General features: G+C 41.4%; 194 protein-coding genes, 1 tRNA gene and 1 pseudogene (2 of these 196 cut by a window edge). 72 read left to right on the forward strand and 124 right to left on the reverse strand.

Annotated features, from left to right (window positions below; all coding sequences use genetic code 11):
* Both TOL2_RS19360 and TOL2_RS19365 read left to right on the forward strand, forming a co-directional pair.
* Positions 1 to 1,471 carry the 3' portion of a sigma-54-dependent transcriptional regulator gene (locus tag TOL2_RS19360; RefSeq protein ID WP_014958978.1) on the forward strand. The gene continues 14 nt to the left of window position 1, outside the view, so only the last 1,471 of its 1,485 coding nucleotides appear in the window; its start codon lies off the left edge, out of view; it ends in the stop codon at positions 1,469 to 1,471.
* Positions 1,472 to 1,479: 8 nt separating this feature from the next.
* Complete coding sequence (locus TOL2_RS19365) at positions 1,480 to 2,376, forward strand: acyltransferase (RefSeq protein ID WP_014958979.1); 897 nt, start codon at positions 1,480 to 1,482, stop codon at positions 2,374 to 2,376.
* A 5-nt stretch (positions 2,377 to 2,381) separates the two neighbouring features.
* Here the strand turns inward: TOL2_RS19365 and TOL2_RS19370 are convergent, their stop codons facing one another.
* From TOL2_RS19370 to TOL2_RS24385, 5 genes are all read right to left on the reverse strand, one after another.
* Positions 2,382 to 4,487 (reverse strand): FapA family protein, encoded by a 2,106-nt coding sequence (locus TOL2_RS19370; protein WP_014958980.1) that lies wholly within the window; start codon positions 4,485 to 4,487, stop codon positions 2,382 to 2,384.
* A gap of 106 nt (positions 4,488 to 4,593) precedes the next feature.
* A complete protein-coding gene (ispH, locus tag TOL2_RS19375; RefSeq protein WP_014958981.1) occupies positions 4,594 to 6,306 on the reverse strand; it encodes a 4-hydroxy-3-methylbut-2-enyl diphosphate reductase in 1,713 nt (570 codons plus the stop codon).
* A complete protein-coding gene (locus TOL2_RS19380) occupies positions 6,303 to 7,181 on the reverse strand; it encodes a ParB/RepB/Spo0J family partition protein (RefSeq protein ID WP_014958982.1) in 879 nt (292 codons plus the stop codon). The genes ispH and TOL2_RS19380 overlap by 4 nt, the downstream gene beginning before the upstream one ends.
* Positions 7,178 to 7,936 (reverse strand): ParA family protein, encoded by a 759-nt coding sequence (locus tag TOL2_RS19385; protein ID WP_014958983.1) that lies wholly within the window; start codon positions 7,934 to 7,936, stop codon positions 7,178 to 7,180. The genes TOL2_RS19380 and TOL2_RS19385 overlap by 4 nt, the downstream gene beginning before the upstream one ends.
* A 158-nt stretch (positions 7,937 to 8,094) precedes the next feature.
* Positions 8,095 to 9,414, reverse strand: a complete 1,320-nt coding sequence (locus tag TOL2_RS24385; RefSeq protein WP_014958984.1) for a (Fe-S)-binding protein — start codon at positions 9,412 to 9,414, stop codon at positions 8,095 to 8,097.
* Between the two features lie 244 nt (positions 9,415 to 9,658).
* On the opposite strand from TOL2_RS24385, the gene hrpA reads away from it, so the two are divergent.
* Complete coding sequence (gene hrpA / locus TOL2_RS19400; protein WP_014958985.1) at positions 9,659 to 13,696, forward strand: ATP-dependent RNA helicase HrpA; 4,038 nt, start codon at positions 9,659 to 9,661, stop codon at positions 13,694 to 13,696.
* A 141-nt stretch (positions 13,697 to 13,837) separates the two neighbouring features.
* Complete coding sequence (locus TOL2_RS19405; protein WP_014958986.1) at positions 13,838 to 14,536, forward strand: cytochrome c biogenesis CcdA family protein; 699 nt, start codon at positions 13,838 to 13,840, stop codon at positions 14,534 to 14,536.
* Between the two features lie 18 nt (positions 14,537 to 14,554).
* On the opposite strand, the gene TOL2_RS19410 is transcribed toward TOL2_RS19405, so the two are convergent.
* Positions 14,555 to 15,322 carry an alpha/beta hydrolase gene (locus tag TOL2_RS19410; protein ID WP_014958987.1) on the reverse strand — a complete coding sequence of 256 codons (768 nt, stop codon included), beginning with the start codon at positions 15,320 to 15,322 and terminating at the stop codon, positions 14,555 to 14,557.
* Between the two features lie 33 nt (positions 15,323 to 15,355).
* Complete coding sequence (locus tag TOL2_RS19415; protein WP_014958988.1) at positions 15,356 to 16,264, reverse strand: PHP domain-containing protein; 909 nt, start codon at positions 16,262 to 16,264, stop codon at positions 15,356 to 15,358.
* 196 nt (positions 16,265 to 16,460) lie between these two features.
* Between TOL2_RS19415 and TOL2_RS19420 the strand changes: the two genes are divergently transcribed.
* A complete protein-coding gene (locus TOL2_RS19420; RefSeq protein ID WP_232507970.1) occupies positions 16,461 to 18,428 on the forward strand; it encodes a phosphoenolpyruvate carboxykinase (GTP) in 1,968 nt (655 codons plus the stop codon).
* Positions 18,429 to 18,570: 142 nt separating this feature from the next.
* Here TOL2_RS19420 and TOL2_RS19425 read toward each other — a convergent pair whose 3' ends face one another.
* Both TOL2_RS19425 and TOL2_RS26105 read right to left on the reverse strand, forming a co-directional pair.
* Positions 18,571 to 19,134: a flavodoxin family protein gene (locus TOL2_RS19425; RefSeq protein ID WP_014958990.1), complete on the reverse strand. Its 564-nt coding sequence runs from the start codon at positions 19,132 to 19,134 to the stop codon at positions 18,571 to 18,573.
* Between the two features lie 75 nt (positions 19,135 to 19,209).
* Positions 19,210 to 19,305, reverse strand: a complete 96-nt coding sequence (locus TOL2_RS26105) for an FKBP-type peptidyl-prolyl cis-trans isomerase (protein ID WP_408605391.1) — start codon at positions 19,303 to 19,305, stop codon at positions 19,210 to 19,212.
* Between the two features lie 212 nt (positions 19,306 to 19,517).
* On the opposite strand from TOL2_RS26105, the gene TOL2_RS19430 reads away from it, so the two are divergent.
* The 6 genes from TOL2_RS19430 to TOL2_RS19455 all read left to right on the forward strand — a co-directional run bounded on the left by TOL2_RS19430 (position 19,518) and on the right by TOL2_RS19455 (position 27,224).
* Positions 19,518 to 20,786, forward strand: a complete 1,269-nt coding sequence (locus tag TOL2_RS19430) for an ExeA family protein (protein ID WP_051012466.1) — start codon at positions 19,518 to 19,520, stop codon at positions 20,784 to 20,786.
* 87 nt (positions 20,787 to 20,873) lie between these two features.
* On the forward strand, positions 20,874 to 22,229 hold the full coding sequence (locus tag TOL2_RS19435; protein ID WP_014958992.1) for an OmpA family protein: 1,356 nt from the start codon (positions 20,874 to 20,876) through the stop codon (positions 22,227 to 22,229).
* A 68-nt stretch (positions 22,230 to 22,297) separates the two neighbouring features.
* The gene (locus TOL2_RS23845; RefSeq protein WP_014958993.1) at positions 22,298 to 23,335 is read left to right on the forward strand and encodes a polysaccharide biosynthesis/export family protein; all 1,038 of its coding nucleotides are present in this window, start codon (positions 22,298 to 22,300) and stop codon (positions 23,333 to 23,335) included.
* Between the two features lie 26 nt (positions 23,336 to 23,361).
* The gene (locus TOL2_RS19445) at positions 23,362 to 24,798 is read left to right on the forward strand and encodes a GumC family protein (RefSeq protein ID WP_014958994.1); all 1,437 of its coding nucleotides are present in this window, start codon (positions 23,362 to 23,364) and stop codon (positions 24,796 to 24,798) included.
* Positions 24,799 to 24,876: 78 nt separating this feature from the next.
* Positions 24,877 to 25,806, forward strand: a complete 930-nt coding sequence (locus TOL2_RS19450) for a CpsD/CapB family tyrosine-protein kinase (RefSeq protein WP_014958995.1) — start codon at positions 24,877 to 24,879, stop codon at positions 25,804 to 25,806.
* A gap of 110 nt (positions 25,807 to 25,916) precedes the next feature.
* Positions 25,917 to 27,224 carry a hypothetical protein gene (locus tag TOL2_RS19455; RefSeq protein WP_041279632.1) on the forward strand — a complete coding sequence of 436 codons (1,308 nt, stop codon included), beginning with the start codon at positions 25,917 to 25,919 and terminating at the stop codon, positions 27,222 to 27,224.
* On the opposite strand, the gene TOL2_RS25680 is transcribed toward TOL2_RS19455, so the two are convergent.
* Genes TOL2_RS25680 through TOL2_RS19465 form a run of 3 tightly spaced genes read right to left on the reverse strand, consistent with a single transcriptional unit; the run spans position 27,170 to position 29,667 of the window.
* A complete protein-coding gene (locus TOL2_RS25680; protein ID WP_232507971.1) occupies positions 27,170 to 27,583 on the reverse strand; it encodes a glycosyltransferase in 414 nt (137 codons plus the stop codon). The two genes, TOL2_RS19455 and TOL2_RS25680, sit on opposite strands and share 55 nt — an antisense overlap.
* A complete protein-coding gene (locus TOL2_RS19460; RefSeq protein ID WP_014958997.1) occupies positions 27,538 to 28,344 on the reverse strand; it encodes a glycosyltransferase in 807 nt (268 codons plus the stop codon). Before TOL2_RS19460 ends, TOL2_RS25680 begins: the two co-directional genes overlap by 46 nt.
* A gap of 6 nt (positions 28,345 to 28,350) precedes the next feature.
* The gene (locus TOL2_RS19465) at positions 28,351 to 29,667 is read right to left on the reverse strand and encodes a nucleotide sugar dehydrogenase (protein WP_014958998.1); all 1,317 of its coding nucleotides are present in this window, start codon (positions 29,665 to 29,667) and stop codon (positions 28,351 to 28,353) included.
* Positions 29,668 to 30,082: 415 nt separating this feature from the next.
* Between TOL2_RS19465 and tnpA the strand changes: the two genes are divergently transcribed.
* The 3 genes from tnpA to tnpC are packed head-to-tail and all read left to right on the forward strand — an operon-like array spanning position 30,083 to position 32,324.
* A complete protein-coding gene (gene tnpA / locus TOL2_RS19475) occupies positions 30,083 to 30,403 on the forward strand; it encodes an IS66 family insertion sequence element accessory protein TnpA (RefSeq protein ID WP_014956142.1) in 321 nt (106 codons plus the stop codon).
* Positions 30,400 to 30,747: an IS66 family insertion sequence element accessory protein TnpB gene (tnpB, locus tag TOL2_RS19480; protein ID WP_014956143.1), complete on the forward strand. Its 348-nt coding sequence runs from the start codon at positions 30,400 to 30,402 to the stop codon at positions 30,745 to 30,747. Before tnpA ends, tnpB begins: the two co-directional genes overlap by 4 nt.
* Before the next feature lie 44 nt (positions 30,748 to 30,791).
* Positions 30,792 to 32,324 (forward strand): IS66 family transposase, encoded by a 1,533-nt coding sequence (gene tnpC, locus TOL2_RS19485; RefSeq protein WP_014956144.1) that lies wholly within the window; start codon positions 30,792 to 30,794, stop codon positions 32,322 to 32,324.
* A gap of 36 nt (positions 32,325 to 32,360) precedes the next feature.
* Here the strand turns inward: tnpC and TOL2_RS26170 are convergent.
* The 18 genes and pseudogenes from TOL2_RS26170 to TOL2_RS19570 form a co-directional block, all read right to left on the reverse strand.
* A pseudogene (locus tag TOL2_RS26170) lies at positions 32,361 to 32,537 on the reverse strand (IS110 family transposase); the annotation flags it as partial.
* A 201-nt stretch (positions 32,538 to 32,738) separates the two neighbouring features.
* On the reverse strand, positions 32,739 to 34,754 hold the full coding sequence (locus tag TOL2_RS19490) for an alginate lyase family protein (RefSeq protein WP_148278154.1): 2,016 nt from the start codon (positions 34,752 to 34,754) through the stop codon (positions 32,739 to 32,741).
* 2 nt (positions 34,755 to 34,756) lie between these two features.
* Positions 34,757 to 35,863, reverse strand: a complete 1,107-nt coding sequence (locus tag TOL2_RS19495; protein WP_014959000.1) for a glycosyltransferase family 4 protein — start codon at positions 35,861 to 35,863, stop codon at positions 34,757 to 34,759.
* 17 nt (positions 35,864 to 35,880) lie between these two features.
* Complete coding sequence (locus TOL2_RS19500) at positions 35,881 to 37,728, reverse strand: right-handed parallel beta-helix repeat-containing protein (protein ID WP_014959001.1); 1,848 nt, start codon at positions 37,726 to 37,728, stop codon at positions 35,881 to 35,883.
* Positions 37,729 to 37,748: 20 nt separating this feature from the next.
* Positions 37,749 to 38,846 carry a glycosyltransferase gene (locus TOL2_RS19505; RefSeq protein WP_014959002.1) on the reverse strand — a complete coding sequence of 366 codons (1,098 nt, stop codon included), beginning with the start codon at positions 38,844 to 38,846 and terminating at the stop codon, positions 37,749 to 37,751.
* A gap of 16 nt (positions 38,847 to 38,862) precedes the next feature.
* Entirely contained in the window at positions 38,863 to 39,951 is a 1,089-nt protein-coding gene (locus TOL2_RS19510; protein WP_014959003.1) for a glycosyltransferase family 4 protein, read from the reverse strand.
* 22 nt (positions 39,952 to 39,973) lie between these two features.
* Positions 39,974 to 40,876, reverse strand: coding sequence for a sulfotransferase family protein (locus tag TOL2_RS19515; RefSeq protein ID WP_014959004.1), 903 nt, complete (start codon positions 40,874 to 40,876; stop codon positions 39,974 to 39,976).
* A gap of 96 nt (positions 40,877 to 40,972) precedes the next feature.
* A complete protein-coding gene (locus TOL2_RS19520; protein WP_014959005.1) occupies positions 40,973 to 41,926 on the reverse strand; it encodes an acyltransferase family protein in 954 nt (317 codons plus the stop codon).
* A gap of 41 nt (positions 41,927 to 41,967) precedes the next feature.
* Positions 41,968 to 42,537, reverse strand: a complete 570-nt coding sequence (locus TOL2_RS19525; RefSeq protein ID WP_232507972.1) for an acyltransferase — start codon at positions 42,535 to 42,537, stop codon at positions 41,968 to 41,970.
* 72 nt (positions 42,538 to 42,609) lie between these two features.
* Complete coding sequence (locus tag TOL2_RS19530; protein ID WP_014959007.1) at positions 42,610 to 44,145, reverse strand: oligosaccharide flippase family protein; 1,536 nt, start codon at positions 44,143 to 44,145, stop codon at positions 42,610 to 42,612.
* Between the two features lie 175 nt (positions 44,146 to 44,320).
* The gene (locus TOL2_RS19535; RefSeq protein ID WP_041279636.1) at positions 44,321 to 44,572 is read right to left on the reverse strand and encodes a hypothetical protein; all 252 of its coding nucleotides are present in this window, start codon (positions 44,570 to 44,572) and stop codon (positions 44,321 to 44,323) included.
* Between the two features lie 78 nt (positions 44,573 to 44,650).
* Positions 44,651 to 44,881 (reverse strand): class I SAM-dependent methyltransferase, encoded by a 231-nt coding sequence (locus tag TOL2_RS26110; protein ID WP_041279637.1) that lies wholly within the window; start codon positions 44,879 to 44,881, stop codon positions 44,651 to 44,653.
* Between the two features lie 473 nt (positions 44,882 to 45,354).
* Positions 45,355 to 45,831, reverse strand: a complete 477-nt coding sequence (locus TOL2_RS19545) for a serine O-acetyltransferase (RefSeq protein ID WP_232507974.1) — start codon at positions 45,829 to 45,831, stop codon at positions 45,355 to 45,357.
* A 327-nt stretch (positions 45,832 to 46,158) separates the two neighbouring features.
* Positions 46,159 to 47,067 carry a class I SAM-dependent methyltransferase gene (locus TOL2_RS19550; protein WP_014959010.1) on the reverse strand — a complete coding sequence of 303 codons (909 nt, stop codon included), beginning with the start codon at positions 47,065 to 47,067 and terminating at the stop codon, positions 46,159 to 46,161.
* 148 nt (positions 47,068 to 47,215) lie between these two features.
* Positions 47,216 to 48,316, reverse strand: coding sequence for an N-acetyl sugar amidotransferase (locus tag TOL2_RS19555; protein WP_014959011.1), 1,101 nt, complete (start codon positions 48,314 to 48,316; stop codon positions 47,216 to 47,218).
* Between the two features lie 206 nt (positions 48,317 to 48,522).
* Positions 48,523 to 50,055, reverse strand: a complete 1,533-nt coding sequence (locus tag TOL2_RS19560; RefSeq protein ID WP_014959012.1) for a lipopolysaccharide biosynthesis protein — start codon at positions 50,053 to 50,055, stop codon at positions 48,523 to 48,525.
* A complete protein-coding gene (locus tag TOL2_RS19565) occupies positions 50,055 to 50,813 on the reverse strand; it encodes a hypothetical protein (RefSeq protein WP_014959013.1) in 759 nt (252 codons plus the stop codon). Before TOL2_RS19565 ends, TOL2_RS19560 begins: the two co-directional genes overlap by 1 nt.
* A gap of 13 nt (positions 50,814 to 50,826) precedes the next feature.
* Positions 50,827 to 58,026: a non-ribosomal peptide synthetase gene (locus tag TOL2_RS19570; RefSeq protein WP_014959014.1), complete on the reverse strand. Its 7,200-nt coding sequence runs from the start codon at positions 58,024 to 58,026 to the stop codon at positions 50,827 to 50,829.
* Positions 58,027 to 58,879: 853 nt separating this feature from the next.
* Between TOL2_RS19570 and TOL2_RS19575 the strand changes: the two genes are divergently transcribed.
* Together TOL2_RS19575 and TOL2_RS19580 are read left to right on the forward strand one after the other, a co-directional pair.
* Entirely contained in the window at positions 58,880 to 60,337 is a 1,458-nt protein-coding gene (locus tag TOL2_RS19575) for a sugar transferase (RefSeq protein WP_014959015.1), read from the forward strand.
* 128 nt (positions 60,338 to 60,465) lie between these two features.
* Positions 60,466 to 61,992 (forward strand): tetratricopeptide repeat protein, encoded by a 1,527-nt coding sequence (locus TOL2_RS19580; RefSeq protein WP_014959016.1) that lies wholly within the window; start codon positions 60,466 to 60,468, stop codon positions 61,990 to 61,992.
* A 23-nt stretch (positions 61,993 to 62,015) separates the two neighbouring features.
* On the opposite strand, the gene TOL2_RS19585 is transcribed toward TOL2_RS19580, so the two are convergent.
* From TOL2_RS19585 to hmcA, 10 genes are all read right to left on the reverse strand, one after another.
* Positions 62,016 to 62,453: an RrF2 family transcriptional regulator gene (locus TOL2_RS19585; protein ID WP_014959017.1), complete on the reverse strand. Its 438-nt coding sequence runs from the start codon at positions 62,451 to 62,453 to the stop codon at positions 62,016 to 62,018.
* A 115-nt stretch (positions 62,454 to 62,568) separates the two neighbouring features.
* On the reverse strand, positions 62,569 to 64,062 hold the full coding sequence (locus TOL2_RS19590) for a hybrid sensor histidine kinase/response regulator (protein WP_014959018.1): 1,494 nt from the start codon (positions 64,060 to 64,062) through the stop codon (positions 62,569 to 62,571).
* Positions 64,063 to 64,083: 21 nt separating this feature from the next.
* Positions 64,084 to 64,437 carry a DVU0259 family response regulator domain-containing protein gene (gene divK, locus TOL2_RS19595; protein WP_014959019.1) on the reverse strand — a complete coding sequence of 118 codons (354 nt, stop codon included), beginning with the start codon at positions 64,435 to 64,437 and terminating at the stop codon, positions 64,084 to 64,086.
* Between the two features lie 15 nt (positions 64,438 to 64,452).
* Positions 64,453 to 65,352 (reverse strand): universal stress protein, encoded by a 900-nt coding sequence (locus TOL2_RS19600; RefSeq protein ID WP_014959020.1) that lies wholly within the window; start codon positions 65,350 to 65,352, stop codon positions 64,453 to 64,455.
* Positions 65,353 to 65,385: 33 nt separating this feature from the next.
* The gene (gene hmcF / locus TOL2_RS19605; RefSeq protein WP_014959021.1) at positions 65,386 to 66,774 is read right to left on the reverse strand and encodes a sulfate respiration complex iron-sulfur protein HmcF; all 1,389 of its coding nucleotides are present in this window, start codon (positions 66,772 to 66,774) and stop codon (positions 65,386 to 65,388) included.
* A 42-nt stretch (positions 66,775 to 66,816) separates the two neighbouring features.
* Positions 66,817 to 67,494 carry a sulfate respiration complex protein HmcE gene (gene hmcE, locus TOL2_RS19610; RefSeq protein ID WP_014959022.1) on the reverse strand — a complete coding sequence of 226 codons (678 nt, stop codon included), beginning with the start codon at positions 67,492 to 67,494 and terminating at the stop codon, positions 66,817 to 66,819.
* A 32-nt stretch (positions 67,495 to 67,526) separates the two neighbouring features.
* Positions 67,527 to 67,658, reverse strand: coding sequence for a sulfate respiration complex protein HmcD (hmcD, locus tag TOL2_RS25840; protein WP_085929938.1), 132 nt, complete (start codon positions 67,656 to 67,658; stop codon positions 67,527 to 67,529).
* A 12-nt stretch (positions 67,659 to 67,670) separates the two neighbouring features.
* The gene (gene hmcC / locus TOL2_RS19615) at positions 67,671 to 68,840 is read right to left on the reverse strand and encodes a sulfate respiration complex protein HmcC (RefSeq protein ID WP_014959024.1); all 1,170 of its coding nucleotides are present in this window, start codon (positions 68,838 to 68,840) and stop codon (positions 67,671 to 67,673) included.
* Positions 68,841 to 69,992, reverse strand: a complete 1,152-nt coding sequence (gene hmcB / locus TOL2_RS19620) for a sulfate respiration complex iron-sulfur protein HmcB (RefSeq protein WP_014959025.1) — start codon at positions 69,990 to 69,992, stop codon at positions 68,841 to 68,843.
* A 35-nt stretch (positions 69,993 to 70,027) separates the two neighbouring features.
* Positions 70,028 to 71,635: a sulfate respiration complex hexadecaheme cytochrome HmcA gene (gene hmcA / locus TOL2_RS19625; RefSeq protein ID WP_014959026.1), complete on the reverse strand. Its 1,608-nt coding sequence runs from the start codon at positions 71,633 to 71,635 to the stop codon at positions 70,028 to 70,030.
* A 375-nt stretch (positions 71,636 to 72,010) separates the two neighbouring features.
* Here hmcA and TOL2_RS19630 point away from each other — a divergent pair, with 375 nt between their 5' ends.
* Positions 72,011 to 72,844, forward strand: a complete 834-nt coding sequence (locus tag TOL2_RS19630) for a sulfide/dihydroorotate dehydrogenase-like FAD/NAD-binding protein (RefSeq protein WP_014959027.1) — start codon at positions 72,011 to 72,013, stop codon at positions 72,842 to 72,844.
* Between the two features lie 35 nt (positions 72,845 to 72,879).
* Entirely contained in the window at positions 72,880 to 74,292 is a 1,413-nt protein-coding gene (gene gltA / locus TOL2_RS19635; protein WP_014959028.1) for an NADPH-dependent glutamate synthase, read from the forward strand.
* Positions 74,293 to 74,539: 247 nt separating this feature from the next.
* On the opposite strand, the gene TOL2_RS19640 is transcribed toward gltA, so the two are convergent.
* The 6 genes from TOL2_RS19640 to TOL2_RS19665 all read right to left on the reverse strand — a co-directional run bounded on the left by TOL2_RS19640 (position 74,540) and on the right by TOL2_RS19665 (position 78,986).
* The gene (locus TOL2_RS19640) at positions 74,540 to 74,734 is read right to left on the reverse strand and encodes a CooT family nickel-binding protein (RefSeq protein ID WP_014959029.1); all 195 of its coding nucleotides are present in this window, start codon (positions 74,732 to 74,734) and stop codon (positions 74,540 to 74,542) included.
* Between the two features lie 113 nt (positions 74,735 to 74,847).
* Complete coding sequence (locus TOL2_RS19645; RefSeq protein ID WP_014959030.1) at positions 74,848 to 75,273, reverse strand: DUF3842 family protein; 426 nt, start codon at positions 75,271 to 75,273, stop codon at positions 74,848 to 74,850.
* Positions 75,274 to 75,334: 61 nt separating this feature from the next.
* Positions 75,335 to 76,051 carry a dTMP kinase gene (tmk, locus tag TOL2_RS19650; RefSeq protein ID WP_014959031.1) on the reverse strand — a complete coding sequence of 239 codons (717 nt, stop codon included), beginning with the start codon at positions 76,049 to 76,051 and terminating at the stop codon, positions 75,335 to 75,337.
* Between the two features lie 339 nt (positions 76,052 to 76,390).
* Entirely contained in the window at positions 76,391 to 78,142 is a 1,752-nt protein-coding gene (locus TOL2_RS19655) for a metal transporter (RefSeq protein WP_014959032.1), read from the reverse strand.
* A gap of 218 nt (positions 78,143 to 78,360) precedes the next feature.
* Entirely contained in the window at positions 78,361 to 78,693 is a 333-nt protein-coding gene (locus TOL2_RS19660) for a hypothetical protein (RefSeq protein WP_014959033.1), read from the reverse strand.
* Between the two features lie 32 nt (positions 78,694 to 78,725).
* Entirely contained in the window at positions 78,726 to 78,986 is a 261-nt protein-coding gene (locus TOL2_RS19665) for a hypothetical protein (protein ID WP_014959034.1), read from the reverse strand.
* Between the two features lie 305 nt (positions 78,987 to 79,291).
* Here TOL2_RS19665 and TOL2_RS19670 point away from each other — a divergent pair, with 305 nt between their 5' ends.
* From TOL2_RS19670 to TOL2_RS19680, 3 genes are all read left to right on the forward strand, one after another.
* Complete coding sequence (locus TOL2_RS19670) at positions 79,292 to 79,744, forward strand: polyhydroxyalkanoate synthesis repressor PhaR (RefSeq protein WP_014959035.1); 453 nt, start codon at positions 79,292 to 79,294, stop codon at positions 79,742 to 79,744.
* A gap of 119 nt (positions 79,745 to 79,863) precedes the next feature.
* Positions 79,864 to 80,328 (forward strand): MaoC family dehydratase, encoded by a 465-nt coding sequence (locus TOL2_RS19675; RefSeq protein WP_014959036.1) that lies wholly within the window; start codon positions 79,864 to 79,866, stop codon positions 80,326 to 80,328.
* A gap of 549 nt (positions 80,329 to 80,877) precedes the next feature.
* Positions 80,878 to 82,080, forward strand: coding sequence for a M24 family metallopeptidase (locus tag TOL2_RS19680; protein ID WP_014959037.1), 1,203 nt, complete (start codon positions 80,878 to 80,880; stop codon positions 82,078 to 82,080).
* 128 nt (positions 82,081 to 82,208) lie between these two features.
* Here TOL2_RS19680 and TOL2_RS19685 read toward each other — a convergent pair whose 3' ends face one another.
* The 9 genes from TOL2_RS19685 to TOL2_RS23850 all read right to left on the reverse strand — a co-directional run bounded on the left by TOL2_RS19685 (position 82,209) and on the right by TOL2_RS23850 (position 89,871).
* Positions 82,209 to 82,406, reverse strand: a complete 198-nt coding sequence (locus TOL2_RS19685; protein ID WP_014959038.1) for a hypothetical protein — start codon at positions 82,404 to 82,406, stop codon at positions 82,209 to 82,211.
* A gap of 239 nt (positions 82,407 to 82,645) precedes the next feature.
* A complete protein-coding gene (locus tag TOL2_RS19690; RefSeq protein ID WP_014959039.1) occupies positions 82,646 to 83,140 on the reverse strand; it encodes a PilZ domain-containing protein in 495 nt (164 codons plus the stop codon).
* A 338-nt stretch (positions 83,141 to 83,478) separates the two neighbouring features.
* Positions 83,479 to 84,525 carry a GAF domain-containing protein gene (locus TOL2_RS19695; RefSeq protein ID WP_014959040.1) on the reverse strand — a complete coding sequence of 349 codons (1,047 nt, stop codon included), beginning with the start codon at positions 84,523 to 84,525 and terminating at the stop codon, positions 83,479 to 83,481.
* An 11-nt stretch (positions 84,526 to 84,536) separates the two neighbouring features.
* Positions 84,537 to 85,730, reverse strand: coding sequence for a class III poly(R)-hydroxyalkanoic acid synthase subunit PhaC (phaC, locus tag TOL2_RS19700; protein WP_014959041.1), 1,194 nt, complete (start codon positions 85,728 to 85,730; stop codon positions 84,537 to 84,539).
* A 181-nt stretch (positions 85,731 to 85,911) separates the two neighbouring features.
* The gene (locus TOL2_RS19705; protein WP_014959042.1) at positions 85,912 to 86,799 is read right to left on the reverse strand and encodes a poly(R)-hydroxyalkanoic acid synthase subunit PhaE; all 888 of its coding nucleotides are present in this window, start codon (positions 86,797 to 86,799) and stop codon (positions 85,912 to 85,914) included.
* A gap of 128 nt (positions 86,800 to 86,927) precedes the next feature.
* Positions 86,928 to 87,236 (reverse strand): isoamylase early set domain-containing protein, encoded by a 309-nt coding sequence (locus TOL2_RS19710; RefSeq protein ID WP_014959043.1) that lies wholly within the window; start codon positions 87,234 to 87,236, stop codon positions 86,928 to 86,930.
* Positions 87,236 to 87,421, reverse strand: a complete 186-nt coding sequence (locus TOL2_RS19715; RefSeq protein ID WP_041279639.1) for a hypothetical protein — start codon at positions 87,419 to 87,421, stop codon at positions 87,236 to 87,238. Before TOL2_RS19715 ends, TOL2_RS19710 begins: the two co-directional genes overlap by 1 nt.
* A gap of 216 nt (positions 87,422 to 87,637) precedes the next feature.
* A complete protein-coding gene (locus tag TOL2_RS19720) occupies positions 87,638 to 88,315 on the reverse strand; it encodes a response regulator (protein WP_014959044.1) in 678 nt (225 codons plus the stop codon).
* Positions 88,316 to 88,317: 2 nt separating this feature from the next.
* Positions 88,318 to 89,871 (reverse strand): PAS domain-containing sensor histidine kinase, encoded by a 1,554-nt coding sequence (locus TOL2_RS23850; protein WP_014959045.1) that lies wholly within the window; start codon positions 89,869 to 89,871, stop codon positions 88,318 to 88,320.
* A 382-nt stretch (positions 89,872 to 90,253) separates the two neighbouring features.
* On the opposite strand from TOL2_RS23850, the gene TOL2_RS19730 reads away from it, so the two are divergent.
* Positions 90,254 to 91,639 carry an NAD(P)/FAD-dependent oxidoreductase gene (locus tag TOL2_RS19730; RefSeq protein ID WP_041279640.1) on the forward strand — a complete coding sequence of 462 codons (1,386 nt, stop codon included), beginning with the start codon at positions 90,254 to 90,256 and terminating at the stop codon, positions 91,637 to 91,639.
* A 79-nt stretch (positions 91,640 to 91,718) separates the two neighbouring features.
* Here the strand turns inward: TOL2_RS19730 and queD (TOL2_RS19735) are convergent, their stop codons facing one another.
* Both queD (TOL2_RS19735) and dnaJ read right to left on the reverse strand, forming a co-directional pair.
* Complete coding sequence (gene queD / locus TOL2_RS19735; RefSeq protein ID WP_014959047.1) at positions 91,719 to 92,102, reverse strand: 6-carboxytetrahydropterin synthase QueD; 384 nt, start codon at positions 92,100 to 92,102, stop codon at positions 91,719 to 91,721.
* Positions 92,103 to 92,123: 21 nt separating this feature from the next.
* Positions 92,124 to 93,224: a molecular chaperone DnaJ gene (gene dnaJ, locus TOL2_RS19740; protein ID WP_014959048.1), complete on the reverse strand. Its 1,101-nt coding sequence runs from the start codon at positions 93,222 to 93,224 to the stop codon at positions 92,124 to 92,126.
* 103 nt (positions 93,225 to 93,327) lie between these two features.
* On the opposite strand from dnaJ, the gene ubiE reads away from it, so the two are divergent.
* On the forward strand, positions 93,328 to 94,029 hold the full coding sequence (gene ubiE / locus TOL2_RS19745) for a bifunctional demethylmenaquinone methyltransferase/2-methoxy-6-polyprenyl-1,4-benzoquinol methylase UbiE (protein WP_014959049.1): 702 nt from the start codon (positions 93,328 to 93,330) through the stop codon (positions 94,027 to 94,029).
* A 109-nt stretch (positions 94,030 to 94,138) separates the two neighbouring features.
* Here ubiE and nadB read toward each other — a convergent pair whose 3' ends face one another.
* Both nadB and TOL2_RS19755 read right to left on the reverse strand, forming a co-directional pair.
* A complete protein-coding gene (nadB, locus tag TOL2_RS19750) occupies positions 94,139 to 95,758 on the reverse strand; it encodes an L-aspartate oxidase (RefSeq protein WP_014959050.1) in 1,620 nt (539 codons plus the stop codon).
* On the reverse strand, positions 95,755 to 96,417 hold the full coding sequence (locus TOL2_RS19755) for a TIGR04211 family SH3 domain-containing protein (protein ID WP_232507975.1): 663 nt from the start codon (positions 96,415 to 96,417) through the stop codon (positions 95,755 to 95,757). The genes nadB and TOL2_RS19755 overlap by 4 nt, the downstream gene beginning before the upstream one ends.
* A gap of 427 nt (positions 96,418 to 96,844) precedes the next feature.
* Here TOL2_RS19755 and TOL2_RS19760 point away from each other — a divergent pair, with 427 nt between their 5' ends.
* From TOL2_RS19760 to TOL2_RS19770, 3 genes are all read left to right on the forward strand, one after another.
* Entirely contained in the window at positions 96,845 to 97,261 is a 417-nt protein-coding gene (locus TOL2_RS19760) for an archease (RefSeq protein WP_232507977.1), read from the forward strand.
* A gap of 67 nt (positions 97,262 to 97,328) precedes the next feature.
* Positions 97,329 to 98,762, forward strand: coding sequence for an RtcB family protein (locus tag TOL2_RS19765; RefSeq protein ID WP_014959053.1), 1,434 nt, complete (start codon positions 97,329 to 97,331; stop codon positions 98,760 to 98,762).
* 195 nt (positions 98,763 to 98,957) lie between these two features.
* Positions 98,958 to 100,697, forward strand: coding sequence for a long-chain-fatty-acid--CoA ligase (locus TOL2_RS19770; protein ID WP_014959054.1), 1,740 nt, complete (start codon positions 98,958 to 98,960; stop codon positions 100,695 to 100,697).
* On the opposite strand, the gene TOL2_RS19775 is transcribed toward TOL2_RS19770, so the two are convergent.
* From TOL2_RS19775 to TOL2_RS19820, 10 genes are all read right to left on the reverse strand, one after another.
* Complete coding sequence (locus tag TOL2_RS19775) at positions 100,681 to 101,418, reverse strand: tRNA threonylcarbamoyladenosine dehydratase (protein ID WP_051012468.1); 738 nt, start codon at positions 101,416 to 101,418, stop codon at positions 100,681 to 100,683. The genes TOL2_RS19770 and TOL2_RS19775 overlap by 17 nt on opposite strands.
* Positions 101,419 to 101,538: 120 nt before the next feature.
* Positions 101,539 to 102,321, reverse strand: coding sequence for a TatD family hydrolase (locus TOL2_RS19780; RefSeq protein WP_014959055.1), 783 nt, complete (start codon positions 102,319 to 102,321; stop codon positions 101,539 to 101,541).
* Between the two features lie 10 nt (positions 102,322 to 102,331).
* Positions 102,332 to 103,063 (reverse strand): futalosine hydrolase, encoded by a 732-nt coding sequence (gene mqnB / locus TOL2_RS19785; RefSeq protein ID WP_014959056.1) that lies wholly within the window; start codon positions 103,061 to 103,063, stop codon positions 102,332 to 102,334.
* Positions 103,053 to 103,508, reverse strand: a complete 456-nt coding sequence (gene aroQ / locus TOL2_RS19790) for a type II 3-dehydroquinate dehydratase (protein WP_014959057.1) — start codon at positions 103,506 to 103,508, stop codon at positions 103,053 to 103,055. The genes mqnB and aroQ overlap by 11 nt, the downstream gene beginning before the upstream one ends.
* Positions 103,505 to 104,098 (reverse strand): indolepyruvate oxidoreductase subunit beta, encoded by a 594-nt coding sequence (locus TOL2_RS19795; RefSeq protein WP_014959058.1) that lies wholly within the window; start codon positions 104,096 to 104,098, stop codon positions 103,505 to 103,507. The genes aroQ and TOL2_RS19795 overlap by 4 nt, the downstream gene beginning before the upstream one ends.
* Before the next feature lie 26 nt (positions 104,099 to 104,124).
* Positions 104,125 to 105,975 carry an indolepyruvate ferredoxin oxidoreductase subunit alpha gene (gene iorA, locus TOL2_RS19800; RefSeq protein ID WP_014959059.1) on the reverse strand — a complete coding sequence of 617 codons (1,851 nt, stop codon included), beginning with the start codon at positions 105,973 to 105,975 and terminating at the stop codon, positions 104,125 to 104,127.
* Positions 105,976 to 106,009: 34 nt separating this feature from the next.
* Entirely contained in the window at positions 106,010 to 106,315 is a 306-nt protein-coding gene (locus TOL2_RS19805) for a hypothetical protein (protein WP_014959060.1), read from the reverse strand.
* A gap of 35 nt (positions 106,316 to 106,350) precedes the next feature.
* Positions 106,351 to 107,088, reverse strand: a complete 738-nt coding sequence (locus tag TOL2_RS19810) for a metallophosphoesterase family protein (protein WP_014959061.1) — start codon at positions 107,086 to 107,088, stop codon at positions 106,351 to 106,353.
* Positions 107,089 to 107,094: 6 nt separating this feature from the next.
* Positions 107,095 to 108,021: an Hsp33 family molecular chaperone HslO gene (locus tag TOL2_RS19815; RefSeq protein ID WP_014959062.1), complete on the reverse strand. Its 927-nt coding sequence runs from the start codon at positions 108,019 to 108,021 to the stop codon at positions 107,095 to 107,097.
* Between the two features lie 169 nt (positions 108,022 to 108,190).
* Positions 108,191 to 108,376: a magnesium chelatase subunit ChlI family protein gene (locus TOL2_RS19820; RefSeq protein ID WP_041279642.1), complete on the reverse strand. Its 186-nt coding sequence runs from the start codon at positions 108,374 to 108,376 to the stop codon at positions 108,191 to 108,193.
* A 362-nt stretch (positions 108,377 to 108,738) separates the two neighbouring features.
* On the opposite strand from TOL2_RS19820, the gene TOL2_RS19825 reads away from it, so the two are divergent.
* Positions 108,739 to 109,008 carry an aldehyde ferredoxin oxidoreductase C-terminal domain-containing protein gene (locus TOL2_RS19825; protein WP_014959063.1) on the forward strand — a complete coding sequence of 90 codons (270 nt, stop codon included), beginning with the start codon at positions 108,739 to 108,741 and terminating at the stop codon, positions 109,006 to 109,008.
* A 324-nt stretch (positions 109,009 to 109,332) separates the two neighbouring features.
* Here TOL2_RS19825 and TOL2_RS19830 read toward each other — a convergent pair whose 3' ends face one another.
* Together TOL2_RS19830 and TOL2_RS19835 are read right to left on the reverse strand one after the other, a co-directional pair.
* Positions 109,333 to 109,530, reverse strand: coding sequence for a hotdog family protein (locus tag TOL2_RS19830; RefSeq protein WP_148278156.1), 198 nt, complete (start codon positions 109,528 to 109,530; stop codon positions 109,333 to 109,335).
* 59 nt (positions 109,531 to 109,589) lie between these two features.
* Positions 109,590 to 110,603: an MDR family oxidoreductase gene (locus TOL2_RS19835; RefSeq protein WP_014959065.1), complete on the reverse strand. Its 1,014-nt coding sequence runs from the start codon at positions 110,601 to 110,603 to the stop codon at positions 109,590 to 109,592.
* Positions 110,604 to 111,046: 443 nt separating this feature from the next.
* Between TOL2_RS19835 and TOL2_RS19840 the strand changes: the two genes are divergently transcribed.
* The 4 genes from TOL2_RS19840 to TOL2_RS19855 all read left to right on the forward strand — a co-directional run bounded on the left by TOL2_RS19840 (position 111,047) and on the right by TOL2_RS19855 (position 115,551).
* Entirely contained in the window at positions 111,047 to 112,153 is a 1,107-nt protein-coding gene (locus TOL2_RS19840; RefSeq protein WP_014959066.1) for an SPFH domain-containing protein, read from the forward strand.
* Positions 112,153 to 113,178 carry an SPFH domain-containing protein gene (locus TOL2_RS19845; RefSeq protein ID WP_014959067.1) on the forward strand — a complete coding sequence of 342 codons (1,026 nt, stop codon included), beginning with the start codon at positions 112,153 to 112,155 and terminating at the stop codon, positions 113,176 to 113,178. The genes TOL2_RS19840 and TOL2_RS19845 overlap by 1 nt, the downstream gene beginning before the upstream one ends.
* 301 nt (positions 113,179 to 113,479) lie before the next feature.
* The gene (locus tag TOL2_RS19850; protein ID WP_041279645.1) at positions 113,480 to 114,076 is read left to right on the forward strand and encodes a TetR/AcrR family transcriptional regulator; all 597 of its coding nucleotides are present in this window, start codon (positions 113,480 to 113,482) and stop codon (positions 114,074 to 114,076) included.
* A 134-nt stretch (positions 114,077 to 114,210) separates the two neighbouring features.
* Positions 114,211 to 115,551, forward strand: coding sequence for an FAD-dependent oxidoreductase (locus TOL2_RS19855; RefSeq protein WP_014959069.1), 1,341 nt, complete (start codon positions 114,211 to 114,213; stop codon positions 115,549 to 115,551).
* 163 nt (positions 115,552 to 115,714) lie between these two features.
* Here the strand turns inward: TOL2_RS19855 and TOL2_RS19860 are convergent, their stop codons facing one another.
* From TOL2_RS19860 to TOL2_RS19895, 7 genes are all read right to left on the reverse strand, one after another.
* Complete coding sequence (locus tag TOL2_RS19860; RefSeq protein WP_014959070.1) at positions 115,715 to 117,388, reverse strand: Na/Pi cotransporter family protein; 1,674 nt, start codon at positions 117,386 to 117,388, stop codon at positions 115,715 to 115,717.
* A 425-nt stretch (positions 117,389 to 117,813) separates the two neighbouring features.
* Positions 117,814 to 118,707, reverse strand: a complete 894-nt coding sequence (locus TOL2_RS19865) for a Tim44 domain-containing protein (protein WP_041279646.1) — start codon at positions 118,705 to 118,707, stop codon at positions 117,814 to 117,816.
* Positions 118,708 to 118,956: 249 nt separating this feature from the next.
* Complete coding sequence (locus TOL2_RS19875; protein ID WP_014959072.1) at positions 118,957 to 122,172, reverse strand: type I restriction endonuclease subunit R; 3,216 nt, start codon at positions 122,170 to 122,172, stop codon at positions 118,957 to 118,959.
* Between the two features lies 1 nt (position 122,173).
* Positions 122,174 to 123,274, reverse strand: coding sequence for a PDDEXK nuclease domain-containing protein (locus TOL2_RS19880; protein WP_014959073.1), 1,101 nt, complete (start codon positions 123,272 to 123,274; stop codon positions 122,174 to 122,176).
* 107 nt (positions 123,275 to 123,381) lie between these two features.
* Entirely contained in the window at positions 123,382 to 124,737 is a 1,356-nt protein-coding gene (locus tag TOL2_RS19885) for a restriction endonuclease subunit S (protein WP_014959074.1), read from the reverse strand.
* A gap of 35 nt (positions 124,738 to 124,772) precedes the next feature.
* Positions 124,773 to 125,819: a PDDEXK nuclease domain-containing protein gene (locus TOL2_RS19890; RefSeq protein WP_014959075.1), complete on the reverse strand. Its 1,047-nt coding sequence runs from the start codon at positions 125,817 to 125,819 to the stop codon at positions 124,773 to 124,775.
* A complete protein-coding gene (locus TOL2_RS19895) occupies positions 125,809 to 127,386 on the reverse strand; it encodes a type I restriction-modification system subunit M (RefSeq protein ID WP_014959076.1) in 1,578 nt (525 codons plus the stop codon). The genes TOL2_RS19890 and TOL2_RS19895 overlap by 11 nt, the downstream gene beginning before the upstream one ends.
* A gap of 355 nt (positions 127,387 to 127,741) precedes the next feature.
* Here TOL2_RS19895 and TOL2_RS19900 point away from each other — a divergent pair, with 355 nt between their 5' ends.
* The 4 genes from TOL2_RS19900 (at position 127,742) to TOL2_RS19915 (ending at position 131,137) form a co-directional block, all read left to right on the forward strand.
* On the forward strand, positions 127,742 to 128,152 hold the full coding sequence (locus TOL2_RS19900) for a RidA family protein (protein WP_014959077.1): 411 nt from the start codon (positions 127,742 to 127,744) through the stop codon (positions 128,150 to 128,152).
* Positions 128,153 to 128,449: 297 nt separating this feature from the next.
* Complete coding sequence (locus TOL2_RS23855; RefSeq protein WP_014959078.1) at positions 128,450 to 128,881, forward strand: acyl-CoA thioesterase; 432 nt, start codon at positions 128,450 to 128,452, stop codon at positions 128,879 to 128,881.
* Positions 128,882 to 129,002: 121 nt separating this feature from the next.
* A complete protein-coding gene (locus TOL2_RS19910; RefSeq protein WP_014959079.1) occupies positions 129,003 to 129,821 on the forward strand; it encodes a MerR family transcriptional regulator in 819 nt (272 codons plus the stop codon).
* Positions 129,822 to 129,886: 65 nt separating this feature from the next.
* Positions 129,887 to 131,137 carry an MFS transporter gene (locus tag TOL2_RS19915; RefSeq protein ID WP_014959080.1) on the forward strand — a complete coding sequence of 417 codons (1,251 nt, stop codon included), beginning with the start codon at positions 129,887 to 129,889 and terminating at the stop codon, positions 131,135 to 131,137.
* Between the two features lie 120 nt (positions 131,138 to 131,257).
* Here the strand turns inward: TOL2_RS19915 and TOL2_RS19920 are convergent, their stop codons facing one another.
* Positions 131,258 to 135,430 (reverse strand): DEAD/DEAH box helicase, encoded by a 4,173-nt coding sequence (locus TOL2_RS19920; protein WP_148278157.1) that lies wholly within the window; start codon positions 135,428 to 135,430, stop codon positions 131,258 to 131,260.
* Between the two features lie 131 nt (positions 135,431 to 135,561).
* On the opposite strand from TOL2_RS19920, the gene TOL2_RS19925 reads away from it, so the two are divergent.
* A complete protein-coding gene (locus TOL2_RS19925) occupies positions 135,562 to 137,274 on the forward strand; it encodes a hypothetical protein (protein WP_014959082.1) in 1,713 nt (570 codons plus the stop codon).
* Here the strand turns inward: TOL2_RS19925 and TOL2_RS19930 are convergent.
* Genes TOL2_RS19930 through TOL2_RS19940 form a run of 3 tightly spaced genes read right to left on the reverse strand, consistent with a single transcriptional unit; the run spans position 137,261 to position 140,207 of the window.
* Positions 137,261 to 138,049: an ABC transporter permease gene (locus tag TOL2_RS19930; protein ID WP_041279648.1), complete on the reverse strand. Its 789-nt coding sequence runs from the start codon at positions 138,047 to 138,049 to the stop codon at positions 137,261 to 137,263. The genes TOL2_RS19925 and TOL2_RS19930 overlap by 14 nt on opposite strands.
* A gap of 3 nt (positions 138,050 to 138,052) precedes the next feature.
* Positions 138,053 to 138,844: a molybdate ABC transporter substrate-binding protein gene (gene modA / locus TOL2_RS19935; protein WP_014959083.1), complete on the reverse strand. Its 792-nt coding sequence runs from the start codon at positions 138,842 to 138,844 to the stop codon at positions 138,053 to 138,055.
* Between the two features lie 34 nt (positions 138,845 to 138,878).
* Complete coding sequence (locus TOL2_RS19940) at positions 138,879 to 140,207, reverse strand: alginate export family protein (protein WP_051012470.1); 1,329 nt, start codon at positions 140,205 to 140,207, stop codon at positions 138,879 to 138,881.
* 435 nt (positions 140,208 to 140,642) lie between these two features.
* Here TOL2_RS19940 and TOL2_RS19950 point away from each other — a divergent pair, with 435 nt between their 5' ends.
* A complete protein-coding gene (locus TOL2_RS19950) occupies positions 140,643 to 141,725 on the forward strand; it encodes a M42 family metallopeptidase (RefSeq protein ID WP_014959086.1) in 1,083 nt (360 codons plus the stop codon).
* A 30-nt stretch (positions 141,726 to 141,755) separates the two neighbouring features.
* On the opposite strand, the gene TOL2_RS19955 is transcribed toward TOL2_RS19950, so the two are convergent.
* A complete protein-coding gene (locus TOL2_RS19955; protein ID WP_014959087.1) occupies positions 141,756 to 142,250 on the reverse strand; it encodes a GNAT family N-acetyltransferase in 495 nt (164 codons plus the stop codon).
* Positions 142,247 to 143,041 (reverse strand): NYN domain-containing protein, encoded by a 795-nt coding sequence (locus TOL2_RS19960; protein WP_014959088.1) that lies wholly within the window; start codon positions 143,039 to 143,041, stop codon positions 142,247 to 142,249. The genes TOL2_RS19955 and TOL2_RS19960 overlap by 4 nt, the downstream gene beginning before the upstream one ends.
* A 243-nt stretch (positions 143,042 to 143,284) precedes the next feature.
* On the opposite strand from TOL2_RS19960, the gene mnmG reads away from it, so the two are divergent.
* From mnmG to TOL2_RS19985, 5 genes are all read left to right on the forward strand, one after another.
* The gene (mnmG, locus tag TOL2_RS19965; protein ID WP_014959089.1) at positions 143,285 to 145,174 is read left to right on the forward strand and encodes a tRNA uridine-5-carboxymethylaminomethyl(34) synthesis enzyme MnmG; all 1,890 of its coding nucleotides are present in this window, start codon (positions 143,285 to 143,287) and stop codon (positions 145,172 to 145,174) included.
* Between the two features lie 71 nt (positions 145,175 to 145,245).
* Positions 145,246 to 146,196: a DnaJ C-terminal domain-containing protein gene (locus TOL2_RS19970; protein ID WP_014959090.1), complete on the forward strand. Its 951-nt coding sequence runs from the start codon at positions 145,246 to 145,248 to the stop codon at positions 146,194 to 146,196.
* Between the two features lie 29 nt (positions 146,197 to 146,225).
* Entirely contained in the window at positions 146,226 to 146,741 is a 516-nt protein-coding gene (gene hpt / locus TOL2_RS19975) for a hypoxanthine phosphoribosyltransferase (RefSeq protein WP_014959091.1), read from the forward strand.
* A gap of 16 nt (positions 146,742 to 146,757) precedes the next feature.
* A complete protein-coding gene (locus TOL2_RS19980) occupies positions 146,758 to 148,554 on the forward strand; it encodes a zinc-ribbon domain-containing protein (RefSeq protein ID WP_014959092.1) in 1,797 nt (598 codons plus the stop codon).
* Between the two features lie 68 nt (positions 148,555 to 148,622).
* Positions 148,623 to 148,699 (forward strand) — tRNA-Met (locus tag TOL2_RS19985).
* Between the two features lie 297 nt (positions 148,700 to 148,996).
* On the opposite strand, the gene TOL2_RS19990 is transcribed toward TOL2_RS19985, so the two are convergent.
* A complete protein-coding gene (locus TOL2_RS19990; RefSeq protein ID WP_014959093.1) occupies positions 148,997 to 149,602 on the reverse strand; it encodes a hypothetical protein in 606 nt (201 codons plus the stop codon).
* 441 nt (positions 149,603 to 150,043) lie between these two features.
* On the opposite strand from TOL2_RS19990, the gene queD (TOL2_RS19995) reads away from it, so the two are divergent.
* From queD (TOL2_RS19995) to TOL2_RS20010, 4 genes are all read left to right on the forward strand, one after another.
* Positions 150,044 to 150,424 (forward strand): 6-carboxytetrahydropterin synthase QueD, encoded by a 381-nt coding sequence (gene queD / locus TOL2_RS19995; protein ID WP_014959094.1) that lies wholly within the window; start codon positions 150,044 to 150,046, stop codon positions 150,422 to 150,424.
* Complete coding sequence (locus TOL2_RS20000; protein ID WP_014959095.1) at positions 150,425 to 151,069, forward strand: 7-carboxy-7-deazaguanine synthase QueE; 645 nt, start codon at positions 150,425 to 150,427, stop codon at positions 151,067 to 151,069. It begins immediately after the preceding gene.
* A 10-nt stretch (positions 151,070 to 151,079) separates the two neighbouring features.
* Entirely contained in the window at positions 151,080 to 151,769 is a 690-nt protein-coding gene (gene queC / locus TOL2_RS20005; protein WP_014959096.1) for a 7-cyano-7-deazaguanine synthase QueC, read from the forward strand.
* A gap of 409 nt (positions 151,770 to 152,178) precedes the next feature.
* Entirely contained in the window at positions 152,179 to 154,287 is a 2,109-nt protein-coding gene (locus TOL2_RS20010; RefSeq protein ID WP_014959097.1) for a TonB-dependent receptor, FCYXU motif-type, read from the forward strand.
* Between the two features lie 126 nt (positions 154,288 to 154,413).
* Here TOL2_RS20010 and TOL2_RS20015 read toward each other — a convergent pair whose 3' ends face one another.
* The 11 genes from TOL2_RS20015 to TOL2_RS20065 all read right to left on the reverse strand — a co-directional run bounded on the left by TOL2_RS20015 (position 154,414) and on the right by TOL2_RS20065 (position 169,924).
* Positions 154,414 to 155,415, reverse strand: coding sequence for an FmdE family protein (locus tag TOL2_RS20015; RefSeq protein WP_014959098.1), 1,002 nt, complete (start codon positions 155,413 to 155,415; stop codon positions 154,414 to 154,416).
* 315 nt (positions 155,416 to 155,730) lie between these two features.
* Positions 155,731 to 157,086 (reverse strand): (Fe-S)-binding protein, encoded by a 1,356-nt coding sequence (locus TOL2_RS20020; protein ID WP_148278158.1) that lies wholly within the window; start codon positions 157,084 to 157,086, stop codon positions 155,731 to 155,733.
* Entirely contained in the window at positions 157,079 to 158,326 is a 1,248-nt protein-coding gene (gene serB, locus TOL2_RS20025) for a phosphoserine phosphatase SerB (protein WP_014959100.1), read from the reverse strand. The genes TOL2_RS20020 and serB overlap by 8 nt, the downstream gene beginning before the upstream one ends.
* Before the next feature lie 271 nt (positions 158,327 to 158,597).
* Positions 158,598 to 159,842, reverse strand: coding sequence for an MFS transporter (locus TOL2_RS20030; protein WP_051012472.1), 1,245 nt, complete (start codon positions 159,840 to 159,842; stop codon positions 158,598 to 158,600).
* Positions 159,815 to 161,131, reverse strand: a complete 1,317-nt coding sequence (locus TOL2_RS20035; RefSeq protein WP_014959102.1) for a CCA tRNA nucleotidyltransferase — start codon at positions 161,129 to 161,131, stop codon at positions 159,815 to 159,817. The genes TOL2_RS20030 and TOL2_RS20035 overlap by 28 nt, the downstream gene beginning before the upstream one ends.
* A gap of 112 nt (positions 161,132 to 161,243) precedes the next feature.
* Positions 161,244 to 162,140: a UbiA-like polyprenyltransferase gene (locus TOL2_RS20040; protein WP_014959103.1), complete on the reverse strand. Its 897-nt coding sequence runs from the start codon at positions 162,138 to 162,140 to the stop codon at positions 161,244 to 161,246.
* 59 nt (positions 162,141 to 162,199) lie between these two features.
* On the reverse strand, positions 162,200 to 163,210 hold the full coding sequence (gene amrS / locus TOL2_RS20045) for an AmmeMemoRadiSam system radical SAM enzyme (protein ID WP_014959104.1): 1,011 nt from the start codon (positions 163,208 to 163,210) through the stop codon (positions 162,200 to 162,202).
* 19 nt (positions 163,211 to 163,229) lie between these two features.
* A complete protein-coding gene (locus TOL2_RS20050; protein WP_014959105.1) occupies positions 163,230 to 163,997 on the reverse strand; it encodes a class I SAM-dependent methyltransferase in 768 nt (255 codons plus the stop codon).
* A 2-nt stretch (positions 163,998 to 163,999) separates the two neighbouring features.
* The gene (locus TOL2_RS20055) at positions 164,000 to 164,764 is read right to left on the reverse strand and encodes an ATP-binding protein (protein WP_014959106.1); all 765 of its coding nucleotides are present in this window, start codon (positions 164,762 to 164,764) and stop codon (positions 164,000 to 164,002) included.
* A gap of 110 nt (positions 164,765 to 164,874) precedes the next feature.
* Positions 164,875 to 167,262, reverse strand: coding sequence for a Lon protease family protein (locus TOL2_RS20060; RefSeq protein WP_014959107.1), 2,388 nt, complete (start codon positions 167,260 to 167,262; stop codon positions 164,875 to 164,877).
* A gap of 118 nt (positions 167,263 to 167,380) precedes the next feature.
* Positions 167,381 to 169,924 carry a cation:proton antiporter domain-containing protein gene (locus tag TOL2_RS20065; RefSeq protein WP_014959108.1) on the reverse strand — a complete coding sequence of 848 codons (2,544 nt, stop codon included), beginning with the start codon at positions 169,922 to 169,924 and terminating at the stop codon, positions 167,381 to 167,383.
* 259 nt (positions 169,925 to 170,183) lie between these two features.
* On the opposite strand from TOL2_RS20065, the gene TOL2_RS20075 reads away from it, so the two are divergent.
* The 3 genes from TOL2_RS20075 (at position 170,184) to TOL2_RS20085 (ending at position 173,551) form a co-directional block, all read left to right on the forward strand.
* Complete coding sequence (locus tag TOL2_RS20075; protein ID WP_014959110.1) at positions 170,184 to 171,101, forward strand: DMT family transporter; 918 nt, start codon at positions 170,184 to 170,186, stop codon at positions 171,099 to 171,101.
* 264 nt (positions 171,102 to 171,365) lie between these two features.
* Complete coding sequence (locus tag TOL2_RS20080; RefSeq protein ID WP_014959111.1) at positions 171,366 to 172,460, forward strand: aromatic acid exporter family protein; 1,095 nt, start codon at positions 171,366 to 171,368, stop codon at positions 172,458 to 172,460.
* Positions 172,457 to 173,551 carry an FUSC family protein gene (locus TOL2_RS20085; RefSeq protein WP_014959112.1) on the forward strand — a complete coding sequence of 365 codons (1,095 nt, stop codon included), beginning with the start codon at positions 172,457 to 172,459 and terminating at the stop codon, positions 173,549 to 173,551. Before TOL2_RS20080 ends, TOL2_RS20085 begins: the two co-directional genes overlap by 4 nt.
* Before the next feature lie 100 nt (positions 173,552 to 173,651).
* Here TOL2_RS20085 and TOL2_RS20090 read toward each other — a convergent pair whose 3' ends face one another.
* A complete protein-coding gene (locus TOL2_RS20090) occupies positions 173,652 to 174,197 on the reverse strand; it encodes an FKBP-type peptidyl-prolyl cis-trans isomerase (protein ID WP_014959113.1) in 546 nt (181 codons plus the stop codon).
* Positions 174,198 to 174,370: 173 nt separating this feature from the next.
* Between TOL2_RS20090 and TOL2_RS24395 the strand changes: the two genes are divergently transcribed.
* Positions 174,371 to 174,532 carry a YqaE/Pmp3 family membrane protein gene (locus TOL2_RS24395; RefSeq protein ID WP_014959114.1) on the forward strand — a complete coding sequence of 54 codons (162 nt, stop codon included), beginning with the start codon at positions 174,371 to 174,373 and terminating at the stop codon, positions 174,530 to 174,532.
* A 273-nt stretch (positions 174,533 to 174,805) separates the two neighbouring features.
* A complete protein-coding gene (locus TOL2_RS20100; RefSeq protein WP_014959115.1) occupies positions 174,806 to 174,997 on the forward strand; it encodes a hypothetical protein in 192 nt (63 codons plus the stop codon).
* 113 nt (positions 174,998 to 175,110) lie between these two features.
* On the opposite strand, the gene TOL2_RS20105 is transcribed toward TOL2_RS20100, so the two are convergent.
* The 9 genes from TOL2_RS20105 to TOL2_RS20140 all read right to left on the reverse strand — a co-directional run bounded on the left by TOL2_RS20105 (position 175,111) and on the right by TOL2_RS20140 (position 186,275).
* Positions 175,111 to 177,036 (reverse strand): methyl-accepting chemotaxis protein, encoded by a 1,926-nt coding sequence (locus TOL2_RS20105; protein ID WP_014959116.1) that lies wholly within the window; start codon positions 177,034 to 177,036, stop codon positions 175,111 to 175,113.
* Between the two features lie 186 nt (positions 177,037 to 177,222).
* Positions 177,223 to 177,726: a cache domain-containing protein gene (locus TOL2_RS20110; RefSeq protein ID WP_014959117.1), complete on the reverse strand. Its 504-nt coding sequence runs from the start codon at positions 177,724 to 177,726 to the stop codon at positions 177,223 to 177,225.
* A gap of 345 nt (positions 177,727 to 178,071) precedes the next feature.
* The gene (locus TOL2_RS20115) at positions 178,072 to 179,649 is read right to left on the reverse strand and encodes an MBL fold metallo-hydrolase RNA specificity domain-containing protein (RefSeq protein WP_014959118.1); all 1,578 of its coding nucleotides are present in this window, start codon (positions 179,647 to 179,649) and stop codon (positions 178,072 to 178,074) included.
* 111 nt (positions 179,650 to 179,760) lie between these two features.
* A complete protein-coding gene (locus TOL2_RS20120; RefSeq protein ID WP_014959119.1) occupies positions 179,761 to 180,516 on the reverse strand; it encodes a DUF4197 domain-containing protein in 756 nt (251 codons plus the stop codon).
* Positions 180,517 to 180,541: 25 nt separating this feature from the next.
* Complete coding sequence (locus TOL2_RS20125) at positions 180,542 to 182,566, reverse strand: AsmA family protein (RefSeq protein ID WP_014959120.1); 2,025 nt, start codon at positions 182,564 to 182,566, stop codon at positions 180,542 to 180,544.
* Between the two features lie 244 nt (positions 182,567 to 182,810).
* On the reverse strand, positions 182,811 to 183,308 hold the full coding sequence (tpx, locus tag TOL2_RS20130) for a thiol peroxidase (RefSeq protein ID WP_014959121.1): 498 nt from the start codon (positions 183,306 to 183,308) through the stop codon (positions 182,811 to 182,813).
* 34 nt (positions 183,309 to 183,342) lie between these two features.
* Complete coding sequence (locus TOL2_RS25030; protein WP_158406149.1) at positions 183,343 to 183,492, reverse strand: hypothetical protein; 150 nt, start codon at positions 183,490 to 183,492, stop codon at positions 183,343 to 183,345.
* Entirely contained in the window at positions 183,492 to 185,627 is a 2,136-nt protein-coding gene (locus tag TOL2_RS20135) for a Tex family protein (protein WP_014959122.1), read from the reverse strand. The genes TOL2_RS25030 and TOL2_RS20135 overlap by 1 nt, the downstream gene beginning before the upstream one ends.
* An 87-nt stretch (positions 185,628 to 185,714) precedes the next feature.
* On the reverse strand, positions 185,715 to 186,275 hold the full coding sequence (locus tag TOL2_RS20140) for a manganese efflux pump MntP (RefSeq protein WP_014959123.1): 561 nt from the start codon (positions 186,273 to 186,275) through the stop codon (positions 185,715 to 185,717).
* Positions 186,276 to 186,565: 290 nt separating this feature from the next.
* Here TOL2_RS20140 and TOL2_RS20145 point away from each other — a divergent pair, with 290 nt between their 5' ends.
* The gene (locus TOL2_RS20145) at positions 186,566 to 187,069 is read left to right on the forward strand and encodes a ferritin family protein (RefSeq protein ID WP_014959124.1); all 504 of its coding nucleotides are present in this window, start codon (positions 186,566 to 186,568) and stop codon (positions 187,067 to 187,069) included.
* On the opposite strand, the gene TOL2_RS20150 is transcribed toward TOL2_RS20145, so the two are convergent.
* Positions 187,066 to 188,439, reverse strand: coding sequence for a multiheme c-type cytochrome (locus TOL2_RS20150; protein ID WP_014959125.1), 1,374 nt, complete (start codon positions 188,437 to 188,439; stop codon positions 187,066 to 187,068). The genes TOL2_RS20145 and TOL2_RS20150 overlap by 4 nt on opposite strands.
* Positions 188,440 to 188,453: 14 nt before the next feature.
* The gene (locus tag TOL2_RS20155; RefSeq protein ID WP_014959126.1) at positions 188,454 to 188,879 is read right to left on the reverse strand and encodes a hypothetical protein; all 426 of its coding nucleotides are present in this window, start codon (positions 188,877 to 188,879) and stop codon (positions 188,454 to 188,456) included.
* Positions 188,880 to 189,328: 449 nt separating this feature from the next.
* On the opposite strand from TOL2_RS20155, the gene TOL2_RS20160 reads away from it, so the two are divergent.
* Positions 189,329 to 190,126, forward strand: coding sequence for a sugar phosphate isomerase/epimerase family protein (locus TOL2_RS20160; protein WP_014959127.1), 798 nt, complete (start codon positions 189,329 to 189,331; stop codon positions 190,124 to 190,126).
* A 425-nt stretch (positions 190,127 to 190,551) separates the two neighbouring features.
* Here TOL2_RS20160 and TOL2_RS20165 read toward each other — a convergent pair whose 3' ends face one another.
* From TOL2_RS20165 to TOL2_RS24400, 4 genes are all read right to left on the reverse strand, one after another.
* The gene (locus TOL2_RS20165) at positions 190,552 to 192,120 is read right to left on the reverse strand and encodes an efflux transporter outer membrane subunit (protein WP_148278159.1); all 1,569 of its coding nucleotides are present in this window, start codon (positions 192,118 to 192,120) and stop codon (positions 190,552 to 190,554) included.
* Between the two features lie 168 nt (positions 192,121 to 192,288).
* Positions 192,289 to 195,465, reverse strand: coding sequence for an efflux RND transporter permease subunit (locus TOL2_RS20170; protein WP_014959129.1), 3,177 nt, complete (start codon positions 195,463 to 195,465; stop codon positions 192,289 to 192,291).
* A gap of 41 nt (positions 195,466 to 195,506) precedes the next feature.
* A complete protein-coding gene (locus TOL2_RS20175) occupies positions 195,507 to 196,616 on the reverse strand; it encodes an efflux RND transporter periplasmic adaptor subunit (RefSeq protein ID WP_232507979.1) in 1,110 nt (369 codons plus the stop codon).
* A gap of 279 nt (positions 196,617 to 196,895) precedes the next feature.
* Positions 196,896 to 197,201 carry a hypothetical protein gene (locus TOL2_RS24400; protein ID WP_014955645.1) on the reverse strand — a complete coding sequence of 102 codons (306 nt, stop codon included), beginning with the start codon at positions 197,199 to 197,201 and terminating at the stop codon, positions 196,896 to 196,898.
* Between the two features lie 341 nt (positions 197,202 to 197,542).
* On the opposite strand from TOL2_RS24400, the gene TOL2_RS20185 reads away from it, so the two are divergent.
* A complete protein-coding gene (locus tag TOL2_RS20185) occupies positions 197,543 to 198,982 on the forward strand; it encodes a hypothetical protein (RefSeq protein WP_193787649.1) in 1,440 nt (479 codons plus the stop codon).
* A gap of 161 nt (positions 198,983 to 199,143) precedes the next feature.
* On the opposite strand, the gene TOL2_RS20190 is transcribed toward TOL2_RS20185, so the two are convergent.
* The gene (locus TOL2_RS20190; RefSeq protein WP_014959131.1) at positions 199,144 to 199,824 is read right to left on the reverse strand and encodes a TetR/AcrR family transcriptional regulator; all 681 of its coding nucleotides are present in this window, start codon (positions 199,822 to 199,824) and stop codon (positions 199,144 to 199,146) included.
* Positions 199,825 to 200,041: 217 nt separating this feature from the next.
* Positions 200,042 to 200,887 carry a metallophosphoesterase family protein gene (locus TOL2_RS20195; protein ID WP_014959132.1) on the reverse strand — a complete coding sequence of 282 codons (846 nt, stop codon included), beginning with the start codon at positions 200,885 to 200,887 and terminating at the stop codon, positions 200,042 to 200,044.
* A 685-nt stretch (positions 200,888 to 201,572) separates the two neighbouring features.
* On the opposite strand from TOL2_RS20195, the gene TOL2_RS24405 reads away from it, so the two are divergent.
* From TOL2_RS24405 to TOL2_RS20240, 10 genes are all read left to right on the forward strand, one after another.
* Complete coding sequence (locus TOL2_RS24405; RefSeq protein ID WP_083863802.1) at positions 201,573 to 201,842, forward strand: putative quinol monooxygenase; 270 nt, start codon at positions 201,573 to 201,575, stop codon at positions 201,840 to 201,842.
* A 34-nt stretch (positions 201,843 to 201,876) separates the two neighbouring features.
* A complete protein-coding gene (locus TOL2_RS20200; protein ID WP_014959133.1) occupies positions 201,877 to 202,749 on the forward strand; it encodes a phosphocholine cytidylyltransferase family protein in 873 nt (290 codons plus the stop codon).
* Positions 202,730 to 203,839, forward strand: a complete 1,110-nt coding sequence (locus TOL2_RS20205; RefSeq protein WP_014959134.1) for a pyridoxal phosphate-dependent aminotransferase — start codon at positions 202,730 to 202,732, stop codon at positions 203,837 to 203,839. The genes TOL2_RS20200 and TOL2_RS20205 overlap by 20 nt, the downstream gene beginning before the upstream one ends.
* A gap of 11 nt (positions 203,840 to 203,850) precedes the next feature.
* Positions 203,851 to 204,504: a CDP-alcohol phosphatidyltransferase family protein gene (locus TOL2_RS20210; RefSeq protein ID WP_014959135.1), complete on the forward strand. Its 654-nt coding sequence runs from the start codon at positions 203,851 to 203,853 to the stop codon at positions 204,502 to 204,504.
* 167 nt (positions 204,505 to 204,671) lie between these two features.
* Positions 204,672 to 205,373, forward strand: a complete 702-nt coding sequence (locus TOL2_RS20215) for a DUF1847 domain-containing protein (protein ID WP_014959136.1) — start codon at positions 204,672 to 204,674, stop codon at positions 205,371 to 205,373.
* Between the two features lie 311 nt (positions 205,374 to 205,684).
* Positions 205,685 to 206,107 (forward strand): universal stress protein, encoded by a 423-nt coding sequence (locus TOL2_RS20220; RefSeq protein ID WP_014959137.1) that lies wholly within the window; start codon positions 205,685 to 205,687, stop codon positions 206,105 to 206,107.
* A gap of 291 nt (positions 206,108 to 206,398) precedes the next feature.
* The gene (locus TOL2_RS20225) at positions 206,399 to 207,310 is read left to right on the forward strand and encodes a transporter substrate-binding domain-containing protein (RefSeq protein WP_014959138.1); all 912 of its coding nucleotides are present in this window, start codon (positions 206,399 to 206,401) and stop codon (positions 207,308 to 207,310) included.
* Positions 207,311 to 207,391: 81 nt separating this feature from the next.
* Positions 207,392 to 209,314 (forward strand): sensor histidine kinase, encoded by a 1,923-nt coding sequence (locus TOL2_RS23860; RefSeq protein ID WP_014959139.1) that lies wholly within the window; start codon positions 207,392 to 207,394, stop codon positions 209,312 to 209,314.
* A 474-nt stretch (positions 209,315 to 209,788) separates the two neighbouring features.
* Complete coding sequence (locus TOL2_RS20235) at positions 209,789 to 211,297, forward strand: diguanylate cyclase (RefSeq protein WP_014959140.1); 1,509 nt, start codon at positions 209,789 to 209,791, stop codon at positions 211,295 to 211,297.
* 92 nt (positions 211,298 to 211,389) lie between these two features.
* A complete protein-coding gene (locus tag TOL2_RS20240; RefSeq protein WP_014959141.1) occupies positions 211,390 to 212,868 on the forward strand; it encodes a response regulator in 1,479 nt (492 codons plus the stop codon).
* Here TOL2_RS20240 and TOL2_RS24410 read toward each other — a convergent pair.
* Positions 212,846 to 213,151, reverse strand: a complete 306-nt coding sequence (locus tag TOL2_RS24410; protein WP_014955645.1) for a hypothetical protein — start codon at positions 213,149 to 213,151, stop codon at positions 212,846 to 212,848. The two genes, TOL2_RS20240 and TOL2_RS24410, sit on opposite strands and share 23 nt — an antisense overlap.
* Before the next feature lie 341 nt (positions 213,152 to 213,492).
* Here TOL2_RS24410 and TOL2_RS20245 point away from each other — a divergent pair, with 341 nt between their 5' ends.
* From TOL2_RS20245 to TOL2_RS20275, 7 genes are all read left to right on the forward strand, one after another.
* Positions 213,493 to 214,932 (forward strand): hypothetical protein, encoded by a 1,440-nt coding sequence (locus tag TOL2_RS20245; RefSeq protein WP_193787649.1) that lies wholly within the window; start codon positions 213,493 to 213,495, stop codon positions 214,930 to 214,932.
* A 162-nt stretch (positions 214,933 to 215,094) separates the two neighbouring features.
* Complete coding sequence (locus tag TOL2_RS20250) at positions 215,095 to 215,532, forward strand: GGDEF domain-containing protein (protein WP_269764208.1); 438 nt, start codon at positions 215,095 to 215,097, stop codon at positions 215,530 to 215,532.
* A gap of 118 nt (positions 215,533 to 215,650) precedes the next feature.
* The gene (rlmN, locus tag TOL2_RS20255; protein ID WP_014959143.1) at positions 215,651 to 216,673 is read left to right on the forward strand and encodes a 23S rRNA (adenine(2503)-C(2))-methyltransferase RlmN; all 1,023 of its coding nucleotides are present in this window, start codon (positions 215,651 to 215,653) and stop codon (positions 216,671 to 216,673) included.
* Positions 216,674 to 216,733: 60 nt separating this feature from the next.
* Positions 216,734 to 217,771 carry a GGDEF domain-containing protein gene (locus tag TOL2_RS20260; protein WP_014959144.1) on the forward strand — a complete coding sequence of 346 codons (1,038 nt, stop codon included), beginning with the start codon at positions 216,734 to 216,736 and terminating at the stop codon, positions 217,769 to 217,771.
* Positions 217,772 to 217,778: 7 nt separating this feature from the next.
* Positions 217,779 to 218,672, forward strand: a complete 894-nt coding sequence (locus TOL2_RS20265; RefSeq protein ID WP_148278160.1) for a DMT family transporter — start codon at positions 217,779 to 217,781, stop codon at positions 218,670 to 218,672.
* Between the two features lie 87 nt (positions 218,673 to 218,759).
* The gene (locus tag TOL2_RS20270) at positions 218,760 to 219,221 is read left to right on the forward strand and encodes a DUF2914 domain-containing protein (protein WP_232507980.1); all 462 of its coding nucleotides are present in this window, start codon (positions 218,760 to 218,762) and stop codon (positions 219,219 to 219,221) included.
* 6 nt (positions 219,222 to 219,227) lie between these two features.
* Positions 219,228 to 220,658 carry a diadenylate cyclase gene (locus TOL2_RS20275; protein ID WP_014959147.1) on the forward strand — a complete coding sequence of 477 codons (1,431 nt, stop codon included), beginning with the start codon at positions 219,228 to 219,230 and terminating at the stop codon, positions 220,656 to 220,658.
* Positions 220,659 to 220,772: 114 nt separating this feature from the next.
* Here the strand turns inward: TOL2_RS20275 and TOL2_RS20280 are convergent, their stop codons facing one another.
* The 7 genes from TOL2_RS20280 to TOL2_RS20310 all read right to left on the reverse strand — a co-directional run bounded on the left by TOL2_RS20280 (position 220,773) and on the right by TOL2_RS20310 (position 228,869).
* The gene (locus TOL2_RS20280) at positions 220,773 to 221,990 is read right to left on the reverse strand and encodes an NAD(P)/FAD-dependent oxidoreductase (protein WP_014959148.1); all 1,218 of its coding nucleotides are present in this window, start codon (positions 221,988 to 221,990) and stop codon (positions 220,773 to 220,775) included.
* Positions 221,991 to 222,044: 54 nt separating this feature from the next.
* Complete coding sequence (gene cooS, locus TOL2_RS20285) at positions 222,045 to 223,940, reverse strand: anaerobic carbon-monoxide dehydrogenase catalytic subunit (protein ID WP_014959149.1); 1,896 nt, start codon at positions 223,938 to 223,940, stop codon at positions 222,045 to 222,047.
* A gap of 14 nt (positions 223,941 to 223,954) precedes the next feature.
* Entirely contained in the window at positions 223,955 to 224,614 is a 660-nt protein-coding gene (locus tag TOL2_RS20290; RefSeq protein ID WP_014959150.1) for a 4Fe-4S dicluster domain-containing protein, read from the reverse strand.
* A gap of 350 nt (positions 224,615 to 224,964) precedes the next feature.
* The gene (locus tag TOL2_RS20295) at positions 224,965 to 226,617 is read right to left on the reverse strand and encodes an AMP-binding protein (RefSeq protein WP_014959151.1); all 1,653 of its coding nucleotides are present in this window, start codon (positions 226,615 to 226,617) and stop codon (positions 224,965 to 224,967) included.
* A 17-nt stretch (positions 226,618 to 226,634) separates the two neighbouring features.
* Positions 226,635 to 227,204: a cupin domain-containing protein gene (locus tag TOL2_RS20300; RefSeq protein WP_014959152.1), complete on the reverse strand. Its 570-nt coding sequence runs from the start codon at positions 227,202 to 227,204 to the stop codon at positions 226,635 to 226,637.
* Positions 227,205 to 227,352: 148 nt separating this feature from the next.
* Entirely contained in the window at positions 227,353 to 228,132 is a 780-nt protein-coding gene (gene nadE, locus TOL2_RS20305; protein ID WP_014959153.1) for an NAD(+) synthase, read from the reverse strand.
* A gap of 164 nt (positions 228,133 to 228,296) precedes the next feature.
* Complete coding sequence (locus TOL2_RS20310) at positions 228,297 to 228,869, reverse strand: TrmH family RNA methyltransferase (protein ID WP_014959154.1); 573 nt, start codon at positions 228,867 to 228,869, stop codon at positions 228,297 to 228,299.
* 114 nt (positions 228,870 to 228,983) lie between these two features.
* On the opposite strand from TOL2_RS20310, the gene TOL2_RS25040 reads away from it, so the two are divergent.
* Positions 228,984 to 229,154: a hypothetical protein gene (locus TOL2_RS25040; protein WP_158406151.1), complete on the forward strand. Its 171-nt coding sequence runs from the start codon at positions 228,984 to 228,986 to the stop codon at positions 229,152 to 229,154.
* Here TOL2_RS25040 and bioD read toward each other — a convergent pair.
* Together bioD and TOL2_RS20320 are read right to left on the reverse strand one after the other, a co-directional pair.
* Positions 229,141 to 229,824 carry a dethiobiotin synthase gene (bioD, locus tag TOL2_RS20315; protein WP_014959155.1) on the reverse strand — a complete coding sequence of 228 codons (684 nt, stop codon included), beginning with the start codon at positions 229,822 to 229,824 and terminating at the stop codon, positions 229,141 to 229,143. The two genes, TOL2_RS25040 and bioD, sit on opposite strands and share 14 nt — an antisense overlap.
* Before the next feature lie 3 nt (positions 229,825 to 229,827).
* Positions 229,828 to 230,686 carry the 3' portion of an aminotransferase class I/II-fold pyridoxal phosphate-dependent enzyme gene (locus tag TOL2_RS20320; protein WP_014959156.1) on the reverse strand. The gene runs 335 nt beyond the window's last position, so the window shows 859 of its 1,194 coding nt (coding positions 336-1,194); the start codon falls outside the window, past its right edge; its stop codon occupies positions 229,828 to 229,830.

Consider the following 230,686-nt stretch of genomic DNA (forward strand, 5'->3'; position numbering starts at 1 on the left):
ACTCAGTTCAGAAGAACACCATTTTTTCAGAACAGTCTATAATGCCGCTTTTGCAAATCCTTTCAGCGATTTGAGAGAAAAGCTTGATATTAAAATTGCAGGCCATTTTCCTTCGGCCTCACGAAGAGAAAGCAAAGACCTGTGCATAAATGAAGTGGACCACCGGATAAAAACTCTTGAAAGCCAGGGCCGTGCAGACATCAATGCGTTTCAAGGCCAGGACAAGGAGATCATTACAATTGTATTTTTGTTTGATATCTTTCACAAATTCAGAGATGAGTTTGATCAGCTGATAAAGGATCAAATCAAAGCTCAGGACATCCCGGTCAAGGTTCCGTTTGCCCCAAAAGCCATGGAAATGCTCCATAAAAAAGGATTTGACGACAAAAGCGTTTTCCATTATTTTGCCCTGTCCTACCAGCTCAGACGGGCTTTTTATTTTATTTCCAACTCCCTTGTGGGCAGCAGCCCGTGCATGAAAACACTGAAAAAACATTTATGGTACAATGTTTTCACTTATAATATAGATCTTTACAACAAATTCTTATGGAACAAAATGGAGGATTTTTCCACCCTGCTTTTAGGGGAAACCGGCACGGGAAAGGGTACGGCTGCCAAGGCCATTGGAAGAAGCGGATATATCCCCTTTGATGAGAAAAAACAATGTTTTGCCCAGAGCTTTACCCGGGCTTTTTCTTCGCTTAACCTTTCCCAGTATCCTGAAACCCTGCTGGAGTCTGAATTATTCGGCCACACAAAAGGTGCCTTTACAGGTGCAATGGAGGATTACCAGGGCGTGTTTGACCGGTGCAGCCCCCATGGTTCCATTCTTCTGGATGAAATAGGTGAGATCCCCAACCATGTTCAGATCAAATTATTACGGGTTCTCCAGGAAAGAACTTTTTCCCCTGTGGGAACCCATGAAACATCAAGATTCAACGGACGGGTCATTGCAGCGACCAACAGGCCCAAAAAGGATATTCTTGACGGCAAGGTGTTCAGGGACGATTTTTATTACCGGCTGTGTTCTGATATCATTGAAGTCCCGCCTCTGAGTATCAGGATCAGAGAAAAACCTTCCGAACTCGATGACCTGCTTGATTTCACAATACAAAAAATGACCGGCACCCGTTCTGAAAAATTAATTCTAAAAGTCAAAAGAATTATTGACCGACGGCTTGGAAAGAATTATCAATGGCCTGGAAATGTACGGGAACTTGAGCAATGCGTTAGAAGCGTTTTGTTGCGGCGGGACTATCGAGGCAAACAAAAAGATGACAAAGAAGCCGGGTCACTTACCCAGGAACTGATACAGGGAATTTCAAACCTTAACATCTCTGTTCCGTTACTGGTATCAGGATATTGCAGGCTCTTGTATGAAAAATTCGGCACCTATGAAAAGGTGGCAAAGCTGACAGGACTGGACAGACGAACCATAAAAAAACATATTATAAATTTTAAAAGAGATTGAAAAAATTTATGCTCTATTTTTTACCCCACTCACTCAAAGGCATTTTATCCCTGATACTGTATACATTAAACACCGTCTGCTTGACACCTCCATTGATTTTGCTGGCGTTGTTTAAATTTTTTATCCCGGTTTATTGTGTTGTTGTTATTATTGACAACATACTGATATCCATTGCCAACCTCTGGATAGATATTAATTCATTCAACTCAAAACTGTTTTGCAAAATAAACTGGGATATCAGGGGGCTTGGAAACCTGAAAAAAAAAGAATGGTATCTTGTTATTTCCAACCACCAGTCCTGGGTTGACATTTTAGCATTGCAGACCATTTTGAACAAAAAAATCCCCATGCTGAAATTTTTCTTAAAACAGGAACTGATCTGGGTCCCGTTTTTAGGGCTGGCCTGGTGGGCTTTGGATTTTCCATTCATGAAACGGTATTCAAAAAAACAATTAACAAAAAAACCCCACCTGAAAGGCAAAGATCTTGAAAGGACAAAAAAGGCCTGTGAAAAATTCAAACACACGCCAATCTCCATCATCAATTTTGTTGAAGGAACCCGACTCACTCCCCGGAAAAAAGGAGCCCCAGACAATCATTTTACGCATCTTTTAAATCCAAAAGCCGGTGGAATAGCCTTTGTTTTAGGCTCTATGGGAGACTATTTTCATAAAATCATTGATGTCACAATTGTCTATCCGGATGAGATTCCAACATTCTGGGACTATATTTCAGGCAGGGTCAATAAAATAATTATTGATTTTGAAGTTATCCCCTTAACCGATTTTCCGACCGGGGATTATTTTAATGACACTAAGTATAAGGATCAGTTTTTCATGTGGTTGAATTCATTATGGCAAAAAAAAGACGATAAAATAAAACAATTAAAAGCAGATAAAATTTAATTTGTTTAAATAGATACCACCTGCATTTCATAAATATTCTGGCCGTCATCAGTTTTGGATACAACTTCCATGATTTTTGCATACCTCATCAGATCCATCACCCGCTTTTCACTGTGATTGCCTATAATACGGGTTTCCGGCATGATCACCCCGTCAACAATCACGACCGGATTACCCGGCTTATCCTTTGTCCACGCAATAAGATTGGTTCTCTCATCAATAAGTTTATCACGTCTTTTTTCTAAAATTTTGATTTCCCTGTTTTGTTTTTTCATTCTTTGTTCAAGCTTATCTGTTTTATCAAAACAAGCATTCAAAATTCCTTCAGCTTTTTGGGCATTTGCCCTTAACGTATCAATTCTCTTGCTTAATTCAGCAATGGCCTGGTAATCTTCCGTATTTTTTTCCATCAAAGAAATTTTTAAATTAAGTTCCTTTTCCTCTAATTGAGATCTATCCTGAATATGGGCAAAATCTACTATTTTCTTTTGAACGGCCACATTTTTCTGCTTTAATTTTTCTTTGTCTTTCCGGTGTTGTTCTGCCTGCTTTTCCAGCTGTTCAACCTTTTTCCTATTTTTTTCCAGTTCCTTTTCACAAAACACGTCATTGCCGACTCTTATGACGCTGGAGCAGGCCATTTCAGTTCCGATATTCCTGGCTTTCACCCCCATTTTGGCTGAAATTATTGAAGACATGAGTTTTCCGTTTTCAATCACGCAGCTTCCAGAACAATCTATATTCGAGTCAACAATCTCTTTTTGAATCACAACACTGCCCATGCACAAAATTTTTGAATTGTGGACAAACCTGGCATAAACATTTCCACGGGCATAAATATTGGCTTCATTGATACCGCCTGCAATTATTACATCGCCTTGAGCTGTTATAATGCCGCCATCCAGTTCAATAGCCTTAATATCATTGCCTTTTACTCTAAAGCCAGCTTTAATACGCCCTTTGACATTGATATTTCCGTCATAATTAATATGGCCGGTTTCATAATCCACATCTCCTTCGGTAATATACTCGCCATAAACAAAAACATGACCGGACAGGCTGTATTTAGGATATCCAGTAACTTCCGCAATAACCTTAAATCCATCCTCTGAAATCTTTGCGCCTTTTCCGAATTTCAAGGCAATGTCTTTTACGGGTATCATTTCAATTTGATCGCCAAAAATAGTCTGACCGTGTCTTGATTCAAGCATGGGAATTTTTTCAGCAAGCACTGTACCTTCTTCAACATGCGGTGTTTCACCCCGATCTTTAAAATCAACAGTACCGTCTAATTTAAATCCACCTGATTTTAAATAATCCGTATTAAAAAAGAATTCAATACGGGCATCTTTGCCCTGGATAGGAGTAATACCCTGGGCAACCCTGAAAGATTTCTTCTTAAACCCACTGGAATTAATAAATCCTAAAATCATTTTATCATCAACAATTCCCAGGACAATGCCTTTATCAAACAAGGCCTCATGTATTTGTGCAAGAGTAATATTTTTATCAAAGGATTCTGTTTTTGTTAAAAATGCCGACATAAAATCTTTGGAAATTTCAAGCTTGATTCCACCGTCAATAATTTCAGGTATCAGCAAAATACCTTCATCTTCTTCAAGCCTGGATGAATTTTCATCAGGGATATTTTTATTCTCTTCTTGGTCGAATGTGCTTTTGGTTTTCTTTTTGAGTCTTTTTTGCAGTTTTAAGATATCGTCACGCTGTTTTGGAGTTAACATACCCGCTTCCACAAGCAGGTCGCCAATAAGGCGAGGAGATTTTCTGCTCTTTATATCATTTTCCTGTTCTTCCAGAGCCAATTTTAAAACACTTTTATTAATAAATCCTTTCCGTATGGCAACAGCACCGAACTTGAATTCTTTTTGCCGCATTTCAAAAGCTTTTGCCACCTGTAAAAGCCTTTCCATATTTTGTGAAGAGATAAGCTTATTGAATAAAAAATACTTTTTCAACGCTGCCTGGTGATCCTTTGCACCAGAACACTGAGACATCCCCTTTTGAAGATCTTCCTTGTTGATCATAAAATTCTTAACCGCCAAAAGACCTATTAATGGAATTTTCAATTTATCATGACTGTCTTTGGTCATACTCTCTCCGTATAACTGCCAAGGCAGACCTTGTCTTTCGTTCAGATTTGCCCACAACAAAACATGAAAGTCACTATTTGGATTTTTGAAGACTTTCACATAAAAATTAAATTACAGCGGCCAGTAATCCCGTGGTAAGTAATGAAACTTCAATAACAAATTCTCGATGTGCCCCGGATATAATGCTATTGTTTTTAAAAAACTGTATCAATAAAAGCATGGCAAGGGGTATGAAAGCAAACCAGAACGCTCCACTTACCAATAAATCAGCAAAACATGCCGACACAATAAGAACTGTTTCAAAAATCAAAACATATTTTATAATAGCAAAACTTTTTTTTTCCCCTAAAAGAATGGGAAGCGTTTCTTTTCCGGTAATCCTGTCACCCTGAACAGCAAGAATATCAAAGAATGCCGTTCTTCCAAACACAAGACCTGCAGCGAACAAAAAAACCACTGCAACCGACCGCCAATCACTTTGATTTGCAAAAGCCGGCAAAAGACAGGTAACCATGCCCCATGCCATAACAATAAGAACTGTTTTTGAACCGGGAATATCTTTTATCCGGGCAAATTGCCTTTTTTTTGACACAAAAGGGATGATTTTCAAATTATAAGATAATCCCAAAAGACTCATAAACAGTAAAATAACAAAAGAAAACATACCGCTGATAAAACTCAAATAAAGGCCGGTCGAACCTGATAAAATCGCAAAAGCACACAGAAACCACTGGTTTTTTTCATAAAAAACCGCCCGTTGGGGATGATTATATTTATCAGACTTAATAGTGAATAAATTGTTCAGGATCTGCATTGAAAGAACATACAGCATGGCTATCAAAGCGTGATCTAAATCTTGAGCAACCCCCTGGATCTTGGAACATGCGTAGGTCAGAAAACCGGCACCTGTTGCAGCCATTATATTGGTCTTCAGCAAAAAATCACGAATTAAGCATAAAAACGCTTTCAAGGGATGTTGTTGTTGAAAATGACTTTCTATTTCTCTGTATGTTTCATTAATAATCCAGTTGGGAGTCGATGCCCCGGCGGTAATAGCGATAGACCCAGCTGATGACAATTCTCCATAATCAATCTGGGAAATATTTTCAATGCAGCTTACGGGCTTGCCTGTCAAAGATGCGATCTGTGCCAGCCTTTTTGTATTTCCGCTCTGTTTTCCGCCGACAACAACAATTGCATCATTTTTCTCGGCAAGGTTACGGATTTCAGCCTGACGTTTTTCAGTGGAGCCGCAAATGGTATCAAATATTTTATAATGGGGCAAATGGGTTTTACACCAGACTTTTATTTGATCAAAAAAAGCTGTATTTTGAGTGGTTTGAGCGACAACAACGGCAGATTCAAACCTGGGCAGTGCCAACAGCTGATCCATGGATGTGATTGTATGACCTTTTGCCTTTGCATATCCCAAAAGACCCACAACTTCAGGGTGTTTCTCATCTCCTATAATGATTGTGGAATAACCTTTTTGAGCATATTTGCTAATAATCATCTGAACCTTCACCACCCTGGGACAGGTTGCATTAATAACAGTAAAACCCGCATCCCTAAGGGCTTTTTCATCCTCCGGCGGTACTCCGTGAGCCCGGATTAAAACAATACCGCTGCCTTTTTCCGGAATTTCATCAATCCTGAAAATCCGCTTTTCTTCAAGCATCTGCAACACCTGGGGATTATGAATCAAAGGGCCATAGGTATAAATCGGCTCCTTTGACATATTGGAAGCATCCAGCACCATATCCACAGCACGCCTGACCCCCATACAGAACCCGGCTGTTTTAGCCACACATATCTTCATGAAACCCCGCTCAAAAAATCCACCAGGCGCTGAAACTCTGTTTTGGATTTAAAATTGATTTCTATCTTGCCTTTATCTCCTTTTTTTTGAATCCTGACGCTGGATTGAATCCGGCTGGAAAGCAGGGAACAGGTGTCATCAAGAAATTGTTTTTCTTCGGCAGATATTGTTTTGTTCAATTTGGGAGAAACTTTTTTGGCATTGTTTACCAATTGTTCGGTTTCTCTTACAGACAATGCTTTTTTAATGACGATTTCAAAAAGATGAATCCGGCTTTCTTCTGAATCAGCACCTAAAAGAGCCCTTGCATGTCCCATGGATATTTGTTCTGCAACAAGGCTGTCTTTAATCACCTGGGGAAGACTTCTGAGGCGCAGCAGGTTGGCAATTGTGGAACGATTCTTTCCTATCTTTTTTGCAACCTTTTCCTGGGTATAATCAAATTCCTTGATCAACCGGTGATAGGCTTGAGCCTCTTCAAGAACATTTAAATTCTGCCTTTGGATATTCTCAATAATGGAAACCTCCAATACCTGTTCATCTGTAAGATTTTTTACAAACACGGGCACATGAGTCAAATCAGCTTCCCTGGCGGCACGAAGCCTTCTCTCTCCTGCGATCAACTCATAAGAATCATCAAGTTTTCTTACCAGCAAGGGTTGCAAAACCCCCTGCTGTGCTATGGAATCCTTTAATTTGTCCAGTTCTTCCCGATCAAATACGGTTCTGGGCTGATACCTGTTAGGTGCTATTTCATCAACAGAACACATCAAAAAATCAGGGCTGCTCTCAGGCGTATCAAACGAATCAAAATCAGGAATCAGGGCTGAAATACCTCTACCAAGACCGGTTTTTTTTTTTTTTTTGTTTATCATCTTTTCAAAAATTCCCTTGCAAATGCAACATAGCTCTTTGATCCTTGTGACTGTTTGTCATATATAATAGCAGGCAATCCATAACTGGGTGCCTCTCCAAGCTTTACATTACGCGGTATTTTTGTTTTGAAAACCATATCTTTAAAATATTTTTTTGCATCTTCAACCACCTGTTGAGCAAGATTGGTTCGTTTATCATACATGGTCAAAAGAATTCCCTTGATTTTCAATCCCGGATTAAAAGAAGATTTGACCCGCTTTATGGTGTCCAGCAACTGCCCAAGGCCTTCAAGCGCATAAAATTCACTTTGAAGGGGTATCAAGACTGCATCTGAAGCCGTAAATGCATTTAATGTCAACAAACTTAAGGCTGGCGGACAATCAATAATAATATAATCAAATTTTTCCTTTACCTGTTCCAGAAGCATTTTCAATTTTTTTACCCTGTCGTCGGCAGACACCATTTCAATTTCAAACCCGATAAGATCAATATCGGACGGAATCATCATTAGTTTAGGCATCATTGTAGGACAGATAATATCATTAATATCAGCCTCACCAATGAGACCTTGATACAACGAATGTTCCAGGGATAGTTTGTCAATTCCCATTCCGGTTGTTGCATTGGCCTGGGAATCACAATCTACAAGCAAAGTTTTTTTCCCGATTTTGGCAAGTGCGGCTGAAAGGTTAACAGAGGTAGTTGTCTTGCCAACGCCCCCCTTCTGGTTCGCTATACTGATAATCTGGGTCATAATCAAAATTCCTTATCATAATTGCCATCCTTAGGCAATCAGTTAAAAACATCAAATCCCCTTTTCCATCGTACAGAGCAGACACATAAAAAAAGCCTTGTACGGCAATTAAATTGCCGCACAAGACTCAAGTTTGATCTTAAATTCAAGAATGCCTATTACATGGCCGATTCCGGGTGAAATACATCCACATCTTTCAAATCATCACCAAGATACTCTCTTTCATTGGGACCCAGTATTCCCAGGGAAAGGTTTAAGAGTGTCCACAGATGTGTGGTTTGCCATGCATGATCATTGACTTCAGCCATATCATGCACCTGGGCATGACAATTATGGCAGGGCGTAATGCAGTACGAAGCTTTGGTTGCAAGGATCTGGTTGGCTTTGGTCTGCCCGTAAGCCCGCCGCTGCTCCTGGAAACCTGACTGGAGATACCCGCCCCCCCCGCCGCAGCAGAAATTATTGGAGCGGTTGGGTGTCATGTCAACAAAATTTTCCTCTCCCACAACCGCCTTGACAACATATCTCAAATCTTCGGCAACCGGGTCGCCAAACGATTTTCTGACCAGCTGACAGGGATCTTGAACCGTGAACTTGATTTGTCTTTCCTTGTTCCAGTCCGAAGATGGCTTGAGTTTTCCATCCCTGATCCATTCGGCATAAAGTTGAATGATACTTTTGATTTCAAAATTGTAAGGTATATTGAATTTTTGCAATCCAGCCCGGACTGCGAAAAGTTCGTGACCTCACTCGGTGTTTAGCCAGACTTTGCAGCCCAGATCCTCCACTGCCTTTACCTTTGTCCGAACAATCTTTTCCCAGGATTCATCGTCTGCGGAAAACAGGCAATAATTTTCTGCTGCCCAGCCTTTAGTCCCATAGGTCCAGTCTGCACCTGCCAGGTGCATAATTTTCCACAGCGGAACCATTTCATCCGGTTCAGTCACAGGCTCTCTTGAGTTCTGGTTTAAAAAGTAATAGGCACCTTCCCTGTTTATGTCCGCCTTCATTTCAGCAAACTCAGGCTGTGATTCCTGGTACTCTTCAAGAACGTCTTCCACCACAAACTGGAAATCTTCTTCATTGGCACCCATTGCTGAACAAGTATCGTGTTTCAATGCCATGTCACAAGAGCTTGTAATTCCTTTTGGCTTTTTATCTTTTGGCCATTGTGCCCTTGCATTGAAAACAAGCTGCGGAATATTAATCTGCATCGGACACACATACATGCACCGTGTACACATGGAACACATCCACACCCAGTTCGTACTCAAGATTTCTTCATCCATTCCAAGCGCCGCCATTCTCAGGAACTTTCTTGGATCCATACCGTCAAGGCCCGTTGCAGGACAACCAGATGCGCATGCACCGCATGTCAGGCATGCGTTCAGGTTTCCGCCATCCGGCAGAAGTTTCATTACCTTGTCTTTAAAGGCGCTCTTTCTTGCGCCTCCAATTTTAATAGCTGTATCTCCCATGCTATTGTTCCCCCTATTGATTCAGATCTGTTGATTTAAATCTATTGATTCAAACCTGTTGATTCAATTTTAAAGCCTTATTGTTTATGATATAATTCAAGGCTTTGACTTATGGTACTGTACGTTCCCCCAATTTTTGGAACAGTTTTTATTGTGTTTTATTCCATAATTTATGTCAACCTTAATTTTATATGCCAAGTTCAAAAGTTGACTTTTTTAAACTTTACATTACTATTCAAAGGCCATGAAAAAACTAAAAAAAATAGAATCACTTTGTTCCAATGTTATGTTAAAAGATAAACATGCTGTTTTAAAGGAACTCAGAGCCATAAAAAAATTAAAGCCCAATAGCCCTTGCAGCCTTGAAATCCATGCAAAAAAAACAAAACTTCTTTTTGAGAAAACACAGCGTTCAGCTCAACAAACACGCTCAAGGCTTTCAAACAAGCCGTCCCATATCGTGTTCAACCCTGATCTGCCAATCACCCATAAAAAAGATGACATCATTTGTGCCATAAAAAACAACTCAGTGGTGATTATATCTGGAGAAACCGGGTCCGGAAAAACCACCCAGATACCAAAATTCTGTCTTGAGGCAGGACGAGGAATTAAAGGACTGATCGGCTGTACTCAACCCAGACGAATCGCGGCTGTCAATGTGGCCCGAAGAATCGCCGAAGAACTCAATGAAAACATTGGCAAATCAGTGGGTTATAAAATCAGATTTGACGATAAAACAAATGCTAATGCTTATATAAAAATGATGACCGATGGAATCCTGCTGGCTGAAACCCAGGCAGACCGTTTTCTAAGTGCATATGACACCATTATTGTGGATGAGGCCCATGAAAGAAGCTTGAATATTGATTTTACTCTGGGAATTTTAAGGCGTCTTGTCCGGCAGAGAAAAGACCTTAAGCTGATTATCACATCCGCTACCATTGATACTCAAAAATTCTCCAAAGCCTTTGACAATGCCCCGATCATTGAAGTATCAGGACGGATGTACCCGGTGGAAACCCTTTACAGGCCTTTTTTAGACGAAGACAGCGAAAAACACAGTTTTGAAGACCAGGGATATGTTGAGGCGGCGGCAGATGCGGTACATCTTCTTTTGTCCCAATCAAGATCCGGTGATATCCTGGTGTTTATGCCCACAGAGCAGGATATCGGGGAAACCATGGAACTGATCAGGGGCAAACAGCATCCGGGAGTAACTGTGCTGCCGCTTTTTGCAAGACTTTCAGCCCAAGAGCAGTCCAAGATTTTTTCACGCCAGGTGGGAAGAAAAGTCATTGTCTCCACCAATGTGGCCGAGACCTCCTTAACCATACCCGGAATTAAATATGTTGTGGATACAGGACTTGCCAGAATTCCCAGCTATTCTCCCCGGACAAGAACTACATCCCTTCCTGTCAGCCCCATTTCCCAGTCATCGGCCAACCAGCGGCTGGGGAGGTGCGGTCGGGTTGAAAACGGGATCTGTATCAGGCTGTTTGACGAGGATGATTTCGGGGCCAGGCCATTTTTCACATCCCCTGAAATCCTGAGAAGCAATCTTGCCGAAGTCATATTACGAATGATCGCCCTTAACTTAGGGGATGTTTCAACCTTTCCGTTCATTGATGCACCTGCTCCCAAAAGTGTTAAGGACGGGTTTGACACACTGATTGAACTTGGGGCCATCAAAGAAAAGACAACAAAACATAAAACGGCAAAAAAAAAGGAATACACTCTCACAAAAATCGGCCTGATCATGGCAAAGCTGCCCATAGACCCCAAATTATCCAGGATTCTGATAGAAGCGGACACAAAAGGCTGCCTGGCCGAAGCAGTCATCATTACCACGGCCCTGGCCATTTCAGATCCAAGACAAAGACCTGCGGAAAAAACTCAGGCAGCAGATCAACAGCATGCGATGTTCAAGGATCCAGGATCTGATTTTATCACGATTCTAAATATCTGGAATGCAGTTAAAGCAGCGGAAAAAAAATTAAACTCCCGTTCAAAGCTCAAAAAATTCTGCCAGGACCATTTCCTGTCCTTCAAGCGACTGAGGGAATGGACTGACATCCATGGACAAATTGTCAGGATACTCAAAGAACATGGGATAAGAGGGGAAAAAAAAATTGATTTTCAAACAGGAACTCAGGGCATGAAGTCCAAAGAGTTCAACCTGGGCGGACCATTGTACATCGCACTGCATCAATCTCTTTTATCCGGATATCTTGCCAATATTGCCCATAAAAAAGAAAAAAACATATTCAGTGCTGCAAAAGGACAGCAGGCCATGATATTTCCAGGGTCCGGCCTGTTCAACACTGCCGGAAACTGGATTGTTGCGGCGGAATTTGTCAAAACCAGCCAGTTGTTTGCAAGGTCGGTTGCCACAATTGACCCTGAATGGCTTGAACCCATTGCAAAAGATCTGTGTGCCCATACCTATTGTGACCCCCACTGGGAAAAAAAACGCGGACAAGTCATTGCAAAAGAACAGGTGTCATTGTTCGGACTGATTATTGTAGATGGCAGAAATATTGCCTATGGCAAGATAAATCCCGAAGAATCCGGAGAAATATTTATCCGACATGCCCTGGTCCAGGGAGAAATCCATCAGCAGTTTGAATTCATGACTCATAACCGGCAATTGATTGATCAGCTTGAAACACTTGAACATAAAACCAGAAGAAAGGATATCCTGGCATCTGAAGATGATATGTATCTTTTTTACCAGTCACGGCTTCCCAAACATTTTTATAATATCAGAACCTTTTCCAAATTTATCAAGGACCAAAAAAATCAGGATTTTTTAAAAATGACCCTGGAAGATCTTCAGCAATCTTTTGTTGATGAAACTGAACTCTGCTTGTTTCCCGATGCTCTTACCATGGAGCAGGGCAAATTCAAGCTTGAATATGAATTCAATCCGGGATCTCAAAAAGATGGTGTAACCCTTAAAGTTCCTGCCGCATCTGCTGCAATGGTATCAAAAAACAGTGTGGACAGACTGATCCCAGGGCTTTTTGAAAACAAGATAGCCGCTTTAATCAAAGCGCTTCCCAAAAAATACCGGGTAAAACTGGTTCCTGTGTCTGAAAAAGCCGCTATCATTGCCAAAGAAATGCCCGAACAAGACAAGCCCTTGTATTCACAGCTCTCTTCTTTTATCCAAAAACGATTTGACCTTGTGATCCCCGCAACCCTATGGTCAGACAAGGAACTGCCGGACCATTTAAAAATGAGAATCTCCATCAGGGACAAAAAAGGAAAAGAGATCAAAGCCATACGGGATAAATCCGTTTTAAACGAATTTTATTCCAACCTGGCACCTCAAAAAGGCAATTCTTTTCATGCCGCCCAAAAAAAATATGAACTGTCCCCTGTTAAAGAGTGGAATTTCAAGGATCTTGAAGATGTTATCATAATTGATCAAAATCCGGATTTTATGCAAAAAGCCTATCCTGGTTTGCAAATTGAAACCAAAACCGGTACAAAAAACGACACCATAGTTTTATCCTTGAGGCTGTTCAAATCGGAACAGGCGGCACAAACCGCCCATTGTAAAGGGATAAACGCATTGTTCCAGCTCTGTTTTCCCGATGATTTCAAAGCCTTGAAAAAAGATATCAACATCTCTTCGCAAATAAAGCAGATGGCCCCGTTTTTTAATGGGCAGACAAAATTTCAGCAATCCTTGTTCAACCTTATCACCACGACCGTGTTTGCAAAAAATATCCGGACAAAAAAAGAATTTGAAACCCATGCGCAAAAGCAATTAAAATTGCTTTACCATACCGGTCGGCAATTTATAAAAATTATCTCAACCCTTGGCAAAGAATATCAAGCCTGTTTTGAACTCATTCAAAAACTGTCCTTTCAGCACCAGAAAAAGAAAAAAACCTTTGATATCTTAACAGCTCTTTTCAAAGACTTAAAAAATATTGTGCCTGAGAATTTCTTGGATCTGTATACGATGGAGAGAATCGAGGATCTTCACAGGTATGTCGCCTGTATAAGGATCAGGGCCCAGAAATCCGTTGACAATCCGCTCAAAGAAGAAAAAAAAGCATTGCAGACCGCAGGCTACACTAAACATTTGAATCAGCTTTTATCCTCACTGTCACAAGACTCTTCTACTGAAAAATCCCAACAGGTTGAAGACTTTTTCTGGCTCATAGAAGAGTACAAAATATCTTTGTTTGCCCAGGAATTAAAAACAAAGGTAAAAATTTCCGCAAAAAAGCTGGATCAATTTTTAATCCGCCTTTCTACAATGATCTGACAGACCTTTCACTTTTTTTTGCCGGTTGAGTTTAGATCCATTCATCGGGCAATTGAAAAAAAAAGGTATGCAATCTTGATAGACAAAAAAAAACAAATAGGTTAAAAAAGCATTTAACAACATAAACATAAGGATGATATCGTGTTTGCCGAAAACATAACCTACCCTGCTGCTCTTCTTGCAGGGCTGCTTTCTTTTTTTTCTCCCTGTATCCTGCCGCTGATACCGGCATATTTTTCTTTTATCACCGGTTTATCTTTGGATGAACTGAAGGAAAACAAAAGGCAAACCCGGCAGAAAGTGTTTTTGTCCACTGTTTTTTATGTGGCAGGCTTTTCCTTTATTTTCATTCTTTTCGGGGCGTCCGCATCTTTTCTGGGAGGGCTTGCCTCACAATACGCCTGGGTGGTCAGATATATTGGAGGCGGCATAATTCTTGTCTTCGGACTTCACCTTCTGGGAATCATAAACATCAAGGGATTTAATTTTGAAAAAAAAATTCATGTCAAGGAAAAGCCTTTGCACCTGATGGGCACCTTTGTCATCGGCATGGCCTTTGGTGCAGGCTGGAGTCCCTGCATCGGCCCACTGCTGGGCTCAATTTTAATTGTTGCCGGAAACCAGGAGACGGTTCTTAAAGGAGTTTTTCTTTTAGCGGTTTACTCTGCAGGCCTTGCTGTTCCCTTTCTTATCCTGTCCGTTTTCATCAATTCTATTCTTGAAATTATGAAACGGGCCACAAAATTTATCAGAGTACTCAATAAAATTTCCGGAATTTTGCTGATTGCCATCGGTCTTTTGCTGGTATTTGACAAATTCAGACTTTTTGCAATCCTGTAATAAAGCCGGTTTACAACCTTACGCCCCATTCTCAAGCCACCTTAAAACACAGGCGGCAGCCGTTTCCCATTTGTCTTCACCAATCAGCCAGTGGGAATGGGACTCAAATTCTTTAAAAGTGGCAACATGTTGGTATTTTTCAGCTATTTTTCTGACAACCCAAGCCGGGACAATTCTGTCTTTTGAGCCTGCAACTATCAATGCCGGACAGGTTATTTTAGTCTCATCAACCCTGGATGCCCTGTTGTGATCCAGATACCAGAAACCAATTTCAAACGCAGCCCGGCCGGACTCATACACCATCTTTTGATATTCTTTTTTTTGCCGGGATTCAGGCAATTGATGCAAAATCGCATAAGAAGCTGCTTCAAAGGATATCCGATGCGGTTTTTTCCAGAATTCCCATTGGGAAAATATACTGAAAAAACTTTTCAGAACCGACCATGAAATGCAATGAATCCCCGCAGGGGGTGCCGGGGTAAGCAACACCAATGTCCGGGCAAGGCCTTTTGCCGCCAAAATCTGGGCTAAAAGCCCCCCCATAGAGTGTCCCATAAGAATGGGTTTGTTATCAAATTTTTGAAGATATGCTTCAAGGTCATCCGCATAATCCAGAAGGCTTGCTGTTCCCAGCCCGTCAGGAGGAGTATCCTTCGGGTCACTATCATGGTGCCGTAACACCGGCACATGACAGTTATAACCACGAGCCTCAAAATACGATTTAAAAAAGGTCCAGCACCAGTCACTTCCCCACATACCATGAATCATTACAATATTATTTGTCATCTTCCACCTGATAGTTTAAAAATGTTTTCCAACTTATGCCAAAGCAGCCTTAAACACGACATATTCCTTTTCACATAGTCCTTGCACCCCTAAAGGACGCTCTATTCCATCATGACAATCCGATCCGCCGGTCACCAAAAGATGATATTTTTCTGCCCAGGATTTCATCAGGTCCTGATGGGCTTTAATATGGCCGGGATAATAAACTTCCAGCCCGCGAACCCCTGCTTCAATAAACTCCGGCAGTATCTGCTGAACAATGTCCAGGGGCGGCAGCACTTCCTTATAATGCCCCTTGCCGGGAAAAGAACCTGCTGCCGGATGGGCCAAAACAGCAAGGATACCCTGTTCCCGGATGATGTCCACTGCCTGTTCCAGTTTTATTCCGGAAGGAAGGTATGCAGGACTGTCATTTCCAATGATGGCATTGATGGTATCGGCATCAATAATGCCAAACCCGTCCTTTAACGCAAGGGAAAAATGGCGTCTTGTGGCATTATCACTTAATTCAGCGATATCTTCAAATTTCAGATCCCTGTTTAACAAAGGGGTGGTCCCGTTCGGTCCGAAAAATTTATTAATTTCGTCAACCCTTGCCCTTACCAGTTTATCTCCCCTTCCTTTGGCTAAAATTTTATTAATTTTTGCCATGAAAGAATCTTCCATAAGCATGGCCGGTGAAAAATAACACAAAAGGTGCAATGTCCCGGTAAAATAAGAACGCTTAAACCGAATAGAAACTTCCACTCCCGGAATCACATCAATACCGTTCTTTTTTCCTGCAGCCGTTGCGGTTTTCAACCCCTTTAGCGTATCATGGTCAGTGATACCAATGACCCTTATACCAAGACGTTTTGCCTGTTCAATAATCTGATCGGGTGTGAAATCTCCATCAGATGCCGTTGTGTGATTGTGCAAATCAGCAAATATTTTCTGATCCATAGCGTTTCCTTAAAGTCAGCCTGTTTATCATTATTTTGCCATCTTCCTGTTTTTATAATGCTTATCATAAAAATACAATTTGATTTTTTTAAAAATACAATTTGATTTTTTTTAAAAAGAATAAGATAATACTTGATTTTTAAAAATCAGATATTAGATAAAGAATAGTTCTTTTAATAAAATTATTTTGGAGATAATGATTAACATGTGTAAAACCGGTAGAGATATAGATATTATCAATGAATTAGGAAAAGTGGATTCCGAAAAAAGCGCTAAATCCATATTAAAAAAACATATGGACGATGAACAATTAACCCGGATTTTAAAAATCAAACACCCTGAAGTCTTAAAAAGAATTGCCGATTCAATTGTTCTTTGCAACCCTTCTGCTGTCTTTGTCAACACAGGATCACCCGAGGACAGGGAATTTATTAAAAATCTTGCCCTTGAAAAAAAGGAAGAAAGCTCACTTGCAATGAAGGGGCATACCATTCACTTTGACCTGGCCCAGGAACAGGGTAGAATCATTGACAGGACATATTATATCGCAAACCCGGAAGATCAAGTCAGTTCGCTTGCCAACCGTATGGACAGGCCCACGGCCCTTGAACAAGTCCGGTCAAACATGACGGATATCATGAAAGGCATGACCATGATCATTGGATTTTACATGCGGGGCCCTGTTGGCTCTCCCGTATCAAATCCTGCTTTGGAAATCACAAGCTCCACCTATGTCGCCCACAGTGCTGAACTGCTTTACAGAAACGCCTATGCCGCGTTTGATAAAGAAGTTGAAAATCTTGGCCATTTCTTTACCAATGTTCACAGCGAAGGGCTGAACAGGCCGGAAGATCTTCCCGATGCAAGGGTGTTCATGGATCGCAAATTCAAAACCACCTACAGCTGGAAATGCACCTATGCCGGAAACACCCTGCTGCTTAAAAAAGGAAACCATAGGTTCGCAGTAGACAAGGCAGTGTATGAAAATCTTGGACAGGAACTATCCGAGCATATGTTTATCACGGGAATCCATGGTCCCAATGACCGCGTAACATGGTTTGCAGGTGCCGCTCCCAGCGGATGCGGAAAAACCACCACAGCCATGGCAGGAAATGTATTTATCGGCGATGATCTCGCCCAGATGTGGATTGCCGATGACGGCAGCATCCGGTCAGTCAACCCGGAAGCCGGTATTTTCGGCATTGTGGAAGATGTTAATCTTGAAGGCGATCCACTGCTGATGAAAGTCTTACGACAGCCCGGACATGAAGTGATCTGGTCCAATGTGCTGATTGACGAAAACAAAGTTCCCCATTGGGTGGGAAACAATGAAAACCATCCTGACAAAGGATTCAATTTCCAGGGAGATTGGTATAAAGGCAAAACCGATGAAAACGGCAAACCCGTTCCCATGTCCCATCCCAATTCCAGGTGTACCCTGCGCTCGACCAGCCTTGACAACTACTCCCCTGAAGCTGAAAACCCCAAAGGTGCCCTGACACGAGTGTTTACATACAGTGGCAGGGATGCAGACACAATGCCTCCGGTCTGGGTGGCTCAAAATTCAGATGCCGGAGTTGTCATCGGAGCCTGTATCGTGTCGGCTGCCACAGCAACGGAAGTCGGAGCCACCGGTGTAAAAAGGTCGCCCTGGGCCAATGCCGCCTTTATTCCCGGCTCTCTGGGAGATTATATGGATGCCCAGTTTAAATTTTTCGGCAGTGACAAAATAAAAAACGATTATAAACCCGTTATGGCAGGCCTCAATTATTTTCTGACTGACAAGGCCCGTGGTGGAGACTCCTCTATGCTTCTCGGAGAAAAAAGAGATGTAAAAGTATGGCTTTCCTGGCTTGAAAGATATGCCCACAATGAAATAGACCATATCACAACCCCAATTGGGAATATTCCCAGATATGATGATTTAAAATCATTGTTTAAGCAGATTATCGGCAAAGACTATACCAAGGAGTTGTATACAAAACAATTTTCTTTATATTTGGATCATATCATCAAACGCTTGGAGCTTCAGCAGGAAGCCTATTCCAAAGAAGAAAGAGTACCTCAAACCCTGTTTGACATTTTAGCTGAACAAAAACAAGCCCTTTCAGCATTAAGGGATACCCATGGCAGTATTGTATTGCCGGACATATTTGTTAATTAAAAATTCAAACAAAACAAGCCAAACCAGAATAGCGTTGATACACGCAAGGGACAGATTTTAAATCTGTCCCTTGCGTGTATCTTGCAAATGTATAATCGGGTTTAAATAACTTAGTCTTGCCCTTGTTACCGGATTCCTTCTCTTACAACCCTGCAACCAGATTATTAATCTCTTCATTAACGGCAAGATGATTTTTTATCCCGCCTTTTTCATCAATTCCCCTGTAGCAAAGCGCTGTTTCATATTCAATATCTGCTGCATCAAAAAAATACCGGGCCGTCAATTTCAGCCCGTCAAACAAATCTTCTCCCCGGGTAGCACCGACTGCCAGAAGAAAGCCTTTTCTTTTACGGCCCTTGAATTCATCCTTCTTAAGCCTGTATTTTCGCGACCACAAAACCTGTATCCGGTCAATTAATGCTTTGATCGCTGCAGGAAACCCATAAAAATATACCGGTGAACTGATCACTATAATATCTGCCTTTATCACTTCCGGAAGAAAAATATGGGTAAAATCATCTTCAAAAATGCACACCCCTTTTTTTTCACAATGACCGCAACCAATGCAGGGATTGATCTTCATTTTGACGGCATTCAACACCTGGGTGTCATGCCCCTTGGATTCCATTTCTTTCATGAACCTATCCATAAGATAGTGGGAATTACCTTTATGACGCGGACTGCCGTTTATTCCAAGAACAAGCATAATAATTTACTCCACAATACCCAATAATTCGACTTCAAAAATCAGGGTTGAGCCCGGCTGAATAACACGCCCTGCTCACCTGTCACCATAGGCCAGCTCAGGTGGAACAAACAACTGCCACTTTGAACCCACCTTCATCATCTGCAAAGCCTCAATCCATCCTTTGATCACTCATCCGTCCTGAAATATTGCAGAATCCCCCATTGATAAGAAGAATCAAAAGCCATACCCTATTGAAATGCTTTGTTTTATGAATAACAAAATGATTCATAGTTTGCAATGATTGTACAAACTTTTAAAAAAAAACTTGATTTATACAGTAAAATTAGCAATAGTCCAAAAAATACTTCTTCTATATATTTATTTTATTAAAGGTCGCTTTGATGTACAAAACATTTTACAAGATGGAAAAAGGGTATAAATCCTTTTATTTGATGGAGAAAGAACCGTTTGACTGTCATCCTTCACCAGAAATTTTTTACAAATCCAAAGCTCATCAAAATTGCTGGAACTATCTTCTTCAGGGAACAAAGACAAATGACCCCATTTTTCTTGTGTCAGGAAATTATGGGTCAGGCAAAACTCTTTTGTCACTTAAGCTCATTTCAGAATTAAAAAAAGACAACCGGAATTCAGTGTACATCTCAACGCCAACCTATGATTTTTCCATGCTTCTTGAAAAAATTCTTGTGGAATTAGGTATTACCGTGGAGAAAACAGATGAATTAAATGAATTAAAGCTTCGTAAGACAGTATACGACTATTTTGAAAAAGACAGTACTGATGAGAAGAAAAAATATATCTATCTGGTAATTGATGATGCTCAGGAATTCAGCGATTCATATCTTACCAAACTCAGGCTTTTTGCCAGTTACAATTATTTAGGATATTTCCCCATACGGATCTTTTTATTTGCCCATAAAAATTTTTTAAAAACGCTGAATGATCAAAAAAACATCGCTTTGGGGCAACGCATCAAAAGAATTTATTCTTTAGAAGACTTTGATTTTGAAGATATAAAAGAATATATCTACTTTCGTTTAATCCACTCAGGCGCAAGTGGTACACCTGTTTTTGAAGATGAAGCCATAAGCGCTATAGAAACGATCAGCAAGGGGAATCCCCGAATCATAAATAATATTTGTGATAATTGTCTTTTAGTGGCAGGCAACCAAAAACTCAATCAGATTGACAAATCCATAGTCAATCAAGCCGTGGACGCTGCAAATATGGTTGGAATTGAAAAGACACACCCTCCCGGAAATTCTCCCTCCACAGATGAAAAACCAAAACAGACCTTTGTCAAAAAAGCATTGCCTGCAAATAAAGTATACCCGTACAAAGACGCAGACATTGAAGCTGCCCTGGCCAGGAAACCTGAAAAAGATCTATCTGAAAATGATCTCTATGAAAAAAAAACAAAAAAAAATAATCTTAAAGATTTTGGATCTCGTTATGGAAAAACAGGAATCCTTACCATTTTGATCTTAATCATTTTATTTTTATTGGGGTATATTTTCAACCAGAACAGATCTGATGAATTGAGCCGGTTGGAAAGTAATCGTGATCAAATAATCAGATCGGTACCCGCAGATAATTATATTGTTGACCATTCACTTTTATTTCAAAAGAATCCCATGCAAATAATATAGTTTTATATTATCAATAGCTAAATGCGGATTGTCCATATGAATTATTTGTTAAAATAAGATTTTTTTTGGGGAAAAAAGGAGAAAATAATGCAAACCAGACTTATATCAACCATAAGAGTACTGCTTTGCTGTGTTCTTTTTTGGGGGTGTGCCGGCAATACCGCCCCGCCCGTGGTAGATGAGAGCATTATTCAAGAAGCTTCAAAGGGGTTTCACAGATTTGATTTTAAAAAAACTCAACCGGTTGATACCAAAGACTTTGTGAAAAAAGTGGATAACTTCACGATCATATTTGATCCTTCCGCCTCAATGACAGAGGCGTATACACCGTCCAATGACTGTACTGCCTGCCACATCAATTATCAGGACTCAGGATTTGCTGAAAACCACGCAATACAAAACGGTGGTATTGAATTTGCCGAACCGGACAAAAAACAATATGCCCTGGAATGCAATCGTTGTCATCACAATTATCTGTACAGCAAATTTAAATTTGCCAAAGAACTGGCCAAAAATTTTAATCAATCCATTCCGGATCTGGATTTCACAGGTACCATCAGGACTTTTGGTTATCCTGTCTATACCAATTTTGAATATGGAATAAAGGAAAACGACAATACAAAATTTTTGGATTACAAGAAAAATGATTATGCCAGGGCAATAGATAAAATATTTGATGCAGACGGTGTCAGTCCCCTTGCCCCCACTTTAAAAGCAACAGAAAAAGACTGGTATAACCACAAGGGAAAAATTGCTGTCATCATCATCAGTGACGGTGAGGAAATGGGTGAAAAAGAGTGGCTTGCTGCCCAGGATCTGAAAGCAAAATATGAGGAAGATATCTGTATCTATACCATTCTTATCGGAAAAGATCCCACCGGCAAAAAAGTCATGGACAAGATTGCCATGAGTGGACAGTGCGGACTTTCAATCAATGGGGACGATCTGCTGGATAAAGATAAAATGGCACAATTTGTTCATGAAATTTTTCTGACCAAGGCCCAGCCCGACAGTGACGGTGACGGGGTGATAGATGACAGGGATGATTGCCCGGGAACAAAGCCGGGTCTCAAGGTCGATAAAAACGGTTGCTGGGATTTGGTTCTTCAGGCTGAAGTTCTCTTTGACTTTGATCGGTACACCCTCAAACCGGAAGGCATCGCAGCCCTTGATCAGGTTGTTGATTTATTAAAAAAGCATCCATTTCTGAACCTGCACATAAGCGGTCACACCGACAATTTCGGCACCATGAAATATAATATCAAACTTTCCAAACATCGGGCTATAACTGGTCTTGATTACCTGATGAAAAAGGGAATTGATCCCGGAAGACTATCCATTAGCTGGCATTCTTTTTCAATACCAGTGGCCACTAATGATACCCCGGAGGGACGTGTACTGAATCGTCGGCTGGAGTTTAAATTCAAAAAACGGTCGGAATAGCGTAATAATGCTGAACAAAAAATTGAGACACACTTTGGAAACTTATTAAGCTCAATCAGGAGACCAAAATGATCCGAAACTGTGGAACTATTACTACCATCCTATTAATGATTACCATTTGTACTTCCTGTGCGGGAAAGCCGGAGGTGGGCATTAACAAAGAAACTATTTATGACCGGCCCATGCCCAAGGTGGAGCATGAATATCTGCTTGGCCCAGGTGATGTTCTGGAAATCGTCTACCATTATACGCCCAGGCCTGACACCAAAACATATGTTTTGTCTGTTGCCGATGTTTTAAAAATTGAATTTGCCTATCACCCTGATATGAACAGAGAATTGGTTGTAAGACCGGATGGAAATATCACTATGCCTAAAATAGGCGCAGTATATGCATTGGGACTGACACCATTACAACTTCAAGAAAAAATCAGGGATATATACGGAAAAGACTTCATTGACCCTATTGTGACAGTTACAATGATTCAATACAACCGGACAATTGATCGCTTGAAAAAAGCAATCACAACCTCAGCCCGGGGGCAAAGTAAGCTTTCAGCCGTCAGGCCGGACGGGTATCTGTCCTTTCCCGTCATAAACGATGTCCTGGCTGGGGGAAAAACACTGCCTGAGGTAAAAGCAATACTTACAAAACAATATCAGGCCCAGGTAGACAATTTGACCATCACGTTAATTTTAAAAGTGATGAAAGCCAATCTGATATATATCCTGGGGGAGGTATCCAAACCTGATCAATATCTTGTGGATGGAAAGATTACAGTCAGCCAGTTGGTTGCCCGAGCCGGAGGTACCAAGGATACCGCAGAAAAAAGTACCATACTTGTAATCAGCAGGGATAAAAAAAGAAGGCCGTGGGGCAGATTGGTAAATCTTGAAAAAATTTTATATGATGCAGACCTGAGTCAGGATTTAACATTACATCAATATGATATCGTATATGTTCCAAAATCAGCAATTGCACGCAGGAACCTGTTTGTTGATCAATATATAAACAAAATGATTCCCACATCCTTGATTGGCCCATATGAGCTGGGAGGAACTGCTTTTGACGGGAGCTTGATTCAAACCAATCCCATTATAAAATAAAAACTATAGGAACTAAGGAATACTAAATGGCCATCAGAACATTAAAAACATCCCGAGATTTTGTACGAATATGGTTCTACTGGAAAAAACAAGCTATTTTCATATTCTGCCTTATTGTTATTTCAATATGTTTTTATTCGTTTACTCAAACCCCTCGGTATGAAGCTACCACAAAACTTATGGTTCTACCTAAATCCGCTGGTGAATTGGTTGTTTCGCCGGGAAACGACTCTCGACAATATCTTTCAAGCCCGGTCAGTAACCAAGATATAAACACTGAAATTGAATTAATCAGAAGCGATGTTGTCATAAACCTCACAGCGCAGTTTTACAGCCAAACTGATGTGAATACTGCAGAACTATTCTTAGATAAAAAAAAGGGTTGGCTTAACAGCCTGATTCCTTCTGAAAAGCCTTTAACAGATGATGTAAAAAGAACAAAATCAATATTAAGCTCTTTGGATGTTGAATCTAGTATAAGTTCCAATATCCTATCGGTTTACCTGAAATCTCCTTTTCAAGAAAAAGTTGCCGACTTACTGAACAAACACATCGAATTCTATCTGATGCATCGAAAAAAAACACTTTCATTGGGAGATACAGAAGCTTTCTATGAAGAACAAAAAGAATATTATGCAATGCAACTGGAAGATGCCATCAAAAAAAAGAAAAAATTTAATAGCCAATGGAATATTGTTAATATGGAAACTCAGACTACCGCAAATCTTCAGCTGATATCAACTTTTCAGACCGAGTTGAAAAACCTTGAGATAGCCTTGGGAGAGAATGAAGCCAAGATGAAAATGCTGGAAGATGGTCTTCAAATCCAAGGCGATAATTTCATTATTTCCAAAGAGATGCGGGGCATGCCTATCATCTCTGAACTGGCAAGGGGGCTGGTACCGCTTTTAATCAAACGAACTGAAATCAGTAAAACCTTTACCAAACAAAGCAGAGAATATCAGCAGATTGATGATCAGATCAAAATGCTTCGACAGGAAATCAAAAATGAAGGGCTTAACGCTGCAAAAACTGATAGAATAGAAATCAAGACACTTAAAGTACGTATTGAACTGCTTAAAAATAAAATTACTAATTTAAAAAAACAATCAAAAGAATTCCAACTAAAAACCGAAGAACACAAAGCTCTTGAGTTGGATGTAGAACTTGCCAGAAATAATTTTTTATTGTATGGAGAAAAAAAGGAAAATTCAAGATTGTTTGCAAAGCGCAATGACAGCAACCTGTCAAATGTGGTAGTCCTTGAAGCGGCAAGTACTCCATTAAGGCAGAAATCACCTAACAAACTGCTTGCACTGGAGGTGTCTATATTTTTAGGTTTGTTTGCAGCCCTTATACTGCCATTCCTGCTGGAAACACTTGATCATAAATTAAAGACAACCGATGACATTGAAAATATTCTATCCTTGCCTGTAGTTTGTTCATACAGTGAAGTAAAATAAACCATGATTTTTTGTTATCATGGTTATTAATATATTTAAATATAAATTACATTTGGATGCCTATAAACAGGGGATGTTATGACAGATACAAATTCATTTGCTGAGCAATTCATGAAAAATAGCTCAAGTGGAAAAAAAGGCAGACAAAAATCAGAGAAGTACAGCAAAGATTTTTCTCAAGCAGCTCCAGTGGAAAAAATAGCTCAAACTACCGATGTTCAGGATGTTCTGATAAATCAACTAAAGCCTAAAAAAGAGTTGCGGCAATCCGTTGTCTCAGAAACAAATGAAGAAGAACTAATTAATGAAGATCCCATATTTGAAAATAATGTTGTTAAGGATGCAAATAAAGATTTTTCTGCATGGCGTTTTCTTAATCTGAAAAATAAAAAACAAACTGGGGATCTGTACAAAAAAATTTTGTTTTTCAATAAAAAAAATACTTTTAAAGTATTTAACTTCGTCAGCAGCCGAAGCAAAGAAGGCGTTTCCACCATTCTTGCTAATCTGGCATATTATGCAAACTCTCAAACAGCAAAAAAAAATATTTTGATCATTGATACCAATTTACAATCCCCGAAACTGCACAGTATTTTTAAAATCCCTGAAAATTCCCCTGGACTTATTAATATTTTTTACAATAAAACAAAAGTTCGTCAGGCCATTATTCAGGTAAGCCCGTGCATTTCCGTCCTTACCTGCGGTAACATTAAGAACACACCGTCCAATAATATAGATCAGGAAAGTTTTAGTAAATTAATTGATTATTGCAAACACTTATATGATTATATCTTTATTGACTGTCCGCCTGTTCTTAGCTCCCCTGATTCCTTATCCATAGCTCCGGTGGCGGATATTACATTTTTAATAATACAGTCTGCACAAGTGCAAAAACCCGTTGTGGAAAAAACAAAATCTCTTTTACAAAACGATGAATGCAAAATTGGTGGTGTAGTACTCAATAGCGTCAAACAGGTTATTCCCGGCTGGGTATACAAATTTATATAACTGCCACGGGCAGACTTTGTCTTTCAGCCATGTTTGCCTACAAAAAAGATTGAAAGTCTCTGTATGAATTTTTTTAAGACTTTCATATAAAATATATACTACATGATGAAATGCTTAAACTATTAATTTATTTACTCATATTAAGTTTGTTTGTTTTGGATTGGCTCTATCTGGAACATGGTATTGGTATCAGACAGATGACATGGTTCCCAGAATTTATTTCCATAATCGTTGCCGTTTCAATCCCATTTATGACTGCCATTAACAAGCAAACACATATACCCATTAAATATATTCTCTTGATCGGTATCTATCTGGCACATATAATTATCGGCTTTTTGTTAAATGATGTGAATGGTTGGGTCATCCTGTCAGGGATGAGAATTTATACGAAATTTATTCCAATTTTTTTAGTTATGTTAATCTTTACGTCTGTTGAAGAGGATGTCAAAAAAATAATCTGGCTTGTGTTTATTCTTTCAATGCTCCAATTCCCAATTGTCGTCTGGCAACGTTTTGTTCTTTTTGCAACATCAATTTCCGGAGATCCCATGGGAGGGACTGTGGGCCACTCCGCATCAGGTGTATTGTCAATCTATTTACTGATTATTATTTCTTTTCTTGTCTCTTTTTATTTTAAAGGGATAATTTCACTGCCTTTCTTTTTACTATCATTAGCAGCATCCTTTATTCCAACAACTTTGAATGAAACCAAAATAACCTTTATTTTATTACCGATTGCCTTTATTTTTCCTGCCATGTTTATTAAAGCTAAACGAAAAACCATATTGCAGGTCATACTGGTGTTATTCATTTTTGCCTCTTCATTTATTGTATTGCGAGGAATTTATAATCATTTTCAGCAAAAAAGATGGGGGTATGGTATTGAAACTTTTGTGATGACACCCGGAAGATTAGAAGGTTATAGCAAAATGCGTATTGATCCTATCAAGCATTCTTTTAGCAACGCGGTTAAAGATATCAGATTTCTGTTTTTTGGACGTGGTGCGGGAAACGTATCAGAAGGGTTTACAAAAAAGCTGAGTGGGAAGTATATAAAAGAAGGCGAATTTTATATGGTAGGCCGTGTTTCATTCCCAAAAATGATTTGGGAAATTGGGATATTGGGTACATTTATATTTTTTATGTTTCCTTTCTTTATTTTTATAGACGCAGCCAGGTTATGCAGGAAAGAAGGATTGTCAAGTGCTTTTTCTTTGGGTATGCTCAGTTTTTCTGTTCTATTTTCACTATCAATGTTCTATACATTCACAATGGACTCAAACCTGCTTATATATTTATTTTTTCTATCTGCCGGGTATATTGCCAAACAGCATGCATTTCAAGAAACGACAGTAAAACATCACTCTAATGCCCTATACGATGAAAGCAAACTGGGAACTTCATGTTTCCATTGAAGACTGGAAACAACTCTTGTTCGACCATAGTCCCCCATTTTTTTCCCCATTTCAGGATTATCTATAATTTCAACCAGCTTATCAATTAAGGATTTATGATTATTGGGCTCAGCATAAAGGGAGGCTTCCTGTGCTGAAAACCTGCCCTCAGTCATTTCAAACTGAACAATGGGCTTGCCAAGGGCCATATACTCCATAATTTTGTTCATGGTGGATTTATCGTTCATTTCATTTACAATGTCGGGGTTGACACAGACATCAGCCGTACTTAAAATTTCCATCAAAACCGCATCCGATACCCGTCCTGTAAATGTCACATAAACCTCAATTTTGAGCTTGTGTGCAATGGATTTAAGCATACCAAGTTCTGTCCCCCCCCCACAAGGACAAAATGGATATCATCTCTCTTTAATTCATGCACCAGATAAAAAATACCACTTAAAAGATAATCAAGCCCTTCCTGGGCTCCCATAACACCAACATACCCCACTAAAAATTTCCTGCCGCTTTTCCATTTATCGTTCACAGGCGTTTTTTTGGTCCTTTTTAAATCCGGCCCGCTTCTTACGATATAAACATTTTCAGGTTTCATGCCGCCCCTTTTTATGGCAATAGTCCTATAAGACTCATTAGTTGCAATAGAAATATCAGCTACTTGAAAAGTCAACTTTTCCCATAAAAGCATCAGCTTATAAAACAGATCTTTTTTCCCGAATTTCGCAAGATACAGCTCCGGGTTGATATCATGATGATCGAATAAAAATTTCTTTTTCAAAAAGAATTTAAAAAAAGCACCTATAAGAAAGATATTATCCGGAGGATTACATGCATGGATGACATCGAAACCATGCTTTAAAAAAATTTTTAATGACAGCACAAACTGATAGCTCAATGCCGATGAATACTCAATCAGATATCCCAAAACCCCCTTACCCTCCATGGGAAGCGGATGGCGGTAGATATGAATTCCATCAATGATTTCATATTTTGTCATATAGCCTTTCATTGCAGGACATATAATGACAACTGAATGCCCATTACGTTTCAAAGTTGTTGCTTCCTGCCATACCCTTCTGTCAAAGGGAACGGGAAGATTTTCTACAATTATTAATATTTTCATATACGTTTACCAGCAAAGTCCTTTATAAAGTCCGGTACTGTTTCTTCCTTTAACGGCGCGCACAAGATCTATAATTTTCTGATTCTCTTTTGCCCTTGCCATAACATCCTTGAATTCAGACGAATCATTTCCGATTACAATAGTCTGAGCATGTTGGAGTACCTCATCCATTGTTTTCACCATCAATTTTGCAATATGTGGAATCCTGTTAAATATAAAATCCTTGTTCGCACCAACTAAAGCGGCAAGATTCACATTTTTATCATACACCTTTATGTCATAACCTTTTCCAAGAAGCCGTTCAATCATCTCCACAACCGGACTTTCCCTTAAATCATCCGTACCCGCCTTGAAACTAAACCCCAGAAAACCGATCTGGCGATTATCTTCTTCCATGACCATGCGTAATCCATTTTCAATATGTAAATTATTGCTCGGTAAAATGGAATTTAATATGGGAAGATCAATATCCAAAGATTTCCCTTTATATGTCAGGGCTCGAACATCTTTTGGCAGACAGGAGCCGCCAAAGGCAAATCCGGGCTTTAGGTAATATGGAGATATATTGAGCTTTTCATCACTGCAAAAGATATCCATAACATCATGACTGTCCACCCCAAGGGCTTTGCAGATATTACCCACTTCATTTCCAAATCCCACCTTGAGGGCATGCCAGACATTATCCACATATTTTACCATCTCAGCCACCTCAATAACGGTTCTGATAACAGGGCAGCCCAGATTTTGATAAATAGATGCCAAAAGGTCTCCACTGATGCAATCCGTCTCACCGATAACGGTTTTGGGCGGATTATAAAAATCATAAACTGCTGTTCCTTCCCTTAAAAATTCTGGATTATTGCATACGCCGAAATCCCGCCCGGCAAATTTACCGGAACTTTTCTCAAGGGTTGGAATAACAATATTCCTGATGGTACCGGGAAGTATAGTGCTTCTGATAACCACAACATGGCGTGACGATTTATGCTTTATCGACTCACCAATATGTTCACAAACTCTTTGCACATAGTGCGTATTCAGATCCCCGTTTGCGTGACTGGGAGTTCCAACACATACAAGGGACAGTTCGCTTTTTTCAATAGCATTGGATGCAGACGTTGTTGCAGTCAATCGACCATCGGAAACAACGGTTTTTATAATTGCCCCGATATCCTTTTCAATAATCGGTGTTTCTCCCCTATTTATCATGTTGACTTTGGCATCAACCGGATCAACACCCACTACCTTATGACCATTTTTTGCAAGACACGCCGCAGTAACAGCACCAACATATCCAAGTCCAAAAATACTTATCTTCATCATTCCCTCTACTACCAATAATGTTAACGTAACAAGCTGCCGTGATCAGATACTTTTTTCCCTATGCGCTAAGTACCTATACAATAGTTTTTACGCCCATGTAAAAACAGATATTACTGATGTCATTGCCATATTAAAATTAAGATAGGTAAAAATTTTAGTCCACCTACTTAGTATCTGCTGATTTTCTTTCAGGTAATCTTTGAAATACCCATGAAGACTCTGATACAACACCGTCGCTTTTTTCTTAAGACGCCCTTTGCTTAATTCTTTTACATTTTCTAAGGTCAGTTCACCGTCGGTACATAATAGATTGATGAGGTTAGTGCCAGTCAAACCAAAGTAAGCGGTAATTAAACCCCATCTACTAAGGCCTCCAGATTTCGCTTAATATCTCTTCTCAAAAAGGAGGTGTGTATTGAGCAAATCGTGGAAGAAAATAAACGAAGAAAAGGCAATATTCTGGAAAACACATATCGATCAATGGACTGAATCCCGCCTGTCCCAAATAGAGTACTGCCGCCAGAATGGCCTGAGGCCGAACAGGTTCACCTATTGGAAGATTAAATTCGGTAAACCAAATCAGCCCACAGGACTGGTTCAGGTTCCTGTGCCGACTCACTTTTGTCAAGCAGGGCTAAAACTGAATATAGGCCGGGAACTGCAAGTGGAAATCCCTGACGGTTTTAAGAAAGAAACCCTTGAGCAGGTGCTTTCTGTATTGAAGGCTGTCCAATGATGAATTTTCCGTCAGACACCAAGGTCTATCTATTCTTAGGCGCAACGGATATGCGCAAAGCTATTAACGGATTGTCCGTCATTGTCAGTGAACAGATGCAACTTGACATATTTTCCTCCAACTTGTTTGTATTCTGCAACCGGACGCAGACCATTTTAAAAATTTTATACTGGGATAAAAATGGCTTCTGTATGTGGCAGAAACGTCTTGAAAAAGACCGTTTCAAGTGGCCGAAAACATCTGACGATGTCATGAATATTACCAGTCGAGAGTTGTCCTGGTTAGTTGACGGCCTGAATATAAATCAGGCACATAAACCCTTGAAATATTCCATGATTTATTGATGTTAAAACTATGAAAAAGCCCGTGGTTATGGTATATACAGTCCATGACTAAAGGCAAGGTAAAAGGTAATCGGAATCTGGATGAAGTGAAGAAAATTGCTTGTGATTTGATTGATGAGAATCAAATCCTTAAAGAGCAGGTTAAATCACTTCAGAATATGATCTTTGGTCGCAAATCAGAGAAAACGCCTAAAGATGACGGGCAAATGTCTCTGTTCGATATGCCTGAACCCGAACTTCCTATCCTGGAAAAAGAGGAGGAAGACGTAACGATTGGTGAACATACCCGTAAAAAACGTGGCCGCAAGCCTTTACCCGCCGATCTTCCCCGTATAGATGTTATACATGAACTCAGCGAGGATGAAAGACAGTGCAACTGCGGTTGCCTTAAGGAACGCATCGGCCAGGAAGAGTCAGAACAACTGGACTATATCCCTGCCAAAGTAAGGGTACTTCGAAACATCCGGTATAAATACGCCTGCAAAAATTGTGAAGGTGTGGAAGACGACGGCCCCACCGTGTCAATTGCCAGGATGCCTGAACAGATTATCCCCAAAAGCATTGCTACCCCGGGCCTTCTGGCACATATTCTGACCGCAAAATTTGCAGATGCCCTGCCGTTTTACCGTCAGGAAAAGCAATTTACCAGGATCGGTATTGAACTTGGCCGGTCGACCATGTGTACATGGGCCATGAAAGTCGCTGACGCCTGTGATATTCTAATCGACATGATGCAAAAGGACATACTGGCAAGCCCGATGATTGGTGCTGATGAAACACCTCTTCTGGTCTTAAAGGGCCCCCGGAAATCAAAATCATATATGTGGATTTTTAGAGGTGGTCCGCCTGATATGCCAATTATTCAATTCCAATATCATCCGACACGATCCGGAGATGTTGCCGCATCATTTTTGAATGGATACAAAGGCATTGTTCAGACGGATGGCTATAAAGGATATGATTTTCTGGACAAAATAACAGATATCATTCATGTGGCATGCTGGACTCACGCCCGCAGGGGATTTAAAAATGTAACAAAAGCTGCAGGGAATAAAAAGAGTTCGTCGGGCAATGCCGGCACCGCTTTAAAGTATATCAGTCTGCTTTATAAAATTGAAAAAGAAGCCCGGGTGCAGGAATTAACGCCTGACCAATTATATGCTCGGAGGCAAAAAGAAGCGGTTCCAATTTTAGAAGAGTTCAAGAAATGGCTTGATGCAAGAGTGGAAAAAGTTCCTCCCAAAAGTCTGCTTGGCAAGGCGATCCATTATACTCTCAACCAATGGCACAGGCTCATCCAATACACGACCGACGGAATCATCAGGCCTGATAACAATCTGGTTGAAAATGCCATCCGACCTTTTGTGGTCGGACGAAAGAATTGGCTTTTCTCGGACACCGTTAAGGGTGCCCGGGCCAGTGCACTGATTTACAGCTTGATTGAAACAGCCAAATCAAATGGGCTGGAGCCATATTGGTATCTCAAATATCTGTTTGAACACTTGCCTGAGGCTATGACGGAAGATGATTTTAAGGCGTTGCTTCCATACAATGTCGATAAAAAACAGTTGGCTTGACCTTCCGCCCCCTGAGTGGGGTTAAAACATCGCTTACAAACCAAACAGATCTGAAGCTATGGAATCAATTTTAATATTTGCGGTAATAAATAATTTGTGGACACGCCTTTTATAATCTGAAAGTGACTCGGTATATGTTTTTCTCAACCGACTTAATTCACGCCATTCCCGAACATTTTCAGGGGGAATAAAACTACCTTTTACCAAAATGTGCTATTTGAATACTTGGTCATGGCTATCCTCAATCTTTATATTTGTGGTAAATAAAAAAAATATGGTAGCTATGACCATTTCCTCAAATTTACAAGTGTTTCATGCTTTGTTGTGTCCGATAGGACATGTGGGTTATTGGGAATAATCAAAACGCTCCTATAAAAAAAACACCATACCCATAAATCTTTTTCTCTTTAATTTTTAAGAATTTAATATGATGCGGGTGATAATATCGCTATCATTGATAGCATCCCCATAAAATCGGATAGTGAATGTTTCCGTGATCTCGTTAAAATTTTGCGAATACCATCCTGAAACAGGCTCATGATCTCCGCATAATATCTGTGAATTCAGATGCTCAGAAAAAGCCAGTATGACCTCCTCATCCCGCCGTTTTATAATAAACCCTTTATCTAAAGCCTTAATTCGACATTCTGGATGACAATGAAAAAACTGCTCAATAAATATCTTCTTATTTTGCTTTATAGAATCCGTTATCATAAATTCTTTTATATCGGGATTCCAAACCACTTCACGTGTGACCCCTGCAAATGTTTTTTTTTTCAGATAGGCATCATGCCCGGCTTTCCATATCACTTTATTCCCTTTTTTTATAAGACAGTTTTCTATGATACGGTACGGTTTACCAAACATAAAATCACCTTGCTGATCACTCATATCTGTTTTATTGATCCGCAATGTATTGTGAGCTGCCGTAGACCTGAAATACGTTCTCCATTTTTCAGCATTATGATAGCGATAAGTACCGGGATCAATAAACATCTCCAGCCCGTTCACAGACAATGTAAAAGAAAGAGCGTCCAGATGTCCATGGGCATAAAGCGGCGCCATCCCAAGTGGCATGGCATTGCCTATAAACAGAACTTCCTTTTCTTCAATATAATCTTTAATAACGGCAAGCCCGCTGTGACTGTGCATCTGAAACGAACAATCGGTCGCATTTTTTATTTGTTTGCCTCCATTCAATTTATTTAAACATAAAGAGATGCTCTTTTTTGGTCCCATATAGTTTTGTTTTTTTGATAATTCACAGGGAAATCCAGTTAAAATCCAAGTCTTTAAATCAGGCTTAGCAGTTACAAAATCTTTTCTATCAAACAATAAAGACGCTGTATTCAAAATTGAAGAAAAATTATCCAGGCTTGAAATGCCGAAATTGACCAAAACAGCACTATCCTGGTCCCCAATGTTCGGCATATTCCCATTTTTATCCATTATAGATTTTATAAATTCACAGGAAGTTTCAAGTCGTTTATCTATGTTTTTCGTATATTCAATCCCGTTGATATCGCATATGATTTTAAACAATAAAAAGAAATCGATAACAAAAGATAAATATGTTGTTGAATATTCAAAACTACCACCATCCGGTAAAATTTGACGTGAAATTTCTGTTTCAAGAATCTTTTTGCCTTGATTAAACCATGTTTCACTACCTTTCAAGTGAGGGAAATACAACCCGGCAACAAACAAGCCAAACCCTTCGGCAAGCAAATGGTTGTTTGACGATGAAAACTTTGACGGATATCTTTTAAGGTGATTGGCATGAAACCAGACAAATGTATTTATATTTTTAAGATCATCTGTTGCAAAATCATAATTTTCCAGAAAGGAAAGTGCCCATACAAGATTTGCAAGCCGAATACCGACCTCAATACCGCTTGACCAGTTTACACCAACTGGATACGGATTCTCTTTTATCCATGATTTTATCAAAAAAAGAATCTTATCTGCATATTTTTGATCATTTGTAATTCTATAAGAGATTGCCAGGGGAAATAAATAATAAAGCCTATTTATCTCCCATACAAATTTTATCCCACCAAATCTTTTATCACGATAATCTATATCCCCCCAGAAGCTTTTGGGCCAGCTTCTTTCAGTTACAGGATCCCTATGCCAGTCAATATGAGAATTAAAAAAAACATTTATTCCAAAAGCTGAAAAATGGTTTTTGAGTGCTAAATTTGCTATTGATAAATGTTTTTGTAAGGTTTTTGGAAAAAAACCATTAATATTTTGCGGTTTGGAATCTCTATAAAGGGAAAAAATAGAGTACTCAGGCATCAAACAAATTTCAGGAGATTTAAAATTTCTGGTTTTATCGAAATTCTTTTTTGATTTTTCCCTGATCCGCCAAGGGATCTCAGGCAAAGTCATTCGCTGAAGACGTTTTATATACCAGGAGATCGACATGGTTATAAATTGCAATTACCATAAATAGTTAAAAGTTTTTTTGCCACGACTGATGCAATAAAATGTTTTTTTGCGTAATTATAATTATATTCAGCCGTATTGAGCATACTTTTTTTATCACATATGATTTTTTCCATCATTTCAGCAATAATTTCCGGGCTTGTATTTTCACATAAATAGCCCATTTTTCCATTCTTAAAAAAATCTTTAATACCACCAACGGGCCTTGTAACAACAGACATTCCAAAAGCCATTGCCTCGAGAACTGAAGTCGGCATTCCTTCTCCATAATAGGTTGGAAAACAATAAATATCATGCTTTTCAAAAATATCAATTTTTTCCTCCCCTTTAACATAGCCCGGCATAAAAATGCTGTTATTTAAACCAAGGCGATCTATATATTCAACAATTTCTTTTGTTAAACTGCCATCTCCTGCTATGGAAAGAGTGATCGAATACTGTTTATTCAACAATAATTTAAAAGCATCTATGGTTTCAAAAACACCTTTTTTTTTTTCAAGCCTTGAAAGAAAAAGAATATGAATTGTGCTATCGTCTTTCATCCTTTTTATCTTCTTTTCAATTGAAAACCGTTTAAGAAGAGATTCATTCACAGCGGTTGTTAAAATATAAATTTTTTCTTTTATTTTTAATATGTTAAGTGCAGCCTTAAATTCAGAAGCAAGAACAATAAAAGAATCTGCTTTTTTATATGTCAAATTTAAAAATTTTAATAAGACACCATGAATTTTTTTTTCAAATTTTTGTTCCCATCCATGAAAAAAAACAACAACCTTAATTTTTTGTTTTTTTGCCCAGAAAACAAATAATCCATCCCTTATGAAACTTTTAAAATTTAAGGATGGATTAATATGAACAAGATCAGGTTTCATGGAAATTATTTGCTTTATAAATTTTATTTGATCTGTAATTTGATGAAAAAGTTTATTTTTTCCTTGGGTGCTGCCAATCTCAAATATTTTTATCCCGATATTATCCGACTCATATAAGTAAGGCATGACCGATCTATAATAGTGGGCAACCCCGCCAGGATCATTCTTTAATGAAGGAAGTGTTATCAAAATCTTTTTTTTACTGATTGCTTCCATTTATATAAACATAACTCCTATAATTTTTTTGAGACGTCAAATTTTTTTTTTGAATCATTCATAAATTCATGTGCTCCGATATCCAAGCCGGACTGATGATAACACCCCCCTATTCCATCCAGAAATTTGGGATCAACCGCTTCATTGAGCAAAATTATATTACTTTTATAATCAACATCAACAATATGAAAAAGCTTATTGAGACCTTTAAACATGATGCACTGAGTATGATCAGAATTAATATTTTTGTAGAAAAACAATGCATTGTTGACGACCAATTGATTTTTAATCTCTTGTGAAACAGGAGATGTATAAAAACATCCATGGTTGATTGCCGGAGAATTTTCTCTTAAATGATATTCATCTTGAAAAAAATCAGCAAATTCAGGATTAATATTCCGACTGTGCTGATCAACTTTAAATGCGTTTTGATATTGTTTAAAATCATAATTTCTTTTGTTATGATAAAAAACAACATGGTTGTCAGGGGTATAATATAAATTATAGTCGAAATAAAAACTTGAATGATCCGGTGGTCTCAATGCCTCCAAAAATCTGATCCTGCTCATTTTATTTTGTTTAGACGCTATTATATTGTTAATGAAATACACATTATCAATTTTTCCGGAGATATCAATCGGCGCACTCCCGCCATTCCAAATAAAATTATTATTAAAAACCGCTATATTGCTCGTTCTTATAAGTAATAGATGATAGCCGTCTCCTTTGATAATACTGTTCATGAGTCTTATAGTCCCGGAACCCCCTGCCAGATTTATTGCAGCTGATGTCATCTTTGTCGGTTCATTACTGCTGATATGCCCCCTGATGGTAACATTTTGTGCTGAATGACCGACAACAACCCCCCCATGCTGATTCTGATCCGATCGATTATTTAATAAAAGGATATCCCTTCCGGTCGTGATATCGAACCCCTCTTCCGCACACATTTCAGCAAAGTTATTTTTCAATAAAAAATTAAACCCAGCCGTATGACCGAATCCGTCTTCATGAATTGTAATTCCGTCATTTTTTAATACTGTTTTAATATGGCATTCACTAATGACAACATTGCTTAATTTATTTTCAGCAGATCCTCCTAAATGGATTCCATTATTATCTGAATTCTCAATATAACATCCGCTTATATTTAACCCTGTCCCCCCTTTATGAACGCTAATGCCGTTATTTCCAGAATTCAGTATTTCTAAATTTTTTAATTGAATATTTTTAAAACCTTTTGCAGATACGGCTACGCACGTCTTTGCAGAATTTTGTATTCTTAAATCCTGTATCGAAATATATGAATGATATATTCTAATACCGACGGAGTGGCTTTTTTGCATATCAATAACAGGCAAATCACCTTGACCATAAGAGCCTATAATAATCGCTGCTTTTTCATTACCGCCAGGAGGAGTAAACAAAGTATTATTCCACACTTCACCTCTTTTCAATAAAATCATGCTTCCGTGTGCAAATGAGACTTTCTTTATGTTGGAAAAATCTTTCCACGGTTTATCTATACTGGTGCCGGAATTTCGATTATTACCCCTTGTGTTGTCAATATAATAAACTTTGTTTTCTTTGTATTCCGTATCCGCTGAATACCGGCTTGATGGATGCTTGCCGACAGTATTCGGCACCCCGCCCATTGCCGGCATTTTCATATGAGAATCGTGATCAATCACATCGGTAACCTTCATCTTTCCATGGGGATAAACACTGGACAAAGGCGCGTTTCTTTCACTGATATCATCCCAATTTGCTTTTTGAAAATAGATAATTGACAGTAAAAAACAAATGATAATTAATAAAAAAGCAATCAGTATATTTCCTTTGGTTTTAATGATATCGCCTCCCAAAAAACTTAAACCAGTTGACTTTATTTTGAATTACAGACACTTAACAAATATTGTTCCAAATCATCGACAATGAATCGCCAATGATATCTTTGTGCTGCCGATCTGATCTCCTGATATTTAAACTGAGGATGTCCTTTATATATAGATTCTATGCCGCTGGCAAATCCCTCGATGGTATCATCAATCAAAACGCCGTTACCCTTATTAATAACCAGTTTATTTTCAGATGTGGATGTCGCAATGACAGGCATACCGGACAAAAGATAGTCAAATGTTTTTGTAGGCGGCTGAACATCGAAACAGGGAATTATCGGAACAAAAGAAACGCCGATATTATGTGTATCAAAATGAGGTTTTAATTGATCAAAGGGAATCCGTCCCAAAAGATGGACATGTTTTTCAAGGTTTAATTTTTGAACAAGACCTTTTAATTGCTCAAGCTCATCATGGTCGCTGTCCCCGATAATAGTATATTGAATCACATTTTCGGCTGCAGCGTTTTTCTGAAGAAATGCATAAAGTCCACGGATGGTTTTATCAATTCGGCGATTTAATAATGTGCCCACATAGAGCAATTTTACATCATTAAAGTCACCTTTCCGATCTGATATTGGGATAGACCCTAATGATAATATCTTGCTTTTATTTTCCAGTTTTAATTTTTCTGCCAGCGATTTTGAAATAACCGTTATATGACGAAAAAAGATGGATTCCAATCTTAAAAAAAAATTATATATCATGCCTGATAAAACATTTTGTTTTATGTATCCGGTCCTGATATCAAAAACAAAATTTTTCTTAGGAAGTAACAACTTCAACAGTGAACACCCTCTGAAATAAACAATAAAACAAACATCAACACTATTACGACGCAAATATGATATGACGGCACGAATATATCTTAAATTGCGGACCAGAAGGTTACCGGCCCTTGATATATAAATTACATTGATGCCTTCCATTGCATCCTTTGGCATCAAATAGTCCCAGCACAGATAGGTGATATTATGTCGGTCCCGTAAATATTTACAATAAAAATAAGTGTCAATATGATGACCAAACTGCTTTTGGTAAAGAATAAGCAGATTGAGTACAGTTTTCGAGGCCTTATATGTCATAAAAGCCAACCTTGATTCAACGATAATCCATTAATGTTAATATTTTTTTTATATTATCCAAAGAGTAATTTTCTACTGCATATTTTCTGGCATTTGCACCCATATTTTCCCGCATCCCATTATCTTCGATTAATTTCCCGGTATTCCGGACAAGTTTATTAAAACTGCCTGAACAATAACCCATTGCTTTTTTTTGCATAACCCCATCAGGATCAACATTTAAACTCACCACTGGGACCCGCCGCATCCATGCCTGAATAAAAGTGTTACTGAACCCCTCATGTTTGCTGGTATTGATCAAAACATGAGCCTTTTCAAGATACTTATTGACCTCATCATTGGACACCTCACCTCTGACTTCAATATTATTCCTCCGGGCTTTAAGAACAAGTTTATAATATTGTTCCGTACGTCCCAGCATAATGAAATGAACATTTTTTATAGGTCTAAATTTTTCAGCCAGCTGAACAAAAATTTCCGGCTGTTTTACAGGTTTCCAGGTTCCTATCCAAAGAATTATAATTTTTGAATTTACCTTTTTACAATCGGCAGGAACAGGATGACCATTTGGAATCACCAAAGAGTTTCTTCTATAATTTTCAGCCAGTTTTTGTGCTTGGTAACAGGTCTGAGAGATTATAATATCGGCCTCTTTAATACCATACTGCACCAGTTTAAATTCAGGAATAAGATAAGGTTTTTGCCAGGGAATAGGCCAGGGTTGCACGTCATTTTCCTGGGCGATATGGAAAATAAACTGACAATTATTTTTTTTTGCATAATAAGCAGCAATCCCGGTAAAAGCAATGCCGCTGCGCTGATAGATAACATCCGGCTTTAATTTGTTCAACTTTTTTAATAAATTCAGTGTATAGGGATATTTTATATTTCCAAATTTATTCCATAATTTTTTTTTGATAATGGGATGGAGTATAGTTCCATTTTGATTTTCATATTCATCTTTATTGGCTAAGAACAAATAATGTGTTTCCCATTTCTGCCGCATGGCTTCTTGTTCGATGAAGTGGGATTGCAGTTCCGCTCCCCCTTGACACTGCCCCCAATAACTTCCAAGGATTATCGATAGTTTTTTTTTTTGCTCCATCTTTTATTCCCATTTATAAAGCTTAAAATAATTGCCAATAACGACCCAAGACCCTTCCTATCACAAGTTTAATTGCCCAGCTTATTTTGCGTAACTCAAGCTGAGAAGATGAAAAACAAATGTCCAAAGATGGAGAAGATTCATCTTTAAGAACAGATACAATCTTTTTTAAATCAGGATCATTTTTAATGTCGTGTTTTATTTCATCAGGCAATAAATCCAAATAACCGGTGTTATGGTATATTGTTTGATGACTTTCCTGTCTCTCGAAATTATCCTGTTCAATACTTTCTTCATTTTTACCGTAAAGATGTATTTTAGCTGACTTGTTACCAAATAAGGTATGATGCTTTTTATTCCAATATTTTTCTTTTCCAGAATGAAAGACAAGGCCGGTTTTCCGGCACAAATCAGACAAAAGGATTTCAGGGGACTTTACAAGGTCGCTATATGAAATAACGATATAATTTTTGATAAAAGAAAAATAGAGCCGATGATAATTTTTCCAAAATTTTTTCCAATGCTTTCGCACCCGTTTATGCATGGAATATGCAAAAGCAGCCGGTTCTTTCCAGATTAATATATGGAACACGTCAATACCTTGTGATTTTAAATATTCTGATTGTTGTTTAATCCACCATGGTTCTTTACTGGAATCAACAATAAAAGAAACTTCAGGCATTTGTCTGAAAATGGCTTTGTAAAGATGCTTTTCCCCTGCTTTACGTATTTTAAACCAAAAATCACAATCTGGATTTCCACAACCGCATTTAGGTTTTAATTCAAAATTGATGGGTCGGTAAGGACGAAAAAGTGCATACACCTCACCTGCAGAAAATCCTTCAGGACTGTTGCTCAACATCATATCCAGCATTGTTGAGCCACTATAAGAACTGCCTCCGATAAAAAAAACTTTTTTATTCATATGAAAACCAAGCACCCATCTTTAGAGTCATACAAGTTTATTAAAAAAAAATTCATACCACAGTTTTAAACGCATTTTATTTTTGTTCCTTTGCAATCATGAAATTTGTTCAATCGAATAGTCATAGTATTTCTGTATATAAAAAGAGGTTGCAATAATGATTGGAAGGCCTATCACAGAAAGATATATCACCATATATATATGATTTGACGGGTTATAAATATGAGTTAATAAAGAAAAAACAAGACGATGAAAAAGATACATACAAAATGAAGCGTATGAAATTGCAGAATAAACATATTTATGAATTATTTTAGAACAATATTCACCGATCAACAGTACGCTTGGTATTGAACTCATAATAAATGCCATCAAGAATATTTTATTGAACCTGTTAAGTGAAAAATATAAAAATAATGCCATTGCAAACAGCATTACAGACCCCATGATTATTTTTTTATTGTTAAAATACTTTTCTTTTACATTATGCTTGGCAAAAATAATACCCATGAAGAATACCGGCAAATAAACAAGCAAACGAATATCAAACAAACCAAATATTTTTCTTAAAATACAGATAATAACAGATAGTACAAGCAATACTGCGCTTGATTTTAACAGGCTATATTTATATACAAACAGAGGATAAAAAAGATAAAAAATACAGATCATCGTCACAAACCAAAGGGTAAAGACTGATTTATCAAGCAATATATTCAAAAACGGCAGATGCAATAAAAAACTTTTAAAAGATATTAACTTAGAAAAAAAGAACAACAATAATCCCAAAACATAAAGAGGATAAATTCTTAAAAATCTTTTAAAAATAAAATCCAATATATCTTTTGTATTGTTTATACAGGTTCTTAGACTTAACAAATATCCTGATATAAAAACAAACAGACCCAAAAATATATATGTTATGACGTCATCGACATTGTTGTGATAAATATCTCCGGCATAGTCATCTATATGATGTATTCCAACAATATAAAATATTGCCAAACATCTTAAAAAATCTATATAATTCATTCTGATGTCATCTTTCATAGCGATCCTTCCATCAAGCACTCCCTTGATTCATCATTATTTTATGGCACCAAAGATTTTCTTGCTATAATATCATTTTTGATGTTTTTTGCAGGATGGCCAAAGATTAATATGTCCGGTGACTTAAAACTATCTACGACGACGCTACCAAGCCCTACATAGCTGTTTTGTGCGATCTCAACGCCTTGAGTCATCCTAACAGCCGAACCAACGTAACACTTTTCATTTATCACTATTTCCGTTTTCTCCCGCTGACCTCCATGAGTCCAAAACTGGCTCCCCCTACCAGCAATACGAGTGTGGTCTTTTATCGTCAGCCCTCCGGATGCATCAAAAAAATGGCATTTTGTTATATGAACATTTTTTCCAATTGTACAAAATGCTTTTCCTGCACTGCTGGAAGTGCAAACAAACTCGTTAAAGCTTCCAATATCACTTTTTTTACCGATAATCAGGTCAAATCCGCCAATAAATCTATTAAAGCTTCCTAAACAGGATTCATTAATTCGTGCCGTACGAACGGCAATAATTGAGCCAATCCCAATCTTTGAAGAATAGGAAATACTGTATCCCATAATATTATTATATAAAAATATTCTAATAATATTCACGGGAACGATCGAAATAAGCAACGAGATGTATTTTTTCATATTCTAAAAGTGATAGGTTATAAAATACCTTTATTAATCAGGCAACATCCTTAATTTTCGAAATACAAAAAGTAACTTTGGACTATTTTGTGAGATCATTGCAAAATTTTTTTTTTCATTATTCAAAAAATAATCGCATTTAAATTGAAAAATAAACGCGATGGAAAATATCAAACTACCCATTAATAATTTCACGACCGTATGAATCACAAAAATGTTTATATAATATGCAGAACTGACTATTACCATCCAGAAAAAAATAATCTTTAATAAAAAAATTCCCATCCCCTTAAAATGGGCGTCACCTCGAACAAAATACCATACAAATAAATTTTTACCGAAATTTGCGGTTTCCGTTGCAAACACCGCACCCCATATTCCAAACAATTTGATTAAAATCACATCCGCAATTAAATTATAAACGGCAAATATTTTGCTATAAAAAATGATATCAGCTTTTTCTTGGAATTGTGCAATTAAAGAGATAGGGAGCGATAATGAATTGTTCACAACAGCGAGAAAAAACATGGTGGTTAAAACTGATGAATATGCAATAAATTTTCCATTATAAACAAGGGATATAATATCCTTAACATATAGTAACATAAAAAAAAAACATGGAAGGCTGAAAATCAAATTTACCTTTACTATCGTTTGAAAAAAAACTGAATTTTGATTAGTTGATGAAGCCGCGGTGGAAAAAAAAGCCGGCCTTATAACATCAATCAAATACACTAACGGTAATAAACTGCTGATTAAACTTTTTAAATTATAACAAAAGGCATAGGCACCAACAACAATGGGATTTAAAAACATGGCAATAATAAAATTATCAAATCCTGAAGTAAGCAAGCCGACCCCGGCGTCATTGAAGTTATAAAACATTGAATATTTGATTAATCGTTTTTTCTCATAATTGCTCAACTTATCCATGCTTCCTTTATAAACGGGAATTTTTTTGACATATAATATTTGAAGTGCTGTAAAAACAATTAGATATGCCAATAAATCCGTCATAATGGCATACCAAATATTTTTTTCAAAAAGAATAATCAACCCATACCCCACAGATTTGATAAGCGGGAAAGCACATCCAATTTTTTTTGAATATTGATGAAGGTAATAAGAAGATAAACATATTTCAAGCAAATTACGCTGCATATGAACAAAAATAATAAGGGTAAAAAACATAAAATGGTGTTTATATTCCGTAATTTTTATTATAGGAGCTATCTCTTCCCATAAAACAAGTGTAATGCCAAGTAAGATTACATTAGCCATCAATCTTAAAAACGAAACTGTTCTATATAAATTATGTGCAATTTTATATTCACCTTTTTGATAATATTCAGGAATATATCTTTGTAAGGTGTTGACGACACCCAAAGACATTACCGTTCCTATCAAAGATAGTGTCGAATAAAGCAAATTATAAATTCCATAATCATATTCGGATAGTGCCCTGACAAGCAAAATTATGGTAAAAAAACCTAAACATTTGCTCAAAGTTTGAAATATTAAAGTATATTTAATCGCGTTATTGGTTTTTTTTATAAAATTTATATTCAAAAAATCAATTCCCTAAAACGTATTTAATAATAAAACAAACCATCTATTTTTGACAACGGTATTATTAAAATGAATTTTCATTACCGATTCCGGAACAATGGACAACAGAAGGAAGTACGGGCAGCGTATAAAGCGAATGCCATTGCACATGTATGCGTAGAATACACACACATGCTTACTTTTTGATGAGCTGCTGATTGTATGCGAAAACGTAATCCTGAGCCCAAGGCTCTTCAAAAGGAATCTGTACAATCTTGAACCCATTCTCTATAAAATATTGAGTGACCTCAGTCTTGGTACGAAAGAAGTCGTTATCTGTCCTATCGGCTTTGAAATCGTGGCAAGCTATCCTCCCTGCATAGGCAATATTCTTAATCATCCAGCCTATACTTTTAACGCCAAACTTCTCTGCCCCCTCAACGTTCATTTAAGATAGTCAATCCGGTAAATGTTATATTCTTTACAGATGTCGTCCAATCTGCGGCCAACTAAGCTTACAGTTCCATTAGGTTTTGAGGCTATTACAATAGTGATAAATGGCTTCTCCAAGGAATACTTCTTTGTCCGCATCTACAACTGCAATATTAAAGGGAACAAAGTTCTTGAGTCCATTATATTCGCATGTTTTCTTTAAACATTTAAAAATCTTTGGGTGGGCCTCAATCAAAAACACTGGGCCGCTTTGTTTTACAGCAAGTGAGAACGAAATCATCTCACAGCCGATCCCAGTACCCACATCAATAACCGTATCTCCAGGGTTAGACTTATAGAAAGGAAACCAATAGGTTCGTTGTGAAGCCAGTAATTTCGCAAGGTCTAAGCGTGATAGAGGTTCCTACTCTGCTATTGCGCCAGTTGGAAGTTGATGAATCCAGCACTCATCAAAGATAATCCTTGCACCACTCCCCTCTGATGACATCGCTCTCAGCGCAATCAACTTTCCCAATAGATATCTTCCACCCGGGTGGTATAATGGGGTGGATTCCACCTGTTGCATCAGCAAAAATCAGACCAATTTTAAAATCCTTATAAATCCGTTGAAGGCGCAATATCATAAATAAATAGCCCGCAAGAAAATTCTGTAACTGCTGTCTGAAATTTGGAAATAGTGGGCTGTGACCAAACCGTTTATAAGCAAATTGAGCCGATGGAACATTTTAATTTGATACTGCGCCGAACTGTCTTCAATGGGCAAATTACTTTAAAAATTTAATATATTGCGAACGCTTTTTCATCATAGTCTGTTCTATTAACATATCCTTTTGATCCCTTTTTTGAAATTACTCTTCCAGGAATACCGACAACAACAGAGTTATCAGGAACGTCTTTTGTTACGACACAATTAGCGCCAATAGCGACATTATTTCCAACTTTAATATCACCAAAAATTTTTGCGCCGGGGCCAATATAAATATTATCGCCTAATACTGGATAGCCTTTATGTTTTCCTCGATTCGCTTTTCCTAAAGTTACCCCTTGAGAAATATTGCAATTTTTTCCTATCGTAGTTTTGGGATGGACTGTAATTCCACCAAAGTGGCCAATACAAAACCCACTTCCAATATTAGTCTCCGGTGGTATTGAAATACCTAATTTATATTTCAATCGGTTAAGTAAAAATTTTGCAACTGGATAACAAAAATATTTTAAATACATATTACTTTTAGTATAGGAACAGGTGCGCATCCAATAGTTATACCTAAACACATTCCATCGAAATAAATGCCAAAGAAAGAACTTAAAACTTACTTCACCTTTAATACGATAAAGATCCGAACATATCAAAAATTTATAATATTTATATTGCATATTTTTTGCCTTCTTATTATCAATCTTGGGGCTTTTAAATTTTCTTGTTTATTTTGCTCATAATTTGGTTGTCCATTGAACCAACTTGAGTTACAGGTAATCTATCTACCTGTAACTCAAGCATTAAACACGCTGACAGCACATATTTTTTCAAAAAACAATTATTATACAAGCCGTTTTCAAGCGATTGCAGATCTAATTTGCTTACATGGCATCTTTTCGAGCGATAAAAGTAAATGCACCTGTAGTATTTTGTATTCTCGTCTCTTCCAAGGCTTTTTTTGAAAAAAAGCTACCAATACGCCACCAGATCTTATGAAAAATATTAACGGGCATTAAAATAGAATTTGTTAGAAAACGAGGCATTTTAGGAAACAACGTGTTTGCTTGTGCTGTAAGTACCGACCATTCAGCACTGGGACAAAGCTTTTCAATCTTAAAGCCACCGGCTTGAAGAGAATTGTATGTTCCCAAATGGGTGTGATGATAAAAACTATCCCCATGGAAGGGCTCAAGAAATGCAACCGTTCCAATAAATATCCCATTTGGTTTTAAAACTCTATAGGCCTCCTTCATCATGACAAAAGGGAATCTTATATGCTCAAGAACCGCAATAGATAAAATAAATTCAAAGCTATCATCTTTAAAAGGCAGAGAATGGGCATCGCCAAGCAGTTGACATTCTTTAGATTCATAATCCAGGCCGAGATACTCAAACCCTGCATATTCGCTGACTTCCCGATGAATGGTACTGCCGCAACCAAGATCCAACATTAAACTGTTATCTGTTTTTGCCCTGGGAAAATAACTTATCAATTCTTTTGTCAGATGAAATGGAACGTTAATATCGGAAAAATCTACTTGTGGGTTGTTATTTTTTTGCAATACATTGAATTTAAATCCTTGCTCTGGAAGCAACGGTGTCCCCAAGGTAAATTTACAGGGATACTCTTTTTTTTTTTGAAGTCGAAAATCCAAGGCTCCAGATTCAGTTGATTTATAATCAGAGTGACAATGAATGCACATTATATTTTGATCTGCCTTCTCAAGCGTTGCTCCACAATATGGACATACCAAAATATCCCATACAGTATCTGAAATTTTACTGTTCATACTTTTCTCCTAAAAAAATTCTTCCAAAGCGGCCAACGACATAAGACGAGACAATTTAAACCAATTTATGAGGATCTTCCAGAAGAGGCTTATTCTACAGCTTGTCCCAGGTTAAAAAAACAGACTCCAAGGCAAACGAAATTTTTTGTTATTTTGATTGATGTACCAAATTCAAACATTTTTTTCCCAGGATGTATAAAGGACTGCTGCTATAATTCGCGAAATCTGTAAAATGCCGTTTTTTAGACGCCTCAAACTCATCGTTTGACAAACCGATCGTTTCAAGAAACGATTCCAGTATGGCTGGCGGTTCTCGAACTTCTTCCATCTCAGCTTTTTGAAGCGCTTCTTCCCTATTGATTTCACCATTTCTTATCAATGCGCTGTATGCCTGCGTTAATTCGCTATAGCCCCATTTTCGGCACATAAGGTAATCTTTAAGTAAATTCAGCAAACAGTCACCATGTTCATATTCATCAGACGGGGGCACCCATTCAATTTCTTTTTCTATAATTTTCTGAAGATTAGCAACTCCTGGATGTAAATAATTTAAGACATCTACTTTTTCAGGCCCTGTTCCGGTTAATTTCCAAAAGCCATGAACTATTGGTGAATAAAAAATATTGCGCATATAGTCTTGAATGTCCTTATATTCCTTTAAAACACTGAAAAAATATTTGCGATCACAATAAGTTGATGCACTTACTCCATCAATGGCCGAAGAATATTTGGCGGAATTGCCCGTCATTATCAGCCGAATACCATTCTGTTTAGCAATTTTTTTTGCCATTGATGCAATAAAGGTATTACAAGGCCCGCAAATCTCGCCGGCTTGGCTTAAAAATATTTTATAAAACTTAAACATCATATTTTCATTAGGCTTATAAATGATTAGATCTACGCCCAATTTTTTGACGGCCCTCTTTATATTTTGGACAGCCAAGGGAGATTGGAAACCATTATTAAAATTATAGGCCAGAATATTTAAGTTGTATTTTTTTGCAAGCACATATAAAACATACATGCTGTCTTTTCCACCACTAACAGGAACCAAACAGTCATATTGCCCTTTGCCCTTAAATCTATCCAAAATTTTTTCAAATTTTAACTCACGATCTTTGTTAGACTCCCTTGGAGCATTAATCTTTTTTTCTTCAAACAAACTACAATAATTGCACTCTCCATCCTTACTTAGATGAACACTTGGAAAATCAGATGGTAATATACATTTAGAACATCTTGTTGACATATTTTTCCTCCGAACTTTTAAATTTGTTCTCTTTAATTTTTTTTATATAACTGCCACGGGCAGACTTGGTCTTTTATCCATGTTTGCCCACAACAAAGATTGAAAGTCTCTGTATGGATTTTTTAAGACTTTCATATAAAAAGAACCGTGAACCTATTAGAATTAAATTCCTTTCATCATCTAAACATAAATTCAATTCACAAGCCCTAACCAGGAAGCATTTTTAATAATTTAAATAGAAAAATCCATTTTGAATTTCCATCTGATACTGTTTTAAAAATTTGTTTTTCATCAGGCCTGAAATAATTACAACCAAATTGAATAAAAAAAGCGATTGCAAATATCGAAACTCCGAAAAGAAGTTGATAAGTAATATTGGAAGGAATTATTTTGCTGAGGCTGTATATAAAAACAGAAATTGCCGCCCAAAACAGGCTTATTTTAATCATAAACAATTCCAATCCTTTAAAACTGGCTTCTTTTCTAACAAAATACCAAATAAAAATATTTTTGGATAAGGTCGCCGTTCCAGTTGCGAACACCGCGCCCCATATCCCGAAAAACTTAATTAGAATCAAGTCTGCAACAATATTATACACGGCAAAAATCTTGCTGTAGAGAACGATATCTGCCTTTTCCATTAGCTGAGCAACTGTGGCAATAGGCAAGGAATTTAAAATGGAAAAAAAAAACATGACACATAGGATGGAAGAATACTCTACAAATTTATTATTTGAGATAATGCTGCTAATATAGTCACCGAATATAAATAAAAAGCAACAACATGGGACTGCAAAAAACAAATTTATTTTTACAAGACTTTGAAAAAATTGCGTTAATTTATCTTTCTGAGACAACGATGTTCCGATGGCAAAAAATGCCGGTTTAATAACGTCCCTCAGGTAGATTAATGGGAGCAATGATGATATTTGAAGATTGATTTGAACATAAAAGGAATAAGCCCCGACAGCAACAGGATTTAATAACATAACAATGATAAAATTGTCAAAATTAGCGCTTAAAACCCCCACACCGGTATTATTAAAATTATAAAAAAGGGCGTATTTTCCAACTCTTTTTTTCTCATTGCTTGTAATAGAATCAATTGTTCCAGAAGAAAAAGGAATTTTATTATAATATAATATTTGAAGCAAGGCAAAAGAAATTAGATAGGCAGACAGGTCGATTATAATTGCATGCCACAGATTTTTATCGTAAATAATGATAAATCCATATCCTATCGCCTTTATGATCGCAAACAAAAGAGCAATTGGTTTTGAATATTTATGAAGAAAATAAGATGACAAAACGATCTCAAGGAAATTGCGCTGTTGATGCAGAACAATAATCAAAGTAAAAAGCATGAAATACGATTTATATTCTGTAATTTTTAAAAAAGGGGCGATTTGCTGCCATAACAATAAAATAAATCCAAGGATTGCAACATCCGCCACCATCCGAATAACACAGCTTATTTTGAATAAATTATGAGCAATCTTGAATTCTCCCCTATTATAATATTCAGGCATATATCGCAGCAGCGCATCTCCTATTCCCAAGGATAAAACTGTTCCAATTAGTCCGATGACCGAATAAAGAAGGTTGTAAACTCCGTAGTCAAATTCGGAAAGCGCCCTGACAAGCAAAACCGTTGCAATAAGCCCACAGCACTGACTTAATGTCTTAAATATTAAAGTATATTTAACAGCGCTGGTTGTTTTTTTAATTTTGTTATACATCAATTCGGCACACTGTAAGCTTTACATACTTGCGAAATGGAGTCATGCATATCTTTATCTCCACTGATACGATATACGCTTTTACCCTGATCTTCCAATGCGGTGCTTAACCGCTTCAAAACATTATGACCCGACTCAAATTCCTCCAGCAACTCTTTACTGTTGGTCTGGAATCCGAATGGCAACGGCCGAATTTGCAATCTCTGCATAAATCGTTCCACACAGATTTTGGGATCGGTCACAACCCAAAACAAATGATTTGAAATAGGGGCCAATTTTGCGTACCTGGTTATCAGTTCATCTGAAACCGTACTTTCCATGTATGCAAACAAGGTAAAACACCTCTGGGAAAAGGCTTCATCCATAATGACCAGATCAGAATCATCAAGATATTGAGAAATCAGATGTACTTCTGAAAAAGTTCTTACAATTGTATTCCATATGGATTCTATCAGCAGTTTCGGCAAATTTGACCCTGCGAGCGCTTTTGAAATCAAAGCAATCAATTCCAGGTGACGGGAAGAAAAGGTAACAAATTCCGGCAAGATGTATCGTTCCCCCATAAACGGCAACCATATCCGGGAAGGCAAAAGTTTCACCATATTTTTAATACGCCCGTCATCCCGCTTTTTAATACATTGTATGATTGCTTCATTTCTATACAAACAATATCGTTGCAACAATTTTAAATGTTTATTTAATGCTGACGACAATGTCGTCTTACCTGATGCCGGCAGGCCTGCAAATTCTATGTACATGCAAACTCCTTAATCAATTATAGGCCTCTATTTCTCCGATTATTTTATTTATCTGTTCCGGCTTAAACCAATCTGAGTGGGTCGTCTTTACATCAATCTTTTTCACCTGGCCTTGGTGATATTTATGAAGCTGTGGAGCATAATCTTCTTCCCAATTACGAGAATAAAACAACAGCACATTGCCGTAATATGGGATCGGCATATAGGGATTTAATTCGCATGCCCTGTAATAAATGCTTTCCATTAATCTAAACTGTACTGATTCAGGAACAGGCTTTCCCATCAGGGTGTATAAGCGTTGCTGCAGCCCATCCAATGAAATGTAATAATCATAACACTTGGATATAATTTTATTAAAGATATACTCATAATCAAATCGGCGTATTTTATGGAATTGCTTTTTTACAAAAGACAACCCCCTTCTATTCCAGTTTTTTTCAACGGCAGAGGGTTGCTTTTTCTCCCAATTTTCATCAATTATGACCAGCAACTCTATCTTTTTATTCATATTGGTCAATTGACAGGCAATTTCATGGGCGACAATGGTATTTTTGCATGATCCGATAATGATATAAGGCCCTGATGGAAAAGCTTTCAGGATATCATCAATACATTTTTGGGCCAGCTGCCAGATATCAAGCAATTGAGTGCCATTTTGTTCGGAATCATAAAAATGGATAAAAATAGGTGAATGATAAAAGGGATGTCCCTTAAGATCCACTTTTTTATATTTTTGAGCACTGGCTATGGAATGCCCAATTAAGATAACAGGAGATTTTTTCCCTTGTTTACTGATTATTCTTTGAGATCCGTGCAGGGAATCTTGAATCTTTTTTTCAACTATTTTTGCAAGTTGCCTTATTGTGGAAGCTTTAAAAACAGCAATTACCGGAATTGAAATATTGAATTTTTTTTCAAGGGCATTGACCAGTTTAATTGAATAAAGAGAGGAGCCGCCGATATCAAAAAAATTGTCATCCGGGCTTGAAACTTCATAGTTTAATATGCCTTCCCATATGGCTTTCAGCTCTTTTTCATATGGGCCATCAAAAAAACCGACTTTTTTATGCTCAAAGGATATTGAATCGGATCGGGGTATTTCCAATGCATTGTAGTCAATTTTACCGGAAGACGTATAGGGAAGAAAATCGACTGTAATTAATAAAGACGGAACCATATATTCAGGGAGCTTGGATAAAAGCCACTGCTTGAATGCTTTTATAGAAAAATCAGGTTTGCTTTTTGGATCCAACATTAGAAACGCGGCTGTCTTGATGTTGCCGTCGCACTCTTTTGAAACAGCCACGGCACATTCTGAAACCGAAGGGTGCAGCAAAGCCGTCCTTTCAATTTCACCCGGCTCAACCCTGAATCCCCTTATTTTTATCTGGCGGTCAATTCTTCCATAAAAGAGGATACCCTCTCCAACGGGCATTTCCACCCTGTCACCGGTTCTAAAAAAAATTGTCTCTTTGTTGATGTCATTGAGTTTAACAAACGATTTGGCAGTAAGATCTTCACGGTTTAAATATCCTCTTGCCGTCTGGGTACCCCCTATGCAGAGTTCACCCATGCTTCCGGGTAAAGCCGGTTGTTGAAATTGATTTAATATGCATAAGCTGACATTGGGGAATGGAAGACCAATGGATACTTTACCTTTTAATGCTCCAAACTCTGACGAAAGATCCGCCCAGGTTGCCGCAACTGTAGTTTCTGTAGGACCATAGGTGTTAAGCAACCTGACATTGGAATTGACTTTGTTGTTCCATTTTTCGACTTTATCGGAATTTGCCTCGTCTCCTCCAATTATTATCAACTTTATATGTTCCGGCAGGATCAAGGTATCAATCTCGTCGGCAAGCATATGCCAGTATGATGTAGGAAGATCAAGAACAGTAAGACTGTTATCCCTGCAAAAATCAATAAACTGAGAAGGTGTATGGACAACATCTCTGGGTTTCATTACAAGGGTTGCACCTGAAAAGAAAGTAGGAAATATCTCTTCTGCTGATGCATCAAAACTGATGGATGCAAATTGAAGCACCCTGTCATCGGGTCTAATATCATAAATCTCGCTTGCAGATCGTGTAAAGGCAACCAAAGAACTATGCTCTACCATTACCCCTTTGGGTTTTCCTGTTGATCCCGACGTATATATGATATATGCCATATTTTCAGGGGTCAGATCTATTTTGGGATTGGCGCTACCCATGTTTTTTATTTCTGGCATCTCTTTATCAAGCAGAATAACCGCCGCACCCTTTGGGTCTATCCTATGTTCGTGGGTCTTTGTGGTGACAATAATCTCAGGAGCAGAATCATTGATTATATAATTTATTCTTTCATCTGGATACCCTGGATCAAGCGGGACATATGCACATCCTGATTTTAATACTCCAAGGATAACCGCAATGAGATCTGCATTCTGCTCAAGGAGAAGAACTACTTTTTTTTCAGCCATAGCCCCAAATTTTATTAGATAATGGGCAATTTGATTTGCATATCTGTTTAATTCATCATAGCTTTTACTGTTTTTATGGTCTGTTACTGCTGTTGTATCTTTGTTTAAGGATGCCTGTATCTCTACGAGATGGTGTATGCAGCTGTCAGGTCTGGTATGAATCTTGTTAGAGTTTAATTTCCGGGCAATTTTTTTCTTTTCAAGATCCGTTAATATGGACACATCCATGAGTCTTGGATCAACATTTTCAGAGAGTGATTCCAGAAAAGTAGTAAAATTACCCAATACTTGTTTTATTATGGCAGGATCAAATTTTCTTCTGTCATACTCTATGGTGGCAGTGAGTTCATCAAGTCCACGGACTGTTAAAAACAAAGATGCGGGTGTTCTTTCAAACAAAGAGACATTGGAACAGGATATTTTTTCTTTGTAGCCTTCAAGTGCAGCATCAATGGAATGATAGTCATAAGCAAAAAAAATATCAAACAGGGGAAAACTTCCCTTAACCTGACTCCATGAATGAATATTTGAAAGGGAAGTATGTTCAAACTCTTTTATTTTGATCCATTCGTTTCTAATTTTGTGTAAAAATATTGACAGATTCTCTTCAGGATCTATCTGAACTCTTAAGGGAAGCGTATTGATATACAACCCGGTATCATTGGAACTGTTTTTCCTCCAACTCCTGACAGATCTTGTAGTTCCAAAGACAATATCCTTTTTTCCTGTATAATGGCTTAATAGCACCGCCCATGCCCCCATTAATAACGAGTTCATTGTGACGGCATTTTTTTCACAGATTTTTTTCAACACAGAAGTTTTGTCAAAGGGAATAAAGGTTTTTTGATTTCCCGTTGTTATGGTAATAGAATATTCTTGTCTTCTGTTTTCTGTTACAGATCTTTTTTGAATATTAAACGGAAGATCAATTGATTCTGTAAAACCGTTCAATTGTTTTTCCCAGAACGCTCTTGCCGATTCACTATTTTGTTTCTTATTCAGCCATCCGATATAATTTTTAAATGATCCTGGCGGGGAAAGTTGTGTATTCGGATTATGGTATATTAAAAAAAGATCTTTTAATATGGAAACCATTGTTCTTCCATCGGCAATGGCATGGTGGAAGCTCCAGACACAGGTGTATTGATTTTCATCTGTTTTTAAAAGAGCTATTCTAAAAAGAGGTGGTTTTGAAAGAGCAAATCCAAGTCGTCTATCCGCTTGAAGAAATACTTCTATAAATTCTTCTGTTTCAGACTTGGAAGAACTGCTCCAATCATTGATTTCAATACTTATTTCATCAATCGGTAAAATATGTTGCCGGGGCTGGTCTAAATTTTTCCAGACAAATCCAAGTCGCATAATTTCATGGTGTTGAATAATTTTTTGCCATGCTTTCTTAAACCGTTCAAGGTCAATATCCTGGTTAATATCAAACACAATCTGTTCTATATAAATACCGGCACCCTGAGTAGATCTCAAAGTTTCCATGAGCATCCCATGTTGCATTGGAGAAATGGGATAAGTGTTCATATTCAGGAGGGTGTTTATTTTTGATTCCGGCTGATCAATTGCATTGTCTATAATTTTATTAAAATGTTTTGTTACCTGTTTTATCCTGTTTTCAGTAAAAAGATCTGTTCGGTATTCAAACCAGCCGGTTAAACCCGACTCACCCTCATAAAGTTCAAGGGTTATATCACAGTTTGCTTTCCCCGTATCAACATGTAGATAGTCAGTTTTGGTTTTATACAAATCAAGATGAGGAAAATCCATTGTCTGCATCAGAAACATGGATTCAAAAACTTTTTCCCGCTGGCTTGTCTCTTGGCATAATCGATTGATTTTTTGAAAAGGAATATTTTTATATCTGAATATCTTTTCCAGATTTTTTTTAACATTGTCCAGAAAAAAGCTTAAACTATTATCAATATTGATGATAGTTCTTACCACAAGCGTATTCATTAAAAAACCGATTATTGGTTCTGTATCAACATTGTCCCTGGCTGCATATGCAATCCCGGTAATTTGATCATTCTGACCGGTCTCGGCAAAAAGAAGAATTTGAAAAAGAGCAAGAAGAACAGTAAAAGAGGTTGTACGGTTTTCTATGGCAAGTTTTTTTATTTTATTATATGTGTCGGCATCAATCTTGACCGGGAAACACGCCCCGGTTAATTCCCGGGAAGATTTTTTACTGTTTTGAGGAAGATCTTTTAAATAAGAGGCAAAAAACGGTCTGGCTGTTTTCCAGTCATGATCAACTTCATAGATCCTGGCTAAAATATAATCATGATATGAGACTTCAGGTGTTGATAATTTTAAAGATTCGCCTTTCATAAGGCAATTGTATATTTTGCCGAATTCCTGAGCAAACAACCCTGCAGACCATCCGTCAAAGATGATGTGGTGAAAAGTAAAACAGACTAAACAACTTGACTCTCCTGTAATTAACAGATCAGTTCTAAAGACAGGGCCTGTTTCAAGATTGAATTTTTCTTTGATTTTATCAAGAATCCATCGGTTCTCCAGATCATTGTTTGTAAGGCTATCCATTGGTTCAAAAGTATTTTCCGGTTTTACACAGGAAATTACAGAAGTTGACACCTCATCACTGCAATGGTTAAGGATATTCTTTATATGATCAACTCGATAATAAAATGATTTACGGTTATCATCGTTCTCGTTACTAAAATCACCCGCTTGCTTTTGAATTGTAATATCATTTTGTAACAGAAATACGGATTGCAAAGCAATATGTCGTTCTTTTATTATTTCAATGGCTTGTTCAAAAAAATCATAGTTTAATTTGCCTGTAATTTTATAAACCAGGGGAATGTGATAAACAGATGTGCCAGGATTGATCTGCTCAAACATCCATATTAAATTTTGATCATCCAGAAGAGGCAGGCCGTCTTTTTTGTTGATTTTATCTTTATTGGACAACGCTTCCCCAAACAAATCTTTCTTTATTTTTTTGTTTGAATCACCCGTAATAAATCTTGAAAACGCTTTCAGTTGAGAATGCTCAAAAAGAGTGTTTATTTCAATATTTTTTAAGAAAAGCCTGTTTATTCTTGATACTATTTTTACCCCGGAAATAGAGTCTCCACCGAGGAGAAGAAAATCATCAGTTCGATATATTGGACTGATACCTAAAAACATCGCCCATATCTCCGCAATTTTTTCTTCTGTTTTTGTTTGCGGTAATTCTTCTTTCTTTAGAATATTCAGATCTTTTTTTAACATAAGATTTTTCCTGTCTATTTTATCCTGAGAAGTCAGGGGCATTTTTTCCAAGGGAATAACAACCGATGGTATCATATATTTTGGCAGCTTACTTTTTAAAAAATTGATGAGTTGTTCCTGATCCAGATGAGAATCAATATAAGCAGTTAATATTTTTCTTTGTGCTTTGTTTTCCTTGAGAACAACTGCAGTTTGAGATATTCCGGGAAACTCCTTGATAACATTCTCAATCTCCCATGGTTCAATGCGAAATCCCCTGAGTTTAATCTGAAAATCCTTTCTGCCGCCAAACAGTATATCACCGGTTTTTAATCTGGTTCCAAGATCACCAGTCTTATATAAAAATCCAGGCAACTTATCTGAAAAAGAATTTTCAAGAAAATTCTTTGCGGATAGAGCATCTTCTCTCAAATACCCGTCAGCAACCTGGATTCCTGCAATATAAATTTCACCTTTTTCTCCATTTTTTACAGGATTTCCTGATTCATCAAGGAGATAGACTTCTAAATTCTTAACAGGCTTTCCAATGGGAGCATTGCCTGGATTGTCCGAATAATCAGGTACCTCATATAATGTGGCACAAATTGTTGATTCGGCAGGTCCATATCCGTTAATGAGGCAAAGGCCTTTAGTATTCCTTTTAAGGGCGCATAAAAGACTTTCCGGAATGGGTTCCACCCCTGTTAATATTCGTTTAAAGGAAATTGGATTTTCCAACTGCTTGTCTGCAAGATCCTTTATCATAAAAGGAGGAATGTATGAGCTTGTAATATTGTTTTCTTTGAGCCATTGGATAAATTTGTCAGCATCCGATCTGATCTGCTGATCCGGAATAAAAAGCGTTGCACCGGATAATAGAGCTGACCATATTTCATAAACAGAAACATCAAAATTCAAATTTGTCCATAAAGAACTTTTATCCTTAGTGTCAAGCGGGCTGCGGTGTTGAAAATCCTCGATAAGGTTCATAACAGCTTGATGTTTTACTGGTATGCCTTTTGGTTTGCCTGTAGAACCGGATGTATATATGACATACGCTGTAAAATCAGGGTTAATTTCGTCTGACCCTTGAGATTTAACAATATTAAATTTCTCTTCTGATCTGTTTTTAATACCATCAGGGGAATCAAGCAGAGTGTCTAACACTAATACTTCAATATCTCTATTTTTGAAATTAGATTTATGAGAATCTAACGTAATAATTATATCTGCCTGCGAATGGTCAAGGATCTCCTCTGTTCGAGACGGGGGATCGTTGATATCCAGGGGAAGATACGCATAACCTGCTTTCAAGACCCCAAGCATCGAAACGATTGCTTCAATGCTTGAAGGCAGATACAAGGCAATGATCATGCCGGAGAAAACCTGTTTTGTCTTCAGCAGAACAGCAAGACGGCCAGCAGCAAAATCAATTTCCCTGTAAGTAATTGATTTTTTATTGTGGACCACTGCTTTATTATCAGGATAGCATTTTACAATTGATGAAAAAATAGAGGGAATCATATTATGAATGTCTATTGTTTTTTAAGATTTTTTTTTATAAGAAAGTCACGGCAAATCCAATCGTAACTTTCATGTTTTTTTGTGGCAAACCAAGGGGGAATACCAGGTTTGCCCATGGCAGTTATTAGAAGACTTTTGAATAATACTTAAAAATTGCAAGCTCGTTTGATCCTGTTGTATTTACAATGTTTTTTTATAAAACTCTGTGAGTGGAAAAATCATTTAAATACTGAATATAAAAAATATTTAAATTTCTCTTGCAACTTTTAGGTTTAATTCATCAGTGTGATGATATAACTCCGTCCTTTTGATTACAACAAAGTAATCAAGTCAACCATTTGATTATATTATTTAGAATTACTGTTTTTAAATATCCCTTTAATGACCAAAAGCAATCATATGTATAGTATATAAGCAAAAAACAATCAAGGCTCATATTGAATTTCAAAATGGTATACCACAGACAAAAGAATTATCTCTCTTGACAGACTGTTACGGAATGCAAAATTCAATAAAATCAAAACAATATATAGCTACACAAAGCACATCAATCTTCATATAATATAGTTTTATAAAATATTTTTTAGTTCTGTAACAGCCTGTCAACCTGATAAGACATGCACTCTTCTATTCGTTGAATCCATCTTCAGGACGAAAAAATATTGTGTCGACTAATTGCTCATTGCAATCTCAAGTAAGCTTTTACATACATAGAATACAAACAGAAGACAATAAATTGACACTTGACAAAAGTTCATATAAATAGTTCCATTGTCACGGGAAAAATTAGATATTATAATGTCTCTCACCTTATGGTGGAAACCCAACTTCAGCAAATGGAGTAATTTTTAATATGTTTAAAGATCAAAAAAAGTATGTGCTGTTAACACAGATTGTCTCTGATGTAATATCCTTGCTTATTTTGTACTTTTTAGTCATACCCATTTTGACACTCTGCCTGAAGTCCTTGACTTTTTTTTCCGAACTGTCGAGCAACGCTATTTTTTACAAAAACATATCATATATCCGGTTCTCTGCACTTATTGTTTTATTTCCCCCCATTTTTATCTATTTTTTAAATTTGTATAAGACAAAATATTTATTTTCCATAAAAACAATTTTATATCAAACCATATTGTTATGCCTTACCACAACAGTACTGCTTTTATTGACTTTTAAATATATGGAATTTCCCTTTATCTTCAACCTTATCTTTTCTCTTCTCTCGGCAGCAATCTTAGGATTGATGTTAATATTCAACCGTTTTATCACAAGGCGTACAATTACCAATGAAATCTCCCATAAAAATATCATAAAGCATATTTTACTCGTCGGCATCGGTACAAAGGCCCGGGAGATTGCCGATCATATCAATAGAAACCCGGAAAAAGGATTAAGAATCGTAGGTTTTTTAGCTGAGCAAAAGGATGATATTGGAAAAATCATATCTGGTAAACCTATTTTAGGTCTTATAAACAATCTTTCGGAAATTACCCTTGCACACTATTCGGATTACATATTATGCACAAATGTAAGCAACCGCAAAATAACTCTTGATTTTATCGCTACAACTTGCGCAACAATAGGACTGAATTTTGCCACAACTGAACTTGATCTTAATCACAAACACATAGAATCTGCTGCCATAAGTTATTTAGAAACCATGGGAACGATTCAGATCAAAATTTTCAAATTTATTGACAGAAACCCGAAACACCTGTTTTTCAAACGCTGTTTTGACTTTTCAGCATCTTCGCTCCTGATCACTCTGTGTCTGCCATTTTGGATTGTGATCGCCATAACCATAAAATTATCATCCCCGGGACCCGTTCTGTTCAAACAGGAACGTATCGGCAAACATGGGAAAAAATTTACTTTATTTAAATTTCGTACTATGGTGATAGGAGCTGAAAAAATGCAACAGGAATTAATGCATCTCAATGAGATGAACGGGCCTGCATTTAAAATCAAAAATGATCCCCGGCAGACAATCACCGGCAAATTGTTGCGCAGGACAAGCCTTGATGAACTTCCGCAGCTGTTCAATGTATTCCGGGGGGATATCAGCCTTGTGGGTCCCAGACCGGCTATTGAAAAAGAGGTGCTTCTCTATCACCCCTGGGAAAGAAAAAGATTATCCGTTGTCCAGGGAATCACCTGTATCTGGCAGGTCAGCGGCAGGAATACCATTAAATTTGATGAATGGATGAAACTGGATCTGATGTATATCGAAAACTGGTCCATTGCACTGGACCTTATCATTCTTATAAAAACCATCCCCGCAGTTCTATTTAAAAACGGCGCATATTAAACGAATGATATCTTTAACAAATGCAATGAACGAATTATCTGTGACAACACATTTAGATAGTTTTATGATATATTTGAATATGATTATATTAAATGAACTATTTAAAGTTTATCCCAGGGAGAAAAAATATGAGCTTTGTTAATAAATTATTCGGTTCACAAAAGACAAAGATCGAACAAGCATATAAAGAAGGGATTCAATTTTATAACAATAATAACTTTTTAGAAGCTATTGATAAATTCAAGTGGGTTATGTCAAAAAAATCTCTTTTCCTGGAAAATAATCTTGCCAGATTTTATTGCAGCCAAGCCCATCGGAACATAGGCATCACAAAATTTGTCAAAGCTGAGTATACAGAAGCTCTGTACCATTTCAATCACGCAATTAAATACAACCCCAACCATACAGAACTGAGTTATTTCATCGGCATCTGCCTTAATAATACCGGGGAATTCACACAAGCCATTGAATCTTTCAGCAAACTAAAAGAAATTGACCCTGACAACATCCCCAATAAGCTAAAAATGGCCATTGTTTTCAATAATCTGGGGATGTGGAAAAATGCCGAAGTCATTCACCGGAATATTCTTGAAAAAAATCCACATTATGCAGACGTACACTTCTATCTTGGACTCTGCCTGTTAAGCGCAACAAAACTCTCCGAGGCTGCAGCTTCATTTAAAAAAGCACTGGATCTTAATCCAAATTACATCAAAGCCCAATTGAAACTGAGTATTGCCCAGGCAGCCATGGGAGAATACAAATCGGCATTTAACAACCTGGAACAAATTCATTCAAAATTTCCTGGCTATGCAGATGTCATATATCTTATCGCCATAGTCAAAGAGGAATGCAATGAGACAGAACAAGCCATTCACTGGCTTCTGAAAGCTATTGAAATCAATAGCTGCTATAAAACTGCCCGGATAAAATTGATCACCTTGTATTGTAAAACCGGCAGAATCAAGGATGCGGAAAAACAGCTCAAAAAAATAATTCCTTACTATCCAAACAGCAAGCGCTTTGAAATACTAAAAAACATAATCTTCAAAATCAAGCAGGCCCCGCAAGAGAACTTATCGTCATCTATTGACATGCTTTTACAAAAAGAGCAACTGAGGGTCCAGCTCATTGACGAGTTCCATAAAAATATTGATATTATGCCCAATTTTTCCGAAACAATTGAAATGTTCTGTGGCTCAAAATATTCGAATGAAACAGCAGCCGGGATATCAAAAATGATTCTTCCCTTTATATCCGATCATATCAAAAAACATCCAACATATCCGGATATTCGCAACAGCCTTGGAACACAACTGCTGCTTTGCAAAAAAAACGAAGAAGCTGAGGCAGCCTTTGCCGCTGCAGTCGAACTAAACCCTGATTATATGACCGCCCGTATCAATCTGCTAAAAACCCTCCATAAAAACGGAAAAAACAAAGAAGCCCTTGAACATGGACAGCATGTCCTGAAAAAAAGGCTCAGATATCCTGATGTATATTATACTGTTGCCAGGGTATTATTTGCTCTAAAGCAATATGAAGAGGCATTAACTTATGCAGAAAAAACCCTTGAGATAAAAACCGACATGAAAGATGCACGCCTGCTGATTGACCGCATACATGAAAAAATGGATAAAAAAAATCTCAGTTAAGGTAAACCATATCGAATATTCTTTTATTTTTTTTTAAACTCTTTGTTCTCGATAGCCAGAAGACCTGAAATGGTTATTTTATCAAGCCTGTCAAACATTGCCCTGCTTGCCTCAACCCAAATCCACCTGGAAAGACATTCACCAGCTCTGTTACAAACACCGCATACCTGTTTTTCCTCTTCTGCGCAATCTGTAATGGCCGTGGATTCCTCCAGAATTCTTACAATATCCCCAATGGTTATGTCTGCCGGGGATTTTGAAAGCATATGCCCGCCAAAAGGACCTCTATGACTTTTTAAAATGCCTGCTTTCTTTAACTTTACCGTAAGCTGCTCCAGATATTTCAATGAAATATTCTGTCGACTGGAAACATCGCTCAAAGGAACGGGCTTCTCCTTGCCGTGAACTGCGATATCAAGGATAAGCCTTGTTCCGTATCTGCTTTTGGTTGTCAGTCGCATAGTTTTTCCTAACATAATCCCTATTTTAAATTCATGTGCCATTCATGAAATTCAGGCACAAAATCTCATTCCTACAATTCACCATCACTCAAAATCAACGGCAAAGGGAATGAGTCTAACGGGTTGTCCTGGGAAATTCAACTATTTTTGCATTATCCGGCTTTTGAAGGGGAAGAAGAATAATAAATTTTGTGCCCCTGCCCTGTTCAGATTCAACCTCAACCGTCCCGCCATGGTATTTAATGACCCGGTTGGCAATAAACAACCCCAGCCCTGTCCCCTGAGACCCTTTGGACGTAAAAAACAGGGTAAACATCTTATTTTTTGTTTCCGTATCCATGCCGATCCCATTATCTGAAATAGTAAAAACTATAAACTCATCAGATGTTTTACCGACATGAAATTGTATGCAATGCTCTTTTTTATCCCTGTCAAAGACACAGGCATCCACTGCATTTTCAAGAAAATTAACAAGGGCCGCCTCCATCCAGGCAGCATCAACCTCAATTTTTCCAAGAGATTCCGGGATACAAACATCTAACTTGACGGCATAATTTTCAGCCAGCGGACGAATTGTGTTAATTACATTACCGGCAAGAAGTGCAACATCCATATCTTCATATTGAAGTTCCCTGGATTTGGCATAATATAAAATTTCCAGCACCATTTTCTTGATTTTATCCGACATCTGCTGGATAAGCCCAAAAGCTTTGGAAATTCTGTCGTCATCTTTCTGGACAAGGCCTGTTTCAAGCTGGTAAAGACCGCCATCCAATGCAGTGAGCATGCCTTTTACCCCGTGGGACATGGAACCCAGCATCAGCCCCAGAGAAATAAGATGGTTTTGAAGTTGACGGATCTGGGTGATATTGGTGGACATTTCCATCACCTGGGTGATCTCGCCTTGTTCATTCCTGATGGGTGCAGTCTGGGTCAACACATTATATTGCTTGCCGAATTTTGAAGTAACAATCTCTTCGGTATGATGGCATTTGCCATCCTGGAAAGTTTCCACCACTGGACAATCCGGACATTGCGAGGTTCTGTGCTTATAAAGTTCATAACAAAATCCGCCCACCTGACTGCCGAAATGATGTTTAAACCTGTTGTTGGCAGCCGTTATCCGAAGGTTTCGATCCTGAACGGAAATATAGCAGGGAACTTCATCAAACAACTGATTTAGAAGCTCTTGTGCGTGGCGAAGATCACCAAGCCTCTCGGAATACCGGATAATCTTCTTATCCGTTGAAATATTTTTACAGGCGGTAATGAGTGCCAGATCAAGAGCTTTGCTGTTAACCGGCAAGTCAAGATAATTGGTGGCCTTGGCCCCAAAAATATCCATGGCATCATCCAGTTTATCCTTTGCGGCAAAAATCAAAATCTGGACTATTGGTTGTGTTTTTTTTATGGATTCAAGGCATGGCACCAGTTTGTCAAAGCTGAACGGATCTGCAAGAATAATATCAAAGATATTGTTATCAAGCTTAATGCCCACCTGCTCAAAGCTGGTTGCAATGGTAACCTCGTACTGCAGGCGCTCTGTATAAATTTTCAAAGCACCTGCGTGTCCGGCATCCCTGTCAATAATTAATATCTGTTTTGCCATGATTGATTCTGCATATTCAAATCAATTAAGAGTTTCTTTGACAATTTTCAACAATTTATCCCGGTCAAAGGGTTTTGAAATGGACGCCACGGCCTTGACAACCGCATACTGGTGCCCGGAAAGCCCGCTGATAACAATCACCGGAATATTTTTCAATTCAGAATCCTGTGCAAGCTGGCGGTAAAATCTAGGACCCCATTCTCCCGGCATTTCAATATCCAATGTAATCAGGTCCGGTTTGACCTTCTTGGCCTGGGCATACCCTTCTTTTACATCGCCTGCGACACTTACCTCATATCCATTGTCTGTAAACAGGGAAACCAGATAATCTCTAACATTCAAATCGTCGTCAATCACCAGAATTTTCTTTTTCATAACACCCTCTGATACTTATTTATTTACACTTATGACCGGACATCCGGCCCTGACGATAACCTGTTCGACATTCCCCCCAAGCCGTATATCCTCTGAGGGTAATTTCCTTGAATGATGCGCCATAATGAGCAAATCCGCATGTTTATCCCTGGCATATTTAACAATCTCCATATAAGGAATGCCTTCCCATACATCCATGGAATAATTGCTCAACTCTTTTAAACGCTCTCCATACAATGCCCTGATCTTTCTTATGGATTCCCTTATCTGCTGCTCTATCTCATCCTGACTCAACATTCTGCCGCTGTTCAAAGGGGAAATATCAAGTGCATGGAACACATGGAGTTCACAATCAAGGGTTTTGGCAACCTTCAGAGCAAATTCAAATGCCTTGTCTGAAGTTTTTGAAAAATCCGTACCAAAAACAATATTTGACACTCCGCCCCAAAAAGAAGCCGCAGGCCTGTTAACAACAAGAACAGGACAATTGGCTGCTTTGGCAACTTTCTGCAGGGTTGTGCCGACTGAACTCTTTTTATAAACCGTTTCATCTTCATCACCGGTACTGCCTCCAATCAGGATCAAGTCCGGCTTCAAGGTTTTTGCCTGTCTCAATATCTCCCTGGCAGGCCATCCCACAGCAACATCAATGGTATAATTCAGGTTTTCATCCAGGTATTTGCCATAATAGGTTTTAATCTCTTCATTTACCCAGGCAATATAATCTTCATCAACATCCACTCTTTCTTTGGTTTTCACATCCACGACAAACTGGCTGTATCCCCTTGAGGGAACTCCCAGAACATGAAAAATATTCAAGTCGGACTGATAACTTTTGGCAATGTTAAAGGCCACCCTTGCCGCATGATCGCTTGCCGCGCTTGCAGATGTTGCAAATAAAATCTTTTTAAACATGTCAAACCCCTCTCATTTCTTTAAATGATCGGCCTATTCCTCAGGTTTCAAATGATCCGGAATGTCCAGCATTTTAATGATAATCGGTTTTAAAAAGGACCACCGGATGCCGATCTCATACTCTTCTTCAAGATCCCTTATGGCATCCCAGCAGTTGTGGCACGGTGCCAGAACCAGTTTTGCCCCGGTGGCCAAAATCTGGTCCCGTTTTTTTCTCAAAGCGACATTTCGCTGTTTTCTGAACAGGCCGATACCATTAAACCCGCCGCCGCCGCCGCAACAATAATTATGCTCTTTGTTGGGTGACATTTCGACAAAATACCCCGGTTCAACAATATGACTGACAATATCGCGGGTCGCTTTTTTCAAGCCTTGATTTCTGATGTAATTACAGGAATCCTGGAGGGTTACAAGCTCTTTGATCCGTTTGGAAGGATCAATTTTGAGTTTTCCCGTATTAAGGGCTTCAGCCAGCCATTCCACATAATGAATTGACTCGGCAGGCGGCAAACCGTTCTCGCGTCCTGCCCAGTAAGGCCCTTCAATAACGGTTGCCCTGTGGGCATGGCCGCATTCGGTTCCCACCATTCGTTTGGGCTTTAATCTTTCCATGGCGTCATACACGCTTTCCACCTGCATTTTGCAGGCTGCCCAGTCTCCTGCAAACATGGCAAGACTCGTCTCTTCCCAGCCTTTGGACGGAACAGTCCAGTTCTCGCCTGCCATATGGAACAAAACGGCTGCTTCGGCAAGGTCTTCAGGGTAATGTTTTACTTCCCTTGCATTGACCGTATACATGATGTCGGCGTTTTCTTTGTCCACCGGCACTGTAAGCCCTGGATAGTCATCTTCATACTCTTCAACCATCCATTCAAAGGTATCCACAAAATCTTCATCCGTGACATCCATTTGAGCGCGATAGGCCCTGTGCATTCCAGCACCGATTTTCAATTCCCAGGGCACAAAACCCTGCTGGTACAACAAACCCCGAAGATATCCGAACATGATACCGGTATCAATTCCATGGGGACAATATGTACCGCACCGGTTGCAACAGGTGCATTTTGCCCATGCAACCTCCATGGTATCCCGCATAAACTGGTTACTGACTTTTCCCTTTTTGCGTATAATTTCGCCAAGGGTTGACTGAATTTTATAGGCTGGAACCTGCTTGGGGTCCCTGCCATTGACTTGATAAAGAAAACACGATTCAGCACACATTCCGCAATGGGCACAGATCTCAAGCCAGGTTTTTGTGCGTGACTTACAGGTATTTTGTATGGTTTTCCACAAAAGGTCACTGTCTACATCCAGTTCCTTCATTTCCTTATAATATATATTCCCACTGGTATCTGACAATAACTCATTAACACCTTCCGGCGTTTCAACGGGTTTTTTATTGCAAAATTTTCCTTCAGGCATGGATATCTTTCTCCTTACAGCTCAAGCATATGGGGCATCCCATTACCAAGCCATTTTTGTTCCTTTCATTCCACCCCTCTTAATTCCAAAATCCATTCCAAGCTGGGCACGGGATGCGAAAAACAAGAACACATGGGACAGCTTGGTAAAGGGTATGGCAATCAAAAGGAGTTCTCCACAAAATATATGCATATTCAGCCAAAATGAATAATCCCCTACCTGGTATCTGGCAAAAAGGCCTGTTACAAAGGGAGCCAGGGATATCAATAAAATAAAATAGTCATATAGCGTGGTCATTATCCTGACTTCGGGTAAAACCAGTCGTCTTAATACAAGAAACACTGCACTGACAACCGCAACCCAGGTTAAAACATCTGCGACACTTGTATTTAAGGTGAAAAATGAAAATCCCAGTTTTTCTTTAAGAAAAAGGTTGTGGCCCAGCAAAAAAAGCGGAAGCAGAACAGCACCTATATGGAATCCGAAAAAGGCCAGAGTTATAAACGGTTGAGTCCGCCAGCCATAAGTTCCAAAAGGAATCAGCCATTTGTAAATAGACCGCCAGGCCCCTTTAAAGCCTGCCCCAAGATGAGCTTTGTACGCCACCCTGTCCAACTGCCAGCTCAATCCCCTGAAATACATGATAAATCTTGCAAGCATTCCAATCAAACAGACTCCCAGAGCGATCCAGAAGCATACGCCTGTTAAAAGATCATGCATTGTTTAATCCTCCATATAAATAAAAATTATCTCTAATCATCTTCTCTGTCCGTGAGAAATTTCCAGAAAAGCGGCATAAAAACAAGGATTCCACCCATGATGAGATAGGTCATTCCTTTGGTAAACGTCATAAAATCCTGAAGTGTAAAAATAGTGTTTTCCAAGGTATCCTCCTTCTAATGGGTCTTGTAATCCGGGTGCTCATGAAGAATGGGCATCCGGGTTGCAATAAACCGGTAGATCACTATTCCAAGGGTTACAATAAAAACAGAAGTTGCGATTTCCATAAAGCTGGGAAAATAGCGTTGGGCGGAAGGCAGGTGCCAGTTAAATGCCACAACGGAAATATTGAGCCGGTTCAGTACGATTCCCAGAACCGTCCAGACAGATGCCACCCGGATAAAGGTAAGATTCTTTTCCCTTGACCCAACAGCATACAAAATGGCAGGAAAAACAACGAACCCGACAAGCTCCACAATAAACCATAGTCCCCAGCCCGTGGTAAGATAGTGCCAGTTATTGTCAATGGAAATACCGATGATCTTGATACCGACATATCCCATCATGACAAACGAAGCTGCTTTGCCAAATCCCAGAACAACCCCTGTGCTTTCCTTTAAATGGGTTTCATCCATCTTATCTTTGAGGTGGCGATGGGCCAGACTGCCCTCAAAAATAACCATGGACATGCCTGCAAACATGCTGGATATGAAAAAATATACCGGCAGGTACGAGGAATACCATAAAGGATGAAGCTTTGACGGTGCAATCATAAACAAGGCACCAAGGGATGACTGATGTAGAGTGGAAAGAACCACGCCAAAAATCGTAAGCAGCAAGGTTAATTTTACGACAGTATTCCGCAGTTTCTTCAAACCAAGCCATTCCATGGCTGCAGGACTGTATTCAATGAACAATACGGTCAGATAAAGGAACACGCAAAGACCCACTTCAAACAAAAGAGACGAAGTTCCCTGGGAATAAAACACCGGATATGGCAGACGCCAGGGACGGCCCACATCATAGTGAAGGGCCAGAACAACCAGCGCATACCCTAAAAAGGCCGTTAAGATTGCAGGCCTGACCGCAGAATGAAACCGCTTCAACCCAAAAATATAGCAGGCCGCGGATGTAACATACCCGCCTGCTGCCAGGGCAACCCCGCACAGCAGATCAAAGCCGATCCATATTCCCCATGGATTGTTGTTGTCAAGGTTGGTAACCGTACCCAGTCCCATGGTAAACCGCAAGATTGTTAACACAAGCCCCACGGCAAGGATTATACCGGTTACCACATTAAACACAGTAAATTTTTTATTTTCAGGAATCCTGTTATCCGAATCCATCTATTCCTCCTGTTTGCCTTTTTCCAGAGAATCAACAGATTCGCCAATCGATTTAGCGGTCTGCTCTTCCTGAACTTCAGCTTGTTTTTCTTTTGCGGCTTCGCTTTCTTTTGCAGCCTCTCTTGCTTTTTCAGCTTCTTCAAGGGCTTTTTTGACTTCAAAATTGATGGCAGCTGTTTTCTCTTTGTTCATTTTCCCCTTGAGATCTTCTATCTTCTGGTTCATCTCTTCATTGGCTTGAACTCTTGCGGCCTGCAATGCATCATCTTGTTCTTCTTTGGCAATCTTATCTTTTCTCTTGGAAATGGCATATACGCCGGTCAACAATACCGGCCATAACCCAACCACGATGGGAACAGCCGAAAGCGGCCCTGACGTAAGCTCAGGCGCTGATTTTGTTCCTAAATCCTCTCTCATGCCAATGGTTTCAAATGATTGACCGGAAAGGTAAAGCCAGCTTGTGCCTCCCATTTCATGCTCACCATACACATGATCTATGTATTTATCAGGGTATTTGTGAATTCTGGATCGTGCAATCTTGATCAATGCGTCTCTTTGTCCAAAAATCAGTGCCTCCCTGGGGCAGGCTTCCACACACCCCGGAAGCTTGCCTTCTTCCAGACGGGGAGCGCACATGGTACATTTGGTTACCTTGGGGGTCAGCACCTTGTCATATTCATAGGCCGGAACTTCAAATGGGCATGCAACCATGCAATATCGGCATCCCACACACAGGGAGGCATCATAAACAACCGGTCCGGCTGCTGTTTTCTTAAACGCCTTAACAAAGCAGGCAGATGCACATGCGGGTTCAAGGCAGTGATTGCACTGTTTTTTTACAAACACTTGTTCTTTGGCCTGAAACTTATTAACAACCGTATAAACATCCGCTTGGGTACGTCTGTTTTGATCAAGAACAGTTAAATCGTCAAACGGCTTTTCAGGTTCCGGCAATTTATTCACCTTGTTGCAGGCCTGTTCGCACTTTCTGCACCCGATACACAAGGTGGTGTCGTGCAGAACGCCGGAGCTTCCCGGATACCCCTTGAAACTTTTGTTTGCGGCACCATAGGCTTTTGTCAGGGCACCGGTTGTGGTGGCACCGATGGCCGCGCCAAGCGACCCCAAAAACTTTCTACGAGAAATAGCCATAATTTTACCCTTATTATTTATATCCTTTGAAGTTTCTATTTCTTTGCTTCATGACATTTGACACAGTCTGTTGCGACTACGGATTTAATGTCCATTTTCTGATGACAGGTAATGCACTGGCCATGATATGCGCCTTTCAATCCAGGCCTGCCGTCCAAACCACCATCAAATATGGCATCAGATCCATCACCCTGGCCAGGAACGACTTTACTGTGACAAGACGCACATTTAGGAGGCTCAAGGGTTTTAGGGCTGTTGTGATGACACCCCATGCACAGCCCGGCCTGATCCTTATGAAATGCGTTTGCCATTCCGCTCTTTTCAACTCTCTTGGCAATGGCCTGAACCACTTTGCGATGGGGGAACCGGCTGGGTTTATACTCATCTGCCAGCCCGTCAATAACAACTGTTTCAGGAATCTTGTCTTCTGCAACAATCGTGTAATTTGACGAAAGGTCTGTTAACGCCATTTTTGCCGCTTGAGCAGGGTCTTTTGATTCCAATTGAACCGGCGGTATACTGTGGCATGTTTTACAGGATTCGGGATTGCTGTTGCTTGCAGGCATCAAACTGTGACAGCCGGCACAATCAGCACTTTTCGTGAAGTCTTTATGGCATCCGATACAACTTCGGGTACTGTCTTGTTTGTGCATGGCCTGCCCAAGACTGACAAACCCGCCCTTTTGTTCTCCCCCTTCTGCCCCGTGGCAATCATTGCATTTTTTCAAGGTCTCATGATGGCAGTCTTTACAGCTTTGCGCTGCTGTTTCATGAAATTTGTGATCAAAGGCAACGGCATCCATATAATTTTTCTTTGTCTGATCGTCCGCCTTCCAGCCCGTAATGGCAACTTCATCCGGCTGATTTCGCTTGAGCCTGGGAATATCGGTTATTTTTTTTATTTTTTTTATTTTTTCGTTATCATGACAGCCGTCACAGGTTACAGGCCCGGCATCAATTGCGATACTTTTCGCTTTAAAGCTTTGATGACAGGCTACACAGGAATCATGAGCCGCTTCTTGAATAGACCTTGTTTCATCCTTTTTTTCAGACTTATGACAATAAAAGCAGGACTCTTCCTCACCTTTAACATAAAAAATCTCTTTTGTTTTTTCATTATATTTATGGTGACAGGCGCTGCAATTGTCTTTAGCTGACAAGTCCATACCTTTAATCCGTTCTGAACTTTCATGGATAAAATGCAATGATTTATCAAAACTGATTTTTTCCCGCAAAGACCCTTCAGGCTCCCCTGCGACATGACATACCCCGCACTGATCGGCAACTGGCCCCGTCTTCTTGTCAGAGGCTTTTTTTTCCGTATGACAGGCAATACACTGGTCATGATAAAAATCCATGGATGCTTTCTCGCCTGTTCGTTTGAATTCAAAAACAATGGTATTGTCTTTTTCCATATGACAGACTGTACAGTCGCCATCCGAAGCCTGAGTGTGAAGATCATGCAAAAAACCGACAGCAGGCATTTCATCCTTGCCAAGCTCGCCCTCAAGCTCAATTTTTATAAGCCCCGGTCTTTTTTCATCATCACTGTTGTTTGTACTGGTTTGCCCTATAAAGGGAAACAAAATGCATAAAACAATCATCACAAAAAATATCAGCTGAAATGATTTTACTTTTGACATGGTTCAATCCCCTGATTGATTTTTAAAAACACTATTTCAAATATACCCAACTAAATCAATAGGATTATTTCCTACTATTTTCATGTGATTAAGTCAAGTCCAAAATTTCATGGCTTTATTTTTATAAATTTTAAATCATTTTATCTGCCGGACACAGTACAATCAAACCCATAGTCACATTCCAGCTATCCCACTGCTGTAAGGCCGACGCACTTGTCTTTCAATTGCCCAGGTGTCTTTTCGCTTGATTATATGGAATATTTTAGGGTATTATAGAATCCTTAAATTCAAGACATAAATTGAATTGAATTTTTCATTTAAACATTAATCACCGAACAGATCCATACACAGATCCATTGAAATTAGGAGGAAGAAATGGGAAAAATTGTGGCTCGTGAGGAAATGGCTCAAGGCACTATCATTCTAAATGAAATAGATGCGCCTCGCATATCACGAAAAGCCAAACCCGGACAATTTGTAATACTTCAGGCGGATGAAACAGGAGAACGCATCCCTTTGACCATGGCAGATACAAATCCGGAAAAAGGTACTATCACCATTATCTATATGGTCATTGGAAAATCCACGACCCGGTTTAAAGAGTTAATGGTTGGCGATGAATACTATGCCCTGATCGGCCCCCTTGGAAAACCCACCCATATCGAAAACGTCGGTAAAGTCGTCTGCGTTGGCGGCGGAACCGGAATTGCAGTGCTGCATCCCATTACCCGGGCACTTAAAGAAGCCGGCAATGAAGTAACAACCATATTGGGTTCCAGAACATATGACCTGTTGATTATGGAAGAAAAAATGAAAGCCGCATCCACCACTTTAAATATCTGTACCGATGACGGATCACACGGCCATCACGGTTTTGTGACCGACGTTTTAAAAGATGTTCTGGAAAAAAATGATATCGACCTTGTTGTTGCCATTGGCCCCATCCCAATGATGAAATTTTGCAGCCTAATCACCAAAGAAAAAAATATTAAAACCCTTGTCAGCCTTAACCCAATCATGGTGGACGGAACCGGTATGTGCGGTTGCTGCCGTGTTACAGTGGGCAATGAGACCAAATTTGCCTGTGTAGACGGCCCTGAATTTGACGGGCACAAAGTGAACTTTGATGAACTGGCCAAGCGCCTTGCTTCCTACCTTGAGGATGAGAAGTTAAGCCTGGAAGCCTATGAAAAATGCAAACTGCAATAAACCATACCATCACGGTTGTATACATGGAGGAATAAATGGCAGACAAAAAATCAAAAAAGATAAAAATTCCACGGGCAAAAATGCCAGAACAAGACCCGGATATCAGAAGACGAAATTTTGAAGAAGTCCCCTTGGGACTTACCCCTGAAATGGCTATGGCCGAAGCCTCAAGATGTCTTCAATGCAAAAATCCAGCCTGCGTTGAAGGATGTCCGGTTTCCGTTCAAATACCCGAGTTTATCCAATTAATTGCAGAAAACAATTTTTCAGGCGCAGCAAAAAAATTATGGGAAAACAATGCACTTCCTGCTGTGTGCGGGCGTGTCTGTCCCCAGGAAGAACAATGTGAGGGCAGGTGTATTTTAGGTAAAAAAGGTTCTCCTGTTGCCATTGGATATCTTGAAAGATTTGCAGCCGACCATGAACGTAAAAACGGAACCGGAGCCCCCCCTGTTGTTGCCCAAAAAACAGGGAAAAAAGTGGCGGTTATTGGTTCCGGCCCCTCCGGCCTGACGGTTGCCGGAGATCTTTTGACCAAAGGCCATGATGTCACTATTTTTGAAGCGTTTCACAAACCCGGCGGGGTATTGGTATATGGAATTCCTGAATTCAGGCTTCCAAAAGAAATTGTTGCATCGGAAGTGGCCACCCTTGAAAAAATGGGCGCAAACATTGAATGCAATACCGTGATAGGCGCTTCGGTCACCATTGATGAGCTGTTTGAAGAAGGGTATGACGCAGTCTATATTGGTGTGGGCGCAGGCCTGCCAAGATTCATGAACCTGCCTGGTGAAAACCTCATTGGTATTTATTCGGCAAATGAATACCTGACCCGGACCAACCTGATGAAAGGGTATCTCTTTCCCGAATATGACACGCCCACTGCCCGGGGAAAAAATGTTGTTGTTCTGGGTGCCGGCAATGTGGCCATGGATTCTGCGAGAACCGCCATGCGTCTTGGGGCGGACTCTGTAAAAGTTGTATATAGAAGATCAAGAGAAGAAATGCCGGCAAGAGAAGAAGAGCTTCACCATGCCGAAGAAGAAAAAATTGAATTTGTTCTCCTGACTAATCCCACTGAGTTTTTTGGAGATGAAAATGGGCGTCTGACCGGAATGGAATGCCTTAAAATGGAATTGGGAGAACCGGATGCATCAGGAAGAAGAAGGCCTATACCCGTTGAAGGATCAAACTTCAGGATTGACTGCGACCTTGTGGTTGTCTCTGTCGGTTCAAATGCCAATCCTCTGCTGACAAATTCCACACCTGATATTGCCTTGAACAAATGGGGTAATATCATAGGTGACCCTGTAACCGGGAAAACATCAAAAAAAGGCGTTTGGGCAGGAGGGGACATTGTAACCGGAGCCGCAACAGTCATTCTTGCCATGGGTGCGGGACGGACCGCAGCCAACTCAATACACGATTATCTGACACTGGGATGGTAATGGGTAACAGGTGACGGATAAACAATAACGGAAACTTGTAACACAAAGGTAAAAATCCTGACCCTGAGGGCCAGGGTTTCAAAAGCGAAGTAAAATAATAAGGTTGGCCATTGAAAAATTTTTCACTGACCAACCTTAATTTTATATCCATTCTCTTTTTATATGAAAGTCTTCAAAAATCCAGACAGTGACTTTCATGTTTTGTTGTGGTCAAATCTGAGCGAAAGACCATGTCTGCCAGCGGCAGTTATTGTTTAATATAAACCTTGTGGTCCACCAATGACAAAGAATGAACATGGCCTTTAATAAATTTTTGTTCGCCAAAGATAGAAACCAGGCGGATACCATCTTCATCCGGCTCAATCTTGTCAACCGCTTCCATTAACAATGTTTCATCAGATTCGCCGTCATTTCCAAGTAAATATGCATTTGCTTCACACATAACGCCATCACTCCTTGTATATTTTTTATATGAAAGTCTTTAAAAATTTAATCGTGACTTTCAGTTTTCGTTGTGGACAAACCAGGATATGATACCAGGTCTGCCCGTGGCATTTATAAAAAAGATAAATGTTTATCCAACAATTCATCCACCAGTTGAGGCAGGGGCAGACCGCTTACCCCTACAATTTCCAGGTTTTCCTGGGTCAGAGGCAGAAGAATTTTTTTAGCATCGGCAGAACATATGGCTTCCGCCATCTCAGGGGTTACCTCGCCCATCATTGCCTGGGGCATGATAATTCCCACAGGCCCGATAATAGCATCTGCTTTCCTTACGGTCTGAACAATGGCATTACTGCCGGAAGCCCCTTTGTTTGCCCTTGCTTTCAGCATCTGGGCCGTGGCAATGGCGTTGGTTCCCAGAGCAAAGACCTCTATTCGTTCTTCAAACCGTTCTTTGAGTTTTTTAATAATTGCAGATCCAATGCCTCCCCCCTGGCCATCTATAACACAAATTTTTTTCTGGATATTCACTCCCATAACTATTTGTTTGCCTTTATATAATTTATTTCATACAATTTTAAAAATATTTCTGACTTCATTATTTTAACATTATTTTATTTTTAACAAGCAACATCATTTTATTATGAATAGCATCTGAGGACAGAATTGAGCCATTAGTATCCAAGCAATTTATCATTTCGAAATCATTGTATTTATTTACCACCCTTAAATATTCTTGCTCAACATTTTTTTGCAAATTGATGCTTGCTTCATGTATATCGCTTTTACCGTTCAAATATACCCTATCTTTTCCAACCCTGACTTTTTTTAATTCAGTTTCAACAAAAGAGAATGGAACATGTAAATATACAGACAAATCCGGTTTTGGTATTTTATTATAGAAATATTCAAATTCAAGAATCCAATGTTCTAATTCATTTTTTTTTGATTCATCGTCAAGTTTCGCACACTGGAATGCAATGTTTGAGTAAACATATCTATCCACAATTACAAAATATTTATTTTCCAACCAACCAGTTATCTTTTTTTTTGCATCATCTCTATCACCGGCATAAATCAAAGCAACAAGATAAGGGTCCACAGAATCTAAACTTCCGAATTCTCCTCTTAGAAATTTAGCAATCAAATCTCCATAGTAACCCTCTCCACTGCGAGGAAAATGGAGATATTTATATTTGATTTCATTTTTATTGAAATAATTCTTTAATAATTTTATTTGTGTGGACTTTCCAGCCCCATCCAAACCTTCAATAACAATAAATCTATTTTGATCTCCCAATTTTATCAATCCCATATTTTTATTTCATTTTAATTAAATACGTCAAAGCACAGTCTATAGCAATATACCAAATTCTTAGCAAGCATTTGGACTCTTCTCTTTACAAAAAAAAGGTCATGGGCATTTAAGTGAATCTTACAAAAACACCCAACCGAATTCTTGTTGTATAAACATACCTCAATATAGGTATATATTGTGGATAATTTTATTGGGATCTGCATTCATTAGCAGCCTGCCGGGATAAGATGGACAGCACAGCACTCCATCTTATCGGGCCGGGCTGATATCCATAACAATAAACTCCCGTCCAGAAGGGCCGAGAGTTTGATTGTATTTGTCCAAATATTATGGACTCTATGCTTTTTTTGTCTTTTTTTTAGAATCCTCTTGTGCCGGCTTTACCATTTTTTTTTCCCCGACAGTTGTTTTTATTTTTTGACTGATCTTTTTCTCTATGTCCGCTTTTATTGGTTTTTTCAATACTTTTTCTGCTTCTGCCAATTTTTCTGCAGATTTTTCCATTGGAGGGCCCGCAGGTTCTTTTTTTAGTTCAATTTTAGATTCTGAATTTACGGTTGATATCAACTTATCAAGGGATTGGTTTAAATCCAGCTGAAAACGGACAGGGCCTCTGTATTCCTTGTTCGGGCCAAACCGGGTGTGAAGTGCATAGTCGGATTCCGGATGTGACCAGGAAGTGGCAATGGCAATATGCCCCTTGGGAAAAGGCGTGGTCTCTACATCAATATAATCAAGGGGAGCAAGAGCCGTCTCTTTTTCCACCAGATCATCATCTTCGCCATAACAAATCAGCCAGGGAATCTTTTTTTCTTTAATACCTTTAAAATTCAATTCCCTGTCAAATATTTTCACAGGCAAAATGCCGTCCGGAGTGACCGGAATATTGTAAGACGCAAAACTCATCTGAGTTATGGATAATGGAATATCCGTACGCTCATTTTGCAACCAATAGTTGATGGCTGCAGCGGTTTTACTGATGCTGTGAGATTGTTTTTCCATCTGTGCCACCATAAACATATCTCTTAAAAATGATACCACAGGGGCCTGATCTTCAACACTTTTGAGTTTGTATACCCAACCCATTAGCTGACCGTCCGCAACCTTATTTCCATTGGGCAAGGTTTTTGTTCCATACAGCAAATCATTGAAACGGGGGGGAAGGCTGTTCAAAAAATCCCCCAACCCCTTGCTTCGTGTACCATCCATGGGTGAAACGCAGGTGATTAATGCGTCCACGACATTGTCAAGCTCATTGGAAAGAATATTACAAACAGCGGAAAAACCGCCCTGACAATATCCGTTCAGGGTAACCTTTTTACCATGAAGTTCCATGACTTTTTCGCAAAAATACCGTGTATCCAGGGCATCGTCCTCCATGGTCATGATCTGACAAAACGGTGTGGTGTGAATATCTTTCATTATGCGAATATATGTGGGAATCCCCTGATTTGCAAAGCAATGGGTATAACTTTTTTTTTCTCCTGGTAAAAAACTTAATATATTGCTGCCCAAAACAAAAGGAGGGATGATAATTATCGGTTTTCCCTTTTCATCCACTTTTACATCTTTATCTGTAGGTTGAATTCTGTAAAGCAAAAAACGTTCGGTTTCTGCAAACAAAAGATTTTGATGCCGTTCAAAGTGGAAACCAAATTCCGGTTCAATGTCTCTTATGGCCTTTGGAAGGGTTTTGCTCACGCCTGTAATCATGTCGAATTGTCGCGAAAAAAAATCCGATAGATTTTCTCCTTTACTCTGTGACAATGAATTACAAAAAGCGATAAAATAATTTTCCAGCTCTTTATTAATAAAGCCGTCTACAGCCCTCATGCTGCTGCAAAGGCTTCTGCCGAATAGATCCATATTAAATTTAAGAAGCCTGACATAGTCATCCCACTGTTCACCAAGCGAGTCTTTGTCCAGTCTTGATAATTCAGCTGTGCTGAAGTAAGCAGTGGAAATCAGATATGGAATAAGAAACTCGTTATTATATTTTATTAATCCTGCGAATAAATTTTGCGCAGCATTCATCTGATCAAAAAAAAAGCTGGGATTTGATTCATTTTTTTTAGGCAAGTTTTCCATGATTACATCCTTAAAATATTGTCAACGCAAGAAACAGAAGACCATTCCACCGATTATATTTTTATACATGTAAATTTCAATATAACTGCCATGGGCAGCCTTGGTATTTCAACTTGATTTGCCCATAACAAAGATTGAAAGTCTCTGTGTGAATTTTTAAAGACTTTCATATAAAAAAAATGCCGACTAAAATATTTCAGCCGACATCTCTTTTATTCTTACTTTTTGCTCGTCTTTTCCGATGCCTTTTCTGATGCCTTTTCTGACGGTCTATTTACAGATGATACAGGTTCGAACTCTGCCAATAAGTCCATTATTTTATCAAAACCGTTGTCAACATATCCTTTGCAATTTTCCCTGTTTTGTTTGAGAAAATCAACCCAATAGGAACTCATTTTTTTACTGTCACCCTGCGATAGCGGACTTTTTTCAAAAACCTTGTCCATCATCTGATGCCCTTGATCCTGAAGTGTTGCCATCATGGCAAAAGAGTTATCAAACAAGGATTTCTGACATTTAACAAACTGGGTAAACATTTTATTGCTATACATAATTACCCCCCAAAAGATGGTTAAAAATGCGTTTATTTTTGATCAAACAATTTTTCGAACTGGCTATACCCTTGATCAACCACTTTTTTGAATTCATCCCTGGCCTTTTTAGTATAGTTGTAGGTTTCATTTAGCTGTTTCTTCCCATCCTCTGTGGCCCAGGGAAATTGTCCCATAAAATTATTCATCATAGTTTCCGTTTGATCCTGAACAACTGCTATGGCGTTAAAGCTGTTATCAAAAACGCTTTTCTGAAACCCGATCATCTGTTTTGCGATATTTGCTGTTTCCATAATGATTCTCCTTTTTTGTAAATAATTTAGACACATCATTTGATTGTTATCCGACAAACGAAATACCGGATCTCAAATTTATGATTTCAATATTTGAAATATATCAATTAAAATATTTTTGTCAATAAAAAAATTGTGCATTGCACAATTTTTGTTTTATTATACATTTACTTTAAAATATATAATAAAAACAAACTATTAAATATCTATAAAATTTATATTGACAAAATTTATATTGCAATATAACATAGCATCATACTGTGTTTTATTAACCGCAGATGATGCTAAAAAACAAGGAAAGCCAATTGCCTGATACCATAACAATTAAAAAGTATCCGAACAGACGGTTGTATAACACAAAAAAAAGTACTTACATAACTCTTGAAGATGTTTCAGATCTCATTAAAAAAGGATTCAGAATCCAGGTAGTTGATGTCAACACAGGCAATGACGTCACTTCTATTGTCCTGACACAGATCATCATGAACAAAGCAAAAAAGGACAATGCAATTCTGCCGGTATCCCTGCTTCACCTTGTCATCCAATACGGAGAAAGCCATCTTCATGAATTTTTCGAAAAATACCTTGAAACAACCATTAAAAATTATCTGGGATATCGAAAACAAATGGATGACCAGATTAATGCATACATGGAAATGGGGATGGATTTTTCCACCCTGGCAGAAAAAACTTTTAGGAATATGGATCCCATGAATTTTTTTTCCAATTCTCTGAAAAAACAAAAAGAAGAAGATTAATCCAAAATATCATACAGTTTTTTCCCACTCGGTAAGAAATAAAAAGAGGATCTTAAAGAAACGACCTTGAGGCCGCATTCATAGATTTAATTTAATTCTGAAACAAAAAGGAGAGGACAATGATTGGCAAAACCATCGACCAATTAAAAATTGGAGACTCGGATGAATTTACCAAAACGATTTCCGAATCTGATATTTATCTGTTTGCAGGCATAACAGGAGATTTGAATCCTGCCCATATTAATGAAGAGTATGCTAAAAACACGTTTTTCAAAGGGCGAATCGCACATGGACTATTTATTGGCGGTTTTGTTTCAACCGTAATCGGCACAAAACTTCCGGGACCCGGCAGCATTTACAGCGAACAGCAACTCAAGTTTCTGGCTCCCGTACGAATCGGCGATACCATCACAGCCAGAGTTGAAGTCAAAGAAATCAATATTGAAAAAAATAAAATAACCCTTGAAACAAGCTGTTTTAACCAAAACAAAATTATTGTGGTTGATGGAAAAGCAATCATCCATCCGCCTAAAGAAAAAATAAAAAAGAACCGCAACACGATCATACCAATCAAACAATTTTAATTGACGATATATTTTTATTTTACCGGCAAATGTGATGGTAAAAAAAAAGGATGGGTTCGCCCACACAGCACAATGCGACATTTTGTTTGTTTGAACAATATTTTTTTGACTAACGGTCATGAAAGATCAAGCTTCCATGGCCGTTTTATATGAAAGTCGTCAAAAATTCAAAAAACTACTTTTATGCTTTATTGTGTGCAAACCAAAGTAAAATACCAAGCCTGCCCATAAAAGTTCTTACCTTCTTTCATTGAACAGCAATGATATTTCGTGTATTTACATTTCATGAAAATTTATCCAAACATACCAGATAAAATTCAACTCTCAAAAAAAACTTTTACAAAGACAACCCATGAACCATTTGTTGATGCTCTGCCAAAGCCTATCATTCAAGTGTACAATACAACACAAAAGTCATATTCAAACAACTGCCATGGACAAAACTGTTATTGCACTTTGTTTTGTCCACAACAAAGATTGAAAGTCACTGTTTAAATGTTTGAAGACTTTCATATAAAAAAAAAGATAGAGGTAAAACATTAAAAAACCATGACAACAGAATTAGCAAAAACACCTGAAAATGAGATTAAAAATAGAATTCACACCCTGAAACAAAAAATGGAAAATAATAATATTGAGGCTGTTTTTTTAACGCACAAACCTGATATTTGCTATTTTTCAGGGACATCCCAAGACTGCTACCTTTATATCAACATTGATCGTGATCCGGTTCTTTTTGTCAAAAGATATTTACCAAGAGCAAGAAAAGAAAGCTGCACAAAAAATATCTTTCAAATTCCATCAATAACTCATATCCCTGAAAAAATAATAAATCTCCACTCAAATTTACCCAAAACATGCGGCCTTACCTTTGATGTTGTCCCGGTCAGGGATTTTTATTTTTACCAAAAATTATTTACATCCACTTGTTTTATTGATTGCACCCCTGTGGTCAATGACTGCAAACAGATTAAATCTGACCATGAAATCAAACAAATGAAAACCGCAGCCAAACTATCTGAAAAAACCTTTTCTTATATCCAAGAAAACATCAGGCCTGGGATTTCAGAGATGGAATTTTGCGGTATATATGAAACATTTGCACGGAAATTTGGGCATTCCGGCACATTATTGACAAGGCATTACCGTGCAGAAGGTTTTCCCTTTCACTTATTGAGCGGTAAAAACGGAGGGGTTGCCGGTGCTGTGGATACGCCCTGCTGCGGGATCGGAACATCCATTAGCCATCCGTTTGGAGCAGGAGCAAAAATCATAGAAAGAAATGAACCTATTCTTATTGATTTTGGAACCATATTGAATGGGTATCATATGGATGAAACCAGGATGTTTGTTTTGGGAGACATGGACCAAAAGGCTATGGACGCTTCAAAGGCTGCCCTGGAAATTCTTTACACGCTTTTATCTCAAATGAAGCCGGGTGTTACAATGGGTGATATTTTTGAAAAAGCCATCAAATCCGCTAAAAATCTGGGGTATGAGGAACAATTCTTAGGTCTGCCCGGTATAAAATCAAACTTTATTGGACACAGTATCGGAATGGAACTGGTTGAAAGCCCCATTATATCCAAAGGGAACAAGGATATACTAAAACCCGGAATGGTATTTGCTGTCGAACCTAAATTTATCTTTAAAAATGAGTTTGCAGCCGGTATTGAAAGTGTTATTCAAATCACGAAAAACAGTTCATGTTTTTTGAGTACAACACCCAATAAAATTTTTATCTGCAAATAATACAAATTGTCTTTCTTATCGCCGATAAAGCCATAACCGCCGCGATAGAATGGGTTGCTCGACTATCCACTCTATCGTAGCGGTATCCACCAAAAAAAAGCAAACAACAATATCTGCTATTTCGTAATTTATTTATATTCTCTTTGTTTTAAATCACTGAAAAGAGGACAAATAGTTGGGGGGCCTTCCAGTGTCTGCCCCTCCATTAATGTTTTTCCCCAATTTTCCGCAGTGATCTTTTGAGCTTCCTGTTGTGACTCTACACCAATAACTTTAAACACAAGCAAACCATGATCCTGGCTTTCCATTTTTGTGTAATAAATCACTTGCTTTCCTCCTTAAATTTAAATGTTCATTTTCTGTTTCATATAATATAAACTATTGAATTGTATAAAAATCCTGCCAACCCCAATCATGACTTCCATTTTTTATTATGGCAATTCTTAACAAAAGACCACGTCTGTAATGGCAGTTCATATACAAGTCTTCAAAAATTTTAACAGTGACTTTCATTCTTTGTTGTGGGCAAACCCATATAAAATAACAGGTCTGCCATGACAGTTATTCAGATAACATTTCCGATCATAAATCTGTTAAGAGTTTTTTTTAAGGCTTTGCATGGCAATTTTGAAACAAAGGTAAAACAATTCAGGCACAGACACAAAGATTCATCGGTTTTTACGATCTCTTGTGTCGAGGAATTCGCACACAATTCACAACAAAGATGAGATTTTTCAACAGCTTCTTTTTTAACTATTTTTGCCTTACCAATCCTTTTCACACCAACCTTGTAACTGAAATCTGCATCTGTTTTGACACACCATATTACCTGGGCAGTACAAGCGTCATAGGGTTTAAGTGATTCAAAACCGGGAGAAGAATCCTTGATTTTGATAAAAAAATACTCCCCGTTTAAAAACATCTTATCTGATACAAAATTCATCCCATTCATACTAATATTATACAGCACGGCTTTATGATACGAATCGTCAAGAGCTTTTGCATAAAGAATGGGTATATTTATATTTTTACGGACTTCAAAACGTCTGTTTCTTTCCATAAAAGTTTCTCCTACCCAGATAAAAAAGGGATAACCCAATGTCCAAATCGAAATCCCCAAACAGCTTTCCAAATATTTTCCGTTTCTAAGTTTAACCTGCATCTCAAAAAGTGTGAATTCAAGTGGCTGATTCTATACTTTTTCCAGAACACTGTATCCGTGCGATATTCAATATTGATAGACTTTATTCATATTAAACTCAATTGTTGCAGGAAATGAACCAATATTTTAATTTAGTAACCTAACAAATTTTAAGTTCAATTGTAAATAGGCAGAAAAACTCTTTTTTTACCGGGAAAATCTCATGGCCGGGAAAATATCCCATATAAGATTCCGAATTAAAACCATGCTCTATGGCTCCATATGTCTTTTTCCAAATTGATTTTTTCTTCCTTGAGTTTCAGGTACATGGAAGCGTTTTGGATGGCAAGACCGCCCTGGTGTGCCAATGCTTCGATCATGACCAAAACATCAGAAGGAAATCCGGTATAATCGGCACTGTAAAGACGCATCACCCCAATCACCTTATCCCTTGCAAGGATCGGGGTCACAATCATGGATTTAATACCTTCTTTTTTCATTTCCTTTTTAAATTCAATTCGTTTGTCAGCCTCGGTATCACTGACAATAATAGTTTCTCCCTTAAGTGCCCGGGAAGCGGTTTCATTATTGATAACCCCTAATATTTCAAAAAATTCATCACTTAACCCATGGCTTGCAACCAGCTGGATAGAGTTTGTATCTTCATCCAGAAGCCCAATGGTCACGCCTTTCATCCCCAAGGTGTCACAAATATTTACCGTCAAACTTCCCAGAATTTCTTGAATATCCAGACTTGAATTGATACTGGAAGCCAGTTCCAGGAAAAACATGGCATTGTTTCTGAGTCTATTGATTAAATTGTTTGTATGAACAGCAATGCCGCCCTGATCAGCCAAGGCACATAAAAAATCAATCTCGCTTTTATCAAATTTTCGTCGGGTTGCCGTATAAAGAGACAGCACACCCTGGGTGACATTGGATACACGCACAGGAACTGTTAAAATAGAGGCAATTCCCTCGTTTTTTTTTGCTTTATGATTTTCAAGACGCTCATCAGTTGCAGCGTTTTCAAAAACAATATAACCTTTTTTCTCCAATACATTGACGATACCGGCAGATTCCCTGGGACTTGCATGCAGATACGTTTCAGACAAACCAATCTGGGATTTGGGTATGAAATATTCATTACCAACATCACGCAGAAAAAGACAAGCTGCCTTGCCATCCATGGTTTCAACAGCGCTCTCGACTATCAGATTAAGCAGTGTAGACTGGGTTGCCGCAGTACCGAATGTTTTGCTTAGTTTACAAAAAGTATCAAAATAATCTTTTCTCTTGGGCATAATTCTCTCCTCTATGATGCCTGTTCTGTATACTTCATATCAGAAGCGCTGTTTATCGTCAGGGAATTTTTTAAGCTTTCCATTTTGCTATTATTTATCCTTGGTTTTGTTTGAGCTTTCTTTGTTGTCTTGTCTCTTTCTTTGAGCCAGGTGCCTACCCCGGGTGCAAAGGCTTCCTGGCATTTTGAACTGACATAAATCCCAATGTGTCCTGTATCAAGACAGATATCCTTGGTATCTTTACTGCCGACATGCCTGGTGAGTTGATTGCAGGCCTCTGGAGGCACCAGATGATCGTACTTCCCGTAAATATTGAGTAGCGGCATGGTTATATTTTTCAAGTCCACTCGCTTACCTCCAACTTCAAGTTTGCTTTGGATCAGTTTGTTCTTCTGGTAACATTCTTTGACAAATTCCCTGAAAACCTCACCAGGCACGTCAGGACTGTCGAAAATCCATTTTTCCATCCGGACAAAATTTTCAACAAACTCCTTTTGATCCATATGCTCTAGAAACCCGACATATTTATCAATCATTAACCGGGCAGGATTCATCAAAAGAAATCCAAAATTCATGATGTCAGCAGAAAAATTGCCATAGGCATTCACCACAGCATCAACATCCATATGTTTCATCCAGATATGTAACAGTCCTTTTTGGGTGTCAAAATTGGTAGGGGTAACCGTTGTGACAAGATTTTTAATCTTTTCCGGATACAGTGCGGCATACATAACGCAAAAAGTGCCACCCATGCAGATTCCCATGAGATTGATCTTTTTGACTTTATTTTTCTTACATATAAAATCAACAATGTTATCCATATATCCGTTAACATGATCATCAAACCCTAGAAAACGGTCTTTTCTTTTTGGATATCCCCAGTCAATCATATACAAATCAATACCCTGGTCCAAAAACCTTTCCACCACACTGCGTCCCGGTTGCAGATCCAGCATGGTTTCCCTGTTGATCAATGCATAAACAATCAGCAGAGGAGTTTTACAATTTGATTTTTTTGTTGCACGATAATGTTTTAATTTGACACGGTCCTCCTGATACACAACTTCATAAGGCGTTTGAGCAAGCTTTGTTTCCAGACAATCCAACAGGACTTCCGAAGCTTTTTGGGCACGGTTTTGAACCTTTTCCACATCATCAGCCATTTTTGACATGATAAGATCAACCGGCACCTTAAATTTTTTCAACTTTAACCTCCTGACGATTTTTTAATATCACAAACAAAATAACTTCTACGGCCAGACCAGACTGGATCTTTCGCCCTGATTTACCCACAAAAAAAAAGAAGATGGGCAAAAATACAAACAATTTTGTTCAAGCTATAAAATTTGAGATCCTTACTGTTCATTAAAAGATTGACAGCGTTGTTTAATTGGATTTTTCAAGCCTTCTGATACGTCTTTTTAATTCATACACTTCCCTGGACAAATCGTCTATTTCCGATTGATTGGCGATGGGCAACCCTTTAATCATATCTTCAATAACTGCATTTTTCGCCTCTGAAAAATTGGTCAAAGAGCTTATTGTTTTTGTTAAAGCTTTAATATACTCAGGTGTTTGGAACAAGGTCATAAAATGCCCTTCAAGAATTTTGATCCACATCTGGTAGTAATCATTTGAATCAGCCGGAAGTTCGCCTATTTTAGCCAAGGCGGCTATTTTCTCCTGCATCACTCCCATGGAACGTTGAAAGGGAAGACAAAGAAGCCTCATAAATTCTGCCTGATTTGCCTGAAACAAATGAAATTTATCCATCATATGATTGATTCTTTCCTGGTATTCCCTTGTCAATCCTAACGGGGGAATATAAAAAAACTTTTGAAATTCTTTTTCATATAATTCAGTCCAGACATGAAAAACATTTTCATCTATTTTTTCAAAGCGGTAGGCATCTACGGACTCACCAAACCTATTCGCACTTTGGCTCATTTTTTTTTGAAACTCAGCAAGGCTGCCCAAAACCGACTGATTAAACTTGGTCAACATGTCCGGCATGGTACTGCATCCCTTAAAAAAAGAGGCCATGGATTCCGGTGTTGCAATTGCCAACACTATGGTGTGCCAGTTTTTTAACGCTATGTTAATGTTATCCATTGTATAGTTGCCTGATTTTTTTTCGTCCTGTTGCCCGGATTGACGAGCTGTCTGACAAGCAGACCATATTTGCGACATGGCTCCCATGATATCGCCCATGGGCTGTGCCCAGGTATTCATAATTGATTCAATGTCTAAAGGATCTTTTTTTTTATCTCTCATTAGGACTCTCTTTTGTATGATGGTTTATCAATTGTGCCCGAAATCTGCTGAAAAGCCTGCAATAAAATTTTATATAACACCCAGAACCACTCAACATCCTATTTCAAAAATCAATCAAATCCGCAGTCCTAAGTGATAATAACTGAATTTTCACAATTCCCGTAGGAACAGTGGACATAGGTATCTGCCTCCAAATCATTTTTCCAACTCACACCGTCTATAAGATATCTGAATTGATATTCTCTGTTCAAATCAAGAGCAATGGTTGCTGAAAATGAACCGTTTTTATAGGATTTCATCGGAATTGTATCTTTGTTCCAGTCATTAAATTCTCCAACCACATGTATTTTTTTCGCCCCGTTATTGGCTTCTTTTTGAACCCGAAAGGTCACCTTGCAAACAGGCTTGCTTTTAAGATACTGTTTTTTAATGCTCATTACTTTTTTCCCTTTATTTTTTTTAGTTCTTCAAGGCAATAGCTTTGCCATTGGCAATCTGTAATATTACAATCAAAAGCACGCCGGGCAAAGCAATCCGGTTTTCCTTCAACGCGCTGAATACTTCGAATAAATTTTGTTAAATCCGGATATCCTCTGTCAGGATTTTTTTTATCATTAACCATTTTTATTTCTCAATTTGTCATTAGATCAGAAAATCGCCTGATTCCTAAGAATCAAAACCAGCAAATATATTTTATTGATATGACATTCATTACTGAAGTTATTTTTTATTGTAAATAGGTAAAAGTACCTATTTTAACCGGGGAAAATTGCATGGTTGGGATGATTTCCCAGTAAAGACAAAGGATATTTTCAACAAAATAATGGAAAATACTTTATTATTTTCTCCAAAGATCCAGATCAACCAGACCTAATTTGGCTGCATGCCTGGTCAGGTCCAACACATTGCTGACATTTAATTTGCGCATTATTTTAGAACGGTGGTTCTGAACTGTTTTAGGGCTGATAAACAATTTGTCTGCAATTTTTTGGGAAGAAAATCCACTGGTCACAAGTACCATGATTTCCTGTTCTCTGGAAGTTAACGCATCATAGCCTTTAACAGCTGCAACAGGCTTTTTGTCCGGTAATTCAGCCAGTTTTTTAACCACCTGCTGAGATACTGAAGTGTCCATAAAGTAATCGCCTTTTAAGGTATGCTCAATTCCATTAATCAGCATATCTGCTGCACATTCTTTCGTCAGATAGCCACTGGCACCAGCCTGAAAAGCTTTTACGATATAATCCACCTTGGAATGCATACTCAATACCAGAATTCGCATATCTGGAGAATATTTCAAAATATCACGGACAAGATCAAAACCGCTTATATCCGGAAGAGAAACATCAACTAAAGCAAGGTCCGGTCTGAGTTCTCCTGTTAATTCAAGACCCCGGTTTCCGGTTCCTGCTTCACCGATCACATCATACCGGCTGTCGTTCTTTATGATGGCTTTAATTCCTTCTCTGAAAAGAGGGTGATCATCAATGATTAAAATACGCTTTTTTCGATCCATTATTATTTCTCCTTTAACGGCAGCTTGATGACTATTTCAGTCCCCTTGTTTAACTGCGAATTAATTGACATCCTTCCCTGAAGCAGGTTAACCCTTTCTTTCATGCTTCTAAGACCCATTCGCTTTTCATTAACTATTGAACGTTCCTGCTCTTTTACATCAAACCCTTTGCCATTATCTCCAATTCTAAGAATGATATTCGGACATGCCCCGACAAGCCTTATGACAGCTTTAGAGGCGGAAGCATGTTTCCGGATATTATTCAGTCCTTCCGTCACCAGGCGGTATAAATTGATTTGAGTATCGGAATTTAGTATTAACCTCTGAATACCAGCAGCTTGAAAGTCAATCGTGATACCGTTTTTTTCAGCAAATTCCTCACAAAAAACTTCAAGGGCAGGAACAAGACCCAGATGATCCAGGCTGAGCGGGCTTAAATGATAAGCCAGGTCTCTGACCGTGGTAATGGTCTGATCTAATAGCGAGGAAACATCTTCCGGCAAACCCTTGATATCTGATTCAGGAAATGATTGATTTTCAAACAGCTTTTTACAGTATAATTTCAATGCGGAAAGATTCTGAGCAATGCTGTCATGCAATTCACAGGAAATCATCTTCCTCTCAAGATCCTGGGCCTGTATCAACCTTTGCGAAAGATCCCGCACAAGATCTTCCGAATGTTTCCGGTCGGTAATGTCCGAGATGACACCGACCAGACCGGTAATATTACCAGTGGTATCATGAAGGGTAGCTTTGTCAAAAATAACTTCTCTTAATTCTCCATCGTTTCTTTTTATTTTCCATTCATAGCGCTGTTTGCCCGGTTTATTGAACAGTTCTCTATCTTTCTCATAGTAAATGTCGGCAATTTCCCTGGGCCCTATATCGTAAACTGACTTGCCGATAATTTGAGACCTGGATTTTCCTATGAACTTCTCAAACGCCCTGTTACAACCAACATACTTTCCATTTGTATCTTTGTAAAAAATTGGATTGGTAATTGTTTCAAGAAGGGTATTCAAAAAATCCTTTTTTTCCCTCAATAAATTTTCAGCTGTTTTACGTTCTGTTATATCTTCAATAAAAATAAGCACATTTTTATTCCAAGTTTTCAATAAAGTTGTCGATACAAGTAAATTTCTTTTTGCCTGAACATCATCAAAAAATGACAATTGTGTTTCAACTTTAACATAAGATTTTCCTGTATTCAGTGTATCCAGAACTATTTTCCGAACAGTGCAGTCAGAACACGAAGAACCGAATCCACAACCTTTCGGGTCATCAAGATGATGAACACACCGAAGTGCATCGCCTCCTCTGACACCGATATGCTCTTCAGGTCTTCGGCCTGTAAATTGTAATATAGACTTGCTTACATTTTTCACACGCCTTTCCTGATCAACAATGATCATAAACAAAGGGATATTGGCAAGTATTGCAGTTTGTTCAATCTCGCTGGTTTTCAATGCCTTAACTTCAAGCTCTGCTTGACCAAGCCTTTTTTCAAGGGTTGCAACTTTCTGCTCCAATTCTTCATAGGTGGGCTTACAATCCATTTCACCTGCCTTTAATAAAGATCAAGACTAATTTGATCAATCAAATCTCAACCCATTTTCTGATATCAATTATTTCAATACTGATTTAACTTTGTACTGATTTTTAGCTGTATTAAATGGTGTAAAAACGAGTCACGATGTTCAAATATACATCAGGTTGAGCTATTTATAAATTAAAAATATTTTTTATCCCTTCCTAATAATTTTATGAAACTTTTTAGTCAACTATTTCGTTGTTTTTTTTTCATTTAGGCCGGGTCTGAAAAAATGTCGGCACCTGTCGCAACCAAAAGGAAAGCTCCTGAAATGGAAATCATACTTGTTATAGTTCTAAAACCGGAGTATTAAAGAAATAGACTAATTTTTAATATTCAGGTGGTATATGGCATATGATGTGATTATCGTGGGCGGTGGTCCTGCCGGACTTTTTGCCGGATATTACTTAAAAGAGTATTCTCATTTAAATGTATTGCTAATCGAAAAAGGCAAAAGCCCTTTAAAAAGAAAATGCCCAAACCATAATCTTCAAAAATGTCTTCACTGTGATCCTTGCAATATTTTATCCGGAATCGGCGGGGCTGGCCTTTATTCTGACGGCAAACTCAATTTTATACCCAAGCTTGGGAAAACGGATTTAACCCAATTTATGGCGTTGAGTTCCGCCCAGGATCTGATTGATGAAACAGAAAAAATTTTTACAAAATTCAAAATGGACGGCCCTGTGTTTCCCACCAACATGGAAAAAGCAAAACAAATCAGAAAACAGGCCAAACGTTTTGGAATAGATCTTTTGCTGATCAAACAAAAGCACTTGGGCTCTGATAATCTGCCCGGCTTTATTGCAGAAATGGCAACTTATATTCAGTCAAAAGGACTTGAAATAAAAACCCAAGAAAATGTGATTGATATTCTTGAAAAAGACGGGCATATACAGGGAGTCATAACGGATAAAGATAAATATTTATCACCCAATGTTATTCTTGCACCCGGAAGAATCGGGGCAAACTGGATGGCATCGCTTGCCCGCAAATATGGAATAAATCTTAATCAGAGAGGAATAGAAGTCGGGGTCCGTGTCGAAGTCCATAATGAGATCATGGAAGATCTTTGCAATGTCATTTACGATCCCACTTTTTTCATTCAAACCCATACTTATGATGATCAGACCCGGACGTTTTGCACCAACCAGGGCGGATTTATTTCCCTTGAAAACTATCAGGATTTTGTCTGTGTAAACGGTCATGCCTATTCAGATAAAAAATCAGCAAACACAAATTTTGCCTTTCTTTCAAAGGTAATTTTAACTGAGCCGGTCACCGACAACCAGGCCTATGGTGAATCCATTGGGAAACTGGCCACCATTATCGGTGGAGGAAAACCTATTTTACAAAGATTTGGAGATTTAAAGAGAGGAAGGCGCTCAACCTGGAACAGAGTCAGAAAAGGGTATATTGAACCTACCATGACCAATGTGGTTTGCGGTGATATTGCCATGGCGCTGACCGAAAGGATTCTAACCAACCTGATCGAAGGCCTTGAATCCTTAAACTTGGTTATACCCGGGGTGTCCAATGATGAAACCCTGCTGTATGCACCTGAAATAAAATTTTTTGCCACACAGGTGGAAACAAACAACCATCTTGAAACTGCCGTTCAAGGAATGTATGTGGCAGGTGACGGGCCGGGCGTAGCAGGAAACATTGTATCAGCGGCCGCAACCGGTATTATTCCGGCAAAACACATTATTGAAATAAGCCGTGAAAAATGAGTGTGAGTATTGAGAAATGCCAAAACATATATTTTTTTATACTCATATCTCAATACTCGAGACTCATACTGTTTCAATACTATCCGGCAAAATAAGTGGCACACGCATCATCCGATTCCCAGGCCATTACTTTTGAAACCTTTACATCGTTATCCAGGCTCTGATCCAAAAGAAACTGAACCCTTTGCGCAATATAAACGGCAATACGCTCGGATGTCGGCTGTTTGCCATCAAATATTTCCAGTTCATTTAAAAATTTATGATCCAGCTCTCCTTTGACAATCTGTCGGACAGCCTTTTTTATATCACCAAAATCAGCAAGCACACCTGCGGAATTTAATTTTTCCCCTTTAACACAAACTTCTATGTGCCAGTTATGTCCATGCAGATTCTCACATTTTTGTCCCACCATGGTCAATTGATGGGCTCCGGCAAAACGGGTTTTTACCTTAAGTTCAAACATTATTTTTTTCCTTTAAGCGGCTCAAAGGTTCTTAAAAAGATTTTTCAGCTTGTTGGATATTTTATTTGAATCAAGCTTGTCAAATTTTTTCAACAATTCAATCTGTTTGCTATTCAGCTTTGTGGGTGTTTTAATAATGACTTTAATAATCTGGTCACCTCTTCTACCGGTTCTTAACGAGGCAATACCTTCCCCTTTCAAGCGGAAAACATCCCCATACTGAGTGCCTTTTGGAATTTTGAATTTTTCTTCCCCAACAAGAGTCGGGATACTGATCTCATCTCCAAGGGCGGCCTGAATAAATGAAATATCAATGGCACAGATAATATCTGTGTTATCCCGTTGAAAAAACTTATGGGGCTTGACATTGATCACCACATAAAGATCTCCTGAAGTTCCTTCGGGAGAAGGTGATGCCTCTCCTTCACCGGACAGTCGAAGCTTTGATCCAACGTCCACTCCTGCCGGAATCTTCACCTGGACCTTACGTGTTTTCTCAACCCTGCCGGCTCCTCTGCATGTGCTGCATGGATTTGCAATAATGGTTCCCCTGCCCTTGCAATACGGACAGGTGGTTTTCACCTTGAAAAAGCCCTGGCTCTGAATAAACTGTCCTGATCCATGACACTTAGAACAGGTCTCCGGGCGTGAACCTTCTTCACATCCTGATCCATGGCACTCTTTACAGGTATCCAGTCTTGGAATGGAAATGGTCTTTTCAGTACCAAAGGCAGCCTCCATAAAATCAATGGTCATGTTATATCTTAAATCAGAGCCTCTCTGCACCCTGTTGCCACGACCTCCTCCCGAACCAAATCCAAAAAAGTCTTCAAAGATATCACCAAAGCTGGAAAAAATATCCTCAAACCCGCTTGGACCGGAATGACCGGCACCTTCAAGTCCCCTGTGACCAAATTGATCATAAATCTGGCGCTTGTTATCATCACTTAAAACTTCATAGGCTTCAGATGCTTCTTTGAATTTATCTTCGGCTTCTTTATTGTCCGGATTTTTATCAGGATGATACTTAATTGCAAGTTTCCGATACGCTTTTTTCAATTCCTGCTTTGAAACATCCCTGGCAACGCCAAGTAATTCATAATAATCACGTTTCTCTGTCATATGGTTCCCAACCGTTCTATTGTAATCTTTGCTTTAGTGTGATACTTTTTCCACCTGCCTTGACAAACAATATAAAATAACCCGAAAATCCAGGTTGTCAACGATGAATAAAGAACTTGAGTTTGTAAAAGACATGTTTGACAGTATTGCACCAAAATACGATTTTTTAAACCGCCTTCTAAGTCTGCGCCAGGACACGGTCTGGAGAACCCAGATGGTAAAGGCTGCAGCTGTCAAAAAAGACGGCAGGGTTCTGGATGTTGCCTGCGGAACCTGTGACGTGGCTTTGGAAATCAGTTCCCAGCTAAAAGAACAGGTTCAAGTTTTCGGACTTGATTTTTCTTTTGGCATGTTAAGGCTCGGCAAACAAAAACTGATAAAGCAAAACAAAAAAAACATTGCTCTTTTAAATGCTGATGCCCTTTGTCTTCCGTTTCAACATAATATGTTTGATGCCGTATTTATAGCTTTTGGCATTCGGAATATCATGGACCGTCAAAAGGCCACAAACGAATTTTTCAATGTTTTAAAAAGCGGCGGACGGCTGGCTGTTCTGGAACTGACCCCCCCGAAAAAAGGAATTTTGAGTTCGCTATACCTTCGGTATTTTCAAAAACTTTTGCCCGTTATCGGTTCATTTTTTTCAAAAGACCGGCAAGCCTATACCTACCTGCCGGAATCTGTATTAAAGTTCCCCTCCCCGGTTGAATTTTCAAAAATCTTGAAAACAGCAGGGTTTAAAAACATCCGGTTCAAACAAATGACCTTTGGAATTGTAACCTTGTTTGTCGGTATCAAGCCTTAATTGAGCCGGACACTGTCATAGTGTCCGACTCTATTTTAAGGAAAAAGTTATAATTTTTACAGCTGCACTGATTTGCCGGGTCAAAAATCTTGATATATCATTTGCCGTCTTAAAAAGTTTTTTTAAGAATAGTATGCTGCAACCCATTTAAATCATCTTTTTCAGGGTATTCAATATTATAATGCAGTCCCCGGCTTTCCTTTCTCATTAATGCGGATTTAATGATCAATTCAGCCACCGTGGCAAGGTTTCGAATTTCAATCAAATCAGAGGTCACCTTAAAATCCCAATAATATTCATTGATTTCTTCATTAATATTTTGGATTCTTCTTAACGCCCGCTGCAGACGTTTGTCAGACCTCACAATGCCGACATAATTCCACATCAGCCGCCGGATTTCATCCCAGTTGTGAGATAAAACAATGGCCTCGTCACTGTCTGCTGCATCGGTTTCATCCCACGGATCAAGGGAAGCGGTTATTTTGTTGTCAATGGACTCAAATTCTTCAACTGAGGATTGATAGGCCCTGTGAGAATAAACCAATGCTTCCAGCAGGGAATTTGAGGCAAGCCGGTTGGCACCGTGAAGTCCGGTGCAGGCGGTTTCCCCCACTGCGTAAAGCCTTTGAACATCTGTCTTACCGTTCAGGTCGGTGGCCACTCCGCCGCACATGTAATGGGCAGCAGGAACAACAGGTATGGGATCTTTTGTCATGTCAATCCCGTACTCAAGACATTTGGCGTAAATATTGGGGAATCTTTTTTTGATAAATTCAGGATCTTTATGGGTGATATCCAGAAAAACAGCATCCGCTCCGGTCTTTTTCAACTCACTGTCAATGGCCCTTGCCACAACATCCCTGCATGCAAGCTCTTTTTCAGGGGCATATTTTTCCATAAACCGCCGGCCTTTGGAATCAATCAAAACAGCGCCCTCACCTCTGACGGCTTCTGAAATAAGAAAATTTTTTGCTTCCGGATGATACAGACATGTAGGATGAAATTGTACGAACTCAAGATTTGCCACCGATGCCCCGGCCCGGTAGGCCATGGCAATTCCGTCACCGGTTGCAATGTCAGGATTGGATGTATACAGATAAACTTTGCCTGCTCCCCCGGTTGAAAGAAGGGTAACCCCGGCATAAAAGGTTTCAATTTTACCGGTTTTATTGTCCAGTACATATGCCCCGCAGCAGATATTCTCATGCTGGGTGACAACAAGGCCGCTTCGAATACTGCTGGAAAACGTGATCAAGTTGACGGCAATGTGATCCTCTAAAATCGTTATATTCTCATTTTCCTCGACATTTTTCACCAAAGTGTCTTCAATCTCTTTACCGGTCAGATCATGGGCATAAACAATTCTTTTAACAGAATGGCCCCCTTCTTTGCCCAGTGCAAAATCGTATTCACCTTCACCGTCTTTATTAAAATGGGCACCTTGCCTGACAAGCTCTTTTATTCTGTCTGGCCCGTTTTCCACAACCATCTTGACCACATCTTTGTTGCAAAGCCCGTCACCTGCACCAAGGGTGTCTTGAATATGAAGGTCAAAGGAATCAATGGAGCTGAATACTGCGGCTATTCCTCCCTGAGCCAGAGCCGTATTGGTTTTCTGGATCTTTTTTTTTGTAATGATGGTGACTTTGCCGAATTCAGACACTTTCAGGGCATAACTTAAGCCGGCAATCCCGCTTCCGATAACCAAAAAATCAGTTCTTTTAATCATAACAGGCTACTTCTTTTCTTTTTACGAGTACTTAAACCAAAAAACAGGCCCACAATAAAAACACTTGTACCAATGATAAACCAAAGTTTGGGTTCACTGTTCAAATCACTCTCCAAAGTCTCAATCCGACTTTTCTGTGTCTCATACTGCTGCATCATTTTTTTATACTTTGTATCAAGCATTAAGAATTCAGCAGATTCCTGTTTCAATTTTTTATATTTTTCTTCTACCTGGATCAATTCCGCATTTTTAACCGTAAGATTTTTGTTTTTTTCCTGAACCGCTTCCAACTTTAAAATCAGGCCCTGATTGCTGTTTTTCAACTGTTCAACCAAAAGGGCATCCGGTACTTTCTGTGTTAAAAATCTTGACAAAACCCAACCGGTTTTTCCTGCACTGGTTCTAACCTGGGACCAGTCTGTTTGATATTCAACAATTTCAAGCTTGGTGCCTGATTTTAACATTTGAATAATTTTGTGTTCCACTCCCGGGCCTGTCCGCATTGTAATTTTTGTAACCCCTGTCACATAAATATCTTCAGCAAACGAAATACAGACAAGAAACAACACCATTGATAAAGACAGGATCAAAGTGTATTGATATTTTTTTTTCATCCGAGCGCTGTCTCCTTTTCTAAATTCGTAATTTTTATGTCCCATCCCTTATCATTGCCTCCTGTCAAGATCAACATGAAAAATCATCTGGATTTATAATATTGAACAGTATCCATCCTAAAAATAATTTTACTTTGCGTACATCTTCATTTTTTACAACTACTACGGGCAGACTTGGCCTTTCTCATTGGTTTGCCCATAACAAAACATAAAAGTCGCTGTTTGAATTTTTAAAGGCTTTCATACATAAAAACCTTTAAAAGATTATTATATATGAACAGATAAAATATGAAAAGTCCAAGATTATCAAACCGTTCTTGACACAAGAAGATATCTTATCTAAAATTTCAGATCAAATGTTTTGTTTAATATGTTTTAAAATATCACAAAGAAAACAGGTCTTCCTCAAAAAAACAAGTGTTGATTTTATAAAACAAATCAGTGTGAATATGTGATGGTGCAATACAAAAAAATGATCCAATACAAATTAATTGATCATACTGCGGATTTCGGCATTCAAGTTACTGCTGAAAACAAAAAAACACTGTTTGTCAATGCAGCCCTTGCCATGTTTGATCTGATCGCGGATACAGATAAAAACAGGGAGACACAAACCCTTTTTTTAGATATTTCAGGGGATGACTGGCCGGATTTGATGGTAAACTGGCTTCGGGAAATGCTGTATTTATGGAATGGCGAAGAAAAGCTGATTACCGCTGTTACAATAGAAAATTTAACGGGATATGAAATTAAGGCCTGTGTTCTCTGGTATCCCTTTGATCCGGATAAGGATAAAATTAAAAATGAAATCAAAGCCGTCACCTATCACCAGATTGCCGTCACCCAAAGATCTCATGACTGGAATTCCCGGATTATTTTTGATATTTAAACACTCCTTTGCGCTGCGCAATCTTTAAGGCTTTGCTATCAAACCCGAACAAAGAAAAGAGACCTTCATGCAGATAAAAAAAATTGATGATTTTCAATGGCTTTTACCCCGAACAGGTTCCATGCGCGTACCGGGAATCATATATACCAATGAATCAGGACTGAATGCCATTAAAAAAGAGGAAACCTTCAAACAGGTTTGCAATGTAGCAAGTCTGCCCGGAATTATCAAGGCTTCCATGGCCATGCCGGACATTCACTGGGGCTATGGATTCCCCATCGGCGGGGTTGCGGCATTTGACTGGGAAACCGGTGTGATTTCACCCGGCGGAGTTGGATATGACATCAACTGCGGGGTACGCCTGGCCCGCACAAATCTTGAAGAAAAGGACGTTCGACCGCATCTCAGAAATCTTATCAATGCCCTGTTCAGGGAGATTCCCTCGGGTATCGGATCAACGGGATCTTTGAAACTCACAAATTCAGAAGAAAAAAATGTCCTGAAAAAAGGAAGCCTGTGGGCTGTGCAGCAGGGCTTCGGCCATGCGTCAAATCTGGAGCGGACTGAAGATGGCGGATGTATGCCGGATGCGGACCCGGAAACTTTAAGCAAGCGGGCCTTGGAACGGGGAAAAAAACAATTGGGCACCCTGGGTTCAGGAAACCATTTTCTTGAAGTCGGCGTGGTAGAAACAATTTTTGACCTTGAAGCGGCAAGGGCATACGGCTTGTTTGAAGGCCAGGTCACATTAATGCTCCATACCGGCTCAAGGGGATTGGGATATCAGGTCTGTGACGACCACCTGGCCATGATGACCAAACAGGCCAATAAGCTGGGGATAACCCTTCCGGACAGACAGCTTGTCTGCGCCAGGATTCAATCCGAACAGGGCCGTCACTATCTGAGCGCCATGGCCTGTGCGGCAAATTATGCATGGGCAAACCGCCAGATCCTCATGCACAAGGCCGGCCTTGTCCTGATGGATATCCTGGGCATAAGCCCGAATACGCTGGGCATGAACCTGGTATATGACCTGTGCCATAACATTGCAAAAAAAGAATCCCACATCATTGATGGAAAAAAACAAATCGTATGCGTCCATCGCAAGGGAGCAACACGTTCATTCGGTCCTGGACACCCGTCCATCTGCCCTGAATACAGAAAAGTGGGCCAGCCCATACTGATACCGGGCGATATGGGTACTGCCTCCTATGTGCTGGCCGGCACCCAAAGGGCTATGGAAGAAACCTTTGGCTCCACCTGCCACGGTGCGGGGCGTGTTTTAAGCCGAAAAGCCGCCAAAAAAGCGAGCAGAGGCCGATCCATCCAAAGAGAACTGGAAGACCTTGGAATTCTTGTGAAATGGACCGGCAGATCCACTTTAGCCGAGGAAATGCCCGATGCATATAAAGATATTTCCCAGGTGGTGGATATTGTCCACGGCGCAGGCTTGTCCAAAAAGGTGGCAAAACTTCGGCCCATGGCAGTGCTAAAAGGTTGACTCTCTGGGATTTCATGACATGCCAAATCAAAAAAAAACATTTTCAATCCTGAATATAGTTATGTATAATCATATTCATACTGTTTTACTGCTTTTTTTATGGCAGTTCTCTGCCATGGCCTTTAGTATGAGGATTTGGTACAAACACGGACTTTATCCCCGGCAACACACTTTAAACAATGAGGAGACATAAAAATGATTGATCCTGTATGGAAAACCCCTTTTTGGCCGGAAGGCGTGGCACATATGTGTACGGATTACAAGTTTCCCTTGTTTAAATTCCTGGATGATTCTGCCCGGGAGCATCCCGATAAACCCTTTACCCTGTTTAATGGTGCGTCAAAAAACTTTGCCCAGGTCAAAGACACTGCCGACAGGATTGGAGCTTTTCTGGCAGGCAAAGGGATCAAAAAAGGAGATAAAATTGCCATATTTCTTCCCAATCTGCCCCAGTTCCCTGAAATTCTTTTCGGTATTCTCAAGGCAGGTGCGGTTGCCGTCAGCTGCAATCCGATTTACACGGCGTCCGAACTTCATCTCCAGTTAAAAGATTCCCAATCCAAAATGGTGTTCTGCATGGATCATCCCGTTTTCTATCCAAACACTGTAAAAGCCGTTGAAGGTACGGATGTTGATACGGTTATCGTGTGCAATATCAAATCCTATCTGCCGAAATTCAAAGCATTTTTAGGCGGGCTTTTGGGTAAAATTCCAAGGGCCGGCAAAATAGCCCCCGGCCACCTGATGTTTGATGACATAATTGCATCCTCCAAACCCATCCCGCCGTCAATATCCATAGACCCTGAAAAAGATACAGCGATCATGCTGTATACCGGCGGAACAACAGGCGTGCCAAAAGGTGCGGAACTAAGCCATACCAATTTCACATATGATGTCATGGCCATACTAGAATATGCCAGGTTTGTCCATGGTGACGGTAAAAAACCCGAACGCCTTTATCAAAAAGGTTTTCACTCGTTTCTTGGGGTTTTGCCCTGGTATCATTGCTTTGGCATTACCGTGGCCCTTTTGCTGTCGGTAAAACTTTCCGCCAAATTGATCTGCATTCCAGACCCCAGGGCAGGCAAACCGCCTTTTACAGAGGTTCTCAAAGCGGTTCAAAAATACAGACCCACATTCATGCCAGCCGTACCAACCATCTTTGTGGCCTTTACAAATCATGCCCTCATCAATCAATATGATCTGTCCTCATTAATGGGATGTTTTTCAGGTGGCGCTCCCCTTCCCCCTGAAGTGTGCAAGCAATTTGAAGACAAAACAGGGTCCATTATTTTTGAAGGCTACGGATTAACGGAAACCGCACCTGTTGTCAGTGCAAACCCGACGTTTAAACAAAACCGAAAAATCGGCTCTATTGGATTTCCCCTGCCTGGAACAGACATAAAAATACTTGATATTGAAGATCCCTCAAACCTGATGCCCCGTGGAGAAGACGGTGAAGTTGCCATTTGCGGCCCCCAGGTAATGAAAGGCTATTGGAAAAACCCGGAAGCCAATGCTGAATCCTTTGTCCATATTGACGGAAACCGGTATTTTCTTACAGGAGATATCGGCCATATTGACAGCGAAGGGTATGTTGCCATTACCGACCGGAAAAAAGACATGATCATTGTCAGCGGTTTCAATGTATACCCGCGGGATGTGGAAGATATTTTATATAACCATCCCAAAGTTGAGCTTGCGGCTGTAGTGGGAATACCCGATGAAAAAAGCGGAGAAAAGGTAAAGGCGTTTATCAAGTTAAAACAGGATGAAACTGCCACCCAGGAAGAAATAAACGCTTTTTGCAAACAACACATGGCAGGCTACAAACGGCCTAAAATCATTGAATTCAGGGATGAGCTTCCCATATCCAATGTCGGCAAAGTCTTAAGACGGATTCTCAGAGATGAAGAGCTTAAGAACTTTGGGTAATCTGATTGATCACCTCGCCTGCAATGGTGAGACCGAAAACTCCGGGAACCCAGGATACGGTTCCAATGGGGGGTCTTGACCGGCCGTGATCCTTTAGTGCATCAACAGCATCTTCAGGGCGAAAGGCTTGCTTGTTCAAAGGTTTTTCAATAGAATAAACCGCTCTTATCCCTTCATAAAGCCCCCGCCTGTGAAGGCGCTGCCTGACCACCCTTGCCAAAGGACAGACACAGGTTTCACTGATATCTCCGGTTTTTATCATGGAGACATCGGTTCTTCCTCCGGCCCCCATGCTGGAAACCGCGGCAAGATCCATCTGTCTTGCTTCGACCAGCAGGTTTATCTTTGAATTAAGACCGTCTATGGCATCCACCACAACATCAATATCTTTGAATAACAGATCCTCAAGACTTTGGGCATTGACAAATGAACTGTGGATCTGAACACGGCAATGCGGATTAATATCTTTTACCCGTTCACCGGCAATGACGGCTTTTTGTCTGCCAATAGTGGAATGCAATGCAAACAGCTGACGGTTGATATTTGTTGCATCCACCCTGTCAAAATCAATGAGATGCAAATTTCCAACCCCTGCACGGGCAAGGGCTTCGGTTGCAAACGACCCCACTGCCCCCAGGCCGAAAACCGCCACGGTTGACTGTTGTATCTTTTCCATTGCCAATGCCCCGAGAAGCTGTCGGGTTCGAGCAAACTGATCCATTATGTGTCCTTTTATTATTTGTCTTTTTTTCCCTGTAACTGCAATGGCAGACCGGTCATTTCACCCAAGGGGTTGTGTACAACAAGAAATGAATGTCAAACATTTGATTTGCAAAGAGTTTCATTTGAATATTGAATAAAATAATTTCAAACTGTTCTCATAGGCATGCCGTGAAAAATCTTCAAATTCCATGCCGATTCTGTTGGATGCCAATTGTGCGATAGCCGGTAGATTTTTAGGTTCATTGAGTCTTGAAACAGTTGGTTCAGACAGATACGGATAAATATCCGGTGAATCCGTTTCTATCACAAAGCGATTTTTGGATACCCGTTTCAATGCAGCCACAACCTTTTTGGCCCCGGGATTTGTCACCGAACCTGAAAAAGAGATGAACAGGCCATGGGTTTCAAAAAAAGGAATCATGTCTGCCGAACCCGAATAAGAGTGAATTAATCCCGGAACCTTTAGTTTTCCATGTTTTTTAAGAATATGGATAAAATCATCCCAGGCTTTCCTGATATGGATGGTAATGGGACGTTCCAGCTCCCTTGCCAGTGCCAGGTGGTGTTCAAACACCTTGATCTGTTCATCCCGGTCAACCGTTTTATCGGTAAAATCAAGCCCTGTCTCGCCAATACCGGACAGATAAGCCAAAAGATACTGTTCCAGACGTTCTTTCCATTGTTTGGATCGGGCTTTCACAAACCAGGGATGAATCCCGAAACAGGGCAGAACCGAACGATACTGCCCTGACAATGTTGCCGTGAACTCAAAATTATCTTCACTGGTGGCACAGGACACCATGTACCTGACTTTTGCTTTGTCTGCGCGATCCAATATATGCGGGATATCGAAAAGTATCCGTGAATCATGCAAATGGCAATGTGAATCAATAAAATTCATTCTTTCACAATCAAATCAAATGGGAAACACCAGTGCAAACCACGCCCAATTGCTTTGCCGCCAAATCAATATCCCATTTTTCCTTGTCTCTTTCACCCACAAAATTGGATGCTGCCCTGACTTCAATAATGGGAATGCCATAGAGTGCCGCAATGTGATTACAGGCTGCGCCTTCCATGGCTTCCATCACTGAAGAAAAAGTGCAATAGAGCTGATTTGCACGGTTCAGGGAAGATGTAATGGTTGAAACAGTTATAAACAAACCTTTTACGATCCGGGTCCCTGTGATTGAAAAAACCCGGCACAGCCTGTCATGGGTTTGATCGACCATGTCCGGGTCAAAAGGATAAATCCCCTGCCGGCTTAAAGGCTCGTCTTTTAGCACATCAAAAGGCAGGGGAGCATTTTTAAAAGCATCTGTTTGAACACCTGTATGGATATAATGCTCCTGGGTGGCAATGGCAACATCACCTATATTCAAACCGGTTTGTTGAAAAACGCCTGCAATACCTGTCTGTAAAATCAATACGGGAGATGCGTGTTCAAGATAAGCTGTCAGCGCATGGGCGGCATTGAATACCCCGGCACCCGTCAGTACAAGGTCATATGTTTTTTCATGAACTTTCCCGGACAGGATTGTCAGACCGGTTCTGGTCACTCTTTTTGAAACTCCCGGCCACAGGGTTAAAAAATGAGACATCTCAACTTGAGTGGCACATAAAATGAGAAGATCAGGATTCATTGATCATGTTTGCCAGGGCATTTAATGCCATTGTATATCCATAAGGACCGCATCCGGTGATCTGTCCGGTGACAATATCCGCCAGCAATGATTTGTGGCGGAAAGCTTCTCTTTTATGAATATTGGACAAATGGATCTCAATAACCGGGCAGGACATTAAAAGCATGGCATCTCTCAATGCAACACTTGTGTGGGTAAATGCCCCCGGATTGATCATGATGCCGTCAATATTGTCTTCAAACATTTCGTGAATTTTATCAACAATTGCCCCTTCATGGTTGGACTGAAAAAACACAATATCCACCCCCAATTTTAACGCCTTTTGGGCAAGATCCTTATTGATTTCATCAAGGGTAAGGGAACCGTATATTTCAGGCTCCCTTTTTCCCAGCATATTCAAATTAGGGCCGTTAATCGCTTGAATTTTTTTTGTTTTCTGTGTCATTCGCCTTTTGCCGCCTCATATCCCATTTCAAAAGCTTTAAGGTTCATGTCTAAAAACGCTTTTTTTGTCCTTCTTTTAATGGCCTCTATCACATTTTCCTTTGTAAAACCAAGTCCGCCTGACTGGACCAGGGCACCCAAAAGAACAATATTGACACTCATGGGGCTTCCGGCTTCTTTGGCAAGTCTCATTGCATCAATGGCAACAAGGCTTGCACATTTTTCTTTGAGCAAATCTTTCACATTTTCAACATCCGGGTAAACCCCTTTGCCGATAGCCACGGTAAAAGGCGGCAGGGTTGCCGTATTTGTGATCACTTTTGTGTTCTTGCTGCACCTGTTTAAGGCTCTCAATGTTTCAGCAGGTTCAAATCCCATCAGGATATCTGCTTCACCGTCTGAAATAATAGAACTGGTTGCATCTCCAAAAACTATGGCTGATTCAACAACACCACCCCGCTGGGCCATTCCGTGTATTTCGCTCATTCTGACCGGTACGCCTGAAATCAGTGCCGCCTCACCCAACACCTTGGATGCAAGAAGATTGCCCTGGCCACCCACAGCTACGATGATTAATCTGGTTGTTTCCATTGTTTATATGATCCTCTTTTTAAAGGTTATTTTTTTAAAGGCGTGATCGCATTTTCAGGGCATATCTGGGCACAAACCGCACACCCTACACAGGTATCTGCATCAATCTTCACCTTTTCGTCTTCAAGATAAAAGGATGGACAGGCAATGGTATTGATACAATCCCTGTGATCCACACACTTGTCGGAAACCTTGAATGCTCTGGGCTTGAGCAATTTCAAGCTTTTTGCATACAAAGCACAAGGTTCCTGGGATATAATAACGGAAACACCTTTGTATGCCAGGGCTTCCTTGATGGTTTCGATGCTCTTTTTCACCTTGAACGGCTTGATGATGGAAACATGTTCCACACCAAAGGCTTTGACCACTTTTTCGATATTCACCCGGCCGAATCCGCTCAGGCCGAACCTTTCCATGTCAACACCAGGATGGGGCTGGTGTCCTGTCATAGCCGTGATGTCATTTTCAAGGATGACCAGGGTGAAATTGTGGTTGTTGAATACGGCATTGACAAGTCCTGTCATGCCTGAATGAAAAAAGGTGGAATCGCCGATAACCGAGACCACTTTCTGATCCGTGGCCTGGCTGAATCCGCAGGAAGAACTGACCGAAGAACCCATGCAGATCACAAAGTCACCCGTACTTAAAGGCGGCATAAATCCCAGAGTATAACAGCCGATGTCATTGGGGCAGATGATATCCATATCTTTGGCTGCCTGCTGAATCTCATAAAATGTTGCCCGGTGTGAACACCCGGAGCAAAGATTTGGCGGACGCATAGGAATTTCAGGAACATTGTCGACAGACAGTTTTTCTGTTGGTGTGTACTCAATACCAAAGTAATCAGCCATATTTTTTCTGACCATGGCAGGATCATATTCATAGAGGCGGGAGAACAATGCTTCTGATTTACCATTAATGAGTATGATTATTCCGGTCTCCTGGGCAAAGGCTTTTACAGCTTCCTCCATGAACGGTTCGCCTTCTTCGATGACAAGGACTTTTTCGCAATCTGCCAGAAAATCTTTGATCTGTTGTTCCGGCATGGGGTTGGAAAATCCCAGGCGTAAAATTTTTGCATTGTTTTCAATGCTAAGATCTTTTACAGCATCCTGAGCATAGTGATAGCTGACACCATTGGCAATAATACCAAATTTTCCAGATCCTTCAATCAAGTTAAACTCGGATGTTTCAGCAATTCTTTTTGCTCTGTTCATCTTTTCAAGCACTTTGACATGAAGTTGCCTTGATACCACCGGAACCGTAACGCATCGGCCCGGATCTTTTTCAAATCTGCCTTTGGTTTGCATTGGTTTTATATCACCAAAGGTCACATAGGCATTGGAATGGTTGATTCTGGTAGTGGTTCTTAACAGGACCGGCTGATTGAGTTCCTCTGAAAGTTCAAATGCATACTTGATCATCTCTTTTGCTTCAGGTACGGATGAGGGTTCAAGCATGGGCAGATTGCCGAATTTTGCATAATAACGGTTGTCCTGCTCATTCTGGCTTGAAAACATGGACGGATCATCAGCTGTCAGGATCACCATGCCGCCGGTCACTCCGACATAGGCCAGAGTCATCAGAGGATCAGCCGCAACATTCAATCCCACATGTTTCATCATGCAAAAGGTGCGAAGTCCTGAGTTGGCAGCAGCAGCCGCCACTTCCAGGGCGACTTTTTCATTGGTGCTGTATTCAAAATAGAGGTCTGATTCCTGAGACATCTGAAAAAGATTCAAAGAAATTTCAGAAGAAGGGGTGCCCGGATAGGTTGTAGCAAATGCCACACCTGCCTCAACAGCACCTCTTGCGATGGCTTCATTCCCCAGGAGCATGATTTTTTCACCCGGACTGTCATTCAATAATTTGTGCATCTGTTCTCCTTAATTTAAAAGCTGTTTACAATTATTATGCATATAATTTTTCCGCGTCCTCAAGGGATGAGGCATATCCTTTGAACCCTTCAACATCTTCGCAGGAGCTAATGGAGGCAAAAGCAAAAAAACCCTCAACCATGGTTTTTTCCCCTTGCCTTATCAGAGCCATAAACAGCACAGGGACAAGACAGATATTTGCCTTCCCTGTTTGAACTGAAAATTCAAGGGGCTTGATTGTTTTGTAAACAGCATACAGTTTTGTTTGCACCGGCATAATCTGAACAATTTCAGGATACGTTTGGTGAGTATGACTATGATCGCTACAATGATTACACATTATTAACACCTTTCATTCTATGTTGAAGGCTATTGTCAAAGTTCCGATTTCTCAAGCTGATCCGCATATAGTCCTGGTATGCCGGCCTTTTTAATTTTTTTTGCAGCCGCGTGATAATCATAAGGCACAAATCTTGACGTTACACTCTGCCGGACGGAATCCCATACCACATATTTGGCTTCATTATAACCATCTCGTGGCTGCCCCACGCTTCCGCTATTTATAATATAACGTCTGTTTTTTTCAAGAGGAACGGTTGATTTCATAAAACTTTTCTTTTTAAGATTTCCCCGATCAAGTTCATAAATTCTCAATTGATGAGTGTGGCCGACAAAGGCAATTCTCTGTTTAATTAGTTCCATGATCTGAATCAATCTTTTATCAGATTCATGAAAAACATAGCGGGCAATGTTGTCCGGCGGCACACCATGGACAAACCTACACCCATAACGGACAAGACAAAATTTCAGAGTTGAAACATAATATTTTGCAGGATCGGATAATTTCTTTTGGTTGATGACCAGAGCTTTTCTTGCATAGGGGTTAAAGGTTGCCAAATAATCTTTATCCAGCAATGCCAGCTCATGATTTCCAAGAACAGATGATATGTCATGCCTTTTTAAACCGGCAATGACTTCTTCAGGTTGTGCCCCGTATCCGATATTATCCCCCAATGAAATAATATCATCAATGGCTTGTGTTGATATATCCGCCATCACAGCCTGGAATGCATCCAGATTGCTGTGAACGTCTGAAATAACCGCAAGCCTCATAGCACCTTATCTGCCTAACACCTTAAGATCATTTTCACTGAAATGATACACGGAATTACAATGATGACAGCAAAGCTCTAAAGGAAAGGGGCCGTTTTTCATTATATCTTTTTTCTCCTTATCCGGTAAACTTTTCAAATACCCTTCCATCCTGTCTTTTGAACACCTGCAAAAAAACTCCACCCGGCTGTTGTTTAAAAATTGCGGTTCAAGACTTGAAAATTCCCTGTTAATAATCTCTTCAGGTGTTTGCCCTTTGAAGAACAAGTTTCCCAGAGAATCAATGCCCTGAATCATTTTTTCCGCTTCAATGACACGGGAAGCATCTGCACCCGGAAGTGCCTGGAGAAAAATCCCCCCTGCGCCCTTAACCTCTTGATTGTCATCAAAAAAAACACTTAAGTTAAACCCGGTGGGAATCTGTTCAGACACCAAAAAATAATTGGCCAGATCTTCAGCAATGCTTCCATGCTCAAGGGCCACCTTGCCTGAATAGGGTGTGGGATAATTCTCCAGGTATTTTGTCACTGTAAGAAAACCCGCGCCATAAAGTGTTGATAAATATTTAATGTTTTCAGGATGGGTTACCTTGATCTGGCGGGTTTTAAGATACCCCCGGACTTCTCCAAACACATTGGATTCAACATCCAGACCTTTCACGGGTCCTGAACACTGGATATCAATACTGAGCCTGTCATTTTTATCTTTAAGGCTTGCACACAAAAGGGTAGCCGCAATATAAGCCTGGCCCAGCACCAGGGTTTCCAGCGGCCCCAGTTCATGGTTTGCCCTCATTTCATTGACCATCCGGGTGTTATGAACAACAGCACCCCTGATCGTCTTATCAGCCATGATAAACCGGTATATCCTGTCTTTTGCCGAAGCTTTGAACTGTGCTTTGACATCATTATTAAACACATCTTTTTTAATCATAATCCAACATTCTTTTAACTTATGGTTATTTTGACTATCTTTTATCTTTTGAAAACAGATTTCAAATATTTCCCCTTGCTCTTAGCCTTAGATATTATAAATAGCGGATTCTTAATGTAAAGCTTGATTCTATAATATTTACCGTTTCTTCTTCCTGCTTTTTTCAATATTATTGTGCAAATCCCCTGTCAAAACTTCTGAATTGTATGGCTTCGCTCAGATGGTGCCGCTCAATTTTTGTTTCTTCTTCAAGATCTGCAATAGTCCTTGCCACCCTTATAACACAAAGGATATTCACTTTGGAACAGATCAAGGAACTTATCAGGATTACCAACAGACTGATCCGTAACGGCACCTTCCTTTCCTCTTAACTGATTTGAAGTTTCAATATAGGATTCTCCCAAAATCAAACTTTTTTGGAGGACACTATGGATTACAAAACACCTGAACCAATTGGAGATCCTGATTGGGGGGAATCTTGTGGTAGATCTATTGGCAGCACCGATGACCTCGACACTCTAAAAAATTAAACAAATCAAACCTTCAAGGAAAGGTTGTACCTGGCATATCTATGGTATCTCAAATACAAGAACTCACCGAAAGATTATTTGGTTGACCATGATGTAAGCGTTGATTTTTATAAATCCCTTTTTGATGATCCAACTTCGATTCAACCTCCAGAACCGTACCTGTAACACCTTCTTCAGCATGCTTTTATTGGCTGCAAAATACCAAAACAGGAATACACAAATCGCCATGGCATCGGTGGATTGTACAGGCCTGTGGCTGCTGGCAAGCTTTGCCTTAACCACACCGGAGGGAGCAGATGCGTTTTTAAAGGTCATGAATGCCAAATTCGGCGTCCAAATGTCCCCGGACGATATCCCGGCCCTTGGCGTCAGGGTATTGAAACAAGAATTGGAATTTAACCGCAAAGCCGGATTAACCAGTGAGGATGACCGGTTGCCTGATTTTTTTTATAAATAACCGCTTTTACCGCACAATAAAGTTGTTTTAATCAGTCCAGAAGAGATGGACACGGCTTTAAATTTTTAATTGGATGATGTCAATTAAAGATCAAGGTTAAATTATTCGGCACTCTGGGGCAAAATTTCCCAGGGTATGATTCTTTAAAAGGTATGGTATGAATATTCTGGATACAAGCAACTATCTTGTCATCATGAACAAAACAATTGCCAAATCAACAGACCGGTTGATCCATGGGGCAACCCTGCATATTTTTCAGGCCATGGCCGGGGGATAATGCTTATACCAATCCTCTTCATCCGAATTCCCATAAAACATCCGAACTTACTCTTTTTTAGTGACCATCATTGTTGTTTGATATTCTATCACCTGCTGATCACGCTGGTTATAAGCCCTGTTTTTGTAAACAAACAAGAACCTTTCCAGATTTTTTGTCGGACGAAGCTCAACGACCTCTGCTTCAGCATCAAGCGTCCTGTTTACGCGACACAAAATTTTAGTTCCTGCTGCTATCTTACCCATAAACCACTCCTCTTTTTTTATATGTTTTCTGATATATTTTTTATTCCCTGACATTTTTATCATGCGTTGACGTCGATCACAATATGGCCTGTAATATTACCCGCCAGGATTTCTTTGGCATACCGGGGTACATCTTCAAGTGGAATTGTTTTGTTGATATTTGCCAGGGCTTTATCGGAGATATCGGTTACCAGTCTCTCCCAGGCGGCTATTCTCCTCGGAGTCGGGCACCACACAGAATCCACCCCTCTCAGACTCACCCCCCTCAAGATAAAGGGCATTACGGTAGCCGGCAGATCAGACCCGCCTGCCAGCCCGCAGGCGGCCACACATCCGCCGTATTTCATTTCAGACAATACCCTGGCGAGTACCTTGCTGCCGACATTGTCAACGGCACCGGCCCATTTCTGGGTTTCAAGCGGTGATGGCATCATGGTCCATTCTTCACCCCCGGCTATTTCTTTAGCCCCGATCTGTCTTAAGTAATCGTGTATGGATGCCTGCCTTGATCTTGTGAGCGCAGTAACTTCATACCCCAGTCTGGCAAGAATGGCCACTGCGTTGCCGCCCACGCCGCCGGTAGCACCGGTAACAATTACCGGACCGCTGCCCGGTGTCACCCCGGCTTCTTCCAAGGTCATGACCATGAGCATGGCTGTGTAACCGGCAGTCCCTATGGACATGGCCTTCCTGGTGTCCATGCCTTGGGGAAGGGGAATCAAAAAATCGGATTTGATTCTGGCCATCTGAGCGTAACCGCCCCAGTATCTCTCACCCACGCTCCAGCCATTCAAGATTACCTGGTCGCCGGGGTTGAAATCAGGAGAGTTTGATTCAACCACTGTTCCTGCCAGGTCAACGCCCGGCACCATCGGAAAAAAACGAAATATTTTGTTGCGGTTTGCAAATCCCAGCCCCTCTTTATAATTTAAGGTTGAATAGTCTACCTGAATCAGCACATCTTCTTCAGGCAAATCCGCAACAGTCAGCTGCTTCAATGTCGCAACCAGTTCACTTGGTTCACTTTCCGCCTTGTCTACAACAAGAGCCTTAAAGGTGTCTTTATTTACCATTCTGAATACTCCTTATTCTGCAGTCGGTTAATCACTTTTATTTGACGCTCGCTCAGCCTTATCTGGACGAATTCCTGCCATACCCCATCTAAATTTTGCCAACTCCGAAAGTTGAGTTTTTTAATAACGACCATGGCAGATTAAACTGCCACAACAAAAAATGAAAGAAATTTGATTCCAGCAGGTTAAAAGTTCTTGCGATACTACCATTGCAGTCATCAAATGAAAGAAGGATCAGTCTTATAAATTATTGTTTCTTGTAAGAATACCCGGTATGGTTATGCCGATATTCTTGCTTATTATTTTTTTAGACGTATTTGATTACAAAGAATCAATAACGGTCATGGCAGAACACTCTGCCACAACAAAAAAATGAAAGACATTTAATTTCAACAGTTTAAAAGTTCTTTCATATAAAAACATTAATTAAAGGAGACTCGCGTATGGAAAACAATGAAAATCAGGCCGGAGGCTCAAAAATTGAGACTCTGTTTAAGCCGAAATTCAAACAACCCAAGTTTGACATAAAGCTAAAACTTTCCTGGAAAATCAGAGGACTTCTGTTGTTGCTTGTAATCATTGTTGTTGCATACAGCTCATTGCTGGAATATGTAAAGCCCAATGAATTCGGTATCAAAGTTGTTAAAATCGGAATTGGCCGGGGGGTTCAAAAGAAAGTATATGAAACCGGATTACATCTTGTGCTGCCCTTTGGCATGCAACAGATGCATAAGCTGCCCAGGGATATTCAGGTACTTGAATTGACCAATTATGAAAATACAGCATCACAATACGCAAGAATAAAACCAGCGGCCCATATACAAACCTCGGACGGATTTTTTGTAGTTGTGGATGTCTCCATTATTTATCGAATTGTTGATCCATATAAAGTATTCACCATTATTGGCCCTGGAAAACTTTTCGAGGATAATGGTATCATCCCAAAAGCCGAGCCTACTTTGAAAGACTCTCTGGGTCAGCTGACCACGGAAGATTTTTTTAACAGCCCCAAGAGAGTTGAAAAAAGTAATATGGCCAAAAGAAAACTGAACGAGGAGCTTGAGTCAAAAGGGATACATGTTGACCATGTTCTTGTCAGATATTTTAAATACAGTGATGAAATTCAAAAAAACATTGAAGAAAAAAAGTTGAAAGACCAGCTGGTCTTTAAAAATCAGGCCGAAGCAAGGGCTGCGGTTGAGAATGCCAAACTGACCAGGATTGTTCAGGAAGGAAAGGTTATCGTCATTGTTGAGCTTGAAAAAGGAAAGGCTTATGTAACCAGAAAAAAGGCAGAAAAAGATCTTTATTATAGAAAAAAAATTGCCCAAGCCGATCTTCTTGTAAAACTTGCCGATGCAGAAAAAATACGGCTTAAGAATGATGCGTTAAAAGGAAAAGGGGCCGAACGGATGGTGGGGCTTAAAATGGCTGAAGTTCTAAAAGGTCTTGACGTGATTATATTGCCAAGTGACGGCTCCGGGGGTGTTAACCCTCTTGATCTTAACAAATCTCTTGAACTTTTTGATGTTAGAAAAGGAGACAAATAATGAAAAAACTTATTTTTATTATTTTCAGTTTAACCTGTTTGATTACTTTTTCAGGTTGTATCCCCCATTCAACTGACAGCACTGAGGTCGGTATCAGAACAAAAAAGTTTTCATTCTTTGGAAAAAAAGGTGTTGAAGAAAAATATTATGCGCCGGGATCCACTTATTTTTTTCTTCCGTTCATTAACGACTGGCATACATTTGATACAAAACTCCAGAACCTTGAAATGACATTCAATACAAAAAGCGGGGACAGAAAGTCCAGGGATGATCTTTTATTTAAAACCATAGATGGCAATGATATCAGCCTTGATGTTATTATTGCCTATAAAATTGATCCTTCAAAAGCACCCTATATTTTGCAAAATGTTGCTGTGGATGACGCAAGTCTCAGGAATAAAATTGTACGCACAATAGCAAGAAGCAAGCCCAGAGATATTTTTGGCGAGCTTACCACAGAAGAATTTTATGTGGCCTCAAAAAGGGATTCACAAGCCCATAAAGCAAAAGAAGTTCTCAAGGAAATGTTGAACCCTTTAGGTATCACAGTGGAAAGAGTTCTCACAAAGGATTATCGATTTAATTCTAAATACCAGCAGGCAATTGAGGATAAAAAAGTAGCAGACCAGTTGGTGGAAAAAAACAAATCTGCCCAGCATGCTTCTCTTGAGGAGTACAAAAGAAAACTTGAAGAAGCCAAGGGTGAAGTAAACGGTATGATTGCTGATGTAGATGGTGTGTATCAAAAGGCAAAAATAGAAGCAGATGTTTATTACGAAAGACAAAAACTTCTTGCAGAAGCAATCATGGCAGAAGGTATTGCTGAAGCCAAGGGTATCATGGAGATGAATAAAGCCATGGAAAGCACCGGGGGTGAAGCTCTTGTTAAATTGGCAATTGCCGAAGCACTGCAAGGTAAAAAAATTGTACTTTTACCGGTTTCCGAAGGCGGCATGAATCTTAAAACAACAAATATCAATCAATTGATTGATACAATGGGTATAAAGAAGTTAAGTGAACGATAAATTCATGATAAAATAAATTCAAAGGCCAGTGGATAATTTCCACCGGCCTTTGGTAATTCTTGCCAGTCATAAGTTTTTTTTAAAATGAAACACCAGGTCTGAGCCTGGCAGTTACATTGAAGATGGCCTTGTCTACATACAATCTCTATCAGGATGTATCAAGATGTATCAAGATAATTTGTTTAATGGTTTCAATGCAATATAATACTTATCCAACCAAACCAGTGCCAAAAAAATTCTTGACATAATCTCAGGCCCATGAGATAAAATGAACATTCGTTCTAATAAAAAAGGAGATCCCATGGAATCGAAAAAAGAAAAAAGAACCCGCCAAAACAAAGATATTCGCGCCCTGATCCTGGATACGGCGCTGGATCTTTTTTCCATCCGTGGCTATTTTTCCACATCAGTACACCATATACAGAAGCAGGCCGGGGTCAGCATCGGCTCCATCTATCACCACTTCAAAAACAAGGAGGCCATTGCCAAGGCACTGTACGATGATCTGGTGGGACAGATGGGCCAGGCCATGACAGAGATTATGGCCTCCGAGGAAACTACTGAAAAACGCTTGAAGGCCGTATGCGCTCACCTGTTTGAACTGACAGAGACCTCACCGAACGTGATGCAGTATATCCTGTATGCCCGTCACCGGGAGTTTATGCCCGATGAAATTCCCATCTGCTCTTCCCGCCCTTTTGCAACCATCAGGGAGATGGTCCGGGAAGGAATAGAAAAGGGTGAGGTGAGACAAATGGATCTCACTGTGGCAAGCGCATCTCTTATGGGAGGCGCAATACGGTTGATCTATCTCAGGCTAGACGGTGTACTGGAAAAACCGGTAACCTTCTATCTTGATGAAATCTGGGAATGCTGCTGGAAAAGCGTCTCCCCTTAGAACGTTATGCTTTACCAATTTTTCATTTAAGATAAGACCGGGAATGATCGGTAACAGAAAAATTTTTTATCGCTTTTACAAAACAAAATAGAACGAACATTCGTTTTAAAACTCAACAACCCAAGGAGAAAATCATGAAAAAAAGTGACATTATTATTATTGGAGGCGGTGCCGCTGGTATCGTCGCTATTAATACCATCCATGCCCTGAATTCAAACCTTTCGCTCACCCTGATCAAGGATGAAGAGGTGCTTGTCAATCGATGCTCCATCCCTTACGGGATTGGCGGAGAAAAAGAAATTGAAAATTATGTGGTCCCCAACAGCAGTATCACCAGTACTGGAGCTGATCTTGTCATTGGGCGGGTAAAAGAAATCGACAAAGAAAAAAAAGAGGTGATGCTCCAGACAGGTGAAATATACGGCTACAAACAGCTGCTGCTGGCAACCGGTTCTCGTCCCCTGCTTCCCAAGTTGCCCGGCATTGAATCGGAAAATATCCTGGTGGTGCGCTCTCTTGGCGACTTGGAGCGCCTCCGTGCTTCAGTCCGGTCCAGCCGCAAAGCATTGATTGTGGGCGGGGGATATGTGGGAGTAGAACTGGCCACTGAACTTCAGCAGCTGGGGCTGACCGTTTCCCTGGTGGAGATGCAGGAAAGAATCCTCCTGGCCACCACCGAGCCGGAGTTTATCTGTGACGTGGAGCAGATGCTTGACCGCAAAGGCATCCGGATGATGACCGGACGTAAGGTAACGGCATTCGAACATGATACACAGAAGATGGTCACGGCAAGGCTTGACGACGGAACGTTTATTGAAGCTGACTTTGTGGTCATTTCTGCCGGGGTTGTGCCCAATATGGAACTTGCTCAGCATGCGGGTATCGAAACCTCCCCCTTGGGAATAATAACAGATACCGCTCTTAGAACCAGCGACAAGGATATTTTTGCCGCTGGTGACTGCGCGCAAAAGCATGCTTTTGGCACTGGCAAGCCCACACGGGGAGACTTTGGAACCAACGCGGTCTTCATGGGCAAGGTGGCCGGACAGAATCTCGCCGGGATGGAGACTTCCTTTATGGGAATCATCAACGCCAATGTCTCGTCAATCTACGATACCAGTTTCGGATCGGCGGGCCTCACCGAGGAAGGAGCCCGGAAAGCTGGACTCGATGTGATTGTGGGGCTTTCCGAAACTCTCGACAGATATCCCATGATTGATGGGGCCGCTGCGTTTCGAACCAAATTGATCTTTGACAGCACCAGCCGTGTCCTGATCGGGGGAAGCGTCATAAAAAAAGGCAAGGGCGTGGCCCCGCACATTGACCTGATTTCCCTTGCCATCCAGAAAAAAATCACCATAGAGGAATTTCTCTGCCACCAGTACGCCACCCATCCTCAGCTGGCGGTGGTTCCAACGGAAAACAGCTGCCTGACTGCTGCCATGAATGCCATGGCAAGTATGGCAAGCAGGTAACAAAACAGTGCCGGGTTCATAGCGCATACTTCCTGACATATTATGAACCCGGCACTATTTCTCTTTCCAATTGACCGGTGTAATACCGGCTTATTCCAAGGTCATGAATGCCAAATTCAGCACCCAGCTCAGCCCGTATGATATCCCGGCCCCTGGCTTGGCGTCAGGGTTCTACCGCTTTGTCAAAAGCAATGGTTTTTTCTTGTGTAAGAAGCACATCTTTCATGCTGAAGATGAACATTCTGCATGCCTGAGTAAAAAGGCGATTTACAAGAAACAAGGTGGACAGGTCAAGATTTTCCTCTTTATTATCCGATGAAGTCTGGACAATTTGCTGAATAAATAATTTATCCGCCTGTTCCACATGGGCAAATGCCTTAATAATCGTGGCATACTGTAATTGCTCATCATTTAGTAAAAGCGCCTCATTGATCTCATGATACAAGGTGATTAGTCGCTTTCTAAATCGGTCATACTGGCGGTTTAAAAATGCTGAATCAGATGATTCAAATTCATCAAAATCCGGTCGAATACCCTTGAAATTTTTTGCAGAGTTCATGATATTTCTGGATGCGAGAATAGCTCTTTCTATTTCCTGGGAAATGATCTCATCCAGCTTATGGGTCTGAATAAGTGAATAATAAGCAATAATGGACGAATGCAGCGCTTTTATATCATTGTAAAAAACATCCATTGGCACTTGCTTTTTTTTACCCTTTTCAAAAGGCAGTGGCTCCTCAAAAACAAGTGTTTTATCAATATGAAGGGATCTTAAAGTATATAACTGGCATTCCTGCAGCAAATGAATAATTTCATTTTTCAGTGCTACAACAGCTGCTTCAACCTCTTCTGCCGGAGTATCTGTGATATGAACACACAACTGGGTCTTTCTCTCGGGAAATAATTTAACAAGAAAATTAGTCATAACTTTGACAATCGGCAAAAATATAACCACCCCAGTGATGTTAAAAATGGTATGAAACAATGCCAGGCCCACAGGGCCATTGACTGTGACATCAATAAATATTCTCACGATCATAACCATTACAGGCAGTGCGGCAAAAGCAATGATACCGGTCACAAGGTTGAAAGCCAGATGGCTGCCAGCCACTCTTTTTTTAGGAGGTGACCCGCCGATAGCACCGAGAAGAACAGTGGCGGTTGTGCCGATATTGGCACCGATAACCATGGCTGCTGCCATTTCAAATGTCATCAACTGGCTGTTTAAAGCGGCAAGCGTAATGGCTATGGTTGCAGCACTTGCCTGCATAAGCGCTGTGATTACAGTTCCGATAAGCAGGCACATCCACAGGGCCAGGTTCTGAAATTGACCTGGATTAAAATTTTGTGAAAAACTCTCCACACTGGTTTTCATATAATCCAGACCAAGGAACAAAAATCCAAAACCAATCAACAGCCGGTTAATATGATAAAACCGGGTCCCAGGTTTGAACAAAATTAATCCGGCCGCACCCGTACCAATAAACGGAAGAGCAAATGTTTCTATTTTGATTTTAAATCCCAGGGTGGCTACAATCCATGCTGTCAGTGTTGTACCGATATTGGAACCGAGGATCACTCCGATGGCATTTTCCATACTCATTATACCTGCACCCACAAAAGCAAGTACCATAAGTGACACAGCAGAACTACTCTGTAATAAAGCCGTGACAAGTGTTCCGTTTGCAATGGCTTTTAGCCGGGTGTTGGTATAATCACGGATAATTCGTCGAAAAGCTTTTCCAGAAAGATCTTTTACTGAATTTTCAAGCAATTGCATGCCAAACAGGAAAATTCCCAGCCCCGCCAGCAGTTTCCAATAATCAAATTCAAACATAATCTCTCACAAAAGTCATTGCAGTTGGTTTATACATCCTGAATAACATACCCTTCATTCAAATCAAACAGGAATCAAACAATAAACCTATACACTATTTTTTCAAGTAATATTTTGCACGTTTTAAATGATCTTACATTTCAAATTTCATTTTGTTTTGAGTCAAGGCCCTATCCTTTCAGGGGGGCCTATGTCCAGAATGCCAATATGGTCTGTGCCAAAGAAGATGCCGTCAAAACCGAGGCAGCTTTATGCTGACTGGTTTCACCCCCCCCCATTGACAAGGGAGATATCTTCATAGGCGATCAAAGGATTACCAGTTTGCCACCCCACAAGCGGAACATTGGCATGGTTTCCATCTTTTTTGATACCGGCCTTGAAAATATGCTCAGAAACCGGCAGATCACCTGGACAACAGCAGTTGTCTATTCATCCACAATCTTGATGCCTTCCAGTTTCCAGGCGTTGGTCCCGACAGGCCGTGCCCAGGTCCATTCCTCTTGGAATTTTACAGGCTGGGTCATACTGCCATCCACTATGTCCCCTGTTGTCTCATCCACGGTATAATCGAGCAGATTCGCAAGGAAAAGTACGGTTACAAAATCTTTAGTTCCGGTGTTGCCGGCATCGACTATGTCTACCGTCCTGATGGCAATATTTTCCAGCTTGTTGATAATGCCTTTTTCACGCATTTGTGCAAACTGCACCTCGTACTCCGAGGCAAGTTGGGAGCCCAGCAGATCCCGATAAGAATCCAGATCCCGGCGCATCCAGCCTGCCTGCACCTGAAAGAACACGTCCGAGGCAATCGACAGAAACTCCGAGGCGTTAAAATTTTCATCTGTCTGACTGATCTCGTTAAGACCTTCTTCCACGGTCTGGGCTGCCCCCTGCCCTGTCATTGTCTGGCCGGAAGGCCCACTCTGCCCGGCAGCGGAAAAACCGTTGAATTGTTCATGTGCTGCCTTCTGTCTGGATTTGGCAAATCGTCGAAACAGAAAAAATCCCACACCTGCAAACAACAGGATCGGCAAAAGTCCCATGCCTTGGCCACCGCCTCCAAACATGGAACCAAAAAGCATGCCGCCGATGGCACCGCCCAGGAGACCGCCAACAAGTCCGCTGGCAAATCCGCCGCTTTTCTTGGGCTGAGCCGGTGCAGTCTTCTGAACAGGCGAAGTTCTGGGGGCGGATCTAAACGACGTGCCGCCTGCCCTGGAACGGGCATCTGCCGTATCTGCAATCCAGCCGGCATCCATCAAAAAAAGTGCGAGCAACACAACAAATACAGGGGTAATTTTTTTACATACAGTCAACATTTTTCTCATCCATTACAATTAGGTTAATTTTTATTTTCCATACCTCAAATTCAACCGGCGCATCATGATTTTGCCGGACAAATAGCCAACAATGATAGCAAGTTGCCGGCCCGTTGTCATTCAAAATCGAACAATCCTGATACATAGGGGCCACAATGTCCTGGATATTACCATACTGATTTTCTATTGACTCAGATCCGAAAGAATCGAAACCCTTTTCTGTCGGGCAAAAAACGGGATGGAGCGTCATTAAACTTGATATTTCTTGAAATTCTCAGCCTGTTCAAAGATTTTTTTGTACACCTCATCCCGATCCACTGGCGGATAGCCGGATTCAGCCAGCAAAATGATAAGGTCTGCTTTGAGTTCAGCCTTGATGTCTACTCGTTGGCTCCAGTCGGTGTATCTGGCCTTGTCGTCAACTATGACTTTCACTTTTTTTGCAAGATCAAGGAGCTTGTCCTCAGGATATTGAAAATCATATTTGATGGTGAGGGTTTTAAGGATGTCGTAGAAGCTTTTTTCTTTAAAATCAATGCCCAGTTCGGCAAAAGATTCTTTTTCCTTTTTTATGGCATGGTACAGGTCGATAATCTCATCGGTAAAATCTTCCAGCACCTTGCTCTCAAGTGTATCCTGCTCGCTGCGGTCATTGTATTTGTCCACCAGGGCTTTGAACTGTTTTGAAAAATCGACGCCCTTGAGCTTGTTGACCTTCTTGAAAGCTTCAATCGCCTTGGCCAGTAACTGCTGGAGCAGTTTGATCCGGGTGTTCGGCAGCTTGATCTTTTCGATTTTCGCCATGTAATCCGGGTCGAAAATATCCACCTCGGCAATATCCCCCTGCCCAATCTTTAAGATCTCTTCGACCCCGTCACTTTGCAAGGCCTTGGCAATCATTTGCTGCACCCTGGCATTCATTTGAGCAAGATCCGGAGCATCGCCTCTTGTGAGTTTGAATATTATGGATCGAACCGCCAGGTAGAAATGGACATGATCCCGCTCTTCCTGCACAAACTCATCACACCCGACACAGATGTCATAGGCGGCTTTCATTCGTTTGGACAGAAACATGAAGCGCTTCTCAAGATCACCGGTAATCTGGACATATTCCGCAGCCATGTTGAGGCAGTGCAGCTGCTCCATGGGCTGACCAAAAAAATACAGGGTGGAATCAAACTTGTGAAAGATCGCACGCATCAAGTCCAGATGGTCCCTGACCACCACAATGGATTGCTTCACATCCTCAAAATTTGCGGTGTCTGCTTTGGCGTAATGAGCCAGGGCCAGGTTCATCTGCTTCTTGATACCTATATAATCGATGATCAGCCCTTTTTCTTTTTGCAGGCACTTCCGGTTCACACGGGAAATGGTCTGGATAAGGTTGTGCCGTTTGACCGGCTTGTCAATATACATGCTGTTGAGGAAGGGCACATCAAAGCCGGTGAGCCACATATCCACCACAACGGCGATTTTAAAATTGGATTCAGGTGTTTTGAACTGTTTGGCTAATTTTTCCCGGTATTCTTTGGTTCCCAGCATGTCGTATAAAGCAGGTTCATCATCCTGGCCACGGGTCATCACCAGCTTGATCCGTTCCATGGGCATGATCTGCTTTTTTTCCTGTTCGGTTAGTTTCTCACCATCAGCGCATATCTTTAATTGTGCCCATTCGGGACGCAGAGCAATCACTTCTTTGTAAAAATCATAGGCGATTGGACGGCTGCTGCTGACGAACATGGCTTTACCGGCGATTGTGGCACCTTCGTTGATGCGTGCCTCATAATGGTCGACAAAATCTGCGGCCAAAGCCTTCAGGCGGTCAGGGTCTCCTAAAATGGCGGTCATTTGCAGGTTGGCCCGTTTGCTGCTCTCAATCGCGTAGTCGTTGGCCCCGTTATCCGCGCATTGGGCATAGTAGTCTTCAATCTGGGCAAGTTTGCCGTTGTCGAGCAGCACCCTTGCTGCCCGGCCTTCGTAAACAATGCGCACCGTGATCTCATCGGCCACCGATTCCGTCATGGTGTAGGCGTCCACCACCTCGCCGAAGACATCCAGGGTCGCATCAATGGGTGTGCCGGTGAAGCCCACATAGGTCGCGTTCGGCAGCGAGTCGTGCAGATATTTGGCAAAGCCGAATGTCCGCACTACACCCTCTTTTGTGATTTTTACTTTCTGGTCCAGGTTCACCTGACTGCGGTGGGCTTCATCCGAGATGCAAATCACGTTGTTGCGCTTTGTCAAAAGCTCCGTGTCCTGGGTAAACTTATGAATCGTGGTCAGAAAAACCCCGCCGCTGTTACGTCCTTTCAACAACTCCCGCAGCTGTGTCCGGCTCTCCACACTGATTACCGACTCATCCCCGATGTAGCCCTTGCCATCGGTAAAGAGGCCCGAGAGCTGGTCATCCAGATCCGTGCGGTCCGTGATCAACACGATGGTCGGACTCGACAGCGCCACGCTCTTCATCAGCAACCGCGTCAGAAACAACATGGTAAAGCTCTTTCCGCAACCCGTTGCCCCAAAATAGGTGCCGCCCTTGCCGTCGCCTTCAGGCCGCATGTGTTGCAAAATGTTTTGATACAGCTTTGTTGCCGCGTAGTATTGCGGATACCGACAAAGAATTTTCTTCTCCTGCCGGGAGTTGTCGGGCAGATAGATAAAGTTGCGGATCACATCACACAGCCGGGTTGGATGAAACAAACCCCTGATCATGGAATAGAGCGAGTCGATCCCGTCTTTTTCGATCAGATCGTTGCCGTCAGTCTTGCGCCAGGCGTAGAAAAATTCATAGCCTGCAAAAAAAGACCCTGCCTTGTTGTTCACCCCGTCACTGATCACGCAAAAGGCATTGTATTTAAACAGCTCCGGGATGTCTCGTTTGTAACGCACAGTCAGCTGACCAAAGGCATCATGAATGGTCGCCTCCTCACGGATGGCGCTCTTGAATTCAAACACCACCAGCGGCAGCCCGTTGATGTAGAGAATCCCATCCGGTATCCGCTTTTCATAACCAATGATCTCCATCTGATTCACCATCTTGAAGATGTTGCCGCCGGTCTGGTAAACCGCCACCTCCTCCGCCACAATCAGCGGCACTTCGCCCGCCTTTGGTTCCCGAAACGCGGCCAGTTCCGAATAATCGATCAACTGCACATAGAGGTCTTTTTGGTCCCGGTCTTCCCGCTTGAGCAAAAATCCGTCCGAAACCAGCTTCATGGTCGCCTTGTTGCTCCCGTAGAGATCCGCCGCCGAGTAAGCTTCCAATTTCCGAATCACCGACTCGATTTCAACCGGCGTGATGCCGTCCGCCGCATACTGCCTGGCCAGAAACGCCCGCAGATCAGCCTTGATCAACACCTCCTGGGGCTGACGATCAATTGCACCACCCGGCACATGGGGATACCCCTCTGCTTTAAGGAGTTCTATGATGGCTGCTTCCAGTTGGGCTTCGGTGAATTTCATGCTATTGCCCCTTTTCTTCCAGGCGTTCTAAATCCGCTTCAATTTCTTCAATAGTAGGCAAGCTGCCTTTCAGGTTCTCCGGCAGATTTTCAGTCAGGGTAAAATCACTGACCCCCATGGGTTTGTTGATATCCCTCAACGCAAATTCCGTTTCAATGCTGTTTCTGTCCCGACAGAGAAGTATCCCGATTGTTGGCTGATCTGTTTCTGATTTGAGTAAACTGTCCACTGCTGAAAGATAAAAGTTGAGTTTACCGGCATATTCAGGAATAAATTTTGTATTTTTCAACTCAACAACAACATAGCATTTTAATTTTATGTGGTAAAACAGCAGATCCAGATAGTAGTCACTGTCTCCAACTTCCAGGTGATACTGCCGCCCCACAAAGGCAAATCCCTTTCCCAATTCCAGCAAAAATTTTGTGATGTGGGTGATCAGCTGGTTTTCAATATCCCGTTCATTATAAGGTTTTGTGAAGGCAAGAAAGTCAAAGCTGTAGGGGTCTTTGATGGTTTGCTGGGCCAGATCCGACTGTGGTTCCGGCAAAGTTGTTTTAAAATTGGTAATTGCCTTACCCTGCCGGGAATAAAGATTTGACTTGATCTGCAATGCCAGAACATCTCGACTCCAACCGTTCTCAATGGTTTCATGGATGTAGAACAAGGCAGCATGTTGATCTTTCACCTTGCCAATCAGCAATTTAATATGTCCCCAGGGAATCTGTCTGATATGTTGATATATTTCATCGCCTGAAGGCAGATCTATTTGGTCCCCGGCCCGGGGACTTTTCAATTTTGTTGTTTCGTCCCCAACCTGGGGACTAATTGAAATGTAATGATAAAACAGGCGGCAATATTTGAGATTGGTGACAGAGAACCCCTGAATATCAGGAAATTCTTTTTTCAAATCCTTAGAAAGATTTTTCAGAAATCGGGAACCCCACACAGCATCTTTTTCACTGATCATTCTCCCCAGGTCCCGGTAAAACTCAATTAATGCAGAGTTGACCGCTAAAGCAGCTTTGATCTGGGCAGAACGAATTTTTGATTTCAGTGTGACAAGCCATTTTTTGTATTCCGGAGTAATATTCAAATTATTCATGATATTTTCTCTTTTGTATCAAAATGTGGTAAAGACCCTTGCTAATGTCAACCCTTTAGCTCCTCGAAAAATGGGATTTGCTGCTTCAGGTTGGGATTCAATAAATTTCATACCAGCGCCTCCTCGGTTAGTTTTTCAGCTTCGGGAATGCGTAGTTCTCCGGAGATTAGTTTGGGGAGAAGGGTGTCTCGGAGCTTGGAAAGTGATGCTGATTCTAAAAATCCAGATTCAATTCGTTCGATCTTCTGTGAGATATACTCATCGAATTTATCGACAATAGAATTAGGTGGGACAATCGCTGCGAATCCGGAAAGTGTCTGACGGCTCCAATTTGGAAATGTTGATCCAGTGGTTAAGCCAAGCATCTCTGTAATACTGGATTTGAATATTTGATCCACAAAGCATTGGGATCGCTTTCCCCGAACGCTACAAACGCCACGGCCAAGGCAATATCGGTCATCACTTTTCACGAAGCGACCTGTGGTGCTTCCTCTCACGCAAACTATTAGATCACCTTTATGGGATAACTTAGTTGGCGAAGTGGTCCACTTGCTTCTGTTGGTGAAATAGGGTCCAAATTCAACAGGACCATTCACTAATGGTGTTCCTTCGCCGTTACTGTTGTATGTGTTTCCCTTTGGTGATTGGCCCATTTCAATCAATGCATGGTCGCTCATCTGGCCAACTTCCCACCCCTCCGGAATCCAGCCCATTTCTTCGGTGCGTTGAAAGGCGGCGGGGAATTGTTTGGCGGCTTCACGATTGGCGGTGCCATTGGCAAGGGCTTTGCGGCGGACTTCCGCTCGTTCGGCAAGTTCTTCGGGGATCGGATTACCGGCGGCAAGGGCATTGTCGATCACCGGGTCAAAGTCCACAAACCAGCTTTTGAAGAGCGCCTGCGCCACCCCTTCCAGCGTCGCATTCATCCGCCGATTCAACTCAATCTTGTCATCCAATGATCTCAGGATGTGAGCGATTGCTTTTTGCTTGTGGAGAGGCGGGAGCGAAATTTCGGCCTTTTTAAAATCCTTAAGTATCACTCTCGGAATGGCAGCACCTGAAATAAAGTTGCTTTTAAGATAGTCTAATGTTTGTTCTGAGCAAAAATAGTATTTCAGGAAGTTTGAATCCAGTTGGTTTGTGTCTGGCCTCAGAATAGCAACTGAAGAAAGCAGCACATAATCTGCTTCTCCATTAACGGTGCAAACAGTGTCCAAAGCGCTGTTTCCATCTTTCGCAATTAGGACGTCATCTTTTTGAGGTTTGCATCCTTGTCTAACTAAAAAAGCGAAATCTTCTCCAGATATTTTCCTCGCACCTGAAACATCAACTCCAAATCGGGTGAGATCCTTTACTGATGCCATCGGCATTCCCACATCTACAGACTTTGGGCTTTGATGTGCCCCATCGGTGATTGTTGGACAAAGCTCACCGAGAGTCATGATTGGCCATTCACTTCCCATAACCCAACACTCCCAAGTTCCCCGAAAATAAAATATTACTCATGTTCAAATTCTCCACTCAGCTTTGCCTCTATCTCTTCAATGGACGGCAGGCTTGATTTCAGATTTTCAGGCAAGGCCTGTGTCAACTGATATTCTGAAACGCCCATGGGTTTATGGATGTCACTCAAGGCATATTCAACCACAAGTCTATCCTTGTTCTTGCACAGCAAAATGCCTATGGTCGGGTTATCTCCGTCTTTTCGTAGTTTTTCATCAACCGCTTTGATATAAAAATTGAGTTTCCCCGCATGTTCCGGCTCAAAATCCACTGTTTTCAGTTCAATGACCACATGGCAGTGAAGTCTTGTGTGGTAAAACAGAAGATCAAGGAAAAAGTCCCGCTCGCCTACCTGAACCGGGACCTGTTTCCCCATATAGGCAAAACCGGCTCCCAGCTCCAACAGAAACTTTGTGACATGCTGTATCAGGTTCTGTTCAAGCTCCCGTTCGTTATAATTCTCTGTCAGCGTCAGGAAATCGAAATTGTATGGATCTTTGATAATCTGTTGGGCAAGATCAGATTGGGGCGTCGGAAGTGCCTTGCTGAAATTGGTCATGGCTTTTCCCTGTCTTTCATAAAGACCGCTTTCAATCTGGTGGGTCAAAACGCTCCGGCTCCAGTTGTTTTCGATGGTTTTCTCTATGTAAAAAAAGGCTTTTGGGGTTGTTTTGCATTTGCTTACAATCACCACATGATGCCACCATGGAATATTGAACAATTGCGTAGCAGGCTGCTTCGCAAATTCAAAATCCGTATTGTAAAAAAAATACCATCTTCGGATCTGTTCCAGATTTCTTTTGGAAAACCCTTTCATATCTGGAAATTCAGCCATCAAGTCTTGACTGAGTCGTTTAAGAAACCCGCTACCCCACTTGGCACCTTTCTGTTTTTCAACAATATCCGCCCCAAGCCCCCAGTAAAACTCCAGTAATGCAGTGTTCACCGCTACGGCTGCTTTGAGTTGGGATTGCCGAACCTTTTTTTTAAGCTCTTTCAGCCACTCCAGGTAATCCCTGTCCTGTGTAAGCTCACTCCCCATAACCCAGCACCTCCAGATTCTTCCGAATCACCTCATCCAGCTTTGCCGACTCTTTCATCTGTGCGTAAAGCGCCTGGCTCATCTCGGTCATCTTGGTTTCAAAGGGGATTCCGTCGTCCTCCAGAGGCGCTGCGCCGACGTAACGTCCGGGCGTAAGCACATAGTCGTGTTTGCGCATCTCTTCCAGGGTAGCGGATTTGCAATAGCCAGCCTGGTCTTCATAGACGCCGTCTTTTGCCTTATTCTGCCCGTCCGGTTCACCCCGCCATGCATGATAGGTTTTGGCAATGGCTGCAATATCATCAGGCAGAAGTTCCTTTTGGGTGCGGTTGATCATCGAGCCGATCTTGCGGGCGTCGATAAAAAGAGTCTCGCCCTCACGGTTGCGGTAGCCGCGCTCGCTTTCGCCTTTTTTATTCTTGGTGAGAAACCAGAGGCAGACGGGAATCTGTGTGGTGAAAAAAAGTTGGCCGGGCAGCGCAATCATACAGTCCACCAGATCGTTTTCCACCAGTTTCTGGCGGATCGCGCCTTCACCCTTGGTGTTGGTGGACATGGAGCCGTTGGCCAGCACAAAACCTGCCACGCCGTGTTCGGAGAGCTTGGAGACCATATGAAGAATCCAGGCATAGTTGGCATTGCCGGTGGGCGGGGTCTCAAAGCCGTCCCAGCGCGAGTCGTTGACCAGCTCGTCAGCGGCCCGCCACGCCTTCATGTTAAAGGGCGGATTGGCCATGATATAGTCGGCCTTCAAGTCGGGGTGCTGATCTTTAAAAAAGGTATCAGCCGGGACTTCACCGAGATTGGCCGAAAGCCCGCGCACCGCCAGGTTCATTTTGGCCAGCTTGTAGGTGGTGGCGGTAAACTCCTGCCCGTACACCGATATGTCCCTGGTGTTGCCGTGGTGGCTCTGCACAAACTTGAGCGACTGCACAAACATGCCGCCCGAACCGCAGCATGGGTCATAGATCTTACCCTTGTAGGGTTCGATCATCTCCGCGATCAGGTTGACCACGCACTTGGGCGTATAGAACTCGCCCCCCAGCTTGCCCTCGGAGGCGGCAAACTTGCCGAGGAAATATTCATACACCCGGCCCACCACGTCCTCTTCCTTGTCCGCCACCGTGTCGATGTTGTTGATGGCATCAATCAGGGCCGCAAGCTTGCTGCCATCCAGCCCCAGGCGGGAGAAATAGTTGTCCGGCAAGGCACCCTTGAGCGAGGCATTGCTCTTTTCCACCGCGGTCAGGGCCGAGTCGATCCTGACGGCTATGTCTCCCTGCTTGGCGTGTTGCTGAATATGGCTCCAGCGGGAAGTCTCGGGCAGGTAGAAAATGTTCTTCATGGTGTAAAACTCCACCATATCGGCGTATTGCTCTTTACCCTCGGCAATCAGCTGTGCCCGTCGCTCCTCAAATTTGTCTGAAACAAACTTGAGGAAGATCAAACTCAGCACAACGTGCTTGTATTCTGAAGACTCGACGCTGCCCCGCAGCCTGTTTGCGGAGTCCCACAGGGACTCTTCAAAGCCTTTATTGTTTTTCGGTACTGCTTTTTTCCCAGCCATTATTTTTCCTTGAAATTGCAAACTTTAGGTTGAAGCATGGTCTTATTTTTATTTTAAAGGGCTAAACAATTATTTGTACAGACCTGTCTGTCTTGTAAATTTGAACAATATCCGACCAAACAAACCACACGGTTCGAGAATTCCGTAACAATATTTCTAATGTCTGTAAAGGTATTTCGACAGATCAATTTTGTGAAAATATAATTGATTCAGAAAGAATCCGGTTGGGTTTTATCGGCATAGGAGTTAAGGTTCGTCCTTGGTCTATCTTGACAAAGACAAAGTAGGTGTCTTAATATTGGTGCCAAAAGAACATTGACCACAAACCAGTAAAATTATCGAAAAGGATTACAAAATGAGTATTGAAAAAAAAATTATCCAACCGGATGGCTGGGCACCCACAACAGGTTATGCCAACGGTATTCTCGTTAGTCCCGGAAAAATTTTATTTATCGCCGGGCAGGTTGGATGGGATGAGAATGAAATTATTCAATCCACAGAAATTGGTCCACAATTTGAACAGGCCCTGAAAAACATTCTTGCCATATTAAAAAAAGCCGGTGGAGGAGCCGAACACATCTGCCGTATGACCTGTTACTGCACCGACAAAAAAAAATATATTGAGGCTCGAAGAGAAATCGGTAAGGCATGGAAGCAACTGCTTGGGAAAAACTTTCCTGCTATGAGTATGATATTTGTTGCCGATCTTCTGGCACCGCAAAGCCTTATTGAAATAGAAACCACCGCGGTGATTCCAGAAAAATAAATGGCTCATAGGCAATACGATTATACTATAGAAAATAATTTCCAGAAGAAAAATGGCGTTAATTATTCAATAGTGTATATACGAGTGAATGAATCAGAAATATTTCATGAGGCTTGGAAAATAATTATCTTTGTACTATAAGTACCCCAAGGATCGGATTCATCGATAACAAAAATGGACGTCACCGCAATTTTGAGGAAAAATTCTTTCGATAGGATATTACAATTTTATCACTTGATCCTATACTCATAATTGCCGTAATTTTTTACAATATATTCTACTCATGAAAGGAATAAAATGCTTTTTCGAGTCCCCATTAAGGTCTGTTTTTCTGACATTGATAACGCTGGTATTGTCTACTATCCACGTTTCATGCATTACTTCCATCTTGCAATAGAAGAATTTTTCGATTCTATGTTAGGGATATCTTATGCTGAGGTCTTACACAAACGAAATTTATCCTTACCAACGGTTCACCTTGAGAGTGATTTCCATCGTAAGATGAAATATGGAGATCAAATCGACATGGAGGTCAGGGTTATAAAGATTGGGAAAAGTTCAATCAGTTGGGGATACAGGGGATATCTTAATGGTGAAGAAAATGAGATTGTTGTGGAAGGAAGTAATGTTACTGTATGCCTTAGAACAGATAACTTCGAAAAAGTAGATGTTCCTCAATGGTTGAGAAAGGATTTGACTGCATACATGGAAGAATTTGACAAGAAATAAAACCGGTTAATACCATTCAAAATAATTTTTCAAGGTGATTCAAACTATGCCGAAAGCCTTGGCTTTAAATATTTTCTATAGTTATGTGATTACCTATTAAACTGAACCAGTGCCGAAACCAATGAGAAACGAATTTACAATCGGTGAAATTTCCAAACTGCATAATATCCCCATCAAAACACTTCGGTATTATGATTCAATTGATCTGTTCAAACCGGCAATGGTCGATACGCGAAACAATTACAGATATTATTCCATTGAGCAGTTTGAGATGCTCAATTCCATTAAATTTTTAAGGTACCTGGGCTATTCCATAAATGATATCAAACACCATCTGAAAACAGAAGACCAGGATGGCTTTATCAAGTCATTAAAAGAATACAAACAGGCAACCGATAACGAGATCCAGCGGTTGAAAAACATCAAGGGATTTTTAAATGAAAGAATCATGGAGCTTGAAAATGCCATGGACAACAATTCTCTTGGCAAAGTGTTGATCAAAAAACTGCCCAAAAGAAACATAATATTTTTAAAAGAAAACATTAAAACCATTTTTGACCTTGAAATCAATTTGAGAAAGCTTGAAAACGATTCCGGGGTAAACCATTCCATCATGATCGGAAGGGTTGGTTTAACCATAAGCCTTGAGAATCTTTTAAACAAACAGTTCAATGAGTACAATTCTATTTTTATTTTAAATCCAAACGGACGTCATACTGATTTTTCAAGCAGTCTTGACCCGGGGTTTTATGCTTGTGTTACTTTTAACGCAGGGGATCATAAAAAATCAGGTTTTTTTTACGAAAAAATTTTCAAACACCTGGAGAAAAAAAAACTCAGCATCACAGGAGATGCAATTGAGCGCGTTATCATTGATGATTTTATAACAAAAGACAAAGAAAAACACATCACCCAGATTCAAATCCCTATTAGCGCTTGACCCTCCAGTAGCTGTATACTTTAAGATCATTCAAAAAAAAGCAACTTCAAACCGGAGGAATAAAAATGAATGCGAAAACTCAGGCGATAGAAGGCAAAACACAATTGCATTACGGCTGGATCATAACTATTACAGGCATGGCTGTTCTTTTCTCATGTCTTGGACTGGGGCGGTTTTCTCTGGGCATGCTGCTGCCTTCCATGGGGAGTTCACTTCAACTGAACTATTCTCAAATGGGGCTGATCGGTACGGGAAACTTTGTGGGATATATGATTTCCGTAGTGCTGGCCGGCATATTTGCCAGGGCCATTGGTGCCCGCTGGACCATTTCCATCGGCCTTGTCCTGGTGGGCGGGTCAATGGTTTTGATCAGCCGTGCCATGGGATTTGCCGAAGTCATAACACTTTATGTGGCAACCGGCGTAGGGTCCGGGCTGGCAAATGTGCCGCTGATGGGACTGGTTTCGCACTGGTTTTTAAAAAGCACCCGGGGACGGGCTGCCGGCACCATGCTGTCCGGAAACGGCCTGGCAATTGTTTTTACCGGTTTTTTTGTGCCCTGGGTGAATGCCGACCTGGGAGCAGAAGGCTGGCGCATGGGCTGGCTGACCATAGGCATCATATCCCTTGTTATCGCGGCCATTGCAGCGCTGCTCCTGAGAAATGAGCCGGGCGAAAAGGGGCTGATGCCTTTAGGCAAGGCAAATCAGTCCCCGGCATCCTTTTCCCACAAATCTGTGCAAAAGAAAAAAAAATCCAACAAATGGACCATGACACACCTGGGCTGCATTTATGCAATTTTTGGAACAACCTATGCCGTCTATGTCACTTTTATTGTCACCACCATGGTAAACGAACGGGGGTTTGGAGAGGGTACGGCAGGCACATTCTGGGCTGTTGTCGGAGGGCTTTCCATATTTTCAGGCCCGTTGTTCGGCTGGCTGTCAGACAGACTCGGTCGCAAAACCGGCATGATGGTGGTTTACACCCTATTTACCATTGCCTATGCCCTGGTTGCTGCAAATCTGCCTGATCTGTTTTTGTATGCATCTATTGGAATTTTCGGCCTGGCAGTATGGAGCATTCCAACCATCATGTCGGCAGCAGTCGGGGATTATATGGGACCGGTACAGGCAGTAAAAGCCTTTGGCTTTATCACTTTGTTCTTTGGTGCCGGACAGATTACCGGGCCTGCTGTGGCAGGTTTTCTGGCAGATATTACCGGCACGTTCAGCATGGCTTTCTTGCTGTGTGCGATCCTGACCGCAGGTGCCGTGGTGTTGACCTGTTTTTTGAGGCAGCCTGATTCCCGGTAATGCATGATAGCCCGGACGATACAGGCTGGCAATACAGACTGGTAATACAGGCCGGGCAAAGCCGGACAGCTAAGACAGGACAGCTAAGACAGGTAATCTAAAACAAAACAGGTGAAATCTCTATCCTTTCAAAAGAGACAGCAGATCAGCGGCTGAAATCTTGCCGGCCATATCACTGCCTGCCAGCAGGCTTTCCGCCAGGTCACGTTTTTCCTTATGAAGACTGATAATCCGCTCTTCAATGGAATCTTTGACCACAAGGCGATAAACCGTTACAGGCCGGACCTGGCCGATTCTGTGGGCCCGGTCTGATGCCTGGTCCTCCACGGCCGGATTCCACCAGGGGTCCATGTGGATGACATAATCGGCTGCCGTAAGGTTCAAGCCAAAGCCGCCTGCCTTAAGGCTGATCAAAAAGAGATCCCCGCTGCCGTTTTGAAAGGCCTTGATCCGTTCCTGCCGCGTCTTGACCGCTGTGGAGCCGTCCAGATATTGATAAGCGATATTTTTTGCATCCAGAAACTTGCGCAAAATGGTCAGATGGCCCACAAACTGGCTGAAAACAAGAGCTTTATGGTTGTTTTCCAACAGCTCTGCCACAATATCCCCAAACACTCTCAGCTTTGAACTGTCAATACCTGCATCCGGCAGAACCAGGGCTGGATTGCAGCAGATCTGCCTTAATTTCATCAATTCCGCCAGAATTCTCAAATGCTTTTGTCCGGGTTTGTCATCGGCATTTTCAATATTTGCAATGGCCTTGATGCGCTGAGCCTCATACAGCACAGCCTCTTCCTGGCTCATTTCCACCTGAAGGGTGATTTCGGTTTTTTCCGGAAGTTCCTTGAGTACATCGGTTTTTAACCGGCGCAGAATAAAGGGACGAATCAATTTTTTCAATCGCCTGGAAGCATCCTTATCCTGGTCCCTCTCAATGGGAACAGCAAAAGAATTCTTGAACCGGTTAAAAGTGCCCAGAAGACCGGGATTCAAAAAATTAAATAATGTCCACAGCTCATCCAGGTGGTTTTCCACAGGCGTTCCCGTGGTGATCATCTTGAACCTGGAATTGAGTGCCATGGCAGCTTTTGACCGTTTTGTCTTCATGTTTTTTATGGCCTGGGCCTCATCCAGCACAATGGATTGCCAATCCACCCCGGCCAGTTTTTCAGCCTCCACCTGGAGAAGACCATAGCTTGAAATCACAAGATCAAACGGACCCAGCCCATCCAGAAAGTTCTGCCGATCTCCGGGGCCAAACACAAGGGGATTGAGAGTGGGGGCAAAATTGCGGCACTCCTCCTGCCAGTTGGCCATGACCGACAAAGGAGCCACCACAAGGCCAGGGCCGTCACCGGCATGCAGCAAAATTGCGGCAAGAGCCTGAACTGTTTTTCCCAGCCCCATGTCATCGGCCAGGCAGGCACCCACATTCCAGTGAGCAAGCTGGGCCAGCCAGTTAAAGCCGGTCACCTGGTAATCTCTCAGGCGGGCCTGCAAGGTGCCTGGAACGTCGGGAGTTACAATCTCTTTTAGTTTTTCACAATGAATTTTCCATGCCTTGTCACTTTTCAATGATCCTGCCTGATCAGTAAACTCTTCAATGGCATGCACTGCCAGGGGAGCAAATCTAAGCCCTTTTCCATGGGGTGTGGAATAAGCTTTCAACTCTTCAAGCCGCTCTTTTAAAGAATGGGTAAGGCTCAAAAAAGTGCCGTCATCCATTGCTACAAAACGACCGGAAGGTTTATCCAGAAGCGACATCAGCTTTACCAGATCAAGACTCAGATTCTCATCAATCTTTAATGTACCCGTGGCCTTAAACCATTCTCTGTCTTTTTTAATATTCAACTTAAAATCATTAAAAGAAACCTGGGACCTGACCTGCATTTTCTCTCCCTGGGGCCATTCCATAACGATCTTGTCATCGCAGTTTTTCAGATCAAGAAGAAGCTCAAGGGCTTCTTCAGGGTCTGCTACCAGCCACTGTCCTCCAACTTCCTCAAGATGTTCCAGGGTGGAACATTGTTCAATCACGGCCTGGGACAATTGTTTTTCTCTGCTCAAATCACGGACAGCCTGTAGCTTTTCTCCTTTAATCTCGGCAAACACATTGATCCCGCCACGACCTGGCTTGAAATAAGAACCCTTATCAATAAAGGGCCTGACCAGCAGTTCTATTTTGATCCCGTCCTGCCAGGGCATCACATGAACATGTGGAATGGGATCAGCTTTTATTTCTCTGACATGTTCACTTCCGGCACCCGCAAGATCCGAGTTAACAGTAACCAGTGAGGAAAGAGAGCCAATGACCTGACTTGCCATATCCTGCGCTTTTTCAGGCAGTTTCAATCCATTTTCACCCAAAAGATCAGCTATTTGCAGTTGTTCGGAAGAAAACCTGACCAGTTTAAACCGGGAAGGGGTTTCCCTGACCACAAGTGCAGTGCTGTCATTACTATCCGGCATAGGATGCATTGCAATATTAATTTTCCCCTTGTCAATGCGAAACCGCACTTCAGGATCTCCCATGACAAGTTCCACAGGGCTTTCCAGGGAATCGCCAAGGAACAAAAGAGGATGACCCACAAGCAGCGGCAGGGCTTTTTCCTCATCAAACCCATACTCAACCTGGTGGTAATAGCCATACCCGGTTCTGTAAAACTCCTCAATAATGGTGGAACACACTCGTCGATCCTGGTCTGTAAGCCCCTCCATGGTGTGATAGTTATTATACAGATTTTTCAATGCCACGGCCCTGCCCTTTGTCCAGGTTCCGTTCTTTGACAATTTTTGAAGACGGGGTGTGATGTAGCAGGTATTGTATGTTTCACTGCATCCTAAAATCCAGATAAGACGCTGATTTCGCTTATCTGTCCCCGGTTCAGGTTTAGGGCCGGAAGCTTGCCCTATATGAATCAGGGACTTGAGCGTTTTTTCCCATTTGGGTATGGGCTTAACCAGTGTTGCAAGGGTGTGGGTGCCACACAGTTTGTGATTTTTTTTCGACCGTTCTATATTATGCTTAGCATCATGACCCAGACTGGCAAGAAGAGCGCATACTTCAGCCTCCATCCACAACAGACCGGCTGCCATTGTTTTTTTTTGAATATTCTCCAGTTGGAAAATATAGGATTCAGCCTTTTTTTTATCAATCCAGCTCATAACAAGAATGCTTAGAAACGAGACAACCAGATGCTCCACTGCAACCGAGCTTTCAAGGGAATCCTGCAATACTGAGACAAGCCCAAGCCGTTCCTGGAACAGGGATCTCATGGCCTCCATGACAGGCAAGCATAAGGTTGTATCCCCTGAGGCCATATCAATATAGGTCAATGCCGCTTCATGATCTTCACTCTTTTCACTTTTCAACAAGGCAAACAAAAAAAACAGGCCTTCATATCCAGGTAAAAAAATTTTGCGTTTGCGGGTCTCTTTTTTCAGGGATACCAGGGCGGCCTTGAACTGAGTCAATGCCTCATCATTCTTATTGCACAGCATCAGGGCCCACGCCAGATGGGCTGAACGGGATGGGGACTTTTTAAATCTTGACACAAGCTTTTGATGATCTTTGATTTTCCCGCTCAACAAAAGACAAACCATGGCGTTATAATTTTCTTCAAGCCCGGACGATTTTGACAAAAATTCCACATAATAATCAAGAGCAACTTCTACAGGCTCCAGGATTGGCTCCGCCTCCTTCAGGAGATATTCAAGAACCACCATCCGCATGGCAGGTGCAAGGACATCCAGCATCCAGGGGGTAAACGGACGGTTAAACAGCGTTAGAAACGGCACATGCTCCCGAAATGCCATGGGCAGATAATAGCGGATAGAAGCATATACTTTATACATATCAAGACAATCTTCACCGCCATAAACCGCTATCAGGATCGCCCGGTAGGCCTCATTAATGTTTCGAAATAAAAATCCGGCATGTGTGCGTTCAAAGGGGACTGCATCCAGAACAGCAAAGGCAATTTCTTTAAATTCACCCGCCATTACAACATCCTGAAATGCTTGTGACCATACCGACCCGGAACAGGTCAACCCTTTTGGTTTCTTAATGATCAATCCCTGGATTTCAAGTTCCTTTACAAGGGGCTGAATGTTTTTTTGAACAAAGGGCTTGCTATCTTCATCCGTAAATTCCATGGCGTTCAGGCAGTAAATCATATCTTTTTGCCTGAACTCAAATACCTGAACTGCCAGAATCCTGACCATGATTTTTAAAACAGGGGGAAGTAGGCGGTAAGCCATGACCAGTTCGTTATTTTCATTCTTATTTTTCATTATCATATTTACCGATTATTGTTTTTCATGATATTCATGGCTTAATTTAAAAAGCCTTGAATCAATGGGTGGAATTTCTTTAAAAAAACACTTATCAAGATTCCACCCATCACTAAAATAAAGGACAAACAATGGCACGATTTCAAGAAAATTACAAGACACTGAAACAGGCCCTGAATGATGTTTACAGGGTGGATGAACTCAAGTCTCTGGCCAAACAGATCAGCAAAAAAATTCCCCCTCGCAAAGCTGAGATAGTGGACCATATCACTGCCATCCTGTTCAAGGATCTTGGAAAGATTATTGCAACTTTAGATACCATGGCAGTCAAGGCCCTGGCCGAAGCCGTTCACAACTGGAACGGCGTTTTTAATACCCAACAATTTCATGCCAAATACGGCGCTCTTCCTACAACTAAATCAACAGGATACAGAGGGGAAACGCATTTATTTTATCTTTTTTTTGTTAACGGAAAAATTCCAGCCGACTTAATGACAAAACTGGAAAAAGAAATCAAGGCACCCGAACCTGAACAACTCAATTATGGTGACCTGGCAGACACCCCGGACTTAACGGTCAGAGAAACCGCCCATGCCGCCTGCATGAACCTGAATATTTTACTGACCATGGTGGCGGAAAATAAAATCAGGGTCAGCCCCAAAACAGGTCGTGCCACGGCTGCAACCATTAAAAACATTTCAACTGCTCTGTGTGACGGAGATTTTTATGATGATGATAAAATTGGCCCTCTCCAGGCTTTTGCCTGGCCCCTGCTGCTTCAAGGGGGAGGACTTGCCTCAATTGACGGCAATTTTTTAAAATTAACCCGGGCTGGCACCAAAGCGTTAAAAAATGATCTTGCCGGGGGAATTAAAACCATCTGGACAAAATGGGAAAAAACAAAAATCATTGATGAATACGCACAGGTTACAGCAGTAAAAGGGCAAAGAGCTGCCAAAGGCCGTACCATGACGTCACCGGTCCACCGCCGTCCCGTGATCAATGACGCATTGCGGTGCCTTGAACCGGGCAGATGGATTACCGTGGATGAAATGGCAAGGTTCATGGTCTCTGAAAACTATACATTTGAAATGACCAACTATGACTGGAAACTTTATTTTGGAGATCCCCATTACGGCCATTTGGACTATTACGACACCTGGCCTATTTTACAATTAAGATACCTGTTGATCTATTTTCTTGAATATTGCGCAACTTCAGGGCTTTTGGATGTTGCCTATAAATCTCCCTATTATGCCAGAACTGAATTCCAATCCTGCTGGGGCGCGGATGATGAACCTTTTTTAAGCATGTGCGACGGCCTGATGCAGATCCGGCTCAATGATCTGGGAGCTTTTGTTCTTGGACTTTCAACAGAGTATGGCACCTTGGATGCTCATGATTTTGAACTTGATGACACCGACATTCTATATCAAGGGAGCGGCACTCCCTCACCTGATCACAGCCTTTACCTTGACAAGATCGCAGAACAAAAAGAGGCCGGCAAATGGCACATTTCCCTTACCTCTTTGCTCAATGCGGTCAAAGCCGGGGAGACATTAAAGGAGATTAAACGCTATATCAATCAGATAACTTCGGAAAAGATAGGACAACCCCTTGAAACGCTTTTTGAAAAAGTCGAAAATCGAAGCACGGCAGTTGTGGAAAAAGGAAAGGTGACCTTGCTGGAGTGCCATGGGGAAATCCGAAAACAGATATTAACCGACAAAAAATTAAAATCTCTTTGCCTGCCGGCCGGAAAACGACATCTTGTAATTCTTCCGGAAAAAGAAGCCCCCTTTGCAAGGGCTTTGGAAACGCTGGGGGTTATTATCGGGAATTGATCTGAGATATTTTACCGATAAGCTTGAGAATGATCAGCAAAATAAGGCCTGCTCCCATGAGAATCCAGGAGCAGGCCAGGGCTATTCCGATTTCTCCGCTTGAAATATTGAGGTATACGGCAATGGGAAGGGTCTCGGTTTTCATGCGGGTAGCCCCTGCAACCATAAGGGTGGCCCCGAACTCACCCATGGCGCGTGCCATGGCAAGCAGGGCACCTGATAAAATACCGTTTGCTGCCAGGGGCAGAGTTATTTTGAAAAATGCATGTAACGCAGATGACCCCAGGGTCAGTGCGGCCGATTCATATCGGATGTCCACGTCTTCAAAAGCCGCCCGGCTGGTCCTAATAATAATGGGAACCGCAATAAAAGTCTGTGCCACACATGCTCCCAAAGGGGTGAACAATATCCGAATACCCAGAGCTTCCAGGGGTTTTCCAAGTGCGCTTGAGCTGAACAAAAACATAAGGCCGATGCCCACAACCAAAGGCGGGATGATCATGGGAATGTCCATCAGGATATCCAACAGCGCTTTTCCAAAAAAATCTTTCCGCGCCAGAAGATATCCTGTGGGTACTCCCCAGAGCAAAGATATAATGGTTGCCAGAACAGAACAGCTCAAGCTCAGACGCAATGCGAAAAATGTTTCTCGTGAAGCCAGTGCCTGCAGCAGATCACGGATGGGAAGGGGCAGGCAAAGCGCAACAAGAACCCCCATTATCATGAGGGTAAACAAAAGCATCAGCACAACGCATACACAGGTAAAAACGCGCATAGTCTATTTTTTGGACTCTGCAGATGCAGGGACAAACGGCAAGAAACCATAATCACCAAAAACTTTGACAGCATCTGACCCGGACAAATAATTTTGAAGATCCACAACTTCAGGCCGGTTCATGCCATTTGTCAGCAGAGCAACAGCAATGGTTTCCGCCGTAAAAAAAATTTTGGGAATCTCGACAAGGCGTATTTTATCGCTGGCCTGAACCGCATCGGCACGACCGATAATAGCTGCGTCCACATCACCCTGGATCACATAAAGGGCCAGTTGTTTCACTGTGGCTCCATAGACGGTCACATTTTTCAAAATTTCCTGTTTCAGGCCGGAACGCTCCAGAATCACCTCGGCGGTTTTACCCAATGCCATGGCCTTGGAATCGCCAAGGCCGATACGCATACCTGATTTGGCAAGATCTTCAAATGCTGTGATTTGTACTGCTGATTTCCGGTTTACCCCGACGACCGGCGTGTGAACGGCAACCGGCATATAGTTGTGGGCAATACCGGCTTTCTGCAGTTTTTCTATATAAAACAACGCTCCCGGCATAAACAGGTCTCCTTTTCCAGTGGCATGGATACGGACGCATTGCTTGCCTGAACCGCCGTAATCCACAAATACCTTGTGGCCGGTCCGGGACTCAAAAGTCTGAATCAGACGGTCAATGGGCTGCCTAAGCCCGGCACCTGCAAACAGATGAATCTGTCCTGCAAACGAACATGTCAGGGATGCCATAACAAAAACAATGATAAAACAAATTTGTCCTGTTGATGTAATATAAAGTTTTTTCATGATTTTTCAGTTCCTTTAATCAAACCTGCTTAACTTAAAATGATATCGTGACCTGGGTGAATCCCCAGTGAGCATCCTCAGACGAACCAGTGTTTTCAGCAAATGATCCGGGAACGAAAAATGCATACCCTGCCATCAATTCCAGGTGAGGGTTGACTTTATATTTGCAGATCAGATCAAGTTCCTGTCCAAGATCCGATCCTGATGATCCGGTATTGTCTTTGCGCATTGCCTTGTTGTTGCAGTAATACCAGGCGTCTTTTTTCTCAGCCAGGCTAAACCAGTGGTAATCCAGGCTGACAGAAACTCCCTTGCAGGGTTTGATGCTTATTTCGGCTTGCAGATCCTCCAGGTTTGATCCTGAAAAAAGATTCATTCGTCCATAATACGAGGCAATCCCGCCAAAAACTCCGTCATAGGTTTTTTTGTCACCGTCATTGGGGTCGTCATCTCCTGAACCGATAGTATATCCTGCTGAAAGGCGCGGCTGAAAACGGTGCGGCAACGTATATCCCATCTGGGCATGCATCATATAAGCTGCAATATCGTCCGGTCCATCCTCTCCAAATTGATATGCGGCAGTGGCATTGTAGTCAAGCTGACGCCATTTGCCTTTCCCGTAAAAACCGACTGTATGAACCGTTAGCTCATCTTTTCCATTTGCACTGTCATCATTATTTTTGAGTACATAAAACAAATCAAGGACATGGCCGCTGACGGGCTTTGTTTGAACATACAAACTATAAACATCATAGTCGTAATGATCCCCATCAAATTCATTCCAGTCAAAGAGAATTTTCTGGCCGTAAATAAAATTAAATTTTACCTTTTCTATTGCATAGCTCATGATAACGGCATCCCAAAGATGACGGCCCACATTGCCCCAGCTTCCACCGGCAAAAATTCGACCGTCCCCGTATCCGATTGTTTGCCGCCCGGCCTTGAAGCCCAACGCAGTATTTGCAATTTTTCTCCATTCAATGTATGCCTGCCGCAGATCAAAGTCGTTATAATAAGGACATTGCTGAATATAATCATCCTTGTTAATGTCATCGGAAAACCAAAAACGCGAATCCTGTCCCTGAAGAAAAAAGGACGGGCCATGTGGAATTTCATATTTCAAGTACAATTGTGTCCGGCTCAAAAGAACATTGTCGTCATGACCTGTTCCAAATTTTTTTATGTTATACTCGTCCAGATATTCATATCTAAAACGCTGATTGATCCCCAACTCCATATTTCCCGGTCCTAAAACAGTGCTATACAGGGATGTACTCTGTTCGGCAACGGCAACCGTGCAAGTTATCATTGAGATGATGGCACAACAGGCAATCATGCACGCCGATTTTTTTACAATTTTCATTTATAGATTTTTTTCCTCCTCTGATTTAAGTTTTGCTTTATACTCATGACGTTTACTGACTTATTATGTACGCTGTAACGTATATAATAATATTTCTCATGTCAATGTATTCTTTTAAAGAAATCTATCTTATTAGAAATATTCAACAAACCATTTTAAAACACCCGAATAAAGCCATATATATATGGTAAGAAGCAGGCTATGACCCTGTTGTATTTGAATGCCCCAACTGCTTGCCTGAGAATATCCGATTCAACCCATGGAAATCTGGAACAGATAATCCAATAAGCCCTGAGCTGACATTTGAAAGCAACGTTAATAAAACTGCCGGCAAACCATGGACCAGCCCAATCTGATTGACATATTGCAACACAAGCTGATAAACCGGAAAACATATGAATACAAACATAGAACAAACAGCTATTGGAGAGAACATTGAATTCAGTTGAAATAATCGAACAACTTTCAAATGCCCCGGGCGTTTCCGGGTTTGAAGATGAGGTCATCCATGCGGCAGGAAAATATATGGGACCGGCCTTTTCTCTTGAGGAAGACCGGATAAGGAATCTTTTTATCCATCGCACCGCTTGCGAATGTATAGCTTCCCAAAAAAACCTTCCAAAAGTCATGCTGGATGCCCACTCCGATGAAGTCGGGTTTATGATACAGTCCGTCAACACCAGCGGGACTCTCAAATTTTTGCCCCTGGGCGGCTGGAATCCCCAGAGCATTAGTGCTCATGCCGTTAAAATCCGAAACACCAAAGGCAAATGGATAAAAGGAGTTGTTGCCTCCAAACCCACACATTTCATGACACCTGATGAAATAAAAAAACCCGTAAATATTGCCGGCATGGTCATAGACATAGGAGCCACATCAAAAAAGGAAGTGACGGAAAAGTTTAATATCAGAATCGGCGCACCGGTTGTACCTGATGTGGTGTTTTCTTATGACAGCGAAAACGACCTGATATTCGGCAAAGCCTTTGATGACCGGCTAGGATGCGCAGCCCTTCTGGAAATCATGAAAAGTCATGTTCAAAATGATATGGCAGTTGATGTGGTGGGAGTTTTGTCATCCCAGGAAGAACTTGGCTTGAGGGGAGCAAACATTTCAGTAAAAAAAACAAACCCGGATGTTGCCATTGTGCTTGAAGGCACACCGGCAGACGACACTTTCAACACCAATGATTTTATCCAGGCCGGATTGAGAAAAGGCCCCCAGATCCGCCATATGGACAAGTCCGTGCTGGCAAATCCACGGTTTGTCAAATTTGCCATTGATATTGCCGAAAAAAACAAGATTCCGTTTCAGGAGGCTGTCCGGTCAAGCGGCGGAACCAATGCCGGTGTTATCAATCTTCATGACAGAAGCGTTCCCACCATCACCTTAGGCATCCCGGTACGATACATTCATTCCCACCACGGAATTGCCACCATGACGGATTTCACGAACACGGTCAAATGGTGCAAACAGATCCTGAAAAACTTGAACCGGGATATTATTGAGGGCTTCTAAATTGTTTGGGGTTGCTAAAATACTTAACGCTTAAAGAACAGAAGCGCTTTGTCCTGAAACATTGAAAAGGAAGCCGTATCCGCTAAAGGAAGGCTTCCTTTTTTTTATAAATTTACCATGGGTGTAAGAGGATACCACATGTTCCCAAAACGCCAGGGCTGAACTGTTTTTCAATGTAACTGCAACCTCCCAGTTACCAGGCAATTGTGCAAACACATGTTCGGCAAGTTTACGTCCATACCCTTTTTTCTCATGACCTTTTTTAATGTAGAACTCTGCAACTGCAACTCCTTTGGTATTGAACCGCAAATGTTTATTGATCATGGCAAAACCAATGAGAACGTCTGATTTCTTTAAAAGATAAACATGCCGATCCTCTTTAATCAAATAGAGTTGTAAATTTTTCAGCGCGCCTTTACACCACAAATCATAATTATCAATTTTAAAAAACCGGCTCATATATTTTAAATATTCTCTAAAAATCGGTTTAATTTCGTCAATTGTCTCTATTTGAGCTATTATCATTCTGCTTCCAAATCTTGAATCATAAGGTGACCGTCTTTGTTTTTCCTGGTTTTAAACCAGCCTTTTTTTTCAAACTCTTTTGCAAGGGTGGTCATTTTTTTATAACTGGTATTTCGAATTTTAAATGATTTGTCCAGTTGTCTCATTTTGTTTGCAATGCCGTTTAACAAATGTTTTTCACTTGGTTCAAGACGCACGAGAACTTTCATAAACAATTCTTTGGCAATTTTATCTTTAGCTGTTTCAATATTCTTCTCAGGTATCTGAATATTATTTTTTATTGGTGCGGCATCTTGTTTGACAGAACCTGCTTTGTCCATTTGAGGCAACGTCTTTTTTCTGGGAATCACGATAATGTTATCCGTACAATTGCGAAAAATCGGCCTTTGTTCATCGCCTTCCTGGGTAATCAGCCAGACCTCCTTGCCGTATTTTCTCAAAAGATCCATGATAACCGAAAAATCAGAATCACGGGTGACAAAAACAAAACGGTCAATTGACGGCTTTTCAAGATAAAGTTTTTCAAATGCGTCCAGGCTGATAATCAGATCCGCACGATTTTTCTTGCCGGTCACATGGGGCGCCTCTCTAATTTCAAAATTATAATCTATAAGTTGATCCCTGAGTTTTGTTATAGAATGGGTATGTCCACAGGCAAACTTGACCGCAAAAATATATTCTTCCGGATCTACTTTGCTTTCTTCCAGAATAATATCCTGGATCATGACGTCCAGATCTAAAATTCCCGCCACATTTTCAAGATCAATATAAACTGCAATAAATTTTTTCATTCCCGGCTGTAACCTTTGCTGATTTGGTGTGTTCTGTTTTTATGTATAGCAGCATAACAAATTTCAATAATAACTGCCAAGGGCAGACCTTTTATTTCACCTTGGTTTGCCCACGACAAACAATAAAACTCGCTGTGTAAAGTTTTTTAAGATTTTCATGTCAAAAAATAAAATTGCGGACATGTCCTGTTTTTTCAATCGTGTTATTGACCAAAGCCTCAAGCGATTATATATTATGAGGTTATGAATTTTAATTTTAAAGCATATGATGTCATTGTTATCGGTGCCGGCCATGCCGGATGTGAAGCTGCCCTTGCCTCTGCCCGCATGGGATGCGACACCCTGCTGTTAACCATTGACATGGACAAAATTGCGTCCATGCCCTGCAGCCCTTCAATAGGCGGCATGGCAAAAGGACAGCTGGTTAAGGAAATTGATGCCCTTGGCGGTCAAATGGCAAAAATAACGGATTCTTCCGCCATTCAATACCGGACATTAAATACACGCAAAGGCCCTGCCGTTCATTCAACAAGAACACAAAATGATAAATCCCTGTATTCAAGAAACATGAAGGCAGCCATTGAACAAACAAAAAATCTTGATTTAAAGCAGGCCATGGCCCAGGAAATGGTTCTTGAAAACAACACCGTAACAGGTCTTATTGACCATACCGGTTTTGAATATACCACCCGGGCCATTGTCATTGCAACAGGAACCTTTCTTAAAGGAACGGTTCACATAGGCGCATCAAAAATAGAGGCAGGCAGGGCCGGAGAATTTTCGTCTATCAGCCTTGCACAAAATCTTTCCGACCTTGATTTTAACATGGGAAGAATGAAAACCGGCACTCCGCCAAGGCTTCATGCGGACAGTATTGATTTTTCCCAATTTAATATCCATGCCTCGGATGACACCCCCAAACCGTTCTCTTTTTCAACAACAACCATTTCCAATCCCATGCTGCCAAGCTTCATGGGCAATACAAATCAAAAAACCCATGAAATTATCAGGCAAAACCTGAAATACTCGGCACTTTACGGGGGCCATATCAAAGGAAAGTCTGCCAGGTACTGCCCTTCATTTGAAGATAAAATCGTTAAATTTCCGGACCGGGAATCTCACCACGTTATCCTTGAATACGAAGGCATAAACTCAAAAGAAATTTATGCGTCAGGACTTGGCAACAGCCTGCCGCTGGAGATCCAGTACAAGGTTGTCCGTTCCGTTAAAGGCCTTGAAGCCGCCAGAATTATGCGACCGGCCTATGCCATTGAATATGACTATGTCAATCCCCTTGAATTATCCGCAGCCCTTGAAACCAAAAAAATCAAAGGCCTTTTTTTAGCCGGACAGATCAACGGCACTTCGGGATATGAAGAAGCAGGTGCCCAAGGTTTGTGGGCGGGAATTAATGCTGCCTGTACTGTCCAGCAAAGAGAACCCTTTTTGCTGGACCGCTCACAAGGATATATGGGCGTTATGGTGGATGACCTTGTCACCAGAGGAACAAATGAACCGTACAGAATGTTTACCTCCAGGGCGGAATACAGGTTGCTGCTCAGGGAAGACAATGCGGATTTGCGGTTGTCGCAGATCGGACATGACCTGGGGCTTGTAGATGAAGACACTTTAAATTTCTGTAAAGAAATTCAAGCTCAGACAAAACAAGAAATTCAACGAATTAAAACAACAATCGTAAAACCCACTGAAACAGTGAATGATTTTTTGCAGGCCAAAAGCACAAACCCAATAACAACCGGGGTAAAACTCGAACAGCTTTTAAAACGTGCGCAACTTGATTATGCATCTTTAAAAGAAATCTGCCCGCTGCCGGAACCTGTTTTAAAAAGAACTGAGCAACAAGTGGAAATCCAAATAAAATATGAAGGATATATCCAGAGGCAGCTCAATGAAATAAAAAAATACAAAGACCTGGAAAAAATAAAAGTACCCAAAAATTTTGATTATTCCAAAACCCATGGCCTTTCCAATGAACTCAGGGAAAAATTGTGCCGAATTCTTCCCAATTCCTTAGGACAGGCATCCAGGATTGACGGGATGACACCGGCTGCCATATCAGTATTAATGGTTGCAATTTGTGCATTTCAAAATAAAAAACAATGCTTGACTTGAAACATTTTACCCTTACTATAATAGACATAAATTATTAAAATAATTGTATTAAAACGCAAAAGGATTGATAAATGGCCGATGATTATTACACGATTCTAGGTATTGATAAAAAAGCCAGTGCAGCCGAGATAAAAAAAGCATACCGGAAACTTGCATTGAAATATCATCCCGACAAGACAGAAGGTGATAAAGCACTGGAAGACAAATTCAAAAAAATCAGTGAGGCATATGCTGTCTTGAGTGATCCTGAAAAAAGAAATCAGTATGACACCTATGGATCAGCCGATTTCCAGCAACGGTTTTCCCAGGAAGATATTTTCAGGAACTTTGATATGGGTGATATTTTAAAAGAGTTCGGGTTTGGCGGCTCCAGGGGCGGCGGATTTTCTTCTGCCTTTGGAAGAGGCGGCCAGCAAAGAAGGTCCGGCATGGGGGGCAACCCGTTTTTCCAAAATATGGGAGGAGGAGGAGGCTTTGGGCAACAACAGCAAGCTCAAATGAAGGGAAAAGATATTGAATATGAAATTCCCTTGACCATCCATGAAATTATCAACGGCACAAAAAAAACGATTACAATCAACCAGGGTGGTACGGCCAAGGCCATAGAAGTAAAAATCCCCAAGGGACTGACCCGGGGCAAAAAAATAAGACTTGCCGGAAAAGGCGAAATAAGTCCACATGGCGGGCCTGCCGGAAATCTGTATATTAAATCCAATCCAATTTCTTCAGACGGATATACCATTGAAGGAAATGATGTTCTGCTTTCAAAGCAGGTCAAACTCACCCAGGCATTACTCGGAGACACCATAGAAGTTTTGACCCCTGACGGAACCGCTATCAACCTTAAGGTTCCTGCCGGAACAAACCACAAGTCAAAAATGCGTATCCCAAAACACGGGATTCCCCAAATGAAAGGAGATGGTTGCGGTGATCTCTTTGTTGTGATTAACATAACCATCCCAAAAGAACTTACGGAAAAACAAAAAAAACTGATTCAACAACTGGAAAAAACAGGACTGTAACTTAAAAAAACAGGATGACGAATAACAACATGCCTGAATTTATTCTTTTAATCTCTGAACAAGAGATAAAAAAGCAATTAAAAAAAATCGGACAAAAAATCTCCATTGATTATAAAGACAAAGATCTGGTTCTAATCGGGGTGTTAAAAGGATCATTTGTTTTTTTGGCAGACTTGACACGTCAGATTTCCATTGACCATGAGATTGACTTTTTAGGAGCTTCTTCTTATTCGGGAACCTCTTCAACCGGACAGATCGTTTTCACAAAACAGCCGGATTTAAAGCTTGAAAACAGGGATATTCTGCTCGTGGAAGACATTATGGATACAGGCAACACACTCTTAAAAATAACCGAATTCATAAAAAAATCAAATCCCAAATCCATTAAAATTTGTGCTTTGATTGACAAACATGAACGACGTGAAGTAAAAATTGCTGTTGACTATTCATGTTTTTCACTTGAAAAAGGGTTTATTGTTGGATATGGACTTGACTATGATGAAAAATACAGAAATCTTCCTGCCATCTATGACCTGAAACTATAGGAATAAGGGGACTCCAATGATCATTACCTGTACTAAGTGTTCAACCAGTTTCAAGCTTGACGATTCTCTTGTCAAACCCGGCGGTTCAAAAGTTCGCTGCAGTGTTTGCAAAGATATTTTTACTGCGTATCCATTGCCCGCAGAAACCGAACAAGCACCTGAAGAATCACAGGATTTTAATCTTGAGTTTGACCCGGATGATGAAAAAAACATTGAGGATACTTCTGATTTTGAAACCGAAGATATTGATTTTTCTTTAAATGATTCCGATCTTTCAATGGAAAGTCCTGATCTGAAAATAGAGGGGACAGACTTTGAGCCGCAGGAGTTAGACCTGGAAACCGATGACGACTTTTCCTTTGAAGAAACTGAATTTGAATCGAATGAAGACGATGAATCCCAGGATCTTGAATTGGAAGAGAGCAATTTAGACTTTGAAGACGATGAATCTTATGAACTTGAGCTGGAAGAAAACCATTTAGCGCTTGAGGACGATGACTTCCAAGAGTTTGAAATTGATGAGGGTCCTTTGGAATTTGAGGACGAACAATCCCAAAAACTCGAATTAGATGAGAACCATTTAGAGTTTGAAGATGATCAATCCCAGGAACTTGAGTTGGGAGAAGGCCGTTTAGACTTTGGGGATGAAAGTATCGACTTTGAAGATTCCCCTGAAAAAGACTTTGACGGCATTGACTTTGACGGTATTGAATTTGAAACAGTCAAAGATGAAAAGGTCGAAGACGGGCCTGCCTCTTTAGCCATGGCAAACAGCGAACCTGTTTTGAAAATGGAAAATGAAACAGACGAACTGACTTTGGATGAAGCTGACTTTGAACTTGAGTTCGATATTGAAGATGATTCTGAAAATGAAACGCCAGATATCCTTGATGATGAAACAGAGCAGAGCCACTTTGAAATAGCAACCGAACCCGACCGGATTGAAACGGACCAGATTGAACCGGATCAGATTGAATCAGATCAGGAAGATTCCATCCTTTCGCTTGAAGAAACAGATGCAGGAAAAGAAGAAGAGGTGCCGCCTGTAATAACACTGGAAGATGATTTTTCAGAATACGATGATGTCTTAGAGCAGGAAACCGAACCGGAAGATGACTTCCTTGATAAAAAAGCCATAAGGGCTAAAGAAACCATCAAGGATGAAGAAACCATGGGAACAGATGATACTATGGGAGTAAAAACAGTCCTTGTCGAAGAACCGGAACCCATTATGGACAAGCCGTCAGAAACAAAACAAAAAACAAAATCCCTTGGGGCATTCGCGCTCGTATTAGTGCTTATCTTCCTTTTGTTTATAAGCGCCAATATTGCAGGCATCATGACCGGCTATAAAATACCCTATATCTCTGATATCAAACTCCCTTATATTGAACAATTGCTTAAAAAACCGGCTCCTGAAATACCGGAAGCCAAGCCTGTTCCCAATCAAGAAAGCGTTAACGGAAGATTTATCACCAATTCAACTGCCGGCACTCTGTTTATCATTACAGGAAGAGTAGAAAATCCTTCAACTGTTGCCTTAAGCCATATTGAAATTCGAGGGGCGCTGATCACAAAAGACAAGCTGGAAGCAAAAACAAAGAATGCCTTTTGCGGGAATATCATCACAGAAGAGATGCTGAAAACTGGCAATATTTCAGATATCAATACGCTTCTTGCCGTCAAAGAGGGAGTACACGACACAAACATCAATGTAAAGCCCGGAGCCAGTATTCCGTTTATGGTTGTATTTTCCGATCTTCCTGAGAATCTACAGAATTTCACCGTTAAAGTAACTGGGTTTGAAAAATAAAAACAGTTAATTAAAAAATTAAACATTGACAATCAAAACATATTCATGATATTTATTCCAGGTTTTTTGGCGACGTAGCTCAGTTGGTCAGAGCATGCGGCTCATATCCGCAGGGTCCGGAGTTCAAATCTCTGCGTCGCTACCAGATATTACAATGCCCCTCTAAACAGAGGGGCTTTTTTTTTATTTTTAAAACCTGCAAACCGATTCCCAGCATAATACCCCCATAGTATACAATCGCTTCACAGCCCCAGAAATATTATTTCAGGTTCTTGATCCTTCAGTCTTTAAATCAATCATTGGCCTTTGGTGAATAAGCCCGAACGTTTTCTCCACAAAAAAAAAGGCAGGATCATCTATTCAATTACGACCCTGCCTTTTTAAAACAATAAAAGTGGTGTTTGCTGATAAGCAATGAGTTCTATAGGTTCATTATTTAACTTTATTGTTCATCTGTGTCATCAAAAGTAATCAGGGCTCCTTCATAAAGGTTGGCATCCTCGGTCCAGCCAATCATCTTATTTTCTTCACAGCTTACATCACTTGATGGAACAAGAAAAATCTTGGCCCCGTTTTCAAAATTTTCATCTGCTTCAATCGGCAAAGTACCTGTTTCGACAGACCCTTTGATATGGATATTACCACTGCTGTAATATTCAATACAGTCCTCTTCACATTCAGTTACAATCCCGGATCCCAGACAGATAAGACCCGTTCCCGGCCATGGATCAGGATAATAAATCAAAGTGTATTCCTGTCCGATTGGGAGGCCATGACCATTAAAGACAAAGTCAAAGGTCGAACCTGACAGGTTGTATTTCATTTTTCCCCACATACCGCCTTCAACAATCAGCCAGGGGTCTTCACGAGTAAGATAAGGATCAGGAGCCTTCTCATAAAGATACAAATGTCCAATATTGGACTTGCCAGCCTGTTTGCTTGGACCTTTTTCCCCATTTTCCCATTTTAACCCCTTAGACATGGCAGGGAGAACCAAAAAACCTGTTATCAGAATTGCAACAATACCCATAATAACCTTTTTGTTCATAATTTCCTCCATTTTAAACAATTTATTTTATGACTGCTAAAGATGACTTCTTGAATTTTATTAGCATATGCCGTGCCATGAATTATGAATAAGCATAACCATTTTAATTTTCAGGCTAATCCACACTATTCAAACCGTTCACCCGATTATCATAATTTTATTTTATTTAAATATCACCACTTATAATTGAATATCAGCACTTGTATGTATGGAAACCATAAAAAAAGTATTACATAAAATTCATAAAACAGGAAAAAAAATTCATAACAGTATATCTGTATGACACATAACCTGCACCACTCAATATTTCCCTACCAAAATCTATCCTGTCGAATTCTTTGAGGACAAATGCCTTTCCTGCCCCTTGACAATTTTGATTCAGAACCAAGTTTATTGGGATATGAATAGCAATAACCGGACGGTTTATTTTAAGGAGACATTATGCCGGGAGTATATGAAATTTATGTAAAAGATCATTTTGCCGCAGCCCATGTTTTGAAAGGATATGATGGTAACTGCTCTAATATGCATGGCCACAACTGGATCGTTGAGGCGTATATTCAGTGTACAAAGCTTGACCATCTGGGAATGGGAATTGATTTCATGGATGTCAAAAGCGCTGTTACGGATGTGCTGAGCAAACTTGATCATACCACTCTCAATGATCTGCCTGAATTTTGCAACATGAATCCGACATCTGAAAATGTTGCAAAATTTTTGTATACACAGTTGTCTCGGCACCTGAACACAGAACATATAACCGTCACCAAAGTAATGGTATTTGAAAGTCCCGGATGCGGGTCTTCCTACCGGGAGGTTTAATTGCAGCTCAATATCTGCGAAATTTTTTACAGTCTTCAGGGCGAATCTTCCTTTACCGGACTGCCCTGCATTTTCATCAGGCTGTCAGGATGTAATCTTGCCTGTTCCTGGTGTGACACGGAATATGCAAACACGGAATCTCACCCCATGACCATTGACCAGATTCTGAAAAAAACACTGTCCTATAATTGCAACCTGGTTGAAATCACAGGTGGTGAACCATTGTTGCAGGACGGCACGCCCGTCCTGATATCAGCACTTTTAGATAAAAACTATCAGGTTCTTCTGGAGACCAACGGCAGCAAAAGCATTAAAAACATCTCTTTGGACTGCATAAAGATCATGGATATCAAATGCCCTTCCAGCAATGAATCAGATAGTTTTTTGCCGGAAAACATCAATTTTTTGACCCAACAAGATGAAATCAAATTTGTCATCAGCTCCCGAAAAGACTATGAATTTGCCAAAGCCATTATCGACACCAAATTAAGAAAGATTTCACCAAAAAAAATTCACCTTTCACCTGTTTTCGGACAGATCTCACCTGATGCTATTGCCGGATGGATGATAGATGACAATCTTCATGCACGGCTTTCGCTGCAGCAGCACAAAATCATTTGGGACCCTGATAAACGAGGAGTTTAAAAACAAAGTTATGCCAGATAAAGCCATCGTACTTTCCAGCGGAGGAATTGATTCCAGCACGGCCATGGCCATTGCAAAATCAAAAGGAAAAGAGATTTACAGCCTGAGCTTCAGATATGGACAGCGGCATTCCATTGAAATTAAAGCCTCAAAAAAAATTGCCCAATCGCTTGGGGCAAAGGCCCATAAAATCATTGATATTGACTTAAGACAATTTGGCGGGTCAGCCCTGACCGATGATATCAATGTTCCCAAACACGACACCGTGGATGATATCGACGCAAACCAGATCCCCATCACCTATGTTCCGGCCCGAAACACCATTTTCCTGTCTTATGCCATGGCCTGGGCAGAAGTCCTGAAGGCCACATCCATCTATATCGGGGTCACGGCCGTGGATTACTCAGGATATCCAGACTGCAGGCCGCAATTTATTGAGGCTTTTGAAAAAATGGCCAACCTGGCCACCAGAACAGGCATCACAAAAGAGGCGGTGCTGAAAATAGAAACTCCCTTAATTCATCTTTCAAAAGCCGACATCATAAGAACCGGGGTTGATTTAGGGGTTGACTACGGGTTGACCACTTCCTGCTATGATCCCGATGCCCTTGGCAGGTCCTGCGGCAGCTGCGAATCTTGCCTTCACAGGATCAAAGGATTTAAAGAGGCAGGCATCAAAGACCCGACACTTTACTATTAACAGCACAGGCTATGGTATTTTTGGAAAAAAGCTTGACTTGCTTACAAGAGGGTATTAAGTAAAATTCATTATTTTTAAAACCTTCGGCAGAAGCCGTTTATGGATAAATCTCAAAATTTTTTATTTGGATTTACTCGTTATTTTTTGTTAAAAAAACAGGCTGTAACAGTTTAATATTAAAGGCCTGATGACTTTTTAGATGCCGGTTGGCTCAACTTCCGGCGGATAACACATTATTGCACCAATCAACGAAGCCAGGAAGACTTCATTTGAATACAAAATGTATTCAAAGAAGTCTTTTTGGCTTTTGTTGTTTTGAGAACAATGGATTTTCATGCTGAAGGCCGGACTTCAGGTGTATGTATGGATATCAAAATGATTGAAAATCAATTAAAGGAGACTCGTACAGATGAAAAAATTGTTTGTCGTTACAGCACTGTTTGTGCTGCTGACGGCCCGCCCCGGCCTGGCCGATGAAAACAGCGTTTCAGACACATCCGACAAGACGTTTGTAATGGATGAAATAAAGGTTACTGCTCAAAATATCGAAGTTCGTCCCAACAAGACAGAGGTTTTTATAGAAGATTACAATATTGCAGGGCAACCTGCCAATGTGCTGGATATTCTTAAAGATCGTGCAACCATCGACTTCAGGGGAGAAAGCGACCTGGTGCCGGAATCCGACAGCATTCAAATGCGGGGATTTGACTCCCGCCAGTTTCTGATATCTGTTGACGGACTGGTCATCCAGAAAACCGGTGGCTGGTGGGGAGATCATTATGTGGACTTCGGCACTATACCCCTTTCAATCATTGAAAGCATTGAAATTCTTTCTGGCCCACATTCCGCATTATATGACGGTAAAAGTTTCGGCGGTATCATTAATTTTAAAACCACGGAACCAAAATTTTATGAAACAGCCGATATTGAAGGCGACATATCAACAAGCATTAGAAGTTATAATACCCAAAGCCACAAGGTAAATCTTCAAGGCGGAAAAGGGGGATTGAATTTAGGATTCAGTTATGAAAATTATCATACAGACGGGTATTTAAGAAACAATGAGGCTGATCTTGACACCATAACAGGACGATTGGGATACAAACTTCCATCAGGTGGATATATCCGTCTCACAGGCAGCTACAGCGATCTTGAACGTGAAATCCCCTCGGCAAATGATCCTGCACAAGATAACTATGACGGCGGCTATCCTGTGGTCAAGACAGCAGACGTATCTCCCCGCTGGCTGAACCCGGATGACAACAGCGTAAGAAATTATGACGGACATTCCCTCCGCTTTGATTTCAAACAGCCGTCTTCCATGGGAACATGGATTACAGGAGCATATTATACGGATGAAGGACAGTCCTATCACCGCGACGGATATGATTACAGCAGATACACCACCAACTATGTCTCTTACGGGGCTTTGGCAAAAAACGAATTTAAAATATCGGATAATCATCAGATCACCCTGGGCATGGACACCGCCCACCTGTTCCAGAAATACACGGAACAGATTGTTGAGACATGGGCCGGATATCTTCAGGATAAATGGCGGATTATTCCCAGTCTTTCTTTAACTGCCGGTCTCAGGTACGAAAACATTGATATCTGGTGGAACAACTGGTGGGACCCTTCTACAACATATCCAGACGGTGCGTTCAAAGACCCTTCCAATCCTTCCAAAAATATTAAACAAAATTATGACCAATTGTCTCCCAAATCCTTCCTGACCTATGAGATGGATGAGCTTGCCGCATGGCTGCGAGACACGTCCGTGTCGCTGGGTGTCAGCAAGATATGGACTCCCAGGGATTATTGCGAAGTTTGCAGTTGGGGATCAGGCGTTGAAATCAATCCCACCCACGGAATTGGGTATGATATTGTTTTTACCAGAAGATTGTGGAAAAATATTTCCATAAACGTGGATGTTTCCCATTATGAGTTTGAAGACTACGGCATCTGGGCCAATGCAGCTACGGATTATTTTAAGGAAGCTCTCTGGGGACGGCGAATGGTGGAGCTTGAAGAGGTACACAAAGACGGTGTTGATGTAGAGCTGAATGGAAACATATTGGATGATCTGTATTTTTATCTGAGTTATTCCTTTAATGAATGGAAATACAAAGGCCCCCATAATGGAGGCCCGGAAGAGTGGGCAGATCAGGATCTGAGCGACCGGGCCAAGCACCGGTTTAATGCCGGGGTACGGTATAACCTGTTTGAAAAGACATTACTGCTTCTGGATTACAAATTTCAGGACAAACAGGTTCAACAGGTTCTCGGTATTGTGGATGATGATCCCAGCAATCTGTATGTGAATGAGGTTGCACTGGACAGCTATCATGTGGTTGATTTTGCCGTGGAGCAGTTGTTGTTTGAAAACCGGTATAATATCAAAAAAGGTACATTGAAACTGTATGTCAACAACCTGTTTGATGAAGAGTATTCCAACAGCAAGGGCTTTCCCATGACAGACAGAACATTTGGTGCAGCACTGAATTTTAAATTTTAACAAATTTTCTGCCTGGTTTTTCAAACTATAGGGTTTGAAACAAATGAAGGGAGGCTTTACGATAAGCCTCCCTTCAGAATTTATGCGGTCTCTTCAAAATTTATAGCGGAGGAGATTGATATCTTCCTATCTACTCAAACCTGCCAATTCATAAGGATTGGAACCTGCAGTCACCATTTTCTCATACATGCCTTTTTTCAAAAGAAACTCACTTGAAACCGTCACAAATTTTTCCGGCTGATCCAGATACTGCAACATTGCAAATGTCATGGCAGGTTTGGCACTATCCTTGGAGACAAGGGCCTTGACCTTGTCAAAATCAAAAGAAAAAACAATGCCCCTGCCAATTCCGGTTTTTTTATCCGTAATCAGCAGCATTGCGGCGGGATTATCAATTGAAATTTTTTGCTTTTGTTCGTCGGTAAGTTTTTTCACGATCATCCCCCCTTTTCCGGGAGTTGTATCCAGCATTGCCATAAATGCATCTTCCTTACACCATACAGGGCAGGAAATAACTGTGTACTTTTCTTCTTTTTTCAAAGGATAATTATCTTGAATCATCCGTGCGATAAGATATCCCGAGGTCACACCCGGACAGATATGGTTGTGAATTTCAGCACATTTAAAATAATCATAAGGTGCCCCGACAGTCCATGAACCTGCAATGGTAGCTATGGTAAAAAGATCAGGCCCGCATACAAAGTTTTTTGTATCTTTCCAGAATTTTTTCTCGGAAACCTCTGAAACCGCTAAATTTATATTTTCTTCCACTATTTTTTTCCCATGGCTCCATGTCATAACCACAGCGTCTCCAGTGGTTTTTCTGAACAGGGTAATACTTATGGGGCTGGCCGGATGCCGCTGAAAAAACATCATATTCTGCCCGCCTGTTGTGCAGCCCGTCACCTGTTCCAGCACCAGGACATATTCAATGCCAAAATGATTTTCCATCCTGATGTAGGGAGCGTTGGTAATCACCAGCAGGTCTGACGCCCCTTTTTTAACACCGATTTTTTGCATTCCTTTTTCTATTATCTGTTTTAAATCTGGTTCTGCAGCAGTGACCTGCATAATGGTAAGTGTAAAAACAAAAACAACCAACATAAAACTCTTAACATATTTGTGCATTTTTAAACTCCTCCTAAGATTTTTTCCAAAAAAAAAGCCACAAAGGCATGACAGATTTTTTATCTGCATCTTGCCTTCGTGGCTTTTATATATACACTGTGGAGCAAATTAAATTATCACACCATAAACCGTGTGATAAAAACCGCAAATATCATTGTGGGATTCAAAACAGCATCATCTTCCTGATGAGCGATTGTTCATTTCTTAATCAATAAAAATTTAATTGTCAACGTTTTTTGTGACCCTGAATTTCAAACTGCCCCGCATTTTTTTGCCCACCCATAATAAAGGATAATTAAGGGATAAGGGCCTGAGTCATGACTCCGAGATTTTCCCTTCAGCAGCAAGGGCACGGGCATAAATCTCCACCGGATGTTTGACCGAAGCCGGATGTTTTAACTTGGCCAGCATGTCACAAATCTGCAGCATACAGGCAGGACAGGAGGTCGCCACTGTAGGACACCCGGTATCCACAATATTCCGGGCTTTTTCAAGGCCGATCTGGGTTGACATGTCATAATGGGCAAAATTAAAGCTCCCCCCCATGCCGCAGCAGGTGTCGCAGGCCTTCATCTCTTTTATTTGATTGCCGGAAGCAAAGATAACCTGCCGGGGCTCATTAAATACACCAAGGGATTTTTTAAGGTGGCAGGGGTCATGATAAGTTACACATTTTTGTTCTTTTTCACTGCTTGAAATTTCAGAAAACAGGTCAAACCGTTTTTCCATAAGCCAGCTTATGTCCACAGTCCTTTCAGCCAAAGCCTCAACCCGCCTTAACAACTGTTTATCACCATGTTTGAGCAGGGAGGGCCACAGCTTTATAATGGTCGAAGAACATGTGGCACAGGCCGTCACAAGGTAATCAAATCTTTGTTTTGAAAAAAGATCTACATTGATTTTCACAAGAGTCTCAAAGGTTTTAAAATCCCCGGATGAGATAGCCGGGATACCGCAACACCCCTGGCTGGAAGGAATAAACACCTGGGCATTAAAATGCGTTAACACGTCAACCACGCTATGGGCGATATTGGGAAACACCTTGTCAATCAAACACCCGACAAAAAAAGCCACTTTTACCCCTTTTCCGCCAACCCGGCTGTCCAGGCTGCCAAGGGTTCGGTTAAACGAGGTTTGTTTTAAGGGAACCATATGCCGATGCCGCAACAGGTGCGAACCAATCCTGGCACAGGAAGTGCCTTGAAAATTTTGTTCTTTTTTTAAAAAAAACTTTTGAAATGAAGCCACCATCCCCATTAGCCCATTGAATGTTTCAGGGCGGGAAAGCAGTCTTTTAAACAATATTTTTTTTAAAATAGGCAACCCGAGATATTGAGCAATAATGGCCCTGGCCTTTAAAAATATTTCAAGGGTGTTCACGCCGCTGGGGCATCCATGGGCGCAGGACCCGCAAAGAAGACATCTTTGGAGACGCTCATTTACTCCCACAGCATCATCAAACATCTGATCAATCAATCCCGTGATCAAAACCAGCTTGCCCCTTGACACATCAGCTTCGTTCCGGGTCAGGGCAAACAACGGACAATTTGCCTGGCACATACCGCAACGGGTACACACGGCAAGCTGGTCTTCAAGCTGCCGGACATCACGGGCAAGCTCCTGCATTTTGCTTGTGACCTTCAGGTTACTTGTGGTCTTCAGATTAGCCATAGGAATACTCTGCAGGCTGTTTGACTTCCTGTTTAATCTCTCTATCATGAATACCAAGCAGGTACAAAAGGCCGTCCAGGCCAACACTTGAAATGGCATTGGATGCTTCCTTCCGAACAACCGGCTTGGCATTAAAAGCAACTCCCAGGCCGGCAATACTGATCATAGGAAGGTCATTGGCCCCGTCTCCGACAGCAATGGTCTGTTCCAGGACAATCCCCTCTTTTTGGGCAAGCTGCCGTAACAAAACGGCTTTTTTCTCGCCATCCACAATATCGCCCTTTACTTTGCCTGTTACAACACCATTTTTTATGTCCAGATCATTGGCATACATATAATCAAACCCGAGCAGGTCTTTTAAATATTCACCAACAAAGGTGAAGCCTCCGGACAAAATACCCAGTTTATAGCCCAGGGCTTTGAGAGTCTTGGCTACCAAATCCGCACCATCTGTCAGTGGCAGGTCCCTTGATACTTTTGCCAGCTGCTCTTCTCTTATTCCTTTTAAAAGAGCCACCCTTTGCCTGAAACTTTCTTTAAAATCCATCTCACCTCTCATGGCAGCTTCGGTAATTTTATCCACCTGTTCACCCACACCGGCCAGCTTGGCCAGTTCAACAATCACCTCAGCCTGGATCAAGGTGGAGTCCATATCAAAAACAACCAGTTTCCTGTGTTTTCGGTAAATATTGTCTGCATGAAAAGAGATATCAATCCCGGTATTCTGGGAAATTTCCATAAATCTTTTTCTCATATCAATAAGGTTCAGGGGTTTTCCACTTACAGAAAGCTTTACACTGGCCCTTGGATTATTCTGTGATGTTTTAAGGGAAATTCTCCCGGTCAGGCGTGTAATACTGTCGATATTCAAATTATTATCCGCAATAACTGAGGCAACAGTGGAAATTTGCTGAGCTGTCAGTCTTCTGCCCAGAAGAGTAATGATACGCCTTTCTTTGCCCTGTGCATGAACCCATTCTTCATAATTTTCAGGGTCAATCGGCTTAATATCTATCCTGAGCCCCATTTTGTGGCCCTCAAACAACATATCCTTAAAAATAGAAGAAAAATCTTTTGGATTGGGAATTTCAGCCAGAATTCCAAGGGAAATATGTTCATGAATCACAGACTGACCAATATCCAGAATATTAACATCATATTCCGCCAGAATCCCTGTGAATTTTGCATCAACTCCCTTCCTGTCCCTGCCTGTAATATTTATCAGTACAACATCGCTCATTACAACTATCCTTCAATCCTTATTCAAGAATTTATATCCACATAAAATTTAAATACGCACACCATTTTCAGATAACTGCCACGGGCAGACCTGACCATTTTATACAACAATCTGCTTACCTTGGTTTGCCCACAACAAAAATTGAAAGCCTCTGTGTAAATTTCTCAAGACTTTATTATAAACTCAACAACTCAATCCATCAGATAATATTTCGCTTTTAGGCTTAAATTTCAAGCATTTATACCCTTGCCCAGCAATTGTTACAAGCAATTTAAGATGATTGTTCAAGTTTTATAAAATTTCCCTGATCATCTGACGGGCAAACAACAACCTGTTTATCATTTCCCAGTATTTTCACCCTCATAATCAGAACAGATGAAATCAGATAAAATACGGCAAACAAGCTGAACACAATCTTAAAATTTGAATGGGTCATATCAAGAATTATTCCGGACAGCCAGGGCCCTAAAAATCCTGCAAAAAATCCATATGCCGTAAACACCAGACCAAACACTTTCCCAAAATTTTCAAGTCCGAAAACCTCGGTCACCAGAGGTGCTGAAACAGTAAACAATGCGCCAAAGGCAAGCCCTATAAAACAGGCTAAAAAGCTTACCACATAAAGATGGCTGAACCACGGCATCAGACAATATGCACACGATGCCATCAGAAAAACTATCATCAAAATTTTTTGTTTGGAATATCGGTCTGACAGCCTGCCGCAAACAAGTCGGCCAATACCGTTTAATATGTTAAAACAGGTCAATATATAAACATATTGGGTGATACCATATCCCAACTGCCTGCCAAAAGAAGACGCAAGAACAATCAGGGAAACACCTGCCGCACCCGACAAGGCCCATACGCACCATAGAAGACGAAAAGACGACAGACTCACTGTCTGTTTAAAGGACAAGGTCGATAATTGCGGCCCCCCTTTTGCTTTGTATTTGCCCGGAGTTTTGATCAAGAAGGCAACCGATGTCCCAAAAGCAATGGAGAGGAAACCTGCAAAAACAGAGGTAAACTCATAGCCTTTTAAAACAAGAAGATATGTAAAGATCGGTGACATGACAGCCGAAGCCCCCCCAAAGGTTAAATTGAGGATACCGGTAATCAAACCTTTATTTTCAGGAAATATTTTTTGAAAAATAGTGAGGCACGGGATATAAACAAAGGCACAAAAAAATCCTTCAAGAAACGCCCAGATATAAACATGTTCCATGCAGGTTGCCTGACCGACAAACAAAGTGGCAAGAGAACAGGCTAAACTTCCGGTAAAAATAATAAAACGGCTGGGGATTTTTTCCTGCAGTTTACCGGCCAGATACATTGCAGACCCTGTCCCGGCAAGGATAAAAAACATAAGACGACCGATTTGAGCCTTGTTCACATGAAAAAGAGTCTGCCATTCCGATGCCATGACACCGGGGAAACCAAACACAAAAGCACCAGGAAAAAATATGGCCAGGCATCCGAAAAAAAGAATTATTTTTTTATTTTCAAGCAACGGCATATTTTTTTCAACTCCTTATAATTATTCAGGCCTGGATCATCCAATACCTTTTCAAACAGCAGTTGTTTTATTCTGCCTACCTGTGGTCCTGATGCAATACCCAGAATACGCATAATATCATCTCCTGTGATCTCAAGATGACTCATACGAAACCCTGATTGTTCAGCCAGTTCATCAAATATTTTTTTCAGCCTCACACGGATTTCAGACAGGGTATAGGGTCTTTTGAGCAAATTGCCTTTTTTATCAGCAATGCGCATTCGCATAAAATCCCGGTAATCAAGGTTGTATTGTTCCAGTGTACAAAGAAGCCGCCTTACTGCCCTGGGGGTACTCTCATCAGTCAACGGCCTCATGTGAACCTGTATCAAAGATGTGATATAAGAGATATCCTTAAGCGCAAACCTTAATGTTGTCAAATCCCTTATTACCCCTTGGGTCTGCGTCTCATGCCCGATAAAGGTTAATTTGCCCTCTTCTATTTTTGCGGCATCAAATTTTCCAGCATCATGCAGGAACCCTGCAAGCCTCAGCATAGGAAAGCCCTTGGGCAGTGCATCCCCAACAAGCATACAGTGTTCAAATACGGTTTCACCATGATGGGGACCTCCATCAAGGTCATGGCATTGATCAAGGCTTGGAAAGATTTTTGGCAACAAGCCTGTTGTTTTTAACGCCCTGAAAAACAAGGAAGGCTTTTCCAGATCCATGGCTTTCATGATTTCATGGGAAATTCTCTCTTTTGCTGCGGCACTGTCCAACAGGTCTTTACACGCCATAATACCCTTAAGGGAAGATGCGTCAAAAGATCCTTGTATCATGGCCATAAACCTACAGGCCCGTACCATTCTCACGGGATCTTCCACTATTCTTTTTTCAGGGTCTTTTGTGAACCTGATTACGCCGTCTTCAAGGTCTTTTCTTCCGTTAAAGGGATCAATGACATTTTTTGCCATGGGATCATAGGCCATTGCATTGATGGTAAAATCTCTTTTTGCCAGATCTGACTCAGGAAAAGTGGATACGTCAAACAATGCCCGCCCGGAAGATATCTCAACACCGTTTACCAGGCAGATGGGAAAAGTTTTACCAACCCTTTTTATGTTTTGCCCCAAAAAAACAGACTCAATCTCTTGTATGGATGCACAAGTCAATACATCCACATCATCCGGCACTCTTTGCAACAAAATATCCCTGACAGCACCGCCTACAATATAAGATGAGAATCCGTTTTCCCTAAGAGTCTTTAAAATAAACCGCACCGTTTTGTCTGTTTTGTGAAGAATCAAACTCCCCACCCTGATGACCTGAAGGTCACACGTAACCTGAAGGTCACACATAAAAAGCCCTGAAGCAATCCTGCGGGAATGAGCAGCCTTGCAATATGATCCGGGTTTTTGTTCATTTTAAAAAGCCCTGGGTCAGCACACCGACAAACAGAAGAACGGAAATAATTGAATTCATTTGAAAAAATGCCATGTTAATCTGCGTTAAATTATCAGGTTTAACCATCTGGTGTTCGGCAATCAACAACAAACCTATGACGCCGAGAAACACTAAAAAAACCGGATGCATGCCAAAGGCTGCATACATGGACAAAAGAAACACAAAGGTACACACATGAAGCAAAGAAGAGATCTGCATGGCCTTTTTAGGCCCCAATGTTGACGGCAGGGAAAAAAGCCCCTCTGTCCGATCAAAATCAATGTCCTGGCAGGCATATAAAATATCAAATCCGGCAATATAGGTCATAAGGCCAAGACTCAGGAAAACAATGCTCCATGAAAGAGTGCCGGTAATCGCAACCCATGCCCCCACCGGAGCAAGGGAGATGGCAAACCCAAGATAAAGGTGACAATATTTTGTAAACCTCTTGGTATAGGAATAAAACATCAAAAAAAACAAAACCGGAAAAGAAAGGATAAAACACAGGTTTGACAACATGGCTGCGGACAACACAAATGCCAGACCCGACAATCCGACAAACAAAGCCACATCTTTTTTTGACAATGCGCCTGAAGGTATTTCCCTGATGGCTGTCCTGGCATTTTTAACATCAATCTCCGCATCCGCAATACGGTTAAATCCCATGGCAGCCGATCTTGCGCCCACCATGGCCGTTAAGATCCAGAAAAAATCCCAGGCAGACGGTGAATGCGTTTCCCACCCCATCACCACAGCTGAAAAAGCAAAGGGAAGAGCAAAAATTGTATGGGAAAACTTAATCATTTTCCCGTAAACCAGTATTTTATTTTTTAAAAGCAACGCTAAACCGACAATATAATTCTCACCACTCATATCTCACATCTCACTATCCACTATTCAATAACAATCATCCATCATCCAAAACCCAATACTCAATATATTCCATAGGCAATGGTATCACATCGGGGGCATTTTCCCCCTTCCTGCAAAAAACTTTCCACCTGATACGCATATCGTTTCACTAAAAGCGCATCACACGAATGACAATAGGTATTCTCAGACGACTGGCCCGGAACATTTCCAATATACACATATCTAAGCCCGGCCTGCCTGCCCGACTCATATGCTGTTTCCAGAACGGATAACGGCGTTGGCGGCCTGTCCGTCATATGATAGCAGGGATGAAACCTTGAAATATGCCATGGAGTTTCACAACCCAGATCATTGGCAATATATTGCGCCATGGCCGTCAGATCATTTTTATCATCATTTAAACCCGGAATCAGCAGCGTAGTTATTTCCACCAGGATTCCCAGGTCTTTCATTCGTTTAATATTTTCTTTAACCGGTTCAAGCCTTGCTTTGCAAAAGGTCTTATAAAATTTATCATCAAATGCTTTCAGATCCACATTGGCCGCATCCAGAAAGGGAGAAACCATCTCAAGAACCCTGGTACTCATATACCCATTGGTGACAAAAATATTGAACAAACCTTTTGCCCTTGCAAGCCGGGCAGTTTCAAGGGCCAATTCAAAAAACACGGTGGGTTCGGTATAGGTATATGCGATACTGTCACACCCGTTTTTGACAGCGTCTTTGACAATTTGTTCAGGAAAAAAATCTCTTCCCTGGATCAACCCGTTGTTATCTGACGGCATCTGGGCAATATTGGCATTTTGGCAGAACGCACATTTCAAATTACATCCCACCGTGGCAATGGAATAAGAAAATGATCCCGGTTTTAAATGGAATATCGGCTTTTTCTCTATGGGATCAACCCCGGTGGCAATCACCTTTGGATAAACAAGGGACATCAGCCTGCCGCCTTTATTCTCACGAACCCCGCAAATGCCCCTTTTCCCGTCCTTGATGACACAAAAATGGCGGCAGATGCCACACCTTACTTTTTTTTCATCCAGTTTTTCATAGATCAGGGTTTCCATTTTTATTGCCTAATCCTTTTTATTGCCGCATCCTTGTGGCCAATCCAGTTGTAGGATTATAGACTCTGCGTTCTTTCACCTTCAACATTAAGGGACGGGTTCGAAATTTCGGCACCGGTTTAATCCGCATGCCTATAAGAGTCCCGAAACATGATTTTTGAACAATGTTCATGTTTTCAAAAAACCCTGCAATCCTCCCGTAAACAAATGGAAACTGCAGGGTTGTTTTCCATTTCACAGGAACATTTCCCAGAATTGCAAACACAATCTGTTTGAGTTCCCAGATACTGAAAAAATGTACCTGGGTATAGATGTCAGGCATAAAAAAACTTTTAAGCCTGCGAAGCACATTCAAAGGCGCATACCGGTTTAAAACACAGATAACCACATTATCCTTTGCCACCCTGCAGGCTTCTTCAATAGCCTTGGCAGGCCTTTCCGTAAATTCAAGGCTCGTGAATAATATGGCGCAATCAAATGTATTGTCATCAAAAGGAAGACTTTCAGCCGTCCCCCGGTGAAGATCCACCTGATTGCCAAGCCTTTTTGACGCCAGATCCAGCATGTACAAAGAAGGTTCCACACCTGTAAGAATAAGTCCCCTGTCCAGCAAAAGTTCCAGGCTGATTCCCGTTCCGCATCCAATATCAAGAATGCGCTGTCCTTTTTCCGGAGATAAAAGATCCAGCATCAATTTGATTTCAAGATCCAGGCAATACTTGTTCCTGGCCTTATCAAACCAGGCATCATATGATCCTGCATCTTTAAAATCAAATACATATCCCATGCTTAATCTATAATCTCTTTTACTTTTGACATCATCTGGTTAACAGCAAAAACTGCGGGAGAATCATCCTCCAGCTCAAGAACCGACCGTCTTTCCATATCAAACTCAAGAAGGTTGGCATCATCGGGTATGGTGCAGAGTATTGGAACACCGATCCTTTCGACCTCATCCAGAAAAGCTTTGCTCAAGGTTTCCGGTGCCCGGTTAACGATCAGGCCCTTATGTTTCACATCCAGTTTAAGATCACCCAGCATTTCATTGATTCTTCCCACAGCCCTCAGCCCCCTTAAGGCATAGTCTGTGACCAGCAGCAGCATATCAACCTTGCCGCTGGTTCTGCGGCTCAAATGCTCCATCCCGGCTTCATTGTCAACAAGCAGGTATTTATAATTTTTTTCCAGCTCGTCGGCAAACCGGTTCAGGATATTATTTACCATGCAATAACAGCCCTGGCCTTCCTGGCGGCCCATGACCAGCAGATCAAAAGAATCCTGCTCAATCAGCACCTGGTTCATCAGCATTTCAAGATAAATCATCTTATCCATGCCCGAGGGAACAGCCTGGGGATCTTTCATAAAATTTTCACGAACGTCGCCCACTGTTTTTTCAATATTCAGCCCAAGGGTTTCCCCCAGGTTGCTGTTGGGATCTGCGTCAATTGCAAGAAGCGGATCATTCTGATGTTTTGTAAAATACCGGGTAACCAGTGCTGAAACCGTTGTTTTGCCAACTCCGCCCTTGCCTGCCATTGCGATTACTTTGCTCATATTTACTCCAAATCCAGTTGGTTAATTTTCTGTTTCTCTAACATAATGCAATCTTTTAAAAATGCAATTAAAGAGTTGAATAATAAACGAATTCCAAATCCAAAAGCAATTTATTTTCCAAATTGCAAGGATAATTCATGGTATTTCTTTAATTTTTCCTGAACTTTGCCAAAAACAGTCTCTTTGGGATAGCAGTCGTTTGAATCCGGTTGACCGGCGGCAATACCGGTCAGCACCTCAATGCCCTCTTCAATATTGGTGACCTTATACAAATGAAACCATCCTGACTCAATGGTCTGAACAACGTCTTTTCTCAAAACAAGATTTTTTACATTTGAAGCCGGAATCATAACCCCCTGGTGTTTTGTCAGCCCTTTTTTCACACAAATATCATAAAATCCTTCTATTTTTTCATTCACATCTCCAATGGCCTGGATCTCACCCTTTTGATTCACCGATCCTGTAACCGCGATTTCCTGGCGGATGGGAATGCCCGAAAGGCTGGAAAGAACCGCATACAACTCCGTGGACGATGCGCTGTCACCGTCAATGCCATCATAACTTTGCTCAAATGTAATGCTGATACTGACACTCAAAGGATAATTCTGGGCAAACATTCTGCCAAGATAGCCGGAGATAATCATGATCCCCTTATCATGAGTCTGACCCGAAAGATCGGATTCATGCTCAACATTAATAATGCCTGCAGGCCCCATATAAGATTCCGCAGTAATCCTTGTGGGCCTGCCAAAGGCAATTTCACCCATATCATAAACCGCCAGAGCATTCACCTGTCCTGTTGTCCGCCCTTTCACATCAATCAGGACATATTGGTCATCAAACTCCTCGGATAATTTTTCTTCATACAGATTGTTGCGAAACCGCTGCTGGTTCAAAGCCAGGGTCACATATTTTTCAGACACCACGGAAGCGCCCTCTTTTTTGGCCCAATAATCGGCCTCTTTTAAAATTCCAAGGATCGGACCAAATCTCAAGGACAGTTTCTGCTGATTTGCAACCATTCTGCTTCCATACCCGATGACTGCCCATACACCGTCTGCGGTAAAACTCAGGAGGTTCTCTTTTTTACAGACCCTGGCAATAAACCGGGCATAATTGTAGATATTTTCATCGGTTAATGGTGCTTCATAATCAAAATCCGCCCTGACTTTAAATATCTTGTTAAACCTTGCATCCGCACTCTGTAAAATCCTGAAGGGTTCATATCCGCCGACAAGAACCACCTTTACCGACAATGGGATGGGAGCAGGTTTCAGCGAAGGCATGCCGTAATCCAACTGGTCGGGCATATCTTCAATCCGAAGCTGTGAATCCTGCAAGGTTCTTTTTAACGATTCCCAGACCAGCGGATTTGACAACAGCGGTTCAATATCCAAAATAAGATAGCCTTTATTGGCTTTCAGCAATGAACCTGCCTGGACCATTGTAAAATCCGTTTCAAATGATCCTGTAACCGGTTTTTTCTCGATTTTCCCAAACAGGTTATGAAAACTCGGGTTGGGTTCAAACACCACCGGCGCACCTTTTTCCCTTCTTCGATCCACAAGCACATTGACCTGGTATCGTTTCACAAGTGATCCGGTCATTTCCAGGACTTTTTCCCCTTCATTCTCTTCCTGGCTTTTAACCCCCAGGAACAAAGAGATATTATCAATAATGTCCTGCTTGACATTCTTCAGGTATATTTGAATATCCTTGCAATCTTTGAAATAATACCTCACCGGATCAATCTGCTCGGAGATAAGCTGATCTGTTATGGATGCAACCTTTTCCTTTAATCCCGCCTCCATCTGTTCAGCAAGATTGTCCATTTCAATCAGGCACGGACTGAGTTTTTCTTCAACCTGCTCCATGGCTTCATCAATTTTTCGCAGGGCCGCCTCATCCAGTGCCTGGTAATCTTCCTGAGACATGGGTTTGCCGTCCAAAAGCGGCACGACCTCATAATCGGTTTGTGTCCTGAGAATTGACAGCCCCAGGTTCCGGGCAAATTGTTCAACATCCTCAAGCAACTTTTTCTGCCGGATGGAAGTTTCTTTGTGAATGGCGTTCTGCTCTTCCAGGAAAGACGGTGCTTCAAAGAATTCAGGTATTTTTATCTTTAACACTTCGATGAACCGGGTCATGCTCTGGCTGAAATAGACGGCTGATCCAGCCGGCATTTCAATGACAACCGGACAATAATCATTGTCAAAATTATTCACAAGGCAAAGATCTTCCGACGTCTGCCGGTTTTTAGCATGCTCTTTGAGAAGTTCTCTGACGATGGTGGATTTACCCGTGCCTTCCAGGCCAGTGACAAAAATATTATATTCCGGACCCGTCATGTTCAATCCAAAATCAATGGCTTCCACCGCCCTTTTTTGATTGATAATCCTGTCCAACGGCTCCAATTTTGACGTATCCTTAAAATCAAACAGCCCTGACGGATATTTTTGGTTCAACTCTTTTAGTGAAACTTTAAACTTTTCTTTCATTTTCCGCTCCTGATTATTTGTCCGCTCATATCCAACTTTAAAACGCCAAGACTGATATCCATCTTTCTCTCCTGCTATTGCTCTTGCTCAAATTTTTAAAACCGGCACACATATATTTTTATACCTCACGCTTCCGATCTGCACCAATGACAACCTGCCGCAACGCAGCTTTATTTTTTGCCCGAAGCCATTTTTTTTCAAACCGAGGGTCCAGAACAATCTGTGCAACAGCAGACAGGGCACGCAGGTGAAATTTTCTTTCATCTTTAGAGCCCACCAAAACAAAAGCCGCATACACCAATGGTGTGGATTTGGAAAACTCAATGCCTTTGCGGCACCTGGCCAGAAGAACGGAAAATTTTTTTTCCCCTTCAACAATAATATGGGGAACTGCCAATCCAGGTGCCAGTACGGTTGTTATTTCTTCTTCCCGTGTCATCAGCATGTCATACAGAAGTGAAGGCGACATATTCAATGAGTCGGACATGGCATGGGAAACCATATCAAAAAAGGTTTCCTTGTTCATGGCCTGTTTCAAATCCATTACCGGGCTGTTTTCCACAAACATATCAAACCTGTCTTTTTGAACAAACTTGTTTTTTTGAACAGACCGGTCTCTTTGAACAAACCCTTCTCTTTGAACAAACCGGTCTGAAGCGATGATCTCTTTGACTTCGGTTTGAACCAGAGGATCAATCAATTCCTTTGCACTTGCCTTTTCAACAAGCTGCAGCAATGCTTCTTCCTGGTTGACGTCAAATCTCAAGGCGATTTCTTTTAAGGAATTGGTCGCCCCCACCACTGTCACAAGATCACCTGCCTCAAGTCTTGTGTAATCATGAGGCACAAACAGCACCCCCCGTCTTCGAACAGACATGATTACGGCATCAAAAGGCAGCCTCAGATCCCTTAAAGCCAGACCGAACAGGTCCGGATTTTTAATTCGAAGATCAACAATATTCCGGTCTTTTTGCATCCCCATCAGCAATGATGCTGCAGCAGGCGACTGCACAAAATTGTCCAGCAGGCTGACAATTGCCGTGGCCGGATCAACAATCAAAACACCCAGGGCCTGGAAACGGCTGAAATTTTTCCGATCATTCAACCGGGCAATGATGGTCTGAGTTCCAAAATGCTCATACGCTATTTCACATATTTTATAATTTTCATCATCCGACAACATCGCCACAATGGCCCCGGCATGATCACCGCCCGTATATTTCAATTGAGCAAGGCTCAGGTCTGACAATTGATAAACATTGATGTTTGGATTTTTTTCATGGTGATTGTTCATGTGAGTAACACCCACTTTCACTGCCCACCCCTGGGAAATCAAAGACATGGCCAAAGCAAACGCCTGGCCGTCAGACCCGAAAATCACTGCATTTCTTGAACCTGCAGCCACATGACCTTCTGCTCTGGAGTGATCTTCCTTCATCATTTTAATGGCGTATTTAAACAATGGCGGACCAACGATCTGGTTTAAAACAATAATGGATATGATGATTGTGGCAAAAGGGTTTCCCCATTCGGGAAATTCAACAACCACTTCTTTTGCCAGACCCAGGCCCACACCCGCCTGTGTGATATAGGCCATCCAGGAAATGGTGTTGTTTTTCAGGGGATTTTTTGCCAGTGTGCCGCCGATGAAAGATCCGAACAATATGGCAATGGCCCTTGCAAAAAAAAGAGTGACGGCAATGGGCCAGGTCTGCACAAGAACATCAAGTGACAAGGATGCGCCGGTCAAAGTGAAAAATGCAATATAGACGGTCAGGCTGATGTCATAGAGAATCTTTAAAAATTCCCTTCTAACTCTTGATGTATTGGACACGAAAAATCCCGCCACCATACAGATCAGCAAAGGTTCAAGCAAAACTTCAGCAGACAGGGTGCCATGGGACATCTGCCGGATTTGGGATGACAAAATAAATACAAGATAACCGGCTGATAAAATAAAAGCGGTTTTTAAGGATTTTTGAACAGGCAACAGCAACACGGCCAGAATCAGCCTGGAAACAAGATATCCGAGAATAAAGGATGCACCAATCTCCGCTATCAAAAGCAGGATAAAGCTGAAATTAAAATCCATGCCTGAAAAAAGCGCGTCTGCAATAGATGAATTGGCGGCAAACAAAATAATGACCACCACATCCATAATAATGGTCACCCCCAGCACGGTCTGGGTAAACGAGCCTTTGGCCCTTAATTCATTGACAATGGCAATGGCGGAAGACGGCGACCGGGCAACCAGTATGGCACCTGCCAGAATTGAAACACCGATTCTTGCGTCAACAGGCATAAGTTGCATGAAAGGGATAAATCCGGAAAGAAGAAAAAAGGTCAGACCGGTTAAAAAGAACGTACACACCACAAGACCGGTGGTAATCCATGCAATACTTTTGACCCTGGTTTTGAGCTCTTTTAAATACAGCTCTCCGCCGGCAGCAAAAGCAATGAACCCCAAGGAAACTTCATCCACAAACCGCAGATTCAAGGTGGCTTCCAGGGTGATCAGATCAAGCATATAAGGGCCTGCAATGATACCGGTCAGCAAAAAACCGCTGATCAACGGCAATCCTGTTTTCATCAGGCTGTGACCGATCTGTTTTGACGCAACAGCAATGAGTGCAAAACAGGCACCAAATACAACAACATCCATAGACAATCCTATCATAGAATTCAGAGCCGATGGCGATCTTCAACTAAAACCATAGACCTGATCATAACATGGAAAACACGGATTGGAAATCAGGCAGGAAGAAAACACAGAGGAATAAAATTTTTCCCAACCACAACCAGTTCACAACGACCAAAGAAGATGTTGAATACATGTCATTAAATTTCACAAAACACGGTTCCAGAGACCATAAAAAAATGGTAATATATACAGCTTTAAAACAAACACCCAAGGATAAACCGTGAACAGATCAAACCCGTTGTTCCCATATTTTTGCCTGGTACTGGCCATGATGCTCTGGGCCAGTACCTTTGTTGCCCTGAAACTGGCCTTCAGGATCTATGACCCCATGGTGGTCATTTTCGGTCGCATGGCTGTAGCAAGCCTTTGCTCTCTCTTTTTTCCTTTTGTTTTCAAAAACATCCGGTTCAGGGTGAAAGATATAAAACACATCGCCTTTATGGTAATCTGTGAGCCCTGCCTCTATTTTGTCTTTGAAGCCAAGGCCTTAGTCTACACCTCAGCAGCCCAGGCAGGGATGATCACAAGCATGATGCCGCTGATGGTTGCCATTGGAGCCTGGCTGATCCTAAAGGAGAGGCTGACTTTTCGTACCTGTATTGGGTTTTCCATTGCAGTCACGGGTGCCCTGTGGCTGAGCCTTGCATCCAAGGCTTCTTCCCACGGACCCAATCCCCTGATGGGCAACTTCCTTGAATTTATGGCCATGGTATGTGCATCCGGCTATGCCCTGTCCCTGAAAAAACTGAGCGATCAATACTCTCCTCTTTTTCTCACGTTTATCCAGGCTTTTGCCGGGGCTGTTTTCTTTTTTCCGGCTCTTTTTTTGCCAGGCACACAGCTCCCTGTCCAGGCAGAACCCCTCCCGCTGTTTGCCATTCTCTATCTGGGCAGTGCAGTTACATTAGGGGCATATGGATTTTACAATTACGGGGTCAGCAAAATTCCCGCCAGCCAGGCCACTGCATTTATCAATCTGATACCGGTATTCAGCCTGATCATGAGCGCCGTGGTTTTAGGCGAACGATTTTCAAATGGTCAATACATGGCAGTTATCCTGGTCTTTATCGGAGTGATTTTAAGCCAGGACTTTAAGGGAATAGTCCGGACAGACCCGGCTCCCCTGCTGGAAGGATGACAGACCTGAGACAACAGGGCTGACCAACTACGGTTCCCTGATGCATTTTTTTAACAGATGAGAACACAGCAACCTTTATGGTTGCCCTTTTTGATAAGTCCACAACATTTTATTCCTTAGCTTTTAGATTAAAAATCCACCTAACAAATTCGAATATCCCTAAATGGATGAACATTTAAGAACCGGCTTTTCAACCAGTATTTTTTATTGTATAAATCATGAATCAGAACAAGTTACTCCCCAACACAAACAGGCTGAATCTTCATGCATAAGCTTTTAAAACCATTGTACAAAAAAATCATTCACCCCCTGGACCCGGCGTTTTTTGTCACCCGGTATGCGGCGAAATCAGTCCTGGCATGCCTCCTGGCACTGCTCCTTGCATTCTTCCTCCAGCTCCCGCAGGGCCTCTACTCCTGGTGCATTTTCGGGGCGTTCATCCTGATGCTTAGCCGTGCGGGAAGCACATACCGGGAAAGGAGGCTTGTGGCTATAAAACTGATCTTGATCACTGCCATCCTCGTTCCCGTCTCCACCTGGGCCGGAGGGCTGCCCCTGCTCCGGGAAGCTTATGTGTTTATACTGGTTTTCTGCGCTTTTTTTTCTGCCTGCCTGGGATTCCCCAACATGGTCATCGCCATGGGAGTCATGATCATAAACCTCTTGGCCATTGGTTCACCAGAACCTTTACTCCAAGGAGTTTTCAGAACCATGGCCGTGCTGCTCGGGGGTGGTGCCGCCTATGGGGTCAGCTTCCACATCTGGCCGGTTCACCCGGAAACAGTCCTCCGCAAGGCCGGTGTGGTGGCCCTCACCGACCTTGCTGATTTTTTCCGGGTGGTGACAAAAAAAATCCAAGGCCGCAGCCTGAAACGCAAAGTATTCCGACTCCAGGATAGAACCACAACTTCCTTGCGCCGCTACCGACAAATTATGGAAGCCATGAACCTGGACCCCATGAAAGAACTTGAAAACAACCAAGGCCCCACGGCCCTCTACGGCATGCTGATCCGTCTGAAAACCGCTATCGTGGGCTTGGACAGAAACAGTCGGATACATGAGAACCGCCTCCTTTCAGGAGAAGTCAAGACCGCCTTCTCAAACCTGGCAGCACAAGCATCGATAGCCTTTGACAAGCTTGTCAATCTTCTGGAAGGAACCTCAAAAAACCGGCCCCAATCCCTGGAAAACGCCTTGGACCATCTTGAAAACCAGCTTCTGAAACTTGGAGCCTACAAAAGGGGGGATGACATGAAAGAAGAATTCCTGGAAGCGTGGGGGGCCATCCACGCCCTGCGGCACCTGAACCTTGAAATGGAAAACATGGCCCGATTAAAACCCCTGGAGCAAACACCATGACCACCCCCGCGATTGTCAAACTCAGAAAAGAACTGCGCTTCAACTCTCCGGTGTTCCGGCATGCTTTAAGGTCCGCCTTTGCCGTGACCCTCGCCATTGCCGCTTCCCATATTCTGAACCTGCACCACGGCATCTGGCTGCCCATCAGCGTTCTGGTGATCATGCGGCCTTCCCTGGGCGGAACCCTTCGCATCGGATGGAACCGATTGCTTGGAACCGTTATAGGGGCCTCCATCGGCATCGGCATGCTCCTATCCCTTGGTGAGCATCACGGCATTTTGATCCCCCTGATCCTGGCGGCTCTGTTCCTTACCTTGTTTTTAAAAGTCTACAATTACACCGCGTATATCACGGCCCTCACCACCATGGTGGTGCTGGCCCTGGGCCTCATCATGCCCATGGGCTGGAAACTTGGAATGGTAAGGATTCTGGACACCTTCCTGGGCGTCGGAATCGGTGTGGGATGTGCCTTTCTTCTGTGGCCCACCCGGGCCAGAAAATCCATCCGTCGGGAAACAAAAAAAACCCTATGTGCCCTGGAAAAGCATTTTTCCCTCCTGGCAGATCACTATCTTTCGGGACAAACCGGTAACGACAGCGTCATCCCCTCCCGCATCAAGGTCAATGAGCAACTTGCCGAATGCCGGGAATCCTTCAGGGAAGCCGCCGCAGAACCTGGACTCAGCAGCGCCCAGCGCCAGGAACTGTCCCGTCTTTTAAGAACCTTTTCACGCATCGCAGACCTTCTCTCCGCCCTGTACACGGTGATCACCCGGGCCAAGGGAAAGCCCCTGCCCGAAATCAAAAAGTATACCGCAACCCTGCTTAAAGAAACCCGGGAACTGTTTAGCTGGATGGTGAGCTATGCCGGAAGCCCTGAAACCTGCGGGGATAAACCGGACCACCGATCCGCAATTCACCGGTTTTTGATCATGGGGAGCCGGTTGAGAAGCATAGGCACCTTTGACAAGGTTCCTCTCCAAAGGCGAAATAACATCTCTGCCCTGGTCTGGAATATACGGACAATCGGGGCGGAACTGGACCTGGCCCATGAACGGATTACGGCCCTTCGAAAAGGCCGGAAAAATTAAATTTAGAAAGAAAAGCTGCTGCGCTAAACATTCGGAAAACAGTTAAATCTTCCCTTTCCGCCGGCAGGCAGCGAAAAGGGAACAAAATTATGATTTAATTTTATTTGCAGCAGCCTGAATCACAGCCACAATTGGAATCAGAACCGCCATCGGAATCGGAACCACAGCCTGAATCACAGCCACACCCGGAACCGCAGCCATGGAAATCGGGTTCAAGCCCTGTTTCAACAATGGTAATATCAAACTCAAGGGTTTTGCCGGCCAGGAAATGGTTGATATCCATTTTGACCGATTCTTCCCCAATTTCGGCAACAATCGCAGGAACAGGCTGTCCCTGGGGATCTTGAAGTTCAAGCTGTAAGCCTTTCTCCAAGGGAATTTCTTCAGGAAAATGCATTTTGGGGATGTCCACATAATGCTCTTCATTTCTAAGGCCGTAACCATCTTCCGGTTTAATCACCACAGTCTTTTTTTCACCGACTTTCATACCGATAACCGCCTGGTCAAATCCCTTGATCAGCATGCCTGAGCCAACTGTGAACTTTAAAGGAGTTTGTCCTTGCGATGAATCAAATACTTTGCCGGTTTGAAATTTACCCGTATAGTCAACCGATATGGTATCCCCCGATTTTACTGTGTCTGTCATTTTTCAATCCTTCAGGGGAATCTCCCCTTTTTTAAGGTCTTTGGTTTTAAACTCAAAGCCCTATAAGATAATATAAAACTTGCATCTGTCCACCTTATTATTATATTTTCGGCTATAATTTAAAAAAACGGTTATGTATCCATCAAACAAAAACCTTTGCAAAAGGAGTCATTATGGAGCTGATTAAAATTATTATTGCGGTTATTCTTCCGCCACTGGGCGTGTTTTTACAGGTCGGCATCGGCAAGCATTTCTGGCTTAATATCATTTTAACTATTTTAGGTTACCTCCCTGGTATCGTCCATGCGATATGGGTTATTGCAAAAAACAAATAACACCCTGAATTCCCAACAACTCCGGGCCATAATAATGCAAGGCCCGGAGCCGTCACATCCTGTTTATTTTGATTCCATACATCTTAAATATTAAGACCATTATCATGGACTTCAATCTTTTATATGCCAAGACTAAAAGAAAATAAATATATAATTTTGTTTGCCTTGACTAACAAATATTCGGTCTTAATTTATCAAACATATAGTAAACACCACACGGGGAATAAACTTCCCTTTATATATAAGCGAAACTCAAAAAAAGAGGATACTGAAATGAAAAATATGCCATCAAGAGACATCACCGGAAAATGCAAAGAAGGTGAATGCAGAAATTTAGTCAGGGAAGGCGAAGAAAAACGCCAGAAAGAACTTAAAGCCTATGCCTACAGTGGAGGATCAACCAAAAGTGTTCCATGGGCAAAATCCAGAAATGAAGCACCAGGATTTTATGGCGGCCATGTATGATTTATAACCGCTGAAAAACAAACAAAGACCATCTAATTTTCCTCACAAAAAAGCCTTAAAGCAGCCCTGGAATTAAGGGCTGCTTTTTATTTTTACACGCTGTCGGGACTTCATCATGCCTGATACACAGTCACTTCTTTTTCAATAGAAGCTAAAAGATTTTTTTCAACTCCATTGCCAATCCTTTCTCCTGTTTGCTCATGCCTTGAAGAGACAAGTGAAATACCAGCCTTTTCATTATCCATTACTCCCAATTTCGTAATATCAGTTGCCATTTTATCAGTTGCTATTTCATTATTTTCGCCAACCAAGACAATCAAATCAGTTACAGCAACTTTCATCTGCTCTGCCTGGGCATTCATCTTTTCAGCGGATAAGGCAGATTCTTCAGCATTTGCAGCATTTTGCCGGGTTACCTGATTCAAAACGGCAACTGTCTTATTAATCTGATCAATTCCCTGGGTCTGTTCCTTAGAAGCAGCAGCAATCTCACCCAGAAGTTCTCCTACCTTAAAGACACTTATCGCCACATCAGCAAAAGCATCATTGGTTGTATTAACGAGTTCCGATCCATCTCTTACTTTTTTGACTGTGCCTTGAATCAAATCGGCTGTACCTTTAGCAGCTTCCGCAGAGCGCATGGCAAGATTTCTGACCTCATCTGCAACCACTGCAAATCCAGCTCCTGCCTCACCCGCTCTTGCAGCTTCAACCGCTGCATTAAGGGCAAGAAGATTGGTCTGAAATGCGATTTCATCAATGGTTTTTATAATTTTTTGTATCTTTTCACTTGCAGTTGAAATTTCTTCCATGGATGTCGTCACCTCTCTCATGGAATCATTGGCCTTTCCAATAACAAGAGTTGCTTCTTTCATAAGGGTATCTGCCTGGTTGGCGTTATTTGCATTTTGTCTGGTCATGGAAGACATTTCTTCAAGCGAGGAAGATGTCTGGTCCAGTGATGAAGCCTGCTCGTTAGCGTCATCAGCAAGAGATAAGCTTGCTGATGATAATTGACCGGCAGCTGCTGCCACCTGGTTCGATCCTGTAGAAAAACCGGTAATGCTGCGATTAAGGGGCTTTGTAATTGAACGGAGGATACACACACCTGCGATTACTAAAGCCAAAACAATGGAAAAGACAGCAATAACATTCATCCAAAACAGACTGTGATCAATATGAATCAACTCCTTTTCAGCATAAGACACAATTTCTTCTATGGCCGCCTGTACCTGGTTACGGATAATGTTAAGATCGTTCTCAATGGCAATTTTATTGTTCCAAAATGTACGAATTTTTTCTACCTGTTCCGGAAGAAATTCGATAGTTGCAACGGTTTGTTTGCCATAATTAAGGAGATCACTGTCTTTAATAAATTTACTGACAAGGGCGATATCTTTTTTATCTTTTTGGATCTCTGCAAAAATCTCTTTTAAACGACCGAGAAACGCTTTTTCATCCTGATGAAGAAAAAAATCCTGATTCATACTGAAAAGCAGTTGCTGCACCCAAAACATCGTGTCCTTTGCTATTTCAGCAAAATTTTTCAAATTTTCATCAATCTCTTCCACATTAATCATTGCCAGCCCGATCTCAGCATCTATTTCTTTCATGGTTGCAATGGTCTGCTCATTGAGTTGAAAAACACGTTCATCCAACTTGTCAATTTCGCTATCAAAAGAACTAACAACTTGAAAAAGATTTTTAAAACAATCATGATATTTTTTGATGAGCTTGCTTAAACCAAGAATTTCTTCTCCCTTACCCTTGATTTCATGAGTTTGCAAAACGCTAATAGATTTATCAATTTGTTTGATATATTTGTTAAGTTTATCGGCAGTTTCTTTTTCATGCTGATTTAAAAAATTTTTTTCTTCGACGATTGCGCCCATGAGCGAACTGTTTATTTCTCCGAGTCTACGAACACTCGTATTAAAACGATTAGACTTCTCAGCCAACACACGAGTGATACCGAACTGAAATCCTATCATAACAATGCCGAGAATGATCAATGCCGCAATTTTTGTCGATATTTTCATAGTGGTTTCCTTTAAATACTCAACAGACTGCTACAAAATAAAAAATCTGATTGATTTGTTCATAACATATAAGAACATTGCTATTACAACATGATGTAGACCAAATGGAGAATTTTTTAATTTTTGTAACAGCCTGTAAAAAAATATTATTTAGTAAAGACCCTCCTTTTTTTACAAGTATAATATTTATTGTATCAACTGATTGAGTTCATCAATCGTTGCCGCATCATTATAAATTCCTGCAGCTACCTGGTAAGGAGAATTCGGCACCTGTAAAACATAAGTAATTTTCCTGGATGGCGTTTTTTCCCCTACTTTTGGCCACATATAATCAACCCATCCACCATTGGGCCTGTTGGCAACATCACAAAATTCTGCAAAAAAATATTTTCCATTCGTATCTTTTATATTCATGAGCTGCATTCCGCATAATTTCGGTTTAATAGGATGAGCTGCATCAGTCCCTTTTTCGGCATGGATTACCCAAACATAGGTATCTTTCCAAACCCAACGTCCGTTTCTATCCATAAACTCAGCCAACCCATTGTCGCCGGTTTTGTTGAGAAATGCAGCTGCATCTTTCACCTTTGCGACAACTTCTTCAGAGGTTGCGTTATCAGTTGCAAAAACACAGGGTGCCATGACAGCGGTTAAAAAAATTGCAATCAACAAATTAATAACACTTTTCATCTTTACGCCTCCCAATCTTTAAAATTAAAATATTTCTTAAAAATTATTCATACTTCTGCAATCTATAAAATAGAAAACTATGTTATATAATATCTATGAGTCAAGTCTTTATTTTATAATAATAATTTCATTATAAGCAAAACTTCTAAGCTAAAAGTATACCAAGATCACTTATTAAACTATAAGTAATTCATATTTAATAACAATATGAACACACCACCTTCATCGCAGACCTCCTCTCCTCCCTGGCCTGGAATATCAGGGCCATAGAGGCAAAGCCGAAAGCGGCACTGGATAGAATCCAGGGCCGCTTTTGTTTTTAACACGCTGTAAGGATATTTTTTTTTAAAAGGATATCTTGTCGCCGGGTTTGGGAATAAACGTATCATATCCTTTTTGTTCAAGGTGCTTTGCAAATGCAGCACTTTGAGATTCTTCCCCGTGAACGATTCCGATTTTTTTTATTCTAAGATTTGACTGGGTGATGATTTTTTCAAGTTCGTTCTTATCTCCATGGGCACTGAATCCGCCTATTTTTTCAACCTTTGCCAGCAGCGGATAGCTTTTACCCAGTATCTTTAATTCAGGGGGTTCAGTGTTTTCCCCTGACTGAATATTGTCAAAACCCAGTTCCTGAATCCGTCTGCCCAGAGTATTCTCAGCCATGTATCCCACAAGCAGAATTGTATTTTTAGGATTATGAATCTTATACCGAAGATGGTGCAATATTCTGCCGGCTTCACACATGCCCGAAGCAGAAATAACAACATGGGAGGAGGTATCCTGTGTCAGGCGCATGGACTCTTCAACGGTCTGAACAAACCGGATTTTATCAAAAAGGAACGGATTTTTCCCTTTTTCAAGAAAGGTTTTATGGGTTTCCTTATCATAGCTTTCCGGGTGTTCACCAAATACCTTTGTAATATTGGATGCAAGTGGACTGTCAACATATACAGGATGTCTTGGAACCTCTCCTTTGTCGTAAAGTTCATGAAGAATATAAATCAATTCCTGGGTTCTGCCGAAGGCAAAAGAAGGAATAATCACAGAACCGCCTCTTTCAAAGGTGTCGTTCAGGACTTTTTTAAGCCTTTTTCCCAGATCTTCCACCGGTTGATGCAGCCTGTCTCCATAGGTACTTTCCGTAATGAACAGATCAATGTCGCGGTCTTCTTCATCAAACACCAATGTAGGGTCTTTTAATATCGGTTTTCCAAACCGGCCCACGTCCCCTGTATACAGAATCCGGGTGGTCTTACCATTGTTTTTGACGGTTACAACTGAAAAAGCAGACCCCAGGATATGACCGGCCACATAGAACTTTACCGTGGTATCTGCACCAATGGTCACCGGATAATTAAAAGGATACCCATCAATAAAGCTAAGAGACTGCCTTGCCTGCTCCATGGTATAAAGAGGGGTAATAATATCCAGTCCATGCTGTTTTTGAAGATCATTAATAGCTTCATTGTTGAGTTCATATGCATTTTTTTTCAACATTTTTTTGATGTTGTTTTTTTCTTTGTTGGACACCTTTTGTTTTATATTGTTATTTTCCAGTTGATATAAAAAAGATCTGATAGACTTGTAATTCAGATACTGAGCATCCGATTCCTGTATATGACCGCTGTCCATCAGCATATAATCCAATGCATCTGCCGTGGGCCGGGTGGTCACTATCCGGCCCGCAAAATCCTTACTGGTCAGAACCGGGATGCGTCCCGAGTGATCAATATGTGCATGGGATAGAATCATGTTGGTAATCTTGGTTCTATCAATGGAAAATATTTTATTTTTTTCTTTGCTTTCTTTTCGTCTTCCCTGGAACATACCACAATCAAACAGTATCCGGTCCGTACCCGTATCCAGAAGGTGCATTGATCCTGTTACCTCACCTGCCGCGCCATAGAATGTCACATCCATAAATACCTCAATCGCTGTTGTCGGATTAATAAGGATCACAAATTTTATAACTTGAACAAAATAGCTTGTATTTTTGCTCAACTTAATTTTATTTGTGATCCTAAAATCTTTTTATTTGTTAAAAACTTTTTTCAAAAGTTCAGTTGTCCGCTTTGCCGGATTTTGCCGTATGGCTGCCTCTTCTTTTGCCATATAATAAAATATGCCGTCCATTCCCTTTTCAACCACATGATCGGTCAGGTTGGCTTTTATATCCGGTACAAACGGAAGGGATTTGTATTCTTTCATCATATTGTCATAAGCCTTTACCGCTCCCACTTCAGACAGGCTGGTATCAATCACGGGCTTCATTTCATCGGCCAGCTGCGGAGACATTTTTCCCTTAAAATACTGGGTGGCGGCATCGTCAGGGCCATTGTAAATCTCGTTCACATCCTGAAGGGTCATCATGGAAATGGCATCCACGAACAATTGTTTCGCCCTTGGCGTTGCAACCTCTGCCGCCCGGTTCAACTTTAATTCAAGATCCTCAAACAAAGAGGACATGCCGACCTTGCCCAGCATGAATTTCACCTTATCAAGGCTTGCAGGCAAAGGAATGTGAATGTTTGCATCATTGTTAAATCCGTCTGTTGCACCCAATTGACTCACAACATTTTGAGAACCAACCTTAAGAGCTTCTTTGAGGCCTGAACCGATCTCTTCAACCGTCAGCGCACTTATTTTATCGCTCCCCCCAAATGACTTTAACAGTTCACTGCCTTTATCCAGCCAGGAATTACCGGCAAAGGACTGCACACAAACCATCAGAGTAACAATGACAGCCGCCTGCATAATCCATATAAATTTATTGCTCAGATATCTCATTTTTTTCTCCATTATTAACGGGTTGTTAGTTAGTCATACCGGGAAACAGGCCTTTAAACTGCTTTTTCAAATCTTCTTTTACAGATTCTATTTTTTGTTTCTGATCCTCTTTTGTTCCCAAAACATCTTTTAATCCTTTTACATCCGGAATACCTCCACTGAGCATGCCTTTAAGGTCAGGACGAATTTTAGGAGACTCAAAAGCACCGGTTATCAAGACAGGAACCATCACCCCCGATCTTTCTTTGGTATCTCCCTGGCCTTTCAAGGTGGCGACAAATTTTGGCTCCACCCTTAAATCAAGCATTTCTTTTGCAAGATTGACGTTTCCTGTAACAAGTAGCCTAATCAAAGGAGAAGTAAGGCTTGTTCCGATTGTATTCACAAGGCCGTTTTGAGCAGTAAACGGAATTTTAAGTTCTGCAAAATCCGTTCTCGGCTTTTCCTGTAATTGTTCTCCCATTCCAAAACTGGTTTTGACGTTCCGCACCATACCGGCAAGGTCAAAACCGATAATGGCACCGTCAACAAACAAAAGTTCCCCTTGCCCGGTCAAGGTCTGCTTGATCATATCAGGTGTTTCACCAGTCATAAAAATCCCCAGATCCGCTTTCAGTGTTCCTTCGATCAACTCCTTTTGCAAGACGTCTTTCATCAAGGGTCCGGCCTGGATACCTTTGGCATTAATGGTCATTTTTGTTTGAGGATCATTTTTTTGAACATTAAGTTCAACAGTTGATGCTATATTACCCTGGTAAAGATCCAAGCCTAACGGATCAATTTTAACAACGCCGTTTTTTGCCATAATATGGACATCAATATTTTCAATAGTTGCGCCATGGGCCTTTAATTTATCTACCTTTACTTGCCCGTCAAGAACCAGTTTTCTTAAGGGGCTGTAATCTGTTTTCTTTTTTGCAGGAGCTGCTTTTGCAGGTTCAATTTTTTCCGGTGTTGTTTCTTTTGCCAAAGGTTCAGGCAGATACCGGTCAAGGTCGATTCCGTCCAATTGAATATCAAACTTTAAATCGGGTTTGGAAAACGCTTTTGCCGAAGCTGAAAATACCGCTTTGGAATCATCCATAACAAACACACCATCAGACAAAGAGACGTTTTGCGGATTACCTTTTAAGCGGACTTTAAAAGAGACGGCATTTAATACAGCCGGGTCCTTTGTCAGGACAGGAAATTTTTGGTCCAGCGCAGCAAATAATTTTCTGGGTGAAAAAGAAGACACATCCACTTCAAGATCAAAATCCCTTCCTGCCAGGACATCAATAAGATTACCTGTTAAACTTACTTCCAGTTCTTCCAAAGCTTTTAACACAAAATCAAGGGCAATTGTTCCTTTGCCGGGCTCCTTGCCAATGGGACCGGCTGTTCCGTCAAGGGAAACGGGTTTGCCGTCAACCTTTGCGCTCAATGAAATGCCCACTGGATTTTCAAGACTGAGATTGGCCAAATTCAAATTCAGATCCGAGATTTCTTTTTTAAGATTTGTTGCCTGATCCAGATAGATCAAGCGGCCGTTTGTAATGGAAAAATTACCGACCATCAGATCCTCAATCGGCAATCCCCGGCTTGTTGAAGGTTCTTGCTTTTTCTCTTTTATCTGTTTTTGATCCTGAATCTCTTGTTTCCCCTGTTGTTGACCCATCCCCTGCCAGTTGGCTTTACCGTTTTTTAATTTTTCCAGGTAAATCACTGGGGTGTCCAAAACAAAGGTTTTTACTTCTATTTTCTTTGACAACAGCGGCATAACCTTGAGCCTGACCTCAAAATCCTTCACTGATACCATATCATTTTGGCTGTACCCGGCAGGACTACCCAGGTGAAGATCCGTCAATTTCACCCCAACCCAGGGAAAAACGGAAATATCCATCTCATCACCGAGTGTAAAGGATCGCCCTGTCGCTTGTGCAACTTTTTGCTCAATCATGGGTTTATACTTTTGGATATTAATAACTTGAGGAATGATAATGATGGCTGCAATGACAAGAACTAAAAAAACACCGCCTGAAATTAACAACCATTTAAGAATGTTTTTCATGGGTCTTCTCCAACTTTTTTTATAGTATATGTTTAAAACACCTTATACTCATGACGTTCTATAATTTTCAGACAGAAAACCGTACTCATTATATTTTTATTCATCTTATGCTTACTATCCAGCACATCACAGACAGTCAAAATCAAAACCTGATTCATCCTTCAAAAAAAACATAGTTAAAACCCCTGATTAAAATCAGCAGCAAGACTGCTGAGATTAAAAAGAGGTTTTTATTTTATACTGATTATAATGCTGCGAGTGCCGCGTCATAATCAGGTTCATGCGTAATATCGTCAACCATCTCAGCATACAAGATTGTATTGTTTTCATCCAGGACAATTACCGCCCGTGCTGCCAAACCTTTTAATGGGCCGTCTTCGATCAAAAGACCATAGTCCTTTAAAAAATCAGGGCTGCGAAACAGCGAGCCTGTCACCACATTGTCAATGCCCTCTGCACCACAGAACCGTTTATGTGCAAAAGGAAGATCAAAGGAAAGACATATGACCTGTGTATTTTCAAGATCTGATGCTTTTTTGTTAAATGTTCTTACGGATGTGGCGCAAACATCCGTATCAATACTGGGAAAAACATTTAAAACTTTTCGTTTCCCTTGAAAATCCTCCAAAGAAAACTCTGATAAATCCTGTTTAACGGCAACAAATTTTTTTGCCGCACTCCCCTTACCCGGAAACTCACCTGCCAACTGAACAGGATTTCCTGCTAATTTAGTTGTGGCCATTGGATATCTCCTTTTCCATGATCAATGATTTGTATTAAACTTCTCGTACCCTTTGAATCATGTTCTTTTTTAAAAAAATGTTCTTTCTAATAGTAATGGTTTGGTCGATTTTTTCAAGATGAATTCCAAAAAGATAGTTTTTGATAAGGGGGTCTGCTCTGAACAATTTGCCCCCTTGTTCCATTAAGTTTTCTTAAGGGAAAGAGAAATTCTTTTTCTTTTCACATCAACTTCGAGAATGGTTACGGTTATTGCCTGCCGGACGGTAACAATCTCGTTGGGGTCTTTGACAAAGCGATCTGCCATCTGGCTGATATGAACAAGACCGTCCTGGTGGACACCAATATCGACAAATGCTCCAAAAGCAGTAACATTGGTAACAATTCCCGGTACCTTCATACCGGGTACAAGATCCTTGATCTCATGAATGGTATCATCAAAAGAAAAGGGCTGGAATGATTTTCTTGGATCACGTCCGGGATTTGCAAGTTCCGTTACAATATCCTTGAGGGTCGGCATACCAATGGTATCGGTAACATATTGATTCAAATCAATCTTTTCGATTACTATGGTATTTTGCATTATATCTTCGACATCAAAACCTGCATCGTGCGCCATCTTTTCGACAACACCATAGGATTCAGGATGAATGCCGCTTCTGTCCAGGGGCTTTTGTGCATTGCGAATTCTTAAAAACCCAGCTGCCTGCTCAAATGCCTTTGGCCCCAGTCTCGGCACTTTCAGCAACTCTTTTCTTGATCTGAACGGACCGTTTTCATTGCGAAACAAGACCATGTTGGCGGCAATGGTATCATTGAGACCTGACACACGAGCAAGCAATTCCCTGCTGGCCGTATTAGCCTCAACCCCGACCCGATTCACACAGGAAACCACCACGTCGTCCAGGGACTTTTTCAATAGTTTCTGATCCACATCATGCTGGTACTGGCCCACACCAATGGATTTGGGGTCCAGCTTGACCAGTTCCGCCAGAGGGTCCATAAGCCGCCTGCCAATGGAGACAGCCCCCCTGACCGTGATATCGTAATCCGGAAATTCTTCTCTTGCCACTTCGGAAGCCGAATAAATGGATGCCCCGCTCTCATCCACCATGACAAGGGGAATACTTTTGTCCAGGTTCAGCGTTTTTATAAACGCTTCGGTCTCCCGGCCTGCCGTTCCGTTACCCACGGCAAAGGCCTCTATTTTGTATTTTTTCACAAGGCTTAACACGATCTTTTTCGCTTTTTCATCATTTCCCAGATTGGGAAAAATAAGATCATGGTGCAAAAGCTGCCCCTGGGCATCCAGGCAGACAACTTTACATCCGGTTCGAAACCCTGGATCAATGGCAAGAATTCGTTTCTGGCCCAGGGGGGCGGACAGCAAAAGTTCCTTTAAATTTCCGGCAAACACATTGATTGCAACATCATCAGCTTTGGCTTTTAATTGATTTACACACTCTTTTTCAATGGATTTTGACAGCAACCGCTTGTAACTGTCTTTTATTGCAGACTTAACTTCCCCTGCACATCCTGATTGCTTTTTTATGGAGTGATTTTTTATGTACCGTCTTTCAATTTGCTGCAAGGCCATGTCTTCATCCGGCAGGACATGGACGGATAGAACCGTTTCTTTTTGCCCCCTTAGCATGGCCAGTATCCGATGGGAAGGTGCAGCAAAGGCTTTCTCAGACCAGTCAAAATAATCCTCAAATTTGATACCGTCCTCTTCTTTTCCCTTTTTTACCATAGATTGAATCTGTGCCGTATCAACAAACAATTTACGGATATCGGCACGGACATCGGCATCATCACTGACAATTTCCGCAACAATATCCCTGGCACCAAAAACGGCATCTTCAACCGATTCAATGCCTTTTTCAAAAGACACATATTTTTTTGCTTCAATAAGTGGGTCCTGGTTTGATTGATCCAGAAGGAACAGCGCAAACGGTTCAAGGCCTTTTTCCCGTGCAATGCTTGCCCGGGTTCTTTTCTTGGGCCGATATTTTTCATACAGATCCTCAAGCTCGGTCATTGAAGGTGCGGTTTGAATATCCGCCTTAAGGGATTGAGTTAAAAGGTCACGGTCTGTCAAGGATTTGAGAATGGCCTCTTTTCTGCTGTTCAGGGCATTCAACTGCTCGATCCGGTCCCGGATGCCGGTAATGGCAACTTCATCCAGAGACCCGGTCTTCTCTTTTCTATACCTGGCAATAAAGGGAATGGTGGAACCCTGTTCCAGCAGTTGAGCAACCGCTGAAACCTGTGACCTGTCCAGTTTCATTTCCGAGCTTATGCTGTCTATCATTTCCATGGGTACACCTGATAAAGGTTATGGGATAAATAAAAATTCATTGTATTAAAAACAGATGATCTGTTTCAGCTCTTTTTTTTGTGTAATTCATGGCATCAAATGAGAAAAAAGAACCCGGGAACCGATAAACAACAGAACAATCCCCCCGAAAATTTCCATGCGTTTGCCAAACATCACACCCAGTTTTGTTCCGATCTTAATGGCGGCAAATGACATCCCGGCTGTGATCACACCGATCATGACGCTGGGATACCAGATATCCACATCCAGCATGGCAAGGCTCAAGCCAATGGCCAGGGCATCAATGCTGGTTGCCACACTGAGCATTACCATGGTCATTCCCCTGGACGGATCATTTTTATGAATTTCAGATGATTTATCCATGCCTTCACGGATCATTCTGATACCGACAACGGCCAGAAGAAAAAAAGCTATCCAGTGATCAAAAGTTTTAAAATGAGACACAAACTTAATACCCATGCCCCAGCCCAGCACCGGCATGAAAAACTGAAACAGCCCGAAATGAAAGCACAGGCGAAATTTTGCCCTGGCATTGTTTGCAAACCCTGCGGCAGCCGAGGCAAGAGAAACAGCCGAAGCATCCATGGCAAGCCCTACTGCAATGATTATGATTTCAAATGTTGTCATGTATCTTTTCTATAATCTGTTTTAAGTTAAAATACTGCAACCTATAAAAAATCATTCCATAATGCAAACTGAAAAACATGACTGATACACCTGTTTTTTTAGGCAGTACCAGTTGTCCTGCTTGATATTCACTGTAACATCATGTAATCTTGATATTTACATGAAAGTCCCGGCAATACTATTCTTGACTTTCATGCTTCATTATGGGCAAACCAAAAAAGAATACAAAGAGATACCAGGCATGCCCATGCCAGTGGCCTGAATTTTTCAACCTGTAAAGGAGAATGACCATGGACAAATCCAACACATTAACCATATTGAAAAATGCATTTCTCATAGAAAGAAAAGGAAAAAGTCTTTACGAAAAAGCCATGGATCACGCAACAGATGATTCGGTAAAAGCCTTTTTCAAAGACCTTGCCGATGATGAGCAGGAACACATGAACATCCTGGAAAAACAGTTCAAAGCCTATATGAAAAACGGCAAATTCATGGCTGGCGGTTTTGAAAATGACGGCGGAGCCGTAACTCCGCCGGATATTCTTGATGACACCTTAAAAAACAGAATCAATGCTGCAGGCTTTGAAGCCACGGCCATTACCGCAGCCATCGGCTTTGAGGACAAAGCTGTAAAAATGTACGCCCAACGGGCCAGGGAAGCCACAGACCCGGAAGAAAAAAAAATGTACAAACAGCTTTCGGCCTGGGAAAAAACCCATTTAAAAAAACTGATGGCACTGGAAGCATCTTTGATTGAAAGCGTCTGGCACGACAACAGCTTCTGGCCGTTCTAAATTTTCTTTTGAACCTTTGCCATTTCCACCACCGGCAGGGGTTCAAAGGGTTTTCCCGGGATCAGGTTTAAAACTTTCTGGGGCATGCTGCGGTACAGCAACCGGACGGTCACAGTGGACCCTTTTCCAGGAAAAGTCGGCAGTTTGATGGTTTGGGTGACGCTCTGCTTTGCCTTTATCCTGTTGTCCGAAAGCACCTGCCTGGCCTTTGCAAGATTGATCACAGGTTTGCCCTTTCCATCTCCAAAAACCGTTCTAAAGATGAGGGCATCTTTTGGCAGCACATGCTTGTCATCCAAAACACCTGCCTGAAACCGTGTCTTACCGGCTTTATCCAGGATGGTGATTTCAAGCCATACCTGTCGAAGGTCACCTACACCCGTGGGAATCGAGTGCCCTGCACCACTATTGGTGACCGTGACCTTCAGTTTTTTTTTCTTGATCCGGGAGGTATCAACCGACAGGGTGGCTGCATTTTGAAGCCGTTCAATGGCCATTTCACCTTTTATCTGTCCGTCAAATTTCCCCGGAACCGCAGCATTGGCACCCACAAAATAGTGAGTAAAAATATGAGGTCTTTCATCACTGTAATCGGTTGCAGATCCTGGATTTTCAGGCCTTGGTGTAGATCCTGTGGCAGGAATGCCCGGACGCTGGTACATATGGCATCCCTGGCATTCAACTTTTTTTTGCGGATCTGTAGAATTATAGGGACTGTTTTTCCATTCCGTGTATGTGGTTTCAAGATCAGTGCCGAATGTCACATGCTTTACATCATGGCAGGTGCCGCAAATTCTGGATTCAGTATGCAACCCGGAGTATTGAGCCTCATGAAAATCAGGTTCACAATCATCAAAAGGCCCGTACTTGATGCCCGGATCATCTTCTCCCTGGCCAGGATTGAGTACAAGGCCATTATTATACATCTGCTTTATTTTATGGGCGGAATGGCAGTAATCACACTGGATACCCTGCGCTGCAATCTCAGGTGTTTTGGACAAATCATCAGACACCTTTTTGGGAAATCCGGTAATATGCCCCACAGGAGTATGGCATTTTACACAGGATTCGGCTTCCTTTATCTCTTCCTTGTCTGTCAGGCCTTTGCGAAGAAATTGTGCCACCCTTGAATAGACAGGATCTTTATGGGCAAGGTGATGCATGGAATTTTCCCATTGTTCAAAAATTTGGGAGTGACATTCACCGCAGGTGTCGGGTGAAACAAACCGGTCGATCTCAATTGCACCTTTTTCCATTGTATTTTCATCAATTGCATATTGGGATGATGCAAAAAGCGTTGCTGCCGCAAGAAGGATACCCCCGGAAACCACGATTATTATTTGTTTTACCATTCCCTTAAAATCCTGCATTTTTCCCTCCCATTTTATTTTATAAACCCTCCGGGATATTCCTTGGTTTCCCCTTCCATTGTCAGAACCGTCCAGTTCCCGTTTTCTTCTTTTGCTGTAACCAGGCAGTCCAGGCGGGTGCCGTCATTAAAGGTGATAAAACACTCACCTGTTTCATTCAAAGTGTTGACCCGAACAAATTTTTTGTCTTTTGCAATTTGCCGAAAGGTCTGTGCCGCTTTTTCAATGGCAAGAATTTTATTATATTCCCCTTCATCTATTTTTTTGATTTCCAGGCGCAAGTCATTGATCTGCTTTTTCTGGTCTGCAATTTTGTTAATAACGTTTTTTATCTCCGTTTTGTTATCAGATGGTATGGAAACCAGAATCTGTTTGTGCAGTTCCATATCGGCTTCAATAAAATTAATTTTTTGCAACAATCCTTTGATTTTTGAACTCATATATCACTCTTTTTTTTGTTTTTGGTTCTTTGCCTGACCGGCACCTTATTTTTTATTGATTCATGATTTGCACAGGTTTCCTTGTTCAGCAGCTTTTTGATTGCCCTTGACAAGCCATTCAAGTAACCTGATCATGATATTTTTTTTGTTCTTTTTTTTCTCTTTCATGACCTTTTTTCACCTCCTCGTATAACTGCCTACTTATGGAATACCCATACTGTTTTAATTTTTTTTCAAGCTTCCATTAATTCCATCATAATGTCAAGGGGCATATAAGCCATTATTCGGGTAAATGTTTCTTGTTTTTAAACAGATCAATAACGCGTAAAAAAATTCTGGTATTTTATCAATGTCTCATGTAGCATTTGCAATGCATCTGGGGTGGGAACACACCCTGGGAAAGCTAATGTTTTTTTGCAAAACAGAAACATACAAAAGGCAGGAAACACATGAAATATGGAGCAATGAATTTTCCGATCAAACCGGTACTTGAGGAGCTGGAAAAAATTTCAGGCCTGGGGTTTGATTATCTTGAACTTACCCTGGATGCGCCCTATGCCCATTACACAAAAATCCTGGAAATGGAAAATAAGCTTGTCAATGCCCTTAAACAGCATTCAATGGGACTGGTATGCCATCTGCCCTCATTTGTCTATACAGCGGATCTTACCCCGGGCATCCGTGAGATCTCTTTAAAGGAGATGATCCATTCCCTTGAAACAGCCGCCCGGATCGGTGCCCAAAAAGCGGTGCTGCACCCAAGCTATATCAGCGGATTAGGACCTTTGGCAATGAAAACAGCCGAAGGTTACGCCCACCAAAGCCTTTGCACCATCATGAAACAAGCCGATCATCTGGGAATACAGCTGTGTTTTGAGAACATGTTTCCAAATTACCACTCATTTTTCGATCCCAGCCATTTTACACGAATTTTCAAAGAATTTCCTGATCTGAAAATGACCCTTGATGCCGGGCATGCCAATATTGATGATCCCGGCAAAACAAAATTGTATGAATTCATTCAACGATTTTCCGACCGGATCAGGCATATTCACATCAGTGATAATTCCGGAAAAAAGGATGACCATGCCAGGGTCGGAAACGGCACTGTTAATTTTAAAAAATTTATAAGACTGCTCAAGCAGTCAGGCTACGATGATACCATCACCCTTGAAATTTTCTCCCCGGATACAAAGGATCTGGTCAAAAGCCGTGATCAAATCGCATTATTGGTTAACTCAGCTTAAAATATACAAAGCCATATTATCGATCCCAAAAAAAGTTCTTTATTGTATTGAATATTCAAGAATAATAATTAAATCAAAAATGATTTTTATTTTATCTTGATCATTGAGGCTGGCCAACCAATGGATGAGATGCGACCTTTGTAAGGTTGTATTATACCATCAACTTGACCAGCCTTTTCATTTTTAATTTGGATTTGCCATTCCAAATAACTGCCACAGGCAGACCTGGTATTTTATCTTGGTTTGCTCACAACAGAACATGAAAGTCTCTGTTTGGGTTTTTGAAGCCTTTTATATAAAAAAAACTGGATCATAGAGTGATACAAATTCCTATTAAGGCGCTCTTCTCTTGACCAAGCCGATGACTAAGGTCAATCCTGCTTAAACAATGAGATCCATGATGAGTGATGTTTCAATGAGGTACTTTACTCAGCAGGATGGACTGCTTCCCAGCCACCTCCCAGGGTTTTGTAGAGTGTCACCAAATTCGCCACAACCCTTCCATCGCTCAGGGCCAGCGCATCTTCAAATGAGAGTAAAGAACGCTGGGCATCCAACACATTAGAAAAATCAATAAGCCCTGCCGTATACTGATCCTGGGCCAACTCCGCAGCCCGCTGGGCGGCCGCCACCGCCTCCAGTAAACGATCCTTTCGGACCTGCTCTTCGACAAATGCAGTCAGGGCATTTTCCACCTCTTCCAGTGCAAAAAGAACACTTTGTTCGTATGCCAGCAGAAACTGTTCCTGAATGGCGGTCTGTACATCAATATTTTTTCTGATACTTCCTGCGTCAAAAAGCTTCCATGACACACCTGGACCAATACGCCACACCCTGCTGGACCACTCCAGAATATCGCCTGCTTTTAGAGACTCCAAGCCGATTGATCCCAGCAGATTGAACTTGGGATAGAGATCGGCTTCAGCCACTCCGATACGGGCGGTTTGGGCTGCCAGTTCTCGTTCTGCTTTTCGGATATCCGGACGACGGCGAAGGGCATCGGCCGGAACGCCAACAGCAACAAGAATGGGGGCACTCGGGATTACATCATGTGCTTTGAGCATTCCATGAAGAGCGCCAGGCATCTGACCGACAAGAACTGCCAGCCTGTTTTTGGCAGCTTCCAGACCGATACGAAGAGTTGGAAGTTGGCTTTGCGTGCTTTTCAGGTTGTACATGGCCTGTTTAAAAGCCAATTCATCGCTTAATCCTGCTTGATAACGAGATTGGATTAGCTCAGAGGTCTCTTTCTGGGAGATAATATTGGCCTGTGCTACATCCAGCCGGGTTTGGTAGACCCTCACATCAAGATAGTTGAGCGCAACTTCGGCAGTGATGGAAACCAGGATATCTTTAAGCTGGGCTTCACTGGCCTGCAGATCGGCATCAGCAGCTTCATTGGCTCTGCGGATACCGCCGAAAAGGTCCAATTCCCATCCGGCATCAAGCCCAATAGCAAAGATATCCGACTCTTTTCCAGTCCCATTTGAGGTGCTGCCGGAACCTTTTCTATAATAGGATGTATCACCATCCACAGTCGGATAACGACGGGAATTGGTGATGCCTCTCTGGGCACTGGCCTGCCTGAGGGCTGCCATTCCCTGCTTCAGACTCAGGTTGGCATCGATCGCTTTGCTCATGAGATCAATTAACAGGGGATCTTCCAAGGTCTCCCACCAAGTGGTAAGATATTGCATTTCATTGATTTTAGGGAACGTATCGCTATTGACACTTTCAGATGTTTCATCTTCATTTTTCGGACCGTCAAGTTTTTCTCTGAGGCCGTCCTGAAGTTTTGTGTGCCAATGCCCATCTGCCTGGGTTTTTGGCGGGGTGTAATTGGGACCGACAGTGGTGCAACTGGCAAAAAACACAGTAAAGAGTGCCAGTATAAACACCCGACCCAAGGTTTTCGGTGGGTGGGATGGAATGTGTTGAAATTGATTTTTCAATGTTAATGTCAACTTTTCAAGAGTTTTTATTAGGCTATTCATTAAAATTCCCTTTTCAATATCTTCAATATCACCATAATTCAGATGCCGAAGATATGATTCTTCGACACCAATTACAATTACGGTCTTTCTGTCAAAGCCTGTTTAAAAATTAAGGGCACCTCTAATAATCAGGCCAAAAAATTATTATTTTAGGTGGCCCTAAGACGCTTAAGAGACATCACCATCGGCAGGTGAGTCAAAATATGTATTGAGCTGTTTTTCCTCTTTTTTGGAAAAACGACGGGATGTCGCCTCTCTCATGGTCTGAAACACTGCATACAAACCAGGGATGAGGAATATACCGACCAACGTGGCAGACATCATACCGAAAAATACCGTAGTGCCGATGGCCCGCCGACTGCCAGCCCCGGCACCGGTGGCGATGAGCAACGGTAACACACCCAGAATAAAGGAAAAAGCCGTCATCAAAACGGCCCGAAACCTGAGTCGTATACCCGTTACTGCTGCTTCATGGATGGAGAGCCCTGAGGCGCGCTGTTCCTTGGAAAATTCTACAATCAAAATGGCATTTTTGGCAGCAAGTCCGATGAGCAGCACCAATCCGATCTGTGCATAAATGGAAAGCGGCATGTGCATGGCCATAAGGCCTCCCAAAGCACCACATACAGCCACGGAAATGGAGAAGACAACCGATAGCGGAACGGTCCAGCTCTCATACAGGGCCACAAGAAAGAGATAAGCAAAGAGCAGGGCAAGGCCCAGTGTCATGGCGGTATCCCCACCGGTCTGTTTCTTTTCCTGATAGCTCATGCCGGTCCATTCGATGCCGTAACCGCCAGGCAGACTCTTTTTAGCCGTCTGCTCCACCGACGTAAGCGTCTGTCCGGAGCTGACCCACGGAAAGGCACCGCCCATGAATGTGGCGGAAGAGAATTGATTGAATCGCGTCACTGACTGGGGTCCCAAAACGGTGGATACGGTAAGGATACTGGATATTGGGATCATGTTGCCGGTGCCACTTCTGACATAAAGCTTACCGATATCCTCAAGGGTATCCCTGAATGACGCCTCTGCCTGAATGGTTACCTGAAAGACCCTATCGTAGAGATTGATATCATTGACATACTTGGAACCAAGGTGGGCCTGGAGGGTGGAAAATACTTCACTCACCGGTACGCCCAGGGTTCTGGCGCGGGTTCTATCCAGATTGAGATAAAGTTGAGGAACGCTTGCCGAATAGGTAGAAAAAGCCATTGCAATGTCAGGATGTTGGTTGAGGGCCATCATAAAGCCAAAAGTGACCCTGGCAAGGTCTGCAGGTGGTTGCCCCTCAAGGGCCTGGAGTTTGAACTCAAAACCGCCGGAAGTACCCAAACCCATAATTGCAGGGGGGACAAATGCATTGATGTTGGCTCCAGAGGTGGTTGCCGCAATCTGGCGAATTTGTCCAGTAATGCTATTAATTTGCGTTTCCGGGGTAATCCTTTTATCCCACGGCTTGAGTCCCACAAAAGCGATGCCCACATTTTCACCAGCGCCACTCATCAGGCTGAATCCCCGAACGCCGATAACAAAATCCACTCCGTCTATTTTCTCAATTTTACTGGAAAAATTATCAATGAGCTGACTGGTTCGATTAAAGGCTGCTGCATCCGGGAGTTGTACATCCACAATGATAAACCCTTTGTCCTCCTCGGGTAGAAAACTTGTGGGAGTTATTTCCATGAGTTTCCAGGAAGTAAAGCCAATGCCGACGATAAGAATCAAGGTAATGAGAAACTTTCGGGCCAGCCATCCGGCAATGCCTGTATAAATATTCCGGGAGCCATTCAGCAAGGTATTAAACCAGGCCAGAGGCCCGCGTTTTATCTCTTTGCTTGGGCGAAGCAGGGTGGCGCAAAGGGCCGGGCTCAAGGTCAGCGCGTTGATTGATGAAAGCAATACAGCAACACAAATGGTAACGGCAAACTGACGATAAAGTTGTCCGGTAATGCCCGGTAGAAATGCCACCGGCACAAATACGGCCAGAAGCACCAAGGTCGTTCCGATAATGGCACCGCTTACCTGGTCCATGGATTTCTTTGCAGCCTCTTTAGGGGAGAAACACTCATCCTGCATAAGGCGCATGACGTTTTCCACCACTACAATGGCATCATCTACCACAAGTCCGATGGCCAGAATCAGGGCAAATAGTGTAATAGTGTTGGCGGAATAGCCCATGATCATCAGCAAGCCAAAACTACCCACAAGGGAGACCGGAATGGTCAATGTGGGAATAAGTGTTGCTCGAAAATTTTGGAGGAATAGAAAGGTGACCGCCACAACCAGACTAAAGGTAATTAAAAGTGTAGCAACAATTTCATAGATGGTGGCTTCAACAAATTTGGTTGCGTCGTAGATAACTCTATATTGAGCCCCATTGGGCAGACGTGATTCCAGCTCTTTTAATTTTGCCCGCACGCCCTTCATAGTCTCCAGGGCATTGGATCCGGGAGCCTGGTAGACGGCAAGCACCATGCATGGGTTTCCGTTATATGAATCCCCAGATGCGTATGAGGTGCTGCCCAACTCCACGCGGGCCACATCCTTAAGTCTGACAACGCCGCCTTGATCATTGGTACGGATGATGATGTTCTTGAACTCATCCACGGAGTTCAGCCTTCCTTTGGCCCGCAATGTGTACTGTACCTGCTGATCTTTGATTGAGGGGGCTGTACCGATGGAGCCAACGGCTGCTTGAATATTCTGATCCCGAATGGCGGAAATCACATCATCTGGAATCAAGGAGAGGGAAGTGAGACGAACGGGATCTAGCCAAATCCGCATGGCATAGTCATGGGGACCAAATGGTGCCGCATTGCTTACCCCCTCCACCCGGAGCAGCGCATCTTTGATATTTATCCCAACCCAGTTGGAAAGGGCCAGAATATCAATGGAGGAATCGTCGTAGTAAAATCCAACAACCCCCAACATATCTGCCGTACTCTGCCGTACCGAGATCCCCTGATCCACCACTTCACCCGGTAGCTGGGACTGGGCTTCCTGTACTCGGTTACTCACATTGACCTGGGCCATATCGGGATCAGTACCCACTTCAAAGGTTACGGTCAACGAATATCCGCCGTTGTTGGTGGAGTTGGAGGACATGTACAGCATGTCATCCACACCGTTGATTTGTGCTTCCAGGGGCGCTCCCACCGATGCCGCTACTTCTTTGGCACTGGCACCTGGATAGGATGTCTCTACGGTTATCTCCGGGGGAACTATGTTATCCGGATACTCGGCCACAGGAATGTTGAAAAGTGCCAGCACACCTGCCAGTGTGATCACAAGGGAGATCACCATGGCAAATCTGGGGCGTTCTATGAATATTTTTGAAAACATGAGTTATTTCCTTTAATCAAGATCAATTTTTAAACAGATTCTTAAGGAGTCTTAGAGGGCACTGTTTCAACGACCATTCCTGGTCTGATTTTTTGAATACCGGAGATTACAATTGTTTCTCCAGCCATCAAGCCCTCTTCAACTGCCCATTCTGTCTCTAGAGCCACACCAATTGTTATGTGACGCGGTTGCACTTGATTGTTTTGGTTCACCACAAAAACATAGGGACCATCAACGTCTTCCAGGACTGCTGCCTGGGGAACCACCGGCTTGGTTTCCGGTTTGGATGAAGTGATTAGAACGTTGACAAATTGACCAGGGCGTAACAGAAAATCCGGATTGTCGAATATTGCATAGACGGGAAGGGTTCCGGTGTTGGCATCGATTTCGTTTGCCGCAAATTCAATTTTTCCCGGCAGATCATACATGGTGCCATTGGAAAGTCGGATTCTGGGAATGATGACCTCTTTCGTTTTACCAAGATCATCCGCGCTGATCCCTTTTCTTTTCAACTCCTGTTGGACAGAGACAACATGACTTTCGCTGACAGAGTAGCGGACTCGAACCGGATCCATCTGAACAATTCGGGCCAGGGTGTCGGAATTTGGTCCAACAAGGTTGCCTTTGGTGATGTTCGCAATACCGATACGCCCACTGATAGGGGCTTTTATGGTGGTATAATCCAGATTGAGTTTTGATAATGAAAGGGTTGCGTTTGCGACATCCAGGGCCGCCTGGGCCTGTTGTTCATCGGCACGGGCTGTCTCAAGCTCGGTTTTGGAAATTCCACCTTTGCGGACGGACTCCAACCGTTTTCGATATTGCTCCGCTTTTCGCAATGCCGCATTGGCTTCTGCCACCCTTGCCTGATCCGCTTTGACCTGGGAAAGATATGAATTTTGTTCGATGACAAAGAGGGTTTCTCCAGCTTTAACAGCGCCTCCTTCCTGGAATTTAACCTGCTCAAGAGTTCCTTCTACCCTGGCCTGAAGGTCCACCGATTGTAACGCAACCACACGCCCTACATGGTCCATGGGAAGATTAACGATTTTATCTGTAATCAGGGAAACGGTGACAACGGGCACCGGTTGCTGCGGCTGAGCCACTTTGGCCTGGAGATTTCCATCTCCTTTCTCCAAGGCCGAAGCCATTGAGGGCTCTTGAGTATCAACAGCCCACCCTTTGGAGGTCAGAAAGTCATTGGGAATGAAACTAATCATAGCAAAAGCAACAATAATGATAAACAGCTGATAGTAGAAACTTGAAGCAGGCATTGTCGGGTGGAAAAAGTTTGTGATCCAACCGGTTCTGCGATTCTGATGTAGAAAATTAATTGATAATCTCAATTTTGATGTCATTAAATTTGGGGTGTCTAAAAAACCGCGTATTAGCCCATTTTTTTTGCTCGGTTTTTGGGCCTCTTATTCGGGTTAATATCGTGGTACATTGTTAGGATCATGGAAAGCCGCTTTAAAATCATCTTCACCGAGCAGATCCCTGCATTCTTCGCATTCTTGCCATTTTCCGGAATGCCCGTCATTGTAATGGAAATAGCAAACGCTGTATTGCTCATGGTGATATTGACAATACCCTCCACCTTCGATGGAAACATAAGAAGTGTCGCAGCAAATCCATTGATCACAACATTTAGTTTTCACAAGAGGAACCGAATCATTACCGCAAAATCTGCAATATTCACCTGGGATCGTTTTAGCTTTCAATCTATCATGTGTCATTAGAGATCCTTCTCTATTTTCATTAACCCAATATCTAACCGCACAATAGCAAACCCCACTGAATGACTCAAGATTGTTGTAAAATTCCTTTTGCGCCTTATGTTTTCTGTTTTTTCAACTGAAATCGGTTTTTTTATGAGTAAAATTTCAAAATTAAAAAAAGTAGATCGGCCTGGAAAGGGAAAGCAGTTGATCGAAATCAAACGATTAAGTATCAAAAAGCTGAACTGAAACGCATTAGAAACGATCGAGACAAATACAAGTTTCAATTTCGAAAGACCAGGCAGCAGCTGGTTGAAGAGCGCAAAAAAGCCACCTTGCCTGCCAAGGAAAAGAAAGAATTGCTGATTTATATTTCATTGAGCCTATTCCTGATCGGTCGTATTGGATTCAGAGCCATATCCAGGGTGCTTGGCGTATTAGCCCCATATTTTGGAATTGACGGCAAAGTTCCTTGCCCTCAAACGATCATCAACTGGCTCACTCGCTATTCATTGTCAAAAATTTGGACTTACAGTGGTCTGCCTTCAGTTTCTTTTGAGAAAAACAAATTTGTAAACGGTGCCATCTGGATCATAGATACTTCTATCGCCTTGGGTGTCGGTAAAATTCTTGCTGTTCTCGAACTTAACATCAATCATCATGCCACCAATGAGAGCGCGCCTGCCCTTAAAAACATAAATTGTGTTGCCATTTCTGTGGCTTCCTCATGGACTGGAAAATCCATTGCGGATTTTTTACAACAGGTGATCCATATTACGGGAAAGCCTGCGGCATATTTAAAAGACGGTGGATTGGATTTGAAAAAAGGTGTCAGACTTCTGAAGGAAAGAGGGCTGTATAGTCATTCCATCGATGATGTCTCTCATGTCGTTGCCAATCTGCTGAAAAAAGAATACAATAGGCATCCTTCTTATGATGGCTTTATCTCTGCATGCGGTCAAGCCTCAAAAAAAATGAAACAGACGGATCTTGGCTGTCTGGTTCCTCCAAAAGTATCGACAAAAGCCCGATTCATGAATATTCATCGACTGGTGAAATGGGCTGAAATGATTCTTCAACACTCCCCACGAGGGCGAACATCAGAGGGATCTGTCATTGCAAAGCTTAGAAATTCCATCGGTAAGCTTTCTGAACACAGGCCGTTTATCAAGCGATTCCTCCGTGATGCCCGTCCGCTTTTAGAAAGCCAGAAAATCCTTAAACATCGAGGGCTGAATTTCGAGACATACAAAGAGTGCAAAGCGATGTTACAATCTATTCCCCAGAGATCTCAGGTATCTATCGGCTTTATGACCTGGATGGAAAATCAACTGATCGTCGCATCATCATTGGGATTGAACAATATCGGGATGCCCATTTGTTCCGATAATATTGAATCCCTGTTTGGCCTTGGTAAAACCCATGGCGTCGGCGAAGTAAAAGACGCCAACAGAATCGCACTGCGCTTGCCAGCTTTTTGTGGAACCTTACCTGAAGACGCAGCAAAGATGGTCATGAGAGTGACTGTAAAGGAACAACAGGAAATTGAAAAAAAACTGTTGTCTTTAACCCGGCAACGCCGGGAAATTTTACCGAACCCCGGAAGTATGACAGCGGTTTTTTCTTCTGAAAAGAGATGCTATTTATCTCTTTTGCCGGTACCTAAAAACGGTGAAAAAACAGAAAATATAATTGATATTACAGCGAGTTGTGGAAAATTTATTGGTCACATGAAATCTATCCCAGACAATACAAATAATTCAGACGTCACGTCTCAAATCAGATCTGTAATCGCTTGAGAATGGCTTGCCTGGTCATTATTGATCGAAAACGTATGTGCGATCAGCGTGTTGAAATGCATGAGTTACAGGTGGATAGATTACCTGCAACTCAAGCAGGTTCAATGGAGGGCCAAATTATGAGCAAACTAAACAGGAAGATTTAGACGTCCCACATTAAATTATTCTCCGTTTTTATTTTTAGCATAAAGTGTTTTATCTGTGGGAAGCCCCAGAAGCAGCTGGGTCTGAACGACAATTATATCTTCCATTTTTTGAAGATAGGATTTTGAATAGTTCTCTTTTTCCAAATAGATTAAAATACTATAAGAGTTATCTGCATGGAAAAAGATTGGTGTTTTCATGACCATGGTGTGAACAAAGGTATCCTCGTCCGACAGATCAGGTTTTATGAGTTTAAACAATTGTTGGGTAATTTTAATTTCAGGCTCTATCAGTTCCTGGTGCAGCATTTCCCAGAGTTCATCCTTGTGCTGCATGGTCTGATAGATTATTCGGCTGTGCCACCAGGGTTTTTTTGCATTGAAAATGACTGAAATACTCCTGTGAACCATATGTCTTATGGCCTTTGCCTGAATCTCGGGCAGGTGCAGCCGGCCTTCAAATTCCTCCAACACCTTTTCAGGGGGGTACTCCCGGCTGGCACGGGTGGCTGAACGAATAACAGCTTTAAACAACTCTTGTTTGGACTTGAAATGGTAGTGGATACTTCCGATATTGCGCTGTGCCCTGTTGGCCACAGCCCTGATGGATACATTGGAAAATCCGTTCAGGGCCGCAAGTTCTCCTGCGGCTGAAATCAAAAGCTCCCGTGTCTGATCGCCGCTGGTGTAGGTTGCCATGAAAAACTCCTTTTAACCTGTGTGTGTCAAATGCAATTTGAGATCTATCAAACAGCATATGCATATAAAATTTATACGATTGACCAAATTCATACATTTGACTTAATTTGTCAAGAATCTTTTTTATCTGTTATTTTTTTTTAAAAGAATTTCAGGTTGCAGGAGTCTGTCATTGCAGTTTTTAAGTGGTGTTAAATTATCAAGAAAAAAACCTTGCTCAAAATACCATTTCCTCTTTAAAATCAACCTTGCCGTTTTCCACAAAAATCCTTACCAGGTAAAGGTGCATATCTTTATTGCCGCAATTTTCATAATACAAAAACATGTTGTCATCCTTGGGGTGATTACAAGAAGACAATGTGCCGCACATATATTGTGTAAAAGATTGCCCGTTATAAAGATCCGTGGTTCTCATCAGTTCCATCTCATGGGTATGACCGCAAAAAACACTTTCAATTTTATGCTGGTGTACAAAGTCAATAAGCAAAGCGGAATTTCGCAAAGGGCATTCGTCCGTACCCAAAACAGAGTGATGGGTCATCAGAAAAGCCAAATCATATTCCAATTGATTGATTTTGTTTGATACGGCTTTGAGAATTTCTTCTTCAACATAACCTTCATCGCTGTAAAGCTCATTTGTATCTATACTGATGATCAAAAATTTTTTATTTTTCAGTGAAATGGTTTTAATAAAATTTATATCTGTGAAATTATCACGAACCTTGGTTATTTTCCGGTTTAAAAACAGATGTTTCTTGTTCGTTTCAGCCATTTCAGGAATGTAAATCACCTTTGGATTATAAATATATTTTCTAAAAAGTTCATGGGAGCGCATATTTCTTTTGTCATGGTTCCCAATGATTGATATGACATTTTTACATTCAATGGACTTTAAAAACCTGCCTGCTTTAGCATATTCATCTTCCAGACCATCGGTTGTACTGTCTCCGGTATTGATAACAATATCAGTTTTATATGAGTTGATTTTTTTCAGCAGAACTTTATTATTCCCATCCCAGTGGCGGGGACCAAAATGCAGATCGGAAATATGCAGGATGTTCATGTTGTGACTCCTTATAGAAACCAAAATTAATATGGATATTTGACTGAACTCTGAGCTTTTAACAGGCTGTTGTCAAGCCTTACCCCTGATCAACCGGCAAAATGCCATACAATTGTTTTTTAAAAAGGTCACATGTGACTGATTGATCAAATATGACCTTTTTTAAAGATTCTGTTTAAAATATTAGTTGCCGGCCATCTTGATTTTTTATCCTAACAAATCAGACACATAAAAGAAGACTGCCTGGTTGGAGTGATAGTGGCACAATGATTGCTATTAAAAATTGTATTATCGCTGACAATGAATATTATTTTTTTTAATCCGGGTTAAACTGACAGTTTATTTATCCATCCTGCTCATCACCTCATTTCAGCGAAAGAGCTTATGAATATACAAGAACGTTTTGTAAAAAAAACAAGCCGATAATTTAATATAAAAGTCTTAAAAAATTCACACAAAGACTTTCAATTAAAACAATTGTCTACAAAAATTGCGCCGAAAAGGTCATATGTGACCATCGACAAAAAAAAGGGAGTGTCATGGCAGACAAGGGAAAAAAAGACAAAGGAAAACGAGAAGACCAGAAAAAAGGGAAACTCACACCCAAAGAAAAGCGTAAATTAAAAAAGAAAAAGTAATGTTTCCAATTTTCTCAAATAGTGCCACCTTGAATAAGGAGAAATGAATTCGGCATGAAGGAAATCACGAAAAAAATCGTAAGGGTTGCAAAAGCTATTATATTTCCTGCGATATCAATGACAAAAACTGCTTTTGCATACTCGAAGAATGGGAAACCCGTGAAGATTTGGATCATCACATCAAGTCCCTAAGATTCGGCGTATTACTGGGGACAAAGACCCTTTTACGGAATCCTTTGAAAATAAGGATATACTCCGTTACCCGAACACAAGGCATGGAAGCAGTAGAGGCGATAAGAGCCAAACGAGCATTATAAATGCAAATAAAATAATCTTTAAAAAAGGAGATCCATGATAGAACAAAGAAATTATTATAAAGAAAAGAAACGTATCACGACCGCACTTCTACTTGCAGCCGGCACAGGAAGCCGCCTGCTTCCCCTGACAAAAAATTCTCCCAAATGCATGACAATGGTGAATGAATTTTCCATACTGGAGAGATTGACCAAAAACCTTAATCAGAATGGTTTCAAGCGTCTGGTTGTGGTCACGGGACACTTAGAAGACTGTATCCGCAACTTTTTGGAAGACAGGGCTGGCAATCTTAAAATCGAATATGTATTCAGTCCTTTGTATAAAACAACGAATAATATATATTCTTTGTGGATGGCCCGCAAAATCATCAATGAACCGTTCATGCTGATCGAAAGTGACCTTGTCTTTGACACGTTGTTGTTAAAGGATATGCTTTATCCGGACAGAATAGCCGTTGCAAGCATAAAACCATGGTTGAACGGTTCAACTGTTACATTAAATCAATCCAATCATGTTGATGCATTCCACAGCAGCACAGTTGCTTCTTCAAATAAAACAAAATATAAGACTGTCAATATTTACAGCCTTTCTCTTGCTTCCTGGGATCGTGTTGTTCACATGCTGAATCAATATGTTTTAGCCGGAAGGGTCAATGACTATTATGAAGCTGTTTTTGAGAAGATGGTAGCGAAAAATCAATTATCGCTTAAAGCGGTTTTTTTTGACGGCAAACCCTGGTATGAAGTCGACACCATAGACGATCTTACAATTGCTGAGCAACTTTTTCCCTCACAAGTCAACCAGAAACCATACTTTGGTGACATAAACACAGATGATTTGATAATCCCCTTAATGCCTGCCTGCAAATCTACCTTGAAAGGACAGTTTAGTGCCACATCCAGATTATAAAAATCAAACAGAAAAATATGAATATATTTCAGGTCAGCATGGTGGATACTATCGCCATGATTTTATCGACCATGCTTATCTGTATAACCTTTATTTTCCACCCGAAGATATTTTTGACCATTTTAAAAACCAAATCCATGATCTGGTACTCAACTACCCGGTTGCTCAGGATGTCCTTGCTTCTCTTGTGGGTAAGCTCATCAATCAAAAGCCTGAAAACATTGTTGTCGGCAATGGTGCGGCAGAGCTTATTAAAATCGTTTCAGGTCAGATTGCCCGAAAAATCATTGTACCTGTGCCGTCTTTTAATGAATATGTGAATGCTGCACCAAAGGGCAGTGCCATAGAGTTTCCACTTGAATTTCCATCTTTTCATCTGGATGTGGAGAAGTTTGCCGATCAAGTTATAAAATCCAAAGCAGATATTGCCGTCGTGGTTACGCCGAACAATCCGACTTCCATAGCCATCCCAAAGGTCGATCTGATATATCTGGCAAAAAGGCTGGCTGATCAAGATTGTCAGCTGATTATTGATGAATCATTTGTTGATTTTGTTGACAAGCCGGATCAGACAAGCATGGAAAATGAAATTGAACAATATCCAAATATTGCTATTTTCAAAAGCATGAGTAAGGCATATGGCATCTGCGGCATTAGAATAGGCTATCTTCTGACGGCAAACTCCAAATTTGCAAAAGCTGTCCGCCAAGGTGTACATATCTGGAACATTAATGGATTTGCCGAAGAATTTTTGAGAATTTTACCGGATTTTAATAAAGAGTTTATCACGAGTTGCAAACAGGTTAAAAAAGACCGGGATACGCTTTATTATGACTTAAAAAGTTTGTTGGGAGGCACAATTTATAAACCGGATGCCAATTTTATTTTTTGTCGTCTGCCTGACAAAAGTCCTAATGCTCCTGAAATTACAAAAAAACTATTTATTGAGCATAATATGTATATCAAACACTGTCAGGGAAAAACCCTGCCTGATTCGGAAAGATATATCCGCATTGCTTCAAGAACCAATAAAGAAAATTCCAACCTGGTTGATGCGCTGGTGTCTATCCTTGGTTATAAAAAACATTAAAAAGGATGTTTATGAACAAATTAAGCGATAGCCAATCCCATCCGGCCGGAATGATTTTTTTCGCAAAAGATCTTCCAAATATCTGTTCACTTGCAGGGCTTTTATGCGCACTCTTGGGCGTCTATTTTGCAATTCTTCAAAATTTTAAAATGGCAATCGTTGGAATGATATGGGCGGTTTTGTTTGACTGGGCAGACGGTATCATTGCCCGTAAAATGAAAGGCAGAACAGATATGCACAGGCAGTTCGGCGGGCAGTTGGACTCGTTGATTGATATGGTCAGCTTTGGAATCTGTCCTGCTGTTTTCCTTTTAAGCTATGGCAACTTCAGCCCATGGTTCCTGCCGGGAGCCTTTGTGATTGTCAGTGCAAGCGCCATTCGGCTCAGCTATTTCAATGTATTTGGTCTTATTGATGATTCAACGTATATGGGACTTGCGCTTGACAACAACACGATCCTTTTCGCTTTTATTTTTTTGTTTGAAGGCCTGTTTAATTCAAAGGGTTTTTCAATCATAACATACACAATATTCATGGTCATGGCCGTGCTTAATCTGTCGCCCGTCAGGACACCTAAGTTTTCCGGCAAATGGTTCTATGCCCTTTTGTTCTATGCTGTAGTTTTGACAATTATTTACGGGTGGATGCTATGGAGCAAAGCTTAATATAGGCATCAAGGGCCAGAGTTTTATCACATCTTTTTTTTAGGGTCAGGCACTATCTAAAGTCGATGTAATTGCTTACTTGTTGTTTTAAGCATCTTTTTCTTGACGGAAAAGAATTGTTTGAATACAAATTGAAGCTGTTACATAATTTAAATTCGGAGATAAAAATGACGACTGAAAAAAAGAGAATACCATCTTCTTGTGCCTCCTGCGAACTTGAAATTTTCCAAAGAATTTGTTTTTCAGATAAAGGCAAGGGCCGCAAGGGATGCCCGACACTCACGCTAAAGGATGTGTTAAAAGACGCCAACAAAGAATATGAAGCACAAGACGTCAATGAGTTTGCTCACAATGCATCGTTGCAGGAAGCAGAGTGCTATGCCAACCGGGATCAGCAGCCCTATATTATGCAGCCCTGCAAGACACGGATAGTTGAAACCTGTGAATTTGCCATAAAAATGGGTTATAAACGTCTGGGTCTTGCCTTTTGTCTGGGACTTTCAAAAGAAGCCAAGATTGTTGAAGAAATTTTAACCGGGTATGGATTTGAGGTGGCCTCTGTTTGTTGCAAGGCTGGTAACAGTTCAAAAGATATCATCGGAATCAGTGACGATGAAAAGATTTTCAAGGGCACGGATGAAGCCATGTGCAACCCCATATTCCAGGCAAAAGCCCTGAATCATGAGCAGGTTGACTTTAACATCCTCCTGGGATTGTGTGTGGGCCATGACACCTTGTTTCTCAAATTTACGGATATTCCTACCACGGTATTGGCAGTCAAGGACCGGGTCACCGGACATAATCCCCTGGCAGCCATTTACAATTCGGAATCATATTACAAGAAAATCCGGCACCCGGACATTTCATAAAAAAAGAAGATATCCGGTCAATGACCTCCTGACTCTTTTAACGATATTTTTTTGTCCTGATATTCCATGGCAGGCCCTGTTTTTTTTGGTTGCTTATGATCATTTCTTTGCTTCAGATATTTGTTTTTAATAACGAATTCAAGTATCAGATGGTGCTGGGTTTTCATCAATATCCACTTTGTTTTCAACAAATCAAGTGACATTATGTCGTGGAAATAATATACTCAACACATAGTATGGAGTGTGAAAAAGCTCTCAAAATTTGGGGATACGACGTCAGCCTGAACGAACAGGCTGGAAAGGAGCAAGTAATGAATATTAAAAAAATACTGAACCCGATTGATGGCTCAGATCATTCAATCCGCTCAACCCGGCACGCCATTGAACTGGCAAAACTCTTAGATGCCAGAATCGTTTTGCTGCATTGTCATGCAAGGTTTCCCATTGTTTTGGCAGAACCCTATTTCCAGCAGGCGATTGATGAAATCAACAAAGCCTCAGAAGAGCTTGTTCAGCCTTTTATCGAACTGCTTGAGCAGGGAAACGTAAAGTTTGATGTCCGTATTCTTGAAGGGGCTCCGGGCAACAAAATACCTGATGTGGCCGGAATTGAAAAAATAGACCTGATTGTTATGGGATCAAGAGGGGTTTCGGATTTTACAGGATTGCTTCTCGGCAGTGTTGCCCACCAGGTTATTCAAAAAGCACAATGCCCTGTTTTTATAACAAAATAGCGCATGAGTGGTTCAAGTACCATAAATCGTTTGCAAAATCAGGCCTTTTTATAAAAAGGCCTGGAATAATTCTGTTCAATGCTTTTTAACGGTCAATCGTAAAAAATTGTGCCGATCAATATGACGTTGTTTTGTCTTTTTTCTTGACAAACGGCGACTTCCAATCTAACTAATTTAAAATAGTTTAGACTGTTTCTTAATATGAGTCCATCTATCTTGGACTGACGAAAAAAAACCATGGAAAAGTCTCTGTGTGATTTTTTCACGACTTTCTTATAAAAGGCGATAACAATGAAACATAAAAACAATCGTTACTTTAAATTTATGTCAAAAGCTTGCCTGTTCATGACCCTTTTTTTGATCGTATTCCGGGGATCTTCGACCGATGCAAGAGATCTTTTTGAAATTCAAAAATCAGGGATCTTGCGTCACCTAGGCGTACCTTATGCCAATTTTGTCACAGGGAGCGGAGATGGTCTGGATGTGGAATTAACAATATTATTCGCCCGTCATATCGGAGTAAGGTATGAGTACGTCAATACGTCCTGGGAAACGGTTATCGGTGACCTGACCGGTCTGAAGGTCAGTGCCCGGGGTGAGGATGTCGAAATTCTCGGCCATGTTCCCGTTAAAGGGGACATCATTGCAAACGGATTGACCATCCTCCCCTGGCGGCAGAAGGTTCTGGACTATTCAACTCCTGTCTTCCCAACCCAGGTCTGGCTGGTACTCAAAGCCGATTCCCCCATCAAACCCATCAAGCCAAGCGGCAGCACTGAAAAAGATATTGCTGCTGTGAAAATTCTTCTCAAGGGACACACGATTTTAGGCGTAGCCAACACATGCCTTGAACCGTCATTGTACGATCTGGAAGAGGCGGGGTCAAAGACCACCCTGTTTGCCGGCAGGCTTAATGAATTAGCTCATGCGATCATAAAGGGAGAAGCTGATGCAACCCTTCTGGATGTACCCGATGCCCTTGTCGCCCTGGATAAATGGCCCGCCAGGATTAAAGTGGTAGGCCCCTTGTCCCCGATGCAGACCATGGCTTGCGGGTTTTCCAAAACATCTCCTGATTTGCGGGAGGCGTTTAACAAGTTCCTTGAAAAATGCAGGCAGGACGGCACATATCTGGGTCTTATCAAGAAATACTATCCAGCAGTTTTTAATTACTATCCCGAGTTTTTTAAATCCGGGGTCTGAGAGCGGAATCCAGTCAATGATACAGGGCATTGAATCTAAGAAAATTCTTTGCCATATTCAATTTCCAATGGAGCGGTAATAATGGTTTTTGAAAACCCAAGCAAAAAGAATTTCAAAAGCAGCTACTATTACGCAGCCGTGTTTTTGCTGTTCGGGTTTATTTTTTTTCTGCTTTGCCTGCATTATCAATCCCAGATGCGTCTCCAGAAAATTTCAATTAACCGCCTGGCACAACAAGCCGAAGAGATCGCTGCGTCCTTGTCTTATTTTTACGATGAACGAAAAAACGACCTTGAAAATATGGCTGAAAGCAGGGAAATTTCGGCATTTTTTGAAAACAAGGCACTTGGTATATCACTGGAATATGGTCTGCGTGCCAGCCAGGTTGCCATCTCAACCAGATTTCATAAATTTATAGAAAAAAAGGAGATTGGCACAGACAAGGCTTTTTCCAGGCTGCTTTTCATTAAAACCGATGGGGAGTTGCTTGCTGATACGGGGACTGAGGATGTAAAATCAAAGGACAGGCTGTATCTGAAAAACTTTATCACGCATGGCGACAGGCAGGCCCGTGTTATACATTTAAACCATCAGGACTATTTTAACGTATGCATTTGCATCCCATATTTTTTCAAAGGTGTTCATACAGGTCAGCTCATTGCACTGATCGCGCAAAAAAACATATTTGCCTTTTTCTTGAAACCTGAGCAATCCTCCTGCCGGTTTCTGCTAATTATGTGCGAAGATGGTCACCTGTCAGCACCGTGGTCTGATCAGTCCACCATTCGCTTTGATAAACCTCCGGATTTCAGGAAAATTAAAACCGGAAAACCACAATATTTAAAGATGTTCGACCCGGATGGAAAATTGGCGGACATGATCATGTTCAAGACCAGGATCAAGGGAACCCCTTTTTTTATTATTGATATCCACAAGGCCACCGAAGTTTTAGGGCATATATCCCCCTTGCATCTGTTTATGATTCTTGGAATAAGTACGGTGATAATTTGTTGCGGTACAATATTTTTCTTTCATTCAAGCACCCGAACCTTGATCCTTTCTTCACGTCTTGAAGAATCGCAGATCAAGGAAATGGAGATCAAGGAAAAAAACCTGCATCTTGAGGAAGAAATAATACGACGGAAACTGGCAGAAAGACAATTAAAAAACTCTAGAGATCTGGCCGAGTCCGCCAACATTGCCAAGAGCGAGTTCCTGGCTAATATGAGCCATGAATTGAGAACGCCCCTGAACCATATCATCGGATTTACCGAATTAGTGATAGACAAGCACTTTGGAGAGCTGAACCCTATTCAGGAAGAGTATCTTGGCGATGTGCTGAACAGCAGCCGACACCTACTCTCTTTAATCAACGATATCCTGGATCTTTCCAAGGTTGAAGCCGGTAAAATGGACTTGGAACCAACAGATATCCATCTAAAGACGCTTCTGGAAAACAGCCTTGTCATGATCAAGGAAAAGGCCATGAAGATTGGAATACAGGTGTCAGCAGATGTTGACGGTCTTCCGGAAATGATTACCGCGGACGAACGTAAGCTCAAACAGATCATTTACAATCTGTTGTCCAATGCGGTGAAGTTTACCCCGGATGGTGGTAAGATCAGCCTGGTCGCGAATTTAGCGGAAAGTTCAGGCCTGAAAGCCCACGGCATGACAAAAACCGTACAGATATCAACCTCAGATCTTGAGCGCCACCGCCATTGGATAACCATCTCAGTTGCTGATACCGGTGTCGGCATCAAGTCAGAGGATATGGAAAGAATTTTCAACCATTTTGAACAGGTGGAAAATTCGACAAGCCGCTGTTTCGAGGGAACGGGACTTGGCTTGGCTCTAAGCAGGCGGTTTGTTGAGATGCACGGAGGAATGATCTGGGCTCAAAGCCTGGGACATGGAAAAGGCAGTACATTCAGCTTTATCATTCCATTACAGCCAGAAGATATGGACTCGGTATCCGAAATAGACCTTGATAAAAATTGCTAAAAATTCTTCTGAAAAGAATGTCTGCTGACACCAATTACGCAAAGTTTTTCCAACCGACAATTTGCTTTCCAGGTACTCCTTGAAGCCTTTCATCTTTTGTTTTTACCCTTGACAAACACCTGTTTCTAATTTATCTAAAATTTATACGAATTGTTTATAATACAAATGGAAAGGTCACAGCCGAATTTAAAAGACCTGCCAGTGTCGTATTGAGTTCCCATACCATGAGCAAGGATAAACAAACTGCACTGAAAGCAGATTATACGGGGTATATCACCAAGCCGATCGACACTTGAAATTTCTTCAAAAGAGTTGCTCCGTATCTTAAGTTAAATCATATGAATGTTTTTGATGATCATGTTGTCAGAGTGATCTTTTGTGTGCTGCCGGAACAATCAAGATCCTTGCTCCTTGATTTAGATCAGGTACACATCATAAATTGTGACATGACGATTTCATTAAGGGCAAACAACTATGAAAGAACAGCTTATAAAAAATTACGAACAAGAGACCCATGCCCCTTTTGTGGATAGTCTGACGGGTTTGTTCAATCACGGAATTTTCCAAATTTTACTGCAAGAGGAGATCAAGAGATCACGAAGATATGGAGATACCTTCACCCTGGCTTTGATCAACATAGATTCGTTCTCTTTATACAACAAACGAAACAACCCTGCCATTGGTGATCACTTGCTGCAAAAGGTGACAAAATTCATCAAGAAAAATCTCAGAAACCCTGATGTGGCTGCAAGATATTCAGGCGATGAATTTGCGATAATTCTGCCAAAATCAAACCTTTCCGGTGCCCATATAGCCTTGGACCGCATCAGGGTTTCAGTGGAAAAACATACTCACGGTACATTGACCTTAAGTGCTGGCCTTGCTTCTTTTCCAAGAGAGGCTTCAAACAGAGAAACCCTTATTTTGAAGGCCCAGGAAGCATTATTACAAGCCAAAATCATGGGTAAAAATAAAGTTTGTTTTCTGAAAAAAGAAAGAATACACGGTCCTGAACAAAAATTTAAAATTCTGATTGTAGATGATGACTCCAGAAACGTGAAATTGATGGGAGCTGTTCTTACACCATTTAATCATGAAATATTCAAGGTGTACAATGGTGAAGAGGCCCTTTCTCTGATGAAAAGAATCGACATGGATCTGGTTTTGCTGGATATCATGATGCCGCATATGGATGGTTATGAAGTCTGCCGCCGCTTGAAAAAAAGTGAGGACACACGCCTTGTTCCCATTATTATGTTGACAGCTCTGGATGATACACAGTCAAGGATCAAGGGGATTGAAGCCGGTGCAGATGACTTTATCACTAAACCGCCAAATCGTGTTGAACTGACAGCCAGAATAAATTCACTGCTCAGGGTTAATCAGCTTAACAAAAAATTAATCAGTATTGAAAACATTCTTATCTCCATGGCCAACGCCGTTGAAGCCAAGGATGCTTACACTCAGGGACACACCCAAAGGGTTGCGGATATGTCCGTGGCACTGGGTAAAAAAATGGGACTTTCGGCAATGGAAATAGACGCTCTCAGGCTCAGCGGCATCCTCCATGATATTGGAAAAATAGGGGTACCAAGAGAGATATTAAATAAACCCGGACGTCTCAACTCAGATGAATGGAAAAGTATCAAACGTCATCCTGCCGAGGGCTATCGTATATGTTTACCCCTGAAAAAAACTCTCGGCCCGGCCCTGGAAGCAATTCGACATCACCATGAAAAAATTGACGGCAGTGGATACCCTGACGGTATTAAAGGAGATGACATATCTATTTTGGCCCGTATCATAGCGATTGTTGATATCTTTGACGCCCTGAATACGGATCGACCCTACCGCAAGGGAATGTCCAGGGAGAAAACGTTCAAAATTCTTCGCGAGGAGGCGAATAAGGGAAAACTGGATAAAAAAATTGTTGAACATTTGATAGAAATGATTGATATGATGACTCATAAAATCAAAAGATAACAGATTATATTCAGTTAAGCAGAAGAGAAAGAAAATAGTATCATTTGATCGCTCCTGCAAATATAAACTTGTTAATTTAATGAGGGGTGAATATGGAAAAAAGAACGATTCTTGTTATTGAAGATAATGCCTTCAACATGAAGCTGGTTGGTAGCCTTCTGAAAATAGGTGGTTACAAAATTATTGAAGCATGGACTGCAGAAGAGGGACTTGAGTTGATCAGAAAGCATGTTCCTGACTTGATCCTTATGGATATTCAACTGCCCGGCATGGACGGGCTTACGGCTACCAGAGAAATACAAAACGATCCAAAAATCCAGAACATTCCGGTTCTGGCTCTAACCGCCTATGCCATGAAAAGCGATGAAAAAAGAGTTCTGGATGCAGGTTGTGTGGGATATATCAGCAAACCCCTTGATACGAGGACTTTTCTAAACACGCTTCAATCACATCTGCCACCAGGTACAGATGAAAGGAAACAAGATCCCCGGAAGCAAAAAACTGATCCAAAGTTGAAGGACAGTGGTGAAGAAATTTTTTTCAAAAACAGAATACTCATTGTTGACGATAATCCTCTGAATGTGAAACTACTCAAGGCAAAGCTTTCCGGGGATACCTTTGACACCATTGAAGCCTTAAGTGGTCAAGAATGCCTGGATAAGGTCAAAAAAGAATATCCAGACCTTATTCTTTTGGATTTGATGATGCCTGGGATCAATGGCTTTGAAGTGACCCGGATATTAAAAAAAGACAAGAATACCAGAGACATTCCAATCATTCATGTAACGGCCCTGGACAGCAGTCGTGACAAGGCTATGGCCCTTGAGGCCGGGGCGGATGAGTTCTTGAACAAACCGATCAATACAAAGGAACTTTTAACCAGAATCCGTTCCCTGCTGCGGCTCAAGAAATACCAGGAACAACTCAAAACGCGCAGGGAGTCGGAATCTCACTTTATTCCCTCTGAAACATCAGACCTTGAGCTTGAAACAATATGCTTCAAGCCAACTATCCTCATCGCCGACACCAGCGAACAAGACGTGGAGTTTTTGAAAAAAAATCTCAATGCATTTTGCGACAGAATCATAATCACAGGAAGCGGTAAGAAAGCCGTACTCATTGCTGAAAGCGAGCAAATTGATATTGTGCTGCTGGATATTCCCTTGTCGGATATGGATGGGCATGAGGTCTGCAAGCAATTAAAAAAAATGGACAGGACAAGGAATATTCAGGTGATCACCATCACATCCATGGCAGATCTGGAGACCAAGATAAAAAGCATTGAACTTGGTACGGACGATTACCTGATCAAACCGGTTAATGAACTGGAATTTAAGGCACGCATCAAATCTTTTATCAAAAAAAAGGTGTATCTGGATATGCTGGTCTCCAAATATAAAAATGCCTTTAAATCAGCGATTACAGATCAATTAACCGCCCTTTACAACCATGCTTTTTTTAAACATTACCTTGAACTTGAACTGGGGTGTCTAAAAAACCGCGTATTAGCCCATTTTTTTTGCTCGGTTTTTGGGCCTCTTATTCGGGTTAATATCGTGGTACATTGTTAGGATCATGGAAAGCCGCTTTAAAATCATCTTCACCGAGCAGATCCCTGCATTCTTCGCATTCTTGCCATTTTCCGGAATGCCCGTCATTGTAATGGAAATAGCAAACGCTGTATTGCTCATGGTGATATTGACAATACCCTCCACCTTCGATGGAAACATAAGAAGTGTCGCAGCAAATCCATTGATCACAACATTTAGTTTTCACAAGAGGAACCGAATCATTACCGCAAAATCTGCAATATTCACCTGGGATCGTTTTAGCTTTCAATCTATCATGTGTCATTAGAGATCCTTCTCTATTTTCATTAACCCAATATCTAACCGCACAATAGCAAACCCCACTGAATGACTCAAGATTGTTGTAAAATTCCTTTTGCGCCTTATGTTTTCTGTTTTTTCAACTGAAATCGGTTTTTTTATGAGTAAAATTTCAAAATTAAAAAAAGTAGATCGGCCTGGAAAGGGAAAGCAGTTGATCGAAATCAAACGATTAAGTATCAAAAAGCTGAACTGAAACGCATTAGAAACGATCGAGACAAATACAAGTTTCAATTTCGAAAGACCAGGCAGCAGCTGGTTGAAGAGCGCAAAAAAGCCACCTTGCCTGCCAAGGAAAAGAAAGAATTGCTGATTTATATTTCATTGAGCCTATTCCTGATCGGTCGTATTGGATTCAGAGCCATATCCAGGGTGCTTGGCGTATTAGCCCCATATTTTGGAATTGACGGCAAAGTTCCTTGCCCTCAAACGATCATCAACTGGCTCACTCGCTATTCATTGTCAAAAATTTGGACTTACAGTGGTCTGCCTTCAGTTTCTTTTGAGAAAAACAAATTTGTAAACGGTGCCATCTGGATCATAGATACTTCTATCGCCTTGGGTGTCGGTAAAATTCTTGCTGTTCTCGAACTTAACATCAATCATCATGCCACCAATGAGAGCGCGCCTGCCCTTAAAAACATAAATTGTGTTGCCATTTCTGTGGCTTCCTCATGGACTGGAAAATCCATTGCGGATTTTTTACAACAGGTGATCCATATTACGGGAAAGCCTGCGGCATATTTAAAAGACGGTGGATTGGATTTGAAAAAAGGTGTCAGACTTCTGAAGGAAAGAGGGCTGTATAGTCATTCCATCGATGATGTCTCTCATGTCGTTGCCAATCTGCTGAAAAAAGAATACAATAGGCATCCTTCTTATGATGGCTTTATCTCTGCATGCGGTCAAGCCTCAAAAAAAATGAAACAGACGGATCTTGGCTGTCTGGTTCCTCCAAAAGTATCGACAAAAGCCCGATTCATGAATATTCATCGACTGGTGAAATGGGCTGAAATGATTCTTCAACACTCCCCACGAGGGCGAACATCAGAGGGATCTGTCATTGCAAAGCTTAGAAATTCCATCGGTAAGCTTTCTGAACACAGGCCGTTTATCAAGCGATTCCTCCGTGATGCCCGTCCGCTTTTAGAAAGCCAGAAAATCCTTAAACATCGAGGGCTGAATTTCGAGACATACAAAGAGTGCAAAGCGATGTTACAATCTATTCCCCAGAGATCTCAGGTATCTATCGGCTTTATGACCTGGATGGAAAATCAACTGATCGTCGCATCATCATTGGGATTGAACAATATCGGGATGCCCATTTGTTCCGATAATATTGAATCCCTGTTTGGCCTTGGTAAAACCCATGGCGTCGGCGAAGTAAAAGACGCCAACAGAATCGCACTGCGCTTGCCAGCTTTTTGTGGAACCTTACCTGAAGACGCAGCAAAGATGGTCATGAGAGTGACTGTAAAGGAACAACAGGAAATTGAAAAAAAACTGTTGTCTTTAACCCGGCAACGCCGGGAAATTTTACCGAACCCCGGAAGTATGACAGCGGTTTTTTCTTCTGAAAAGAGATGCTATTTATCTCTTTTGCCGGTACCTAAAAACGGTGAAAAAACAGAAAATATAATTGATATTACAGCGAGTTGTGGAAAATTTATTGGTCACATGAAATCTATCCCAGACAATACAAATAATTCAGACGTCACGTCTCAAATCAGATCTGTAATCGCTTGAGAATGGCTTGCCTGGTCATTATTGATCGAAAACGTATGTGCGATCAGCGTGTTGAAATGCATGAGTTACAGGTGGATAGATTACCTGCAACTCAAGCAGGTTCAATGGAGGGCCAAATTATGAGCAAACTAAACAGGAAGATTTAGACGTCCCAAACTTGAACTGTCCAAATCCATGCGACAAAAACATTTTTTAACCCTGTTGATAATTGATATCGACGATTTTAAAAAAATCAATGACTGCTACGGCCATCAGCAGGGAGATCGAATATTACGTGAAGTCGCCGACGTCATCCAGTTCAATGTCAGGGAGATTGATGTCTGTGCAAGGTATGGCGGAGAAGAATTCGCAGTTGTCCTGCCATATGCAGACAGACGCATAGGTGGTATGATTGCAGAAAGGCTCAGGAAAAGCATCTCACAGATTAAAGGAAATTTCCATGGAACAACCGGTATCACAAAGGTTACGGTGAGCATCGGGGTAGCGGTCGGCCCCCATGATATCCTTGATATTCATGGCCTCATTCACAAAGCCGACATGGCCATGTATCAGGCTAAAAAAGATGGAAAAAACAGGATTTCATACAGCAACGTGCATTAAGATATATATGCCGTCCTGTTGATTTTTAAAGTTTTCATTTAATTAATCAATGGAAATACCAGTCCATATCTGATATTGAATACGCTTACAAATTAAGAGAAGCAAAGCGTATGATAAAATGCAAATTTTAGACCTTACACTGGATCAGTTGACCGGCAGATTGAATCAGACCTTCGGCAAAGGACGCTTTCATGCCACAGCCCTCTACCGGGAAATTTTTAAATCCGGAAACCCTAATTTTTTTGAGTCAAAAGAGTTTACCTCCTCTCCCGCCTTTACAAGACAACTTAAACACAAGATAAACCTCACACCCGGACAGGTTGTTGAAACCTTTAAGGAAAACAATCTGACCAAATTTATCACAAAGCTTTCAGATGGAGAAAAAATAGAATCCGTAATTATTCCCATGACAAATCATCAGACTCTTTGTGTTTCCAGTCAGGTGGGGTGTAAAATGGGATGCCGGTTTTGCGAAACCGGCAGAATGGGCTTTAAAAGAAATCTTAAGATTTTTGAGATTACAGGCCAGTTGTTCAATGCAAGATTCACCTTAAAAGAGAAAATAAAAAATATTGTTTTTATGGGCATGGGCGAGCCTTTTGACAATTTTGACCCTGTAATACAGGCGATTCGAATAATGAATGAACAAAAAGGCTTTGACATTGCCCTGCGCCATATCACCGTATCCACATCCGGCCTGATAAACGGCATTGAAAAGCTTGCCGGCATGGATATGCCGGGCTTACGACTTGCAATATCCATCAATGCCGCTGATGATAAAACCCGCTCCTGGTTGATGCCGGTCAATAAAACCATACCCCTGATCTCCCTTAAAAAGGCGTTACAATCATTTCCACTGACCAAAAGAGGGTGTTTTCTATTTGAATATATTTTAATTAAAGGTTTAAATGATTCTCAAAAGGATGCTATAAGATTGGCTGATTATATTAAACCTTTGCCTGTAAGATTGAACCTCATTCCCTGTAATCCTGTAAACGGGTTTAATTATGAATCACCTTGTGACGCGGATATGCACAAATTTGCTCAAACCTTGACAAACAAGGGTATATTTGTGATTAAACGATGGACCAGAGGTCAATCCGTTGCAGCAGGTTGCGGGCAATTGGGGCAAAAATGTTAATTGGAGATGCATTTGTACAAAATATCTGTCGAAACAAACAGGGTTTGGCTTAGGTAGTTTATGAATTATATGGAAGAAAAAACCAAGGCAGGGGAATACCTGAGACTGGCATTAAATTATATTACAAAACACAATCTGCCTGCCACCCCGGTAAACTATGCGGTCTGGTACGAGTATGTATCCGGTAAAAATATAAAACTCAAAAAAGCCATTGATCACTCACTTAAAAATGCCGGCCCGATTAATAACGTCAAAGTAGAAGGCCTTTATCAAAAATATGTGGTAGATGGAGATAGGATTGTCATCAGCAATCTGTTAACCAAGATTTCTCTGATGCTCAAAGATATTTCCAACCATGTCTCCGAAACCAAGGAGGATCTTGCCGAAAACGGCAAGAGCCTGAACGAGTTAGCGGTTAAGATAAATGATGCCAAAAATTTTAATGAAATAAGATGTATTGTTGACCAGATGCTGGCTGAAACCAAAGGACTCCTCCAATCAGGCAAAAGACTTCAAACCAGGATGAGAATATCTTCTGAAGATTTAAAGCAATTGCAACAGGAATTGGAAAAATCCCAGCAGGAAGCACAGACAGACGCTTTAACCGGATTGATTAACAGGAGAGGGCTTGAAAAAAAGCTTGAGATAGAAAGAATCAGGGCCAAACAAAATGATTTGCCTTTTTCCATTATTATGGTGGATATTGATTATTTCAAACGGGTGAATGACACCTTTGGGCATCTTGTAGGAGACAGTCTTTTGAGAGGTATTGCCCAGATTCTGAAAACTCATTTGAGACAAAACGACATTGCTGCCAGATACGGGGGAGAGGAGTTTTTAATAATTTTACCTGAAACAGGAATCAAAGGTGCAACAACCGTGGCTAAAAAAATTCAAAAAACTCTGGCCACAAAGGAGTGGAAGCTCAGAAAATCCGGTGAAACCATGGGAAAAATTACGGTTTCCATGGGAATTTCCCTGTACCGGATGAATGAACCGGAAGCAAGTCTTATAAAACGGGCGGATGATGCACTTTTCATAGCTAAAAACAAAGGTCGAGATCAGATTGTTATCCAGAAAGAACAGGAAGAGTTTTAAATCTATTATGACACCCAGAAGCGAATTTTCATCCGGCACAACAGCATCCATTATTGTATTGTGCATCATATTCGGTGGCAATCCAGTGGCTATTAAACTCAGCCTGGCAGGATTCGGACCGTTTACCAATGCAGGTATTAGGTTTGCCATTGCTGCGGCAGTTGTTTTTTTGTGGGCTGTTTTTACCCGGCAACCCCTGAAAATAAAAAAAAACCTGTGGGTTTCAACCTTTGCCGTGGGAATGATTCTGACCACCCAGATGTCTTTGTTTTACTTTGGCATGAGCAAAACCAATGCCTCTCACGGTGTTCTGATCGCCAACCTTCTACCCTTTATAGTGCTTGTTTTATCCCATTTTTTTATTCCGGGGGAAAACATCACACCCCAAAAAATAATAGGTATGCTGATGGGATTTTTCGGCGTCTTTTTGATATTGACGGACAAAGAAGGGCTTTCGTCAGGTTGTCAGACAGGGGATCTGATAGTCCTGGCTGCTGTTTTCATGTGGGCCTGCCGCATCATTTTCACCAAAAGGGTGATCCAAGATTTCGAACCCTTTCACCTGGTAATCTATCCGTTCATATTTGCCGCACCGATTTTTCTGGCCGGCGGGATATTTTTAGATCCGAACATGATCATTCGCCTTGACCGGACAATACTGGGCGCTTTGTTATATCAAAGCGTTGTCATCGCCTCTCTGGGTTTTGTGGCCTGGAATACACTATTGAAAAAACACGGGGCATCTTCACTGCATTCCTTTATCTTTGTGATGCCCATTGCCGGGGTGTGTTTTGGCTGGTTGATCTTAGGAGAGCCGTTGACAGTTCACCTTCTGTCTGCGTTGGCATTGGTGACTGCCGGCTTGCTGGTTTTTCACCTCAAATTACCGGCCACAGCTTAAAGCTGTATGCCGAAAAGCGCTGGTGCAGCAATCTCATATACTTTATTTTAATTTTGAAAAAAAGGAAACGTCCGTTATAGTGGGGACATGAAATATAGTGAGGACATGAAATATAGTGGGGACATGAAAATAATTTTTACCGGCAAATCAATAAAATCCTTTCTGTTTTTGCTTGTTCTGGTGTTATTGTCTGCAGCAAATGTCAGTTCAGAACAATCAAATGCTAAAATGGTTATGGTTCAGGCAGTTATGTGTGAATCCATTGAAACTTTTCAACCGGTGAACCCGGCTGTGGTCTTTTCAATATCCCAGGGTGAGGTTTTTTGTTTTTCAAAATTTGATCCCGTGTTTGAAAAAACTTATATTTTTCACCACTGGTACAAAAAAGACAAGCTGATCTTCACCATGAAACTCACCCTTTCTCCACCAAAATGGTCCTCTTTCAGCAGGATACAAATCCGGGATGAAGATAAGGGACCCTGGCGCGTCGAAATACGGGATATCAATGATACCCTGTTGCAAACATTAAGATTCAGTATGGCAGACTGATTAACAATGGAACCTCTTTTTTATCTGTTCTCCGGGTTTCGCTGGCAGGATGCATTAGACATCCTGTTAAACAGCTATGTTTTATTTCGGCTTTATGTGCTTTTCAGAGGAACCAATGTTATCAGGGCTCTGCTGACTATTTGTGTTCTCTGGGTGGCAGGTCAAGCCGCTGTCTCCCTTGGTCTGATCATAACAAACTGGGCCATGCAGGGTATTATCACCGTGGCCGCTTTGGTTATCATCATTGTTTTTCGAAATGAAATATCCAGCGTTTTTCAGACCAAAGACCTGAAATCATTTTTATGGGGAATCCCCCGGCATCAATTTCATACCCCTTTGAACATAATTGCCGACAGTGTCTGGGCACTGGCCCAAAAAAAAATCGGGGCCCTGATCGTGCTGCCCTTAAAGCAAGGGCTTGCCAGTGTTGTTCAAGGAGGAATTTCCCTGGATGGCAAGCTGTCGCAGGAACTGCTGGTGAGTGCTTTCTGGCCTGACAATCCGATACACGACGGAGCCATTGTCATACAAGGGGACCGGATCATCAGTGCAGGTGTGATACTTCCATTGTCAAAAAGAAAAGATCTGCCCTCTTTTTTCGGAACCCGGCACAGGGCTGCATCCGGTTTAACAGAACTTACGGATGCCCTGGTTATAGTTGTGTCTGAAGAACGGGGCAAGGTAACATTGTTCAAAGAAAATCAAGTCTATGATATCCGCAATCGTCTGGCGCTTGAAAAATTGCTTCAGGATCATGCAGGAGATGATTCAACAAAAAAAGGTGTCCGGCATCAGACCATAGAACTGATTACAGCCGGATTAATAAGTCTTTTCTGCATTACCGGAATATGGCTCAGCTTTTCAAGAGGAATGGAAACCCTTGCCACACATGAAATCCCGGTTGAATTTATAAATCCGGATCAGAAAATGGAAATTATCTCTTCTTCTGCATCCAATATTAAGCTTTTGATCAGTGGTGCAAAACCTTTAATCAATGCCATCAAGCCTGAACAGATTAATATCAAACTGAACCTGTCCCAGTCTGTGGTAGGGGTTAACAAGCTGTCCGTCACCAAGGCAAACATACTGCTTCCGCCGGGGATAAGGCTGAAAAAAATAGAGCCGTCAGAACTGGATATAACTCTGGATACCCTGATTAAAAAAGAACTTCCCATACAGCCGAACTGGATGGGAAAATTGCCTATGGGTGTTGTCATGAAAGAGGCAAAGGCAATACCTAAAACCGTTCGGGTAATCGGCGGGAGTCTTGCTTTAAAAGATATTTCCACCATTTTCACAAAACAAATATCATTGGACAATCTCACTGAATCCGGTACTGCTACTGTCGATCTGGTCCTGAACCCTGCATCACTTAAGCTGGAAAACAAAAATAAAATTCAAATTCATTATCTTATCTCAAAGAAGCCGGTTTTATAACAAATGCCACGGGCAGATCTGGTATTTCATTTAAAATTTGCCCACAACAAAGATTAAAAGTCTCTGTATGTTTTTTCAAGACTTTCATATTTTCAGTGCATTTAAAGCCGTTCCTTAATTCACACCAACCATGCCTGGCAGGAATCCAGGTGAGAATCCTTTTGATAAAAGCCGGTGTTTAAACTTTGCAACATTGGTTTTTTTCTTCAACAGCGACAAATAGATACCTGCATTGGAGATATCCCCCAGCAACACAAACCCGACTATTTTATCTGCTGTTATATATATTTTGCGCAAGATATTTTCGGTTTTATATTCAAAAACCTCTTCTGCTTTCTGGTTTCCGACGACAATAATTTTGAACCCCAGTTCTTTTAAAGAATTAATGTTTATGGGCCGTTCATATTCACGTTCCATTCCCAATATATTGCAGGCCGCTGTTTGTGCATGATCCATTGCAACAGGGTACAGGCCATGTATTTTTCTTTTCCCGGAAAGAAGATCAATGGTTTGGGCAACATCCCCGCAGGCATAGATATAAGGGTATCGGGTCCGCAATTTTTCATCCACAACAATCCCCTGATCATACTCAATATCAGTATCTTTGATAAAATCGATATTTGGCTTGACCCCGGTGGCTGCAATGTAAATATCAGCAGTTAATGTTTTCCCATTGGATGTTAAAAGGCCGTCCACGGATTCGTTGCCTACAAACTCCTTGCCCTCGGTATTCAACAAAACCTCAACCCCCTGTGCCCTAAGATCTTTTTCAACATATCCGGCGGTTTCAACATCCAGCAAACGGGGCATGATCCAACCTCGCCTGTTCAGCAGGGTGGGCTTGATTCCGATTTTAGCCAAACACAAGGCGATCTCAACTCCGATAAATCCTCCGCCCAGGACAACAGCGGTTTTATCCTCTTGGGAGATTCTTTTTATTTGATCAGCTCCGTCCAAAGTTTTGAAATTATAAATCCCCTTTTTATCCGCTCCCTTGACCGGGGCGTATAACGAAGACCCGGAAGCGATAACCAGGTGATCAAAATCAAAAATCTCATTGTTTTGCGTTTTAAGTTGTTTTTCTTCCGGCATGACCTGAACGATTTTTTCCCCGGGCCTTTGCTTGACATTGTATGTTTTAAAAAAATCATCCTCATGCCGGAACAAGCCTTCCTTGTTTCCGGTAATCAAATAGTCGCCAAGTGCCGGGGGAGAATAAGGGGGAACATTTTCCGCTGAAAACATTGTAATTTCGGCATCTGAGTCATGCCGCCTCAGGGTACTGACAACGCCTGTTCCTGCGGGCCCCATTCCTATGATTGCTATTTTCATAATGAATTCCTGTTTTTGATTGGGTTCCCGCCTTTGCGGGAACCGTTACGCCTCTTATATGTTCAAAGCCTTTCTTTTGTTTTCTATATGATCGCATATCAATTGTGCGGCCGCAACCGGGTCGGGTTCCACTGCAAAGGCGGCATGAACAACATCATTTAAACCGCTTGCAACCAGGTTGATCACATTTTGACTGCCGAATATCTTGGGAGGTATGCCCAGTACTGTAAATACCCCGGAGGATACAAAATAGGAACCAATGGAAATAGCCTTCTGGGAATACCATTCAGGCGCAGCACCCGCCAAAGGCAACTGGTCAATCCCAACTCCCAGGATGTTTGCCAGTTCAGCCGCCAGCACAAGTATCCTGGAACAGTCCACACATGATCCCATATGAAGCACCGGTGGAATTCCCAGGGATTTGCACACCTCTTTTAAGCCTTCCCCTGCCAGTTCCGCAGCTTCCGGCAGCAGCAGCCCCGCCTTTCCCGAAGCAATGGCGGCGCATCCTGTTTCAACCACCAGGATGTTGTTTTTAATCAATGCCTTTGCAAGCTCAATATGGCCGTAGTCGTGTTTGATTTTGGGATTGTTGCACCCCACAATACCCACAGCACCCCTGATCTTTCCGCTTGCAATCACATCCACAAGGGGTTTGAGACTGCCGCCCAATGCTTTTTTGATCGCCTCAACTGAAAAACCAGCCACCATTTTTACAGGTTCAGCCGGAATTTTAACCCGGTCCTGGTTTCTGTTGGGATAATTTTCAATGGCAAGTTTTAGAATCTTGTTTGCCGTATCAAAGGCTGTTTCAGGATGCAATTCCATGTGAACCGCGCCGGAAACTTTTGATTTTTCACTTGTTGAAATAATTTTTGAATGAAAGCAGCCTGCTGTCTGCGCAATGGAAGGAAATATGCACTGATAATCCACAACCATAACCTCAACCGCTCCCGTGGCCAGTGCCAGCTCCTGGTCCAGCATGTTTCCGGCAATGGGAACCCCTTTTCTCATGAGCAGTTCATTGCCAGTGCAGCAGATTCCGGCAAGGTTGATTCCGCTTGCACCCTTTTCCCGGGCCAGTTTTTTCATCTCAGGATCTTGTGCAGCTTTGACCAGCATCTCGGACAGGATGGGATTGTGGCCATGGAGGATCACATTTACCATATCCTTTTTCAAGGTTCCAAGGTTTACATGGGAGGAATTTATTTCAGGCGTGCCGAACAAAATGTCGGAAACCTCGGTGGCCATCATTGAACCGCCCCATCCGTCCGACAACGAGGTTCTTAATCCATGCAAAAGCACATTGGCATAATTTGCCCCAACCCCCATGTGTATGCGGTGCATGGATTCAACAATCTCTCTGTCCACACTCCTGGGGGATATGCCGGCAGCTTTCCATATTTCCCTGGTCTTGTCCGGCGCACGGTCAATAAATTTGATGGAATTTTTGATGGTGCCGAACTCTTCGAGCAATGCCAGGGCAACATCCTTGCCAATCTCATTGTTATCTTTGTTTTTTGTTTCCACCCCAAGCTCGGCAGCAATATGGTTTAATTTTTTCGTATCCTGAATATCATATCCCTGGGCCTGCCCAACAGATGTTTTATAAAGGGTCTCGAGTATCTCTCGCCCATGATCAGAATGGGCTGCAGCCCCTGTGGAAAGATCATCCAGAAAATTTCTGGCAACAATAAGGTCGGCATCTGCTCCGCAAACACCTTTTTCAGGGCCTTCTTCAAACGGATCAATCCTGCAAGGCCCCAATGTACAACGGTTACAGCAAACACCTGTCTGCCCGAATCCGCATTGGGGCTGCTGGATTTCCAGCCGGTCCCAGGCAGTTTCAATTCCTTCTTCCAGAGCCATCTCCATAACAGGCTTTGCAGCCTCGACAATCGTTCGTTCTTCAACTTTATGTTTAATGGTTTTAAAATCCACTCTTTTCATTTTTTTTTGTCTCCTTATCGTGATGACGGCATTGGACCAAGGCAGGCTATTTTTTCCATGATACCCTTGAACATTTTTATGTTTTCAGGCATTTTAAATGATTGTTTCCCCTTCATATATCCTGTTATATCAAGGGCATCATCCCGCCTTGCTTTGTGAATCGTCGCATTGATTTCTCCAAACACAAGGGCACCTGTTTTACAGGCCTTAACACAGGCCGGCTGTTTTTCTTCTTTGTTGCTATCAATTGTTTTGGGATCTTTTTTTCTAAGGTCATTTCTTCTAAGATCAATGCAATCATCGCATTTGTACGAAACAGAACGGTTTTGGGTACGGGTCTTCTGAAAGGTGATCGCACTGAAGGGACAGGCCATAGCGCACATTCCACAGGATATGCATCGCTCCTCCCGAACAAGAACGGAACCAAACTCGTTATCCTTGTATATGGCCCCGGTAGGACAAATCTGCAGACAAGGGGCCGGATCACAATGCCGGCAGCGATTTGGAAACGTCATGAAATCGATCCCTGCGCCCACCTTTATCCTGGGTTGCGATTGAGGATCGTCATTCAAAAAAGACAATAACGCCTTTTCCCTGGAATGCTCCACGGCGCAGGCGATTTCACAATGCCTGCAACCAACGCATTTTTGCACCTCTACAAAAACGGTTTTCATAAAAACCTCCTTTACTTAATCAACCAGTATGAATTTTTATTGCAGCATCAAGCAAAATAATATTCACACACGTTAAACACGTTTATTTTTCTACCATGGGTTTTTTAAAAAGTCAGTAATTTTATTGAACTGATCCGCTTGTATATCGGAACTTTATTACAAAATAAAAACAGCTTATATTTTGGCCATGTTTAGAGTTAAATGGCGTTTCAACTTTAGGGTGTATGGCGTGTGGTATTGATTATTTAGTAAGTATCTTCAATCATTTATAAAAAAACATCTCCTGAAGCAAGAACCGCTTCAGGAGATTGAAATAAATTTGACGTGCCGTAGTAAAACAGATTTTTTTGTTATCGCCGGTCCGGCCAGATCTGCTCTGATAATTCAGAAAGTTTAAATTTCTGGATTTTTCCGCTGGCCGTCATGGGGTAGGAGTCCACGAAATGAACATACCTGGGAATTTTAAAACGTGCGATTTTACCTCTGCAAAAGTCCTTTACATCGCTCTCATCAATGTTTGCATCCTCTTTAAGAACAATAAAGGCGCCAACCTCTTCTCCGTATTTTTTGCTGGGGACTGCAGCCACCTGGATATCTTTTATTTCATCCATCCTGTATAAAAATTCTTCGATTTCCCTGGGATAGATATTTTCTCCTCCCCGGATAATCATATCCTTGTGACGTCCGGTGATAGCCAGATTTCCCTGTTCGTCCATGACACCAAGATCCCCTGAATGAAGCCAGCCGTCAGCATCAACAGCCTCTTTTGTGGCTTCGGGGTTGTTGTAATACCCTTTCATGATATTATATCCCCGGCAACACACTTCTCCCTGGACACCAGGGGGAACGGTTTCTTTTGTTGCAATATCAATGACCTTCACCTCAATATGTGGCAATGCCCTTCCCACGGTTTCCACCCTGAGGCGCAACTCATCCCCGATCCTGGTATAGGTCATGACCGGCGACGCCTCGGTCAGACCGTAACAGATGGTGATATCCGTCATATTCATTTTTTCAATAACCTGCTCCATAACATGAATCGGGCAGTTGGAACCAGCCATGATACCGGTCCTGAGAGATGAAAAATCAAATTTTGAAAACATGGGATTATCCAGGATTGCGATAAACATGGTGGGAACACCATACAAAGCAGTACATTTTTCCTGTTCCACAGAGGACATGACCATCAAAGGATCAAATCCTTCCAGGATAACCATGCAGGTTCCATGATTGACAGCGGCAAGGACACCCAGCACACACCCAAAGCAGTGGAAAAGCGGAACAGGAAGGCAGACCCGGTCATGTTCGGAAAAATTCTGGTTTGCACCGATAAAAAACCCGTTGTTGCCGATATTGTAATGGGTGAGCATCACGCCTTTGGGAAACCCGGTTGTTCCCGAAGTATACTGCATGTTGACCACGTCATGGGGGCTTAATTCTTTTTGCCGGGCAAGGTATTCTTCATCTGTTGTCATTACGCCCAGGGCCTTGATTTCAGGAATGGAATACATGCCCCGGTGCTTTTCCTGACCTAAAAATGCCACCCTTTTGAGATGGGGAAATTTTTTGCTGGAAAGACTGCCCCTCTGCTGAGTTTTAAGCTCGGGAACCAGCTCATAAATGGTGTTTACATAATCAGTGTCCTGGAACCCGTCAATCAAAAATAAGTTTTCGGTTTCAGACTGTATTAAAAGGTACTCCAGTTCCGCAGTCTTATAATTGGTGTTAACGGTCAGCAGAACAGCACCTATTTTGGCTGTTGCAAATTGCAAAGCAACCCAGAACGGAATATTGGTGGCCCATACAGCCACTTTTTCACCCTTTTGAATCCCCAACGCCATCAGCCCCCTGGCCACTTCATCCACTAAAGAATTAAATTGCCGATAGGTCAAGCGAAAGTCCCGATCCACATAAACAACAGCATCATTGTCGGGAAACCGGGCAGCGGTCTGATCAAGGATTTGCCCCAGGGTAAGTTCTCTTAACGGGCTTTCATTTTTCATGGCTTTATCCCCTCCTGCTATTCAGGTATATAGATGACCGCATGGATCTGTGCTTTTTCATCCCCCACACAGCTCACATAGTGAGGAACCACGGAATTATAATACACGCTGTCCCCTTCATTGAGAACATAGGTCTCTTTTCCGTAAATGACTTCAATGCTTCCTTTGAGTACGGCAATCCACTCTTCACCTTCATGGGAGGAGAGGTTCTTCTGGCTTGCTGATTCAGGAAGGATTTCAACAAAAAAAGGTTCCATGTGGCGATCGGTTTTTCCCATGCCCAGGGAAAAAAAGTTCAGGGTTGCGGCCTTGTTTTTCTCTGCCAGCACACTGAACTGAGCGTCTCTTTGGGCGTTACGAACAATATACGGGTCAGTTGTTTCCTGGTCATCCAGAAATGTACCCAGCCGGACACCGAGCGTTCTTGCGATTTTCATCAAAGGCCCTAACGGGGGATAAATATTTTCTGCAAGCATGGTCTCAATAAAATCTTTTTCAAGACCTGTCTCTTTTGCAAGATTGTCAACGTCGATCTGCCTTTTTTCCATGAAATATTTAATACGTTGGCTGATTTTTCCAGTATTCATCGTTCCTCCATGCATTTTTTTTTAAAAATGTTTTATAATATATAGTCAGGGCGTTGTCAAAAAAAATGCCTTTTTAAGGAAACATCTGCAGACCTTATACAAACCCCATACAAACAAAAAACTCAATTTTTTAATTTGTCTGTTAAATTCAATTTTTAAATTCATCCGGAATAAGGCAAACCGGTATGGGCTCCATTTTATGTTTATTGGCAGCATGAAATTTCTGGTAGATGGACACCACTTTTTTCTGTTGCTCGGTCAATGCTTTTTTTTGGGGGGACTCCAGGTATTGCATGGCCCATTCCAGTTCCGCATAGGTGGCACCGATCTGGCTTTCATCGGTTCGCTCGTCTTCCCATAGCCCGTCCGTGGGGGGCGCTTTCAGGATATCGTCAATGATGCCCATGGCTTTTCCCAGTTCATAAACTTCGGATTTCATCAGGTCGGCAATAGGTGAAAGATCCACTCCGCCATCTCCATATTTGGTATAAAATCCCACGCCAAAATCCTCAACCTTATTGCCGGTGCCGACCACCAGCATTTTGTGGTTTGATGCAAAAGCATACAAGGTGAGCATGCGAAGTCTTGACCGGGTGTTTGCCATGGTCAGGCCGTCCTGTATATGATGGGGAAAGCTTTGTTTCATCTGCTCAAAAACAGGGGTCAGGTCAAGATCGGTTCCTTTGACCATATTAAATTTTTTTTCCAGCCATGCAATATGATTTTCAGACCTGGACACCTGATCTTTTGCCTGGTGAATAGGCATGTTAACGGCAAGAACCGGTTTGCCGGTTTTCGCGCACAGGGTTGATGTTACGGCTGAATCTATTCCTCCTGAGACACCAATGGCAAACCCTGTTAAACCTGATTTTTCAAGGTAATTATCCAGCCACTGAACAATGTGATCAATTACTTTTTGAGTTTTCATAACCAGCCTTTCATAACCAGTTTTTTCATCCTTTTTCATTTTATATGAAAGTCTTAAAAAATTCATACATAGACTTTCAATCTTTGTTGTGAGCAAACCAAGGTGAAATAACAGTTTTGCCCGTGGCAGTTATATGCAATGCATTTTAAACATATTTCACGAATTTAAGAACCCGGACTCTTGTTGTCAATCACCCCATGCTGCCGGACATATTCATACAAAATAATTGAGGCTGCCACACTCACATTCAGGCTTTGGGATTTTCCAAACTGTGGAATGGTAAGGGGCCTGACCTCGGGAAACAGGTCAGGTTCAAAGCTGATGCCATATTCTTCGTGGCCGAATATAAAGGCACTTTTAAGGGGCATCCGGGTGTGTGTTATGGACTGTCCTTTGCCGGGTTCCAGGATAAACGGGATATAGCCGTTGTTAACCAGGCTGGTATAACAGGAAAAAAAATTCTTGTGAAATACGGCCGGAACCCATTTAAAAGCACCCATACCCGGTGCAGGATCAAAAAAATCAATGCCGACCAAATGAATTTCACGGGCACCAAAGGCATCAGCACTTCTGAAAATTTTTCCGATATTATAGGTCGGTTTTAAATGGTCCAGCACAATGACACATTCATGAATACCGGACTTGGCCAGATAGTTCTTGTTTCTCTGCCGTCTGAAGCGCCTTTTGGCCATATCTCTTTCAGACTTCATCATCTGCCGGACTTTATGAGGCCCCATACACCTTCTCCAACCGTTCATATTATTATTTTGCCCAACTTTCAGACTGATGGCAAAACAGGGTAAGACCCCACCAGAATTTTGCCAAAGTCCAAATTCAGGATCTGATATACAATGACAGGGCATAAATTGCAACGATTGGCAAATCCGCCAAACCTGTTTTTGTGCGGGTGTGAAGCAAAATATACCCTGTTATGGGTAAAAAAAGTTATGGGTAAAAAAAATGGAACTGTTGTGGAAAACCAGTTAAATCATGATCTGCCGGCAAGAATCAAACAGGGTTAAAAAAGTTTGAAAAATCCAGTTCATCAGGCCTGGAAAGATCCATTTCCCCCATTTCAACAATATGCCCCCCATATCCGCATTGAATCATGAATCTATGCATTTGAGTTATGGAATCATCTGATATCAATTTGTCGGTTTGCGGATATCTGTTGTACACCATGCCAACAAGCTTGATATTTCTGGTTTTCAAAGCTTCAATTGACAAAAGCGTGTGATTGATACTGCCAAGCTTTGACGATGTGACCAGTATGACCGGATAATGGTTCTCCCTGATATACTCCAGCACGGTTGAATCATCATTCAACGGCACCTGGAGTCCCCCTGCCCCTTCAATCAAAATGGTTTTGAATCGTTTTTTCAGCTCATGGGTGGCACGGGATATGGTCAGGGTGTCAATTTTTTTGCCCTCCAGGCGTGCTGCCAGATGAGGAGATGCAGGGCGCTTGAACAGATACGGGCAGGTAAGGCCAGACAGGTCCTCTTCAAACAGTTCACACCCCATAAGCTGCCGGTGAGCCAGAATATCATCGGATGTATCTTGACATCCGGTCTGCACAATTTTCTGGGTAATGATATTTTGATTTTGTTTGAACAGATACCTTGCCATAAGTCCGGTGGCAATGGTTTTTCCAATATCCGTATCAATACCGCTGATAAAATATTCCGTCATGTGTCAGCTCCCCTGATTTTTCATGTATTGAGCTATGATATCGGCAACCGGCTCAATATCTTCAAAGCTTATGTCCGAGGTCAGGGAAAACCGTATTCTTGAATTGTTTTCCGGAACCGTTGGCGGCCTGATGGGAAAGGCAAGATATCCATTCTCAATCAAAAGATCTGACAATTCAACCGCTTTTTTGTTGCTGCCTGTGATCACCGGGATAATATGGGTGTCACCTGTATGAACAAGACCCTTTTTTGTTAAGGCGTTCCTGAATTGTTCGGACACCCGGCTAAGTTGTTTGCGCCTGTCATCCCAGTATTGCATGCGGTTGAGAATAAAAAGATTCCAGTTAACAGCTACAGGCGGAAGTGCTGTGGAATATAAAAGCGGCCTCATTGTATTGACAAGACAGGATTTCAAGGTCGGATGTGTTATGGCATAGGCACCGTGGGATGCAAAGGCTTTGCCCATGGTGCCCAAAAGGATATCCACCCGGTCATGCACCCCTGCTTCAAAACTAAGGCCCCTGCCATGACTACCGAATACGCCTGCTGAATGGGCCTCGTCAACATATAAAAGGGCATTATGTTTTTCCTTTAACGCAACCAGCTCTTTGATGTCGGCACGGTCTCCGTCCATGCTGAAAATCGATTCCGTGATGATCAGGGTGTTGTCAAATCCGTTTTTTTCTTTTTCCAAAAGCCTTCTTAACTGATCCATATCATTGTGCTGAAAAATCATACACCTTGCCTTGGACAGCCGGATGCCGTCCACAATGCTGGCATGGTTAAGGCTGTCGGATAAAATCAGATCATTTTTTCCTGCCAGTGCCGGAATAATACCGATATTGGCATGGTAGCCGCTGTTA

It is taken from the genome of Desulfobacula toluolica Tol2, from assembly GCF_000307105.1.
GTDB lineage: Bacteria > Desulfobacterota > Desulfobacteria > Desulfobacterales > Desulfobacteraceae > Desulfobacula > Desulfobacula toluolica.

Coding starts and splice junctions, on each gene's coding strand:
- TOL2_RS19365 (WP_014958979.1), top strand. CDS start 1,480: ATGCTCTATTTTTTACCCCACTCACTCAAAGGCATTTTATCCCTGATA.
- TOL2_RS19370 (WP_014958980.1), bottom strand. CDS start 4,487: ATGACCAAAGACAGTCATGATAAATTGAAAATTCCATTAATAGGTCTT.
- ispH (WP_014958981.1), bottom strand. CDS start 6,306: ATGAAGATATGTGTGGCTAAAACAGCCGGGTTCTGTATGGGGGTCAGG.
- TOL2_RS19380 (WP_014958982.1), bottom strand. CDS start 7,181: ATGATAAACAAAAAAAAAAAAAAAACCGGTCTTGGTAGAGGTATTTCA.
- TOL2_RS19385 (WP_014958983.1), bottom strand. CDS start 7,936: ATGACCCAGATTATCAGTATAGCGAACCAGAAGGGGGGCGTTGGCAAG.
- hrpA (WP_014958985.1), top strand. CDS start 9,659: ATGAAAAAACTAAAAAAAATAGAATCACTTTGTTCCAATGTTATGTTA.
- TOL2_RS19410 (WP_014958987.1), bottom strand. CDS start 15,322: ATGACAAATAATATTGTAATGATTCATGGTATGTGGGGAAGTGACTGG.
- TOL2_RS19415 (WP_014958988.1), bottom strand. CDS start 16,264: ATGGATCAGAAAATATTTGCTGATTTGCACAATCACACAACGGCATCT.
- TOL2_RS19420 (WP_232507970.1), top strand. CDS start 16,461: ATGATTAACATGTGTAAAACCGGTAGAGATATAGATATTATCAATGAA.
- TOL2_RS19425 (WP_014958990.1), bottom strand. CDS start 19,134: ATGCTTGTTCTTGGAATAAACGGCAGTCCGCGTCATAAAGGTAATTCC.
- TOL2_RS19430 (WP_051012466.1), top strand. CDS start 19,518: ATGTACAAAACATTTTACAAGATGGAAAAAGGGTATAAATCCTTTTAT.
- TOL2_RS19435 (WP_014958992.1), top strand. CDS start 20,874: ATGCAAACCAGACTTATATCAACCATAAGAGTACTGCTTTGCTGTGTT.
- TOL2_RS23845 (WP_014958993.1), top strand. CDS start 22,298: ATGATCCGAAACTGTGGAACTATTACTACCATCCTATTAATGATTACC.
- TOL2_RS19445 (WP_014958994.1), top strand. CDS start 23,362: ATGGCCATCAGAACATTAAAAACATCCCGAGATTTTGTACGAATATGG.
- TOL2_RS19450 (WP_014958995.1), top strand. CDS start 24,877: ATGACAGATACAAATTCATTTGCTGAGCAATTCATGAAAAATAGCTCA.
- TOL2_RS19455 (WP_041279632.1), top strand. CDS start 25,917: ATGCTTAAACTATTAATTTATTTACTCATATTAAGTTTGTTTGTTTTG.
- TOL2_RS25680 (WP_232507971.1), bottom strand. CDS start 27,583: ATGCTTAAATCCATTGCACACAAGCTCAAAATTGAGGTTTATGTGACA.
- TOL2_RS19460 (WP_014958997.1), bottom strand. CDS start 28,344: ATGAAAATATTAATAATTGTAGAAAATCTTCCCGTTCCCTTTGACAGA.
- TOL2_RS19465 (WP_014958998.1), bottom strand. CDS start 29,667: ATGATGAAGATAAGTATTTTTGGACTTGGATATGTTGGTGCTGTTACT.
- tnpB (WP_014956143.1), top strand. CDS start 30,400: ATGATGAATTTTCCGTCAGACACCAAGGTCTATCTATTCTTAGGCGCA.
- tnpC (WP_014956144.1), top strand. CDS start 30,792: ATGACTAAAGGCAAGGTAAAAGGTAATCGGAATCTGGATGAAGTGAAG.
- TOL2_RS19490 (WP_148278154.1), bottom strand. CDS start 34,754: ATGTCGATCTCCTGGTATATAAAACGTCTTCAGCGAATGACTTTGCCT.
- TOL2_RS19495 (WP_014959000.1), bottom strand. CDS start 35,863: ATGGAAGCAATCAGTAAAAAAAAGATTTTGATAACACTTCCTTCATTA.
- TOL2_RS19505 (WP_014959002.1), bottom strand. CDS start 38,846: ATGACATATAAGGCCTCGAAAACTGTACTCAATCTGCTTATTCTTTAC.
- TOL2_RS19510 (WP_014959003.1), bottom strand. CDS start 39,951: ATGGAGCAAAAAAAAAAACTATCGATAATCCTTGGAAGTTATTGGGGG.
- TOL2_RS19515 (WP_014959004.1), bottom strand. CDS start 40,876: ATGAATAAAAAAGTTTTTTTTATCGGAGGCAGTTCTTATAGTGGCTCA.
- TOL2_RS19520 (WP_014959005.1), bottom strand. CDS start 41,926: ATGAAAGATGACATCAGAATGAATTATATAGATTTTTTAAGATGTTTG.
- TOL2_RS19535 (WP_041279636.1), bottom strand. CDS start 44,572: ATGAACGTTGAGGGGGCAGAGAAGTTTGGCGTTAAAAGTATAGGCTGG.
- TOL2_RS19545 (WP_232507974.1), bottom strand. CDS start 45,831: ATGCGCACCTGTTCCTATACTAAAAGTAATATGTATTTAAAATATTTT.
- TOL2_RS19550 (WP_014959010.1), bottom strand. CDS start 47,067: ATGAACAGTAAAATTTCAGATACTGTATGGGATATTTTGGTATGTCCA.
- TOL2_RS19555 (WP_014959011.1), bottom strand. CDS start 48,316: ATGTCAACAAGATGTTCTAAATGTATATTACCATCTGATTTTCCAAGT.
- TOL2_RS19560 (WP_014959012.1), bottom strand. CDS start 50,055: ATGTATAACAAAATTAAAAAAACAACCAGCGCTGTTAAATATACTTTA.
- TOL2_RS19565 (WP_014959013.1), bottom strand. CDS start 50,813: ATGTACATAGAATTTGCAGGCCTGCCGGCATCAGGTAAGACGACATTG.
- TOL2_RS19570 (WP_014959014.1), bottom strand. CDS start 58,026: ATGATTCCCTCTATTTTTTCATCAATTGTAAAATGCTATCCTGATAAT.
- TOL2_RS19575 (WP_014959015.1), top strand. CDS start 58,880: ATGTTTAAAGATCAAAAAAAGTATGTGCTGTTAACACAGATTGTCTCT.
- TOL2_RS19580 (WP_014959016.1), top strand. CDS start 60,466: ATGAGCTTTGTTAATAAATTATTCGGTTCACAAAAGACAAAGATCGAA.
- TOL2_RS19585 (WP_014959017.1), bottom strand. CDS start 62,453: ATGCGACTGACAACCAAAAGCAGATACGGAACAAGGCTTATCCTTGAT.
- TOL2_RS19590 (WP_014959018.1), bottom strand. CDS start 64,062: ATGGCAAAACAGATATTAATTATTGACAGGGATGCCGGACACGCAGGT.
- divK (WP_014959019.1), bottom strand. CDS start 64,437: ATGAAAAAGAAAATTCTGGTGATTGACGACGATTTGAATGTTAGAGAT.
- TOL2_RS19600 (WP_014959020.1), bottom strand. CDS start 65,352: ATGTTTAAAAAGATTTTATTTGCAACATCTGCAAGCGCGGCAAGCGAT.
- hmcF (WP_014959021.1), bottom strand. CDS start 66,774: ATGCCTGAAGGAAAATTTTGCAATAAAAAACCCGTTGAAACGCCGGAA.
- hmcE (WP_014959022.1), bottom strand. CDS start 67,494: ATGCATGATCTTTTAACAGGCGTATGCTTCTGGATCGCTCTGGGAGTC.
- hmcC (WP_014959024.1), bottom strand. CDS start 68,840: ATGGATTCGGATAACAGGATTCCTGAAAATAAAAAATTTACTGTGTTT.
- hmcB (WP_014959025.1), bottom strand. CDS start 69,992: ATGGCTATTTCTCGTAGAAAGTTTTTGGGGTCGCTTGGCGCGGCCATC.
- hmcA (WP_014959026.1), bottom strand. CDS start 71,635: ATGTCAAAAGTAAAATCATTTCAGCTGATATTTTTTGTGATGATTGTT.
- TOL2_RS19630 (WP_014959027.1), top strand. CDS start 72,011: ATGGGAAAAATTGTGGCTCGTGAGGAAATGGCTCAAGGCACTATCATT.
- gltA (WP_014959028.1), top strand. CDS start 72,880: ATGGCAGACAAAAAATCAAAAAAGATAAAAATTCCACGGGCAAAAATG.
- TOL2_RS19640 (WP_014959029.1), bottom strand. CDS start 74,734: ATGTGTGAAGCAAATGCATATTTACTTGGAAATGACGGCGAATCTGAT.
- TOL2_RS19645 (WP_014959030.1), bottom strand. CDS start 75,273: ATGGGAGTGAATATCCAGAAAAAAATTTGTGTTATAGATGGCCAGGGG.
- tmk (WP_014959031.1), bottom strand. CDS start 76,051: ATGGGATTGATAAAATTGGGAGATCAAAATAGATTTATTGTTATTGAA.
- TOL2_RS19655 (WP_014959032.1), bottom strand. CDS start 78,142: ATGGAAAACTTGCCTAAAAAAAATGAATCAAATCCCAGCTTTTTTTTT.
- TOL2_RS19660 (WP_014959033.1), bottom strand. CDS start 78,693: ATGTATAGCAATAAAATGTTTACCCAGTTTGTTAAATGTCAGAAATCC.
- TOL2_RS19665 (WP_014959034.1), bottom strand. CDS start 78,986: ATGGAAACAGCAAATATCGCAAAACAGATGATCGGGTTTCAGAAAAGC.
- TOL2_RS19675 (WP_014959036.1), top strand. CDS start 79,864: ATGATTGGCAAAACCATCGACCAATTAAAAATTGGAGACTCGGATGAA.
- TOL2_RS19680 (WP_014959037.1), top strand. CDS start 80,878: ATGACAACAGAATTAGCAAAAACACCTGAAAATGAGATTAAAAATAGA.
- TOL2_RS19690 (WP_014959039.1), bottom strand. CDS start 83,140: ATGGAAAGAAACAGACGTTTTGAAGTCCGTAAAAATATAAATATACCC.
- TOL2_RS19695 (WP_014959040.1), bottom strand. CDS start 84,525: ATGCCCAAGAGAAAAGATTATTTTGATACTTTTTGTAAACTAAGCAAA.
- TOL2_RS19705 (WP_014959042.1), bottom strand. CDS start 86,799: ATGAGAGATAAAAAAAAAGATCCTTTAGACATTGAATCAATTATGAAT.
- TOL2_RS19710 (WP_014959043.1), bottom strand. CDS start 87,236: ATGAGCATTAAAAAACAGTATCTTAAAAGCAAGCCTGTTTGCAAGGTG.
- TOL2_RS19715 (WP_041279639.1), bottom strand. CDS start 87,421: ATGGTTAATGATAAAAAAAATCCTGACAGAGGATATCCGGATTTAACA.
- TOL2_RS19720 (WP_014959044.1), bottom strand. CDS start 88,315: ATGGATCGAAAAAAGCGTATTTTAATCATTGATGATCACCCTCTTTTC.
- TOL2_RS23850 (WP_014959045.1), bottom strand. CDS start 89,871: ATGGATTGTAAGCCCACCTATGAAGAATTGGAGCAGAAAGTTGCAACC.
- TOL2_RS19730 (WP_041279640.1), top strand. CDS start 90,254: ATGGCATATGATGTGATTATCGTGGGCGGTGGTCCTGCCGGACTTTTT.
- queD (WP_014959047.1), bottom strand. CDS start 92,102: ATGTTTGAACTTAAGGTAAAAACCCGTTTTGCCGGAGCCCATCAATTG.
- dnaJ (WP_014959048.1), bottom strand. CDS start 93,224: ATGACAGAGAAACGTGATTATTATGAATTACTTGGCGTTGCCAGGGAT.
- ubiE (WP_014959049.1), top strand. CDS start 93,328: ATGAATAAAGAACTTGAGTTTGTAAAAGACATGTTTGACAGTATTGCA.
- nadB (WP_014959050.1), bottom strand. CDS start 95,758: ATGATTAAAAGAACTGATTTTTTGGTTATCGGAAGCGGGATTGCCGGC.
- TOL2_RS19755 (WP_232507975.1), bottom strand. CDS start 96,417: ATGGGACATAAAAATTACGAATTTAGAAAAGGAGACAGCGCTCGGATG.
- TOL2_RS19760 (WP_232507977.1), top strand. CDS start 96,845: ATGATCCAATACAAATTAATTGATCATACTGCGGATTTCGGCATTCAA.
- TOL2_RS19765 (WP_014959053.1), top strand. CDS start 97,329: ATGCAGATAAAAAAAATTGATGATTTTCAATGGCTTTTACCCCGAACA.
- TOL2_RS19770 (WP_014959054.1), top strand. CDS start 98,958: ATGATTGATCCTGTATGGAAAACCCCTTTTTGGCCGGAAGGCGTGGCA.
- TOL2_RS19775 (WP_051012468.1), bottom strand. CDS start 101,418: ATGGATCAGTTTGCTCGAACCCGACAGCTTCTCGGGGCATTGGCAATG.
- TOL2_RS19780 (WP_014959055.1), bottom strand. CDS start 102,321: ATGAATTTTATTGATTCACATTGCCATTTGCATGATTCACGGATACTT.
- mqnB (WP_014959056.1), bottom strand. CDS start 103,063: ATGAATCCTGATCTTCTCATTTTATGTGCCACTCAAGTTGAGATGTCT.
- aroQ (WP_014959057.1), bottom strand. CDS start 103,508: ATGACACAGAAAACAAAAAAAATTCAAGCGATTAACGGCCCTAATTTG.
- TOL2_RS19795 (WP_014959058.1), bottom strand. CDS start 104,098: ATGGAAACAACCAGATTAATCATCGTAGCTGTGGGTGGCCAGGGCAAT.
- iorA (WP_014959059.1), bottom strand. CDS start 105,975: ATGCACAAATTATTGAATGACAGTCCGGGTGAAAAAATCATGCTCCTG.
- TOL2_RS19805 (WP_014959060.1), bottom strand. CDS start 106,315: ATGTGTAATCATTGTAGCGATCATAGTCATACTCACCAAACGTATCCT.
- TOL2_RS19810 (WP_014959061.1), bottom strand. CDS start 107,088: ATGAGGCTTGCGGTTATTTCAGACGTTCACAGCAATCTGGATGCATTC.
- TOL2_RS19815 (WP_014959062.1), bottom strand. CDS start 108,021: ATGATTAAAAAAGATGTGTTTAATAATGATGTCAAAGCACAGTTCAAA.
- TOL2_RS19830 (WP_148278156.1), bottom strand. CDS start 109,530: ATGGGTAAGATAGCAGCAGGAACTAAAATTTTGTGTCGCGTAAACAGG.
- TOL2_RS19835 (WP_014959065.1), bottom strand. CDS start 110,603: ATGGTAAATAAAGACACCTTTAAGGCTCTTGTTGTAGACAAGGCGGAA.
- TOL2_RS19840 (WP_014959066.1), top strand. CDS start 111,047: ATGGAAAACAATGAAAATCAGGCCGGAGGCTCAAAAATTGAGACTCTG.
- TOL2_RS19845 (WP_014959067.1), top strand. CDS start 112,153: ATGAAAAAACTTATTTTTATTATTTTCAGTTTAACCTGTTTGATTACT.
- TOL2_RS19850 (WP_041279645.1), top strand. CDS start 113,480: ATGGAATCGAAAAAAGAAAAAAGAACCCGCCAAAACAAAGATATTCGC.
- TOL2_RS19855 (WP_014959069.1), top strand. CDS start 114,211: ATGAAAAAAAGTGACATTATTATTATTGGAGGCGGTGCCGCTGGTATC.
- TOL2_RS19860 (WP_014959070.1), bottom strand. CDS start 117,388: ATGTTTGAATTTGATTATTGGAAACTGCTGGCGGGGCTGGGAATTTTC.
- TOL2_RS19865 (WP_041279646.1), bottom strand. CDS start 118,707: ATGTTGACTGTATGTAAAAAAATTACCCCTGTATTTGTTGTGTTGCTC.
- TOL2_RS19875 (WP_014959072.1), bottom strand. CDS start 122,172: ATGAAATTCACCGAAGCCCAACTGGAAGCAGCCATCATAGAACTCCTT.
- TOL2_RS19880 (WP_014959073.1), bottom strand. CDS start 123,274: ATGAATAATTTGAATATTACTCCGGAATACAAAAAATGGCTTGTCACA.
- TOL2_RS19885 (WP_014959074.1), bottom strand. CDS start 124,737: ATGGGAAGTGAATGGCCAATCATGACTCTCGGTGAGCTTTGTCCAACA.
- TOL2_RS19890 (WP_014959075.1), bottom strand. CDS start 125,819: ATGGGGAGTGAGCTTACACAGGACAGGGATTACCTGGAGTGGCTGAAA.
- TOL2_RS19895 (WP_014959076.1), bottom strand. CDS start 127,386: ATGGCTGGGAAAAAAGCAGTACCGAAAAACAATAAAGGCTTTGAAGAG.
- TOL2_RS19900 (WP_014959077.1), top strand. CDS start 127,742: ATGAGTATTGAAAAAAAAATTATCCAACCGGATGGCTGGGCACCCACA.
- TOL2_RS23855 (WP_014959078.1), top strand. CDS start 128,450: ATGCTTTTTCGAGTCCCCATTAAGGTCTGTTTTTCTGACATTGATAAC.
- TOL2_RS19910 (WP_014959079.1), top strand. CDS start 129,003: ATGAGAAACGAATTTACAATCGGTGAAATTTCCAAACTGCATAATATC.
- TOL2_RS19915 (WP_014959080.1), top strand. CDS start 129,887: ATGAATGCGAAAACTCAGGCGATAGAAGGCAAAACACAATTGCATTAC.
- TOL2_RS19920 (WP_148278157.1), bottom strand. CDS start 135,430: ATGAAAAATAAGAATGAAAATAACGAACTGGTCATGGCTTACCGCCTA.
- TOL2_RS19925 (WP_014959082.1), top strand. CDS start 135,562: ATGGCACGATTTCAAGAAAATTACAAGACACTGAAACAGGCCCTGAAT.
- TOL2_RS19930 (WP_041279648.1), bottom strand. CDS start 138,049: ATGCGCGTTTTTACCTGTGTATGCGTTGTGCTGATGCTTTTGTTTACC.
- modA (WP_014959083.1), bottom strand. CDS start 138,844: ATGAAAAAACTTTATATTACATCAACAGGACAAATTTGTTTTATCATT.
- TOL2_RS19940 (WP_051012470.1), bottom strand. CDS start 140,207: ATGAAAATTGTAAAAAAATCGGCGTGCATGATTGCCTGTTGTGCCATC.
- TOL2_RS19955 (WP_014959087.1), bottom strand. CDS start 142,250: ATGATAATAGCTCAAATAGAGACAATTGACGAAATTAAACCGATTTTT.
- TOL2_RS19960 (WP_014959088.1), bottom strand. CDS start 143,041: ATGAAAAAATTTATTGCAGTTTATATTGATCTTGAAAATGTGGCGGGA.
- mnmG (WP_014959089.1), top strand. CDS start 143,285: ATGAATTTTAATTTTAAAGCATATGATGTCATTGTTATCGGTGCCGGC.
- TOL2_RS19970 (WP_014959090.1), top strand. CDS start 145,246: ATGGCCGATGATTATTACACGATTCTAGGTATTGATAAAAAAGCCAGT.
- hpt (WP_014959091.1), top strand. CDS start 146,226: ATGCCTGAATTTATTCTTTTAATCTCTGAACAAGAGATAAAAAAGCAA.
- TOL2_RS19980 (WP_014959092.1), top strand. CDS start 146,758: ATGATCATTACCTGTACTAAGTGTTCAACCAGTTTCAAGCTTGACGAT.
- TOL2_RS19990 (WP_014959093.1), bottom strand. CDS start 149,602: ATGAACAAAAAGGTTATTATGGGTATTGTTGCAATTCTGATAACAGGT.
- queD (WP_014959094.1), top strand. CDS start 150,044: ATGCCGGGAGTATATGAAATTTATGTAAAAGATCATTTTGCCGCAGCC.
- queC (WP_014959096.1), top strand. CDS start 151,080: ATGCCAGATAAAGCCATCGTACTTTCCAGCGGAGGAATTGATTCCAGC.
- TOL2_RS20010 (WP_014959097.1), top strand. CDS start 152,179: ATGAAAAAATTGTTTGTCGTTACAGCACTGTTTGTGCTGCTGACGGCC.
- TOL2_RS20015 (WP_014959098.1), bottom strand. CDS start 155,415: ATGCACAAATATGTTAAGAGTTTTATGTTGGTTGTTTTTGTTTTTACA.
- TOL2_RS20020 (WP_148278158.1), bottom strand. CDS start 157,086: ATGGCTAATCTGAAGACCACAAGTAACCTGAAGGTCACAAGCAAAATG.
- serB (WP_014959100.1), bottom strand. CDS start 158,326: ATGAGCGATGTTGTACTGATAAATATTACAGGCAGGGACAGGAAGGGA.
- TOL2_RS20030 (WP_051012472.1), bottom strand. CDS start 159,842: ATGCCGTTGCTTGAAAATAAAAAAATAATTCTTTTTTTCGGATGCCTG.
- TOL2_RS20040 (WP_014959103.1), bottom strand. CDS start 162,140: ATGAGTGGTGAGAATTATATTGTCGGTTTAGCGTTGCTTTTAAAAAAT.
- amrS (WP_014959104.1), bottom strand. CDS start 163,210: ATGGAAACCCTGATCTATGAAAAACTGGATGAAAAAAAAGTAAGGTGT.
- TOL2_RS20050 (WP_014959105.1), bottom strand. CDS start 163,997: ATGGGATATGTATTTGATTTTAAAGATGCAGGATCATATGATGCCTGG.
- TOL2_RS20055 (WP_014959106.1), bottom strand. CDS start 164,764: ATGAGCAAAGTAATCGCAATGGCAGGCAAGGGCGGAGTTGGCAAAACA.
- TOL2_RS20060 (WP_014959107.1), bottom strand. CDS start 167,262: ATGAAAGAAAAGTTTAAAGTTTCACTAAAAGAGTTGAACCAAAAATAT.
- TOL2_RS20065 (WP_014959108.1), bottom strand. CDS start 169,924: ATGGATGTTGTTGTATTTGGTGCCTGTTTTGCACTCATTGCTGTTGCG.
- TOL2_RS20080 (WP_014959111.1), top strand. CDS start 171,366: ATGCATAAGCTTTTAAAACCATTGTACAAAAAAATCATTCACCCCCTG.
- TOL2_RS20085 (WP_014959112.1), top strand. CDS start 172,457: ATGACCACCCCCGCGATTGTCAAACTCAGAAAAGAACTGCGCTTCAAC.
- TOL2_RS20090 (WP_014959113.1), bottom strand. CDS start 174,197: ATGACAGACACAGTAAAATCGGGGGATACCATATCGGTTGACTATACG.
- TOL2_RS24395 (WP_014959114.1), top strand. CDS start 174,371: ATGGAGCTGATTAAAATTATTATTGCGGTTATTCTTCCGCCACTGGGC.
- TOL2_RS20100 (WP_014959115.1), top strand. CDS start 174,806: ATGAAAAATATGCCATCAAGAGACATCACCGGAAAATGCAAAGAAGGT.
- TOL2_RS20105 (WP_014959116.1), bottom strand. CDS start 177,036: ATGAAAATATCGACAAAAATTGCGGCATTGATCATTCTCGGCATTGTT.
- TOL2_RS20110 (WP_014959117.1), bottom strand. CDS start 177,726: ATGAAAAGTGTTATTAATTTGTTGATTGCAATTTTTTTAACCGCTGTC.
- TOL2_RS20115 (WP_014959118.1), bottom strand. CDS start 179,649: ATGGATGTGACATTCTATGGCGCGGCAGGTGAGGTAACAGGATCAATG.
- TOL2_RS20120 (WP_014959119.1), bottom strand. CDS start 180,516: ATGAGATATCTGAGCAATAAATTTATATGGATTATGCAGGCGGCTGTC.
- TOL2_RS20125 (WP_014959120.1), bottom strand. CDS start 182,566: ATGAAAAACATTCTTAAATGGTTGTTAATTTCAGGCGGTGTTTTTTTA.
- tpx (WP_014959121.1), bottom strand. CDS start 183,308: ATGGCCACAACTAAATTAGCAGGAAATCCTGTTCAGTTGGCAGGTGAG.
- TOL2_RS25030 (WP_158406149.1), bottom strand. CDS start 183,492: ATGGAACAAGGGGGCAAATTGTTCAGAGCAGACCCCCTTATCAAAAAC.
- TOL2_RS20135 (WP_014959122.1), bottom strand. CDS start 185,627: ATGGAAATGATAGACAGCATAAGCTCGGAAATGAAACTGGACAGGTCA.
- TOL2_RS20140 (WP_014959123.1), bottom strand. CDS start 186,275: ATGACAACATTTGAAATCATAATCATTGCAGTAGGGCTTGCCATGGAT.
- TOL2_RS20145 (WP_014959124.1), top strand. CDS start 186,566: ATGGACAAATCCAACACATTAACCATATTGAAAAATGCATTTCTCATA.
- TOL2_RS20150 (WP_014959125.1), bottom strand. CDS start 188,439: ATGCAGGATTTTAAGGGAATGGTAAAACAAATAATAATCGTGGTTTCC.
- TOL2_RS20155 (WP_014959126.1), bottom strand. CDS start 188,879: ATGAGTTCAAAAATCAAAGGATTGTTGCAAAAAATTAATTTTATTGAA.
- TOL2_RS20160 (WP_014959127.1), top strand. CDS start 189,329: ATGAAATATGGAGCAATGAATTTTCCGATCAAACCGGTACTTGAGGAG.
- TOL2_RS20165 (WP_148278159.1), bottom strand. CDS start 192,120: ATGAATAGCCTAATAAAAACTCTTGAAAAGTTGACATTAACATTGAAA.
- TOL2_RS20170 (WP_014959129.1), bottom strand. CDS start 195,465: ATGTTTTCAAAAATATTCATAGAACGCCCCAGATTTGCCATGGTGATC.
- TOL2_RS20175 (WP_232507979.1), bottom strand. CDS start 196,616: ATGGCTTCGGCCTTGGAGAAAGGAGATGGAAATCTCCAGGCCAAAGTG.
- TOL2_RS24400 (WP_014955645.1), bottom strand. CDS start 197,201: ATGACACATGATAGATTGAAAGCTAAAACGATCCCAGGTGAATATTGC.
- TOL2_RS20190 (WP_014959131.1), bottom strand. CDS start 199,824: ATGGCAACCTACACCAGCGGCGATCAGACACGGGAGCTTTTGATTTCA.
- TOL2_RS20195 (WP_014959132.1), bottom strand. CDS start 200,887: ATGAACATCCTGCATATTTCCGATCTGCATTTTGGTCCCCGCCACTGG.
- TOL2_RS20200 (WP_014959133.1), top strand. CDS start 201,877: ATGATAGAACAAAGAAATTATTATAAAGAAAAGAAACGTATCACGACC.
- TOL2_RS20210 (WP_014959135.1), top strand. CDS start 203,851: ATGAACAAATTAAGCGATAGCCAATCCCATCCGGCCGGAATGATTTTT.
- TOL2_RS20215 (WP_014959136.1), top strand. CDS start 204,672: ATGACGACTGAAAAAAAGAGAATACCATCTTCTTGTGCCTCCTGCGAA.
- TOL2_RS20220 (WP_014959137.1), top strand. CDS start 205,685: ATGAATATTAAAAAAATACTGAACCCGATTGATGGCTCAGATCATTCA.
- TOL2_RS20225 (WP_014959138.1), top strand. CDS start 206,399: ATGAAACATAAAAACAATCGTTACTTTAAATTTATGTCAAAAGCTTGC.
- TOL2_RS23860 (WP_014959139.1), top strand. CDS start 207,392: ATGGTTTTTGAAAACCCAAGCAAAAAGAATTTCAAAAGCAGCTACTAT.
- TOL2_RS20235 (WP_014959140.1), top strand. CDS start 209,789: ATGAAAGAACAGCTTATAAAAAATTACGAACAAGAGACCCATGCCCCT.
- TOL2_RS20240 (WP_014959141.1), top strand. CDS start 211,390: ATGGAAAAAAGAACGATTCTTGTTATTGAAGATAATGCCTTCAACATG.
- TOL2_RS24410 (WP_014955645.1), bottom strand. CDS start 213,151: ATGACACATGATAGATTGAAAGCTAAAACGATCCCAGGTGAATATTGC.
- rlmN (WP_014959143.1), top strand. CDS start 215,651: ATGCAAATTTTAGACCTTACACTGGATCAGTTGACCGGCAGATTGAAT.
- TOL2_RS20260 (WP_014959144.1), top strand. CDS start 216,734: ATGAATTATATGGAAGAAAAAACCAAGGCAGGGGAATACCTGAGACTG.
- TOL2_RS20265 (WP_148278160.1), top strand. CDS start 217,779: ATGACACCCAGAAGCGAATTTTCATCCGGCACAACAGCATCCATTATT.
- TOL2_RS20270 (WP_232507980.1), top strand. CDS start 218,760: ATGAAATATAGTGAGGACATGAAATATAGTGGGGACATGAAAATAATT.
- TOL2_RS20275 (WP_014959147.1), top strand. CDS start 219,228: ATGGAACCTCTTTTTTATCTGTTCTCCGGGTTTCGCTGGCAGGATGCA.
- TOL2_RS20280 (WP_014959148.1), bottom strand. CDS start 221,990: ATGAAAATAGCAATCATAGGAATGGGGCCCGCAGGAACAGGCGTTGTC.
- cooS (WP_014959149.1), bottom strand. CDS start 223,940: ATGAAAAGAGTGGATTTTAAAACCATTAAACATAAAGTTGAAGAACGA.
- TOL2_RS20290 (WP_014959150.1), bottom strand. CDS start 224,614: ATGAAAACCGTTTTTGTAGAGGTGCAAAAATGCGTTGGTTGCAGGCAT.
- TOL2_RS20295 (WP_014959151.1), bottom strand. CDS start 226,617: ATGAAAAATGAAAGCCCGTTAAGAGAACTTACCCTGGGGCAAATCCTT.
- TOL2_RS20300 (WP_014959152.1), bottom strand. CDS start 227,204: ATGAATACTGGAAAAATCAGCCAACGTATTAAATATTTCATGGAAAAA.
- nadE (WP_014959153.1), bottom strand. CDS start 228,132: ATGAAAACTCAAAAAGTAATTGATCACATTGTTCAGTGGCTGGATAAT.
- TOL2_RS20310 (WP_014959154.1), bottom strand. CDS start 228,869: ATGGGGCCTCATAAAGTCCGGCAGATGATGAAGTCTGAAAGAGATATG.
- TOL2_RS25040 (WP_158406151.1), top strand. CDS start 228,984: ATGACAGGGCATAAATTGCAACGATTGGCAAATCCGCCAAACCTGTTT.
- bioD (WP_014959155.1), bottom strand. CDS start 229,824: ATGACGGAATATTTTATCAGCGGTATTGATACGGATATTGGAAAAACC.